Annotated in this window: 230 protein-coding genes, 2 tRNA genes, 1 other RNA gene and 1 riboswitch (1 of these 234 only partly in view); of the genes, 111 read left to right on the forward strand and 122 right to left on the reverse strand. The window is 61.8% G+C overall.

Annotation, left to right across the window (positions count from 1 at the left end):
* From ACODR6_RS12990 to ACODR6_RS13005, 4 genes are all read left to right on the forward strand, one after another.
* On the forward strand, window positions 1-491 hold a 491-nt coding region (locus ACODR6_RS12990; RefSeq protein WP_489022585.1), incomplete at its 5' end, for a hypothetical protein.
* A 200-nt stretch (window positions 492-691) separates the two neighbouring features.
* Window positions 692-1,816 carry a DNA replication/repair protein RecF gene (gene recF, locus ACODR6_RS12995; RefSeq protein ID WP_489022586.1) on the forward strand — a complete coding sequence of 375 codons (1,125 nt, stop codon included), beginning with the start codon at window positions 692-694 and terminating at the stop codon, window positions 1,814-1,816.
* Window positions 1,813-2,622, forward strand: a complete 810-nt coding sequence (locus ACODR6_RS13000; RefSeq protein ID WP_489022587.1) for a molybdopterin-synthase adenylyltransferase MoeB — start codon at window positions 1,813-1,815, stop codon at window positions 2,620-2,622. The genes recF and ACODR6_RS13000 overlap by 4 nt, the downstream gene beginning before the upstream one ends.
* A complete protein-coding gene (locus ACODR6_RS13005; protein WP_489022794.1) occupies window positions 2,622-3,092 on the forward strand; it encodes a GNAT family N-acetyltransferase in 471 nt (156 codons plus the stop codon). Before ACODR6_RS13000 ends, ACODR6_RS13005 begins: the two co-directional genes overlap by 1 nt.
* Here the strand turns inward: ACODR6_RS13005 and ACODR6_RS13010 are convergent.
* Window positions 3,089-4,090, reverse strand: a complete 1,002-nt coding sequence (locus ACODR6_RS13010) for a 2-hydroxyacid dehydrogenase (RefSeq protein WP_489022588.1) — start codon at window positions 4,088-4,090, stop codon at window positions 3,089-3,091. The genes ACODR6_RS13005 and ACODR6_RS13010 overlap by 4 nt on opposite strands.
* A gap of 184 nt (window positions 4,091-4,274) precedes the next feature.
* Between ACODR6_RS13010 and ACODR6_RS13015 the strand changes: the two genes are divergently transcribed.
* Window positions 4,275-4,814, forward strand: a complete 540-nt coding sequence (locus ACODR6_RS13015; protein ID WP_112714248.1) for an SH3 domain-containing protein — start codon at window positions 4,275-4,277, stop codon at window positions 4,812-4,814.
* On the opposite strand, the gene ACODR6_RS13020 is transcribed toward ACODR6_RS13015, so the two are convergent.
* Window positions 4,807-5,799 carry an adenosine kinase gene (locus ACODR6_RS13020; RefSeq protein ID WP_489022589.1) on the reverse strand — a complete coding sequence of 331 codons (993 nt, stop codon included), beginning with the start codon at window positions 5,797-5,799 and terminating at the stop codon, window positions 4,807-4,809. The two genes, ACODR6_RS13015 and ACODR6_RS13020, sit on opposite strands and share 8 nt — an antisense overlap.
* A 412-nt stretch (window positions 5,800-6,211) precedes the next feature.
* Between ACODR6_RS13020 and ACODR6_RS13025 the strand changes: the two genes are divergently transcribed.
* Complete coding sequence (locus ACODR6_RS13025; protein WP_489022590.1) at window positions 6,212-7,159, forward strand: AEC family transporter; 948 nt, start codon at window positions 6,212-6,214, stop codon at window positions 7,157-7,159.
* A gap of 72 nt (window positions 7,160-7,231) precedes the next feature.
* On the opposite strand, the gene ACODR6_RS13030 is transcribed toward ACODR6_RS13025, so the two are convergent.
* Window positions 7,232-7,810, reverse strand: a complete 579-nt coding sequence (locus ACODR6_RS13030) for a c-type cytochrome (RefSeq protein WP_489022591.1) — start codon at window positions 7,808-7,810, stop codon at window positions 7,232-7,234.
* A gap of 155 nt (window positions 7,811-7,965) precedes the next feature.
* On the opposite strand from ACODR6_RS13030, the gene ACODR6_RS13035 reads away from it, so the two are divergent.
* The gene (locus ACODR6_RS13035) at window positions 7,966-8,721 is read left to right on the forward strand and encodes a 3-deoxy-manno-octulosonate cytidylyltransferase (RefSeq protein ID WP_489022592.1); all 756 of its coding nucleotides are present in this window, start codon (window positions 7,966-7,968) and stop codon (window positions 8,719-8,721) included.
* 10 nt (window positions 8,722-8,731) lie between these two features.
* Window positions 8,732-9,592 (forward strand): prephenate dehydratase, encoded by an 861-nt coding sequence (locus ACODR6_RS13040; protein ID WP_112714238.1) that lies wholly within the window; start codon window positions 8,732-8,734, stop codon window positions 9,590-9,592.
* Between the two features lie 35 nt (window positions 9,593-9,627).
* Here the strand turns inward: ACODR6_RS13040 and ACODR6_RS13045 are convergent, their stop codons facing one another.
* The 5 genes from ACODR6_RS13045 to ACODR6_RS13065 form a co-directional block, all read right to left on the reverse strand.
* Window positions 9,628-9,996, reverse strand: coding sequence for a VOC family protein (locus tag ACODR6_RS13045; protein ID WP_203429847.1), 369 nt, complete (start codon window positions 9,994-9,996; stop codon window positions 9,628-9,630).
* Window positions 9,997-10,095: 99 nt separating this feature from the next.
* The gene (locus ACODR6_RS13050; RefSeq protein ID WP_489022593.1) at window positions 10,096-10,320 is read right to left on the reverse strand and encodes a hypothetical protein; all 225 of its coding nucleotides are present in this window, start codon (window positions 10,318-10,320) and stop codon (window positions 10,096-10,098) included.
* A gap of 67 nt (window positions 10,321-10,387) precedes the next feature.
* Window positions 10,388-11,083 (reverse strand): helix-turn-helix transcriptional regulator, encoded by a 696-nt coding sequence (locus ACODR6_RS13055; protein ID WP_199629874.1) that lies wholly within the window; start codon window positions 11,081-11,083, stop codon window positions 10,388-10,390.
* A 3-nt stretch (window positions 11,084-11,086) separates the two neighbouring features.
* Window positions 11,087-12,046, reverse strand: a complete 960-nt coding sequence (gene nudC, locus ACODR6_RS13060; protein ID WP_489022594.1) for an NAD(+) diphosphatase — start codon at window positions 12,044-12,046, stop codon at window positions 11,087-11,089.
* Complete coding sequence (locus tag ACODR6_RS13065; protein ID WP_199629872.1) at window positions 12,043-12,453, reverse strand: HIT domain-containing protein; 411 nt, start codon at window positions 12,451-12,453, stop codon at window positions 12,043-12,045. The genes nudC and ACODR6_RS13065 overlap by 4 nt, the downstream gene beginning before the upstream one ends.
* A gap of 89 nt (window positions 12,454-12,542) precedes the next feature.
* Here ACODR6_RS13065 and ffs point away from each other — a divergent pair.
* The 4 genes from ffs (at window position 12,543) to ACODR6_RS13085 (ending at window position 15,549) form a co-directional block, all read left to right on the forward strand.
* An RNA gene (gene ffs, locus ACODR6_RS13070) (signal recognition particle sRNA small type) lies at window positions 12,543-12,639 on the forward strand.
* Between the two features lie 46 nt (window positions 12,640-12,685).
* On the forward strand, window positions 12,686-14,554 hold the full coding sequence (locus ACODR6_RS13075) for a DNA polymerase III subunit gamma/tau (RefSeq protein ID WP_489022595.1): 1,869 nt from the start codon (window positions 12,686-12,688) through the stop codon (window positions 14,552-14,554).
* 22 nt (window positions 14,555-14,576) lie between these two features.
* The gene (locus ACODR6_RS13080; protein WP_112714224.1) at window positions 14,577-14,900 is read left to right on the forward strand and encodes a YbaB/EbfC family nucleoid-associated protein; all 324 of its coding nucleotides are present in this window, start codon (window positions 14,577-14,579) and stop codon (window positions 14,898-14,900) included.
* A 37-nt stretch (window positions 14,901-14,937) separates the two neighbouring features.
* A complete protein-coding gene (locus ACODR6_RS13085) occupies window positions 14,938-15,549 on the forward strand; it encodes a LysE family translocator (protein ID WP_130279466.1) in 612 nt (203 codons plus the stop codon).
* Here the strand turns inward: ACODR6_RS13085 and ACODR6_RS13090 are convergent.
* A complete protein-coding gene (locus ACODR6_RS13090; RefSeq protein ID WP_489022596.1) occupies window positions 15,539-16,168 on the reverse strand; it encodes an MOSC domain-containing protein in 630 nt (209 codons plus the stop codon). The genes ACODR6_RS13085 and ACODR6_RS13090 overlap by 11 nt on opposite strands.
* A gap of 57 nt (window positions 16,169-16,225) precedes the next feature.
* On the opposite strand from ACODR6_RS13090, the gene recR reads away from it, so the two are divergent.
* Both recR and ACODR6_RS13100 read left to right on the forward strand, forming a co-directional pair.
* The gene (gene recR / locus ACODR6_RS13095) at window positions 16,226-16,831 is read left to right on the forward strand and encodes a recombination mediator RecR (protein ID WP_489022597.1); all 606 of its coding nucleotides are present in this window, start codon (window positions 16,226-16,228) and stop codon (window positions 16,829-16,831) included.
* A 6-nt stretch (window positions 16,832-16,837) separates the two neighbouring features.
* The gene (locus ACODR6_RS13100; RefSeq protein WP_489022598.1) at window positions 16,838-18,097 is read left to right on the forward strand and encodes a lytic murein transglycosylase; all 1,260 of its coding nucleotides are present in this window, start codon (window positions 16,838-16,840) and stop codon (window positions 18,095-18,097) included.
* A 3-nt stretch (window positions 18,098-18,100) separates the two neighbouring features.
* Here the strand turns inward: ACODR6_RS13100 and ACODR6_RS13105 are convergent, their stop codons facing one another.
* Window positions 18,101-18,550: a GNAT family N-acetyltransferase gene (locus tag ACODR6_RS13105; protein ID WP_489022599.1), complete on the reverse strand. Its 450-nt coding sequence runs from the start codon at window positions 18,548-18,550 to the stop codon at window positions 18,101-18,103.
* An 11-nt stretch (window positions 18,551-18,561) separates the two neighbouring features.
* Entirely contained in the window at window positions 18,562-20,193 is a 1,632-nt protein-coding gene (locus ACODR6_RS13110; protein WP_130279391.1) for an MFS transporter, read from the reverse strand.
* Between the two features lie 251 nt (window positions 20,194-20,444).
* Between ACODR6_RS13110 and rimP the strand changes: the two genes are divergently transcribed.
* The 9 genes from rimP to ACODR6_RS13155 all read left to right on the forward strand — a co-directional run bounded on the left by rimP (window position 20,445) and on the right by ACODR6_RS13155 (window position 31,623).
* A complete protein-coding gene (rimP, locus tag ACODR6_RS13115) occupies window positions 20,445-21,050 on the forward strand; it encodes a ribosome maturation factor RimP (RefSeq protein WP_112714212.1) in 606 nt (201 codons plus the stop codon).
* A 60-nt stretch (window positions 21,051-21,110) separates the two neighbouring features.
* A complete protein-coding gene (nusA, locus tag ACODR6_RS13120; RefSeq protein WP_112714210.1) occupies window positions 21,111-22,715 on the forward strand; it encodes a transcription termination factor NusA in 1,605 nt (534 codons plus the stop codon).
* The gene (locus tag ACODR6_RS13125) at window positions 22,715-23,401 is read left to right on the forward strand and encodes an RNA-binding protein (RefSeq protein WP_489022600.1); all 687 of its coding nucleotides are present in this window, start codon (window positions 22,715-22,717) and stop codon (window positions 23,399-23,401) included. Before nusA ends, ACODR6_RS13125 begins: the two co-directional genes overlap by 1 nt.
* A gap of 98 nt (window positions 23,402-23,499) precedes the next feature.
* Window positions 23,500-26,196, forward strand: a complete 2,697-nt coding sequence (gene infB, locus ACODR6_RS13130) for a translation initiation factor IF-2 (protein WP_489022601.1) — start codon at window positions 23,500-23,502, stop codon at window positions 26,194-26,196.
* Between the two features lie 74 nt (window positions 26,197-26,270).
* A complete protein-coding gene (rbfA, locus tag ACODR6_RS13135) occupies window positions 26,271-26,675 on the forward strand; it encodes a 30S ribosome-binding factor RbfA (RefSeq protein WP_489022602.1) in 405 nt (134 codons plus the stop codon).
* Between the two features lie 14 nt (window positions 26,676-26,689).
* Complete coding sequence (truB, locus tag ACODR6_RS13140; protein ID WP_489022603.1) at window positions 26,690-27,622, forward strand: tRNA pseudouridine(55) synthase TruB; 933 nt, start codon at window positions 26,690-26,692, stop codon at window positions 27,620-27,622.
* 169 nt (window positions 27,623-27,791) lie between these two features.
* Window positions 27,792-28,061: a 30S ribosomal protein S15 gene (gene rpsO / locus ACODR6_RS13145; RefSeq protein WP_026283114.1), complete on the forward strand. Its 270-nt coding sequence runs from the start codon at window positions 27,792-27,794 to the stop codon at window positions 28,059-28,061.
* Window positions 28,062-28,392: 331 nt separating this feature from the next.
* Window positions 28,393-30,531, forward strand: coding sequence for a polyribonucleotide nucleotidyltransferase (pnp, locus tag ACODR6_RS13150; RefSeq protein WP_112714200.1), 2,139 nt, complete (start codon window positions 28,393-28,395; stop codon window positions 30,529-30,531).
* 75 nt (window positions 30,532-30,606) lie between these two features.
* Window positions 30,607-31,623 (forward strand): class I SAM-dependent methyltransferase, encoded by a 1,017-nt coding sequence (locus ACODR6_RS13155; RefSeq protein WP_489022604.1) that lies wholly within the window; start codon window positions 30,607-30,609, stop codon window positions 31,621-31,623.
* Between the two features lie 47 nt (window positions 31,624-31,670).
* Here ACODR6_RS13155 and fabI read toward each other — a convergent pair whose 3' ends face one another.
* Genes fabI through fabA form a run of 3 tightly spaced genes read right to left on the reverse strand, consistent with a single transcriptional unit; the run spans window position 31,671 to window position 34,264 of the window.
* Window positions 31,671-32,477, reverse strand: coding sequence for an enoyl-ACP reductase FabI (gene fabI, locus ACODR6_RS13160; RefSeq protein ID WP_203429834.1), 807 nt, complete (start codon window positions 32,475-32,477; stop codon window positions 31,671-31,673).
* Between the two features lie 4 nt (window positions 32,478-32,481).
* The gene (gene fabB / locus ACODR6_RS13165) at window positions 32,482-33,705 is read right to left on the reverse strand and encodes a beta-ketoacyl-ACP synthase I (protein WP_413710696.1); all 1,224 of its coding nucleotides are present in this window, start codon (window positions 33,703-33,705) and stop codon (window positions 32,482-32,484) included.
* Window positions 33,706-33,757: 52 nt separating this feature from the next.
* Window positions 33,758-34,264 carry a 3-hydroxyacyl-[acyl-carrier-protein] dehydratase FabA gene (gene fabA, locus ACODR6_RS13170; protein ID WP_112514279.1) on the reverse strand — a complete coding sequence of 169 codons (507 nt, stop codon included), beginning with the start codon at window positions 34,262-34,264 and terminating at the stop codon, window positions 33,758-33,760.
* A gap of 300 nt (window positions 34,265-34,564) precedes the next feature.
* Between fabA and irrA the strand changes: the two genes are divergently transcribed.
* Entirely contained in the window at window positions 34,565-34,984 is a 420-nt protein-coding gene (irrA, locus tag ACODR6_RS13175; protein WP_130279385.1) for an iron response transcriptional regulator IrrA, read from the forward strand.
* A gap of 3 nt (window positions 34,985-34,987) precedes the next feature.
* On the opposite strand, the gene ACODR6_RS13180 is transcribed toward irrA, so the two are convergent.
* A complete protein-coding gene (locus ACODR6_RS13180; protein WP_199629861.1) occupies window positions 34,988-35,623 on the reverse strand; it encodes a trimeric intracellular cation channel family protein in 636 nt (211 codons plus the stop codon).
* A gap of 122 nt (window positions 35,624-35,745) precedes the next feature.
* On the opposite strand from ACODR6_RS13180, the gene ACODR6_RS13185 reads away from it, so the two are divergent.
* Window positions 35,746-36,216 (forward strand): hypothetical protein, encoded by a 471-nt coding sequence (locus tag ACODR6_RS13185; protein ID WP_489022605.1) that lies wholly within the window; start codon window positions 35,746-35,748, stop codon window positions 36,214-36,216.
* Window positions 36,217-36,219: 3 nt separating this feature from the next.
* Here ACODR6_RS13185 and ACODR6_RS13190 read toward each other — a convergent pair whose 3' ends face one another.
* Together ACODR6_RS13190 and ACODR6_RS13195 are read right to left on the reverse strand one after the other, a co-directional pair.
* Window positions 36,220-37,008 (reverse strand): YdcF family protein, encoded by a 789-nt coding sequence (locus ACODR6_RS13190; protein WP_489022606.1) that lies wholly within the window; start codon window positions 37,006-37,008, stop codon window positions 36,220-36,222.
* Window positions 37,009-37,164: 156 nt separating this feature from the next.
* Window positions 37,165-37,365, reverse strand: coding sequence for a hypothetical protein (locus ACODR6_RS13195; RefSeq protein ID WP_130279381.1), 201 nt, complete (start codon window positions 37,363-37,365; stop codon window positions 37,165-37,167).
* 180 nt (window positions 37,366-37,545) lie between these two features.
* Here ACODR6_RS13195 and ACODR6_RS13200 point away from each other — a divergent pair, with 180 nt between their 5' ends.
* Window positions 37,546-38,349 carry a helix-turn-helix domain-containing protein gene (locus ACODR6_RS13200; RefSeq protein WP_112714182.1) on the forward strand — a complete coding sequence of 268 codons (804 nt, stop codon included), beginning with the start codon at window positions 37,546-37,548 and terminating at the stop codon, window positions 38,347-38,349.
* On the opposite strand, the gene ACODR6_RS13205 is transcribed toward ACODR6_RS13200, so the two are convergent.
* Window positions 38,346-38,564: a hypothetical protein gene (locus ACODR6_RS13205; protein ID WP_112714180.1), complete on the reverse strand. Its 219-nt coding sequence runs from the start codon at window positions 38,562-38,564 to the stop codon at window positions 38,346-38,348. The genes ACODR6_RS13200 and ACODR6_RS13205 overlap by 4 nt on opposite strands.
* 398 nt (window positions 38,565-38,962) lie before the next feature.
* Here ACODR6_RS13205 and ACODR6_RS13210 point away from each other — a divergent pair, with 398 nt between their 5' ends.
* A complete protein-coding gene (locus ACODR6_RS13210) occupies window positions 38,963-40,006 on the forward strand; it encodes a SagB/ThcOx family dehydrogenase (protein WP_489022607.1) in 1,044 nt (347 codons plus the stop codon).
* A 104-nt stretch (window positions 40,007-40,110) separates the two neighbouring features.
* A complete protein-coding gene (locus ACODR6_RS13215; RefSeq protein ID WP_112714176.1) occupies window positions 40,111-40,464 on the forward strand; it encodes a helix-turn-helix domain-containing protein in 354 nt (117 codons plus the stop codon).
* Window positions 40,465-40,545: 81 nt separating this feature from the next.
* On the opposite strand, the gene ACODR6_RS13220 is transcribed toward ACODR6_RS13215, so the two are convergent.
* Window positions 40,546-40,752, reverse strand: a complete 207-nt coding sequence (locus ACODR6_RS13220; RefSeq protein ID WP_112714174.1) for a hypothetical protein — start codon at window positions 40,750-40,752, stop codon at window positions 40,546-40,548.
* A 198-nt stretch (window positions 40,753-40,950) separates the two neighbouring features.
* Window positions 40,951-41,934 (reverse strand): oxidoreductase, encoded by a 984-nt coding sequence (locus tag ACODR6_RS13225; RefSeq protein WP_489022608.1) that lies wholly within the window; start codon window positions 41,932-41,934, stop codon window positions 40,951-40,953.
* A gap of 77 nt (window positions 41,935-42,011) precedes the next feature.
* Between ACODR6_RS13225 and ACODR6_RS13230 the strand changes: the two genes are divergently transcribed.
* Window positions 42,012-42,950 (forward strand): AraC family transcriptional regulator, encoded by a 939-nt coding sequence (locus tag ACODR6_RS13230; protein WP_489022609.1) that lies wholly within the window; start codon window positions 42,012-42,014, stop codon window positions 42,948-42,950.
* 58 nt (window positions 42,951-43,008) lie between these two features.
* On the opposite strand, the gene dnaJ is transcribed toward ACODR6_RS13230, so the two are convergent.
* The 7 genes from dnaJ to ACODR6_RS13265 all read right to left on the reverse strand — a co-directional run bounded on the left by dnaJ (window position 43,009) and on the right by ACODR6_RS13265 (window position 52,889).
* Complete coding sequence (gene dnaJ / locus ACODR6_RS13235) at window positions 43,009-44,142, reverse strand: molecular chaperone DnaJ (RefSeq protein ID WP_112714168.1); 1,134 nt, start codon at window positions 44,140-44,142, stop codon at window positions 43,009-43,011.
* Between the two features lie 78 nt (window positions 44,143-44,220).
* A complete protein-coding gene (dnaK, locus tag ACODR6_RS13240) occupies window positions 44,221-46,131 on the reverse strand; it encodes a molecular chaperone DnaK (RefSeq protein WP_112714166.1) in 1,911 nt (636 codons plus the stop codon).
* Window positions 46,132-46,400: 269 nt separating this feature from the next.
* A complete protein-coding gene (locus ACODR6_RS13245; RefSeq protein ID WP_489022610.1) occupies window positions 46,401-48,728 on the reverse strand; it encodes a transglycosylase domain-containing protein in 2,328 nt (775 codons plus the stop codon).
* A gap of 91 nt (window positions 48,729-48,819) precedes the next feature.
* Complete coding sequence (locus ACODR6_RS13250; protein WP_489022611.1) at window positions 48,820-49,617, reverse strand: glycosyltransferase family 2 protein; 798 nt, start codon at window positions 49,615-49,617, stop codon at window positions 48,820-48,822.
* A 151-nt stretch (window positions 49,618-49,768) separates the two neighbouring features.
* A complete protein-coding gene (locus ACODR6_RS13255; protein ID WP_489022612.1) occupies window positions 49,769-50,032 on the reverse strand; it encodes a hypothetical protein in 264 nt (87 codons plus the stop codon).
* A gap of 212 nt (window positions 50,033-50,244) precedes the next feature.
* On the reverse strand, window positions 50,245-51,036 hold the full coding sequence (locus ACODR6_RS13260) for an SH3 domain-containing protein (protein WP_489022613.1): 792 nt from the start codon (window positions 51,034-51,036) through the stop codon (window positions 50,245-50,247).
* Window positions 51,037-51,503: 467 nt separating this feature from the next.
* The gene (locus ACODR6_RS13265) at window positions 51,504-52,889 is read right to left on the reverse strand and encodes a M20/M25/M40 family metallo-hydrolase (RefSeq protein ID WP_489022614.1); all 1,386 of its coding nucleotides are present in this window, start codon (window positions 52,887-52,889) and stop codon (window positions 51,504-51,506) included.
* 216 nt (window positions 52,890-53,105) lie between these two features.
* On the opposite strand from ACODR6_RS13265, the gene ACODR6_RS13270 reads away from it, so the two are divergent.
* Complete coding sequence (locus tag ACODR6_RS13270; protein ID WP_489022615.1) at window positions 53,106-55,484, forward strand: bifunctional diguanylate cyclase/phosphodiesterase; 2,379 nt, start codon at window positions 53,106-53,108, stop codon at window positions 55,482-55,484.
* A gap of 2 nt (window positions 55,485-55,486) precedes the next feature.
* Here the strand turns inward: ACODR6_RS13270 and ACODR6_RS13275 are convergent, their stop codons facing one another.
* Window positions 55,487-55,903 (reverse strand): MarR family winged helix-turn-helix transcriptional regulator, encoded by a 417-nt coding sequence (locus ACODR6_RS13275; RefSeq protein ID WP_112714154.1) that lies wholly within the window; start codon window positions 55,901-55,903, stop codon window positions 55,487-55,489.
* A 413-nt stretch (window positions 55,904-56,316) separates the two neighbouring features.
* Between ACODR6_RS13275 and polA the strand changes: the two genes are divergently transcribed.
* Complete coding sequence (gene polA / locus ACODR6_RS13280) at window positions 56,317-59,313, forward strand: DNA polymerase I (RefSeq protein WP_489022616.1); 2,997 nt, start codon at window positions 56,317-56,319, stop codon at window positions 59,311-59,313.
* Window positions 59,314-59,478: 165 nt separating this feature from the next.
* The gene (locus tag ACODR6_RS13285; protein ID WP_489022617.1) at window positions 59,479-61,911 is read left to right on the forward strand and encodes a DNA translocase FtsK; all 2,433 of its coding nucleotides are present in this window, start codon (window positions 59,479-59,481) and stop codon (window positions 61,909-61,911) included.
* 33 nt (window positions 61,912-61,944) lie between these two features.
* Here ACODR6_RS13285 and ACODR6_RS13290 read toward each other — a convergent pair whose 3' ends face one another.
* From ACODR6_RS13290 to phnG, 15 genes are all read right to left on the reverse strand, one after another.
* The gene (locus ACODR6_RS13290) at window positions 61,945-62,445 is read right to left on the reverse strand and encodes a GrpB family protein (RefSeq protein WP_489022618.1); all 501 of its coding nucleotides are present in this window, start codon (window positions 62,443-62,445) and stop codon (window positions 61,945-61,947) included.
* A gap of 13 nt (window positions 62,446-62,458) precedes the next feature.
* A complete protein-coding gene (gene phnN / locus ACODR6_RS13295) occupies window positions 62,459-63,058 on the reverse strand; it encodes a phosphonate metabolism protein/1,5-bisphosphokinase (PRPP-forming) PhnN (protein ID WP_130279371.1) in 600 nt (199 codons plus the stop codon).
* The gene (locus tag ACODR6_RS13300; RefSeq protein WP_489022619.1) at window positions 63,055-64,194 is read right to left on the reverse strand and encodes an alpha-D-ribose 1-methylphosphonate 5-triphosphate diphosphatase; all 1,140 of its coding nucleotides are present in this window, start codon (window positions 64,192-64,194) and stop codon (window positions 63,055-63,057) included. The genes phnN and ACODR6_RS13300 overlap by 4 nt, the downstream gene beginning before the upstream one ends.
* An 11-nt stretch (window positions 64,195-64,205) precedes the next feature.
* Complete coding sequence (locus ACODR6_RS13305) at window positions 64,206-64,901, reverse strand: DUF1045 domain-containing protein (RefSeq protein WP_489022620.1); 696 nt, start codon at window positions 64,899-64,901, stop codon at window positions 64,206-64,208.
* 131 nt (window positions 64,902-65,032) lie between these two features.
* Window positions 65,033-66,373 (reverse strand): phosphonate ABC transporter, permease protein PhnE, encoded by a 1,341-nt coding sequence (gene phnE, locus ACODR6_RS13310; RefSeq protein WP_489022621.1) that lies wholly within the window; start codon window positions 66,371-66,373, stop codon window positions 65,033-65,035.
* Between the two features lie 8 nt (window positions 66,374-66,381).
* Window positions 66,382-67,353 (reverse strand): phosphonate ABC transporter, permease protein PhnE, encoded by a 972-nt coding sequence (gene phnE, locus ACODR6_RS13315; protein ID WP_489022622.1) that lies wholly within the window; start codon window positions 67,351-67,353, stop codon window positions 66,382-66,384.
* Between the two features lie 68 nt (window positions 67,354-67,421).
* A complete protein-coding gene (phnD, locus tag ACODR6_RS13320) occupies window positions 67,422-68,327 on the reverse strand; it encodes a phosphonate ABC transporter substrate-binding protein (RefSeq protein ID WP_489022623.1) in 906 nt (301 codons plus the stop codon).
* Between the two features lie 92 nt (window positions 68,328-68,419).
* A complete protein-coding gene (phnC, locus tag ACODR6_RS13325) occupies window positions 68,420-69,265 on the reverse strand; it encodes a phosphonate ABC transporter ATP-binding protein (RefSeq protein WP_489022624.1) in 846 nt (281 codons plus the stop codon).
* Window positions 69,266-69,380: 115 nt separating this feature from the next.
* Entirely contained in the window at window positions 69,381-69,998 is a 618-nt protein-coding gene (locus ACODR6_RS13330) for a DapH/DapD/GlmU-related protein (protein WP_489022625.1), read from the reverse strand.
* The gene (gene phnL / locus ACODR6_RS13335; protein ID WP_489022626.1) at window positions 69,995-70,705 is read right to left on the reverse strand and encodes a phosphonate C-P lyase system protein PhnL; all 711 of its coding nucleotides are present in this window, start codon (window positions 70,703-70,705) and stop codon (window positions 69,995-69,997) included. The genes ACODR6_RS13330 and phnL overlap by 4 nt, the downstream gene beginning before the upstream one ends.
* A gap of 2 nt (window positions 70,706-70,707) precedes the next feature.
* Window positions 70,708-71,484 carry a phosphonate C-P lyase system protein PhnK gene (gene phnK / locus ACODR6_RS13340; protein WP_199629840.1) on the reverse strand — a complete coding sequence of 259 codons (777 nt, stop codon included), beginning with the start codon at window positions 71,482-71,484 and terminating at the stop codon, window positions 70,708-70,710.
* Window positions 71,481-72,359, reverse strand: a complete 879-nt coding sequence (locus tag ACODR6_RS13345) for an alpha-D-ribose 1-methylphosphonate 5-phosphate C-P-lyase PhnJ (RefSeq protein WP_489022627.1) — start codon at window positions 72,357-72,359, stop codon at window positions 71,481-71,483. Before ACODR6_RS13345 ends, phnK begins: the two co-directional genes overlap by 4 nt.
* Window positions 72,356-73,462 carry a carbon-phosphorus lyase complex subunit gene (locus tag ACODR6_RS13350; RefSeq protein WP_489022628.1) on the reverse strand — a complete coding sequence of 369 codons (1,107 nt, stop codon included), beginning with the start codon at window positions 73,460-73,462 and terminating at the stop codon, window positions 72,356-72,358. Before ACODR6_RS13350 ends, ACODR6_RS13345 begins: the two co-directional genes overlap by 4 nt.
* A 3-nt stretch (window positions 73,463-73,465) precedes the next feature.
* Entirely contained in the window at window positions 73,466-74,074 is a 609-nt protein-coding gene (gene phnH, locus ACODR6_RS13355) for a phosphonate C-P lyase system protein PhnH (RefSeq protein WP_203429817.1), read from the reverse strand.
* Complete coding sequence (gene phnG, locus ACODR6_RS13360; RefSeq protein ID WP_489022629.1) at window positions 74,074-74,538, reverse strand: phosphonate C-P lyase system protein PhnG; 465 nt, start codon at window positions 74,536-74,538, stop codon at window positions 74,074-74,076. The genes phnH and phnG overlap by 1 nt, the downstream gene beginning before the upstream one ends.
* 100 nt (window positions 74,539-74,638) lie before the next feature.
* Here phnG and phnF point away from each other — a divergent pair, with 100 nt between their 5' ends.
* Window positions 74,639-75,376, forward strand: coding sequence for a phosphonate metabolism transcriptional regulator PhnF (phnF, locus tag ACODR6_RS13365; protein WP_489022630.1), 738 nt, complete (start codon window positions 74,639-74,641; stop codon window positions 75,374-75,376).
* Window positions 75,377-75,423: 47 nt separating this feature from the next.
* Here the strand turns inward: phnF and ACODR6_RS13370 are convergent, their stop codons facing one another.
* From ACODR6_RS13370 to ACODR6_RS13400, 7 genes are all read right to left on the reverse strand, one after another.
* The gene (locus ACODR6_RS13370; protein ID WP_130279356.1) at window positions 75,424-76,059 is read right to left on the reverse strand and encodes a 2,3-bisphosphoglycerate-dependent phosphoglycerate mutase; all 636 of its coding nucleotides are present in this window, start codon (window positions 76,057-76,059) and stop codon (window positions 75,424-75,426) included.
* A gap of 21 nt (window positions 76,060-76,080) precedes the next feature.
* Window positions 76,081-76,905: a 4-hydroxy-tetrahydrodipicolinate reductase gene (gene dapB / locus ACODR6_RS13375; RefSeq protein WP_203429814.1), complete on the reverse strand. Its 825-nt coding sequence runs from the start codon at window positions 76,903-76,905 to the stop codon at window positions 76,081-76,083.
* Between the two features lie 18 nt (window positions 76,906-76,923).
* A complete protein-coding gene (locus tag ACODR6_RS13380) occupies window positions 76,924-78,705 on the reverse strand; it encodes an ABC transporter ATP-binding protein (protein WP_489022631.1) in 1,782 nt (593 codons plus the stop codon).
* 93 nt (window positions 78,706-78,798) lie between these two features.
* Window positions 78,799-79,818 (reverse strand): glucokinase, encoded by a 1,020-nt coding sequence (locus tag ACODR6_RS13385; RefSeq protein WP_489022632.1) that lies wholly within the window; start codon window positions 79,816-79,818, stop codon window positions 78,799-78,801.
* A gap of 18 nt (window positions 79,819-79,836) precedes the next feature.
* Entirely contained in the window at window positions 79,837-80,217 is a 381-nt protein-coding gene (locus ACODR6_RS13390) for a methylglyoxal synthase (RefSeq protein ID WP_112385066.1), read from the reverse strand.
* Window positions 80,218-80,301: 84 nt separating this feature from the next.
* Window positions 80,302-81,369 carry a penicillin-insensitive murein endopeptidase gene (mepA, locus tag ACODR6_RS13395; RefSeq protein WP_489022633.1) on the reverse strand — a complete coding sequence of 356 codons (1,068 nt, stop codon included), beginning with the start codon at window positions 81,367-81,369 and terminating at the stop codon, window positions 80,302-80,304.
* Window positions 81,370-81,476: 107 nt separating this feature from the next.
* Window positions 81,477-82,049: a hydrolase gene (locus tag ACODR6_RS13400; protein ID WP_489022634.1), complete on the reverse strand. Its 573-nt coding sequence runs from the start codon at window positions 82,047-82,049 to the stop codon at window positions 81,477-81,479.
* Between the two features lie 118 nt (window positions 82,050-82,167).
* Between ACODR6_RS13400 and ACODR6_RS13405 the strand changes: the two genes are divergently transcribed.
* The 7 genes from ACODR6_RS13405 to pncB all read left to right on the forward strand — a co-directional run bounded on the left by ACODR6_RS13405 (window position 82,168) and on the right by pncB (window position 90,916).
* Window positions 82,168-84,003 (forward strand): extracellular solute-binding protein, encoded by a 1,836-nt coding sequence (locus ACODR6_RS13405; protein WP_489022635.1) that lies wholly within the window; start codon window positions 82,168-82,170, stop codon window positions 84,001-84,003.
* A gap of 151 nt (window positions 84,004-84,154) precedes the next feature.
* The gene (locus ACODR6_RS13410) at window positions 84,155-85,243 is read left to right on the forward strand and encodes a microcin C ABC transporter permease YejB (protein WP_130279349.1); all 1,089 of its coding nucleotides are present in this window, start codon (window positions 84,155-84,157) and stop codon (window positions 85,241-85,243) included.
* Window positions 85,243-86,391 (forward strand): ABC transporter permease, encoded by a 1,149-nt coding sequence (locus tag ACODR6_RS13415; RefSeq protein WP_489022636.1) that lies wholly within the window; start codon window positions 85,243-85,245, stop codon window positions 86,389-86,391. Before ACODR6_RS13410 ends, ACODR6_RS13415 begins: the two co-directional genes overlap by 1 nt.
* Window positions 86,388-88,025, forward strand: coding sequence for an ABC transporter ATP-binding protein (locus tag ACODR6_RS13420; RefSeq protein WP_489022637.1), 1,638 nt, complete (start codon window positions 86,388-86,390; stop codon window positions 88,023-88,025). Before ACODR6_RS13415 ends, ACODR6_RS13420 begins: the two co-directional genes overlap by 4 nt.
* Window positions 88,026-88,033: 8 nt before the next feature.
* A complete protein-coding gene (locus tag ACODR6_RS13425) occupies window positions 88,034-88,993 on the forward strand; it encodes a 2-hydroxyacid dehydrogenase (RefSeq protein WP_489022638.1) in 960 nt (319 codons plus the stop codon).
* A 95-nt stretch (window positions 88,994-89,088) separates the two neighbouring features.
* Window positions 89,089-89,454, forward strand: a complete 366-nt coding sequence (locus ACODR6_RS13430) for a flagellar basal body-associated FliL family protein (protein ID WP_489022639.1) — start codon at window positions 89,089-89,091, stop codon at window positions 89,452-89,454.
* Between the two features lie 157 nt (window positions 89,455-89,611).
* Window positions 89,612-90,916 carry a nicotinate phosphoribosyltransferase gene (gene pncB / locus ACODR6_RS13435; RefSeq protein WP_489022640.1) on the forward strand — a complete coding sequence of 435 codons (1,305 nt, stop codon included), beginning with the start codon at window positions 89,612-89,614 and terminating at the stop codon, window positions 90,914-90,916.
* A gap of 5 nt (window positions 90,917-90,921) precedes the next feature.
* Here the strand turns inward: pncB and ACODR6_RS13440 are convergent, their stop codons facing one another.
* Window positions 90,922-91,116 (reverse strand): DUF2735 domain-containing protein, encoded by a 195-nt coding sequence (locus ACODR6_RS13440; RefSeq protein WP_489022641.1) that lies wholly within the window; start codon window positions 91,114-91,116, stop codon window positions 90,922-90,924.
* 391 nt (window positions 91,117-91,507) lie between these two features.
* Here ACODR6_RS13440 and ACODR6_RS13445 point away from each other — a divergent pair, with 391 nt between their 5' ends.
* Window positions 91,508-92,548, forward strand: a complete 1,041-nt coding sequence (locus ACODR6_RS13445) for a glutamine synthetase beta-grasp domain-containing protein (RefSeq protein ID WP_112714086.1) — start codon at window positions 91,508-91,510, stop codon at window positions 92,546-92,548.
* A 105-nt stretch (window positions 92,549-92,653) separates the two neighbouring features.
* A complete protein-coding gene (locus ACODR6_RS13450; protein ID WP_489022642.1) occupies window positions 92,654-93,895 on the forward strand; it encodes a DUF763 domain-containing protein in 1,242 nt (413 codons plus the stop codon).
* Here ACODR6_RS13450 and ACODR6_RS13455 read toward each other — a convergent pair whose 3' ends face one another.
* Window positions 93,896-94,621 carry a hypothetical protein gene (locus ACODR6_RS13455; protein WP_489022643.1) on the reverse strand — a complete coding sequence of 242 codons (726 nt, stop codon included), beginning with the start codon at window positions 94,619-94,621 and terminating at the stop codon, window positions 93,896-93,898. It lies immediately after the preceding gene.
* 158 nt (window positions 94,622-94,779) lie between these two features.
* Window positions 94,780-94,869, reverse strand: a tRNA-Ser gene (locus ACODR6_RS13460).
* 225 nt (window positions 94,870-95,094) lie between these two features.
* On the opposite strand from ACODR6_RS13460, the gene ACODR6_RS13465 reads away from it, so the two are divergent.
* From ACODR6_RS13465 to deoA, 9 genes are all read left to right on the forward strand, one after another.
* Window positions 95,095-95,412 carry a hypothetical protein gene (locus ACODR6_RS13465; protein WP_112714080.1) on the forward strand — a complete coding sequence of 106 codons (318 nt, stop codon included), beginning with the start codon at window positions 95,095-95,097 and terminating at the stop codon, window positions 95,410-95,412.
* Window positions 95,413-95,648: 236 nt separating this feature from the next.
* Complete coding sequence (locus ACODR6_RS13470) at window positions 95,649-96,641, forward strand: BMP family lipoprotein (protein WP_130279344.1); 993 nt, start codon at window positions 95,649-95,651, stop codon at window positions 96,639-96,641.
* 71 nt (window positions 96,642-96,712) lie between these two features.
* The gene (locus ACODR6_RS13475) at window positions 96,713-98,224 is read left to right on the forward strand and encodes an ABC transporter ATP-binding protein (protein WP_112714076.1); all 1,512 of its coding nucleotides are present in this window, start codon (window positions 96,713-96,715) and stop codon (window positions 98,222-98,224) included.
* A gap of 7 nt (window positions 98,225-98,231) precedes the next feature.
* Window positions 98,232-99,335: an ABC transporter permease gene (locus ACODR6_RS13480; protein ID WP_112714074.1), complete on the forward strand. Its 1,104-nt coding sequence runs from the start codon at window positions 98,232-98,234 to the stop codon at window positions 99,333-99,335.
* Between the two features lie 9 nt (window positions 99,336-99,344).
* A complete protein-coding gene (locus ACODR6_RS13485) occupies window positions 99,345-100,316 on the forward strand; it encodes an ABC transporter permease (protein WP_112714072.1) in 972 nt (323 codons plus the stop codon).
* A gap of 3 nt (window positions 100,317-100,319) precedes the next feature.
* Window positions 100,320-100,709 (forward strand): cytidine deaminase, encoded by a 390-nt coding sequence (locus ACODR6_RS13490; RefSeq protein ID WP_037130908.1) that lies wholly within the window; start codon window positions 100,320-100,322, stop codon window positions 100,707-100,709.
* Complete coding sequence (locus ACODR6_RS13495) at window positions 100,706-101,515, forward strand: purine-nucleoside phosphorylase (protein ID WP_489022644.1); 810 nt, start codon at window positions 100,706-100,708, stop codon at window positions 101,513-101,515. Before ACODR6_RS13490 ends, ACODR6_RS13495 begins: the two co-directional genes overlap by 4 nt.
* Window positions 101,508-102,284 carry a deoxyribose-phosphate aldolase gene (gene deoC, locus ACODR6_RS13500; RefSeq protein ID WP_489022645.1) on the forward strand — a complete coding sequence of 259 codons (777 nt, stop codon included), beginning with the start codon at window positions 101,508-101,510 and terminating at the stop codon, window positions 102,282-102,284. The genes ACODR6_RS13495 and deoC overlap by 8 nt, the downstream gene beginning before the upstream one ends.
* 2 nt (window positions 102,285-102,286) lie before the next feature.
* On the forward strand, window positions 102,287-103,594 hold the full coding sequence (gene deoA / locus ACODR6_RS13505) for a thymidine phosphorylase (RefSeq protein ID WP_489022646.1): 1,308 nt from the start codon (window positions 102,287-102,289) through the stop codon (window positions 103,592-103,594).
* 2 nt (window positions 103,595-103,596) lie between these two features.
* On the opposite strand, the gene ACODR6_RS13510 is transcribed toward deoA, so the two are convergent.
* From ACODR6_RS13510 to ACODR6_RS13540, 7 genes are all read right to left on the reverse strand, one after another.
* Entirely contained in the window at window positions 103,597-104,169 is a 573-nt protein-coding gene (locus ACODR6_RS13510) for a TIGR02281 family clan AA aspartic protease (protein ID WP_112714064.1), read from the reverse strand.
* 126 nt (window positions 104,170-104,295) lie between these two features.
* Window positions 104,296-104,925 (reverse strand): uracil phosphoribosyltransferase, encoded by a 630-nt coding sequence (upp, locus tag ACODR6_RS13515; RefSeq protein WP_203429799.1) that lies wholly within the window; start codon window positions 104,923-104,925, stop codon window positions 104,296-104,298.
* Window positions 104,926-105,034: 109 nt separating this feature from the next.
* The gene (locus tag ACODR6_RS13520) at window positions 105,035-106,003 is read right to left on the reverse strand and encodes an adenosine deaminase (RefSeq protein ID WP_489022647.1); all 969 of its coding nucleotides are present in this window, start codon (window positions 106,001-106,003) and stop codon (window positions 105,035-105,037) included.
* Window positions 106,000-107,220, reverse strand: coding sequence for a phosphopentomutase (locus tag ACODR6_RS13525; RefSeq protein ID WP_489022795.1), 1,221 nt, complete (start codon window positions 107,218-107,220; stop codon window positions 106,000-106,002). The genes ACODR6_RS13520 and ACODR6_RS13525 overlap by 4 nt, the downstream gene beginning before the upstream one ends.
* An 88-nt stretch (window positions 107,221-107,308) precedes the next feature.
* Window positions 107,309-107,890 carry a TadE/TadG family type IV pilus assembly protein gene (locus ACODR6_RS13530; RefSeq protein ID WP_112714060.1) on the reverse strand — a complete coding sequence of 194 codons (582 nt, stop codon included), beginning with the start codon at window positions 107,888-107,890 and terminating at the stop codon, window positions 107,309-107,311.
* Complete coding sequence (locus ACODR6_RS13535; protein WP_489022648.1) at window positions 107,890-108,531, reverse strand: TadE/TadG family type IV pilus assembly protein; 642 nt, start codon at window positions 108,529-108,531, stop codon at window positions 107,890-107,892. The genes ACODR6_RS13530 and ACODR6_RS13535 overlap by 1 nt, the downstream gene beginning before the upstream one ends.
* An 80-nt stretch (window positions 108,532-108,611) precedes the next feature.
* Complete coding sequence (locus tag ACODR6_RS13540; protein WP_130279337.1) at window positions 108,612-109,028, reverse strand: pilus assembly protein N-terminal domain-containing protein; 417 nt, start codon at window positions 109,026-109,028, stop codon at window positions 108,612-108,614.
* Between the two features lie 399 nt (window positions 109,029-109,427).
* Here ACODR6_RS13540 and ACODR6_RS13545 point away from each other — a divergent pair, with 399 nt between their 5' ends.
* The 10 genes from ACODR6_RS13545 to ACODR6_RS13590 all read left to right on the forward strand — a co-directional run bounded on the left by ACODR6_RS13545 (window position 109,428) and on the right by ACODR6_RS13590 (window position 118,975).
* Window positions 109,428-109,616 carry a Flp family type IVb pilin gene (locus tag ACODR6_RS13545; RefSeq protein ID WP_112514234.1) on the forward strand — a complete coding sequence of 63 codons (189 nt, stop codon included), beginning with the start codon at window positions 109,428-109,430 and terminating at the stop codon, window positions 109,614-109,616.
* 89 nt (window positions 109,617-109,705) lie between these two features.
* Window positions 109,706-110,218 (forward strand): A24 family peptidase, encoded by a 513-nt coding sequence (locus ACODR6_RS13550; protein WP_489022649.1) that lies wholly within the window; start codon window positions 109,706-109,708, stop codon window positions 110,216-110,218.
* A gap of 110 nt (window positions 110,219-110,328) precedes the next feature.
* Window positions 110,329-111,141 carry a Flp pilus assembly protein CpaB gene (gene cpaB, locus ACODR6_RS13555; RefSeq protein ID WP_112714052.1) on the forward strand — a complete coding sequence of 271 codons (813 nt, stop codon included), beginning with the start codon at window positions 110,329-110,331 and terminating at the stop codon, window positions 111,139-111,141.
* A 10-nt stretch (window positions 111,142-111,151) separates the two neighbouring features.
* Complete coding sequence (locus ACODR6_RS13560) at window positions 111,152-112,657, forward strand: type II and III secretion system protein family protein (protein WP_489022650.1); 1,506 nt, start codon at window positions 111,152-111,154, stop codon at window positions 112,655-112,657.
* A gap of 26 nt (window positions 112,658-112,683) precedes the next feature.
* Window positions 112,684-113,400 carry a CpaD family pilus assembly protein gene (locus tag ACODR6_RS13565; RefSeq protein ID WP_489022796.1) on the forward strand — a complete coding sequence of 239 codons (717 nt, stop codon included), beginning with the start codon at window positions 112,684-112,686 and terminating at the stop codon, window positions 113,398-113,400.
* Window positions 113,401-113,415: 15 nt separating this feature from the next.
* Window positions 113,416-114,696: a CpaE/TadZ family protein gene (locus tag ACODR6_RS13570; protein WP_489022651.1), complete on the forward strand. Its 1,281-nt coding sequence runs from the start codon at window positions 113,416-113,418 to the stop codon at window positions 114,694-114,696.
* A 24-nt stretch (window positions 114,697-114,720) separates the two neighbouring features.
* The gene (locus ACODR6_RS13575; RefSeq protein WP_203429796.1) at window positions 114,721-116,199 is read left to right on the forward strand and encodes a TadA family conjugal transfer-associated ATPase; all 1,479 of its coding nucleotides are present in this window, start codon (window positions 114,721-114,723) and stop codon (window positions 116,197-116,199) included.
* The gene (locus ACODR6_RS13580; protein ID WP_489022797.1) at window positions 116,199-117,206 is read left to right on the forward strand and encodes a type II secretion system F family protein; all 1,008 of its coding nucleotides are present in this window, start codon (window positions 116,199-116,201) and stop codon (window positions 117,204-117,206) included. Before ACODR6_RS13575 ends, ACODR6_RS13580 begins: the two co-directional genes overlap by 1 nt.
* A gap of 18 nt (window positions 117,207-117,224) precedes the next feature.
* On the forward strand, window positions 117,225-118,211 hold the full coding sequence (locus ACODR6_RS13585) for a type II secretion system F family protein (protein WP_489022652.1): 987 nt from the start codon (window positions 117,225-117,227) through the stop codon (window positions 118,209-118,211).
* Window positions 118,212-118,246: 35 nt separating this feature from the next.
* Window positions 118,247-118,325, forward strand: a riboswitch (ZMP/ZTP riboswitch).
* Between the two features lie 17 nt (window positions 118,326-118,342).
* Complete coding sequence (locus ACODR6_RS13590; RefSeq protein ID WP_489022653.1) at window positions 118,343-118,975, forward strand: LysE family translocator; 633 nt, start codon at window positions 118,343-118,345, stop codon at window positions 118,973-118,975.
* Between the two features lie 4 nt (window positions 118,976-118,979).
* Here the strand turns inward: ACODR6_RS13590 and ACODR6_RS13595 are convergent, their stop codons facing one another.
* Entirely contained in the window at window positions 118,980-119,804 is an 825-nt protein-coding gene (locus ACODR6_RS13595; protein WP_489022654.1) for a tetratricopeptide repeat protein, read from the reverse strand.
* Window positions 119,805-119,943: 139 nt separating this feature from the next.
* Here ACODR6_RS13595 and ACODR6_RS13600 point away from each other — a divergent pair, with 139 nt between their 5' ends.
* The 3 genes from ACODR6_RS13600 (at window position 119,944) to ACODR6_RS13610 (ending at window position 122,673) form a co-directional block, all read left to right on the forward strand.
* On the forward strand, window positions 119,944-121,332 hold the full coding sequence (locus ACODR6_RS13600; RefSeq protein WP_489022798.1) for a leucyl aminopeptidase family protein: 1,389 nt from the start codon (window positions 119,944-119,946) through the stop codon (window positions 121,330-121,332).
* A 114-nt stretch (window positions 121,333-121,446) separates the two neighbouring features.
* Window positions 121,447-121,797: a MarR family winged helix-turn-helix transcriptional regulator gene (locus ACODR6_RS13605; RefSeq protein WP_130279332.1), complete on the forward strand. Its 351-nt coding sequence runs from the start codon at window positions 121,447-121,449 to the stop codon at window positions 121,795-121,797.
* A gap of 21 nt (window positions 121,798-121,818) precedes the next feature.
* Window positions 121,819-122,673, forward strand: a complete 855-nt coding sequence (locus ACODR6_RS13610) for a C40 family peptidase (RefSeq protein WP_203429792.1) — start codon at window positions 121,819-121,821, stop codon at window positions 122,671-122,673.
* A gap of 3 nt (window positions 122,674-122,676) precedes the next feature.
* Here ACODR6_RS13610 and ACODR6_RS13615 read toward each other — a convergent pair whose 3' ends face one another.
* From ACODR6_RS13615 to ACODR6_RS13660, 10 genes are all read right to left on the reverse strand, one after another.
* Entirely contained in the window at window positions 122,677-123,528 is an 852-nt protein-coding gene (locus ACODR6_RS13615; RefSeq protein ID WP_203430033.1) for an ABC transporter permease, read from the reverse strand.
* On the reverse strand, window positions 123,528-124,478 hold the full coding sequence (locus tag ACODR6_RS13620) for an ABC transporter permease (protein ID WP_489022655.1): 951 nt from the start codon (window positions 124,476-124,478) through the stop codon (window positions 123,528-123,530). The genes ACODR6_RS13615 and ACODR6_RS13620 overlap by 1 nt, the downstream gene beginning before the upstream one ends.
* Window positions 124,479-124,746: 268 nt before the next feature.
* The gene (locus ACODR6_RS13625; protein ID WP_489022656.1) at window positions 124,747-126,261 is read right to left on the reverse strand and encodes an ABC transporter substrate-binding protein; all 1,515 of its coding nucleotides are present in this window, start codon (window positions 126,259-126,261) and stop codon (window positions 124,747-124,749) included.
* Between the two features lie 103 nt (window positions 126,262-126,364).
* Window positions 126,365-127,267 carry a LysR substrate-binding domain-containing protein gene (locus ACODR6_RS13630; protein ID WP_489022657.1) on the reverse strand — a complete coding sequence of 301 codons (903 nt, stop codon included), beginning with the start codon at window positions 127,265-127,267 and terminating at the stop codon, window positions 126,365-126,367.
* Between the two features lie 56 nt (window positions 127,268-127,323).
* On the reverse strand, window positions 127,324-128,292 hold the full coding sequence (locus tag ACODR6_RS13635; RefSeq protein WP_199625944.1) for a P1 family peptidase: 969 nt from the start codon (window positions 128,290-128,292) through the stop codon (window positions 127,324-127,326).
* A gap of 124 nt (window positions 128,293-128,416) precedes the next feature.
* Complete coding sequence (locus ACODR6_RS13640; protein ID WP_130279326.1) at window positions 128,417-128,611, reverse strand: hypothetical protein; 195 nt, start codon at window positions 128,609-128,611, stop codon at window positions 128,417-128,419.
* Between the two features lie 521 nt (window positions 128,612-129,132).
* Window positions 129,133-132,060, reverse strand: a complete 2,928-nt coding sequence (locus ACODR6_RS13645; RefSeq protein WP_489022658.1) for an aminotransferase — start codon at window positions 132,058-132,060, stop codon at window positions 129,133-129,135.
* A gap of 95 nt (window positions 132,061-132,155) precedes the next feature.
* Complete coding sequence (gene purU / locus ACODR6_RS13650) at window positions 132,156-133,040, reverse strand: formyltetrahydrofolate deformylase (RefSeq protein ID WP_489022659.1); 885 nt, start codon at window positions 133,038-133,040, stop codon at window positions 132,156-132,158.
* A 211-nt stretch (window positions 133,041-133,251) separates the two neighbouring features.
* The gene (locus ACODR6_RS13655; RefSeq protein WP_489022660.1) at window positions 133,252-134,499 is read right to left on the reverse strand and encodes a hypothetical protein; all 1,248 of its coding nucleotides are present in this window, start codon (window positions 134,497-134,499) and stop codon (window positions 133,252-133,254) included.
* A gap of 5 nt (window positions 134,500-134,504) precedes the next feature.
* A complete protein-coding gene (locus ACODR6_RS13660; RefSeq protein ID WP_489022661.1) occupies window positions 134,505-135,563 on the reverse strand; it encodes a glycoside hydrolase family 5 protein in 1,059 nt (352 codons plus the stop codon).
* Between the two features lie 126 nt (window positions 135,564-135,689).
* On the opposite strand from ACODR6_RS13660, the gene ACODR6_RS13665 reads away from it, so the two are divergent.
* Together ACODR6_RS13665 and ACODR6_RS13670 are read left to right on the forward strand one after the other, a co-directional pair.
* Window positions 135,690-137,294, forward strand: coding sequence for a GumC family protein (locus tag ACODR6_RS13665; RefSeq protein WP_489022662.1), 1,605 nt, complete (start codon window positions 135,690-135,692; stop codon window positions 137,292-137,294).
* 65 nt (window positions 137,295-137,359) lie between these two features.
* Window positions 137,360-137,692 carry a hypothetical protein gene (locus ACODR6_RS13670; protein WP_489022663.1) on the forward strand — a complete coding sequence of 111 codons (333 nt, stop codon included), beginning with the start codon at window positions 137,360-137,362 and terminating at the stop codon, window positions 137,690-137,692.
* Here ACODR6_RS13670 and ACODR6_RS13675 read toward each other — a convergent pair whose 3' ends face one another.
* From ACODR6_RS13675 to ACODR6_RS13695, 5 genes are all read right to left on the reverse strand, one after another.
* Complete coding sequence (locus ACODR6_RS13675; RefSeq protein ID WP_489022664.1) at window positions 137,693-138,175, reverse strand: DoxX family protein; 483 nt, start codon at window positions 138,173-138,175, stop codon at window positions 137,693-137,695. It lies immediately after the preceding gene.
* Window positions 138,168-138,941 carry an HvfC/BufC family peptide modification chaperone gene (locus tag ACODR6_RS13680; RefSeq protein ID WP_489022665.1) on the reverse strand — a complete coding sequence of 258 codons (774 nt, stop codon included), beginning with the start codon at window positions 138,939-138,941 and terminating at the stop codon, window positions 138,168-138,170. The genes ACODR6_RS13675 and ACODR6_RS13680 overlap by 8 nt, the downstream gene beginning before the upstream one ends.
* Window positions 138,942-138,949: 8 nt before the next feature.
* Complete coding sequence (gene bufB, locus ACODR6_RS13685) at window positions 138,950-139,804, reverse strand: MNIO family bufferin maturase (RefSeq protein WP_489022666.1); 855 nt, start codon at window positions 139,802-139,804, stop codon at window positions 138,950-138,952.
* Window positions 139,805-139,868: 64 nt separating this feature from the next.
* Window positions 139,869-140,156 (reverse strand): BufA1 family periplasmic bufferin-type metallophore, encoded by a 288-nt coding sequence (locus tag ACODR6_RS13690; RefSeq protein WP_130279316.1) that lies wholly within the window; start codon window positions 140,154-140,156, stop codon window positions 139,869-139,871.
* 44 nt (window positions 140,157-140,200) lie between these two features.
* Window positions 140,201-140,470, reverse strand: a complete 270-nt coding sequence (locus tag ACODR6_RS13695; RefSeq protein WP_112713999.1) for a BufA1 family periplasmic bufferin-type metallophore — start codon at window positions 140,468-140,470, stop codon at window positions 140,201-140,203.
* A 227-nt stretch (window positions 140,471-140,697) separates the two neighbouring features.
* On the opposite strand from ACODR6_RS13695, the gene ACODR6_RS13700 reads away from it, so the two are divergent.
* Window positions 140,698-141,264: a sigma-70 family RNA polymerase sigma factor gene (locus ACODR6_RS13700; protein WP_413710764.1), complete on the forward strand. Its 567-nt coding sequence runs from the start codon at window positions 140,698-140,700 to the stop codon at window positions 141,262-141,264.
* Entirely contained in the window at window positions 141,251-141,886 is a 636-nt protein-coding gene (locus ACODR6_RS13705; protein ID WP_489022667.1) for an NrsF family protein, read from the forward strand. Before ACODR6_RS13700 ends, ACODR6_RS13705 begins: the two co-directional genes overlap by 14 nt.
* A 66-nt stretch (window positions 141,887-141,952) precedes the next feature.
* Here the strand turns inward: ACODR6_RS13705 and ACODR6_RS13710 are convergent.
* Window positions 141,953-142,039, reverse strand: a tRNA-Leu gene (locus ACODR6_RS13710).
* A 192-nt stretch (window positions 142,040-142,231) separates the two neighbouring features.
* On the opposite strand from ACODR6_RS13710, the gene ACODR6_RS13715 reads away from it, so the two are divergent.
* Window positions 142,232-142,654 (forward strand): BA14K family protein, encoded by a 423-nt coding sequence (locus tag ACODR6_RS13715; protein ID WP_489022668.1) that lies wholly within the window; start codon window positions 142,232-142,234, stop codon window positions 142,652-142,654.
* Between the two features lie 3 nt (window positions 142,655-142,657).
* On the opposite strand, the gene ACODR6_RS13720 is transcribed toward ACODR6_RS13715, so the two are convergent.
* Complete coding sequence (locus ACODR6_RS13720) at window positions 142,658-142,951, reverse strand: Rdx family protein (RefSeq protein ID WP_112713991.1); 294 nt, start codon at window positions 142,949-142,951, stop codon at window positions 142,658-142,660.
* 119 nt (window positions 142,952-143,070) lie between these two features.
* On the opposite strand from ACODR6_RS13720, the gene ACODR6_RS13725 reads away from it, so the two are divergent.
* The 3 genes from ACODR6_RS13725 to ACODR6_RS13735 are packed head-to-tail and all read left to right on the forward strand — an operon-like array spanning window position 143,071 to window position 144,886.
* Window positions 143,071-143,817: a type 1 glutamine amidotransferase gene (locus ACODR6_RS13725; RefSeq protein ID WP_199625956.1), complete on the forward strand. Its 747-nt coding sequence runs from the start codon at window positions 143,071-143,073 to the stop codon at window positions 143,815-143,817.
* A 2-nt stretch (window positions 143,818-143,819) separates the two neighbouring features.
* Window positions 143,820-144,374, forward strand: a complete 555-nt coding sequence (locus ACODR6_RS13730) for a sugar O-acetyltransferase (RefSeq protein ID WP_489022669.1) — start codon at window positions 143,820-143,822, stop codon at window positions 144,372-144,374.
* Window positions 144,375-144,427: 53 nt separating this feature from the next.
* Complete coding sequence (locus tag ACODR6_RS13735; protein WP_130279309.1) at window positions 144,428-144,886, forward strand: GFA family protein; 459 nt, start codon at window positions 144,428-144,430, stop codon at window positions 144,884-144,886.
* On the opposite strand, the gene ACODR6_RS13740 is transcribed toward ACODR6_RS13735, so the two are convergent.
* A complete protein-coding gene (locus ACODR6_RS13740; protein WP_112713983.1) occupies window positions 144,883-145,074 on the reverse strand; it encodes a type II toxin-antitoxin system CcdA family antitoxin in 192 nt (63 codons plus the stop codon). The genes ACODR6_RS13735 and ACODR6_RS13740 overlap by 4 nt on opposite strands.
* A 134-nt stretch (window positions 145,075-145,208) precedes the next feature.
* Window positions 145,209-147,041 (reverse strand): translation elongation factor 4, encoded by a 1,833-nt coding sequence (gene lepA, locus ACODR6_RS13745; RefSeq protein WP_112713981.1) that lies wholly within the window; start codon window positions 147,039-147,041, stop codon window positions 145,209-145,211.
* 129 nt (window positions 147,042-147,170) lie between these two features.
* Here lepA and ACODR6_RS13750 point away from each other — a divergent pair, with 129 nt between their 5' ends.
* From ACODR6_RS13750 to ACODR6_RS13770, 5 genes are all read left to right on the forward strand, one after another.
* The gene (locus ACODR6_RS13750) at window positions 147,171-147,740 is read left to right on the forward strand and encodes a helix-turn-helix domain-containing protein (RefSeq protein WP_449098571.1); all 570 of its coding nucleotides are present in this window, start codon (window positions 147,171-147,173) and stop codon (window positions 147,738-147,740) included.
* Between the two features lie 17 nt (window positions 147,741-147,757).
* The gene (locus ACODR6_RS13755; protein ID WP_489022670.1) at window positions 147,758-148,279 is read left to right on the forward strand and encodes a GNAT family N-acetyltransferase; all 522 of its coding nucleotides are present in this window, start codon (window positions 147,758-147,760) and stop codon (window positions 148,277-148,279) included.
* 71 nt (window positions 148,280-148,350) lie between these two features.
* Window positions 148,351-149,376 (forward strand): histone deacetylase family protein, encoded by a 1,026-nt coding sequence (locus tag ACODR6_RS13760; RefSeq protein WP_449098569.1) that lies wholly within the window; start codon window positions 148,351-148,353, stop codon window positions 149,374-149,376.
* Between the two features lie 5 nt (window positions 149,377-149,381).
* Entirely contained in the window at window positions 149,382-149,936 is a 555-nt protein-coding gene (gene recX / locus ACODR6_RS13765; protein WP_489022671.1) for a recombination regulator RecX, read from the forward strand.
* A 91-nt stretch (window positions 149,937-150,027) separates the two neighbouring features.
* A complete protein-coding gene (locus tag ACODR6_RS13770) occupies window positions 150,028-150,921 on the forward strand; it encodes an EamA family transporter (RefSeq protein ID WP_489022672.1) in 894 nt (297 codons plus the stop codon).
* Here the strand turns inward: ACODR6_RS13770 and ACODR6_RS13775 are convergent, their stop codons facing one another.
* The gene (locus ACODR6_RS13775) at window positions 150,922-151,389 is read right to left on the reverse strand and encodes a group III truncated hemoglobin (RefSeq protein WP_489022673.1); all 468 of its coding nucleotides are present in this window, start codon (window positions 151,387-151,389) and stop codon (window positions 150,922-150,924) included.
* Between the two features lie 178 nt (window positions 151,390-151,567).
* On the opposite strand from ACODR6_RS13775, the gene mbfA reads away from it, so the two are divergent.
* The gene (mbfA, locus tag ACODR6_RS13780; RefSeq protein ID WP_489022674.1) at window positions 151,568-152,551 is read left to right on the forward strand and encodes an iron exporter MbfA; all 984 of its coding nucleotides are present in this window, start codon (window positions 151,568-151,570) and stop codon (window positions 152,549-152,551) included.
* Between the two features lie 65 nt (window positions 152,552-152,616).
* Here the strand turns inward: mbfA and ACODR6_RS13785 are convergent, their stop codons facing one another.
* Together ACODR6_RS13785 and ACODR6_RS13790 are read right to left on the reverse strand one after the other, a co-directional pair.
* Window positions 152,617-153,216 (reverse strand): transglutaminase-like cysteine peptidase, encoded by a 600-nt coding sequence (locus ACODR6_RS13785; RefSeq protein ID WP_489022675.1) that lies wholly within the window; start codon window positions 153,214-153,216, stop codon window positions 152,617-152,619.
* A gap of 182 nt (window positions 153,217-153,398) precedes the next feature.
* A complete protein-coding gene (locus tag ACODR6_RS13790; protein ID WP_489022676.1) occupies window positions 153,399-154,202 on the reverse strand; it encodes an alpha/beta hydrolase in 804 nt (267 codons plus the stop codon).
* A 170-nt stretch (window positions 154,203-154,372) separates the two neighbouring features.
* On the opposite strand from ACODR6_RS13790, the gene infC reads away from it, so the two are divergent.
* The 10 genes from infC to pheT all read left to right on the forward strand — a co-directional run bounded on the left by infC (window position 154,373) and on the right by pheT (window position 163,680).
* Window positions 154,373-154,909: a translation initiation factor IF-3 gene (gene infC / locus ACODR6_RS13795; RefSeq protein ID WP_112714396.1), complete on the forward strand. Its 537-nt coding sequence runs from the start codon at window positions 154,373-154,375 to the stop codon at window positions 154,907-154,909.
* A 154-nt stretch (window positions 154,910-155,063) separates the two neighbouring features.
* On the forward strand, window positions 155,064-155,618 hold the full coding sequence (locus ACODR6_RS13800) for a hypothetical protein (RefSeq protein ID WP_489022677.1): 555 nt from the start codon (window positions 155,064-155,066) through the stop codon (window positions 155,616-155,618).
* Window positions 155,619-155,765: 147 nt separating this feature from the next.
* A complete protein-coding gene (locus ACODR6_RS13805; protein WP_489022678.1) occupies window positions 155,766-156,296 on the forward strand; it encodes a PepSY domain-containing protein in 531 nt (176 codons plus the stop codon).
* A 3-nt stretch (window positions 156,297-156,299) separates the two neighbouring features.
* Complete coding sequence (locus tag ACODR6_RS13810) at window positions 156,300-156,965, forward strand: response regulator transcription factor (RefSeq protein ID WP_489022679.1); 666 nt, start codon at window positions 156,300-156,302, stop codon at window positions 156,963-156,965.
* Window positions 156,962-158,353, forward strand: coding sequence for an ATP-binding protein (locus ACODR6_RS13815; RefSeq protein WP_489022680.1), 1,392 nt, complete (start codon window positions 156,962-156,964; stop codon window positions 158,351-158,353). The genes ACODR6_RS13810 and ACODR6_RS13815 overlap by 4 nt, the downstream gene beginning before the upstream one ends.
* Before the next feature lie 197 nt (window positions 158,354-158,550).
* Entirely contained in the window at window positions 158,551-158,754 is a 204-nt protein-coding gene (gene rpmI / locus ACODR6_RS13820; RefSeq protein WP_056816455.1) for a 50S ribosomal protein L35, read from the forward strand.
* Window positions 158,755-158,794: 40 nt separating this feature from the next.
* The gene (gene rplT, locus ACODR6_RS13825) at window positions 158,795-159,199 is read left to right on the forward strand and encodes a 50S ribosomal protein L20 (protein WP_112713953.1); all 405 of its coding nucleotides are present in this window, start codon (window positions 158,795-158,797) and stop codon (window positions 159,197-159,199) included.
* A gap of 99 nt (window positions 159,200-159,298) precedes the next feature.
* Complete coding sequence (locus ACODR6_RS13830) at window positions 159,299-160,117, forward strand: serine/threonine protein phosphatase (RefSeq protein ID WP_489022681.1); 819 nt, start codon at window positions 159,299-159,301, stop codon at window positions 160,115-160,117.
* A gap of 29 nt (window positions 160,118-160,146) precedes the next feature.
* Window positions 160,147-161,229: a phenylalanine--tRNA ligase subunit alpha gene (gene pheS, locus ACODR6_RS13835; RefSeq protein WP_112713949.1), complete on the forward strand. Its 1,083-nt coding sequence runs from the start codon at window positions 160,147-160,149 to the stop codon at window positions 161,227-161,229.
* 15 nt (window positions 161,230-161,244) lie between these two features.
* A complete protein-coding gene (pheT, locus tag ACODR6_RS13840) occupies window positions 161,245-163,680 on the forward strand; it encodes a phenylalanine--tRNA ligase subunit beta (protein WP_489022682.1) in 2,436 nt (811 codons plus the stop codon).
* A gap of 45 nt (window positions 163,681-163,725) precedes the next feature.
* Here the strand turns inward: pheT and ACODR6_RS13845 are convergent, their stop codons facing one another.
* Complete coding sequence (locus tag ACODR6_RS13845) at window positions 163,726-164,019, reverse strand: hypothetical protein (RefSeq protein WP_199625971.1); 294 nt, start codon at window positions 164,017-164,019, stop codon at window positions 163,726-163,728.
* A 225-nt stretch (window positions 164,020-164,244) separates the two neighbouring features.
* Here ACODR6_RS13845 and ACODR6_RS13850 point away from each other — a divergent pair, with 225 nt between their 5' ends.
* Window positions 164,245-164,862 (forward strand): hypothetical protein, encoded by a 618-nt coding sequence (locus ACODR6_RS13850; RefSeq protein ID WP_489022683.1) that lies wholly within the window; start codon window positions 164,245-164,247, stop codon window positions 164,860-164,862.
* Here the strand turns inward: ACODR6_RS13850 and ACODR6_RS13855 are convergent.
* Window positions 164,852-165,295, reverse strand: a complete 444-nt coding sequence (locus tag ACODR6_RS13855) for a GNAT family N-acetyltransferase (protein WP_489022684.1) — start codon at window positions 165,293-165,295, stop codon at window positions 164,852-164,854. The two genes, ACODR6_RS13850 and ACODR6_RS13855, sit on opposite strands and share 11 nt — an antisense overlap.
* A gap of 11 nt (window positions 165,296-165,306) precedes the next feature.
* Window positions 165,307-166,254 carry an aldo/keto reductase gene (locus ACODR6_RS13860; protein WP_489022685.1) on the reverse strand — a complete coding sequence of 316 codons (948 nt, stop codon included), beginning with the start codon at window positions 166,252-166,254 and terminating at the stop codon, window positions 165,307-165,309.
* A 181-nt stretch (window positions 166,255-166,435) separates the two neighbouring features.
* Between ACODR6_RS13860 and ACODR6_RS13865 the strand changes: the two genes are divergently transcribed.
* Window positions 166,436-167,422, forward strand: coding sequence for a Gfo/Idh/MocA family protein (locus ACODR6_RS13865; RefSeq protein WP_489022686.1), 987 nt, complete (start codon window positions 166,436-166,438; stop codon window positions 167,420-167,422).
* On the opposite strand, the gene ACODR6_RS13870 is transcribed toward ACODR6_RS13865, so the two are convergent.
* Together ACODR6_RS13870 and ACODR6_RS13875 are read right to left on the reverse strand one after the other, a co-directional pair.
* Window positions 167,423-167,800, reverse strand: coding sequence for a GtrA family protein (locus ACODR6_RS13870; RefSeq protein ID WP_112713935.1), 378 nt, complete (start codon window positions 167,798-167,800; stop codon window positions 167,423-167,425).
* Window positions 167,797-168,819: a glycosyltransferase gene (locus tag ACODR6_RS13875; RefSeq protein WP_203429761.1), complete on the reverse strand. Its 1,023-nt coding sequence runs from the start codon at window positions 168,817-168,819 to the stop codon at window positions 167,797-167,799. The genes ACODR6_RS13870 and ACODR6_RS13875 overlap by 4 nt, the downstream gene beginning before the upstream one ends.
* Window positions 168,820-168,974: 155 nt before the next feature.
* Between ACODR6_RS13875 and ACODR6_RS13880 the strand changes: the two genes are divergently transcribed.
* The 3 genes from ACODR6_RS13880 to ACODR6_RS13890 all read left to right on the forward strand — a co-directional run bounded on the left by ACODR6_RS13880 (window position 168,975) and on the right by ACODR6_RS13890 (window position 173,062).
* Complete coding sequence (locus tag ACODR6_RS13880; RefSeq protein WP_489022687.1) at window positions 168,975-170,807, forward strand: hypothetical protein; 1,833 nt, start codon at window positions 168,975-168,977, stop codon at window positions 170,805-170,807.
* Window positions 170,808-170,875: 68 nt separating this feature from the next.
* Window positions 170,876-172,462, forward strand: coding sequence for an exodeoxyribonuclease VII large subunit (xseA, locus tag ACODR6_RS13885; protein WP_489022688.1), 1,587 nt, complete (start codon window positions 170,876-170,878; stop codon window positions 172,460-172,462).
* Window positions 172,463-172,471: 9 nt separating this feature from the next.
* On the forward strand, window positions 172,472-173,062 hold the full coding sequence (locus tag ACODR6_RS13890; RefSeq protein ID WP_203429758.1) for an NAD(P)H-dependent oxidoreductase: 591 nt from the start codon (window positions 172,472-172,474) through the stop codon (window positions 173,060-173,062).
* Between the two features lie 11 nt (window positions 173,063-173,073).
* Here the strand turns inward: ACODR6_RS13890 and ACODR6_RS13895 are convergent, their stop codons facing one another.
* Together ACODR6_RS13895 and ACODR6_RS13900 are read right to left on the reverse strand one after the other, a co-directional pair.
* Window positions 173,074-174,324, reverse strand: a complete 1,251-nt coding sequence (locus tag ACODR6_RS13895) for an aminopeptidase (RefSeq protein ID WP_203429757.1) — start codon at window positions 174,322-174,324, stop codon at window positions 173,074-173,076.
* 99 nt (window positions 174,325-174,423) lie between these two features.
* Entirely contained in the window at window positions 174,424-175,101 is a 678-nt protein-coding gene (locus ACODR6_RS13900; protein ID WP_489022689.1) for a glutathione S-transferase family protein, read from the reverse strand.
* Between the two features lie 74 nt (window positions 175,102-175,175).
* Here ACODR6_RS13900 and ACODR6_RS13905 point away from each other — a divergent pair, with 74 nt between their 5' ends.
* A complete protein-coding gene (locus ACODR6_RS13905) occupies window positions 175,176-175,616 on the forward strand; it encodes a MarR family winged helix-turn-helix transcriptional regulator (RefSeq protein WP_203429755.1) in 441 nt (146 codons plus the stop codon).
* Here the strand turns inward: ACODR6_RS13905 and ybaK are convergent.
* The 4 genes from ybaK to ACODR6_RS13925 form a co-directional block, all read right to left on the reverse strand.
* Window positions 175,613-176,086 carry a Cys-tRNA(Pro) deacylase gene (gene ybaK, locus ACODR6_RS13910; RefSeq protein WP_203429754.1) on the reverse strand — a complete coding sequence of 158 codons (474 nt, stop codon included), beginning with the start codon at window positions 176,084-176,086 and terminating at the stop codon, window positions 175,613-175,615. The two genes, ACODR6_RS13905 and ybaK, sit on opposite strands and share 4 nt — an antisense overlap.
* Before the next feature lie 2 nt (window positions 176,087-176,088).
* The gene (locus tag ACODR6_RS13915) at window positions 176,089-176,439 is read right to left on the reverse strand and encodes an ArsC family reductase (protein ID WP_489022690.1); all 351 of its coding nucleotides are present in this window, start codon (window positions 176,437-176,439) and stop codon (window positions 176,089-176,091) included.
* Between the two features lie 2 nt (window positions 176,440-176,441).
* Window positions 176,442-177,503, reverse strand: a complete 1,062-nt coding sequence (locus tag ACODR6_RS13920; protein ID WP_489022691.1) for a M14 family metallopeptidase — start codon at window positions 177,501-177,503, stop codon at window positions 176,442-176,444.
* Between the two features lie 74 nt (window positions 177,504-177,577).
* Window positions 177,578-178,198, reverse strand: a complete 621-nt coding sequence (locus ACODR6_RS13925; RefSeq protein ID WP_489022692.1) for a 2'-5' RNA ligase family protein — start codon at window positions 178,196-178,198, stop codon at window positions 177,578-177,580.
* A gap of 185 nt (window positions 178,199-178,383) precedes the next feature.
* Between ACODR6_RS13925 and ACODR6_RS13930 the strand changes: the two genes are divergently transcribed.
* A complete protein-coding gene (locus tag ACODR6_RS13930; protein WP_489022693.1) occupies window positions 178,384-178,947 on the forward strand; it encodes a methylated-DNA--[protein]-cysteine S-methyltransferase in 564 nt (187 codons plus the stop codon).
* 16 nt (window positions 178,948-178,963) lie between these two features.
* Here the strand turns inward: ACODR6_RS13930 and guaA are convergent, their stop codons facing one another.
* The 13 genes from guaA to ACODR6_RS13995 all read right to left on the reverse strand — a co-directional run bounded on the left by guaA (window position 178,964) and on the right by ACODR6_RS13995 (window position 192,421).
* Window positions 178,964-180,526 carry a glutamine-hydrolyzing GMP synthase gene (gene guaA / locus ACODR6_RS13935; RefSeq protein ID WP_203429750.1) on the reverse strand — a complete coding sequence of 521 codons (1,563 nt, stop codon included), beginning with the start codon at window positions 180,524-180,526 and terminating at the stop codon, window positions 178,964-178,966.
* A gap of 94 nt (window positions 180,527-180,620) precedes the next feature.
* Window positions 180,621-181,259, reverse strand: a complete 639-nt coding sequence (locus tag ACODR6_RS13940) for a 5'-methylthioadenosine/S-adenosylhomocysteine nucleosidase (protein ID WP_203429749.1) — start codon at window positions 181,257-181,259, stop codon at window positions 180,621-180,623.
* Window positions 181,256-181,705, reverse strand: a complete 450-nt coding sequence (locus ACODR6_RS13945; protein WP_112713905.1) for a PaaI family thioesterase — start codon at window positions 181,703-181,705, stop codon at window positions 181,256-181,258. Before ACODR6_RS13945 ends, ACODR6_RS13940 begins: the two co-directional genes overlap by 4 nt.
* 68 nt (window positions 181,706-181,773) lie before the next feature.
* Window positions 181,774-182,226 (reverse strand): TspO/MBR family protein, encoded by a 453-nt coding sequence (locus tag ACODR6_RS13950; protein WP_203429748.1) that lies wholly within the window; start codon window positions 182,224-182,226, stop codon window positions 181,774-181,776.
* A 40-nt stretch (window positions 182,227-182,266) separates the two neighbouring features.
* Window positions 182,267-183,358 (reverse strand): DUF1513 domain-containing protein, encoded by a 1,092-nt coding sequence (locus ACODR6_RS13955; RefSeq protein WP_203429747.1) that lies wholly within the window; start codon window positions 183,356-183,358, stop codon window positions 182,267-182,269.
* 5 nt (window positions 183,359-183,363) lie between these two features.
* On the reverse strand, window positions 183,364-184,458 hold the full coding sequence (locus ACODR6_RS13960) for an imelysin family protein (RefSeq protein ID WP_489022694.1): 1,095 nt from the start codon (window positions 184,456-184,458) through the stop codon (window positions 183,364-183,366).
* Window positions 184,458-185,996 (reverse strand): di-heme oxidoreductase family protein, encoded by a 1,539-nt coding sequence (locus tag ACODR6_RS13965; RefSeq protein WP_203429745.1) that lies wholly within the window; start codon window positions 185,994-185,996, stop codon window positions 184,458-184,460. The genes ACODR6_RS13960 and ACODR6_RS13965 overlap by 1 nt, the downstream gene beginning before the upstream one ends.
* Window positions 185,997-186,042: 46 nt before the next feature.
* Complete coding sequence (locus ACODR6_RS13970; RefSeq protein WP_489022695.1) at window positions 186,043-187,320, reverse strand: imelysin family protein; 1,278 nt, start codon at window positions 187,318-187,320, stop codon at window positions 186,043-186,045.
* A gap of 165 nt (window positions 187,321-187,485) precedes the next feature.
* Window positions 187,486-188,775, reverse strand: a complete 1,290-nt coding sequence (locus tag ACODR6_RS13975) for an RsmB/NOP family class I SAM-dependent RNA methyltransferase (protein ID WP_489022696.1) — start codon at window positions 188,773-188,775, stop codon at window positions 187,486-187,488.
* 144 nt (window positions 188,776-188,919) lie between these two features.
* Entirely contained in the window at window positions 188,920-189,288 is a 369-nt protein-coding gene (locus ACODR6_RS13980; RefSeq protein WP_162708644.1) for a septal ring lytic transglycosylase RlpA family protein, read from the reverse strand.
* Window positions 189,289-189,665: 377 nt separating this feature from the next.
* The gene (locus ACODR6_RS13985; protein ID WP_489022697.1) at window positions 189,666-190,559 is read right to left on the reverse strand and encodes an SDR family oxidoreductase; all 894 of its coding nucleotides are present in this window, start codon (window positions 190,557-190,559) and stop codon (window positions 189,666-189,668) included.
* The gene (gene queG, locus ACODR6_RS13990) at window positions 190,556-191,716 is read right to left on the reverse strand and encodes a tRNA epoxyqueuosine(34) reductase QueG (RefSeq protein WP_489022698.1); all 1,161 of its coding nucleotides are present in this window, start codon (window positions 191,714-191,716) and stop codon (window positions 190,556-190,558) included. Before queG ends, ACODR6_RS13985 begins: the two co-directional genes overlap by 4 nt.
* A 12-nt stretch (window positions 191,717-191,728) precedes the next feature.
* Window positions 191,729-192,421 (reverse strand): glutathione S-transferase family protein, encoded by a 693-nt coding sequence (locus ACODR6_RS13995; RefSeq protein WP_112713884.1) that lies wholly within the window; start codon window positions 192,419-192,421, stop codon window positions 191,729-191,731.
* A gap of 267 nt (window positions 192,422-192,688) precedes the next feature.
* Between ACODR6_RS13995 and ACODR6_RS14000 the strand changes: the two genes are divergently transcribed.
* Entirely contained in the window at window positions 192,689-193,486 is a 798-nt protein-coding gene (locus tag ACODR6_RS14000; protein WP_489022699.1) for an undecaprenyl-diphosphate phosphatase, read from the forward strand.
* Between the two features lie 119 nt (window positions 193,487-193,605).
* Here the strand turns inward: ACODR6_RS14000 and ACODR6_RS14005 are convergent, their stop codons facing one another.
* The 3 genes from ACODR6_RS14005 to ACODR6_RS14015 form a co-directional block, all read right to left on the reverse strand.
* Window positions 193,606-193,902, reverse strand: coding sequence for a hypothetical protein (locus ACODR6_RS14005; protein ID WP_130279267.1), 297 nt, complete (start codon window positions 193,900-193,902; stop codon window positions 193,606-193,608).
* A gap of 140 nt (window positions 193,903-194,042) precedes the next feature.
* The gene (locus tag ACODR6_RS14010; protein ID WP_112713878.1) at window positions 194,043-195,023 is read right to left on the reverse strand and encodes a complex I NDUFA9 subunit family protein; all 981 of its coding nucleotides are present in this window, start codon (window positions 195,021-195,023) and stop codon (window positions 194,043-194,045) included.
* A 113-nt stretch (window positions 195,024-195,136) separates the two neighbouring features.
* Window positions 195,137-195,424 (reverse strand): DUF1330 domain-containing protein, encoded by a 288-nt coding sequence (locus ACODR6_RS14015; RefSeq protein ID WP_112514160.1) that lies wholly within the window; start codon window positions 195,422-195,424, stop codon window positions 195,137-195,139.
* A gap of 91 nt (window positions 195,425-195,515) precedes the next feature.
* Here ACODR6_RS14015 and ACODR6_RS14020 point away from each other — a divergent pair, with 91 nt between their 5' ends.
* Complete coding sequence (locus ACODR6_RS14020; protein WP_489022700.1) at window positions 195,516-196,565, forward strand: NosD domain-containing protein; 1,050 nt, start codon at window positions 195,516-195,518, stop codon at window positions 196,563-196,565.
* Here ACODR6_RS14020 and pyrF read toward each other — a convergent pair.
* From pyrF to dnaN, 4 genes are all read right to left on the reverse strand, one after another.
* Window positions 196,562-197,260, reverse strand: coding sequence for an orotidine-5'-phosphate decarboxylase (gene pyrF, locus ACODR6_RS14025; protein WP_489022701.1), 699 nt, complete (start codon window positions 197,258-197,260; stop codon window positions 196,562-196,564). The two genes, ACODR6_RS14020 and pyrF, sit on opposite strands and share 4 nt — an antisense overlap.
* Complete coding sequence (locus ACODR6_RS14030) at window positions 197,257-197,847, reverse strand: histidine phosphatase family protein (protein WP_489022702.1); 591 nt, start codon at window positions 197,845-197,847, stop codon at window positions 197,257-197,259. Before ACODR6_RS14030 ends, pyrF begins: the two co-directional genes overlap by 4 nt.
* Window positions 197,847-198,440, reverse strand: a complete 594-nt coding sequence (gene pmtA, locus ACODR6_RS14035; protein ID WP_112713868.1) for a phospholipid N-methyltransferase PmtA — start codon at window positions 198,438-198,440, stop codon at window positions 197,847-197,849. Before pmtA ends, ACODR6_RS14030 begins: the two co-directional genes overlap by 1 nt.
* 114 nt (window positions 198,441-198,554) lie before the next feature.
* Window positions 198,555-199,673: a DNA polymerase III subunit beta gene (gene dnaN / locus ACODR6_RS14040; RefSeq protein ID WP_112713866.1), complete on the reverse strand. Its 1,119-nt coding sequence runs from the start codon at window positions 199,671-199,673 to the stop codon at window positions 198,555-198,557.
* A gap of 94 nt (window positions 199,674-199,767) precedes the next feature.
* On the opposite strand from dnaN, the gene ACODR6_RS14045 reads away from it, so the two are divergent.
* The 10 genes from ACODR6_RS14045 (at window position 199,768) to ACODR6_RS14090 (ending at window position 208,911) form a co-directional block, all read left to right on the forward strand.
* The gene (locus tag ACODR6_RS14045; RefSeq protein WP_199626001.1) at window positions 199,768-199,929 is read left to right on the forward strand and encodes a hypothetical protein; all 162 of its coding nucleotides are present in this window, start codon (window positions 199,768-199,770) and stop codon (window positions 199,927-199,929) included.
* Window positions 199,919-200,830, forward strand: coding sequence for a 16S rRNA (cytidine(1402)-2'-O)-methyltransferase (rsmI, locus tag ACODR6_RS14050; protein WP_489022799.1), 912 nt, complete (start codon window positions 199,919-199,921; stop codon window positions 200,828-200,830). Before ACODR6_RS14045 ends, rsmI begins: the two co-directional genes overlap by 11 nt.
* The gene (locus ACODR6_RS14055; protein ID WP_489022703.1) at window positions 200,830-201,198 is read left to right on the forward strand and encodes a YraN family protein; all 369 of its coding nucleotides are present in this window, start codon (window positions 200,830-200,832) and stop codon (window positions 201,196-201,198) included. Before rsmI ends, ACODR6_RS14055 begins: the two co-directional genes overlap by 1 nt.
* Window positions 201,199-201,312: 114 nt before the next feature.
* On the forward strand, window positions 201,313-202,638 hold the full coding sequence (gene ugpB / locus ACODR6_RS14060; protein ID WP_199626003.1) for a sn-glycerol-3-phosphate ABC transporter substrate-binding protein UgpB: 1,326 nt from the start codon (window positions 201,313-201,315) through the stop codon (window positions 202,636-202,638).
* Window positions 202,639-202,701: 63 nt separating this feature from the next.
* Complete coding sequence (gene ugpA / locus ACODR6_RS14065; protein ID WP_489022704.1) at window positions 202,702-203,586, forward strand: sn-glycerol-3-phosphate ABC transporter permease UgpA; 885 nt, start codon at window positions 202,702-202,704, stop codon at window positions 203,584-203,586.
* 10 nt (window positions 203,587-203,596) lie between these two features.
* Window positions 203,597-204,445, forward strand: coding sequence for a sn-glycerol-3-phosphate ABC transporter permease UgpE (ugpE, locus tag ACODR6_RS14070; protein ID WP_489022705.1), 849 nt, complete (start codon window positions 203,597-203,599; stop codon window positions 204,443-204,445).
* A gap of 2 nt (window positions 204,446-204,447) precedes the next feature.
* Entirely contained in the window at window positions 204,448-205,551 is a 1,104-nt protein-coding gene (locus ACODR6_RS14075; RefSeq protein ID WP_112713854.1) for a sn-glycerol-3-phosphate import ATP-binding protein UgpC, read from the forward strand.
* Window positions 205,552-205,651: 100 nt separating this feature from the next.
* Complete coding sequence (locus ACODR6_RS14080; protein WP_130279257.1) at window positions 205,652-206,155, forward strand: cupin domain-containing protein; 504 nt, start codon at window positions 205,652-205,654, stop codon at window positions 206,153-206,155.
* Window positions 206,156-206,251: 96 nt separating this feature from the next.
* Entirely contained in the window at window positions 206,252-207,199 is a 948-nt protein-coding gene (gene gshB / locus ACODR6_RS14085; protein ID WP_112713850.1) for a glutathione synthase, read from the forward strand.
* Between the two features lie 179 nt (window positions 207,200-207,378).
* Complete coding sequence (locus ACODR6_RS14090; protein ID WP_489022706.1) at window positions 207,379-208,911, forward strand: YifB family Mg chelatase-like AAA ATPase; 1,533 nt, start codon at window positions 207,379-207,381, stop codon at window positions 208,909-208,911.
* Window positions 208,912-209,039: 128 nt separating this feature from the next.
* Here the strand turns inward: ACODR6_RS14090 and cysK are convergent, their stop codons facing one another.
* Window positions 209,040-210,002, reverse strand: coding sequence for a cysteine synthase A (gene cysK / locus ACODR6_RS14095; protein ID WP_112713846.1), 963 nt, complete (start codon window positions 210,000-210,002; stop codon window positions 209,040-209,042).
* A 132-nt stretch (window positions 210,003-210,134) separates the two neighbouring features.
* Window positions 210,135-210,752, reverse strand: a complete 618-nt coding sequence (locus ACODR6_RS14100) for a LysE family translocator (protein ID WP_449098526.1) — start codon at window positions 210,750-210,752, stop codon at window positions 210,135-210,137.
* Window positions 210,753-210,835: 83 nt separating this feature from the next.
* On the opposite strand from ACODR6_RS14100, the gene ACODR6_RS14105 reads away from it, so the two are divergent.
* Entirely contained in the window at window positions 210,836-211,393 is a 558-nt protein-coding gene (locus tag ACODR6_RS14105) for a cysteine hydrolase family protein (RefSeq protein WP_203429729.1), read from the forward strand.
* Here ACODR6_RS14105 and ACODR6_RS14110 read toward each other — a convergent pair.
* Window positions 211,383-212,279: a DMT family transporter gene (locus ACODR6_RS14110; RefSeq protein ID WP_489022707.1), complete on the reverse strand. Its 897-nt coding sequence runs from the start codon at window positions 212,277-212,279 to the stop codon at window positions 211,383-211,385. The two genes, ACODR6_RS14105 and ACODR6_RS14110, sit on opposite strands and share 11 nt — an antisense overlap.
* A gap of 130 nt (window positions 212,280-212,409) precedes the next feature.
* Between ACODR6_RS14110 and ACODR6_RS14115 the strand changes: the two genes are divergently transcribed.
* Complete coding sequence (locus tag ACODR6_RS14115) at window positions 212,410-212,841, forward strand: Lrp/AsnC family transcriptional regulator (protein WP_449098586.1); 432 nt, start codon at window positions 212,410-212,412, stop codon at window positions 212,839-212,841.
* Here ACODR6_RS14115 and ACODR6_RS14120 read toward each other — a convergent pair whose 3' ends face one another.
* Both ACODR6_RS14120 and dut read right to left on the reverse strand, forming a co-directional pair.
* On the reverse strand, window positions 212,842-213,738 hold the full coding sequence (locus ACODR6_RS14120) for a GNAT family N-acetyltransferase (protein ID WP_489022708.1): 897 nt from the start codon (window positions 213,736-213,738) through the stop codon (window positions 212,842-212,844).
* Window positions 213,735-214,205: a dUTP diphosphatase gene (gene dut / locus ACODR6_RS14125; protein ID WP_130279250.1), complete on the reverse strand. Its 471-nt coding sequence runs from the start codon at window positions 214,203-214,205 to the stop codon at window positions 213,735-213,737. Before dut ends, ACODR6_RS14120 begins: the two co-directional genes overlap by 4 nt.
* 91 nt (window positions 214,206-214,296) lie before the next feature.
* Between dut and ACODR6_RS14130 the strand changes: the two genes are divergently transcribed.
* Window positions 214,297-215,880, forward strand: a complete 1,584-nt coding sequence (locus ACODR6_RS14130) for a peptide chain release factor 3 (RefSeq protein ID WP_130279249.1) — start codon at window positions 214,297-214,299, stop codon at window positions 215,878-215,880.
* Window positions 215,881-215,895: 15 nt separating this feature from the next.
* Here ACODR6_RS14130 and betC read toward each other — a convergent pair whose 3' ends face one another.
* Window positions 215,896-217,410 carry a choline-sulfatase gene (gene betC, locus ACODR6_RS14135; protein WP_489022709.1) on the reverse strand — a complete coding sequence of 505 codons (1,515 nt, stop codon included), beginning with the start codon at window positions 217,408-217,410 and terminating at the stop codon, window positions 215,896-215,898.
* 124 nt (window positions 217,411-217,534) lie between these two features.
* Here betC and ACODR6_RS14140 point away from each other — a divergent pair, with 124 nt between their 5' ends.
* Entirely contained in the window at window positions 217,535-218,434 is a 900-nt protein-coding gene (locus tag ACODR6_RS14140; protein WP_489022710.1) for a choline sulfate utilization transcriptional regulator, read from the forward strand.
* Between the two features lie 4 nt (window positions 218,435-218,438).
* Here the strand turns inward: ACODR6_RS14140 and otsA are convergent, their stop codons facing one another.
* Together otsA and otsB are read right to left on the reverse strand one after the other, a co-directional pair.
* Complete coding sequence (gene otsA / locus ACODR6_RS14145) at window positions 218,439-219,812, reverse strand: alpha,alpha-trehalose-phosphate synthase (UDP-forming) (protein WP_130279246.1); 1,374 nt, start codon at window positions 219,810-219,812, stop codon at window positions 218,439-218,441.
* 34 nt (window positions 219,813-219,846) lie between these two features.
* Window positions 219,847-219,987, reverse strand: the 3' end of a protein-coding gene (gene otsB / locus ACODR6_RS14150) for a trehalose-phosphatase (RefSeq protein WP_489022711.1). The gene runs 666 nt beyond the window's last position; 141 of the gene's 807 nt are visible here — the last part of the coding sequence; its start codon lies off the right edge, out of view; the stop codon is at window positions 219,847-219,849.

Here is a 219,987-nt window from a genome sequence, read left to right on the forward strand (position 1 = left end):
GTAACGGCGGCCAGGGTGGTGGTAACGGCAACCATGGCGGCGGTAACGGCGGCCAAGGTGGTGGTAACGGCAACCATGGCGGCGGTAACGGCAACCACGGTGGCGGCAACGGCAACCACGGTGGTGGCAACGGCGGCCAGGGTGGCGGCAATGGCAACCATGGCGGCGGTAACGGCGGCCAGGGTGGCGGCAACGGCAACCATGGGGGCGGTAACGGCGGCCAAGGTGGCGGCAATGGTAACCACGGTGGCGGCAACGGCGGCCAGGGTGGTGGTAACGGTAACCATGGCGGCGGTAACGGCGGCCAGGGTGGCGGCAATGGTAACCACGGTGGTGGCAACGGCGGCCAGGGTGGTGGCAACGGCAACCACGGTGGCGGTAACGGAGGCCAGGGTGGCGGCAATGGTAACCACGGTGGTGGCAACGGCGGTCAAGGTGGCGGCAACGGCAGCCACGGTGGCGGCCACGGAGGTGGCAAGTATAACCAGTGATCCTGCTGTCCAGCGGTCAACGATGACGAGGAGCCCGGCTGAAAAGCCGGGCTTCGTTCTTTCCTGGCTGTCGACAATATCCGCCTGACGGAGTGTCGCGCGCTCCATAGCCGGCGTAGCGCGATCGGCCATTCCATCGACAGCCTTGCCATACCCGCCCGTTCGGCTTAGCTCTGCCGCATATCGAATCCGGACAAGCGATGCCTCACAAGGTCTACCTCTCCCTGCTCAAGCTCACCGACTTCCGCAACTACGCGGCAGTGTCGCTGGCGCTCGACGGGCGTCACGTCGTGCTGACGGGCAATAACGGGGCGGGCAAGACGAACCTGATGGAAGCCGTCTCCTTCCTGTCGCCTGGACGCGGTCTGCGGCGCGCGACCTATGCGGATGTCACCCGCGTCGGCGCTTCCAACGGTTTTTCGATCTTTGCCGAACTCGAGGGCATCGAGGGCAATGTCGAGATCGGCACCGGAGCCGATACCGCCGATGACAATGCGGCGCGCCGCCTGCGCATCAATGGGACTGCGGCGAAGACGGCTGACGAACTCACCGATCACTTGCGAGTTCTCTGGCTGACCCCATCGATGGATGGCCTTTTTACCGGCGGCTCTTCGGATCGCCGCCGTTTCCTTGATCGTCTCGTTCTGTCGCTCGATCCGGCCCATGGCCGCCGCGCCAGCGATTTCGAGCGCGCCATGCGCAGCCGAAACAAGCTGCTCGATGATGGCCGCTTCGACCCGTCCTGGCTTTCGGGGATCGAGCAGCAGATGGCGAGCCTCGGTATAGCCATGGCGCTTGCCCGCCAGGAAATGCTGGGCCTGCTCGCCCGCTTGATCGAGGAAACACGCGAGACATCGCCGTTTCCTTCCGCCGCGCTCGAACTGTCAGGCTTCATGGACGGCCAGTTTTCACGCCCGGCCGTCGATCTCGAGGATGACTATGCGGCGATGCTGGCGGCGAGCCGCTACCGCGATGCTGCTGCAGGCCGCACGCTCGATGGCCCGCACCGCGCCGATCTGATCGTCCGCCACCGCGACAAGCAGATGGAGGCCGCGCGCTGTTCGACCGGCGAGCAGAAAGCGTTGCTGGTCGGCCTCATCCTGGCGCACGCGCGCCTCGTCGCCAATCTGACGGGTCACGCGCCCATTCTGCTGCTCGACGAGATCGCCGCACATCTCGACGAAGGCCGCCGCGCGGCGCTCTTCGATCTGATCGACGCGCTGGGTGGCCAGTCCTTCATGACCGGCACCGACCGGTCAATGTTTTCAGCACTCGGCGAGCGGGCGCAGTTCTTCACGGTATCCGAAGGGCATGTCGGCGCATGAGCGGCGGCGCTTCCTTCTTCGCGCCCGGCCATGATAGCATCGCCGTCATGGAACCTCTTAGTCCCGAAGAAATCGCACGATATCAGCGTCATATCCTGCTTCCGGAGATCGGCGGCGCGGGCCAGCAGAAGCTCAAGGCGGCGCGCGTACTCGTCATCGGTGCCGGTGGCCTCGGCGCCCCGGTGCTGCAATATCTGGCGGCGGCCGGCGTCGGCACGCTTGGCATTGCCGATGATGACCGGGTGTCGCTGTCGAACCTGCAGCGCCAAGTAATCCATGATTCTGGCACGATCGGCGAGATGAAGACCGAGAGCGCCGCCTTCGCCATCGCCCGCCTCAATCCGCATGTAAGGGTTATACGCTTCGAGGAGCGCTTCTGCCCGGAAGCGGCGGCACGCCAGATTTCGGGCTTCGACCTGCTGATCGATGGTTCCGACAATTTCGACACCCGCTATGCCGCCGCCGATGCCGCGGAGCGGGCAAAGATACCGCTGGTAACGGGTGCCGTAGGCCGCTTCGACGGCTCGGTAACGGTCCTTAAGCCTTACGCGACGGCTGCTGATGGCAGCCTGAACCCCACCTATCGCGATCTCTTTCCCGAAATCCCGCCTGAGGGGCTGATACCCGCCTGCGCCGAAACCGGGATTGTCGGCGCCCTGACAGGTGTCATCGGCACGCTGATGGCCATGGAGGCGATCAAGCTCGTCACGGGCAATGGTGAGCCGCTCATCGGTCGCCTGCTGCTCTACGACGCGCTGAGCGCCCGTTTCGATACCATACGATACAAGCGCCGGCGGACAGCATGATCGATATCGTCAGACTGGATGAAAGCTTCGGCCGCTGGCCGGAGCTGCTCGACCTGATCCTCTCCTCTTTCGCCTATATGAACGGCCGCATCGATCCGCCGTCCTCGGCGCTTTCCTTGACGCCGGCGGCGCTGAAGGCAAAGGCGACAGCGGAGATCGGCTATATCGCCCTTGAGAATGGCGCGCTTGCCGGATGCATGTTCCTCCGTCCGGAAGCCGATTGCCTCTATCTCGGCAAGCTCGCGGTCGCGCCGGCATGGCAGGGCAAGGGGATCGGCAAGCGGCTTCTTGCGGTGGCCGAAACGGTCGCTCGCGAGCGTGGGCTCAGTTCGATCCGGCTCGACACCCGCATCGAACTTACGGGCAACCACGCCGCTTTCGCAGCCTGGGGCTTTACCCGAACGGCCGAAAAATTCCATCCCGGTTACGAGCGCGTGACCTATGTCGAGATGCGAAAGTCACTCGCCTAGCGGCCGGGCAGCACGCGGTTCGGCGGGCGGTGTCCGTCGATGAAGGCGCGGATGTTGATGATCACCTTGTCACCCATGTCGATACGGCCTTCGATCGTTGCCGAGCTCATATGCGGCAACAGCACGACCTTGCCTTCGTTGGCGAGTTTGATCAGCTTCGGATTGACCGAGGGCTCGTTCTCGAAGACATCGAGGCCCGCACCCGCGATCCGTCCCTCCCGCAGGCATTTGATCAGCGCCGCTTCATCGACGACATCACCGCGCGCGGTGTTGACGAGATAAGCAGTCGGCTGCAGAAGCGCGAGGCGCCGGGCCGAGAGCAGGTGGAAGGTCGCCGGTGTCGACGGGCAGTTCACGGAGACGATGTCGACCCGGGCCAGCATCTGGTCGAGGCTTTCCCAATAGGTCGCCTCCAGCTCGTCTTCGGTCGCCGGGTTCACGCGCTTGCGGTTGTGATAGTGGATCGAGAGGCCGAAGGCCCTGGCGCGCCGCGCAACGGCGGTGCCGATCCGGCCCATGCCGACGATGCCGATCCGCTTGCCGTGAATGCGCCGTCCCAGCATCCAGGTCGGTGACCAGCCGGCCCATTCGCCGGGCTTGTCGGTAAGGACGCGCGCACCTTCGCCGAGCCGGCGCGGTACGGCGAGGATCAGCGCCATCGTCATGTCGGCCGTGTCTTCGGTCAGCACGTTCGGCGTGTTGGTAACGGTGATGCCCTTGCGGGCGGCAGCCTCGACATCGATATGGTCGGTACCGTTGGAGAAGCTGGCGATCAGCTTCAGCTGCGGCCCTGCCTGTTCGATCAGCGCTGCATCGATCCGGTCGGTCACCGTTGGCACCAGCACGTCGGCAGTCTGCACCGCCTCGGCAAGCTCGGGCATGGAGCGCGGCGAATCGTCGATGTTCAGTTGCGCGTCGAACAGCTCGCGCATGCGGGTCTCGACCGCGTCAGGCAGTTTCCGGGTGATGTAGACCTTCGGTTTTTTCTTCGATGTCATCGCGGCCGGCCATGCCTTGTTCAGATGTCTTTAACCAAGACGGGGGATAATTTTAACGTTCGGGCAATTTCTACCAGACCCGCACGCGAAGACAAACAAAACTCGCGAGCGGTTTCCGGCGAATGTCACGGCCCGGCTGATGAGCGGGCGCGCCCGCTTACCATTTCGAGCGAACGGAAACTCCATGCGTGGAATCACTCTGAAGTCCTGCCTTGCTATTGCGGTTGGTCTGATGCTGTCGGCAAGCGCCGTCGAATCTGCGTATGCGCAAGCGGCCAAGGGCCCGAGCGGCCTGCCGTTGCCGCGCTTCGTGACGCTGAAGTCGAAGCGCGTCAATCTGCGCATCGGCCCCGGAACCGATTATGCCGCTTCCTGGATGTACCTCAAGGCCGGCCTGCCGGTGGAGATCATCCAGGAATATGACAACTGGCGCCGCATCCGCGATGCCGACGGCACGGAAGGCTGGGTCAACCAGTCGCTGCTGTCGGGTCAGCGCTCGGCGCTGGCTGCGCCGTGGATGAAGGGCAAGGGTAAATCTGTCTTCGTCAATATGCGCCGCGAGCCGCAGTCCTCGGCAACCATCGTCGCCAAGCTGGAGCCTGGCGTGATGATCCATATCGGCGAGTGCAATGGCGACTGGTGCCATGCAGATGCCGACGGCGCCGAAGGATGGGTGGCGCAGTCGGAAATCTGGGGTGCTTACCCCGGCGAAGCCTTTAAATAAGCTTCGCCTCGCGGGCTGCTTCGGCAAGCGACTTCATCGGCCGGGGGCCGATCTGCTGGATGACGATGCCGGCCGCCAGGCAGCCGAGCTTGCCGCAATCCTCGAGCGTGCGGCCCTGCGTGTAGCCGTAGAGGAAGCCTGAGGCGAAGAGATCTCCGGCGCCCGTCGTATCGACGACCTCGTTGATGCGGATCGCATCCACATACCAGCGCTCGTTGCCCTTGAGGATCACCGCGCCGTCTTCGCTCATCGTCACGGCGGCGATCTTGCAGTCCTTGGCGATTTTGTTCAGCGCTTCCTCGAAATCGTCGGTCTCATAGAGCGACAGCGCTTCCTGCTTGTTGGCGAAGACGATGTCGACAGTGCCGGAGCGCATCAGGTCGAGGAATTCTGCGCGGTAGCGGCCGACGCAGAAGCTGTCCGAGAGCGTCATCGACACTTCGCGGCCATTCTCATGCGCGATGCGGGCGCATTCGCGGATCGCTTCCTTGGCGCGGGGCGGATCCCAGAGATAACCCTCGAAATAGGTCACCTTGGCATCTGCGACGACATCGCTCTCGACGTCTTCCGGTCCGAGCTCGACGCAGGCGCCGAGATAGGTGTTCATCGAACGCTCGCCGTCATCGGTGACGAAGATCATCGAGCGCGCCGTCGGCGGGAACTTGCCCTTCGGCTTGGTCTGGTAGTGAACGCCCTGGGCGCGGATGTCGTGCGCGAAGATCTCGCCCAGCTGGTCGTCGGCGACCTTGCCGAAATAGGCGGCCTTGGCGCCGAGGCTTGCGGCACCGGCTGCCGTGTTGCCGGCGCTGCCGCCCGACGCTTCCAGAGCCGGTCCCATGCGGGAATAGAGCAACTCGGCGCGTTCGGCATCGATGAGGTTCATCGCCGCCTTGGTGATCTTGTTGTCAATGAGGAACTGGTCGTCGCAACGCGCGATAATATCGACGATGGCGTTGCCGACAGTCAGAACATCGAATTTGGTCATGAAATGGGAGGTCCCGGATTTTGTGATAGCCGGGGTTTGGTCTTAGCGGAATTTCCGCTGATGGAAAGGAAAAAGGCTTTGGTGGCGGTTTTCTTCGCAAAAATGCCGCCAATCCGTCATGCCGCTGTCACCATGGACACCTAAATAAGCTCTCAAGCAGACCGGCATGAGCATCCAAGGATGTGGCCGGGTGAGAAGGGATGATGCCCTTCGACTGTTCCGGAAGCGGCGCTGACCACGGATGAACTGGCAGCATCGCGAACCGGGTGTCCGGCAAGACCGGATGCGGAAAAGCGGGCCTTGCCCGCTTTTTTTGTTTTCGCGGCTTCGAATGTTGGGACCAACGGGTTTGTCAACGCGCCGCCTTTGCTGTTAGACCTTGAGCTCCCCGCGCCAAGGCAGTTCTTCCCGCATGACAGCTATCGTTTTCGACGTCCTCCCTATCTTCATCATGATCCTGATCGGATGGCTGATCGTGAAAGCGGGGTTGATGACGGCCGATACCGGCGATGCGCTGAGCGATTTCGTCTTCAAGATCGCCGTGCCGATGCTGCTCTTCCGCACCATCGCCGAGGCTGACTTCCACGGCGCTTCGCCCTTCCGCCTCTGGATCGCCTATTTCTCTGGCGTCGCCGTCACCTGGACTGTCGGCCATATCGCCGCGACCAGGCTTTTCGGCCGCGATGCCCGCATCGGCGTTCTCGCCGGCGTGTCCTCGGCCTTCGCCAACACGATCTTCGTCGGCCTGCCATTGGTGCAGCGCACCGTCGGCGACAAGGGTCTCGTGCCGCTCTCGATCCTGATTGCCGTGCATCTCCCCGTCATGATGATCGTCGGCACGATCCTGATGGAGCGCGCTGAACACAAGATCTCAGGCGCCGCCGACCGCAGCATCCTGAAGCTTCTGCGCCAGATCGGCCTCAATCTCATCCGCAATCCGCTGGTGATCGGCCTGGCGGCCGGTGCCGCCATGCACCTGCTTGCCCTGACGATGCCGGGTCCGGTCGAAAATATCGTCGATCAGATTGCCGGTGTTGCCGGTCCGGTCGCGCTGATTTCGCTTGGCATGGCGCTGGAGAAGTACGGCGTGTCGGGCAATCTCGGCATCGCCAGCGTCACCTCCGCCTGCAAGCTTCTGCTGCTGCCCTGCTGTGTCTGGATCGCCAGCCACCTCGTCGGGCTCGCGCCTGATTGGACGGCGGCGCTGGTACTGATCGCTTCGGTTCCGACCGGCGTCAATGCCTGGCTGATCGCCAACCGCTTCGGCGTCGGCCACAGCCTCGCGGCCTCGACGATCACCGTGACAACCGCGCTCGGCGCCATTTCGGTCTCGCTCTGGGCCTATATCCTCGGCGCCTGACGCCGCAGGCGCGCAAAAGAAAAGCCCGGCTTGCGGCCGGGCTTCAATCTCTTTTCCGATATGTCGATCAGCTTACTGCGTGATCGTATCCGGAGCGTTCGGGTCCGGCAGCGGGGCCGGCGAATCGGCCAGCGTGTGCAGGTAAAGGATGACGTTGGCGCGATCCTGTTCCTTCGGCAGACCGGCAAAGCCCATGGCGGTGCCCGGGACCTGCTTCTTCGGAGCCATCAGGAAGTGGTTCAGGTGGTCGAAGGTCCACTTTTCAGCGCCGCCCTTGGAGAAGTCCTTCATAGCGGACGAATAGGCGAAGCCCTCATGCGACGCGATCGGGCGATCGACGAGACCATAGAGGTTCGGACCGACTTTGTTCGGTCCCCCCTTGGTCGCATCATGACAGGCCTGACACTTCTTGAAAATCGTCTCGCCGGCCTTGGCATCAGCCGTCGGCAGCAGCTTTGCAATCGGAACAATTGCAGCGGCAGCACTCGCTTCGCCACCGCCAGCAGCTGGCGTCTCCTCGGCGACGATCGTGAAGCCTTCCTTCTCCGGTGCTTCTGAATGGAAGATTCCTTCGGACGCGATGGAGACCGACATCAGGACGAAAATCGTTCCGAGCAGCGCACCAACGGCCGTATTGACGTAAGAATTCATCTGCAATGCTCCCCGTGCAGTCGGCAGACCCTAAAAAGGTACCATCTTGAAATCGCGCGGAACCTATGTCTTTTGGCTGTTCGTTGCAACTGTCTAAATGGTCCTGTACGTGAGACTTTTTGACACTTTTCCGCCCGGAATAGAAGGCCCGACAGATGACTGGTTCAAATTTAGATGACGTCCTCGTTCTGATCCCGGCACGCATGGCTTCGACCCGGCTGCCGGGCAAGCCGCTTGCCGATATCTGCGGCCTGCCGATGATCGTTCAGGTCGCCAAGCGCGCCGAGGAAGCGGCTATCGGCCGCGTGGTCGTTGCCGTCGACGATCAGCGTGTGTTCGACGTCGTTTCCGAGGCCGGTTTCGAGGTCATCATGACGCGTTCCGATCACCAGTCCGGCTCGGACCGCATTCACGAGGCGCTGCAGAAGGTCGATCCAGAAGGCAAGGCGAAGATCATCGTCAACGTCCAGGGCGACCTGCCGACCATCGAGCCGGAAACCATCCGCGCGTCACTCCGTCCGCTCGAGGATGCATCGGTCGATATCGCCACGCTGACGATCGAGATCGACACCGAAGACGACAAGACGGCGCCGCATATCGTCAAGGTCGTCGGTTCGCCGCTTTCCGAGACGCGCTTGCGCGGCCTCTATTTCACCCGGGCGACTGCGCCTTATGGCAAGGGCCCGCTCTACCACCACATCGGCCTCTACGCTTATCGCCGGTCGGCCCTCGAGCGCTTTGTCGCGCTCGGCCCCTCGGTGCTCGAGCTGCGCGAATCGCTGGAGCAGCTGCGGGCGCTGGAAGCCGGGATGCGCATCGATGCCGAAATCGTCGATACGGTACCGCTGGGCGTCGATACGCCCGCCGATCTTGAAAAGGCTCGCCGGATTCTCGCGGCAAGACAGGCTTGAGGATATAGCCATGAATACCAAGACGAACAGGATTTCTTTCCAGGGCGAGTTCGGCGCCAATTCCGACATGGCCTGCCGCGACATGTTCCCGACCATGGAGCCGCTGCCCTGCCAGACCTTCGAGGATGCCTTCACGGCGCTCGAAAGCGGCGAGGCGGATCTCGCGATGATCCCGATCGAGAACACGATCGCCGGCCGCGTCGCTGATATCCATCATCTGCTTCCCGATTCCAGGCTGCATATCGTCGGCGAATATTTCATGCCGATCCGCTTTCAGCTGATGGTGCTGCCGGGCGTCTCCAAGGATGAGATCCGCACGGTCCACAGCCACATCCACGCGCTCGGCCAGTGCCGCAAGATTGTCCGCGCCAACGGCTGGAAGCCCGTCATCGCCGGCGATACCGCCGGTGCCGCCAAGATGGTGCAGGAAACCGGCGACCGGACGATGGCAGCGCTTGCGCCGCGTCTCGCCGCCGATCTCTACGGCCTGGATATCGTCGCCGAAAATGTCGAGGACACGGAGAGCAACGTGACGCGCTTCGTCGTGCTGTCGCGCGATGAGGAATGGGCGAGCCGTTCGAACGAGGAAGAGAAGATCGTCACGACCTTCGTCTTCAACGTCCGCAACATTCCGGCCGCGCTTTACAAGGCGCTCGGCGGTTTCGCCACCAACAACATCAACATGACGAAGCTGGAAAGCTACCAGATCGGCGGCAAGTTCATTGCTACACAGTTCTATGCCGATATCGAAGGCCATGCGAACGACAGCAATGTCCGTCAGGCGCTGGAGGAGTTGCGCTTCTTCTCGGAGAAGGTCCGCATTCTCGGGGTCTACAAGGGGCACCCGATGCGCGGCCTGCTGCACAAGTAACCAACAAAAAGGGCGCCTTGGGCGCCCTTTTCGTTTCACTTGTCGGGCTCGCAGACCCGCAGGCGATGACCATCGGGGTCGAGCACCACGAAGGTCGGGCCGAAGTCGAGATCGACGAGTTCCTGGGCGATCGGCAGGCCACGCTTGCGCCAGTCGTCATACTGCTTGGCGACACCGTTATCGCCGGGCACCATGAAGGCGATTTCGCCGCGATTGCCGATCGCGGACGGCTGCGGTTCGACATTGCTGCGGCGCCAGAGGCCGAGCGTGAAGCCGCCGTCGAGCGGAAAGGCGACGAAATTCGGTGCGGCAACGGCCGGCTCGCGGCCGAGGATGTCCTTGTAGAAACTGGCGCTTTCGGCCGGATCCTTGACATAGAGAATGATGAGGTTGGGGCTGGTCATGGTCGTATCCTTTTGCTGGAGATGGCTGCATGAATGCGTGCCGCCGCAATCCGCTGCGGCGGTATGAAATTTCTGGTCTTGGATATTATCGGTTGCCGGCTAGGCTTCGGCTTCCTGGCAGGTCCAGGCGGACAGGCCGAGGTCGCGCCGCATGCCCGAAGACATCGACTGCGGATCGAGGCGGGGAGCGTCGCCCCTCGCCATGTTACGCGATGCGTTCTGCATCATGCGCAGCATCAGGGACTGCGGATAACCCGCATCGGCAGAAGATGTCTCGACAAGGCGGTCGCTGTATTTCGCGGTGCTGAGTTTCACGCTCGTCATCATCGGTTCTCCTTCTGGATTGGTACCGATAATAGCGCGCTCTACTGTCAGATTCTGGCAGTAGCCTTTAGCGTTCGACGGGCACGTGTTCGATCTCGCGCCATTCCTTCATCAGCGCGCTCCGGCGGCGGGGATAGCGCTCGTCATGAGGCGTCATGTCGATGATGCGGTCGGTGCGGAAATGGCGAAAACCGCGGCGCAGTTCGCACCAGGCCATCACCATGCGGATATGCTCGAAATAGCCGAGCGCGAACGGCCAGACCCGCCGCAGCGAGATGCGGCCCTGCTCGTCGCTGTAATGCAGTTCGAGGATGCGTTCGGTGCGGATCGCCTTGCGGATCAGGGCAACGTCGGCCTTGTCCTCATTGGCGCGCTTCGGGCCGACGAGCAGCGTTGCCGATTCGATCGTCTCGCGCATCTCCTCGGGCAGGACGGCAGCGATCTTTGCAAGCGCATCGGCGGCCGCGCCCGCAAGCCGGGGTTCCGCCGAGCGGTTGACCCAGCGCGATCCCAGCACCAGTGCTTCGAGCTCCTCTTCGGAAAACATCATCGGCGGCAGCATGAAGCCCGGTTTCAGCACGTAGCCGACGCCGGCTTCGCCCTCGATCATCGCCCCCTGGCTCTGCAGGCTGGCGATGTCGCGGTAGAGCGTGCGCAGGCTGACACCGGTCTGCTCGGCCAGGATCACGCCACTGACGGGGCGGCGGTGCCGCCGGAGCACCTGGAGAAGAGCAAGAAGCCTTTCCGAGCGCGAGACCGGCATGACCTATCGCTTCCACTCCACCCAGTCGCGCATCAGGCGATGGGCGATGGCGCCTTTCGGCGGCGAGGCCTGGCCGTTGGCGCCAGGGCGCTCCAGCATCTCGATCGTCTCTTCGCGGGTAAACCAGCGGCAGTCTTCGAGTTCGGCCTCGTCGCGATTGATCTCGCTCGACTTCGCCTCGGCATAACAGCCGATCATCAGTGTATGCGGCATCGGCCAGGGCTGCGAGGCGTGATAGCGCACACGACCGGTCTTGATCCCGGACTCTTCCAGTGTCTCGCGGCGCACGGCGTTCTCGATGGTTTCGCCGGGCTCAACGAAACCGGCGAGGCAGGAATACATGCCCGGCGCAAAATGCGGCCCGCGGCCGAGCAGGCAGAGATCGCGCTTCTCGTCGATCGTCAGCATGATGACGACAGGATCGGTGCGTGGGAAGATCATGTGTTCGCAGGCGCTGCAGATCCGCTTGTAGCCACCGACCTTCAGCTCCATGCCGCCGCCGCAGCGGCCGCAGAACTTGTTGTCGCTGTTCCAGCGGATCAGGCTCGCTGCCTGGGCGAATTCGCCAAGCAGCACGTCGTCGAGAAGCTGGTCGCGATAGAGCGTCCGCCCATCTGCCGGCTTGTAATGGCTGGCAAGCTCTTCTTCCGGCACGCCGACGGGGACGGCAAGCCGGGGTTCACCGGATTTGCGGTAGCCGAGAAGAATCGTCTCGTCCCAATGCGGCTGCAACTCCTGCAGCTCATAGCGGGCAAAGAGCGGATCGAGCACCTGGCCGTCATGCTTGAGGACCAGCTTGTCCTTTGCGAAGGCGAAGATATGCGTGCCGTCCTTGGCGAGCGCCGTCTCGACCGATTTCTCGTCGCGATGTTCGGAATCGCGGTTCAAGTCGTTTGCCGCAAAGGCGGTGAGGTTGCTCGGCTCCGGATGCGGAATGTCCGTATCGAAAATTGAAGAATTCATGATGAAAGGGCTTCCCGCAATGTCGTTATGAACTGCGCTCGCTTCTCGTCCTCGTAAGGCTCGGCCTTGCCGAACCCCCAGATGGGTCCCGGCCAGTTGGCATCGCCTTCGAAGCGGGCAACGACATGAACATGAAGCTGGCGCACGACATTGCCAAGGGCCCCGACATTGATTTTTGTGGCGCCGGTCACCGTCTTCAGCGCGCTCGCCACCATGTCGGTCTCGAAGGTCAGCATCACCTGGTCGAGCGGCGTCAGCTCGAAGATCTCGGTAATCTCCGCACGGCGGGGAATGAGGATCAGCCAGGGCCAGCGCGCATCCTTCGACAATCGGAGATCGCAGAGGCCTGTGAGCATGATACTGGTGCTGTCATTTTCGAGCCGGGGGTCGAGCGCGAAATCCGCCAAAGTGCTTTCCTCCATTGTTTTCCAATGATTAGCAGTTTTTTTTGAGCTTGGCTTGCTTTTGATGACGATATTGCCGATATGTGGCTCCGGGAGGTTGGTGGTGGACGAGCCACTCGCCAACCGGGTCAGGTCCGGAAGGAAGCAGCCCTAACGAGCCCGGCACGGGTCATCGTGCCAGCCTCCCACCCTTCTCTCCATTCTTTGCCCGCATTGCCGGGCGACAAGCAGGGCGATGAGCGACACCGAGCGACAATCACAAGATGCCGCCTCGACGGGCACCGGTTACCGGGTGCTGGCACGCAAATACCGCCCCAAGGACTTCACGGACCTGATGGTCGGCCAGGAGCCGATGGTCCGCACCCTGACCAACGCCTTCGAGACCGGGCGTATTGCGCAGGCTTACATGCTGACCGGCGTTCGCGGCGTGGGCAAGACCACGACGGCGCGCATTCTGGCGCGTGCGCTGAACTACAAGACCCCTGACATCGACAAGCCGACGATCGACCTGCGTGTGCCTGGCGAACATTGCCAGGCGATCATGGAAGGCCGCCATGTCGATGTCATCGAAATGGACGCCGCCTCGCATACCGGTATCGATGACATCAGAGAGATCATCGAGCAGGTGCGCTACCGGCCGGTTTCGGCGCGCTACAAGGTCTATATCATCGACGAAGTGCACATGCTCTCGACGGCAGCCTTCAACGGGCTGCTGAAAACGCTCGAAGAGCCGCCGGAGCATGTGAAGTTCATCTTCGCGACGACCGAAATCCGCAAGGTTCCGATCACTGTCCTGTCGCGCTGCCAGCGCTTCGATCTGCGCCGTATCAGCGCGTCTGATCTCGTCGGCCTATTCACGACGATCGCCGCCAAGGAAGGCATCGAGGCTGAGCCGGATGCACTCGCCATGATCGCCCGTGCCGCCGAAGGTTCGGCGCGTGACGGCCTCTCGCTGCTCGATCAGGCGATTGCCCATGGCGGCGGCGCGGTGCAGGCGGAAGCCGTGCGTGGTATGCTGGGTCTTGCCGATCGAGCCCGTATCGTCGATCTTTTCCAGCATGTGGTGAAGGGCGATGTCGCCTCGGCGCTGAACGAATTCCAAGCGCAGTATGAAGCGGGTGCCAACCCCGTCGTCGTGCTCACCGATCTTGCCGATTTCACGCATCTCGTGACGCGCCTGAAATATGTGCCCGATGCTGCCAACGATCCGTCGCTGAGCGAGATCGAACGCACCAAGGCTTCCGAATTCGCGCAGGGCGTGGCGGTGACGACGCTGTCGCGCATGTGGCAGATGTTGCTGAAGGGCATTCCGGAGACGGAAGGTTCTTCGCGCACCGCAGGCGCTGCCGAAATGGTGCTGATCCGTCTTGCCCATGCAGCACACCTTCCGGCACCGGAAGATGCAGCCCGCAGGCTTGCGGAATTCTCCGACAATGGTGGAGGTTCCGGTCGCCCGGTTCCGTCGGGCAATGGCGGCGGCGCGCACGTCTCCTATCAGTCGGCGGCTCTGGCGCGTGCGCCCGAAAGCACGCCGCGCCCGCAGCCGAATGGCGGCCCGACCGCGATGCTGCGCGCCGTGCCCAATCCCAATCCCCAGCCGATGCAGGCCGGGCGCATCGAAAGCCGGCCTGCCGAGGCACCGAAGCCTCTGGTCGCGGTCAATTCGATTGCCGATATCGTCAATCTGGCCGGTGAAAAGCGCGACGCCAAGGTCAAGGCGCTGGTGCGGACCTTCGTTCGTCCCGTCAAGATCGAGCCCGGCCACCTTGATGTCAACCTGACCGAGGGCGCGCCATCGACGCTGCTCAACGAGCTTGCCGTCAAGCTCAAGGAATGGACCGGCATCCACTGGATCGTCAGCCTGAGCCGCGAGCCCGGTCAGCCGACCATGGTGGAGGCCGAGGCTCGGGCCAAGGAACAGCAGGTCATCGATGCCCGCCAGGATCCGGATGTCGCCGCAATCCTCGCCCAGTTCCCCGGTGCCAAGATCATCGACGTCCGCGTCAGGGCGCCGGAGCCGGAGGAAGAGGGCGATATCGCCCCGCCCGCCGCTGCCGAATCCGCCGAGGGTGACATCCTCCCGGGCGATGACATAGAATTCTAGACTTTCAGAGAAGGACAAGACGATGCGCGACCTCATGGGAATGATGGGCAAAGTCAAGGAAATGCAGGCCAAGATGGAGCAGATGCAGGCGGAAATCGCCGAGCTCAAGGCCGAAGGCAAGGCAGGCGGCGGCCTCGTGACCGTTGTCCTGAACGGCAAGGGCGAGATGCAGAGCCTGAAGATCGATCCGTCGCTCTTCAAGGAAGACGATGTTGAAATCCTCGAAGACCTGATCGTTGCCGCCCACAAGGATGCCAAGGACAAGGCCGAAGCCGTCGCTGCGGAAAAGACCAAGGCGCTGACCGCTGGCCTGCCGATCCCGCCCGGCTTCAAGATGCCGTTCTGATCATCGGAAGCCGATTGCCCGGAGGAGGCCTGAGATGTTGACGCTGACGACGCTGCTGGTTTTTGCCGGCGCTCTTTTCATCGCTGCCGGCACGCCTGGCCCGAGCGTTGCGGCCCTCGTCGCCCGCGTCATCTCGAAGGGCGCGCGCGATGTGCTGCCCTTCCTGTTCGGCATGTGGGCGGGGGATGCCATCTGGCTGACCTGCGCCATCGCCGGCCTATCGGCGATCGCCGAAACCTTCTACCACGCCTTCGTCGTCATCAAGTGGCTCGGTATCCTCTACCTTCTCTACCTCGCCTGGAAGATGTGGTTCGCCAAGCCTGACGTCGAGGAAGAGGAGCTGCCGCAGGCGCGCTCGCGCGGCCGCATGTTCCTGACAGGCCTGGCGATCGCGCTCGGCAATCCGAAGATCATGATGTTCTACATCGCGCTGCTGCCGTCGATCATCGATATCCGCGCCGTCTCATTCGGTGGCTGGGCGGAGCTCGTGGTGACGCTGCTCGTCGTTCTCGCGGTCGTCGATTTCACCTGGATGTTCCTGGCAGCCAAGGCCCGCAGCTTTCTCAAGAGCCGCCGCGCCGTGATGATTGCCAACCGCGCCAGTGCGGCGACGATGGCCGGTGCCGCCATGGCGATCGCTACCCGTTGATTGACGGCTGAGCCTCCAGCTGTGCCCGCAGCTTGTAATGGATGGGCGCTGCCAGATAGCGCTGGCGGTCTTCGCCCGACAGCTTTCGGCCGAACGTTTCCATCATTTCGGGCATCGTCACCTTCGCGCCAGCGAAGGGCTGGTATTCGACGGCCATCCCGACTTCTACGATCCCATTGGCAAGCACGCGGCAATAAATGCCCGGCCGTCCAGCTTTGGTGTAGCGCTTGACGAAGCGCGGATCGTCCATCCTCGCGGCGAAGGTCGCGCAGGGGATGCGGGCCGAGGTGACCTCCAGAACAAGATCGCCCGCGATAAACCTGTCGCCGACCGAAACGTCGCGATTGTCGAGCCCGTCGATCACCAGGTTCTCCCCGAAGGTGCCGGGCGCAATCTCCCTGTCGAGCTCGTCGCTCCACCAGTCGAGTGTCTCCGACCCCTCGATGTAGACGGCCTGATCGACGCCGCCGTGATAGGTGCGGTTGCAGATCGCGTCGCCGACCAGTCCCTCGGCATCGATCATCACGCCGCCGCCGACCGCATGCTTGAAGATGCCGGTCTTGTATTTCTTGCCGGGCAGCCGCTCTGGGCTTCCGGTGCAGACCGCTTGTATTTTCATGGCGGCGGCATTCCTTCCGCGATTCCGTTTTGACGACATATGGGCTAAGAACGGCGCATGGCAAAGCGAGTCACCGGCCCCGAAATCGAAAAACTCATCCAGCTTCTGGCGAAGGTGCCGGGCCTCGGGCCGCGCTCGGCGCGCCGCGCCGCGCTGCATCTGATCAAGAAGAAGGACCAGCTTCTCGGTCCTCTCTCCCACGCCATGGGCGATGCCTATGACAAGGTGAAGGTCTGCTCTCGCTGCGGCAATGTCGATACTGTCGATCCCTGCACCGTCTGCACCGATGACCGCCGCGATCAGTCGGTGATCATCGTCGTCGAGGACGTGTCCGACCTCTGGGCGCTGGAGCGCGCCGGCGCCATGAACGCCGCCTACCATGTTCTTGGCGGCACGCTGTCGCCGCTCGATGGTGTCGGGCCCGATGATCTCAACATCCGCGGCCTTATCGATCGGGTCGGCGAGGGCGGCATCCGCGAGCTGATCATCGCCGTCAACGCCACCGTCGAAGGGCAGACCACAGCGCACTATATAACCGACCAGCTCTCCGGGCTCGAGGTGAAGATCACCCGTCTCGCCCATGGCGTACCCGTCGGCGGCGAGCTTGATTATCTCGATGAGGGAACGCTGGCGGCGGCACTTCGTGCACGAACGGCCATCTGAGGGGGAATGTCCGAATTGAAGATCCTTGCGCGTCTTTCGATCCTGACCGCCGCACTCGCTGTCTCGTTTCATCTTCCAGCGCAAGCCGCGCCATCCAAGGCCGCCGTCGAAGCGCAGTTCGAGAAATGGGTGCAGAACGACCTGCGGCCGGAAGCCGAGAAGAACGGCATCTCGGCCAAGACCTTCCAAGCTGCTTTTGCCGGTATCGAGCTCAACTGGGATCTTCCCGATCTGGCGCCGCCCGGTTTCCCGCCGCCGAAGGAGCGCAAGCAGACGCAGGCCGAATTCTCCTCTCCCGCTCCCTATTTCAACGAGGATCGGTTGAAGAAGCTCGCCATGACCGGCCGCGGCTTCGCCTCGCAATACGCCTCCACCCTCAAGCGGATCGAGAAGACCTATGGCGTGCCGGGCTCGATCGTCCTCGCCATCTGGGGCCGCGAGACCGGGTTCGGCGCCGCCAAGATCCCCAACTCCGCGATCCAGGTTCTGGCAACCAAGGCCTTCATGTCGACCCGCAAGGAGATGTTCCGCACCGAGCTGATCGCGGCACTTCACATCATCGACGGCGGTGATGTGACCCCTGCGGACTTCAAGGGCTCCTGGGCCGGTGCGCTCGGCCAGCCGCAATTCATGCCGACGAGCTATCTGAAATACGCCGTCGATTTCGATGGCGACGGCCATCGCAATATCTGGACCTCGGTGCCGGATACGCTGGCATCGATAGCCAACTATCTGGTCAAGAAGGGCTGGCAGCGCGACCGCGACTGGGGCTTCGAAGTGACGATCCCCGCGGCCGTCTCCTGCGCCCAGGAAGGTCCCGACCTCGCCAAGCCGCTGTCGCACTGGGCCTCGCTCGGCATCGACCGCATCACCGGCAAGGGTTTCCCGTCTTCGGAACTGAAGGCGGATGGCATGATGCTGGTACCGGCCGGCCGCGACGGCCCGGAATTCATCGTCACGCCGAACTTCTACGTCATCAAGGAATACAACAACTCCGACCTCTACGCGCTCTATATCGGCAATCTCGCCGATCGCATCGCCTATGGTTCCGGCGCCTTCCAGGGCGCCTGGGGGGATGTCGGTAAGATGCTGCGCTCGGATGTGGCGGCGATGCAGAAGGCGCTGGAGCGCCAGGGCTACGATGTCGGCGGCTCCGACGGGCTGCCGGGCTACAAGACGCGCCGTTCGATCGGCCAGTGGCAGGCAAAGAACGGCGAGAAGCCGACCTGCTATCCCGAGGCGTCGATGATCGGAAAGCTGAAATAGTCTTCAGAGACCGAGCTTCATGCCCTCATGGCTCGCCGTGAATCCCAGCTTCTCATAGAAGCGGATCGAATCCCATCGCGTCTTGTCGCTGGTGAGCTGCACCAGCCTGCATCCGCGCTCGCGGCAGACCTCGATTGCCCATTCGATGATGCGCGTGCCGAGCCCGCTGCCGCGTTCCGCCGCGGCGATGCGTACACTCTCGATCTGCCCGCGCCACATGCCGGTGCGCGAAAGCCCGGGAATGAAGGTCAGCTGCAGGCAGCCGACCGGATTGTCGCGATCGTCGACCGCGACGGCAAGCAGCTGGTTCTGGTCTGAGTCGATGGCGGCGAAGGCTGCGGTATAGCGCTCGTCGATCGGGTCGGAGATTGCCTCCCGGCCGCTTCCGAGCGCATCGTCGGCCAGCATCGAAATGATGGCGGGGAGATCGCTTTCCCTTGCTCGTCTGAACATCGGCCCGCTCCCTAGTGATGAATGTCGATCGGCGGCTTGTGGAAGACGTCGTCGGATGGCGGTATCGCCTGGCGCTCGATCATACGGTGGACATGCGGCAATTCCGTGCCCCGATGCAGCGCCCGCAGCCGATCGGTATTCTCGGCATCGGCCTGGGTGCGGCGCTGATTGTGGCGGATGTATTCGACCCATGTCGGCGTATGATAGCTCTCCGTCCAGATGCCGGGATTTTCGAGATCGCGCATCAGCGCCCAGGCCCGCGCGCCATCGCGAATGCGGATCCGCCGCCTCTCGCCCATCAGCTTCAGGAATTCAGGGAGATCCTCGTCGCCGATGATATAGTCGATCTGGATGACGATCGGGCCGCTGCGTGGCGTGATGTCGAGGCCGAGCGCCGGCTCGATGAAGCGGTTGAGCGGATCGAGATTGAGCGACGCAAAGGCCGGCATGGAGAAGCGCAAGCCGATGACGATGCCGACGAGCATGACCGCCGCCGAGCCATAGAGCGCATTGGAAACGCCGAACTCGTCGGCTGCGATACCCCAGAGCCAGCTGCCACCGGCAATGCCGCCGAAGGTTACCGTCTGATAGAGCGACAGCGCCCGGCCGACGACCCAGCGCGGCGTCGAGAGCTGCACGATCGTGTTGAAGAGCGACAGCGCCAGAACCCAGCAGCCGCCCGAGATCAGCAGGCCGGCGCAGGTGAGGATGGCGAAAGGGCTGGCAGCGGTGATCGCCATGCTGAGAGCAAAGCCGGCGAAGGCATAGCGGATGATCGTCTCGCTGCTCAGCGCATCGCGCAGCCGCGCGTTCAGCGCGCCACCACCAATGGCGCCGATGCCGAAAGAACCGAGCATGAAGCCGTAGGTGAGCGGGCCGCCGGAGACGAGATTGATCGCGACGATCGGCAGCAGCGCCAGAATCGAGCTCGCGCCGACGCCGAAGATGAAGCCGCGGACGAGCACTTTCTCGAGGTTCGGCGACATCGAGATATAGCGGAGCCCGGCGAAGATCGCGCTGCCGAGGCTCTCACGCGGCAGCGTCGAGGCGGGCAGGGCGGGCTTCCAGCGCTTCAGCGCATAGATCAGCGCCAGATAGCTCACAGTATTGACCGCGAAGGCCGCCGCCGCACCGGCGGCCGCAACGATCACGCCGCCGATCGCCGGGCCGACGCTGCGGGTCATGTTGAAGCCCATGCTGTTCAGCGTCACTGCATTTGGCAGATCCTCACGCGGCACCATGTCGCCGACCGAAGCCTGCCAGGAGGGATTGTTGAGGGCCGTGCCGCAGCCGATCAGGAAGGTGAAGATCAAAAGAAGCCAGGGTGTGATCCAGCCGATCAGCGCACAGGCCGTCAGCACGGCCGAAACGGCGAGCATCAGACATTGCGCCGTCAGCATCACCCTGCGCCGGTCGAAATTGTCGGCGAGCGCGCCCGAGATCAGCGAGAACAGCATGATCGGCAGAGCCGTCGATGTCTGCACCAGCGCCACCATGTCCTCGGAGGCGGTGATCGTCGTCATCATCCAGGCGGCGCCGACGGCCTGGATCAGTCCGCCGAAATTCGACGCAAGGCTCGCAAACCAGATTCTGCGATAGGTTTCATGCTTCAATGGCCCCAGCGTGGAAGAATTCGACGGCACGTCCCCTCCGTCCGGATTTGCTCCGGCTTGTCTTGTTCTCGTCCTGCCCAATATATGACGATGCGAGGCCGAGGCTAGGCAGGGATTTGCATCCGGGGCGCATTTGGCGCCAGAGCTTGCATTTTCGGAAAAACGGGCCTATATGCCACTCAAATTCTTGATCGTACGATGAAGAGTGGGCCGCAAGGACCCGCTCTTTTTTATTAGCTCGATCATGCAAAATGCTTTGAAATTTGCGAGGAGCGCACCGCTTGTCGGACCAGACAAACGTAGAAAACGAACTTGAGCCGCGGCTGATTACCGAGACCGGGCTTGACCAGCGCCTTGCCGACATCATCGAGCCTGTGCTTGTCGGCATGGGCTTCCGCCTGATCCGCGTCCGCATGCTGAATCAGAACGGCGCGACGCTGCAGATCATGGCCGAGAAGAACGATGGCACCATGACCGTCGAGGATTGCGAAGAGGTCTCCACGGCCGTTTCGCCGGTCCTCGATGTGGAAGATCCGATCGATCGGGAGTATCATCTCGAAGTGTCGTCTGCCGGTATCGACCGCCCTCTGGTGCGCAAGTCGGATTTCGTCCGCTGGCAGGGACATCTTGTGAAGTGCGAAACGTCGATCATGATCGGCAACCGCAAGCGGTTCCGCGGCAAGATTCTGGAATCGAATGCAGATGGCTTCACGCTCGAGCGTGACCAGGTTGCTTATGGCGAAGAGCAGAAGGTGGAAATCCCCTTCACGGCCCTTTCTGACGCCAAGCTTATCCTGACCGACGATCTGATCCGCGACGCCCTTCGCGCCGATAAGGCTGCGAAGGCGGAAGCCGCGAACCAGAACGACGCGGAAGACCAAGAATAACCGATCAACTACAGGCTCCAGGGACGGGAACCCGGAAGGCCAAGACGGAGAGATAAAACAATGGCAGTCAGTGCGAACCGGCTTGAGCTTCTGCAGATCGCAGATGCAGTGGCGCGCGAAAAAGTCATCGACCGCGAAATCGTGCTGGCCGCAATGGCCGACGCGATCCAGAAGGCGGCCCGCTCCCGTTACGGTTCGGAATCGAACATCCGCGCCGACATCAACCCGAAGACCGGCGAAATCCGCCTTCAGCGTCTACTCGAAGTCGTCGAGAAGGCTGAAGACTATTCCACGCAGATCCCGCTGGAACTGGCCCGCGACCGCAACCCGGACGCAGCCCTTGGCGATTTCATCGCCGATCCGCTGCCACCGATGGATTTCGGCCGCATCGCGGCGCAGTCCGCAAAGCAGGTCATCGTCCAGAAGGTTCGCGAAGCCGAGCGTGACCGCCAGTTCGACGAGTTCAAGGACCGCGTCGGCGAAATCGTCAACGGCACCGTCAAGCGCGTCGAGTACGGCAACGTTATCGTCGATCTCGGCCGTGGCGAAGGCATTATCCGTCGCGACGAAATGATCCCGCGCGAAAACGTCCGCTATGGCGATCGCGTCCGCGCATACGTATATGATGTCCGTCGCGAACAGCGCGGCCCGCAGATCTTCCTGTCGCGCACGCATCCGCAGTTCATGGTGAAGCTCTTCACCATGGAAGTTCCGGAAATTTACGACGGCATCATCCAAGTTCGCTCGGTTGCCCGTGATCCGGGTTCGCGCGCCAAGATCGCCGTTATCTCGAACGATAGCTCGATCGATCCGGTCGGCGCCTGCGTCGGTATGCGCGGTTCGCGCGTTCAGGCCGTTGTCGGTGAGCTCCAGGGCGAAAAGATCGACATCATTCCGTGGTCGCAGGATCCGGCGACCTTCGTGGTCAACGCCCTGCAGCCGGCTGAAGTCGCCAAGGTCGTTCTCGACGAAGATGCAGAGCGCATCGAAGTCGTCGTTCCCGACGAGCAGCTGTCGCTCGCCATCGGCCGCCGCGGTCAGAACGTTCGTCTGGCCTCGCAGCTGACCGGCTGGGACATCGACATCATGACGGAAGCCGAAGAGTCGGAGCGCCGTCAGAAGGAATTCAATGAGCGCACCAACCTGTTCATGGATGCTCTCGACGTTGACGAAATGGTCGGTCAGGTCCTGGCGTCCGAAGGCTTCGCAGCCGTTGAAGAGCTGGCCTATGTGGATCTCGACGAAATCGCCTCAATCGACGGTTTCGACGAAGATACCGCGCAGGAAATCCAGACCCGCGCCCGCGAATATCTCGAAAAGCTCGAAGCCGAGATGGACGAGAAGCGCAAGGCGCTCGGCGTTACCGACGAGCTGCGCCAGATCAACGGCATCACCGCCCAGATGATGGTCGCCCTCGGCGAAGACGGCATCAAGACGGTCGAGGACTTCGCCGGTTGCGCAGCAGACGATCTCGTCGGCTGGACCGAGCGCAAGAATGGCGAAACCAAGAAGTTCGAGGGTCTCTTCTCGAAGTTCGATGTTTCGCGCGTCGAAGCTGAACAGATGGTCGTTCAGGCCCGCCTGCTGGCTGGCTGGATCACCGAGGAAGACCTTGCGAAGGAAGCCGAAGCCGTTGAGGCCGATGCTGCCGAGCAGGACGCATAATGACCGCGCAGCCGGACACTTCTCCTGAGGATGATGATCTTGCAGGTTACGACGTGAACGGCCGCATGTGCATCGTGACGCGCGAAAGCGGATCGCCGGATGAGCTGATCCGCTTCGTGGCCGCTCCCGATGGCTCCATCATTCCGGACCTCAAGCGTCAGCTTCCGGGCCGGGGATGCTGGGTGAAGATCGACCGTTCGCTGGTCGACAAGGCGGTGGCGAAGAAGACCTTCGCCCGCGCTTTGAGGGCCGACGTGAAGGCTGCCGATGATCTCGGCGAAACCGTCGACCGGCTGCTGGCACAGCAGCTGATGCAGATGATGAATATGGCCCGCAAGGCCGGTCAGTTCATCACCGGCGCCTCGAAAGTGGATGCTGCGATCCGCGCTGGCGCGGCGATCGCGGTCTTCCATTCGACCGGAGCGGCCGATGATGGCGTGCGAAAGATAGACCAGGCTCGCAAGGCCTGGCACCTCGGAATGGAAACCGAGGAAGAAATACCTTCCTTCCGTCTCTTCTCGGAGAGCGAAATGGAAGGGGTGATGGGCCAGAATGCTTTTATCCATGCCGCAGTGCTTGCAGGGCAGGCAGGTGAGGGTGTAGTGAAGCGCGCAAAGATGCTCGAGCAGTACCGCAATGGCGGTCAGTCGCGAGCGCCGGGCAGCGCTGGCCGGCAAAAACAATGATACGGGCGACCGGCATCTGCCGGCCCATCATTGATCGACTTATGTGATTGACAGGGTCTGATGACGTCATCGATCCCTGTCCGAAGGAACGGGATCGAATGACCGATAGCAATGACGACAAGACACTTGGTGCAACGGGCAAGAAGACGCTGACCCTGAAACCGTCGGGGATAAGCCAGGGCACCGTGCGCCAGGATATGGGTCGCGGTCGCACCAAAGCGGTCGTCGTCGAGACCCGCAAGCGGCGCCCGATGCGCCCTGAAGATGAACGTCCGGTCGCGCCTGCTCCGGCAGCGCCGCGCGCAGCCGAGCCTGCACCCGCGCCTGTCCAGGCTCGTCCGCAGCCGCAGGCACCGGCACCCCGTATCCAGCAGCCCAGCTCTCAGCAGCAGGCTCCGCGCCAGCAGGACCGTCCGCGTCCGGTGGTGCTGAACCATCTGTCGCCGGAAGAAATGGACGCGCGCCGTCGCGCTCTTGCCATGGCGCAGGTTCGCGAAGCTGAAGACGCGGCTCGCCGTGTCGAGGAAGAGAAGCGCCGCGCTGTCGAAGAAGCTGCCCGTCAGGCCGCTGAAGCTGAAGAAGCTGCGCGCCGTGCGGCTGAAGAAGCTGCCCGTCCGCCGGCACCTCCGGTCGTTGAAGCCCCGGCACCGGCTCCGGCTGCAGAGCCTGTTCAGGCCCGTGCGGCTCAGCCGTCGGCACCTGCTGCCCGCCGCCCCGATGCCGCACCGGCACCTGGCGCTGCGCGTCCCGGATCTGCAGCTGCTCCGGCAGCCGCCCGCGGCCGCCGCGAAGGCGAAGAAGATGATCGCGGCGGTGCTGCGCGCGGTGCTCCGGCACGCGGCCGTGTTGTCCGCCCGGAACCAGCAAAGCCCGTCACCACCCGTCCGAAGGGCGAGGAAGACCGCCGTCGCGGTAAGCTGACGATCGGCACTGCCGGCGTTGACGACGAAGGTTCGCGCGGCCGCTCGATGGCTGCCACCCGCCGCCGTCAGGAAAAGTTCCGCCGCAGCCAGATGCAGGAAACCCGCGAAAAGGTCATTCGCGAAGTCATCCTGCCCGAAACCATCACCATTCAGGAACTGTCGCAGCGTATGTCTGAACGCGCCGTCGACGTCATCAAGTACCTGATGAAGGAAGGCCAGATGATGAAGCCGGGCGACGTCATCGACGCCGACCTCGCAGAACTCATCGCCAGCGAATTCGGCCACACCGTCAAGCGCGTCTCGGAATCCGACGTCGAAGAAGGCATCTTCGACAAGGCCGACGATGCCGGCGAAATGGTATCGCGTCCGCCTGTCGTCACCATCATGGGTCACGTCGACCACGGCAAGACGTCGCTGCTCGACGCCATCCGTCAGGCAAACGTCGTCTCGGGCGAAGCCGGCGGCATCACCCAGCATATCGGTGCCTATCAGGTCGAACAGAACGGCCAGAAGATCACCTTCATCGACACCCCCGGCCACGCCGCCTTTACGGCCATGCGTGCCCGCGGTGCGCAGGCGACGGATATCGCGATCCTGGTGGTCGCGGCCGACGACAGCGTGATGCCGCAGACGATCGAGTCCATCAACCACGCCAAGGCGGCTGGTGTTCCGATCATCGTGGCGATCAACAAGATCGACAAGCACGAAGCCAAGCCGGACCGCGTCCGGCAGCAGCTTCTGCAGCACGAAGTCTTCGTGGAATCGCTCGGCGGTGAAGTGCTCGACGTCGAAGTCTCGGCCAAGAACAAGACGAACCTCGACAAGCTGCTCGAAGCCGTCCTGCTGCAGGCCGAAATCCTCGACCTTAAGGCCGACCCGACCCGTACTGCCGAAGGCACCGTCATTGAAGCTCAGCTCGACCGTGGCCGTGGTGCGGTTGCGACCGTTCTCGTCCAGAAGGGTACGCTGAAGCCGGGCCAGATCATCGTTGCCGGCGATCAGTGGGGCCGCGTCCGCGCGCTCGTCACCGACAAGGGCGATCACGTCAAGGAAGCCGGTCCGGCGACCCCGGTCGAAGTTCTCGGTCTTTCCGGCACGCCGGCTGCAGGCGACAAGTTTGCCGTCGTCGAAAACGAAGCCCGTGCTCGCGAAATCTCCGAGTACCGCCAGCGTCTGGCGCGCGACAAGGCTGCTGCCCGCCAGTCCGGCCAGCGCGGTTCGCTCGAACAGATGATGAGCAAGCTGCAGAACACCGGCTACAAGGAATTCCCGCTGGTCATCAAGGGTGACGTGCAGGGTTCGATCGAAGCCATCATCGGCGCCCTGGACAAGCTCGGTACCGACGAAGTGCGTGCCCGCATCGTTCATTCGGGCGCCGGCGCCATCACCGAGTCGGATATCTCGCTTGCCGAGTCCTCCGATGCGGCGATCATCGGCTTCAACGTCCGTGCCAATGCACAGGCTCGTACCGCTGCCGAGCGCGGTGGTATCGAGATCCGCTACTACAACATCATCTACGATCTGGTGGATGACGTGAAGGCAGCGATGTCGGGCCTGCTGTCGCCGGAACGTCGCGAGACCTTCCTCGGCAATGCCGAGATCCTTGAGGTGTTCAACATCACCAAGACCGGCAAAGTCGCGGGTTGCCGCGTCACGGAAGGCAAGGTCGAGCGTGGTGCAGGCGTACGCCTCATCCGCGACAACGTTGTTATCCACGAAGGCAAGCTCAAGACGCTCAAGCGCTTCAAGGACGAAGTATCGGAAGTTCCGGTCGGTCAGGAATGCGGTATGGCCTTCGAGAACTACGAAGACATCCGCGCCGGCGATGTCATCGAATGCTTCCGCGTCGAGCATATCACCCGCTCGCTCTGATCGCGCGGACCTGTATCATGGACGGGCGCCGGATCACGTAAGGCCGGCGCCCGAACCTTTTGAGGCAAAGAAAAATGGCAACAAGACCGACAACCTCCGCTCCTTCCCAGCGCATGCTGCGCGTCGGCGAGCAGGTGCGTGCTGCGATCACGCAGGTCCTGCAGCGCGGCGAAGTCCGCGACGACGTGATCGAAAAGACCGTGATCTCCATCTCCGAAGTGCGCATGTCGCCCGATCTGAAGATCGCGACCGCCTTCGTGACGCCGCTCGGCGTCTCCGATCATGACAAGGTGATCGCGGCGCTGAACAAGAATGCGAAATACATCCGCGGCCGCCTCAGCAATCAGCTGCGCCAGATGAAATACATGCCGGAAGTCCGCTTCCGCGACGATACGAGCTTCGACAATTACAAGAAGATCGATGAGCTCCTGCGCTCTCCAGAGGTCAGCCGCGACCTCGATGACGACGCTGACGCCTGATAACAGAAGAAGACATGTCCAAACCACGTAAACCCAAGGGCCGCCCGGTTTCCGGCTGGCTGATCCTCGACAAGCCGGTGGACTTCGGCTCCACGGAAGCCGTCTCCAAGATCAAGTGGCTGTTCAAGGCGCAGAAATGCGGCCATGCCGGTACGCTCGATCCGCTCGCCTCCGGCATGCTGCCGATCGCGCTTGGCGACGCCACCAAGACCGTTCCCTATGTCATGGATGGCCGCAAGATCTACGAATTCACCGTCACCTGGGGCGAAGAGCGCGCCACCGACGATCTCGAGGGTGACGTCACCCAGAGCTCGGACAAGCGTCCGTCTGAGGAACAGATCCGCGCCCTGCTACCGGGCTATACCGGCGTCATCAGCCAGGTTCCGCCGCAGTTTTCGGCGATCAAGATTGCCGGTGAGCGCGCCTACGATCTCGCCCGTGAGGGCGAGGCCGTCGAGATCCCGCCGCGCGAAGTCGAGATCTTCCGCCTGACGCTGCTCTCCTGCCCGGATGCCAGCACCGCGCATTTCGAAGTCGAATGCGGCAAGGGCACCTATGTCCGCGCTCTCGCCCGTGATTTCGGCCGCGAACTCGGTTGCTACGGCCATATCTCGGGTCTCCGCCGCACCTTCGTCGCTCCCTTCGCCGAAGACAGCATGATCCCGCTTGCCGATCTCGTCGCCCTCGAAGCGATCGAGGATCAGGACGAGCGTCTGGTCGCCCTCGACGCGCTGCTGATCGACACCAGCGAGGCGCTTTCCGCGCTGCCGCATCTCATCGTCAACGACGACCAGGCGCACCGCCTGAAAATGGGCAACCCGATCCTGGTGCGCGGCCGCGATGCGCCGATCACCGAGAGTGAAGCCTATGCGACGGCGCGCGGCAAGCTGATCGCCATCGGCGAGATCGGCCAGGGCGAATTCCGCCCGAAGCGCGTCTTCGGCTGAGGCCACAGGAGCCTTGAGGAGGCGTGCCAGTCATGCCTCTTCCCTTCGCTGTCTGAATGGTTTATAGGCAGCGCCAGCATCAGGCAGGCCTGAATGCAATTCGCGGCCAAAGCTGGACGACATCCCGGCTTTTGGCGACCTTATCTCCTCTCATTGAAAGGAACATCCGATGTCGATTACTGCTGAGCGCAAGACCGCCCTGATCAAGGAATACGCAACGTTCGAAGGCGACACCGGTTCTCCGGAAGTCCAGGTTGCTATCCTGACCGAGCGGATCAACAACCTCACGGAACACTTCAAGGGCCACAAGAAGGACAACCACTCCCGCCGTGGCCTGCTGACGATGGTTTCGAGCCGCCGTTCGCTTCTCGACTACCTCAAGAAGAAGAACGAAGGCCGTTACACCAAGCTGATCACCAGCCTGGGTATCCGTCGCTAATGTTTTCCGGCGGGCTCTTCGGACGCCCGCCGGTTGCTTATTCGGGGCTTGGTGCCCCACAGACTGCCCGCCCCGTTTGATATCTCGCGTGGCGGAACTGAGGCAGACCCGGATGGGCCGGTTTTGCCAAAACAACCGTTGACCTGTCATGGGGCAGGATTGCCGGATGCTTTCCGGCCAAGGTACCGAAGCCTTGGCCCGGCTTTCTCGAAAGCCGCTGCCGCAAAGCCTCCCGTTGTCTTGCCCATGATGCGTCACATAATTGCGGTCGATCGCGCGCTATGCCTTGAAAGGGTCGTGGCGCCTGTTCCCGCATTGAAGGACAAGACATATGTTCGATACCCATAGCGTGGAAATCGAGTGGGCAGGCCGCCCGCTGAAGCTCGAAACCGGCAAGATCGCCCGTCAGGCTGACGGCGCCGTTCTCGCCACCTACGGCGAAACCGTCGTTCTCGCGACCGTCGTTTCCGCCAAGGCTCCGAAGCCCGGCCAGGATTTCTTCCCGCTCACCGTCAATTACCAGGAAAAGACCTACGCAGCCGGCAAGATCCCCGGCGGCTACTTCAAGCGCGAAGGCCGTCCGTCGGAAAACGAAACCCTCGTTTCCCGCCTGATCGACCGCCCGATCCGCCCGCTCTTCCCGGAAGGCTACAAGAACGACACGCAGGTCGTTGTCACGGTCATCCAGCATGACCTCGAAAACAACCCGGACATCCTGTCGATGGTTGCGACCTCCGCAGCCCTGACGCTCTCCGGCGTTCCCTTCATGGGCCCGGTCGGCGGCGCTCGCGTCGGCTACATCAACGGCGAATACATCCTCAACCCGCATCTCGACGAGATGGACGAGTCGGTTCTCGACCTCGTCGTTGCCGGTACGCATGACGCCGTTCTGATGGTTGAATCCGAAGCCAAGGAACTCAACGAAGAAATCATGCTCGGCGCCGTCATGTTCGGCCACAAGGGCTTCCAGCCGGTTCTCGACGCGATCATCAAGCTCGCCGAAGTGGCTGCCAAGGAACCGCGCGACTTCCAGCCGGAAGACTATTCGGAACTCGAAGGCGAAATGCTGAAGCATTTCGAAGCCGAACTCCGCACCGCCTACAAGAACACGCAGAAGGCTGAACGCTACGCTGCCGTCGACGCCGTCAAGGCGAAGGTCAAGGCACACTTCCTGCCGGAAGAAGGCGAAGCCAAGTACACGGCTGAAGAAGTCGGCGCGATCTTCAAGCACCTGCAGGCCAAGATCGTTCGCTGGAACATCCTCGACACCAAGAGCCGCATCGACGGCCGTGACCTCGAAACCGTTCGTCCGATCGTTTCCGAAGTCGGCCTCCTGCCGCGCACCCACGGTTCTGCTCTCTTCACCCGCGGTGAAACGCAGGCGATCGTCGTTGCCACGCTGGGCACCGGCGAAGACGAACAGTATGTCGACAGCCTGACGGGCATGTACAAGGAGCGCTTCCTGCTCCACTACAACTTCCCGCCCTACTCTGTTGGTGAAACCGGCCGCATGGGCTCCCCGGGCCGCCGCGAAATCGGTCACGGCAAGCTCGCATGGCGCGCTATCCGCCCGATGCTGCCGTCGGCTGAACAGTTCCCCTACACGCTGCGCGTTGTCTCCGAGATCACCGAGTCGAATGGTTCGTCCTCGATGGCAACCGTTTGCGGCACCTCGCTGGCGCTCATGGACGCAGGCGTTCCGCTTGCCAAGCCGGTTGCTGGTATCGCCATGGGCCTGATCCTCGAAGGTGACCGTTTCGCCGTTCTCTCCGACATCCTCGGCGACGAAGACCACCTCGGCGACATGGACTTCAAGGTTGCCGGTACCGCTGACGGCATCACCTCGCTGCAGATGGACATCAAGATCGCCGGCATCACCGAAGAGATCATGAAGGTCGCTCTCGGCCAGGCACAGGGCGGCCGCAAGCACATCCTCGGCGAAATGGCCAAGGCCATCACCGAGAGCCGTGGCCAGCTCGGCGAATTCGCTCCGCGCATCGAAGTCATGAACATCCCGGTCGACAAGATCCGTGAAGTCATCGGCTCCGGCGGCAAGGTCATCCGCGAAATCGTCGAAAAGACCGGCGCGAAGATCAACATCGAAGACGACGGCACCGTCAAGATCGCCTCGTCCTCGGGCAAGGAAATCGAAGCGGCCCGCAAGTGGATCCACTCGATCGTTGCCGAGCCGGAAATCGGCGTTATCTACGAAGGCACGGTCGTCAAGACCGCCGACTTCGGCGCTTTCGTCAACTTCTTCGGCGCTCGTGACGGCCTCGTCCACATCTCGCAGCTCGCTTCCGAGCGCGTTGCCAAGACGCAGGACGTCGTCAAGGAAGGCCAGAAGGTCTGGGTCAAGCTCCTCGGCTTCGACGAGCGCGGCAAGGTCCGCCTGTCGATGAAGGTTGTCGATCAGGCGACCGGCCAGGAAATCCCGGCCGACAAGAAGAAGGAAGAAGCAGCCGAGTAAGCTGCGCCTTTCCAAGACTTCATGGGCGCGGGACTGTTTCCGCGCCCTTTTTGTATTCAAAGACGAGATGAGCCCATGAGCCGCGAAACGCTGAAGACCCTGTTCCACCCCTTTGCCAGCGGCACCGTCGATGCGCCGGGCGAGGGGCAGCGCGTGCTGTTTCTCGGCGCCGAGGCAGGCTTCGCACTGCCGGAGGGCTTTGCGGCCTCGCTGCGCGCCGTACAGGGCTTCCGCCCGCTGTTCCGGCAGCTACAGGCGCAGCGCATCGAAACCACGCCTGAGATCGACGGTGAGGATTACGATGCGGCTCTGGTTCTCTGCACCAAACACAAGGGCGAGAACGAGGCAAATATCGCTTCGGCGCTTTCCCTCGTGAAAACAGGCGGCCTCGTTGTCGTCGCCGGTGGCAAGGAAGACGGCATCCAGCCGCTGCGCAAGCGCATGGATGGCTTCGGCTTCGATATCGAGCACATGCCGAAATATCACGGCGTCGCCTTCTGGTTCATCCGCCCGGCTGATGTCAGCGAAGCTGCCGCCAAATTCGCCAAGGCATCGGTGCGCGTCGACGGCCGCTTCATCGCCGCCCCCGGCATGTTCTCGCATGATCGTATCGACGACGGCTCGGAACTGCTCGCCTCGCGCCTTCCGACCGATTTCACCGGCGACGCCGCCGATTTCGGCGCTGGCTGGGGCTATCTCTCAGTCGAACTGATGGAGAAGTCGCCGCGCCTCGAGCGTATCGACCTTTACGAGGCCAACCACGCCTCGCTGGAAGCCGCCAAGGACAATCTGGCAGAGAACTTCCCGAAGGCGCCCGCTCGCTTCTTCTGGCACGATCTGGCCGCCGAGCCGGTCAAGGACAAGTACGACCTGATCATCATGAACCCGCCCTTCCACGAGGGCCACGCCGCCGAGCCCTCGCTCGGCCAGGCGATGATCAAGACTGCAGCCTCGGCGCTACGCGGCGGCGGCCGCCTCATGCTCGTCGCCAACCGCGGCCTACCTTACGAGCCGGTCCTGGCGGCAAGCTTCCGCGAAAGCGGCGAAACCTGCCGCAACGCCCGCTTCAAGGTTCTCTGGGCGAAGAAATAAGAAAGGCGGCCAATGGCCGCCTTCTTCATATCTGGATGTTGGAAAGCTTACTCGACGTCTGCAGTCCGCAGCGCGTCCAGCGTCGGCATCGAGGTGATGTTGAAGCCTGCGTCGACGAAATGGATTTCGCCGGTGACGCCGGCCGACATGTCGGAGAGCAGGTAGAGCGCCGAATTGCCGACATGGTCGATGCTGACGGTCTTGCGCAGTGGCGCATTGCGCTGGTTCCACGAGAGGATCGCGCGGGCGTCGGAGATGCCGGCGCCGGCGAGCGTGCGGATCGGGCCGGCGGAGATCGCGTTGACGCGGATGCCCTTCGGACCGTAATCGGCCGCCAGATAGCGCACGGAAGCTTCCAGTGCAGCCTTCGCAACGCCCATGACGTTGTAGTTCGGAATGACGCGCGTCGAGCCGTTATAGGTCAGCGTCAGCATCGAACCGCCGTCGCTCATCAGCGGTGCACAGCGCTTGGCGATCTCGGTGAAGGAGAAACAGGAGATCACCATCGTGCGGCTGAAGTTTTCGCGCGTCGTGTCGGCGTAGAGGCCCTTTAGCTCGTTCTTGTCGGAAAAGCCGATGGCGTGAACGATGAAATCGAGCTTGCCCCAGCGTTCCTTGATCGATTCGACGAGAGCATCGACCGAAGCGACGTCCTCGACATCGCAGGGCAGGACGAAGTCGGAGCCGACTTCAGCTGCAAGCGGCTTCACGCGCTTGCCCAGCGCCTCGCCCTGAAAGGTGAAAGCCAGCTCGGCGCCCTGGGCGGCCAGCGCCTTCGAAATGCCCCAGGCGATAGAATGGTTGTTTGCGACGCCCATGATGAGGCCGCGCTTACCCTGCATGAATCCCGTCATGGTATTATCCGTTGTAACGCTGGAAGACGAGCGTAGCGTTCGTGCCGCCGAAGCCGAAGGAGTTGGAAAGGGCAATGTCGATCTTGGCATCGTCGATGCGCTTGCGAACGATCGGCACGCCGTCGAACTCGGGGTCGAGTTCCTTGATATGGGCGCTTTCGCCGATGAAGCCCGCCTGCATCATCAGCAGCGAGTAGATCGATTCCTGCACGCCGGCCGCGCCGAGCGAGTGGCCGGTCAGCGACTTGGTCGACTGGATGTGCGGGATCTTGTCGCCGAAAACTTCGCGGATCGCTCCGATTTCCTTGCTGTCGCCAACGGGCGTCGAGGTACCGTGCGTGTTGACGTAGTCGACGCTGCCCTTCACCGTCGCGAGTGCCTGGCGCATGCAGCGGATGGCGCCTTCGCCCGACGGAGCGACCATGTCGTAACCGTCGGAGGTCGCGCCGTAGCCGACGATTTCGGCGTAGATCTTGGCGCCGCGGGCCTTGGCATGCTCGAGTTCTTCGAGAACGAGAACGCCGGCGCCGCCAGCGATGACGAAGCCGTCGCGGCTGACGTCATAGGCGCGAGACGCAGTATCTGGCGTGTCATTGTACTTGGAGGACATCGCGCCCATCGCGTCGAAGAGGTTCGACATCGTCCAGTCGAGATCTTCATGGCCGCCGGCGAACATGATGTCCTGCTTGCCCCACTGGATCATTTCAGCGGCATTGCCGATGCAGTGTGCAGAGGTCGAGCAGGCCGACGAGATCGAGTAGTTGACGCCGTGGATCTTGAACCAGGTGGCGAGCGTTGCCGAAGCCGTAGAAGACATCGCCTTCGGCACGGCAAACGGGCCGATGCGCTTCGGGCTGTTGTTCTTGATGGTGATGTCGGCCGCTTCGATCAGCGTGCGGGTGGACGGGCCGCCCGAACCCATGATGATGCCGGTGCGCTCGTTGCCGCCGATATCGCTGTCTTCGAGGCCGGAATCGGCAATCGCCTGCTTCATGGCGACGTGGTTCCACATGCCGCCCTGCGACAGGAAGCGGGCTGCACGGCGGTCGACGAGGTCGGTCACGTCGATCTTCGGCGAACCCCAGACCTGGCACTTGAAGCCGTGCTCGGCGAAATCGTTCGAAAACGAAATGCCGGACTTGGCTTCGCGCAGCGACGCGGTGACTTCCTGTGCGTCATTGCCGATGGAAGAAACGATACCCAGACCTGTGACAACAACCCGTCTCATGTCGATGACCTCTTCTAAAACGTCTTTGTATTTGGAGCGGTCTAGCCGCGGTTCAGGCTTTCGACAGGCCGACGCGCAGGTCGCTCGCCTGGTAGATGACTTCCCCGTCTGCCTTCAGCCAGCCGTCGGCAGTGCCGAGAACCAGGCGGCCGCGCATGACGCGCTTGAAGTCGATGCCGTATTCGAGGAGCTTCGTCTCGGGGCGAACCATGCCCTTGAACTTCACTTCGCCTGTCGACAGTGCCATGCCGCGGCCGGGCTCGCCGAGCCAGCCGAGGAAGAAGCCCGTCAGCTGCCACATGCCGTCGAGGCCGAGGCAGCCCGGCATGATCGGATTTCCCTGGAAGTGGCAAGGGAAATACCAATCGTCGGGCTTAACATCGTACTCGGCGCGAATGTAACCTTTGTCGAACGCTCCGCCGGTTTCGGAGATGTCGGTAATGCGATGGACCATCAGCATCGGCGGCAGGGGAAGCTGTGCGTTGCCGGGGCCGAACAGTTCGCCACGGCCGCAGGACAGGATTTCCTCATAGTTGAAGCTCGATTGTCTCGTCGTCATGAAAAGTCTGTGTCCCCCGCAACGTGCTGATGGAGTGAGTGTTTAGTCCAAGTTCTTCGGAAAATGAAGCATAAGCATGGCTGCCTCTTATTCCGCGCCGGACCGGCGATCTGCCTTATTTGGTGGTCGCATACAGGAAGGCCAAGGCCGCGGCCAGAGCTAAATGCGTCAAAGGCCGGATTTTAAGGCATTTCCGCCCCTATTGTCCCCATTGAAACTATTGAAAGGCTTTTGCGCAAAAGTTATATGGCTTAGGAAACCTGATTACTTGACGCTAGAATTAACCGGAGTTCCTCCTTGATGGCGCCAGAAGCCCCGATTAGCATCGAAGCACGACTGCGCAGTGCCGGCCTTCGTCCGACCCGCCAGCGCGTTGCCCTCGGGGATCTCCTGTTTGCCAAGGGCGACCGGCACCTGACGGTCGAGGAACTGCACGAGGAAGCCGTCACCGCCGGCGTGCCCGTGTCGCTGGCGACAGTCTACAACACGCTGCACCAGTTCACCGAGGCCGGGATGATCCGCGTTCTCGCCGTGGAAAGCGCCAAGACCTATTTCGACACCAACGTTTCCGATCACCATCACTTCTTCGTCGAGGGTGAAAACGACGTGCTCGATATCCCCGTCAGCAATCTGACGATCGGCAATCTGCCGGAGCCGCCCGAAGGCATGGAAATCGCCCATGTCGACGTGGTGATCCGTCTGCGCCCGAAGAACCGCTAAATCTTACATCACATCGTCAGGGTGACGGCCGGGCCTGTGCTTGTAGGTCGGGAACGTCCATCCGAACCACAGCGCGCCGCCGCGGATCGCGAAGGCTGCCGCTGCGCCGAGCGCTGACGCGGCATAGAGGGGCACGCCGAGCTCCGTTGCGCCGGTAAAGACGCCGGCGCCGATCAGCGCCGCGGTGATATAGATCTCAGGCCGCAGCAGGACCGAAGGCTCGTTCGCCATGAGATCGCGCAGCACGCCGCCGAAGGTCGCGGTCAGCGTTCCCGTCACGACGGCGATGGTGGGGGAGCCGGTGGCCGCCAGTCCCTTCGCCGCGCCCATGACGCAATAGGCCGACAGGCCGATGGCATCGAGCCAGATCAGCAGCCGGTAGCGCGATTCCACCAGATGCGCGGTGAAGAACACGACGACGCCGGTGATGCAGCAGATGATGATATAGGCCGGGTTCAAGACCCAGAAGACCGGAACGCGGCCGAGCACGATATCGCGCACGGTGCCGCCGCCAATACCCGTCACCGTCGCGAAGAACAGGAAGCCGATGAGGTCGAGCTGCTTGCGCGATGCCGCAAGCGCGCCGGTCGCCGCGAAAAGCGCAATGCCGGCATAATCGAGATAGGCGAGCAGCGACATTTCAGGGTCCCAAGGCGGCGGAGATCGTCGGGCGACTGAATCACGGCGGCAAGGGCGGCGCAAGGCGCGGCGTAGAGAATGCGCCGCTGTCAGTGTCCTTATCCGCCAAAAAGAGGAAAGCCGTGAAAGCGCTTCTCATCGCCCTCAATCTCGCAGTGCTGCTCGTGGTGCCGGTTGCCGCCTTCGCCCAGCAGTCCCTGATCTCCGATCCGGAGATCTACGAGAAGAAGCATTTCACCGAGCAATGCACCAAGGCGGAGTTCGGCGAGGGCTACGTGACCCGCCAGGACATCAACAATGACGGCCTCATTGACGCTGTCGTCAACGAGGGCGAGCTCACCTGCGACGGCGAAAAGGGACCGCAGTGCAACGATGACGGCTGCCCCTATAACTTCTATCTGCAGGTGGCCGAGGGCGGCTATTTCATGATCGCCACGGCGCAGATCTACGGCTACGACTTCGTCCAGCGTTTCGGCAACATGGTTCTGGCCATGAAGATGCATCCGCGCTTCTGCGATCGCACGGAGGGTGACCCCTGCATCGTCACGGCCCGCGTTCGCGGCACCAAATTCGTCACCATCTCCAAGAAATAGCGATTACTTCGGATAGAGCTCCGAGGTGCGCCCTGCCAGATAGTAGCCGACCAGGCCGAACCATTCGCGCACGGCCGTCGCAGTGTTCTGGGCGTTGAGGCTCGGCTGGGTGAAATCCAGCCCGAGATGAACTTCGCCATCGGTGCGGAAATCGGTCGGCCACGGCACCACGTCGATCCCGAGTTTGCGGAAGATGCCGACCGAGCGCGGCATGTGATAGCCCGAGGTGATCAGCAGGCAGTTCGACAGGCCGTTCGTGGCGAGCAGGTCCTTGGTATTGGTGGCATTCTCGAAGGTCGTCCGCGAGGTGGTCTCCTCGACCAGCCGCTCCGATGCCACGCCGAAGAGCGGGAAGAAACGCACCGAGGCAGCCGCGTCGCCCTCATAATGGCCCGATATCGAGCCATCGCCGCCGGAAATCAGGATCCGCGACTGCGGAAACTTCTGAGCCAGCCGCAGCGTCTCGATGAAGCGGTCGGCGGCGGCATTGAATTCGATGCCGTGACGGGCGGTGTTCACCTCGCTCTCGAAGGCGCCGCCGAGCACGATCATGCATTGCAGGCTATCGGGATCCTGCGCCGGTTTGGGGAAACGGTTCTCCAGCCCCTGCAGCAGATAGTTGCCCGCCGTCGTGTAAAGCGTCACGAACAGCACGGCAGCGCCAAGCCCGGAGAGCAGGAGCGCGCTCTTGCGTAGCCGGAAGGCCAGCGTAAGGAAGCCGAGAGCGGTCAGGAAGAACGCGAGGGACAGCGGCTGGCCGAAGACCCAGACAAGCTTGGAAAACAGAAACACGAAAACGCTCCCAATATCGAATTGGGCGGCATCCTATGCGATTCGGTTGTCGAGGAAATGGACGCAGGCCGGATGCGGTTGATCGTCTCAGATGATGGCAGGGATCAACGGCGAAGTGTCATCGAAAGATGATGAGATGGATTCCGATTCAATCGATTAGTGAAAGGGAGGTGCGATCATCCGCAACTGGTTTTCAGTTTCAGCGACCGCGCGTTCAATCCAGTAAAGAATTTCGGGCTGGTGATTAATATTTAAGCGCAGCGCCGAGAGTCCATCAAGTATCGTGGAAAGGTTTCGCTGCGTTTCATCGGCTGCGATGTTCGGCGGCGCTTCAGGCAATTCAATATCGAATTTCATTGCAGTGATCGTGCCTCCATTGGGCGGCGGATTCTTTTTGTTCCCGGCGGGAATTACCTATCCTTACGCAGCCATCTGTCAATTGGATCAGCCCGCAAATTGTGGCCTATCCCCCTTTGTATTCCGCTTGGCTTGCAGATAGTTTGAGCACCGACTCATCTCCTGAAAGCCACTGCGGACATGTCTGCACTCGAGAACTTTGCCGAAAATCTCCGGCGGCTCTGCCTCGCAAAGGCGGGCAGCATCAGCGCTGCCGCGCGCGGCATGGAAATTGGCCGCTCGCAGATCGAATCCTATCTTCAGGCTCGCCGGGCGCCTGGGCGTGCCTCGGTCAAGAAAATCTGTCAGTACCTCGGCGTCACCGAGGAAGAAATGTATCAGCGGCCGATCTCGGTCGACCTCGATCATGGCCGCCCGTCGGCGCAGCGTGTGCTGTCAGCCGCCCGTGACGCGCTGGAGCCGCTGCTCTTCGCGGATCCTGCTGCCGGTATCGCTCCGGGCCTATACCATGCCTATATGACGATCCCGAGTACGCCGGACAGCCTGCTCTGTGCCGTCATCGTCATTGCCAAGCAGGGCAATGCCACCACGTTTCGCCGTCTCACAAACCGGGCGGTGAAGAAGGGCGAATATTGGTCCCGCTTCACCGGCGATCACAAGGGCATCGTCGTCGAGCGCTTGAACTGCCTGTCATTCGCTGCCGCAAACCAGATAGGCACCCAGGAACCGACCCTGATGCGTCTTAGATGGCTGCCTTTCTCCGAAAAGCTGCTCGGCGGCCATTCGATGATCTTCACGCCGGCCGGTCCATCCTTCAGCGCCGTCGTCATGGTGCCGCTCAACAGCAGGATCAACCTGCGCACCGCGCTCCGCCTCGCAAAGGTCTACCGCACCACCGATGATGCGGTGCCCCGCATCGTCAGGGATATGATCGTTCAACAGCGCGCCGACTTCATCTCCGCAGTCACGCGCGACCTCAGTTAATTCAGCGACAACCCCATATCGTGGGTGGCCGCCGCCGGCTCGACGCTGACGCGGTGTGCCTCGATGAGTGCCATCGACAGAAGATAGGTCAGCATCGGCTGCTTCGCGCTCCTGCTCTGCGCGATCAGCGTGTTCAGCATGTCGATGGTGTATCCACCGACGGCATCATCCAAAGTCAGCTCTTCTTTGGCTTGCGCAGTCTTTTTAAGGCCCATTCTGCTTCTCCGGCGGTCCTACCGAATTATTCTCATGACTATGATTGTCATAGTTCGCATTTTTGGGCTACACATTTCTATGTAAACGCAAAAATAACGGATTTAATTCAGAAATTTCCTGTTTTTGACTTCAATTGAAGCAATGCATCACTCTGATGTATCAAAACAATATTTCCGTATTAATTGAATATTTCTGGTTGCTGTTTCATCCTCCAGCCGCGATCAAGGGGATCGCTCCTACAACCGTGGAGATGGATCATGCAGAACAAGACGAAGCCGAACCTCAAGGTAACGCCGGTCAAGGCCAAGCCGACCTTTGTCAGCCGCGGCATGATGTTCCGTATTGATTAAGTTCATAAGCGCCTGCTGTGGGCTCCGCGGCAGGCGCATGTGATTCGATGCGCTACCGCTCCTCACGCACTCTCGTCTTTCACAACGACGGCGACGCCTTCGTCGCCTGCAACTTCCTCACCAAGGCTGTTTTCGAATGCAGCCCTGATCTCCTGGAGTTCCTTCGCGCCCTCGACGACTGGAGCGCGACCGCCGCGATCCGCGATCTGGCGCCGGGTTACAGCGAAGAGGAACTGACCGAGACACTCGCCTCGCTGGTCGAGATGTCGGCACTCGTCGAAGAGAATTCGGCGTTGCATGCGCGCGAAGACGCCTTTACCCGGAACTGGAAATGGGGCGTGCCGGCTGCTCTCCTGCACTTCTGCGTCCAAGATCCCGACTATATGTCGCTCAACGAGGCTGAGGACCTGCAGCGTTCGACGCTGGCAGCCGAGGGCGAGATCGAACTCTACAGCCTGAATTCCGGCCGCAAGGACGTCATCCAGCTGCCTCCGGCGCTGAACGGCAATGCGTTGCTGCAGCTGATGTCGCGCCGCCGCACGCAGCGAAAGGGCCTGGCGAAGCCGATCTCGGTCAGTGAGCTCTCCGAGGCGCTCTTCGCCGGCCTAGGCATCACCGGCAAGGCGCGCAACGCTGTGGTCGAACTGCCGCTGTCGATGACCCCGTCAGGCGGCGCCCGCAATCCCTATGAAGCCTATGTCTTCGCCCGCAACGTCGAAGGGCTGGAGCCGGGCATCTATCACTATTCGGCGCTGGAACACTCGCTGGCGCGCGTCTCGGACGAGGAGCCCGAGCTCTCAACCCTGGTCGGCGGCCAGGAATGGGCCGATACCATGCCCTGCATGATCGTGCTCGTCGCCCATATGGACCGCACCATGTGGAAATACGAGGATGCCAATGCCTACAGGGTGGTGATGATCGAGGCCGGACACATCGGCCAGAACATCATGCTCGCGGCAACCGCGCATGGCCTGACCGCCTGTCCCACGGCCGCACTCAGCCATAGCGCGATCTGCAAATTGCTCGAAATTGGCAATCCCGCCCATGCGCCGGTCTACGCCCTTACTCTGGGTTGGCCTGACGCAACGTAAAGACCAAAAAAAGTCGGTTGAATTTTGCAACTCGCGGGTTGCGATATTTAAAATACCCGGCATATTATGGTGAGCAATTCGTTTCTAAATGAGGGAACGCTCACGTGCCAGATCCAGTCGATATCCTAGTCGGTCGCAATGTAAGACAGTTGCGCGCCCGGCGCCGCGTTTCCCAGCTCGAACTGGGGGAAGCCCTCGGGCTGACCTTCCAGCAGATCCAGAAATATGAGAAGGGGACGAACCGCGTTTCCGCCAGCAAGCTGCACCAGATCGCGCAGTTTCTCGGCGTGGAAATCTCCGCTCTGTTCGAAGGTGCCGAAACCAATCAGCCCGAGAAGATCGAGCTGAGCCCGGAAGCCTACGAACTCGCCCTGCATTACGACAAGCTTCACTCGCCGGCAGGCAAGGAAGCGGTCAAGACCATCCTGACTTTGATGAGCAACGAGACGGCGGCTTAATCCGCCCCGCAAACCGGCGTTGCCAGGGCCACTTCGCTTCCCGGTAAATTTTGCCCGCCCTCGTGGCGGGCTTTCTTTTTGTCAGTGCAGTTCGCGCTCGTGCAGCGCCGTCAGCAGCTCGTCCTGCGTATGATGGCCGGCGTGATAGAGGTCGATCGCGATGCTGGCGATCGACAGGCCCTGCTGGCTGCGAAGCTTGATGTTTCGCTCTGCGCACCAGGAGTAAAGCGCGCCGGCGAGGACATCGACATCATCCGCCGGATTGGACATGGAAAGTGCTGCGGTCATGTGAAGTGCCCTTTGGTTCGTTCCCCAATTCCGTGCTGAAGAGTGAAGTGATTTAGAGAAGTTGCAAGTCCGTTTCAGGGCCTGCGTTAACGCCGGACATATGGGCATTTCGCAGCGTCTCAAAACGGCACGGAAAGACCATCCGTGCCGCTATGAAACGCCTTTGACTGATTATAGGACGTGTAGCGGCGCCTCCATCTACGCCGTAAAGCTGCACCCGGTCAGTCTCTCGCTGAGTGCCCAGAGCTTGTCGGCCGCCTGCGAATCGCAGGCCCAGGGCCAGACGCCGGTCGGCCCGCTATGACCTTCTGGAACCAGCGGAGAGATGTCGCAGTCTTCGCAATAGACGCCGCCCCGGCCATCGAGCTTCTGGCTCGTTGCGCACCAGACGGAGGTCGCCGCACCCTCCTCGACATTCTTGAAGCTGCGCTGGCTTTCCTCGCTGACATCCATCCCGCCATCGGCATGCCGGGTAATGCCGAAGGCCTTGAAGTCATCATCGGTCAGATGGCGGACCAGATCGGTGATGATCGCGCCGGGATGGACCGAGAAGGCCCGCACACCGGACGCCTTGCCGCGTTCGTCGAGACCGACGGCGAAGAGCGCGTTGGCGGTCTTCGATTGGCCGTAGGCCTTCCACTTGTCGTATGCTCGTTTCTCGAAGTTCGGGTCTTCGAAATCGACGGGAGCGAACCGGTGACCGCGCGACGACACCGCGACCACGCGCGCACCCTTGGCCTTCGCCAGGGCAGGCCAGAGCCGGGCTGTGAGTTGGAAATGGCCGAGGTGATTGCCGGAGAACTGAACCTCATAGCCACGGCCGTCACGCGTCAGCGGCGACGCCATGACACCGGCACTATTGATCAGCATGTGAAGCGGCCGGTCGCTCGCAAGGAAGTCTTCCGCAAAGCGGTCGATTGCTTCAGGATCGAGAAGGTCGAGCGGCGCGAGCTCGACACGGGCAATACCGGTGAGATTGGCTTCCGCCTTGGCGCGCGTCCTGACGGGAACGACGACCGTCGCTCCGGCCTCGCTGAGCGCCCGCGTCGTCTCCACGCCGATGCCGGAATAGCCGCCGGTGACGATGGCGATCTTGCCGCTCAGATCGATCCCGGCAATCGCGTCGCGTGCCGTGCTCTTGGCGTTGAACCCCGAATGAATAGGCTGCTGTTCAGTCGTCACAGGTAAGCTCCTTCTGCAAACACAGCCGGATATAGATTGCGGTTCCGGGATGATCCATGTAACAAAGTTCCGATTTCTTGCTTGATCGTTCAGATATGGATCCGCTCTCCGATATCCTCGCCCTGCTGCAGCCGAAAAGCGTCGAGACCTATGGCGTCGTCTCCGGCGGCGACTGGGCGCTCGACTTTCCGCGCCGCTATGAGGGCATCAAGTTCGGTGCTGTCGCCCGCGGCCGCTGCTGGCTGCGCGTCTCCGGCGAGCCGCAGCCCTTCAAGCTGGAGGAGGGCGATTGCTACCTGCTGACCGGCCAGCCCTATTGGCTCGGAAGCGATCTCGAGCTCCCTGGTACCGATGCCCGGACGATCTTCGTCGATCTGAAAACCCGCGTCGCGCAGCATGGACCGCATGACGACACCTTCCTGGTCGGCGGCCGTCTAATGTTCGATGCCAGCCATCAGGTGCTGCTGACAGGCGCCCTGCCGGCGGTGATGCATATTCCGGCTGCTGCCGACGAGGCGGAAACGCTGCGCTGGACGCTGAAGCAGCTGGCAAAGGAACTCACCGAGATGCGCCCCGGCGGCGCGCTGATGTCGGAGCATCTCGGCCACATCCTGTTCGTCAACGCCCTGCGCCTGCATATGGCAAGCGAAGGCGAGGGGGCACCAGGCTGGCTGAAGGGGCTGAATGATCCGCGGATTGGCAGAGCTCTGAGAGCGGTTCACGCCGAGCCTGCACGGCGCTGGACGCTGGAGCAGCTCGCCAGCGAGGCCGGCATGTCGCGAACGGCCTTCGCGCTGCATTTCAAGGCGCTGGTCGGCTGGCCGGCGCTCGATTATCTGCTGCGATGGCGCATGCGGCTTGCGGCTCGTGCACTGCTCTCGCCGGAGCGCACGCGGCTTGCGGAGATCGCCCTGTCGGTCGGCTACGAATCCGAGAGCGCCTTCAGCGCCGCCTTCAAGCGGGCGATGGGCTGTGCCCCCAAACACTATCAGAGCCGCATCCGGCAACCGGTTTGAGGCAACAAAAAAGCCGGTGGGAACGCCACCGGCTTTCGATTGTCTGATGAGTGTTGACTCAGCCCTCGAAGAATTCCTTCATCCGGGCAAAGAAGCCCGTCGACTCAGGATTGTTCTCCTTGGAGGACAGCTGCTCGAACTCCTGCAACAGCTCGCGCTGGCGCTTGGAGAGCTTCTGAGGCGTCTCGATCTGGATCTGGATGTAGAGGTCACCCGTCTGGCTGGAGCGCAGCACAGGCATGCCCTTGCCCTTGAGGCGGAACTGCTTGCCGGCCTGCGTTCCCTCGGGAACGGTGACCCGCGATTTCGTCCCGTCGAGTGTCGCCACATCGAAGGTGCCGCCGAGCGCGGCCGTCGTCATCGAGATCGGCACGGCGCAATAGAGGTCCGCTCCGTCGCGCTGATAGAACTCATGCGGCTTGACCGACAGGAAGATATAGAGGTCGCCCGCCGGGCCACCGCGCGTTCCTGCCTCGCCTTCGCCCTGCAGGCGAATACGGGTGCCGTCTTCGATACCAGCCGGGATGTTGACCGAGAGCGAGCGCTCTTCCGTCACGCGGCCCTGGCCATGGCACTTGGTGCACGGGTCGGGAATGATCGTGCCGCGGCCATGGCAGGTCGGGCAGGTCCGCTCGATCGAGAAGAAGCCCTGTGCAGCGCGCACGCGGCCGGAACCCTGGCAGGTGCCGCAGGTCTTTGGCTGTGTGCCTGGCTTGGCCCCCGAACCGGAACAGACGTCGCAGGTGATCGAGGTCGGAACCCGGATCTGCGCCGTTTTGCCGGAGAAGGATTCTTCCAGCGAGATTTCCATGTTGTAGCGAAGATCGGCGCCGCGTTCGCGACCGCCCGAAGAGCGCTGCCGCCCGCGGCCGCCACCCATCATCTCGCCGAAAATGTCTTCGAAGATGTCGGAGAAGCCGCCGCCGCCGGCAAAGCCGCCGCCGCCACCCGGTCCCATGCCGCCATGTTCGAAGGCTGCGTGACCATAGCGATCATAGGCCGCGCGTTTCTGCGGGTCCTTGAGCGTCTCGTAAGCTTCGTTGATTTCCTTGAACTTGACTTCGGCGCTCTTATCGTCCGGGTTCTTGTCCGGATGATACTTCATTGCCAATTTGCGGAAGGCGCTTTTCAGCTCTTTCTCATCCGCCGTTTTGGCGACGCCCAGAGTTTCGTAAAAGTCCGCTTTTGCCAATTTAAACCCCGAAAATGGATTTCCGGCTGCCGTTAGGCAGCCGGATCACACTGGTGAGCATAACCGCTTCGCCGCGGATTACGCGGACTTTTTGCGGTCGTCGTCTTTGACTTCTTCGTAGTCGGCATCGACGACATTGTCATCGCCTGCAGACGCGTCAGCCGTGCCGGCTTCGGCTTGCTGCGCTTCGTAGATAGCCTGACCGAGCTTCATGGACACTTCCATGAGCGTCTGGGTCTTTGCCTTGATGTCTTCTGCATCGGGCTCGGTAGCCTCGATCGAGGACTTCAGGGCAGCGATCGCGTCGGAGATCGCGGTGCGGTCGGCTTCGGAAACCTTGTCACCGTAATCCTTGAGCGACTTTTCCGTCGAGTGAACAAGGCTTTCGGCCTGGTTCTTCGCTTCTACGGCTTCGCGGCGCTTCTTGTCGGCTTCGGCATTGGCTTCAGCGTCCTTGACCATCTTCTCGATGTCGGCGTCGGAGAGACCACCGGAAGCCTGGATGCGGATTTGCTGTTCCTTGCCGGTACCCTTGTCCTTGGCCGAAACCTGCACGATGCCGTTCGCGTCGATGTCGAAGGTGACTTCGATCTGCGGAACGCCACGCGGTGCCGGCGGCAGGCCAACGAGGTCGAACTGGCCGAGCAGCTTGTTGTCCTGTGCCATTTCGCGCTCGCCCTGCGAAACGCGGATGGTGACGGCCTGCTGGTTGTCGTCGGCGGTCGAGAAGGTCTGGCTCTTCTTCGTCGGGATCGTGGTGTTACGCTCGATCAGACGGGTGAAGACGCCGCCGAGGGTCTCGATGCCGAGAGACAGCGGGGTTACGTCGAGAAGCAGAACGTCCTTGACGTCGCCCTGGAGAACGCCGGCCTGGATGGCGGCGCCGAGTGCGACGACTTCATCCGGGTTGACGCCCTTGTGCGGCTCCTTGCCGAACAGCTGCTTGACGACTTCCTGAACCTTCGGCATGCGGCTCATGCCGCCGACCAGAACGACTTCGTCGATTTCGGCCGCAGTGACGCCGGCATCCTTGAGGGCTGCCTTGCACGGAGCGACGGTGCGCTGGACGAGATCGTCGACCAGGCTTTCGAGCTTGGCGCGCGTCAGCTTCAGCGTCAGGTGCTTCGGACCGGAAGCGTCAGCCGTGATGAACGGCAGGTTGATTTCGGTCTGCTGCGAGGACGACAGTTCGATCTTCGCCTTTTCGGCAGCTTCCTTGAGGCGCTGCAGGGCGAGCTTGTCGTTCTTCAGGTCGATGCCCTGGTCCTTCTTGAACTCGGTAACGAGATATTCGACGAGGCGCATGTCGAAGTCTTCACCGCCGAGGAAGGTATCGCCGTTCGTCGACTTCACTTCGAAGACGCCGTCGCCGATTTCCAGAACGGAGATATCGAACGTGCCGCCGCCAAGGTCGTAAACGGCGATCGTCTTGCCGTCCTTCTTGTCGAGGCCGTAAGCGAGCGCGGCAGCCGTCGGCTCGTTGATGATGCGGAGCACTTCGAGACCAGCGATACGGCCGGCATCCTTGGTTGCCTGGCGCTGCGCGTCGTTGAAGTAGGCCGGAACGGTGATGACGGCCTTCTCGACCTTTTCACCGAGGTAGGATTCAGCGGTTTCCTTCATCTTCTGAAGGATCATCGCGGAGATCTGAGCGGGCGAGTAGCCCTTGTTCTGAGCTTCGACCCACGCGTCGCCGTTATCGCCCTTGGCGATCTTGAAAGGAACGAGGCTCTTGTCCTTTTCAACGGTCGGATCGTCGTAGCGGCGGCCGATGAGGCGCTTTACTGCGAAGAGCGTGTTGGTGGGGTTGGTGACTGCCTGGCGCTTTGCCGGCTGGCCAACGAGGCGTTCGCCGTCATCGGAGAATGCCACCATGGAAGGGGTCGTACGCGCGCCTTCCGCATTTTCAATGACCTTTGCGTCCTTGCCGTCCATGACAGCGACGCAGGAATTTGTCGTTCCAAGGTCGATACCAATTACTTTTGCCATGTCATTTACTCCTTGAAGCAAGCTGTCGGAACCCTTGGTAAGGCATTTCCCTGACAGCCCCTTACGGGATGGGGGTCTTCGAACTAACGCAATCGTGATTGCGGTGATGCGGCGTATATAAGGAGCGGTTTTCTGGACTGCAAGGCGAGAAATAGCCCGAAATCCAGCAAAACGAGCGTGTTGCCTTCAATTTTTACAGTAGCCGGAAAACAAAGGTTTTCAGGCGCAAGGCAGCGTAACTGCGCGTTGCAGATCGTCCTTTTCTGGCTCTACTGTCCCATGATCAGATCAAGCAGCGTCGTGCGCTTCGGCTGGCCCTGATGGACCGGCTGGTCCTGGCCGACATCGCCGGGCGGAACATCGCCGTCATAGCCGTCGTCCGGGCCGATATCGCCCGGCGGCATCGGGCCACCGGCAGTCTGCTGTTGCTGCACGGGTGCTGGCGGATACTGCTCTGCCGAGCCACCACCGAAGACGCCGGAAATGATGCCGCCGATCGTCGACGGCTGTTCCTGCATCGGCTGCGGTTCGCCGTTCTGGGCCATCGGTTGGTTGCCGATCGTATTGGGATCGGTGACGAACTGGCCGTTGCCGAAGAGCGGCGCGGGCGACAGCCCCTTATGGGCGGCAATCATGAATTCCTGCCAGGCCTTGGCCGGTAGCCCGCCGCCAGTCACCTTCTTCATCGGCGTGCCGTCGTCATTGCCGAACCAGACACCTGTCGTCAGGTTGCTGGTAAAGCCGACGAACAGCGCATCGCGCGAATTCTGCGTCGTGCCGGTCTTGCCGGCTGCCTGCCAGCCGGGGATTCTGGCGCTGCGCCCTGTGCCGAATTCGATCGTGCCCATCATCATCGCGTTCATGTTGGCGGCGATGGTCTCGGAAAGCACCCGCGGCGGATTGTCGTAGGTGTTCTCGTAGAGCACCTTGCCCTCGGCGGTCGTCACGCGGCGGATGACATGCGGCGTCGCCTTGTAGCCGCCATTCATGAAGGCGGCGTAGGAGGCTGTCAGCTCTTCCAGCGATACTTCCGAGGTGCCGAGCGCGATCGAGGCATTCGGCTGCAGCTCGCTCTCGATGCCGAGCCGGTGGGCGAGCTTGATCACCTGATCCGGGCCGTCATACATGACGAGCTGGGCCGCGACCGTGTTCAGCGATTTCGCCAGCGCCGTGGCGAGCGTTACCTCGCCATTGTATTTCTTCTCGTAATTCTCCGGCGTCCAGTTGCCGATGCGGATCGGTGCGTCGTTGAAGACGGAAGCGGGCGTCAGGCCCTTCTCGAGTGCCGCCGCATAAACGAAGGGTTTGAAGGACGAGCCTGGCTGGCGCTTGGCCTTGACCGCGCGGTTGAACTGGCTTTCGGCATAATCCTTGCCGCCGACAAGCGCCCGGATCGCACCGGTGCCGTCGATCGAAACGAGGGCAGCCTGCGACGCCGCCAGCTTCACGCCCTCCTTGGAGAGGATGTCGTTCAGCGCCTGATCTGCCTTCTTTTCCAGGCCCTTGTCGATCGTCGTGTCGACGATCACGTCTTCCTTGACGTCGCCGCCGATCAGTCCCGGCAGCTCGTCCATCACCATGTCGGCGACATATTGCCCGGCGCCCGACCAGTAGCTCTTGGCCTTGGCAGGGGTCTGCGTCATCGCGGTCTTGACTTCGTCGTCGGTGATATAGCCCTGATCGCGCATCGCCTGCAGCACCACCTGGGCGCGGGCATTGGCGGCTTCCGGATCGCGGGCCGGGGAGAGCCGCGTCGGCGCCTTGACCAGACCGGCAAGCAGCGCTGCCTCGCCAAGGTTCACGTCACGGGCCGATTTGTTGAAGTAGCGGCGTGCCGCGGCCTCGACGCCATAGGCGTTCGAGCCGAAATAGACGCGGTTCAGATACATCGCAAGGATCTGATCCTTGCTGTATTTCTGCTCCAGCCAGAAGGAGAGCAGCACTTCCTGCACCTTGCGTTCCAGTGTTCTGTCCGGCGACAGGAAGAGGTTCTTGGCAAGCTGCTGCGTCAGCGTCGAGCCGCCTTGGATCGGCTGACCGGTCAGGTTGTTGACGAAGGCGCGGGCAAGGCCCATCGGATCGACGCCGAAATGCGAATAGAAGCGCCGGTCCTCGATCGCCACGATCGCCTGCGGAATGTAGGGCGACATCTGCTCGAGCGGCAGCGCTTCGCCGCCGGTGGCGCCGCGATTGGCAATGACGCTGCCATCAACCGAGGTGATCTTGACGTTCGGTGGCCGTTCCGGGATCGACCAGGTGCTGGCGCTCGGCATGCGCGAGCCATAGTAGAAGACCACGCCGGCAAGGCCGATGCCCGCCCAGATGCCGAGCACGATGCACCAGTAGATCATCCGGCGCAGCAGAGCGAAGAGGCCGCCGCCCTCGCGTTCAGGCGGCTCGCGCCGGTCGCGGCGCTTGCGCTCCGGAGCGCGGTTTCGGGATGATGATTTCGGTGGCAGGGCGGTGCGTCTCGCGCCACGGCGGCCGTCGATGCGGTCTTCGTCATCGAGCGCGAAATCGTCCTCGTCGTCTTCACGGCGCTCGCGGCCGCTGAAGGACGGTTCAATTCTGTCGCGTGATCTGCTTCTGCCTGCCATTCCGGACCGGTCGCACCCTCTGCCGCCCGCGCCAAATTCGCCGTCGCGGAGCTACCCGATTGAATTGTAATTACGGCGATTTAAGGGGGCGTTAATTATATCGGTCCGGCGATGATCTTCTCTGAAGCCGCTCAGTATTAATCCCGAGCGTTCGAAGAACGTGCCAAAATCTTCTCTTTGCCGATTGCGACCATTTCTCTTTGTTTTTGGATATTGCAGCCGAGCTAGACTTGGCCTTTTGCTTTGGATAATTCGTCCGGCCGTGTCCGCCGATATGCCGAACGTCATGGCCGAGCACCCAGCAGAGATCCTTGTTCTGCGCCTTATAAAATCGGCTGAGCGCTAGCTCATTTCCGACGCCAGCATATCCCTCAGGAAGCTGTCTATAATCTGCGGTCCGCTTTAGGGTCGGATTGTAGGTAAAAGTATACCACCTGAAATGAAGTTCGGGATAAAGCCGCTTGTATGAGATCCCGTTCTTCTTGGTGGTACGGACGCTGCCTACATATTTGGGAATATCCGTCTCGGTCCGAGCCAGTGCCAGGAGCGCGTTCGGCTCGGTCTCAAGTGCCGTCTTGAGGTCTCGGATAACGCCAAAATCTGTAAACTCCCAATCATCCTCGATATGGAAAATGAAAGGAGTGGTGACTTCCGCATAAGCCTTATCGACGGATCGAGTTTGACCAATATTAATCTCGTTGAAAATCACGCGAATGGGCTGATCGGGAAACAGATCTTTGAATTGGAATATGCCTGTGTCGTCGCTATCTTCGATGATGATGATCTCTTTCAGCGGATAATCGTTCCATTTGAAGAAGGATGTCAGCGTCTTCTCAAGAAGATCAAATCTTCGGCAACTCGTTACCACCATTGTGACATCGGAAGTCATCAATCCATCCGAAGGCGATGCGCCTTCGTCCCTAATCTCGGTGCCGTTTCTATCGTGTCGACTAATATTGGACTATTCATGGTGTCGCAATGGTCGACTGCACTGTGCTGTGTACCGCAGAGATTTTGATATGCCTATTTAGCTCGCACTTTTATGCATGGCTGCCATTCGTTGCGAATGTCACAAAACTGACATATATGCCGCCATGTTGCGCCCAAGAAAAAAGCAATAAGCGTAATGCATAGGCATTTTTGTTATGAGCATAGATCTCAATAGAATCGAAGAAACCCGTCTGCGGGAAATCTGGAGCGTCACCGAATTCGCTCGGCAGTACCGCCTTACCAAGATGGAAGAGAGCCGTTTGAAGATGCTTCACGGCCCGTTTGCCGCCATGCGCGATCTCGTGTCGACGCATAAGAGCGTCGTTATCTGGTAATTTGGAACCTTTAGGCGTCCCGGCTGTTTCTTCTGCAGCGGGACAGCCCCTCACGTTCCGCTCATGATCGGCCGTCTCCCCTCAACACGCGCCGATCGAAATCAGGCCCGGTGTCTCCTTCGGAGCGCCGGGCTTTTTTCGTCTTCGCCATCAAGAAAAGAAGAAGGGCGGCATTTCAGCCGCCCTTCGGTTCAGTTGTTGCAGTTCGGATCCCCCGGTTGGCAGGCGCCGCGCGGCGGTCTGCGGCGATCATTCCCCTGCTCATTAGCATCGCCGCGGCGGATGATCCGGTTGAAGTCATTACGAAGTTGTTGCTTACGAGCGTCATCGCCTTGGTTGTCTCGACGAGCGTCTGGCTGGCGACGGCGGTTCTGATCGCGATCGGCACTAGGCCTGCGATTGTCGCGGTCGCGATCGAAGTTCCGCTCGCGGTCCCGGTTGAAGTCAGGCTGGCGATCGAAGTCGGGCCGCCTGTCGAAATCCGGCCTCCGGTCGAAGTCGGGACGCCTGTCGAAGTCGGGACGGCGATCGAAGTCCGGGCGGCGATCGAAATCGCGCGGCGGCGGCGGACGGTAAAAATCTGGGCCACGGCGCCAGCGGTCACGGTCACGATAGAAATCGCGATTGCGATAGTAGCGGTCCCAATAGTTGCCGACGCTGAAGACGACGGTCGGGATACCGAGCGGGCGGTAATATTCCGGGCCGACATAGACGCGGCGGCTCTGGTAGAGCGCCTGAACGTAACGGCCCGCGACCCAGCCGCGCCCGCCATAGAACTCGACGTCGCACCAGGGAACATCGGCCAGGCAGCCATGTATCTCGACGGATTCGCCGGCCGGGATCACGGCAACGGCCGGGTATCCGGTGCTCGGGCCAGCGCGCATGTTGACATTCGCCGTGGCGAAGCCCTCGGCCGCCTGTGCGATTGCGGGAGCGAGCAAAAGCATGCCTGCAGCCGCGATCTTGAGAAGGGTGTTTCTCACGTTTCAACTCCCTAATTGGGCGCGGCAAAACCGTCGCCTGAAGTTTCTGCATCTGGCTTCCTGCCAGCTTCAGACATAGCTAGAGCGCTTGCCGACTTTTATCAGCCGGTGTTCATTCACTTTGTCTTTCAAAGACTTGTAGCTGTTGACCGATGAATGCAGGTTGAACGAGGAATGGTCCGGTTGCCTCTTGAAACGCCGGCGCTCGATACCGATATAGGGATCAACGGATAGCAGCCTGGAAACGGCAAACGGCGCAGGACGCCGGCGGTTTCCGGTCCCGACAGGCGGAACGCCTTTAATGGTTTGTTAACCTTTCGGGATCAGTCTGGCTGCAATATCTGCTTCCTCCTTGACCACGGATGTACTGGCACCGAAGCGAAGCAGATGACGAAAGGCCGGTTTTCGCCGGCCTTTTTGTCTGTCTGGATGGCGCGCGCTCTTTCGAGCTGCGCGCCTTTTCTGTCTCAGGCGAGTGCCTCAAGGATACGCACCCAGGAACGGATGCCCTTGTGATAGGAGGCGAGCTCGTACTTCTCGTTCGGCGAATGAATGCGGTCGTCGGCAAGGCCGAAGCCGACGAGGAGCGATTCCATACCGAGCATCTTCTGGAAATCGCCGACGATCGGGATCGATCCGCCCATGCCGATGACGACGGCCGGCTTCGGCCATTCGTCCGAGAGCGCGTTCTTCGCCTTGGTGATGACGGGCGAATCGTAGGACAGGTGGATTGCCGGCGAGGCGCCGTGCGGATGAAACTCGACCGAGCAATCGGCCGGGATCTTCGAGCGGATATAGGCCCGGAAGCTTTCGCGGATCGCTGCCGGATACTGCTTGCCGACGAGGCGGAACGAGATCTTCGCCGAAGCCTTGGCCGCGATCACGGTCTTGAAGCCTTCGCCGGTATAGCCGCCCCAGATGCCGTTCACTTCTGCCGTCGGCCGCGCCCAGGTGAGCTCGAGAACCGAGCGGCCCCTTTCCCCCGACGGCACCGAGAGGCCGACCTGGCCGAGGAAGGTCTCCGCCGTCTGGCCGAGCTTTTCCCAGGATGCTTTGATATTGGCAGGCGTTTCCTCGACGCCTTCGTAGAAGTTTTCGAGCGTGATGCGGCCCGTCTGGTCGTGCAGGCCGGCAAGCGCTTCCGTCAGGATATGGATCGGGTTTGCAGCCGCACCGCCGAACAGGCCGGAATGCAGGTCGCGGTCGGCGGCCGTGATGACCACCTCTTCGCCGACCAGGCCGCGAAGGGCGGCGGCGATCGCCGGGGTCTCATGATCCCACATGCTGGTATCACAGACGAGCGCGTAATCGGCCTTCAGCTCGGCAGCATTGGCTTCGAGGAACGGCTTCAGCGACGGCGAACCGGATTCTTCTTCACCTTCGAACAGGATCGTCACGCGGCAGGGAAGCGCGCCGTTGATTTCCTTATAGGCACGGCAGGCCTCGACGAAGGTCATCAGCTGGCCCTTGTCGTCAGCCGTGCCACGGCCCGTCAGGATTTTGCGGCCGTTTCCGGCATCCTTGATCGCCGGCTCGAACGGGTCGTTTTCCCAGAGTTCGATCGGGTCGACCGGCTGCACGTCGTAGTGACCGTAGAACAGCACATGCGGCGCATCCGCGGTCGCGCCGGCGTGATGAGCGACCACCATCGGATGGCCAGGCGTATCGCGCACCGAGGCCTCGAAGCCGAGCGTCTTGAGATAGGCCGTCAGCCATTCGGCCGCCTTGCGGCAATCCGCCTTATAGGCCGGATCGGTCGAGATCGACTTGATCCGCAGGAGTTCGAACAGCTTTTCGAGGCTTGAATTGAGATTTTGGTCGGCGCGCGAAAGCACCGGGGTGACGTCAGTCATTTCCGACTCCTCTTGAAATTTCGGCCGGACGATAGACCAAAGACCGGGCGGTTTCGAGGAGAAAAAAGACCTTGCCTGTGCGCCCTTCGAGGAAAGGCGCGGCTTCAGGTATATGTGTCCTATATCGAATAAATCGCGAAACAGAAACTGCTAATGCAATTTACGGTTATTTAGCAAACGCAACCTAGTTTGGCTGGAAACAGGGTGAGGTGGCCGATGTTTTCAGTGATCGCTTGCATCAGGGATTATCACGATTGGCGCCTGGTCGGCGCTGCAGCCGTCGTCTGTCTGGTCGGCAGTCTCGCCACCATGCTGCTCCTCTCAAGGGCGCAGGAATGCGACGCCGGCCAGCGGCGCGTCTGGATCGGTGCATCCGCCTTCGCCTGCGGCATCGGCATCTGGGCGACGCATTTCATCGCCATGCTCGCCTATGACGGCGGCCTGCCGATCAGCTACGGCCTGTGGCTCACCAGTCTCTCGGTCGTCTTGGCGATCGCCGGCTCCTGGGGCGCCATCCTCATCGCTTCGGAAGGCACCAGCGGTTATTCCTTTGCTTCCGGCGGCGTGCTGATGGCGCTGGCGATTGCCGCCATGCACCTGACAGGCATGCAGGCGATCGAGGCGCAGGCAACGATCGAATATGATCCCTATGTCACGCTCGCCGCCGTTTTGTCGGGTGCCGCGCTCGCCGCACTCGCCTTCTTCGCATTCTTCAAGTTCAGCGGCACCAGGCGGATCGTCGCCTCGTCGCTGATCTTCGTTCTTTCGATCTGCGCCCTGCATTTCACCTCGATGAGCGGCATCGTGCTGGTGCCCGATCCCACCAAGGACGTTGCCGGCATGGCGATCGCCACCGACGTGCTGGCAGCCGTCGTCATGGCTGTCTCGACCGCGCTGATCCTCGTCGCGCTCGGCGCTGTCTTCCTCGAAAGCCATCTGACCGATCTGCGCGGCCTTGCGAACGCCTCGCTTGAAGGCCTGTTGATCCTGCGCGACGGCCGGATCATCGATGCCAACGAGCGCTTTCAGGAACTGTCCGGCTGGAAGTTTGCCGAGCTGCAGGGCAACGTCCCGGATATTGTCCTCATCCCGCACGGCACTGGAGACGACGGTCACCGCGAGATGCTGCTGATTGCGCGGGATGAGACTGAAATCTCTGTCGAGGTTGCCGCAAAGAAGATCGTCTATCGCGGCCGCGGCTGCGAGGTTCTTGTCATCCGCGATCTCACCGAGCGCAAACGCGCCGAGGAGATGATCGAACATCTCGCCCATCACGACGTGCTGACAGATCTGCCGAACCGCTCGCTCTTCGATACCCGCATACGTCAGGCGTTGCAGGTGGCGCACCGCAAGCGCGGCCAGGTCGCCGTCTTCTGCCTCGATCTCGACCGGTTCAAGGCGGTGAACGACATCTTCGGCCATGCTGAAGGCGACCGCATCCTCTGCAAGGTGGCGGCGATCCTCAAGCGTTGCGCCGCCGATGGCGAAACGGTTGCCCGCCTTGGTGGCGACGAGTTCGCCATCATCCAGCCGGGCAAGCAGCCGGAAGCGGCCCGCAGGCTTGCAAGCCGCATTCTCGATGAATTCACCGCCGCCATGGATACCGCACGCGACCCGACCGCCGTCGGCGTCAGCATGGGCATTGCGCTCTACCCGTCCGACGGCAAGTCGGCCGAAGATCTCTGCAACAATGCCGATACCGCGCTCTACCGCGTCAAGCATGCCGGCCGCGGCAGCGCCTGCTTCTTCGATGCCGAGATGGACGAAGCGGTGCGCACCCGCCGCCAGATCGAGAATGATCTGCGCCACGCCATCATTCGCAACCAGATCCATGTCAGCTACCAGCCGATCATCGACACCAAGACCGATCAGATCAGCGGCTACGAGGCGCTGATGCGCTGGAACCGGCCGGGACATGGTATGAGTGAGCCGAACATCTTCATCCCGATCGCCGAGGAGAGCGGCACGATCGTGCAGCTCGGCGAGTGGATCCTCCGGCAGGCCTGCACCGAGGCGGCGCGCTGGCCCGATCCGCTATCGATAGCCGTCAATGTATCTCCGGTGCAGTTCATGCTGCCCAATCTCTACGATCAGATAGCCGGCATTCTTGCCGAGACGGCGCTGGTGCCGCAGCGGCTCGAACTTGAGATCACCGAGGCCGCATTGGTGCGCGACCGCGCCCGGGTGATGGCAACGCTCGTCAGGCTGCGCGAGCTCGGCGTGCGCATCGTCATGGATGACTTCGGCACCGGCTTCTCCTCGCTCAGCAATCTCAGGACCTTCCCCTTCGACAAGATCAAGGTGGATCGCAGCTTCACCGGCGCGCTGGAACATGATGCCGCGGCGCGCTCCATCGTCCGCGCCATCATCGGTCTCGGTCACAGCCTCGGCATGCCGGTCGTCACCGAAGGCGTCGAGACCGAGGTGCAGCGCCGGATCGTCATGGAAGAGGGCTGCGCCCAGGTCCAGGGCCTGCTGCTCGGCAAGCCGGATATCGAGCCGAGCATCAAGCAGGCGGCGCGTGACAGCTATCTCTCGGCCCATGCGGGAACAGAGGTGTTGAAGCTCAAGCGGACCACCGCCCGTCAGAGCTGACGTCAGATTTTCTTGGCGTTTTCCAGAAGCCGGCGGATGTATTCCAGCATCAGCTCGCGCTCGAAGGTCTTGAAGCCGTCGAAGAGGGCCAGATCCGCCTCGCGGGCCGTATCGACGGCCTCGTCCTGCATCGCCTGTGCCTTCGGCGTCAGGAAGATCAGCTGTGCCCGCTTGTCGCTCGGGTGGGGGCGCCGCTCGATGAGGCCGTCCCGCACCATGCGCGACAGCGTGTTCGCCATCGTCGCCTGCTCGATGTCCACCCGCTCCAGAAGCTGCTTCTGAGTAAGTCCGTCTTCTGCCCAGAGTTCGAGCAGGATCGGAAACTGTCCGGGCGAAAAGCCGAGCCGCCCCGCGCGCTGTTGCAGCGAGCGGGCAAAACCCTTCGCCAGCTGGCTGGCAAGGTAGGCTCCCGAATCCATCCGATTAAATCCCATGATTGTAGTTAGGCCCAAAAGCCGGACTGAAACAATGCAACAAATCGCATGCGATGGATCAAAAGTGGCCTTTTTGCTTCAGATTTATCCATTGATACAGAAAACAAAGCCGCCATGGTCAGGAGGTGGACCATGGCGGCTCAAAAATGGGGACAAAGGCCCGGAGAGGGGGATAAGGCCTTTGTCCAAGTTTGATGCGGCGGGGGACAAGCCGGTCACCAAACCCTCGGCGCGATCAAACGCCGGTGACTCTGAATTGTGATCCGGAATGTGGTTTTTCAAGGGAAGGCGAATAAGCCGCCGATTATAAATTGGTAACAGTTCGGTGAAGGGCTGAATCCGAAACGCAACAGAACTTTATATGGATTTCGCGAGGCCTCCACGCTATCCATGCTGCCATGAAAAAAGGCGATCATCTCTTCCTCGTAGACGGCTCGGGCTTCATCTTTCGCGCATTCCATGCGCTGCCGCCGTTGACCCGCAAATCAGACGGTCTGCCGGTGGGCGCCGTCTCCGGTTTCTGCAACATGCTGTGGAAGCTTCTGACGGATGCGCGCGACACGTCCGTGGGCGTCACGCCGACGCATCTGGCCGTCATCTTCGACTATTCATCGAAGACCTTCCGCAAGGATCTCTATGACGCCTACAAGGCGAACAGATCCGCGCCGCCCGAGGAGCTGATCCCGCAGTTCGGCCTGATCCGTGAAGCGACGCGCGCCTTCAATCTCCCCTGCATCGAGACCGAAGGTTTCGAGGCCGACGATATCATCGCCACCTACGCCCGTCAGGCTGAAGCGATCGGCGCCGATGTCACCATCGTCTCTTCGGACAAGGATCTGATGCAGCTGGTGACGGCGAATGTCCACATGTACGACAGCATGAAGGACAAGCAGATCAGCATTCCTGACGTCGTCGAGAAATGGGGCGTGCCGCCGGAAAAGATGATCGATCTGCAGGCGATGACCGGCGATTCCGTCGACAACGTGCCGGGAATTCCCGGCATCGGTCCGAAGACCGCAGCCTCGCTGCTCGCCGAGTATGGCGATCTCGACACGCTTCTCGAGCGCGCCCACGAGATCAAGCAGGAAAAGCGCCGTCAGACGATCATGGAGAATGCCGACAAGGCGCGTCTTTCCCGTGAGCTCGTCCGTCTGCGTCTCGACGTTCCGTTGGAGCTTAAGGTTGAGGATCTGGTGCTTGAGCCGCAGAACGGCCCGAAGCTGATCGGCTTTCTGAAGGCCATGCAGTTCACCACGCTGACGCGCCGTGTCGCCGAAGCTTGCGAATGCGATGCCAGCGCTATCGACGCGACGGATGTCCAGGTCGAATGGGGCGACAAGGCCCATGGTCCGGATCTCGATGCGGCCGAGCCCGAGCCCGTCGCCGGTGGCATTCCCGAGGTTGCCGGCGCTGCCGTGCCGGTGCCTTCAAAGGCCAAGGCTGCCGCCGTCGAAGGCAGCTTCGTGGCTGAAGATCTCGCCGCACAGCGCGCTGCCGCCTTCGCATCGCTGCCCTTCGATCATTCGACCTATCTGACGATCCGCGATATCGCGACGCTCGATCAGTGGATCGCCGCCGCCCGTGAAACCGGCCTCGTCGCCTTCGACACCGAGACGACGTCGCTTGATGCGATGCAGGCGGAGCTCGTCGGCTTCTCGCTGGCGATTGCCGACAATGCCAAGGATCCGACCGGCGTGTCGATCCGCGCCGCCTACGTGCCGATCGGCCACAAGACCGGCTTCGGCGATCTCCTGGGCGGCGGGCTCGCCGAAAATCAGATCCCGATGCGCGATGCGCTGCCGCGGCTGAAGGCGCTGCTTGAGGACGAATCGGTCCTGAAGGTCGCCCAGAACCTGAAGTACGATTACCTGCTGATGAAGCGCTACGGCGTCGAGACGAAGAATTTCGACGACACGATGCTGATCTCCTATGTGCTCGACGCCGGTACCGGCGCGCACGGCATGGACCCGCTGTCCGAAAAATTCCTCGGCCACAAGCCGATCGCCTACAAGGACGTTGCGGGAAGCGGTAAGTCGAACGTCACCTTCGACCTCGTCGATATCGCCAAGGCCACGCACTATGCGGCAGAGGATGCCGATGTGACGCTGCGGCTCTGGATGGTGCTGAAGCCGCGGCTCGCGGCCAACAAGCTGACGACGATCTATGAACGCCTGGAACGCCCGCTGCTGCCGGTGCTCGCCAATATGGAAGAGCGCGGCATCACCGTCGACCGGCAAATCCTGTCGCGTCTCTCCGGCGAGCTGGCACAAGGTGCCGCGCGTCTCGAAGACGAGATCTTCACGCTCGCCGGTGAGCGCTTCACCATCGGCTCGCCGAAGCAGCTCGGCGATATCCTGTTCGGCAAGATGGGCCTAGAAGGCGGCACCAAGACCAAGACCGGCCAGTGGTCGACCTCGGCAAGTGTCCTCGAAGACTTGGCCGCTGCCGGTTTCGAACTGCCGCGCAAGATCGTCGACTGGCGTCAGCTCACCAAGCTGAAATCGACCTATACCGATGCCTTGCCGGGATATGTCCACCCGCAGACCAAGCGCGTGCACACCTCCTATTCGCTGGCCTCCACCACGACCGGCCGTCTGTCGTCGTCGGAGCCAAACCTGCAGAACATTCCGGTTCGCACCGCCGAAGGCCGCAAAATCCGCACCGCCTTCATCTCGACGCCCGGCCACAAGCTGATCTCGGCCGACTACAGCCAGATCGAGCTGCGCGTGCTCGCCCACGTTGCTGATATCCCGCAACTGACGCAGGCTTTCGCCGATGGTGTGGACATCCACGCGATGACCGCCTCGGAAATGTTCGGCGTGCCCGTCGAAGGCATGCCGAGCGAAGTGCGCCGCCGCGCCAAGGCGATCAACTTCGGCATCATCTACGGCATTTCCGCCTTCGGTCTGGCAAACCAGCTGTCGATCGAGCGCTCGGAAGCCGGCGATTACATCAAGAAGTATTTCGAGCGTTTCCCTGGCATCCGCGATTACATGGACAGCCGCAAGCAGATGGCACGCGACAAGGGCTACGTCGAGACGATCTTCGGCCGGCGAATCAACTATCCGGAAATCCGTTCCTCGAATCCCTCCGTCCGCGCCTTCAACGAACGCGCTGCGATCAACGCGCCGATCCAGGGCTCGGCCGCCGATGTCATCCGCCGCGCCATGATCAAGATGGAACCGGCGCTTGCCGAGGCCGGTATTGGCGATCGCGTGCGCATGCTGCTGCAGGTCCACGACGAACTGATCTTCGAAGTCGAGGATGCAGAGGTCGAAAAGGCCATGCCGATCATCGTCTCGGTCATGGAAAACGCCACCATGCCGGCGCTCGAAATGCGCGTTCCGCTCAAGGTTGATGCGCGCGCGGCTAGCAACTGGGATGAAGCGCACTGAGCGCTTCGTCCAACTTTCCCGAAGATTTTTCTTAAAGAGACAAGTATCTGATTTCGCTACATTAAGGGCGAAATGCCTGCGCAATTTTAGTGCCGACGGAAGGAACTTATTAACCTTCATTTTCTAATCCGTTCAGGTCGGTAATTTGAGTGAGCAGCAGGTCGTATGCGTTTTCCCAGAACGAACTTGACGGATGCCGCGGAGTTTTCCGCGGAAGTTGACGTGCATGACGCTGAAGAGGGCGCAGGCGAGCGCCCGTCGGCGCCGATCTGGCAGAGCAATTTTTCCCTGGCGCCGAACGTCCGGTTCACCCGCACGCCGGAAAACCTGTTGCGCCGTACCCCGCCCGAAATCCCGCAGCTGGATGAGCCCGCGCCATACATGGACGAGGCGCCTATCGCTGCCGAGAGCCGCACGCCGATCGTCGTCGACGTACCCTTCGACGCCCACACTCACGCGCCGCAGACCGCGCCCATCGTCCGCACGCCGGTACCGCCTGTTGTTGCCCGCGTCCCGGTTCAGCCCACACGGGCCCCCTTGCTGCCGATCGTCCGCACACCGGTCCAGCCTGCCGCACCTGTTCAGGTCGCACCACTCCCCGAAGCGCCCGTCGCGGCTGAGCCGTATCACGCAGCCGGTGAGCTCGCGTCGATTTCGGATTTCGCCTTCTGGGAAGTCATGGCTTTCGAAGATGGCGCCGTGCCCGCCGCGCCGCAGTTCCAGCCGGTTCCGATGCCGAGGGTCGAGGTATCGCCCGAGTCGATCATCGCCAGTTTCCGTGTCATGGAATGGCACCCGCACCGGCGTACCGAGACGGCCCCGGCCGTTGCTCCAATCGCCGTTGCACCAGCGCCCGTCGCCGTGGCACCGCAGCCTGTCGCGCCAGCCCTCGTGGTCGCTCCGCCCGTGGCAAAGCCGGTTGAGGCCGCCGCTCCCGCGCCGCAGCCGGTGCCGGTAGAAGCCCGCATACAGCCGATCGCGCCGATCCCGGTCCGCACGCCCGCCGTCGCGCCCGTGACGATGCCGGCGCCGCGTCTTGCCGCTGCAAAACCCGCCGCCGCCAAGGTCGACGCATCCGGCTACGAATTCCCGCCGAACGAACTGCTGCAGCAGCCGCCCGAGCGCTTGGGCGAGATCATGACGCAGGAAGCGCTGGAACAGAATGCCGGCCTGCTGGAAAGCGTTCTCGAAGATTTCGGCATCAAGGGCGAGATCATCCATGTCCGCCCGGGTCCTGTCGTCACGCTCTATGAATTCGAGCCTGCACCGGGCGTGAAGTCCTCGCGCGTCATCGGCCTTGCGGATGACATCGCCCGCTCGATGTCGGCCCTTTCGGCCCGCGTCGCCGTCGTTCCCGGCCGCAATGTCATCGGTATCGAACTGCCGAACCAGACGCGTGAAACCGTCTATTTCCGCGAGATGATCGAAAGCCAGGATTTCGCCAAGAGCAGCTACAAGCTGGCGCTCGGCCTCGGCAAGACGATCGGTGGCGAGCCTGTCATCGCCGAACTTGCGAAGATGCCGCATCTGCTCGTTGCCGGTACCACGGGTTCGGGCAAGTCGGTCGCGATCAACACGATGATCCTGTCGCTGCTCTACCGCATGTCGCCGGAACAGTGCCGCTTGATCATGGTCGATCCGAAGATGCTGGAACTCTCCGTCTATGACGGCATCCCGCATCTGCTGACCCCCGTTGTCACCGATCCCAAGAAGGCCGTCATGGCGCTGAAATGGGCGGTTCGCGAGATGGAAGAGCGCTATCGCAAGATGTCGCGCCTCGGCGTGCGCAATATCGACGGCTATAACGGCCGCGTGGCGCAGGCCCGCGAGAAGGATGAGACGATCCACATCATGGTCCCGGTCGGCTTCGACAAGGGCACCGGTGCGCCGATCGAGGAGCAGCAGGAACTCGACCTGACGCCGATGCCTTATATCGTCGTCATCGTCGACGAGATGGCTGACCTGATGATGGTGGCCGGCAAGGACATCGAAGGCGCGATCCAGCGCCTGGCGCAGATGGCGCGTGCCGCCGGCATCCACCTGATCATGGCGACCCAGCGTCCCTCGGTGGATGTCATCACCGGTACGATCAAGGCAAACTTCCCGACTCGCATCTCCTTCCAGGTCACCTCGAAGATCGACAGCCGCACGATCCTTGGCGAACAGGGTGCCGAACAGCTGCTTGGCCAGGGCGACATGCTGCATATGCAGGGCGGCGGCCGCATCGCCCGTGTCCACGGTCCCTTCGTCTCCGATCTCGAGGTCGAGAAGGTCGTGGCCCATCTGAAGACCCAGGGCCGTCCGGAATATCTGGATACGGTCACGGCAGGTGACGAGGACGAAGAGGAAGCCGAAGACAGCGCCGTCTTCGACAAGAGCGCCATGGGCGCCGAGGATGGCGACGAGCTCTATCAGCAGGCGGTCAAGGTCGTCCTGCGCGACAAGAAGTGCTCGACCTCCTACATCCAGCGCCGCCTCGGCATCGGCTATAACCGCGCCGCATCGCTCGTCGAACGCATGGAAAAGGAAGGCCTCGTCGGCCCGGCAAACCATGTCGGCAAGCGCGAAATCGTCTCGGCCCGGAACGAGGGCGAATAAAGATCAGGGTTTGAGGGGGAAGTCCCTCAAACCTTACAGCTGCGCCAGCCGCACCGTCTCGCGAACGAATTCCGTTTTGCCGCCGGTATAATAATCCCAATCGTCATTGGCCTCGCTCATCAGCCGCAGCTTTAGTGCGGCATAGGCATCGGCCCGCTCGGGATGGGTCCTGAGATAGTCGCGAAACAGGATACGGTCGCGGAGCACGTGGTTGTCTGCTGTGCAGAGATAAAGCCGCGCTCCATACGATCCCTTGCCGCTGGTAAAGGTCCAGCTCTGATCGCCGTACTTGTCGCCATGATGGGTGTAGCCGGCAACGCCCTGCATCGTCTCGACCGCTGCGGCGACGGCGGCCAGATCCGCGAAGGCGGCATGCAGGTCGATCTTCGGCTTTGCCGCGAGACCGGGAACGGACGTGCTGCCGACATGGTGGAAAGCCGGCGCCAGTCCCGCAAAGATCGGCGCAAGCTCACTGCAGACCTGTGCGAAGAGTTCGGGCCATCTGTCATCATAAGGCAGGACGACGATGGCCATGATCTCTCCCCCGTCAGGCGACTTCCGCCAGAAAACCGTTCATCGTGTCGATGATCTTGCGCTCGGCTTCGGCCAGAGACCCGCTATTGTCGAGATTGATCACGTCATAGTCGCCGCGCACCGTCAGCGAACCACGGGCGAGGCGGGCCATGATGTCCTCGTGCGTTTCGCGGCCACGCGCTTCCAGGCGGCCGGCGAGCACTTCCGGACGCGCCGTGACATTGATCACCTTCAGCCGCGGGAAAGCGGCGTGGAAGCGATGCAGCGCCGAGCGGGAGCCATTGGCGATCACCAGATGCCCCTTCGACAGCGCGACCGACACCTCAGCCGGAATGCCGTATTTCAGGCCATGCGCTTCCCACCAGACGGCGAAGCTGCCGGACTGTTCCATCGATGCGAACCCGGCTTCGGAAACGGCGAGATGATCCTCGCCGCCGGCATCGCCGTCACGGGTGATGACGCGGCGGACGAAGTGAACATTGGGGCGGCTGCCGAAATGCTGGGCGGCGAGCGCCATCAGCGTATCCTTGCCGGCGCCGCTCGGGCCGACGACGACGACCATGATGCCGTGTTCGGTGCCCGGAACGATGTGGGGTTCGTGCGACGGGTTCATGCGACACGGCGCCCTTCGCGCCAGACGGAACGCGTCACCGGAACGCCCTCGTCACGGAAGACACGCACCAGATCGGCGCGCAGGCCGGTGGCGATGCGGCCGCGGTCGTCGAGGCTGACGGTGCGGGCCGGCGTCGAGGTGACCATGGCGATCGCCTTCGGCAGTGAGATGGATTCAACCTCGTCGGCGATGATGAACGGCGCATAGAGCATGCTCAGCGGCACGTAGTCGGACGAGAGAACGTCGAGCACGCCACGTTCGGCGAGGTCGCGGGCGGCGATATTGCCGGAATGCGACTTGCCGCGCACGATGTTCGGTGCGCCCATCAGCACGCTCATGCCGTGTTCGTGCGATGCCTTCGCGGCGTCGAAGCTGGTCGGGAATTCGGCAAGACGAACACCGTTCTCAATCGCTTCGTCGACATGTTCCAGCGTCGCGTCGTCATGGCTGGCAATGGTGATGCCGCGCTCCTTGCAGACCTGCGAAATCGCGGCGCGATGCGGCGTCGAATTGCGGGCCGATTCGGCAAGCCGCTTCTCGATGAACTTGGCGAACACCTCGTCCGAAAGACCGCGCTTCTTCTGGTAGTAGAAGATGTACTGGTCCATGGTCTGGAACTGGCGCTGGCCGGGCGCGTGGTCCATCAGCGAGACGAGACGCACATAGGGGTCGTTCTCGAAGTCGGCGAAATGCTCGAGCACGTTGTCGGCGGAAACCTCGCAGCGCAGATGCAGCAGGTGCTCGGCGCGCAGACGCCCTTCCTGCTCGGCCTTCTGGATGGCGTCGGCCATGTCGCGCATCTCGCCATGGTCGAAACCGCCGTCTTCGTCGGCGCCCATGCGCAGGCAGTCGAAAACAGTGGTGATACCCGACGTGACGATCTGGGCGTCATGCGCCTGAATGGCTGCCGTCATGTTCCAGCGCAGGCCGGGGCGCGGCGAGTAGTGGCCTTCGAGGTGGTCGGTATGAAGCTCCACCAGACCCGGAATGAGGTAGTCGCCCTCAAAATCCTCGCCGGCAGCCGAGTTGCCTTCGGAGATATCGGCGATCTTGCCGTCGCGGATCAGCAGGGAGCCGTTGACGACCTCGTCCTCGAGAACGATGCGTGCATTGGAAAAAACGGTTTCTTTGGTCATTGTGTCGTCTTTCAGCGTTTGGCGCCGGCAAGCGGCAGCCAGCTATGAGCCTTGAATGGGGCGCCGCGCGTCTCCTCGGTGAAGACGGCAATGCCGGAAATCGGAAGCGGCCGGCCGGTGAAGGCGGCAAAGCGCTGTTCCAGGATCGATTTCATCAGCGCGGAGCGCTCCTCGGGAACCTGCCCGGTCAGCGTCATGTGGAAGCCGAAGTCGTCCATGACGTAGGGATAGCCCCAGCGCATCAGATTGGCGCGCTGGCTTTCCGTCAGCTTCTCGGGTTTGCGCCGGGCAATGTCGGCCTCCGAAAGGGCGGCACGAAACGGCTCGAAGGACCTTACCACGCTTGCGGCGAAATCCTGAAGCGGCTGATGCAGCGCGCCGGGCACGAGCGCGAAGAAGCGGCCGAGTTGCCCGAGCACAAGTTCGGGAATCTCGAAGGCCGGCGTGCGCGCCGCAAAATCCTCGACCACAGCCATCAGATCCTTTTCCGTCACCGAAGCGGCAAGCGCAAAGGGCGCCTTGATCGTCGCGTGGAAGCCGTAGCGGCGGGGATCGGCGGTCAGCTCGAACTGCTCCGCGCCGGGCAGGCCGGGCTCTTCGGGAGCCGGGTAAGTTTCGTCAGAAAAGGCATCGCGGCCGAGCCATTCTGCAGCGGCGCGCGTCAGGGAATCATCCTGCGGCGGCGAAAAATAGAGGGCGTATCGCAAAGGTCTTATCCCGGAAAAATGTCTGAGGCAGGGGTCGCAATGTCAGTGATTTGACCGCGGACTGCAAGCTTGCTTCCGGCTAAAAGATTTCCGTGACAGAATGATGATGACGCCGTGGCGCCATCATCTTTTTAATGCGTCTTGGTGCCCATTAGCCGGTGGCGCAGCGCGTTCGAGGCCATGTCGAACAGGAAGACGACGATCAGGATCAGGATGACCATGTAGGCGACGTTTTCCCAGTTGGAATTCGTGCGCATCGCTTCCCAGAGCTTGAGGCCGATACCGCCGGCACCGACGGCCCCAATGATCGTCGCGCCACGGACATTCGATTCCCACTGGTAGAGCGTCTGGCTGACGATCACAGGAACGATCTGCGGCATGACACCGTAGCGATGGACCAGAATCGTCGAGGCGCCCGTCGACTTGATGCCTTCGCGCGGCTTGTTGTCGATGTTTTCGAGACCTTCGGAATAGAGCTTTCCGAGCGTGCCGGTCTCCGTCAGGAAGATCGCGCCGGAGCCTGCAAGCGGGCCAGGGCCGAAGGCGCGCGTCAGGAACAGCGCCCAGATCAGCATGTCGACCGAGCGCAGGAAGTCGAAGAAGCGCTTCAGGATCTGGTTCAGAAACCGGTTCGGCGTGATGTTGCGGGCGGCCAGGAAGGCGAGCGGGAAGGCCGCCAGTGAGCCGAGCAGCGTGCCGAGGAAGGCCATCACGATCGTCTGGAAGAGCTTGGTCCAGACGTCGCCATGCTGCCAGGCCGAGTTGTTCCAGATATTGTCGAAGGCGAGCGAGAGGTTCGACTGGCTGGGGTCGAGACGCGGACCTGAAACGATCAGGCTGGCGACTTCACTGGCCGGCTTGTCGAAGAACGGCGAATGCGTGTCGAAGACGAAGTTCGCCCATCCAAGGAAGCGCTTGCGCACCTTCACGCGGTCCGATGCGATGCTGACATCCCCGGCAAAGCCGAGATCGGCCAGCACGTTGTCGTCATAGACAGTCATCCAGGAGGGCACTTCGCCGACGACCTTCGGCTGGCCCGACGACAGGTCGACAGGAACGCTGATGCCGTGTGCCGTCACCGTCGTCATCGCCTTGGTGACCACGACAGTGCGGTTCGTGCCGCTGACGAAGACGGTGACGCTACCGGGCTCGTTCTTCACCCATTCAGGATGCGGATCGTCGCCGAGCGGCGAGAAGCGCGGATAGCGGGTCTCGATCGAGCCGTCGTCCTGAATGCGGAATTCGGGCTGAACGTCATAGCTCACCCACTGGCTCATATAGATGCCGACGCGCTCCCAGTGCGCCTCGGCCAGCAGCTTCGGCAGATCGAAGAACCAGACGGCATACATGCCATAAAGCAGCGTCGCGATGACCGCGAGCAGTCCGCCGAAGCGTTGGCGGAAGGAGCGGTGGAAATATTCGGGATAGCGCGCCTCGATCTCGTGCATCCGGTTTGCGTCGATAACCGTCATGGCGGGCCTCAATGTTGCAGAAGGAAAGCGTGCTCGCCAACCAGGCGGCGGCGCAGCCATGCGGAGAACTGGTCGACCGCAACGATGGTGATGAAGAGCAGCAGCACGAGAGCGACCGTCTTGGCGCCGAAGCCGCGCGAGATGGAGAGCTTCAGCTCTTCACCGATACCGCCGCCGCCGACCGCACCGATGATGGTCGAAGCACGCACGTTGATCTCCAGACGCAGCAGCGCATAGGAGGCGAAATTCGGCAGAACCTGCGGCATGGCGGCGAAGCGCACGCGCTCCAGCCAGTTGGCGCCGACCGCCTTCATGCCCTCATCCGGCTTCATGTCGATATTCTCGACGACTTCGTAGAACAGCTTGCCGAGCGCGCCGATCGTATGCAGCGACACGGCGATGATGGCAGCGACCGGGCCGATCGAAAGTATGGCAGAGAACAGGCCGGCGATAACGATCTCCGGGAAGGCGCGCAGGAATTCCATGACTCGCTTGGCGAAGACGCGCAGCGGCCAGTTCTTGGTGAGGTTGCGAGCGGCGAAGAAGCTCAGCGGCACCGCAAAGATGAAACCGATGATCGTCGATACGAGAGCGACGTTGATCGTGATGATCATCAGCTCGAAATATTCAGGGATATAGAAATCGCCGAAAACGTAGACCCGGCCCTTGGCGAAGTTGAACTCCTCGCCGCCCTTGTCGTTCGGGCTCGCAATGTCGAATAGCGCGCGCCAGACGTCGTGCCAGTCCTTTGGAATAAGCCAATTCAGGAAGTCGAAGAGATGCGGAAGGCGGTCGAAGAAATGGCCGGCATTGCTCTCGTCGGCAAAGCGCACGGAGCTCACGAAGGCGATCAGCAGCAGGACGAGGCCGATGCCGGTGTAAAGACGGCGGCGAGACACCATGCGGCCCCAGGCATCGCCGATATCGCGGCTGCTCTGCTGGAGTTCGGGCGTGTGGGTCCGGGAATCGGCAAGGGTCATGGGGTCGTCCGCTTCTTCGCAGGAAAAAGGGCGGCCGATGACGGCCGCCCCCGATGAATGCAGGTCGATCAGCCGCCGATGGCAGCCTTACGAACGTCTACAACGGCGTTGTAGAATTCGTGCGTAACCGGGGCGTAGCCCTTGTAGTCGCCGCCTTCGATGGCGGTGAAGCACTTGTGGTCCTTCTCCGGCAGCGCCGTGAAGAAGGCAGCCAGCTTCTTCTGCCACTCTTCGCCGAGCTCATTGCGAACGACGAGCGGGCCGTTCGGGATCAGCGGCGAGCGCCAGACTTCGACCAGCTTGTTCGGGTCAACTGCGCCCTTGTCGACTTCCTTGCGGAAGGTGCCGGAGGTGTAGCCGTCCTTGAAATCGCCGATGCCCGAGCTGTCGTCGACAGCAACGTCGACCTTGCCGTCATAGGCAGCGAGAAGGTTGTTCTCGTGGCCGCCGTTGAACTGCGTGGAGGCGAAGAACTGGTCGTTCGGCATGCCCGTGTCCTTCGGGATCTGCGTCAGCGGAACGAGGTAGCCCGAGGTGGAGTCCGGATCAGCGTAGCCGAGCTTCTTGCCCTTGGCGTCGGCGATCGTCTTGATGCCGGAGGACTTCAGAGCGAGACCGATCGAGTAGTAGCCGGTCGAGCCGTCCTTCTGCTGCGTCGTCAGGATCGGGGTAACGGCCGTTGCGTCCTTCAGGTAGACGGCTGCGTAGCCGGAAGCGCCGAGTTCTGCGAAGTCGAGCGTGCCGCCGAGCAGGCCCTGGATAACGCCGTCATAGTCGGCGGCCGGGAAGAGCGAAACCTTCTCGAAGCCGAATTCCTGCTTCAGGTGGTCGGCGAGGCAGGCGTAGTTACGCAGACGGTCGGTTTCGTTTTCGCCGCCGAGAATGCCGACGCGGAATTCCTTGAGGTCTGCAGCATGCGAGACGCCGGCCAGCGCGAAAAGCGCCGTCGCGGCAAAGAGTGCTTTCTTCAACATGGTACTTCTCCTGATTGACCGGTGTCCCCGGTGGTCTCTCTGTTACGAAGAACTGTGCCCTTGACGCGGGCGGTCGATCGCAGCCGTCTCGCTCAGAGACCGGCCAACGCCAGCGGTTGCAGGCCGGCGGATTGATGGGCGGCAGCTGCCGCGGGAATGTTGATCGATGTCGACGTCATGGTTTCGTCGATGCCGGCGCCGTCCTTGTCGGTGCCATAGATTTCCTTGACGGCCGAAGCGTCGAGATCGGCCGGCTTGCCGTCGAATACGACGCGCCCGCCGGCCATGCCGACGATCCGCTCGCAGTAGCTGCGCGCCGTGTCGAGCGTGTGCAGGTTGGTGATGACGGTGATGCCTTCGCGCTCATTGATGTCGCGCAGCGCGTCCATGACGATCTTGGCGTTCAGCGGGTCGAGCGAGGCGATCGGCTCGTCGGCCAGCACCATCTTCGGCTTCTGCATCAGGGCACGGGCGATTGCCACACGCTGCTGCTGACCGCCCGAAAGCGTACCGGCAAGCTGCAGCGCCGTCTGCTCGATGCCGAGGCGCTCGAGAGCGGCGATCGCATGGATGCGCTCTTCACGGCTGAAGATGTTGAGGAGCGAAAGCATCGTCGGGCGATGGTTCAGGCGGCCGAGCATGACGTTGGTCAGGACATCGAGACGCGGTACGAGATTGAACTGCTGGAAGATCATCGCGCAGTCGCGCTGCCAGTTGCGAAGCGCCTCGCCACGCAGCGAGGAGACTTCGACGCCGCCGAAACGGATGGAGCCGGAGGTCGGCTCCTGCAGGCGGTTGATCATCCGCAGGAGCGTCGATTTGCCGGCGCCGGAACGGCCGATAATACCGACCATCTGACCCTGGGGAATATCGAGCGTTACGGAATCCACTGCCAGCTTTTTGCCAAAACGGCGGGTGACATTCTTCAGCTCGAACATCATGCTCTTCCTTGCAATCCAGGGCCTTCGTCTCGGAGTGCATTAGTCCTGCTTGATGAACCTCCAATGTCAGTTTTGTGTAATGACTGTCATAAAGGACGCTGGCGATGGTGCTTCATGCACCATGCCGGCTAAGGAAATCTTCGGCCGAAAGCGCGCGGAAATCGTCGAGTGCCGAACGCAGTTTCGAATGCTCCCAATCCCACCAGGCAAGCTTGTCCATCCGCTCGCCGACACCCTTCGCAAAACGCTCGCGAATGAGCTTCGCGGGCACGCCGCCGACAATCGTGTAGGGGGCAACATCCTTGGAGACGACGGCGCCGGCACCGATCACCGCACCGTTGCCGACGGTGACGCCGGGCAGGATCGTGGCGCCATGCCCGATCCAGACATCGTGACCGATGGTGACGCGATTGGAGCGGCGCCATTCAAAGAATTCCGTCTCCATGTCGGCATCCGGCCAGTAGTCGGTGGCGCGGTATGTGAAGTGGTGCAGCGTCGCCCGCCAGGTCGGATGGTTGGTGGCGTTGATGCGCACCGCGGCGGCAATGTTGACGAACTTGCCGATCGTCGCGCACCAGATCGAGCCATCCTGCATGATGTAGGAATAGTCGCCGAACTCGACTTCGCTGATCCGGCAGCGCTCCGAGATTTCGGTATAGCGGCCGAGCGTGGCGTCGCTGACCGATGCCGTCTCGTGGATGTAGGGCTTTTCGCCGATTTTCCGGGTCATGCCGCTATGGCCTTTCTGGGAGAGAACTTCTGGACGTCGAGAATGCGGTCGGCAGCGGCCTCGCGCACTTCTTCGTCATGGAAGATGCCGAGCAGGGCGACGCCAGCCTTCGTCTTCTCGGCGATCATGCCGACCACGACAGCGCGGTTGGTGGCATCGAGCGACGCCGTTGGCTCGTCGAGCAGCAGGATCGTGTGATCGGTGATGAAGCCGCGGGCGATGTTGACACGCTGCTGCTCGCCACCGGAAAAGGTTGCGGGCGGCAGCTGCCAGAGGGCTTCGGGCAGGTTGAGCTTGGTGAGAAGCTCGGCCGCCTTCTCGCGGGCTTCGCTGACCGGCACGCCGCGTGCGACGAGGGGCTCGGCAACGACATCGATCGCCGCAACGCGCGGTACCGTGCGCAGGAACTGGCTGACATAGCCGAGCGAGCGCTTGCGCACATCGATGATCGTGCGCGGATCGGCCGAGGCGAGATCGACGACGCGGCCCTGGTGGTTGACCAGGATCTGGCCGGTATCGACGGCATAGTTGCCGTAGATCATCTTCAGGAGCGAGCTCTTGCCGATGCCCGAGGGGCCTCCGAGCACGACGCATTCGCCGGCTGCAACGGAGAAGGTGACATCCGAAACGACCGGCAGCTTGATGCCGTCGCGCAGATGCATGGTGAAGCTTTTTGCGACTTCCGAAACGACGAGTGGCGTTGCCATGGTCACACCTGCAGGATGGAGGAAACGAGAAGCTGGGTATAAGGCTCGCGCGGATCGTCGAGCACGCGGTCGGTCAAACCGTGTTCGATGACATTGCCGTCCTTCATCACCATCATCCGGTGCGAGAGCAGGCGCGCGACCGCGAGATCGTGGGTCACGATGATCGCCGCGAGGCCAAGATCGTTGACGAGGCCGCGGACGAGATCGAGCAGGCGGGCCTGAACCGAGACGTCGAGACCGCCGGTCGGCTCGTCCATGAAGACGAGGCGGGGGCCGGTCACCAGGTTGCGGGCGATCTGCAGGCGCTGGCGCATGCCGCCGGAAAAGGCGCGGGGCTGGTCGTCGATGCGTTCGGCATTGATTTCGACGCGCTCCAGCCAGTCGATGGCCGTCGAGCGGATCTTGCCATAATGCCGGTCACCGATCGCCATCAGCCGCTCGCCGACATTGGCGCCGGCCGAAACCGTCATGCGCAGGCCATCGGCCGGGTTCTGGTGCACGAAGCCCCAGTCGGTGCGCATCAGGAAGCGGCGCTCCGCCTCGTTCATGCGATAGAGGTCGCGGTAGCTGCCGTCGCGCATGTGATACTCGACACTGCCGGTGGTCGGCATCAGGCGCGTCGAAATGCAGTTGAGCAGCGTCGTCTTGCCGGAGCCGGACTCGCCGACGATCGCCAGGACTTCACCCGGCCAGAGCTCGAAGGAGACATTCCGGCAGCCGATACGGTTGCCGTAGAATTTCGAGACGTCGTTGACTTTGAGAAGCGGTGTTTCGGTCATTCCGCAGCCTCCTTGGGCGCAAGCATTTCGCCGGCATGGCCGTGCTCGCGGCGGTCTTCGCAATGGTCGGTGTCGGAGCAGACGAACATGCGCCCGCCCTTGTCGTCGAGGATGACTTCGTCGAGGTAGACTTCTTCGGCGCCGCAGAGCGCGCAGGGCTTGCCGAAGCGCTGGATCTCGAAGGGATAGTCCTCGAAGTCGAGGCTGACGACTTCCGTATAGGGCGGCACCGCATAGATGCGCTTTTCGCGCCCGGCGCCGAAGAGCTGCAGGGCATCCGACATGTGCATTTTCGGATTGTCGAACTTCGGGGTCGGCGACGGGTCCATCACATAACGGCCCGCAACCTTCACCGGATAGGCATAGGTCTTGGAGATTCGGCCGTTATGGGCGATGTCCTCGTAGAGCTTCACATGCATGAGGCCGTATTCCTCAAGCGCATGCATCTTGCGGGTCTCGGTCTCGCGCGGTTCGAGGAAGCGCAGCGGCTCCGGGATCGGCACCTGGTAGACCAGCACCTGGTTGATGCCGAGCTTTTCCTCGGGAATGCGGTGACGCGTCTGGATGATCGTCGCGTCCTTGGTATGCGTGGTCACCGCGACATTGGCGACCTTCTGGAAGAAGGCGCGGATCGAGACGGCATTGGTCGTGTCGTCGGCACCCTGGTCGATGACCTTCAGCACGTCATCGGGACCGATGATCGAGGCCGTCACCTGAACGCCGCCGGTGCCCCAGCCGTAAGGCATCGGCATTTCGCGGCTGGCGAAGGGCACCTGATAGCCGGGAATGGCGATCGCTTTCAGGATCGCCCGGCGGATCATCCGCTTCGTCTGCTCATCGAGATAGGCGAAATTGTAGCTGGCAAGATCGGTCATTCTGCTGCTTCCTTCATTGCTTCGCTATTGTTGCGGCTTGCCTCGAAGTCGCGGCGCATGCGGCGCACGAGATCGAGTTCGGCCTGGAAGTCGACGTAATGCGGCAGTTTCAGATGCTCGACGAAGCCGGTCGACTGGACATTGTCGGCATGCGAGATGACGAATTCCTCGTCCTGCGCCGGTGCCGTCACATCCTCGCCGAGTTCGCCGGCGCGCAGCGCGCGGTCGACGAGCGACATCGACATTGCCTTGCGCTCGCTCTGGCCGAAAACCAGGCCGTAGCCGCGGGTAAACTGCGGCGGAGCCTTGGCCGATCCCTTGAACTGGTTGACCATCTGGCATTCGGTGACCTGGATCGTGCCGAGAGAAACGGCAAAGCCGAGTTCAGGCACGTCGAATTCCACCTCGACTTCGCCGATGCGGATTTCGCCGGTGAAGGGGTGGTTGCGGCCGTAGCCGCGCTGCGTCGAGTAGCCGAGCGCCAGAAGGAAGCCTTCGTCGCCTCGGGCGAGCGCCTGCAGGCGCAGATCCCGGCTCATCGGGAATTCCATCGGCTCGCGCGTCAGGTCGCCGATCTCGTGATCTTCGGGCATCGAACCATCGTCTTCGATCAGGCCTTCCTGGCCGAGGATTTCGGAGACGCGGATGACGCGGCCGGTTTCGGCCTGACGCTGAGCTGGCTCTTCAACCTCTTCGTCCGTCAGCAGCGACGGGTCGAGCAGACGATGCGTATAGTCAAAGGTCGGGCCGAGCAGCTGGCCGCCCGGAAGGTCCTTGTAGGTCGCCGAGATACGGCGCTCGATCGTCATGCGGCTCGTATCGAGCGGCTTAGAGTAACCGAAGCGCGGCAGCGTCGTGCGGTAGGCACGCAGCAGGAAGATCGCCTCGATCATGTCGCCGCGCGACTGGCGTACGGCAAGCGCGGCAAGGGTCCGGTCGTAGAGCGATGCCTCCGCCATGACGCGGTCGACGGCAAGCGCCAGCTGCGCGACGATCTGCTCGATGCCGATTGCCGGAAGCGAGCGGTCACCGCGGCGGCGGTCGGCGAGCAGGCGATGAGCATTGGCGATGGCGGCCTCGCCACCTTTGACAGCAACATACATGGTTCACATCTCCGTTGCAGTGATCTTGGTGGTGCGCGGCAGGCAGAGGAAACTGCTGCCTGCGGCCAGCACGATGTCGACACCGCGCGGGAACAAGGCGCGGTTCTCGTTCCAGAGGCGGATGAAGGTCTCCGGCAGTCCCACCGGTGCGATTTCCGTCACGGTCTTGATACCCGGTCCCATCAGCGCCAGCGCCTTGCCGCCGTCGAGCGCAGCAATCTCGATGACAACCGTCGTCGAACGGTCGGGATATTCCTGCGTGCCCGGGGCGAAGAGGCCAAAAGTGGAGAGCGCCATGCCGCTGTCGACGAAGGCGAAGCGCGCCTCGGCCTTTTCGGTGGTGACGGTCGCGCCCGTGTGGAAGCTCAGCCAGCCCGGTACGGCAGATTTGTTCAGCGCAGGCGAAAGCCAGACCGGCGTGTCATGATCGCAGAGCGTCAGCGCGATGGCGCCGGCCGCGGCACCCATCGGCGCAGGCGGGGCAGCATCGGGCGACAGCGTCTGGATCGAGCCTGGGCGGGCCATGGCATCCATCATCGCCTTGAAGACGCTCTGGGCCTGGAAGACCGGCTCGGCAAAGCCACCGGTCAAAGTATCGTTCCTGAGTTCCATCAATCGTCTCCGCGAACCATGGTGAAGAAGTCGACGCGTGTTGCGGCCGTCTCGTCGGCCTTCTGCTGCGTCGCGGTGGCGATGCGCTGGGCGATCGGCTGAAGCAGTCTGTCCTCGACGAACGCCTTGGTTGCCTCGTCCTGCCAGAGAGCGTCGAAGATCGCGCAAAGCCGCGCCTTCTTGCGATCGGTGCCCAGCGACTGACCATGGCCGACCGTGCCGCTGGCGAGCCGGATCGTGGCGCGGGTGACCGTCACTTCGCCGAGATTGAAGGCCGAGCCGCCACCGCCGATGCGGCCGCGGACCATTACCAGTCCGGTTTCCGGGCCACGCACGGCCTGAACCTCGGGCTTGTTTGCAAGCGCCTCCCAGGCGTCATTCAGTTCGGCAAGCTCGGAGCGGGCGAGAAGATCGGCCACCCTCTTCCTGCCGTCGGCTGCCTCGATTTTCTCTGCTGGTTTCATCGCCACATCCTTCGAAATGTCTATTGATATAGACAACCATACAAGATATAGCTACGCTTAAATCGGGGACATGACAAGCGTGTGACATGGCAGGGGTGAAATGGCTGGGCTGAAGCAGGTACAGAGGCAGACGGGGGTGGCGCTATGGCGCCAGATAGCGGATCGCATCCGCGAGGCAATTACCCGCGGCGCTTATGATGAAACGGGCATGGTGCCGCCGGAAACGGCGCTCGCCGAACAGTTCGGCGTCAACCGGCATACGGTTCGAAGCGCCCTTGCGGCGCTGGCTCAGGAAGGCATCGTCCGCGCCGTGCAGGGCCGCGGTACGCTGATCGAGCGCCGGGAGCGGTTGAACTTCCCAATCAGTAGGCGCACGCGCTTCACCACAGGCATCAGTGGCCAGGCCAGGGAAACACGCGGCTTCCTGCTGGCGGCTGCCACGGAACCTGCAGACGCGGAGGTCGCCCGCTGGCTGAAGATGCGCGCCGGCGATGCGGTCATCAGGCTGGAAACGACGCGGGAGGCTGACAAGCGCCCGGTCTCACGGGCAACGAGCTGGTTTCCGGCTGCACGCTTTGGCGATATCGCCGAAACCTACCGCAAGACGGAATCGATTACCAAGGCCTTCGCACTGCTCGGCTTGCAGGACTATGTCCGCGCAACGACCGAGATCACCGCCGCGCATGCCGATGCCGGAGACATCGCCGATCTGGAGCTGACGCCCGGTGCGATCCTGCTGATCACCAAGGCGATGAACACCGATCTCGACGGCGTTCCCGTGCAATATTCCATCACCCGCTTCGCCGCAGACCGGGTGCAATTCACCATCGAGAACTGAAAAAAGCCGGGCACTTGGTCCGGCTTTCTGATTGATGCGAATCCGGCTCAGTGAGCGGCGGACATGTCGCCGAGCACTTCCTTGGAAGCGACGGTGGAATCGGCCTTCAGCTTGTAGACCATCGGAACGCCGGTCGCGAGGTTGAGGTCGAGAACCTGCTCGCGGGTCAGGCGGTCGAGCACCATGACCAGCGAACGCAGCGAGTTGCCGTGAGCCGCGACGAGAACCTTCTCGCCACGCAGAACGCGCGGCAGGATTTCCGTCAGGTAGTAGGGCCAGACGCGGGCGCCGGTATCACGCAGGCTTTCGCCGCCCGGAGGCGGGACGTCGTAGGAGCGGCGCCAGATATGGACCTGCTCTTCGCCCCACTTGGCGCGGGCGTCATCCTTGTTGAGACCGGAGAGATCGCCGTAGTCGCGCTCGTTCAGCGCCTGATCCTTGATCGTCTGCAGGCCCTGCTGGCCGACCTTGTCGAGGATGAGCTTCAGCGTGTGCTGCGCGCGGGTCAGCGCCGAGGTGTAGGCGACATCGAACTTGATGCCATAATCGGCAAGCGCCTGGCCGCCGGCCGTCGCTTCCTGGATGCCGAGTTCGGTCAGATCAGGGTCCTTCCAGCCGGTGAAGAGGTTCTTCAGGTTCCAGTCGCTCTGGCCATGCCGAACGAGAACGAGTGTGCCGCTCATAAAAGTCTGCCTCCGTGGGGATTATTGTGAAGAGAGCCCGAGGACATCGAGCATGGAATAGAAACCTGGCTTCTTGTCGCGCGCCCAGAGCGCTGCCTTAATGGCGCCGCGGCCGAAGATCGAGCGATCAGCGGCGCTATGCGACATCGAAACGATCTCGCCTTCGCCGGCAAAGAGCACCGAATGCTCGCCGATCACCGAGCCGCCGCGAAGCGTCGCAAAGCCGATCGTACCGGCTTCGCGCGCACCGGTATGGCCATCGCGGACCCGGACCGATTGCGTCTTCAGATCGACATCGCGACCCTTGGCAGCGGCCTCGCCGAGCAACAACGCCGTACCCGAGGGCGCATCGACCTTGCGCTTGTGATGCATTTCGAGAACTTCGATATCCCAGTCCTCGGGCGAGAGCGCCCGGGCAGCCTGCTCGATGAAGACGCTGAGAAGATTGACGCCGAGGCTCATATTGCCCGACTTGACGATCCGCGCATGGCGCCCCGCCGCCTGGATCTTGGCATCGTCGGCATCCGAGCATCCCGTCGTGCCGACCACATGGACGATACGCGCTTGTGCTGCCAGTCCGGCAAATTCTACGCTTGCCGTCGGCGAGGTAAAGTCGAGGACACCTTCGGCATGCAGGAAGGCGGCGAGCGGATCGTCGCCGATGATCACGCCATTCGGCCCGAGCCCGGCAAGCTCGCCCGCATCGCGTCCGACGAAGGGCGAGCCCGCGCGTTCGATCGCCGCATGCAGCGTCACGCCATCGATGGAATCGATCAGCCGGATCAGCGTCTGGCCCATGCGCCCTGCTGCCCCAACCACAACCAGTTTCATAGCAGCGTCGCTCATGTCTTCAGTATTCCCGTATCAGATCGTATTCGAGGCCGCCGGCCTCTGGAGATTGTTCAGGCGAGCGTAAAGTCCGTCCTCGAGCTTCGCAAGCGTCTCGTGATTGCCTTCCTCGACGACCCGACCCTGCTGCATCACGACGATCTTGTCGGCGCGAACGACGGTGGAGAGGCGGTGCGCGATGACGACGACGGTGCGGCCCGTCATCGCCTCGTCGAGTGCCTTCTGGACGGCAGCTTCGGATTCCGTATCGAGCGCCGAGGTCGCCTCATCGAGCAGTAGGATCGGCGCGTTGCGCACGAGTGCGCGGGCGATAGACAGGCGCTGACGCTGGCCGCCCGAGAGCGTCACGCCATTCTCGCCGACGGCAGTATCGTAACCGTCGGGCTGTGCCATGATGAAATCATGCGCATAGGCGAGACGGGCCGCTTCCTCGATCTCCGCATCCGTCGCATCTGGACGACCATAGCGGATATTGTCGCGGATCGAGCCTTCGAACAGATAGGGCTGCTGCGAGACATAGGCGAGCTGCTCGCGCAGCGACTGCTTCGTCACATGCGCCACGTCCTGCCCGTCGATGATGATCTCGCCGCTCGTGGGGTCGTAAAAGCGCGGAATGAGATTGATGATCGTCGACTTGCCAGCACCCGACGGGCCGACAAGCGCTGTCGTCTTCCCGCCTTCGGCGACGAAGCTGACACCATTGAGGACGGGTTCCTTGCCATAGGCGAAGGATACATTCCGGAACTCGATCCGTGCCTCCGTTGCCTTCAGCGGCTTGGCATCCGGCAGATCGCGCTGGCGCGGTTCCATGTCGAGCAGTTCGTAGATCATGCGCGCGTTGACGGCCGCACGCTCCATCTGCACCTGCAGCTTGGCCAGGCGGCGCAGCGGGTCGTAAGCGAGCAGCAGTGCGGTGACGAAGGAGAAGAAAGCACCCGGCGGGACGTTGTGATAGATCGACCGGTAAGCCGCATAGGCAAGGACGCCTGCGACCGCCAGACCGGCAAAGCTTTCTGTCATCGGCGCATTGCGTTCGGAGAGGCGCGCGATCTTGTTGGCGCGTTGTTCAGCGATGCTAATTATCTGTTTGATCTTCTTCTGAAGTTCGTTCTCCATAGTGAATGCTTTGACAATCGCGATACCTTGAATCGTTTCCTGCATGGCACCAAATGCACGACTGTTGAGATGAACGGCTTCTCTAGTAACATCGCGCAGTCTTTTCGAAAGATAGCGAAGACCGATTAGCAAAGGCGGAGCCATCACAAAAATGATCAAGCTAAGAATTGGATCCTGATGCACCATAACAGCTACAAGTGAAACAAAGCTCAGGAGATCTCGTGCGGTCGAGGTGATCGTCAGGTTCATGACGTCGCGAATACCACTAATATTTTGGCTGATGCGGGCAGCAATTTGTGCGGAGCGAGTATCACTAAAAAAACCCACCGAAAGCGTCATCAGATGTGAGTACATTCGACGTTGATAGCGGGCTACAATATTGTTGCCGATTTTTGACAGTGCAACTGCCTGTCCGTAACTTGCAATCCCCCTAAGGACGAAGGCGATGAAAACCGAAACACAGATGCTCCAGAGAACGTCTGCTCTCTTGTTGGCGAAAGCTTCGTCAATAATTGATCGCATGATCCAGGCGGTAAACGCTGTAGAAAGTGCAACGACGATAAGACAGGCGATCGCGAATGCATAGCCCATGATGTGGTCACGGCCGTTCTCGGCGATGATGCGCTTCAGCACGCCGGTGACTGTATCGCTATTGACGCTCTTGTTTGCGGACTTTTCCAAAAAATTGCGCTTCCCGTGTCGGATACTATGCGCGCAAAACCGCGCACTCGCGGGGCTCTATAAAGATTTGGCGGCGGCTTGGCTAGACAGGGCCTAGGCGCGCCAGCGTCTCCCATCCGTCGATACGCCGAAGGTTTCAGGTGCGCGGGCGTAGAAGGAAAGCCCGGCAAGGGCTGCCAGCGGATGCGTCACGACATAGGTCGGGATGGCGCGCAGCCAGTGTGAGTGCGGCGCTTTGTCCTCGAAAGCGGCGCGGAATTCCTGTTTGCGCAGCGCCGGCAGGATCTTCTGCGAGATGCCACCGGAGAGATAGACGCCGCCCTTGGCCATGAAGAGCATGGCGATGTCGCCGGCGAGCCGGCCAAGATAGGTCGCAAACAGTGAGATCGTCTCCTCGGCCACCTTGTCTGTGCCCGCGAGCGCATGGGACGTGACGTCGGCCGGATCGCTGTACTTCACGTCCAGCCCATCGGCGGTGCAGATCGCACGGTAGAGATGGATGATGCCGCGGCCGCAGAGGATCTGTTCGGCAGAAACGCGGCCCTCGATCGTCTCGATATAGGGGAAAATCTCCAGGTCACGCTTGGAGCGCGGCCCGAGATCGACGTGGCCGCCTTCGCCAGGAACCGGAATCCAGCTACCGCGGGCATGAACGAGACCGCCGACGCCAAGGCCGGTGCCCGGTCCGAGAACGGCACGCGAAGCCATCAAGTCGCCCGAGGCGGGGCCGATCTGCTCGCGGTCATTGGAGCCAAGTGCAGAGATCGCCAGTGCCTGCGCCTCAAAATCGTTGACGACGAGAACATCCTCGATGCCCAGGCCGGAAATCATCGTATGGGGACGCACGACCCAGTCGCAGTTCGTCAGCGGGATCTCGTCGCCGTTGATCGGGCCTGCAACGGCAAGGATGGCCGAACGCGGGCGTAGGGCCGTATTGGCAAAAACGCCTGCCTTGATGGCATCGTCGATCGTCTCGAAATCGGCCGTCCGGACATTCGGAAAATTCACCGCCTCGGTTGTGGCGTCGGCGAGAATGGAGAAGCGCGCATTCGTGCCGCCAATATCGCCGATCAGGATCGGGAAGGGCATATGGGCATCGCTGGCATCAAGCATGGATTGGGCCTCTTCCGTTCAAGCTTTCAGGGTCGGGATGAGTTTGTCCGCGGTCGCTTCGTTGAGCGCCATCGGGATATCGTAGACGATCGCGAGCCGCATGAGCGCCTTGACGTCGACATCATGCGGCATCGGGGTCAGCGGGTCGACGAAGAAGATCAGGGCGCCGATTTCACCCGTCGAAATCAGCGCGCCGATCTGCTGGTCGCCGCCGAGAGGGCCGCTTTTCAGACGGGTGACATCGAGGTCGGGGACTGCGTCGAGAACCCGGCCGCCCGTCGTGCCAGTCGCGACGATCTTCCATTTGGCGAGAAGGTCGCGATTGCGGCGGGCAAATTCCGCCATGTCGTCCTTCTTCTGGTCATGAGCAATCAATGCAAGGCACTTGCCGCCGGCCATGAGAAAGGACCTCCATCCCGGGTTTCAATCGATTTGGCCGCTTCTATACCAAGCCGGCGATTTGAAACACAAGCCTCACGGTAATCATTGCATCGGCTTGTCGTCAGGAACCGGGCCGATGGCGGGAAGGCCCTGGTCGGAAACGGCGGGAGCCGTTGCCGGTACCGCCGTCAGAGCGCTCGCTGCCGAGCCGCCGCCATAGGTTGCTTCGGCAACCGAGGAGACGGACGGGGCGGCCAAAATGGCAGCGCAGGCTTTTGGCAGATCGGAGACCATGCCCTCGCGCGGCGGCTTCGGCGGCGGCGCATTCGGCTTCGGCGGTGCGGGCTTCGCCCAGGGTTCCTTGGTGAACCACCACGCCAGCGATTTGTCACAGCCGTCACCGGCAGCAACGGGCGCCTGCGGCTTGCAGGCAGTGGCGCCCGGCGGGCACTTCATGCGGATGTGGAAGTGGGAATCGTGACCATATTCCGGACGCAGCTTGCCTAGATTGGTGCGGTCGCCAGTCCAGGTGTCGCACATCTTCTTCTTGATCGCCGGATTGACGAAGATGCGCTCAACCTGCGGATAGCTTGCGGCAAGCATCAGAAGTTCGGCCCGCGATTGCGTCCAGATCTTCGGGTCGACGGTCAGGAATTTGCCCTTCTGCAGCATGGTCGTGAAAGGCAGGGCTTCCCGTTGCTCGGCATTCATCCGCTGGGACGACATCGGCGTGAACCAGATATCGGCGTCGAGGCCGACCTGATGCGAGGCGTGACCATTGAACATCGGTCCGCCGCGCGGCTGCGCGATATCGCCGACGAGAATGCCCGGCCATCCGATCTGCTGCTGCGCGTCGCGCGAGAAGCGCTCGAGCAGCGAGATCATTGCCGGATTGCCCCAGCGGCGATTGCGCGAAAGCCGCATCGCCTGCCAGGTCGGTCCGTCGGCGGGAAGCGCCACGGCGCCCGACATGCAGCCCTTGGCATAGAAGCCGATCGGCTGTGCGGGCCCCTCTGACGGAAGCGATACCGAGCCGAAGATCGCCTTGGCGCTTCCCGGGCTCGGCTGCTTCTGCTGCGCGCCCGCATCGGCCGAGACGAGGCCGACGCCCAGCGCACCCGCCAAGGCGAGTTTGCCGAAAATCTTGGAAGAAGCGAGGCGGAGCGTCATGCGAATTCCCGAAATTGCCAGTGATTTGCGGTGGAATTTACCGTGAAAAGCAATTCGGGTGAATCGATGTTTTCATGGTGCTCGCGCCTAGGTGCTTTCGCCTCCGCTCAGAGATTGGCGAGGATATCGGCAGTCTTTCTGACCCGCGACAGCCGCGGCAGGATCTTCTCGCACGAAAATCCGTGCATCTCCGCCGTGAAGCTCGTTATCGCGTCTTCGGCGGCAATGACCGCGTAGTTATGCGCGTAGGCGTCGCGAATGGTCGACTCGACACCGAAATTGGTCGCGATCCCGGCGAGGATTACCGTCTTGATGCCGCGGCGGCGAAGCTGAAGGTCGAGATCGGTGCCGTAGAAGGCGCTCCACTGGCGCTTGACGACATGGGCATCGACCGTCAGCGCGGCGATCTCCGGCGGCGCCTCAAGCGCGGCGGCGGGCAATCCGCCCTTCGGGAAGCTCGCCGGTTCGTCGGCTGGATGGTTGACGGCGTCAGCGTAGTCCGCAGAGAAACCGACGGTCACCAGAATGACCGTTCCGCCCTGTGATTTCAGCTGCCTGGCAATCGCTGCCGTGTTTTCAATGACCTGCTGAGCGCTATGAGGCGCAACCGGCCGGCTGGTGATAAAGGCCTGCAGATCGATTGAGATAAGCGCGGTAGTCTTGGGATCGTAAAGGGACATACGGGGGCTCCGAACGACTAGTCAAAATTTCGCGAGAACGGCAAAAACCAAACTCTCTCCTGTTTTTCGCCGCCATTTTCCTTATTCTCGCCGAAACCGAAACAATAGGGGTTGGCGAATGGCATTTGTGGGGTCGAAGAAAAGTCTGGTTGTTGCTCTCGTGGCACTGAGCGCACTGGCCTTGCCCGTCAAAGCCCAGGAGCAGACCTTCCAGATCGGCACATCGTCCATCGGCGAACTCAAATACAAGCCGGGCTTCAAGCGCTTCGATTACGTCAATCCGGATGCGCCGAAAGGCGGCACGCTCAATCTGTCGACGACGGGGACTTTCGATACCTTCAATCCCCTGCTTTCGAAGGGTGAGCTGGCGGATGGCTCGCCGCTGGTATTCGAAACCCTGACCAAGTCTGCCGACGACGAGCTGCTCGCCAGCTACGGCCTACTGGCGGAAGGGGTTTCCTATCCTGCCGATTTCTCCAGCGCGACCTTCAGGCTGCGGGCCGAAGCAAAGTGGGCCGATGGCCAGTCTGTCACGCCTGAAGACGTCATCTTCAGCCTCGACAAGGCAAAGGAGCTCAATCCGCTTCTGTCGAACTACTATAAGCATGTCGCGAAAGCCGAGAAGACCGGCGACCGCGATGTCACCTTTACCTTCGATGAGAAGGGCAACAAGGAACTCCCGAACATCCTCGGCCAGCTGACGATCCTGCCAAAGCACTGGTGGGAGGGCATGGGTGCCGACGGCAAGCCCCGTGATATCGGCAAGACGACGCTTGAGCCGCCGATGGGCTCAGGCCCCTACAAGATTGCCGCCTTCACCGCCGGCTCCACAGTGCGCTATGAATTGCGCGACGACTATTGGGGCAAGGACCTCAACGTCAATGTCGGCCAGAACAACTTCCGCAACATCACCTACACCTTCTTCGGCGACCGCGACGTCGAGTTCGAGGCCTTCCGCGCAGGCAATGTCGACTACCGCCAGGAAAACCAGGCGAGCCGCTGGGCGACCGCCTATGATTTTCCCGCCGTCAAGGATGGCCGCGTGATCCGCGAGGAGGTCCCGAACGCTCTCCGTTCGGTCGGCATCATGCAGGCGCTGACGCCTAATACCAGGCGCGACCAGTTCAAGGATCCACGTGTTCGCGAAGCGCTCAACTATGCCTTTGACTTCGAGGACCTGAACAAGAACCTCGCCTACAACGCCTTCAAGCGGATCGACAGCTACTTCTGGGGTACCGAGCTTGCCGCGTCGGGCCTGCCGCAGGGGCGTGAACTCGAAATTCTGCAGGGCATGAAGGATCAGGTGCCGCCGGAAGTCTTCACGACGCCGTACACCAACCCTGTTGCCGGTGATCCGCAGAAGCTGCGCGACAACCTCAAGACCGCAATCGGCCTTTTCAAGGAGGCGGGGTACGAGTTGAAGGGCAACCGGATGGTCAATAGCAAGACCGGTCAGCCGATGAGCTTCGAGATCCTGCTCTCCAATTCGTCCTTCGAGCGCTCGGTCATGCCCTTTGCCAACAATCTCAAGAAGATCGGCATCGATGCGCGGCTCCGCACCGTCGATGCGTCCCAGTATACGAACCGCGTCCGCAGCTTTGACTACGACATGATCTGGTCCATCTGGGGCGAGACCATGAACCCCGGCAACGAGCAGATGGACTATTGGGGTTCCCAGGCAGCCACCCAGCAGGGATCGCGAAACTACGCCGGTATCTCAAACCCAGCGATTGACGCCCTGATCAAGATGATCATCTTTGCACCCGATCGCGATGAACAGGTTGCGGCGATCAAGGCGATGGACCGCGTGTTGCTGGCCAACCACTATGTCGTGCCGCTGTTCTACAGCAACAACTCGCGCTTGGCCTATTGGGACAGGATGGCCCATCCCGCTGAACTGCCCGAATATTCCATCGGCTTCCCCGAAGTCTGGTGGTCGAAGGACGCGAAATAGCGGACTTGCATTGGCAGGGCCGCTGGGGTCCAAATGGTCCATTCGAATCACCATGAAGAAGCCGGGCTAACCGGCGAAAGGCTTATGGATTGACGACTTCTGACAGGATGCGCATCCCGGCGAAATTCAAGACCTGGAAGGCCGCGCGCTGATGGGAGCCTATATCCTTCGCCGCCTGCTTCTGATGATACCGACGATCGTCGGCATCATGGCGATTTCCTTCACCGTCATCCAGTTTGCGCCCGGCGGCCCGGTCGAGCAGGTGATCGCCCAGTTGACCGGCCAGGCCGACAGCGCCGACCAGCGCCTTTCCGGCGGTGGTGGAGATCTGCTGGGGCAGGGCGGTGATGAAGGCTCGAAATATCGCGGCGCCCAGGGCCTCGATCCGGAATTGATCGCCAAGCTCGAAAAGCAGTTCGGCTTCGACAAGCCACCGCTCACTCGCTTCGGCGAGATGATGTGGAACTACATCCGCTTCGATTTCGGCGAGAGCTTCTTCCGCAACACCTCGGTTCTCGACCTGATCAAGGATAAGCTGCCGGTCTCGATTTCGCTCGGCGTCTGGATCATGATCTTTTCCTACGTGATCTCGATTCCGCTCGGCATCCGCAAGGCGGTCAAGGACGGCTCGACCTTCGATGTCTGGACGTCGGGTGTGATCATTGTCGGCTATGCAGTTCCAAGCTTCCTGTTCGGTATCCTGTTGATCGTTCTCTTCGCCGGCGGCTCCTTCTATGACTGGTTCCCGCTGCGCGGCCTGGTCTCGGATAATTTTGACCAGCTCGCCTGGTGGCAGAAGCCGCTCGATTATTTCTGGCATCTGACGCTGCCGCTGATCTCGCTCTCGCTCGCCGCTTTTGCCACGACGACGCTGCTGACGAAGAATTCCTTCATCGAGGAGATCAAGAAGCAGTATGTGACGACGGCGCGCGCCAAGGGCTTGAATGAACGCCAGGTGCTCTATGGTCACGTCTTCCGCAACGCCATGCTGATCATCATCGCCGGCTTCCCCGGCGCCTTCATCTCGGCCTTCTTCACCGGATCGCTGCTGATCGAGAATATCTTCTCGCTCGATGGCCTCGGCCGCCTCGGCTATCTCTCGGTCGTCAACCGCGATTACCCGATCGTCTTTGCGACGCTCTACATCTTCTCGCTGCTCGGCCTCTTCGTCAGCCTGATCTCGGACCTGATCTACACCTGGATCGATCCCCGCATCGACTTCGAGCGGAGGGATGTCTGATGGATACCGCTGCAAATCCCGCGACGGCGACGCCCGTCAAGCCGCCGCGCAAGGGCCTTCTGTCGCCGACGAACGTCCGCCGCTGGCGGAATTTCAAGGCGAACCGGCGCGGCTATTGGTCGTTCTGGCTGTTCATGATCCTCTTCGTGCTGACCCTGTTTGCCGAACTGATCGCCAATGACAAGCCGATCATCGCGTCCTACAAGGGCGAGATCCTCTTCCCCGTCGTCATCGATTACCCGGAAGAGAAATTCGGCGGCTTCCTGGCGGAGACGGACTATCGCTCTGATGTCATCGCCGACGAAATCAATGCCAATGGCTGGATGATCTGGCCGCCGATCCATTATTCCTACCGCTCGGTCAATTCCAACATCCCGCGCTCGGCGCCGACGCCGCCCTTCTGGCTGATGAGCGCCGAAGAGCGCTGCGCCGGCTATCCGCAGGGCGTCAACGATCCGAATTGCAATTACGGCAATCTGAACTGGCTCGGCACCGACGATCAGGCCCGCGATGTGCTGGCCCGCGTCATCTATGGCTTCCGCATCTCCGTCCTCTTCGGTCTGGCGCTGACGATCTGCTCGGCGATCGTCGGGGTGACGGCCGGTGCGGTCCAGGGCTATTTCGGCGGTTGGACTGATCTGCTGTTGCAGCGCTTCATCGAGATCTGGTCGTCGATGCCGGTTCTCTACATCCTGCTGATCATCGCCGCGATCCTGCCGCCGGGCTTCTTCGTGTTGCTCGGCATCATGCTCTTGTTCTCCTGGGTCGGCTTCGTCGGCGTCGTGCGCGCCGAATTCCTGCGCGCCAGAAACTTCGAGTATGTCCGCGCCGCCCGCGCGCTTGGAGTCAACAACCGCACCATCATGTGGCGCCACCTGCTGCCGAACGCCATGGTCGCGACGCTGACCTTCCTGCCTTTCATTCTTTCGGGCTCGATCACCACGCTGACCTCGCTGGACTTCCTCGGCTTCGGTATGCCGCCCGGCTCGCCGTCGCTGGGTGAGATGATCGCGCAGGGCAAATCCAATCTGCAGGCGCCGTGGCTCGGGCTCACTGCCTTCTTTGCCATGTCGATCATGCTCTCGCTGCTGATCTTTATCGGCGAGGCGGTGCGCGATGCCTTCGATCCAAGAAAGACCTTTCAATGAGTGAGAGCTCCGAAACCCTCCTCTCGGTCAAGGATTTGTCCGTCGCCTTTCATCAGGGCGGCGAAACATCGCTGGCTGTGGATCGCATTTCCTTTGAGATCCGCAAGGGGGAAGTCGTGGCGCTGGTCGGCGAGTCCGGCTCCGGCAAATCCGTCTCGGCCAACTCCATCCTGCGGCTGCTTCCCTATCCCTCGGCGAGCCACCCGACGGGCCAGATCCTGTTCAAGGGTAAAGACCTCTTGAAGGCATCGGACAAGGAGCTGCGCCAGGTGCGCGGCAACGACATCACGATGATCTTCCAGGAGCCGATGACATCGCTCAATCCGCTCCACTCGATCGAGAAGCAGATCGCCGAAATCCTCGATCTGCATCAGGGTGTAACCGGTGCCGCCGCCCGAAAGCGCGTGCTCGAGCTCCTCAATCAGGTCGGCATCCGCGAACCGGAGAAACGCCTGAAGGCCTATCCGCATGAACTGTCCGGCGGCCAGCGTCAGCGCGTCATGATCGCCATGGCGCTCGCCAACCGTCCGGAGCTGCTGATCGCCGACGAGCCGACGACGGCGCTTGATGTCACCGTTCAGGCGCAGATCCTGGAGCTGCTGCGCCAGCTGAAAGGCGAGCATGGCATGTCCATGCTCTTCATCACCCACGATCTCGGCATCGTCCGCAAATTTGCCGACCGCGTCTGCGTCATGACCAAGGGCAAGATCGTCGAGACCGGCACGGTCGAGGAAGTCTTCACCCGGCCGCAGCACGATTATACCCGCCATCTGCTGGCCTCCGAGCCGCGCGGCGAGCCGCCGCTCGCCGATCCCTCGAAGCCTGTCGTCATCGAAGGCAACCATGTCCGCGTCTGGTTCCCGATCAAGGCCGGGCTGATGCGCCAGGTCGTCGATCACGTAAAGGCGGTCGATGGCATCGATCTGTCGCTGCGCGCCGGACAGACACTCGGCGTCGTCGGCGAATCCGGCTCCGGCAAGACGACGCTTGGATTGGCGCTGACGCGACTGATCTCGTCGAAGGGCCGCATCAGCTTCGTCGGTAAGGATATAGCGAGCTATTCGTTCACGCAGATGCGGCCGCTGCGCAACCAGCTGCAGGTCGTCTTCCAGGACCCCTATGGATCGCTCAGCCCGCGCATGTCGGTCGGCGATATCATCGCTGAGGGCCTGAAGGTACATGAGCGCTCGCTCACGCACGAGGAGCGTGACCAGCGCGTCTGCTGGGCGCTGGAGGAAGTCGGTCTCGATCCGCTGACCCGCTGGCGCTACCCGCATGAATTTTCCGGCGGTCAGCGGCAGCGCATTGCGATCGCCCGCGCCATGGTGCTGAAGCCGCGCTTCGTCATGCTCGACGAGCCGACCTCGGCGCTCGACATGAGCGTCCAGGCGCAGGTCGTCGATCTCCTTCGCGATCTGCAGAAGAAGCATGATCTCGCCTATCTCTTCATCAGCCATGACCTGAAGGTCGTCAAAGCGCTCGCCAACGATGTCATCGTCATGCGCTTCGGCAAGGTGGTGGAGCAGGGGCCTTCGGCCGAGATCTTCAGCACGCCGAAGGACGATTACACCAAGGCGCTGATGGCCGCCGCGTTCAACATCGAGGCAGTGCCGACGCCTGCCGTGCAGCAGTAAAGAAGACCATGTCCGCAAGGCCGCCCGTTCTCGTCGATCTCAAGTTCAATCCTGAGGGCATCGCCCGCATCCTGAAGACCGCCTTTGCGGATCGCGGCAGCATCAATCTCGCCGATCCCGAGACCAAGGGCAGGGATCTCAGTGCCTGCGAATACGCGCTGCTCTGGAAGCCGGACGCTGATCTCTTCGACCGCGCACCGAACCTGAAGATCATCTTTTCCGGCGGCGCCGGCGTCGACAGCATCATGACGCTGCCGGGCCTGCCCGATGTGCCGATCGTCCGCTTCGTCGATCGCAGCCTGACGGTGCGGATGAGCGAATGGGTGGTCATGCAGTGCCTCATGCACCTGCGCGATCAGCGCGGCCACGACCAGCATCAGCGCGATCGAATCTGGGGCAAGATGGCGCCTCCGGAAGCCGCCGAAATCACCGTCGGCGTCATGGGCCTCGGCGTGCTCGGCCAGGACGCCGTGCGCAAGCTCAAGGTCATGGGCTTCAACGTTATCGGCTGGTCGCGCACGAGGAAGGAACTGGAAGACGTCGAAACCTTCGATGCCGCAGGCCTCGATCTCTTCCTGTCGAAGACCGATATCCTCGTTGGCCTGCTGCCGCTGACGCCGGAGACGACCGGCTTCTACAATGCCAGCCTGTTCGGCAAGCTCCGCCAGGGCGGTGCCCTCGGCAAGCCCGTCTTCATCAATGCCGGGCGCGGCAAAAGCCAGGTTCAATCCGATATCGTTTCGGCAGTCGAAGGCGGCATCCTTGGCGGCGCCTCGCTCGATGTCTTCGAGGTGGAGCCGTTGCCCGCCGACGATCCGCTCTGGGGTCTCGACAGCGTCTTCATCACCCCCCATGACGCGGCGATTTCAGAGGAAAATGCGCTCTTCCGCCATGTCGAGCAGCAGATCGCCCGCTTCGAGCGCGGCGAGCCCCTGCAGTTCCTGGTCGATCGCACCGCCGGTTACTGACCGGCCGGGAACCTTCGCAGCCTCTTTTCGTTGTTCTTCCGTAGGCTCTGCAGCAGACCGCATCGCGGCTGCCCAGAAATCGGAAGGAGACAGGCATGGCGCATCAGATGGAAACCCGCTGGGAAAAATCCGATGGCAAGCTTCATGAAGAAGAGCAGATTTCTCCGGTCAAGGCCAAGCAGGGCCGTACCGGCAAGCGTATTCTGACGGTTCTGATCGTCGCCCTCGTGCTCGCCTTCATTGTCTGGATCCCGGTGGAGATCTGGGGCAAGCGTGAGGCCAGCGAGGTTGCGCCGCAGCAGCCCGGCCAGGAATTGCAGTCTGAGCAGCCGGCGCCACCGGCAGCCCCGTCGCTGCAGAATGGCAATGGCGTACCGACCGAGACGCCGAACAATTCGGCTCCCGCTGGCAACGCCCGCCCTGCGACCCCGGCAACACCGGCAGCGCCCTCTGCGCAGTAATGGGGTATTGGGTCCAGGCGATCATCAAAGGCCCTGCCGCTTCCCGCGGCAGGGCTTTGTATTTGCGCTGGACTTTACCGTATGATTTTTCGATAAGAAGACGCACAGGACCGGCCGTCATGTGCCGCGCACCCGGCCGGTATGCATGGGGTGGAGCATGGCCAAGACCGATATCGCAAGACGCGTTTACAATCACGCCTGGAAGCTGGACCCGATCGTCCGCAGCCTGATCGATACGGACTTCTACAAGCTTCTGATGCTGCAGATGATCTGGAAGCTCTATCCCGACGTCAACGCAACCTTCACGCTGATCAACCGGACCAAGCGCGTGCTGCTCGCCGAGGAGATCGACGAGGGTGAACTGCGCGAGCAACTGGACCACGCGCGCACGCTGCGTCTCTCCAAGAAGGAAATGATCTGGCTCGCCGGTAACAGCTTCTATGGCCGCGCCCAGATCTTCGAGCCTGAATTCCTCGCCTGGTTTTCGCATTTCCAGCTGCCGGAATACGAGCTCTCCAAGAAGGATGGCCAATACGTTCTGGATTTTCACGGCTCCTGGAAGGAGACGACGATGTGGGAAATCCCGGCGCTGGCGATCATCAATGAGCTGCGCTCGCGCTCGGCGATGAAGGCGCTCGGTCCCTTCACGCTCGATGTTCTCTATGCCCGTGCCAAGGCCAGGATGTGGACCAAGGTCGAGCGACTGAAGGAACTCCCGGGTCTCAGGATTTCCGATTTCGGCACGCGCCGCCGTCACAGCTTCCTGTGGCAACGCTGGTGCGTCGAGGCGCTGAAGGAAGGCATCGGCCCGGCTTTTACCGGCACCAGCAACGTTTTGCTCGCCATGGACTCCGATCTGGAAGCCGTCGGCACCAACGCCCACGAACTGCCGATGGTCGCCGCAGCGCTGGCGCACACCGATGACGACCTTGCCAAGGCACCCTACAAGGTTCTGCGCGATTGGAACCGCCTCTATGGCGGCAACCTGCTGATCGTCCTGCCGGATGCCTTCGGCACCACGGCTTTCCTGCGCGACGCGCCGGAATGGGTTGCCGACTGGACCGGCTTCCGTCCGGACAGCGCGCCGCCGGTCGAGGGCGGTGAGAAGATCATCGAGTGGTGGAAGAAGATGGGTCGCGATCCGCGCCAGAAGCTTCTGATCTTCTCGGATGGGCTGGATGTCGACGCGATCATCGACACCTACAAGCATTTCGAGGGACGGGTCCGCATGAGCTTCGGCTGGGGAACCAACTTGACGAATGATTTCGCCGGTTGCGCACCGACCGAAATCTCCGGGCTGAACCCGATCTCCGTCGTCTGCAAGGTCAGCGACGCCAATGGCCGCCCTGCAGTCAAGCTCTCAGACAATCCGCAAAAGGCTACAGGTGAGCCGGCCGAGGTCGAGCGCTATCTGAAATTCTTCGGCGCGGAAGATCGCGTCGATCAGGAAGTGTTCGTCTGATGTGATCAGGCGTGCGGCTTGCGCTTGTCTTCTTCCTCTTCACGGATCGCATCCTGGTGATACCAGCTGTCGAAAGCCGCATCGCAGATGTTGGGATCGATCGCGAGCGGATCCTTCGCGCAAAAGCGCTCGCCGGGACGGCGGAACTTGACGGGGAACTGGTAGATCTTTGCGGATTCGCCTTGAAAACTTGTCGGCATCCTATCGCCTTCCATTATCTATGCGTACCGGTCATCCGGGCAGTGATAATAACAGATTGCCCATGATTTGCGCAAATGGCTCAAAATATAGGCAATTATTGTGGGCTTCGTAAGCAGTTGATAAAATGCGTGAAAACTTCTGTGGCTCCTGCATCTTTTTCAGGCGTTTGGGCCTTTGAAAGAAAAACGCAGCCATCGTCCGCCAGTTCCCGCCTAACCCCCCGCTTTCATTGAAAGTTAACGTCCAGTCTCGCCGGCGCCCTGCCTGCGCGTTTTGACGCACCCTGAAGGGCGGATTTCGAACTGGCACGCTACGTGCTTGTTAGTGTGCATCCGCTGGTGAAACGCACCCTCAGGATTTGTGACACGCACACGTTTGAGAGACTGGCCAATGACAAAGTATAAGCTCGAGTACATCTGGCTCGATGGGTACACTCCTGTACCGAACCTGCGCGGCAAGACGCAGATCAAGGAATTCGACGCGTTTCCGACGCTCGAGCAGCTCCCGCTCTGGGGCTTCGATGGTTCGTCCACGATGCAGGCCGAAGGCCGCAGCTCTGATTGCGTCCTGAAGCCGGTCGCAGTTTATCCGGATCCGGCACGCACGAACGGCGTTCTCGTCATGTGCGAAGTCATGATGCCCGACGGCGTTACCCCGCACGCTTCCAACAGCCGCGCGACCATCCTCGACGACGAAGATGCATGGTTCGGCTTCGAGCAGGAATACTTCTTCTACGAAAACGGCCGTCCGCTCGGCTTCCCGGAGCAGGGCTACCCGGCTCCGCAGGGTCCGTATTACTGCGGCGTCGGCTCGTCCAACGTTGGCCCGGTTGCCCGCGAAATCGTCGAAGAGCATCTCGACCAGTGCCTCGCTGCCGGCATCAACCATGAAGGCATCAATGCCGAAGTGGCCAAGGGTCAGTGGGAATTCCAGATTTTCGGCAAGGGCTCCAAGAAGGCTGCCGACCAGATCTGGATGGCACGCTACCTGCTGCAGCGCCTGACTGAAAAGTACGGCATTGACATCGAATATCACTGCAAGCCGCTCGGCGACACCGACTGGAACGGCTCGGGCATGCACTGCAACTTCTCGACCAAGTACATGCGCGAAGTCGGCGGCAAGGCTTACTTCGAAGCCCTGATGGCGCAGTTCGAAAAGAACCTCGACGCTCATATCGCTGTCTACGGTCCTGATAACGACAAGCGCCTCACCGGCAAGCACGAAACGGCTCCGTGGAACAAGTTCTCCTACGGCGTTGCCGACCGTGGTGCTTCGATCCGCGTTCCGCACTCCTTCGTCAAGAACGACTACAAGGGCTACCTGGAAGATCGCCGCCCGAACTCTCAGGGCGACCCCTACCAGATCGCTTCGCAGGTTCTGAAGACGATCTCGGAAGTTCCGCTGTCGGGTTCGGCTTCGGCTGCTGCCTGAGGCTAAAAGGGTTTTCCTCCCAAGGGCGCCGGCTGCTTGCAGCCGGCGTTTTCTTTTTGATGCACCGGATTCCTTCGGCTGCGCGACGCAGCTATAATTGCGTCCATGGCTCAAAGAGCAGGCAGCGCCGATCTTCCCCTGCATGGCGGCAGGGTTCCCAAATGGCTGGGCGACCGGATGACGAAGCTCGGTGCCCTGGTCACCGAAGCGATCGTCCATCACTACGGCCGCGACGAATTCCTGCGCCGTCTGGCGCACCCTTTCTGGTTCCAGTCCTTCGGCGCCGTCATGGGCATGGACTGGCATTCCTCGGGCATCACCACCAGTGTTCTCGGCGCGCTGAAGCGCGGCCTGACGCCGCTCTCGGGCGAGCTCGGCCTGCATGTCTGCGGCGGCCGCGGCGCCCAGTCGCGGCGCACGCCGGACGAGCTGGCCGCGATCGGCAACCGCGTCGGCATCGACGGCATTGCGCTGGCGCAGGCAAGCCGCCTCGTCGCCAAGGTTGATAGCGCCGCCCTCCAGGATGGCTTCGACCTCTACCTCCACGGCTTCATCGTCACCGACGACGGCAAATGGGTGGTGGTTCAGCAAGGCATGAACGGCGACAACAGGCAGGCCCGCCGCTATCACTGGCTGTCCGAGGGCCTGGAGAGCTTCGTGAACTCGCCGCATGCGGCGATCGAAGGCCGCACGCAGGGCAACATCGTCAACCTCGCCGACAGACGTGCCGAGCGCTCCCGCGCCGGACAGCTCGATCTCCTCGCAACGCTCGGCCCCGACCGCATCGTCCGCGAAGCCGCAGCACTGGCGCTTGACACGAGAAAGCCTGCGCCGCTGCCCGACCAGATGCTCCTGCCGCACCTGATCATGCCCGCCCATCACGATGTCCGCGAAAAGGACGTCAACATGAAGCGTCTGCACGGCAATCTGGCGGCCGCGGCGGATCGTGGCCCTGAAGATTTCGAGCAGCTTCTCCTCGTCCCCGGTGTCGGCGCCCGCACGGTGCAAGCGCTCGCCATGGTCGCCGAGGTCGTCCACGGCGCGCCCTACCGCTTCTCCGACCCCGCCCGTTTCTCGATCGCCCACGGCGGCAAGGACCGCCATCCATTCCCCGTGCCGCTGAAGGTTTACGACGAAACCATCAAGGTGATGAAGTCGGCGGTCCAGAAAGGCCGCCTCGGGCGCGAGGAAGAGCTTCAGGCCCTCAAACGCCTCGACGATCAGTCCCGCCAGCTGGAGCGCTATGTCACGGGCCCCGATCTCAAGGAGATCGTTGCCGGCGAATTTAGGAATTCGCCGGAATGGGGCGGTCGCAGCGTGTTCGGCTGGGAGGGGGAGGAGCGGTAGTTATTCCGTGCCGAGCCTGCCGAACTGCCCCGGCTTGCGCTTGGCAGGTACAGGCGCTCTGGCTCCCATCGGGTAGCGATCGGAAGGGCGCGGGCCGTCTCCCGGAATAAACGCCAGAACCAGGAGCACGGCGTAGAAGAATATCGCGATCCCTTGGATCGCAATGTCAGGAAGCGGGATCGCCACGAATTTCGGGATGAAGACGGGCGCAAGCGGCACCAGCATCACATATTGCGGCCAGCCGATGTGCCGAATCCTGCTCGATACCATGTAAAGGAGACCGATGACGGTTACGGCCGTCATCGCGATCACCGAAATGAAGTGAAGCGTTTCGAACATCGACCGGCGTGCCGCAAGGTCCGCCGCTCGGCGATCGACCGAGGCGCCGCCGCCCAGAATCATGCTCATCGCGCCGGCAGCCGTAGCGGCTCGCAGTTTCTCCATGTCCTCCGGCGTCGGCTTGCGGCCGGAAGCAACGAGGTCGTTCAGAGCTTTCTCCTGCCCTGGAAACATCAGCGGCATGTTCTTGCCGTTGCCGGCCGGTCGTTTCGCACCAACCGCAGTATCGCTAACCGGCCGAGGCGCCATGAGCTCGCGTGCGGCTTGGTCATGCTGAGCCATGATGAAGCGCTCGATCGGGTCTTTGGCGAAATCGAAGCAGAACATGAGGACCAGCAGGATTGCATAGCCAATCCGTCCCAGCTTGGACTCGCCGAATATAGTCATGAAGTTGAGTTCCCCACCGCAACGCAGGGAATATGCTCTCATTGGTTGAATAAGGTGCTAACGAGCCAGCGTAAATTCTAGAAAATCTGTGGCTCGACAGGCAATCTGTCGTGTGGCGCCGCAACCGCGAGGCATGGCAATGTCGGGAAAAAGAAAAATGGCGGACAAGGTGGGATTCGAACCCACGGTACGCTTTCACGTACACACGCGTTCCAGGCGTGCGCCTTAAACCACTCGGCCACCTGTCCTGCTTTTTGATTGGCGTCAGTGGACGCAAATCGTTGGAACGGCGCGATATATACCGATGAATTTTCGAGGATCAACCTAAATCTAACAGATTTTTGACTTCTTCGGATAAAACTCCGCCCGCGTCATGCATTGCGCTTTCCAGGACACGGACTTATCGTGGCCTTGAGGGCGGAAAATGGCGTGGCTGGCCGGGGTTTTCGGCATCGGGTGCGCCGGAGGGTTTTATGCGTTTCTTGTTGCGTTTGAGTAGTCTTGTCGCGCTTGCCGTTGCGGTGATCGCGGGGACGATCGATTCCATCCAGTCCGTTGCGGCCTCCGCTGTGGTGATGACGCCGATGGGCGATGCCTGGCAGGATGTCAGCCCCGCCTCGCTTTTGGCGCTGCAGTCCGCAACCGCTTATTATATCCACCCGCGCTTCTACGCTTTCATCTTCCAGTGGCTGATGCTGCAGCCCGCTTTCGGGGTGTTTCTGGTGCTTGCGCTGCTGCTCTGGATGGTCGGATATAAGAAGCCCCCGGTTGCAGGCCGCTTCACGGCCTGATCACCGAAAAAGCAGTTTCGTAGCGGCTTTTGCGCAGAAATCAGCCTGATTGACCTGATTTTCGGCATCCCCGGCAAATTTTTACCACCCGAAAAATTTCTCGTGAAATTTTCATTCAGCCATGCAAGGATGCGCGAAGCCAGGCCTCCGGGGGGAGGCCGGTGGTTCCGCAGACATGCCTCGCAGAAGGCTTGCGGGAGGACCCCTAACAAATAGCAACAACAGGGCTGCAACTCATGAAAAAAACCCTCCTTTCTCTCCTGGCCGTGGCCGCGATGTCCACGACGGCGCTCGCCGCTGACATCAAGCCGGCTCTCGTTTACGGCACCGGCGGAAAGTTCGATAAGTCCTTCAACGAAGCTGCCTACAATGGCGCTGAAAAGTTCAAGAAGGAAACCGGTATCGCTTATCGCGATTTCGAGCCGACCGGCGATACGCAGGGCGAGCAGGCTATCCGCAACTTCGCAAGCCGTGGCTTCAACCCGGTTGTTGCCGTCTCCTTCGCCTGGACCTCGGCGGTCGAAAAGGTTGCTGCTGAATTCCCGGACACCAAGTTCATCATCGTTGACGCCGTCGTCGACAAGCCGAATGTCCGTTCGGTCGTCTATAAGGAAGAAGAAGGCTCCTTTCTCGTCGGCGTTCTCGCCGGCATGGCATCGAAGACCGGCAAGGTCGGCTTCGTTGGCGGCATGGACATTCCGCTGATCCGCAAGTTCGAATGCGGCTATGAGCAGGGCGCTCGCTCGGTCAAGGCCGACGTTGAAGTGTTCCAGAACATGACCGGCACGACCGGCGCTGCCTGGAACGACCCGGTTCGCGGCGGTGAGCTCACCAAGAACCAGATCGATCAGGGCGCTGACGTCGTTTACGCGGCAGCTGGCGCGACCGGTCTCGGCGTTCTCCAGACAGCTGCCGACAACAAGAAGCTGTCGATCGGCGTCGACTCCAACCAGAACTACCTGCATCCGGGCTCGGTCCTGACCTCGATGGTCAAGCGCGTCGACCTCGCCGTCTACAACGCTTATTCCGACACCAAGAACGACAAGTTCACCGGTGGCGTCCAGGCTCTCGGCGTCAAGGAAGACGGCGTTGCCGCTGCGATCGACGAAAACAACAAGTCGCTGATCACGCCGGAAATGCAGGCTGCTGTCGACAAGGCAAAGGCTGACATCATCGCAGGAACCATCAAGGTTCACGACTACACGTCGGACAACGCTTGCCCGAAGTGATCCGCGATTGAGATGGGCGTATGGCGTGTTGATTTCACCGCCATACGCCCTTTTCTTATTTGGAGCCTGCTGTGACAGACACGCCCGCAATCGAACTCGTGGGCATCGATAAGAAATTCGGTGCCGTCCACGCAAACAAGGACATCAACCTTACCGTCGCCAAGGGCTCGATCCATGGCATCATCGGCGAAAACGGTGCCGGTAAGTCGACTTTGATGTCGATCATCTACGGCTTTTATCACGCCGACGCCGGCGAAATCCGCGTCAATGGCACGCCGATCTCGATCCGCGACAGCCAGACGGCGATTGCCGCCGGTATCGGCATGGTGCACCAGCACTTCATGCTGGTCGACAATTTCACGGTGCTTGAGAACATCATGCTCGGCGCCGAAGGCGGCGCGCTGCTCGCCAAGGGCGTGGCTTCTGCCCGCGCCGAGCTGAAGCGCCTGGAAAAGGAATACGGCCTGGAGGTCAATCCTGACGCGCTCATCGAGCAGCTTCCGGTCGGCCTGCAGCAGCGCGTCGAAATCCTGAAGGCCATGTATCGTGGGGCCGAGATCTTGATCCTCGACGAGCCGACGGGCGTTTTGACCCCGGCCGAAGCCGATCACCTGTTCCGCATCCTCAAGGTGCTGCGCGATCAGGGCAAGACGGTCATCCTCATCACCCACAAGCTGCGCGAGATCATGGCGATCACCGATACGGTATCGGTCATGCGCCGCGGCGAAATGGTGGCGACCCGCAAGACGGCCGAGACGACGGTCGAAGAACTCGCCGAGCTGATGGTCGGCCGCCGCGTTCTGCTGCGCGTCCAGAAGGGCGAATCCAATCCGGGCAAAGTCATCCTGTCGGTCAAGAACCTGACGGTGAAGGACAACCGCGGTGTCACCATGGTCGACAACGTCTCCTTCGATGTCCGGGGCGGCGAGATCGTCGGCATTGCCGGCGTTGCCGGTAACGGCCAGTCGGAACTGCTCGAAGCCATCGCCGGCATTCGCAAGCCGGCATCCGGCGAAATCCTGCTCGACGGCCAGCCGATCGACAAGGCCGATCCCGCGCGCCTGCGCGAACTCGGTCTCGCTCATATTCCCGAAGACCGCCATCACATGGGGCTGGTCCTGAAATTCGAGGAATATGAGAACTCGGTCCTCGGCTATCACCGCAAGCCGGCCTACAGCAAAGGCCCGCTGCTCGATCTCGATGCCATCCGTAAGGATGCCATGGAGAAGATCGAGAAATACGACATCCGCCCGCCGAACCCGCGCCTGAAGACTGCGAACTTCTCCGGTGGTAACCAGCAGAAGATCGTCGTCGCCCGTGAGATCGAGCGTGATCCGTCGGCCCTGATCATCGGTCAGCCGACCCGTGGCGTCGATATCGGCGCCATCGAATTCATTCACCGCCGGATCATCGAGATGCGCGACGCGGGCAAGGCGATCCTGCTCGTCTCCGTCGAACTCGATGAAATCCGTGCCCTTTCCGACCGTATCCTTGTCATGTTTGCCGGCCATGTCGTCGGCGAGAAGACGCCCGATGCCGGTGAACAGACCCTCGGCCTGATGATGGCCGGCATTGCCGCGTGAGGCCTGAATGAGCACTGCTTCCGTACCCCTACCGCGATGGATCAATTACGGCCTCATTCCGTTCCTGAACCTTCTCGTCGCTTTCCTCATCTCCGGCTTCGTCGTCTGGCTGATCGGCGAGAGCCCGCTTGATGCGCTCTCCCTGCTGATCGAAGGCGCTTTCGGCAGCGGCGAAGGCATCGGCTTCACGCTGTTTTACGCCACGAGCTTCATCTTCACCGGCCTCTCGGTCGCCGTCGCCATCCATGCGGGCCTGTTCAATATCGGCTCGGAAGGTCAGGCCTATCTCGGCGGTCTCGGCTGCGCGCTGGTGGCGCTGGCGCTGGACAATTACGTGCCCTGGTATGTGACGATGCCGATCGCCGTCCTCGGCGCAGGCATCTTCGGCGCCGCCTGGGCCTTCGTCCCGGCCTACCTTCAGGCCAAGCGCGGCAGCCACATCGTCATCACCACGATCATGTTCAACTACATCGGCGCGGCGCTGATGGTGTATCTTCTGGTGCATGTGCTGATCGTCCCGGGCAAGATGGCGCCGGAAACGCGCACCTTCCTTGATGGCGGCCAGCTGCCGAAGCTCGGATGGATCATGGAGATCTTCGGCGGTAAGCTCGGTGCTGCGCCGTTCAACGTCTCCTTCATCATCGCGCTTGTCGTCGCCTGGCTCGTCTGGCTGCTGATCTGGCGTACCAAGCTCGGCTTTGAAATGCGTACGCTCGGCGTCAGCCCGACGGCTGCCGCTTACGCCGGCATTCCCTATGCCCGCACGGTCATGATCGCCATGCTGCTCTCGGGCGCACTGGCCGGCATGATGGCACTGAACCCGGTCATGGGTGCGTCTGCCCGCCTGCAGGTCGAATTCGTCGGTGGCGCCGGCTTCGTCGGCATCGCCGTCTCGCTGATGGGCCGCAATCATCCGCTCGGCATCATCTTCGCCGCGATCCTCTTCGGTGTCCTCTATCAGGGCGGCGACTGGATCTCCTTCGAGATGCCGAACATCACCCGTGAGATGATCCTGGTCATCCAGGGTCTCGTCATCCTCTTTGCCGGTGCTTTGGAATACATGTTCCGCCCGGCGATGGTTCACATCTATCAGCGGCTAACGGGCAAGTGAGGGCGAGCGATGGATTATTATGACATCTTCATCAGCGTTCTCAGCTCGACGATCCGTCTGTCGATACCGCTGATCTTCACCGCGCTTGCCGGCTTGTTCTCCGAACGTGCAGGCGTCTTCGATATCGGCCTTGAGGGCAAGATGCTGGGCTCGGCCTTTGCCGCCGCCTGCGTCGCCTATGTCACCGATTCCGCCTGGCTCGGCCTCGTTGCCGGCATCCTCTGCTCGGTGGCGCTCAGCCTGGTCCATGGCTTTGCCTCGATCACCAATCGCGGCAACCAGATCATTTCGGGCGTCGCCATCAACTTCTTCATTGCCGGTATCACCATCGTGCTCGGCCAGGCCTGGTTCGGCCAGGGCGGGCGCACGCCGCAGCTTGCGGGCGAGGCGCGCTTCTCGCCGATCATCCTGCCGGGCGCCGATGCGATGCGCGAAGTTCCCGTCATCGGTCCGCTCTATGCGAATGTGATTTCGGGCAACAACATCCTGACCTATCTCGCTTTCGTGGCGGTGCCGCTCTCCTGGTGGATCCTCTACCGCACGCGCTTCGGTCTTCGCCTGCGCGCAGTCGGAGAAAATCCGGGTGCGGTCGATACTGCCGGTATCTCGGTCACCTGGCTGCGCTACCGCGCCGTCATGTGCGCCGGCATCCTCTGCGGTTTCTCCGGCACCTATCTGGCGATCGCCCAGTCGGCGGCCTTCATCAAGGACATGTCGGCCGGCAAGGGCTATATCGCGCTCGCTGCGCTCGTCTTCGCCAAGTGGAAGCCGGTGCCCGTCATGTTCGCATGCCTGCTCTTCGGCTTTCTCGATGCGCTGGCAAACTTCATGCAGGGAAAGCAGGTACCGTTGATCGGCGAAGTGCCGGTGCAGATCTTCCAGGCGCTGCCCTACGTCCTCACCTGCGTGCTGTTGGCCGGTTTCATCGGCGTAGCAATCCCGCCGAAGGCCGGCGGCGTGCCCTATACGAAGGAACGTTGATCCATGTCCCACGACCTGTTCGAGGCCGCGCGCGGCGCCATGGCTTTCGCCCATGCGCCCTATTCGAAATTCCCCGTCGGCGCGGCCATCCGCGCCGAGGATGGCAAGGTTTATACTGGCGCCAATATCGAGAACCTCTCCTTCCCGCAGGGCTGGTGCGCCGAACCGACGGCGATCAGCGCCATGATCATGGGCGGCGCCAAGAAGATCGTCGAGATGGCCGTCATTGCCGAGAAGCTGCCGCTTTGCCCGCCCTGTGGCGGCTGCCGCCAGAAGATCTCGGAATTCGCTTCGAAGGACACCAAGATCTATCTCTGTGACGAGGTGGGCGTGAAGAAGACCATGACCATGGAAGAGCTTCTGCCCTTCAGCTTCGAGACCGAACTCGGATGAACGCGGCGATCGACCTGCTCGTCGGCAAGCTCGGTGGGCTCGTGCCGCGCCATGGGATCATTCTCGGGTCCGGCCTCGGCTCGCTCGTCAGCGAGCTGGAGAACCCGGTTCGCGTTGCCTACAAGGATCTGCCCGGCTTTCCGGTGAGCGCCGTATCCGGCCATGCGGGCGAGGTCGTTGCCGGCCGTCTCGGCGGCGTACCCGTCATCATGCTCTCGGGCCGCGTGCACTTCTATGAAAAGGGCGATGCCAATGCCATGCGCCTGCCGATCGAGGTTCTGAAGGGCCTCGGCGTCCAGTCTCTGTTCCTGACCAATTCGGCTGGATCCCTGCGCGAGGAAATGCCGCCGGGTTCGGTGATGCAGATCACCGACCACATCAACTATTCCGGCATGAACCCGCTGATCGGCGAGGAGAGCGACCATCGCTTCGTCGGCATGACCAATGCCTATGATACCGATCTCACCGTCGCCATGCGCAAGGCCGCCGAGAAACTCGGGATCAAGCTGTCGTACGGGGTCTACATGTGGTTCTCCGGCCCGAGCTTCGAGACACCGGCCGAAATCCGCATGGCGCGCATTCTCGGCGCCGATGCCGTCGGCATGTCGACGGTGCCGGAAGTGATCATTGCCCGAATGTTGGGCCTCAGGGTTGCAGCAGCCTCGGTAATCACCAATTATGGGGCCGGCATGACCGGTGCCGAACTCAGCCACGACGAAACGAAAGACATGGCGCCCGTTGGCGGCGCGCGTCTCGCAGCCATCCTCAAGGAAATGGTCGCGGGTGGAGGAAGCAACAATGACTAATCACACGCACAAGGAGACGGCGGCAGTCGCGCTCTCCCTGCTCGATCTGACGAACCTCAAGGACGATTGCACCGAAGCGCAGATCGATGCGCTCTGCGAACGGGCCCAGACGCCCTTCGGAAACAGCGCCGCAATCTGCATCTGGCCGCGTTTCGTCGCCCGCGCCCGCACTGTCCTTGGCAAGGGCCACAAGGTCAGGATCGCAACTGTCGTCAACTTCCCGTCGGGCGATATGGAAATCGCCGATGTCGCGGCCGAAACCCGCGAAGCGATCGCCGACGGCGCTGACGAGATCGACCTGGTCATTCCCTACCGCAAGTTCCTGGCGGGCAATGAGAAGGCCGTGACCGACATGGTTTCCGCCATCCGCGCCGAATGCGGCAGCGGTACGCTGCTGAAGGTCATCCTCGAAACCGGCGAGATCAAGGATCCCACGCTTATCCGCCGCGCCTCAGAGCTTGCGATCGAAGCCGGTGCGGATTTCATCAAGACCTCCACCGGTAAGGTCTCGGTCAATGCCACGCTCGAGGCCGCCGATATCATGATCCGTGCCATCCGCCAGAGCGGCCGAAAGGTCGGCTTCAAACCGGCTGGCGGCATCAGCTCCGTTGCGGATGCCGGGCTTTATCTCAGCCTGGCCGAAACCATCATGACCCCGGATTGGCCGATGCCCTCGACCTTCCGCTTCGGTGCCTCCGGCGTCCTGGACGATATCCTGGCGGTCCTCAGCGGCACGCAGCCCGCGCCCGCCAAGGCCTCGAGCTACTGAGCATGATCCCGCAGGAGATCATCCGGCGAAAGCGAAACGGCGAGACGCTCTCTTCCGGAGAGATCGAAGCCTTCGTCACGGCGCTGGCAAAGGGGCATCTGTCCGAGGGGCAGATCGGCGCCTTTGCCATGGCCGTCTGGTTCAAGGGGATGACCCGGGCCGAGACGGTGGCGCTGACGCTGGCCATGGCGAATTCCGGCGATATGCTGACTTGGGAAGGCATCGACCGCCCCATTGCCGACAAGCATTCGACCGGCGGCGTTGGCGACAACGTCTCACTGATGCTGGCCCCGATCGCGGCGGCCTGTGGCCTTGCCGTGCCGATGATCTCGGGCCGCGGGCTCGGTCATACCGGCGGCACGCTGGATAAGCTGGAATCCATATCAGGCTATCTGATCACCCCGGATGCCGCCCTGTTCCGCAAGGTGGTGAAGGAAGCCGGTTGCGCCATCATCGGCCAGACGGGCGCGCTAGCCCCTGCCGATGGCAAGCTCTACGCCGTGCGCGATGTGACCGCGACCGTGGACTCCGTCCCGCTCATCACGGCTTCCATTCTGTCTAAAAAGCTTGCCGCCGGATTGCAGACGCTGATCCTCGACGTAAAGACCGGCAGCGGCGCTTTCCTTACGGATGCCGATGAGGCGAAGACGCTCGCGAGCTCGCTGGTCGAAGTGGCCAATGGGGCCGGCGTGAAGACCTCGGCGCTGCTGACCGATATGAACGAGCCGCTGGCGGACGCTGCCGGCAATGCGGTCGAGATCTGGAACTGCCTTGATTTTCTGTCCGGCAAGAAGGCCGGCACACGGCTGGAAGCAATCGTGCTGGCCTTTGCTGCGGAGATGCTGGTCGGGAGCGGCGTTGCGGCGTCGCTTGCGGATGGTGAAGTGAGCGCCCGCCAGGCGCTCTCCTCAGGCCACGCGATGGAAACCTTTGCACGAATGGTCTCGATGCTGGGCGGCCCGGCGGATTTCGTCGAAAGCCCCGCCAGATATCTGAAGGCCGCGCCGGTGCAGAAGCCGGTGTTGGCGCCGGAGAGCGGCTGGCTGGCAAGCTGTGATGCGAGAGAGGCCGGCATGGCCGTCATCGATCTCGGCGGCGGGCGGCGGCATCCATCCGACAGGATCGACCATCGCGTCGGCTTCTCCGGCCTGCTGCCACTCGGCACGCAGGTGGAAAAGGGCCAGCCGATCGCCTTCGTCCACGCCGCCGACGATGCGGCGGCAGAGCGGGCCGCGGCTGCGATAATCGCGAATTACAAGATATCCGGCGACAAGCCGAAGCTGCCACCGGTCATATCTGGCCGCGTCTGATCTTACTGCTTGAGGCTGAGCGCGCCGTCGGCGACGGAATAGGAGTCGAGCTTCTTCAGGAAGCTCATGCCGACAAGCGTCTGCGACAGGGCATCATCACGGAGAACGAAGGCTTCGACGCCCTGAACCCGGATGCCGCCGATCTCCATGCGATCGAGCGTGACATGGGCGGCCTTGGTCTGGCCGTTCGCTGTGTTGACCGCATAGCGGAAGTCGAGCTGATTGCCGCCATAGCCGAGACGGCGGGCAAGGCTTTCGTTGAGTGCCACATAGGTCGCGCCCGTGTCGATCATGCCCTGAACAGGCTTGCCGTTGATCTTGAAGTCGCCGTTGAAATGGCCCTGGGCGTCAGCCTGCAGGCGCATGCTGCCGCTGCCTGCGATGGGCGAGGGCGCTGCAGCCTGATCGGGTGCGGCGGAAACGTAATTTGCGGAAACGGGGGTATCGGCCGGCTGCGGGCTCATCGCCAGAAACAGCGAGGGCACCTGGGTCGCCAGAGCCGCGGCAATGCTCGCGAAAATGACTGTACGCATGAGCATGAAACAGAAATCCTTCCTGCATAAACCGCGCATCATGCGAGGCCTCATTCTCAAGCTGCTACGCCATAATTGCTGACAAGTTGCTAACGCCGAAACGCAAATGGCCCGGATCGCGGATCCGGGCCATGTTTGTGCACCGATTTGGTAAATCGGAAATTGACGTTACTTCGTCCCGTACATGCGGTCGCCGGCATCGCCGAGGCCGGGCATGATGTAGCCCTGCTCGTTCAGATGGCTGTCGATCGACGCGGTAAAGACCGGCACATCGGGATGTTCCGCGCGGAAATTCTTCAGGCCTTCCGGCGCCGCGAGCAGGCAGAGGAAGCGGATATTGCGCGCACCACGCTCCTTCAGCTTGTCGATTGCCGCGATCGCCGAATTACCCGTGGCCAGCATCGGATCGACGACGATAATCAGACGCTCGGAAATATCTTCGGGCGCCTTGAAGAAATACTCGACCGGCTGCAGCGTCTCGTGATCGCGATAGACGCCGATATGCGAAACGCGCGCCGAGGGCACGAGATCGAGCATGCCTTCGAGCAGGCCGTTGCCGGCGCGCAGGATCGAGGCGAAAACCAGCTTCTTGCCTTCAAGGACCGGGGACTGGATCGTCTGCAGCGGCGTTTCGATGGTCTCCATCGTCAGCTCGAGATCGCGGGTGACCTCGTAGCAGAGCAGCGTCGAGATTTCGCGCAGCAACCGGCGGAAGCTGCCCGTCGATGTCTCCTTGCGCCGCATGATCGTCAGTTTGTGCTGGACGAGCGGATGATCGATGACGGTTACGCCTTCCATGGCCAAGCCTTCCTTTGATTATTGTTATCCGACGTTTCTTCCATCTAAATCGCCCGGACTGCAAGAGTGCAGGCGATTTTCACAGCATCATCCCCAGCGCCGGCGAGCGTCAGAGCTTCGCGAGCAGCGCCCGGCGCGTGTCGTCATCGACGAAGGCCGCCTCGATGCCGGTGCGGGTCAGATTGTCGATCTCGGCGTCGCTGAAGCCGAAGGCATCGGAGGCCAGCTCATATTCCCGTTTCAGCGAGGTATGGAAGAACGGCGGATCGTCCGAGCTGATCGTCACGCGCACGCCGGCTTCCTTCAGCTTGCGCAGCGGATGCGACGCGAAATCCGGGAAAACCTTCAACGCGATATTCGAGCCCGGGCAGACTTCCAGCACGGTGCCGAGATCGGCCAGCCGCTTGACGAGATCGGCATCCTCGATTGCCCTGACACCATGGCCGATGCGGGCCGGGCGCACGTCGTTCAACGCATCCTCGACGCTGAAGGCGCCGCAGACCTCGCCTGCGTGGATCGTCAGCCCGAGACCGGCGTCACGGGCAATATCGAAGGCCCGGGCGTAATCGGCCACGCGGCCCATCCGTTCTTCACCGGCAAGGTTGAAACCGGTGATCAGCGGGTTTTGCGCCTTCGCGGCATATTCGGCAGCGCCGATCACGCTTTCCGGGCCGAAATGGCGCTCGCCGGTAACGATCAGCCGCGCCTCGATACCGCTCTTGGCCTTGGCGCGGCGAATGCCTTCGCAGACGCCCTCGATATAGGCATCGGCGCCGAGGCCGATACGCTTGCCATGATCGGGAGAAACGATGAGCTCGCTATAGATCGTGCCGATGCCGGAGAGCTCGGCGAGATAGGTTTCCGTCAGCAGCGCATAGTCTTCCTCGGTCTTGTAGACCTCGGAAACCTTGTCGTAGCACTCCAGGAAGCTTGCAAAATCATGCCAGACATAGGCGCCATCCCTGAGATAAGGCGTGATGTCGATATTGTACTTGCGTGCCTGTTCCAGCGTCAGCGCCGGCGGGGCCGCGCCCTCCAGGTGGCAGTGCAGCTCAACCTTTTTCAAATGCGATGTCATAAAAAGCTTCTCCCATGCGGCCCGGCGGCAATGCCGAGATGCCGGGCAACCGTTTCGCCGATATCGGCATATGTTCTGCGGATCCCGATATCGCGCGAGCGCAGCCCGGGTCCATAGGCGAGGATCGGCACGCGTTCGCGCGTGTGGTCGGTGCCGCGCCAGGTCGGATCGCAGCCATGATCGGCCGTCAGGATCACCAGATCGCCTGGCGCGAGCTTGCGATGCACATCCGGAAGGCGCGCATCGAAGGCTTCGAGCGCGGCGGCATAGCCGGGAACATCGCGGCGGTGGCCGTAGATCATGTCGAAATCGACGAAATTCGTGAATACCAGCTCGCCGTCCTGGGCTTCGTCCATGGCGGCCAGCGACGCATCCATCAGCGCCTCGTTGCCATTCGCCTTGATCACCCGCGAAACGCCCTGATGGGCAAAGATGTCGCCGATCTTGCCGACAGCGTGGACCTTGCGCTCGGCGGTGACCAGCCGGTCGAGCAGCGTCGGCTCCGGTGGCGGTACTGAGAAGTCGCGCCGGTTGCCGGTCCGTTCGAAGGTCGAGGCCGTCTCGCCGATAAAGGGCCGGGCGATGACACGGCCGATATTGTAGCTGTCGAGCAGCGCCCGGGCGATGCGGCAGAAACCAAGCAGCCGCTCGAGGCCGAAATGCTTCTCGTGGGCAGCCACCTGGAAGACGGAATCAGCCGACGTGTAGCAGATCGGCTTGCCCGTGCGGATATGCTCCGCGCCGAAGCGGGCGATCACCTCGGTTCCCGAAGCATGGCAATTGCCGAGAACGCCGGGCACATCGGCCGCCGAGCAGAGCGCCTCGACCAGCTGCGGCGGAAAGGCATCGCCCTCGGTCGGGAAGTAGCCCCAATCGAAGGTGACAGGCGTACCGGCGATCTCCCAATGCCCGGATGGCGTATCCTTGCCGCGGGACACTTCGCTCGCGCATCCGTGAATGCCGTAAACTTTCTCCGGCATCGGCATCCCCGCCGGAAACCGCCCGGTCGCAGCCTTCGCCGCCTGCAGCAATCCCAGAGCCGTCATATTCGGAAGCAGGAGCGGCCCGGACCGCAGCCCGGCGCGATCGGCAGCGCCGGCAGCGCAGAACTCGGCGATATGCCCAAGCGTATCTGCGCCCTCGTCGCCATAGCTGGAGGCATCAGGGCTTCCGCCCACACCAAAGGAATCGAGTACGAAAAGAAATGCACGTGCCATCATCAGACCAATTGCTGTGCGGCATCACGCCGCGATGGCGCTCAGGCATATAACGCCCGTGCTTGCTTGGCAAATTGCAGGGCAGGGCTCAGCAGTCGCCGCAGGGGATATTGTCGCCTTGACGCTGGCGGTAATAATAGGTCCGGCTGATCGTCAGGGTTTGCATGTTGCCGGGCAGGAAGGCAGGAGTGAAGGCGAAGAGTTGGTAGGGGATGCTCAACTCGGCGCGCACCAGGAAGCTGCTTGCCTTCTGCATGTCGGACGGAACGCCGGTTACAACAGAGTTTGCTGCATAGGGTGCGGTCGTGGAGCTATTCTGCCAAGACCAGAGCACCTTTGCGTTGGCGCTCGCGTCAATCGTGATGCCGGTCAATTTGATCTGCATCTGTGATGTATTGAACGGCGCGAAGATGGCATTCGCCACGTTGCTGAACTGTTGAAGCGAGCTCTTGGTGACATTCTGCTGCTGCGTTACGATGTCGGCAACCGAACCCGCAGATCGAGCCGCGCGCTTGCTGACGCTGAGCCCAACCGTGATCTCGAAGGCGCCGATATAGAGCATCATGAGGATCGGGAAGAGGATCGCGAATTCGATCGCGCCGACGCCCGTTCGATCGCCGAAAATCTCGATGAGCTTGGATCTGATGTTGAGACGAAAGGCGCGGATCATCACGGATACTGCTCGTTCTGGAAAGCCGCGGTAGCAACGATCAGGTATTCGTTGAGGCGTGCGCCCGTCGTTGTCTTGTAGGGTGTGATATAGGGGCGCACGAGATCGGTGATGACCTGCCATTTATAATAGGCCCGCACCATGTTCCTCGTACCGGAGCCACCGGGGCTATACTGGATGCCGGACGTATCAAGGCCCGTTGCGTTCATCGGAATGGTGGTCGGCATGTCCGAGAAATTCGTAAACGTCCTGACGTCGAGCCAGAGTTTGTTGGGCGTGGACACTTCGGAAGCTGAACACTGAATGAGGATCGACACTTCATTGCAGAAGGACTGACGGAAGGCTGCTGAGGTGTTTACGTCGGTCGCTCGGCCCAGGTTGTAGGTGATTTGGCCGGTGCGCATCTTGCGGGCCATCGTATCGACGCCGTTCGACACCAACTCTTCAGCCGCGAAGGCCACGAAGGTCTCGATGATTGCGAAGATCACCATGAAGTAAGGAATGGCGAGCAGAGCAAATTCAATTGCAGCGGAGCCGTCCTTGGAGCGCATGAAGATTCCAAACCGGCCGCGCTTCGGCGTACTGGCTACGGCGATCTGCTTCTGCAGGCAAGGTTCTGCGCTTTGGGGCGAGTTTGTCATCCGCCGATCCTAGGGCGCGTTCGTTGATTTTCCGTTTCAGAGCGAAGCAACAATTTAACGGAGCGGATACGTAAGCGCCGTCAGCCGCCTGTGCCTGCTGCCGTCGCCGATTCCTGCGTATGCTGTTCGCAAGTGGGAGAGCAGGAGAGGACGGAGCGGTCTGTTTGACGGTAGACGCGCACCGTGTTGCCTTCATCGATAGACACCAGGATCGTCTGGTCGAGAATGGCATTTCCGTCCACGTCGAGAAGAACGATGTTTGTGGTCCCGAAGCTGCGGCCTGTCAGCACGATCGTCTTTGAATCCGCCACCGTCGCGTCGGCAACCTTCGCATTGCCGACAATGACCTTGCTGACGGCGCGATCGAGCTTCAGTACGCGCGCGTGATCCATGTAAACGCGCAGCATGTCTTCTTCCGCCAGGGAAGAGTGCGGGCTTGCGAACCAAGGAAGGGCGGCAATGCACGCCATGATAACGGTCTTGCCGCGTGACGACATGGAACTCTCTTTGAACTTCGGCAGAATTTCACAACAGCATGGAAAAAATTGGTGAATGAAGACTTAAAAGCCGCCATTTTCGTCAGATCGGTGCAGAATGCCTCCCGAAATCGTACGCTTTTGTCACTCCGGCCGGGCGCTTGTAATGTTGTGGCACGATGCATGTATTAAAGTACAACGCCTCGAATCCTCGCTGAGGCAGTGCATCTAACGCATAGATAAAATTGTAATATATCCAGTAAGAAACCCCTCACCATGAGTGGGTCTACTTTAGCATTAACCTCCCGGTAACCCTCTTCTTTAAGCCGATTGAAACAGCGCCGCGTTAGGTTGGGCTAATCCGATCAACGGCAAACAGTTGGCGGACGTGCTGAACATCAACTGGAGTAGGAGTTACACATGACCAAGCTTGTAAGCCGTTTTCTGAAGGACGAATCTGGCGCGACCGCAATTGAATACGGTCTGATCGCCGCCCTGATTTCCGTAGCGCTGATCGCTGGCGCAACGAGCCTCGGCACCAACATCAACAACGTGTTCCAGAACCTGAGCACGAAGATGAGCAACGCCGCTACGGCTGCTTCCAAGTAAGTCGCGAATAGCGCGGCCGGAATAGGCAAGACATGCCTTGCGAAGGCTCACCTAAGACGTGAGCCTTTTTGCTTTTTGGGGATCGGTAGATGATTGCTGCAGCCGTGTTCGTGATTTTTCCGTTCTGCTTGGCCGTCGCGGCTCTGTCCGATCTCTTCACGATGACCATTCCTAATCGGGTGTCTCTCGTGCTAGCGCTCAGTTTTCTGCTGACGGCTCCGTTAGTGGGGATGCAGTTTGAGGCAATCGGCTTGTCGCTCGTCGCAGGCCTCGTTGTGTTCATGGCCTGCTTTGCGCTATTCGCTTTGAACATTATGGGCGGTGGCGACGCCAAGCTTCTCTCTGCCGCCGCTCTCTGGTTCGGCCTTACAAACTCTCTGGTCCTGTTTGTTGCGGCTGTCGGCCTGTTCGGTGGGCTTCTGACCTTCGCTATCCTGCTGCTGAGAACGCAGTCGAACACGATCCTTGCGATGGGCGTACCTGTTCCAAATTCACTGATTCTGGCAAAGAAGATCCCCTACGGCATTGCGATCGCAGCGGGTGGATTTATTGCCTTCCCTTCGTCGCCGATCTTTACCGCGACCTTGGAAGCCCTGAAATAGCAGCGTTTTAAACGCTCGTTAACTTAAAATGTAAGGCTTCCGTTAACTATAATTACACCAATTCAAGAGCATTCTGCGAGACGAATATGCATCGTCCCGAGGAATGATCGATGAAACCCGCCCGTCTTCTTATACTTTCAGTGGCCGTTGTCGCCGCCGGCCTGGCCGGCCTGCTGGCAATGCAGCTTGCTGGACGCGGTGGCGTCGTTACTCAGGTACAGTCGGTTGTCGAAAAGGAACCGACGGTCAACGTTCTTGTCTCCAGCGCCAATCTCGCTGTCGGATCGCGAATCGACGAAAAGACGGTTCATTGGATGCCTTGGCCTCAGGACGGCGTCGTCCAGGGCTTTATCACCGAGACGGAAAAGCCGGATGCCCTGAAGGAATTGCAGGGTGCGGTCGTCCGTTTGCCGATCTTCGAGGGCGAACCGATACGCCCTGAAAAGGTGGCGGATTCGAATAGCCGCATCCTTTCAGCTTTGCTTCCCGCCGGAAAGCGCGCCGTCGCCACCGAGATTTCGGTCGCAACAGGCGCTGGCGGCTTCATCCTGCCGAATGATCGCGTCGACGTCATCATGGTTCGCAAGGGGCAGGGCACCGATAAGTTCATAACCGAAAACGTGCTGAACAACGTTCGCGTCCTGGCGATCGACCAACAGATCCAGGAGAAGGAAGACGGCTCGAAAGCGGTGGTCGGCACGACCGCGACGCTGGAGCTGACCCCCGACCAATCCAAAGTCCTGATTGTCGCGCAGCAGATGGCCGACAGGCTTTCGCTGACGCTGCGTTCGGTCGCCGATGCGCAGGAGCAGGATACCACCGCGGCGGACTATCTGCTCAGCGGCGACAACGGAAATGCACTGGTTCAGGTCATCAAGTCGGGATCGATCGTGACCGATAGCGCTGCGCCGAAGGCAGAATGAGGACATCGAGATGACCAAGACCGCACGGCGCACCAAGCTTCTGCTCACCACTGTCATGTCGCTCACGGTTGCGATCACCGGCCTCGTGCCGGATTTCATGGCTCCCGTCTTCGGGGCAAACAAAGCATTTGCCGATGCCGACGGCATTGTCCGCATCTCGCAAAGCGGTCCTGGTGCCCATCGCCGCCTCAAGCTCGGCCTCAACAAGGCGGTCGTCGTCGATTTGCCTGAGGATGCGCATGATATCCTCGTTTCCGATCCGTCGATGGCCGACGCAGTGACGCGCACGTCGCGCCGCATCTATCTTTTCGGCAAGAAGGTCGGCCAGACGAACATCTTCATATTTGGCGCTGACGGTCAGGAAGTCGTCAGCCTCGATATCGAAATCGAGCGCGACGTTTCCGGTCTCGAAGCAAATCTGAAGCGCTTCATTCCGGACTCGAACATCAATGTCGAGATCGTTTCCGACAACATCGTACTGACCGGCACCGTGCGTACGCCCCAGGATGCTTCGCAGGCAGCTGACCTGGCTGGCGCATTCCTGAAGGGTGGCGAAGCAACGACCCGCACGGAGACCGCATCCAGCACGGCACAGCAGGGCGACGTGGCTCTCTTTGCCGAAGCCCGCCAGCAGTCGCAGGTGGTCAACCTGTTGCAGATCCAGGGCGAGGATCAGGTAACGCTGAAGGTGACGATCGCTGAGGTTCGCCGCGAAATCCTCAAGCAGATCGGCTTTGACAATCTTGTTTCCGGCTCATCGGGCCTGACGGTTGCGCAGCTCGGAGCACCGGCCGTCGATGGCGCCGCGTCCGTCGCTGGTGGTGGTCTCGCAGCGCTCTTCAAGTCGTCGATCGGGAAATACGATATCTCGACCTACCTGAATGCACTTGAGCAAGCCAAGGTCGTCAGAACGCTCGCCGAGCCGACATTGACCGCAATCTCTGGGCAGGCCGCGACCTTCAATTCCGGTGGTCAGGTTCTGTATTCCACGACCGACAATGACGGTAACGTCACTGTCGTTCCCTACAATTACGGTATCAATCTCGGCTTCAAACCGGTGGTTCTCTCGTCGGGCCGCATCAGTCTCGAGATCAAGACCAATGTTTCCGAGCCTGCTCCGTCGGCGACGGGTTCTGCGCCGACCTATCAGCGCCGCTCGGCCGAAACCTCGGTGGAACTTCCGTCCGGCGGCTCGATCGCCCTTGCCGGCTTGATCCGCGACAACGTTTCCCAGACCTCCAATGGCACGCCGGGGGTCAACAAGATTCCGCTGCTCGGCACGCTCTTCCGTCAGCGCACGGTCGAGCGCGATGAGACCGAACTGGTCATCATTGCGACGCCCTATCTGGTGCGCCCGGTTGCTCGCAACCAGCTCAACCGTCCGGACGATAATTTCAGCCCGGAGAACGACGGCCAGGCCTTCTTCATGAACCGTGTGAACAAGGTCTACGGCAGCCGCGAGGCGCCGGTCGCCGACGCGCAGTTCCATGGCTCCATCGGGTTTATCTACAAATGAGAACGGCGCAGCTGGAAACGATCATGATGAAGTCCAATCAGGCGGTGGCCGATATGACACAGATGAAGACAAGCGCTCCGAAATTGCTGGCTATGGCCGGTCTGTTGGCTGCAGCCGCTCTGACGGGTTGCGCCGCGCCGCGCGACAATCTGACGACTGGCGGCATTCCCGACGATTACCGCCAGCGCCACCCGATCGTCGTGACCGAGGCTGAGCAGGCTGTCGATATCCCGGTTGCCACCACGGATCGCCGGCTGACCATCGCTCAAAAGGATCTCATTCGCGGATTTGCCACGATGTATATCTCGCGCGCGTCCGGTCCGGTTTACCTGATGTCGCCGCAGGGCTCCGCCAACGCCTCGGCGGTTAGCCAGCTGCGGGGCCAGGTCCGCGCCGAGCTTGCTTCGCGCGGCATCTCGACCTCCAAGATTGTCTACGCCTCCTATGCCGCGGCAGGTGGCGGAGATGCGGCACCCATCCGTCTGACCTTCACGGGTACGACCGCCGTAACGACCCAATGCGGCCAGTGGCCGAAGGATATCGGCGGCGGCTTCGACAATCAGAATTACTACAATTTCGGTTGCGCCTATCAAAACAACCTGGCGGCGCAGGTTGCCAATCCCGAAGACTTCATTGCGCCGCGCGGCATGACGCCGATCGATGCAGCGCGCCGCAACGACGCGATCACTGAGTATCGAACCTACCGGACGACGCTCGAGCAAACCAATGACTCTGGCTTCTAATAACGGAACCGAACGATGAGCGCAGTCGAATACGAGATCAAGAACACGACCGAGCTTCGCAACGCCGAAGAAGCCGTTCGCATGGCCGATCTCGAGAATATGCGGCCTCTGCCGCGTATTTCGGTTCACGCCTTCTGCGAAAGCGAAGGGCTGCAGGAAGTGATGGAACGCTGCGGCAACGATCGCCGCGTTTCCAAGGTCAGCCTGCGCATCACCAGCGGTGGCATCGCCGCTGCCGCCAACATGTTCCAGACGACGCCGACGCCGAACCTCATCATTCTCGAGACCAAGGCGAGCGCTGCAAACCTGCTCGCTGAGCTGGCGCCGCTTGCCAGCGTCTGCGATCCCTCGACCAAGGTCGTCATCGTCGGCTATTACAACGATATCGCCCTTTACCGCGAACTGATCCGCAACGGCATCTCCGAATATATGGTGCAGCCGGTCTCGATGCCTGATGTCATGATGGCCATGGCGCAGATCTTCGTCGATCCGGATGCGGAGCCGCTTGGACGCAGCATCGCATTCATCGGTGCCAAGGGCGGTGTCGGCGCCTCGACTATCGCCCATAATTGCGCGTTCGGCATCTCCAGCCTGTTCGCGACAGAAACGATCCTCGCCGATCTCGACCTTCCCTATGGCACGGCTAACATCGATTTCGACCAGGATCCGACGCAGGGTATCGCCGAAGCCGTCTACGCGCCGGAGCGCTTGGACGAAGTATTTCTAGATCGCCTGCTGACGAAGTGCTCAGAGCATCTGTCGATGCTGGCGGCGCCATCGCTCCTCGATCGCGCCTATGATTTTGACGGTCACGCATTCCAGCCGGTTCTCGACGTGTTGCAGCGGAGTGCCCCGGTCACGGTTCTCGATGTTCCGCATGTCTGGTCGGAATGGACGCGCTCGGTACTCAGCGCCGCAGACGAGGTTGTGATCTGCGCCGCGCCCGATCTGGCTAACCTGCGCAACACCAAGAACATGCTCGACGCGTTGCGCAAGCTGCGCCCGAATGACAAGGCGCCGCATCTGATCCTCAACCAGGTTGGCATGCCGAAGCGTCCTGAAATTGCTCCCGGCGACTTCTGCGAGCCGCTGGAGACCGATCCGATCGCGATCATTCCGTTCGATATCAACCTCTTCGGCAATGCGGCGAATAGCGGCCGGATGATCTCCGAAATGGATCCCAAGTCGCCGACAGCGGAAACCTTCTCGCAGCTTTCGCATATCGTCACCGGCCGTGTCGCCGTGAAGAAGGCAAAGCGCGGCGGCCTTCTCGGACTTCTGAAGCGCGGCAAGTAACGTAAAGCGTAGATTGGAATTGGCATGTTCGGAAAACGCGGAAATGATGGTTTCGGAAAGGCTGGCGGCGTAGCAGCGCCACCGCCGCCGGTTGCCGTTGCCGCACCGGCATCCACCTCACCGCAGGTTCTCGTCGAGCCTGCCCGGGAGAATGCACGCCAGCAGGTGGCGCCGCCGCCGATGCAGACGCCGCAGCGCCGGCGCCCGGTTCGCACCGAAGAATACTACGACACCAAGGCGCAGGTCTTTTCCGCGCTCATCGACACGATCGACCTGTCGCAGCTTGCCAAGCTCGATGCCGAGAGCGCGCGCGAAGAAATCCGCGATATCGTCAACGACATCATCACGATCAAGAACTTCGCGATGTCGATTTCCGAGCAGGAGGAACTGCTCGAAGACATCTGCAACGACGTTCTCGGTTACGGTCCGCTCGAGCCGCTGCTGGCGCGTGACGACATCGCCGACATCATGGTCAACGGTGCCGGCCAGACCTTCATCGAAGTCGGCGGCAAGACGATGGAATCGGAAATCCGCTTCCGTGACAACTCTCAGCTCCTGTCGATCTGCCAGCGCATCGTCAGCCAGGTCGGCCGCCGCGTCGATGAATCGAGCCCGATCTGCGACGCCCGCCTCCCTGACGGCTCGCGTGTCAACGTCATCGCACCGCCGCTGGCGATCGACGGCCCGGCGCTGACAATTCGTAAGTTCAAGAAAGACAAGCTGACGCTGGACCAGCTGGTCCGCTTCGGCGCGATCACGCCCGAGGGCGCGACGCTGCTGCAGATCATCGGCCGCGTTCGCTGCAACGTCGTTATCTCCGGCGGTACCGGTTCCGGTAAGACGACGCTGCTGAACTGCCTGACGAATTACATCGATCGCGACGAGCGCGTCATCACCTGCGAAGACACCGCCGAACTGCAGCTTCAACAGCCGCATGTCGTCCGTCTCGAAACGCGCCCGCCGAACATCGAAGGTGAAGGCGAGATCACTATGCGCGATCTCGTTAAGAACTGCCTGCGTATGCGCCCTGAACGCATAATCGTCGGCGAAGTGCGCGGACCCGAGGTCTTCGACCTTCTGCAGGCGATGAACACCGGTCACGACGGCTCGATGGGAACAATCCACTCGAACTCGCCGCGCGAATGCCTGAGCCGTATCGAATCGATGATCGCCATGGGCGGCTTCAGCCTTCCCGCCAAGACCGTCCGCGAAATCATCGCCGGTTCGATCGATGTCATTGTCCAGGCGGCTCGCCTCCGCGATGGTTCGCGTCGCATTACGGCGATCACCGAGGTGATCGGCATGGAAGGCGATGTCATCATCACCCAGGACCTAATGCGCTACGAGATTGAAGGCGAAGATGCCGCCGGCCGCCTGATCGGCCGCCATATGTCGACCGGTATCGGCAAGCCGAATTTCTGGGACCGTGCCCGCTACTATAACGAAGAAAAGCGTCTGGCCGCTGCTCTCGATGAGATGGAAGCAAAGTCGAAGGGGGCATGATGTTCGGGCTTGATCCAGTCGTTCTCGGTATCATTCTCCTCGTTGCAGTTGCCGCGGGTGCGGTTTGCTACGGCGTTCTCTTCACCCGGATGGAAACCGAGAAGAAGGCCGCGAGCCGCGTGAACCGTGTCGGCTCGGCTGAAACCGATCGCACCAACGTCAAGGCGGCGCGCGACCGCGTCCAGGAAATGTCCAAGCGCCGCAAATCTGTGCAGGACAACCTCAAGGATCTCGAAAAACGGCAGCAGGAAAATTCCAAGCGCAAGCTTTCGCTTAAGTCGCGGTTGAGCCAGGCCGGTTTTTCCATCACGCCCGCAAAGTTCTACATGTTCAGCGCAGGTTTTGGGGTATTCCTAACGCTTATCGCCTTCCTCGCTGGCGCTCCCACGATGGTGATATTGGGTGTACCCGTTATTGCCGGCCTTGGTTTGCCCCGGTGGATTCTCGGCTTCCTCATTAAGCGTCGCCAGAACAAGTTCCTTGATGAGTTTCCGAACGCGCTTGATGTCATCGTTCGTTCGATCAAGTCGGGCTTGCCTCTCAATGACGCCATCCGGCTGATCGCCAATGAAGGACGCGAGCCTGTGAAGGCAGAGTTTCGACGGGTCGTCGAATCTCAGCAGGTTGGCCTTAGCGTACCCGACGCCTGCATGCGCATGACTAACTATATGCCTCTGCAGGAAGTGAGCTTCTTCGCGATCGTCATCACCATCCAATCTCAGGCCGGCGGCAATCTCTCAGAAGCGATCGGCAACCTTTCCAAGGTTTTGCGCGACCGTAAAAAGATGAAGGCCAAGGTCAAGGCGTTGTCCATGGAAGCTAAGGCCTCGGCTGTGATCATCGGCGCGCTGCCATTCATTGTTGCGACGCTCGTCTACATGACGTCACCGCAATACATGACCATTCTCTTCACCGACCCGCGCGGTCACCTGATCATGGGCGCTTCGGCGATCTGGATGACGATCGGCATCCTCGTCATGCGCAACATGGTCAGCTTCGATATCTGACGGAGAGGGGTGGAAGCAATGTCTTCAGATCTTGCATCAAGATTGACCGATCCGGCGATGCTGGTCGCGCTCCTCGTCGCGATCGCCGTTTTCGCAACACTCTATACGGTTGCTGTACCGTTCTTCGAGCGTGGCGACCTCAACAAGCGTATGCGTGCGGTGTCCAGCGAGCGCGACCAGATCCGCGCCCGTGAGCGTGCCCGCATGAACGCTGAGGCGACTTCAAACAAAGCGTCCCTGAGAACGCAGAACAACCGCTCCGTCCGCCAGATCGTCGAACGCTTCAATCTTCGCGAGGCGCTGGTCGACGAAAACACGATGAACAAGCTGAAGGCGGCAGGCTTCCGCTCTGAAAACGCCCTCAATACCTTCCTGGTCGCGCGTTTTCTCTTGCCGTTCCTGTTTCTCGCTCTTGGCGCATTCTACATTTTCGGCCTCGGCCATCTGATCGAGAAGCCGCTGCCGATCCGGTTACTCGCTGTTATCGGCACTGCCTATCTCGGCTTCTACGCGCCGAACATCTTCATCTCCAATCGTATGAGCAAGCGTCAGCACTCGATCAAGCGCGCCTGGCCCGATGCTCTCGACCTGATGCTGATCTGCGTGGAATCGGGCATCTCCATCGAAGCGGCGATGCGTCGCGTTTCTGAAGAGCTGGGAGAGCAGTCTCCGGCCCTTGCCGAAGAAATGGTGCTAACGACAGCCGAACTCTCCTTCCTCCCGGATCGCCGTCAGGCACTCGAGAATCTCGGTACCCGCACGCAGATCGATCTCGTCCGCTCGGTGACCCAGGCGCTGATCCAGGCGGACCGCTACGGTACGCCGATCTCCCAGGCGCTCCGCGTTCTGGCGCAGGAAGGCCGTGACGAGCGTATGAACGAGGCGGAGAAGAAGGCCGCCGCGCTGCCGCCGAAGCTCACCGTTCCGATGATCCTGTTCTTCCTGCCGGTGCTCGTTGCCGTCATTCTCGGTCCGGCCGGTATCCAGGTTGCCGATCGCTTCTGAAGTCTCTTGAAGGCTTCGGCGAATGGGTTTAGCCATAGGCTCCGCGTGACTGGCGATTGAGATGGATGACCATCGGGGAGCGCGGGCTTTACGCCGCTCGCCTGGGCACCTTCAGTCACAAAGGAGCCCCTATGTCTTCAGCTGCCATTCTTTTCAGTATTTTTGCCGCCATGCTCGTCGGTGCGATGAGCCCCGGCCCAAGCTTCGTGGTCGTATCGCGCATTGCCATTTCCCGCTCTCGCCTGGATGGGCTGGCCGCCGCGGTCGGCATGGGCGTCGGCGGCATCACCTTTAGCGTGCTTGCTCTTGCGGGGTTGACGGCTCTGCTGACGCAGTTCGCCTGGCTCTATATCGTTCTGAAGGTCGCGGGCGGTGCCTATCTCGTCTACATCGCCTACCGGATCTGGCGGGGCGCAAAAGAACCGCTGACGGTTGGCGATGCCATGGACGACCGCTCGTCGATCAGCCGCAGCTTCACAACGGCGCTGCTGACGCAGCTCAGCAATCCGAAAACGATTATCGTTTACGCCAGCATCTTTGCGGCCTTCCTGCCGAAGGTCATTCCGCTTGGCGTCATCATCGGCCTGCCGATCGGCATCTTCGCAATCGAGGCTGGATGGTACGCGATCGTGGCGCTGGCTTTCTCGTCGCAGCGCCCGCGCCAAGCCTATTTGGCGGCGAAAGCCTGGATCGATCGCGCAGCCGGGCTCGTCATGGGCGGCCTCGGGCTGAGGCTGATCGTTTCCGGCGTGATGCTGCGATAAGGCGTCAGTTGGTGTTGTTCGCTTGCTGGCCGTCCTTGGAAGCGAGCTTCTGCCAGGAATTCTGCTGCGACAGCATCGAGCGCAGGTAGGCGACATTGGCGTCTGCCTGCTGCTGCGAAAGCTCGCGGCGGGCGATCTGCTCTGCCTCGGGGAAGCGTCCCTGCAGGCCGACGACCAGCGCCAGGTTCTGGCGGACGCGGCTGTCGGCTGTCGGCTGGCCAGCCGCCTGTCGCAGATAGGTCTCCGCAGTGCGAAGATCGCCGGTCAGGACATAGGACATGCCGAGATTGGAGAGGACGGACGGTTCGTTCGGCATGATGTCGAGCGCGTCGCGGTAGCGGGCGCGGGCCTCGCTCGGCTTGCCCATCTGGTCGAGAATGGCGCCTTGAGCGGAAACCAGCTTCCAGTCCGGACGATCAGGCGTCTGAGCGCGGCCGATCGTGTCGAGCGCCTGCTGCAGCTGTCCGGCAGCTGCCTGCGCCTTGCCGTAGGCAGCAAGAACATTGCGGTCATTCGGATTGGAGATCGCCACCTGCTGCATGACGGCCAGCGCCTGCGCGTCGCGGCCGGCCGAGCGCAGCAGCGTCGCGTAATAGACGCCGTTGACGGGATCGCGCGGGTTCTTCTCGTAGATCTGGCCAGCACGCTCGGTGGCGCTGCGCACTTCGTTGGCGTCCATGCTCTCCACGGATCGCGTCGAGGCAGGGATCGAGCCCGTCGTCATCTTGTCCTTGGTGGTCGAGCAGCCGGCAAGCGCCAGACCGATCATTGCCAAAGCGGCCCCTTGGAGGATACGGTTCTTGAACGGAGTGGTAGCCGAACGAGGCATGGCGCTTTCCTGAATTCAGAAACAGGCGCCTGACCTCTAAGCGGAACAGGGAAAGGTGTGACGCAATCTTCGCTCCAGCAATAGTCTGTTAACCCTAACAGACCGTTAAAAAACGATTCCGATATCACCGATGGACATCATGGCCCCCTATCAATTTATTGAGAGACCGACCCCTTTCAACAACAAGGGCGGCTCGACGCTTCCGATTTTCGCCGTCACCCCCGCGCATATCGAGACCGGCACGATCGATCCGATCGCCCTCGACTGGGCAAAGAAGGCAGGCTATCGCGCCGAAAGTGGCTCGTTGCTCTTGATCCCGACCGCGGAAGGCCATCTTGGTGGCGCGCTGTTCGGCCTCGGCACCAATCCTTCGGAGCAGCCCTATATCACCGGCAAGCTCGCGCGCTCGCTGCCGGCCGGCGACTGGCATGTCGAAACCGCGCCGCTGACGGCAAACCGCCTGTCTCTGGGCTTTGGTCTCGGCAGCTACCGCTTCGATCGCTACCGCTCCGAAAAGCCCGCCGCAGCAACGCTGATGATCCCGCGCGATGCCGATGCTGCCGATATCAAGCGTCAGCTTGCCGGCGTCTTCCTCGCCCGCGACCTGATCAACACCCCGACCAACGATATGGGACCGGAGCAGCTGGAAGGAGCCTTCCGTGGGCTCGCCGAGCACTACAAGGCAGAGATGTCTGTCATCATCGGCGATGACCTGCTCAAGGAGAACTTCCCGCTGGTCCATACCGTCGGCCGCGCCAGCGCCGATGCGCCGCGTCTGCTCGAGCTGCGTTGGGGCAAGAAGGGTCATCGCAAGGTTACGCTTGTCGGCAAGGGCGTCTGCTTCGATACCGGCGGCCTCGACATCAAGCCGGCATCGTCCATGCTGCTGATGAAGAAGGACATGGGTGGGGCGGCCAACGTCATGGGCCTGGCGCTGATGATCATGGATGCCAAGCTGAAGGTCGATCTGCGCGTCATCATCCCCGTTGTCGAGAACTCGATCTCGGCCAATGCCTTCCGCCCGGGCGACATTTACAAGAGCCGCAAGGGCCTCACCGTCCAGATCGACAATACCGATGCCGAAGGCCGCCTCATCCTGGCGGATGCGCTGACCTATGCCGATGAGGAATCCCCGGATCTCCTGATCGACATGGCAACGCTGACCGGTGCCGCCCGCGTTGCTCTCGGTCCCGATCTTCCGCCCTTCTTCACCGATGACGAAGGCCTTGCCCACGATCTGACGGAAGCCAGCCTTGAGACCGACGATCCGCTTTGGCGCCTGCCGCTTTATATGGGCTACGACAAGGACATCCGCGCCAAGATCGCCGATATCACCAACGCGCCGGCAGGCGGCATGGCTGGCGCCATCACGGCTGCCCTGTTCCTGAAGCGCTTCGTCAGCAAGGCGAAGAGCTGGGCGCATTTCGATATCTACGGCTGGGCACCCTCCGAGCGTGCGCATTCCCCGGGTGGTGGCGAAGCGCAGGCGATCCGCGCGCTCTATCACCATATCCGCCAGGGCGCCTGAGCCGATCGTTAAAATTTTATTCACCTTGAGAGGCGGCAGTTCATGCCGCCTCTTGCATGAGAGCGGCAGGCTGCGAAAATAGGAACGTTAGCGTAACGATTTTCCGGAGAGGCCGTGCCGATCGAACTGAGTGCATCCCAGGCATTGGGGCTCTGGCATGGCGTGGCGCTCGATCAGGTGCGCCTTGACGATCGCGACCTGACGCTGCGCCAGATGGCGATTCTCCTGCATATCTATCTCGTCCCGCCGCCGCATACCGTGCGCGGGCTCGCCGCCACGCTCGGCGTCACCAAGCCCGTCATCACCCGCGCTCTCGACACGATGGGTGAAATGGGCCTCGTCGACAGGGTGCGCGACGACGCAGATCGGCGTAATGTGATCATCAAGCGCACCGTCGGCGGCGCGCTCTATCTCGAGAAGCTGGGCGATCTCGTGCGCGAGCAGGGCCGCAAGCTTCCGGTATAAGAGCCAGAGTAAAGGATTGTCATGACCATGTTCGACCTGCGCCTCAACGCCTATAGACCGGATCTCGCCGAGGCCTCCCTCAAGGGCAAGGTCGAGGCCGAGCGCTTCGTTGAGGGTACGTCGGCGCGGATCGCGGTTCCCGTCGCGCCGCTTCGCCCGGTCCCGGATCTGGCACGCGGCATCGATACGGAATTGCTGATGGGCGAGGACGTAACCGTCTTCGACCGTTCGAACGGTTGGTGCTGGGTCAAGGCGGCCTCTGACGGTTATGTCGGCTATCTCCCGGAGGCGATGCTGACAACGGCTGATGCCGAGCCGACGCATGTCGTCAATGTCCAGCGCACCTTCATCTATCCCGAGCCTGAGCTCCGAAAGCCCTACCAGATGATCCTGTCGATGGGCAGCCGTGTCCGCGTCACCGGTCAGGCCGAGGCGCGGGGCAATCACTACCATGTGCTAGCCGATGGAACGGCGATTTTCGAAAAGCACCTGCAGCCGATCGGCGCGGGTGAGGGCGCCGATTATGTCGAGGTCGCGCTGCAGTTCCTGAACACACCCTATCTCTGGGGTGGCCGCTCGGGGCTGGGGATCGATTGCTCCGGCCTCGTTCAGCTCGCGGCCTTGATGACCGGCCGCAGCACGCCGCGCGACACGGATATGCAGGCGGCAGCTCTTGGTGCGCCGATCGACCGCTCGGAGCTTCGACGCGGCGATCTGGTGTTCTGGAAGGGTCATGTGGCGATCATGGAAGACCCGGATACCATCATCCATGCCAACGGCCACACGATGACCGTCGCCCGCGAGAATTTCGAAGAAGCGGTCAAGCGTATCGGCTGGCTCTACGAGATGCCGACCGGCTACCGTCGCCCGTTCTAATCTCTAGCGCTGCCTTGGATCCAGCCAGTCGCGCAGCCCATCGCCCAGCATGTTGAATCCGAGAACAGCAAGCGCGATCGCCAGGCCAGGCAGTATCGCAAGCCACGGCGCGATGCCCATGAAGGTCTGCGAATCGGCCAGCATCTTGCCCCAGGTCGGCGCCGGCGGCGCCATGCCGAGACCGAGAAAGCTCAGGCCCGCCTCGGTCAGGATCGCCAGCCCCAGCTGGATCGTGGCGTGAACGATGATCTGGCTCATGATATTCGGCGCCACATGCCGGATCGAGATCGTCAGCCGGCTGTTGCCGATTGCTTGTGCCGCAAGCACATAGTCGCGGCTCCAAGCCTGTAATGAGGTCGCCAGCGTCACGCGTGCGAAGACCGGGATCATGAAGACGGCAATCGCTGTGATGGCCGTGAACCGGCCGGGGCCGAGAAAGGCACCGAGGATCATCGCCGAGAGGATCGGCGGCAGCGCGAATATCACGTCGCAGACGCGCATCAGCACCGCTTCGAACGGTCCGCGGATCGCTGCAGCCGAAATGCCGACGATCGAGCCGATCGTTCCGCCGATGGCAACTGCGGTGACCGCTATAGATAGCGAATTCCAGCACCCTGCCATCAGCATCGATAGGACGTCTCGGCCGAATTGATCGGTGCCGAGCAGTCCGTAGCCAAGCGGCGGCTGCAGCTTGTGAATGATCTGCATCTTCGCCGGCGGCAATGGCGTCCAGAACAGCGAGAGCACGGCAATAGCTGCTAGGATGCCGACGATCACGACTCCTGCGATCAGACTAATTCGCCGGCTAATTCTGTTGACTCCGAGCTGCGCTCCCGTCGCGACAAAGAATGCCATCATGCCCCCTCTCGCCGCAGCCGCGGATCGATGGCGAGATAGGACATGTCGACGATGAAATTCATGATGATGACCAGTGCTGCGAAGAACAGCACGACGTCCTGCATGACGATGATATCCCGCTGCGCAAGCGCCTGTAGCGCAAGGCGCCCCAGCCCCGGGAGGCTGAAGACGTTCTCGACCAGCACCGCACCGGCAACGAGAAAGGTGAACTGCAGACCAAGCACCGTCAGGATCGGGATCAGCGCATTCGGCACAGCATGGCGCCAAAGCACGCCCTTGTCCGAAAGGCCCTTGGCCCGCGCGGTTCGCGTGAAATCCTCGTGCAGTACATCGAGCACCGCCGAGCGCGTCACCCGCGTCAGTACCGCTGCCTGCGGCAGGGCGAGCGCGAAGGCGGGCATGACGAGCGCCTGCAGGGCGGCGGCGATGCCATTTTCCCAACCGGGAAAGCCGCCGGCCGGCATCAGCCCGAGCGTCGTTGAAAACAGGATGATCATCAGCAGCGCCACCCAAAACGCCGGAACCGCAATGCCCATCTGCGAGAACAGCGTGGCGGCTATATCGGCGATGCCACCGCGGCGGGCGGCGGCGAAAGTGCCGAGCGGCAGGGCAATGGCAATCGAGATCAGGATGGCGAAGATGGCAAGCGGCAGGGTGACGGCAAGCCGCTCGGCAATCAGCCCGGCGACCGGCACGCTGTAGGTATAGGACTGGCCGAGGTCACCACGGAGAACGCCGGCGACCCAATGGCCGTAGCGGACGATCAGCGGCTGGTCGAGACCCAGATCATGGCGGAGTGCCGCAAGCGTATCGGGCGCCGCCGAGGTGCCGAGCATGATCGACGCTGGATCGCCGGGCAGCAGGTCCATGACTGCAAAGATCAGGAACGAGACCATGAGGAGGGTGACGACCAGACCGGCAATGCGGCGGGAGAGCAGGGCGATCATGTAGCTCGCGCCTTGTGCGATACCGCTCGAGTTCGCGCGCGGCGGCCCGACGTTTCTCCCTCATCCCTGTGCTCGTCACAGGAATCCAGCCACCGCGCGTCTGCGCGGTGAATGAATCGAAATCCGGGAGAGGAGTCTTCAGCGCCCCAGGACTGGGGCGCGCTGGATTCCTGTGACAAGCACAGGAATGAGGGAGGGTGAAGGGCGTGCGCAGACACTACGCTATGGCAATCCCGGTTGATGACCCTACCTCCAGCCGAGCATCCGATCATTCCCCCCACGAAACATTCGTCAAAACGTTCGACGGGATCGGCTCGTTCTTCCATAGCCCCTTCAGCTTCTTGTCCCAGACGCCGAGCTTGGGCATGACGAAGAGATAGAGGGCGGGTACGTCTTCCGCCAGGATTTTCTGAGCCTCGCCATAGAGCTTGTTCTGCTCGGCCGGATCAGCCGTCTTCTGCACCTTCTTCAAGAGCGCGTTGAAGTCGGGATTGTTGTAGTTGAAGTAATAGGGATCGCGCGAATAGATATCGATGTCCATCGGCTCGGCATGGGCGACGATCGTCATCTCGTAGGCGCGGTCCTTCATCACATCCTGCACCCATTTCGCCGGAAACTCGGTCGGCTCGATATTCATCGTCACGCCGATCTCGGCGAACATCGCCTGCATCACCTGAGCGCTGCGCGGTGCATAGGCCATCTGCGGCACTTTGATGGTGAAGGAGAAGCCATTCGGATAGCCGGCTTCGGCAAGCAGCGCCTTGGCCTTTTCAGGATTGTAGGCGAGCACGCCGGTCATATCCTGATAGCCCGGATCGTTCGGGGTGTAATGGCTGCCGATCGCCGTCCCGAGACCCGACCATGCGCCTTCGATCACCGTCGGCCGGTCGATCGCCATCATCAGCGCCTGACGCACCCGCTTGTCGTCGAACGGCTTCTTGGCATTGTTCATCCCGGCGACGACCTTCAGTTCGGTATTGCCGATCTCCGTCGTCAGGCGGGGATCGCCGTCGAAGGAGCTCATCAATTCAGGAGCGCCGAATTCCGGAATGGCGTCGATATCGCCTGATTTCAGTGCTGCCGCCTGGGCCTGTGGGTCGGCAATGAAGCGGAAGGTTACCTTGTCGAGCTTCACCGAAACCTGTTTGTTCCAGTAGGCATCGTTTTTCGCCAACTCGACCTTGTCGCCCTTCGCCCAGTTGACGAATTTGAAGGGTCCGGTGCCGACGGGCACCGTCTTGTCGTCACCGGCGGATTTCGGGCCGACCATGACCGAAGCGGGCCAGCCGAGCCAGTAGAGCAGACTGCCGGTCGGCTCCGAGAGATGCAGCACGAGCGTGCGGGCATCCGGCGTATCGATCGAGGCGATCGACGCGAAGAAGCGCTTTTGCGGATTGACCGAGTCCTTGCCGCGCGCCCGCTCCAGCGAGAATTTCGCCGCTGCCGCATCGAAGGCCTCGCCGTCGTGGAAGGTCACGCCATCCTGCAGCTTGAACGTATAGGTCAGCCCGTCAGCAGAGACCTCCCAGCTCTTTGCCAGCTGCGGCTGCACCTTGCCGTCCTCGCCGATCGAGACCAGACCCTCGAAAACATTCTGCCAGGTCACCTGGCCGATCGCCACAGGCGCGGCGATTGTCGGGTCGAGACCGGTGGGTTCGACCGCCATGCCGAGATTGAGCGTTGTCTTGGGAGCGGCATGGGCGGGAAGAGCAATTGCGGCTGTAATGGCGCAGGCCGCAGCAAAGGCCTGCGTGCGGCGGGCGGAACGGATGAGGCGGAGCATGTATATCCCGTCTTATATGGTGAGCACGTTTTGTGTTCTCTGTGTACTAAAAAGCGATACACACCAAAAACGCGGGAAACGCAAGGTCTGGAAAGGCGGAACGCTAGCGGCTGGCGTTCGAGCGCATGAACTCTTCGATGAAGCCGCTGAGCTTGGCGGCAGCGAAGGACAATTGCCGGTCGGGCGCGATCGACAGCTCCGCATGCGTGCGAATCGTGCTTTCGCTGGCAAGCGGAATGGCGGTCAGCGTGCCAGCCTCGAGCTCGCGGCGCACCGAAAGCCGCGGCAGCAGCGTTGCGGCCATGTCGCTGAGCACGAGTTCCTTCAGCATCTCCAGCGCGCTGACGGTAAAGGCCGGTTCGAAAGTCAGGCTCTGGCGCTCCGCTGCGGCGTCGAAGGCCTGGCGGAAGCCGAACGACGTTTCCGGCAGCGCCAGCGCGTGCCGCGCCAATTCGCGAAGCGTCACTTCCTTGCGTCCGGCGAGCGCGTGGCGGCTGGAGGCGATCACCCCATAGGTGATCTCCGAGCGGGCGATCACCTTGGCCTCAGTCATCTGCGGCGCGAACAGGGTCAGCGCCATATCGGCGCGCGCCGAATTGACGGCTTCCACCGCCTGCCGCGCGCTGGTGATCATCACCTCGAAGCGGATGCTGGGATAGGTCTTGCTGAACTCGGCAAGCGCCGGGGTGAGCAGGCTGGCCACGATCGCGCCATTGGCAAAGATCGTCACCCTTCCACGCTCCAGCCCCTTCAGATCCTCGATCAGCTGCTGCACATGTTCGAGCTCGCGCAGCGTTCGCCCGGCGCGCGCCGCAAGCAGCTCTCCGGCAGCCGTCAGCGTCACACCGCGGGCACTGCGCTCGACGAGCGGCGTGCCAAAATAGTCTTCGAGATTTTCGATCTGGCGGCTGACCGCAGTCGGAGCGACATTGAGGTTCTCGGCCGCCTGCCGCATCGAACTGGTTCTCACCAGCTCGTCGAAATACATCAGCGCCCGGATCTGCATGCGGTTCTCCTGCCTCTCGTCTGCCGCTTCTCTTTAGGCAATCGCCGAAGGTCCGGCTAGCCGTCCCGCCACGCGCGTTGCGCGCCTTCATGCGGCAGGGCGGTTGCCTCGTAGACGCCGCGCGCGATCGCCCGGGCCATGACGATACCGGCGAGATGGCAGAGTTCCATGAAGCCGGGCGCATCGATCGGCTTCGCGCCCGTTGCGGCTGAAAGAACGGTATCACCGTCGAGCGGCAGATGGGCCGGGAGCAGCGCGCGTGCCAGGCCATCATGGGCAGCAATCGAAAGCCGGTGGGCCTGCGCCTTGGTCAGTACCGCGTCGGTTACCACAGCGCCGATCGTCGTCGCCGGGGCGCTCATGCCCTTCAGGCGCATGCGGTGATCGATCGTTGCGGGCATGCCGAGCCCGCCGAACTCACTATCCTGCTCGAAGGGTGCCGCCCAGAAATGCCGGCCGTCGCCGATCGTCGCCGAACCCAGCGCGTTGACCGCGACGATCGCCCCGATCCTGTGGCCGCCGCTGCCGACTGTGCTCGCCGAGCCGAGGCCACCCTTGAAGGTCGCTGTCGTCGCACCGGTTCCGGCGCCGACCGTTCCCACCTCAAAGCGTCCAGTCGAGGCATCAGCGCAGGCGGCATAGCCCAGATCGCGATAGGGCGCATGCAGCCCCCAGTCCTTATCGCCGCCATTCAGGAGGTCGAAGAGGATCGCCTGCGGCACGATCGGGACGCGCACATCGCCGACCGCAAAGCCACGTCCGGCTTCGCGCAACCAGGACTGGACGCCGCCTGCGGCATCGAGACCGAAAGCCGAACCGCCGGAGAGAACGAAGGCATCGACCTTTTCGACCGTCATCGATGGGTCGAGCAAGGCGGTATCGCGCCCGCCCGGCGCACCGCCGAGAACGGTGCCCGAGGCAATCGCCGGCTGGTCGAAAATGATGGCGGTAACGCCCGATCCGAGCGTCAGGTCGGTGGCGTGGCCAACGGAGAGGCCTTCGATATCGGTGATGAGATTGAGCAAGTCGGTCCCCTTTGGCGGCGATTAGGAGCGCAACGACAGGCAAAAAACAAGACCGGCCCCGATGATGATGGGGGCCGGTCAGAAAACTTCGGTTGAAATGAAGCGGGAAAGCCTGTGCCTGCAATCAGGCATGAAGCGGCTTCGGATGGCGGCGGGTCATCAGGTCGTGGATAGCGACCCTCACCTCGTCGGGAGAACGGAAACGCTGCTCATCGAGGTCGTGAACGTGAAACTTCACGGCGATGAACTTCAGCCGGTCTTCATCCGGAATGACGATCCCGACGGGAACGCCTGCATATTCGATAACTTGCTTTTTCATGCGTAGAACTCCTGCCGCGCGGACTGCGCGAGCGATGGCGAATTGACTTGTCTTGTACCGTTGAGAGGGGGGACGAACGTCACATTCGACAGTTCGGGCGGGAGAGGGCGCCCGGACGGTCATTGCCGAGCACAGAGCGCCCAAGGAGATAGGCGAGAATATCGATTTCAATCATGTCTCGTTCCTTGCGTTGGCGTTGCACTCGTGGTGGTCCCGTAGAGCCGGGACCGGCGATAACTATCTCTATTAATCTACTAATGTAGTAGAGAATAGGCGATAATCAGTCAGAAACATATTCCGAAACGTGTCAAAATATCGGCGATCGGAAAAATTTCATTCCATCTTACCCAAACTTGCAGAAAGAACATATCAAGACTTTGTGCAATTCGCGTGACGGTCGAGAACTCGTTTCGATCACCGCAGCAGACATAGGAAGCGTGCCTGATTCCGGCAATGGGGCAATTCATTAAAAAGCGGTAGGCCGCGAAATCACCCAATTCGTTAATGGCGCGAGTGATGCCTCACCAGCCCTCGGAAAGCACCTTTTCCAGCATGTCTGCGAAGAAGTCGGCACTCTCGATCGTCAGGCAGAGCGGCGGTTTGATCTTCAACACGTTGAGGTGATCGCCTGTCGGCTGCATGAGCACACCGAGATCGAGCAGCCGTTCGCAGATCGCCGCCGTCTCGCCGGTGGCCGGCTCCAGCGTCGTTCTGTCGCGCACGAATTCGAGGCCGAGATAGAGGCCCATGCCGTGGACCGCCCCGGCAATCGGGAATTTTTCGATCAGCGCTGCCAGCCGTCCCTTCAGGTGGTCGCCGACCTGGCGAGCGTTCTCTTGCAGGTTTCCCTCCCGCAGGATATCGAGCACCGTCATGCCGGCAACGCAGCTGACCGGGCTGCCGCCGGATGACGAGAAGAAATACCCCTCGCGCTCCAGCGAATCGGCAATCGCCTGGCTGGTGATGACGGCGCCGAGCGGGTGGCCGTTGCCCATGCTCTTGGCGATGGTGATGATATCCGGCACCACGCCCTGCTGCTCGAAGCCCCAGAAATGATGGCCGAGCCGGCCATATCCGACCTGCACTTCGTCGGCGATGCAGACGCCGCCGCGGGCGCGCACTTCGGCATAGAGACCGGCAAGATAGCCGTCCGGCAGCGGAATGCCGCCGGCATTGCCATAGACCGGCTCGGCGATCACGCCGGCCAGTCCCTGGCCGCTATTGTCGATCGCCTGCAGTACCGGAATGGCACCGGCAAGATAGTCGCTGGCGCTTTCGGAGCCGCGGAATTCGCCGCGATAGGTGTTCGGCGCCGAGAGAGGGTGCACCCAGGCCGGGCGCGTCGAGAGCGCCTGCGGGTTGTCGGCGATCGAGGTGGAGACAGCGTCGCTTGCCACCGACCAGCCGTGATAACCTTCGAGCAGGCAAAGCATGTTGTGCGCGCCGCTATGCGCCCAGGCCAGCCGCAGTGCGAGGTCATTGGCCTCGGAACCGCTATTGACCAGAAACACCCGGTCGAGGCCCTCAGGGGCGAGTGCCGCCAGCCGCTCGGAAAACTCGGCCAGCGCCTCATAATGGAAGCGCGAATTGGTGTTGAGCTTCAGCCACTGGTCGGCGATCGCATCGGCAAGCTGCGTATGGCCGTGGCCGAGGATGCTGACATTGTTGACCATGTCGAGATAGGCGCGGCCCTCGACATCGTACATATGCTCCTTCCAGCCGCGTTCCATCTGCGGCGGAGCGTCATAGTAGTTCTTCTGCGGCTTGGCAAAATGCGCCTTGCGTCTCGTCAGCAGCGCCGCCGTATCGGGCCTTGGGGCATTGCAGTTGTCGCCAAGCAGCAGCGAGGGGGAGGGGCAGATTGCCGACCATGCGTCGGCATCGTGTGCCGTCGCAAAGAGCGGCGGTTCCAGGCCGTTGATAGTGCAAAGCTGGATACGCAGCCCGCCGAGCGAATTGCTGTCGCCGGAAACCGTGCCGATCGTCTGGCCCGCCTCGACCTCAGTGCCATCCTCGACCGATGGTTCGATACCGTCGAGATGCAGGCTGATGCCGTCGCCGATCAGCACCAGATGATGGTTCCTGAAATCGATGCGGCCGGCAAAAGGCGCGGCGACTGCATTGCCGCCGGAAAGGCAGATGTCGCTATGCAGAGCGAAGGTCGAATGCGGCTTGGCGCTCAGCGTGCTGGCGCGCGACAGCCGGTATTCGCCGTAGCGTGTTGCGGCAACGCCGCTGTCATTGGCGACGCGGGCAAGCAGGCGCCAGTCCATCTCGGAATTCAGCCAGTTGCCGCCGGCGAAATGGCGGCTCTGAACGCCGAGATCGAGATAGGCGATGTCGGCTGTATTGATCTCGGGCAATAGCGCCTGCCAGCCCGAATTCTGCGGTAGCGGTTGCTCGATGCCGCCGATCTTCTGGATCGCCGCTTCCATGAGCTCGAAGGGCACGGACATCGCGGTGTCGAAGATGATGCGCTCATGCTCCAGATTGTTGCGCGCATAATCGTTCTCAGGATCGATCGAAATCTGCTGCTCGCCGCTAGCAACCAGGATCACGGCGCGGGCGACGATCAGCGGCCACAGCGCCTTCAGCTCTTCCGGTGTCAGCGGATAGGTCTCGTGATAGGCCTTGATCGCCGGCAGGATATAGAGCGGATCGCCATCGGCATGATGCAGCAGCGAGGCGCAGGTGACCGCGAGATCGCCGACCAGCCAGCCGCGAATGATGTCGCCGAAATCGATGACGCCATCGGGGATCAGCCGCCCATGTGCGTCGGGCAGGCTGACGACATTGTCGTCGGTGACGTCGTGATGCACGGCCTGAACGCGAAGCGACGAGGCAAGTGGCTGGATGCGGCGTACCGCCAGCACCATCGTCTTGGCGATACGGTCGCGGGCCGCACTATCGGTGATCGCCGACAGCAGTTGAACGGCGACGGGACCGGCGCGGCGCAGGTCCCATTGCAGACTGCGCTCCAGGCCCGGATGCTCGAAATCGGCAAGCGCCTTCGCCAGCCGGGCGCAGAGCGCGCCAAGTGCTGCCACCGTACTTTTCGGCAGATGCTTGCGATGCGTCAGGCTCTCGCCTTCGAGATATTCGAGAACGCGCACCTGATAGGTCTGGTCGCGCACGGTGACGGCGACGATCGCCTGCCCATCGGTCGACGTCAGCAGATGCGGAACGCGCGGCGCGCCTTCGATCGTATTGAGATGGTGGATCGCCGCGTTCTGCGCCTCGAGCTCAAGCGTCTCGTAGGCCATGTGGCAGATCTTCAGAACGAAGCGGCCGTTGCCGGTATCGAGCCGGTAATTGCGATCCTGCTGACTGCCGAGCTCGCTGATCGTGCCCGACAAGCCATAGTGGGTTTCGAGGATGCTTAAGGCTTCTTCCGGTGTCACGTCCGGTCGCGGCAGTTCCATACGATCGGTGAGCGCTTCATCGGTCATCGCATCCCCCAGGGCATGATTCGATTATTCACACTAAGCAGATAATCGAATGCATGCTATGGGCAAGCGTATGGCAACACGCCTTTCGGGCGCAATCAGCCCATACGTTCGGATGCATAGGAGCCCGGGCTCGCCGGGAACACCACCGTACGGTTGCCGTTCAGGAAGACGCGGTGGTGAATATGGGCGTGGATCGCCCGTGCCAGAACCTGGCTCTCGACATCGCGGCCGATCGAGACATAGTCGTCTGCCGACTGCGCGTGGGTGATACGGGCGGTGTCCTGCTCGATGATCGGGCCTTCGTCGAGATCGGCAGTGACGTAATGCGCCGTCGCGCCGATCAGCTTCACGCCGCGCTCGTAGGCCTGCTTGTAGGGGTTGGCGCCCTTGAAGCTCGGCAGGAACGAGTGGTGAATGTTGATGATCTTGCCAGACATCTTCCGGCACATCGCATCCGAGAGAACCTGCATGTAGCGGGCGAGCACGATGAGCTCGGTGCCGGTCTGCTCGACGAGATCGAGCAACTGGCCTTCCGCCTGCGGCTTGTTTTCCTTCGTCACCTTGATGTGGTGGAAGGGAATGTCGTGATTGACGACGACCTTCTGGTATTCGAAATGGTTGGAGACGACGCCAACGATGTCGATCGGCAGCGCGCCGATCTTCCAGCGGTAGAGCAGGTCGTTCAGACAATGGCCGAAGCGCGACACCATCAGCAGCACCTTCATGCGGCTCTGACCATCATGGATCTCGGCGTCCATCTCGAATTTCTCGGCGATCGGCTTGAAGCCTTCGACGAGTGCCGACAGCTTCACGCCCTCCTCGGAGATGAAGCTGACGCGGGTGAAGAACTTGCCCGTGTCGAGGTCGTCGAACTGGCTGGAGTCGACGATGTTGCAGCCCTGCTCGGCAAGATAATTGGAAATTGCCGCCACGATCCCGCGCGTCGATTTGCACGTCACCGTCAAAACATAGTTGGTCATGTCCGTCTTCCCTCTCACGGCTTCGCCGGCAGGCTGCTTAGATCAAACGCCGCCCGCCGAACAGGCCGCGGCTCTTTCATTCATGCAACATTTTGCAAGGGAAGCCATCAAGTGCTTGCAAGGCCCCGCATCCTGTCGATGCTCATATAAATGACGCTAGCCTTAGGGAAAGTCCGTTCCGCCTGCGTCGTCGCATATCCCCGCCGCGCAGCTACCGGGCTGCGGCAGCCACCGGAACGGAAATCGGAGATGCAGCGCGCTGCTTTCCCTCATTGACCTTCAGGAAGCCGACGAGCAGCCAGGCAAGCCCGGCCGTCTTCATCGAGAAGATCGCGGTCGAGCCGATCATCAGGTTCAAGAACATGAAGAGTGACAGCGAGTGGCAGAGCCGCTTCTGGTTCGGTGTCTGCCCGGCCGGGAAGAAGGAGACGAAGAGCCAGAACAGGATCAGTCCGAAGATCGTTGCGCTGTATGTGATGAAGACGTAGCCACTATCGACGTAGCCCAGCCCCTTTTCGAGCTCGAGACCGAGCGTCGCCGGGATATCCATCGCGTTGATACTGCGGATCGTGCCACTGATGCGGCCGACGAAATCGTCGTCGTGGGCATTCGGCTTGAAAGCGTGGATGATGAAGCCGATGGCGATGATTCCCGGCATCATTAGGAAATCGAGGATCTTCGGCAGCCAGGGATAGATGACATAGCCGCCGAGGCAGACGATGCTGAAGATCAGCATCGTGCGCGTGTCGTTGGTGAGCAGGATCAGCACAACCGTCGCGATGAAGATCAACCGGTCGCCAAGCCTCAAGCGGTTGGAGAAACTGACGAGATAGATCACCATCACGCCGCAGAAATTGGCGAGCGACACCTGTTCGAGGAAGATCGAGGAGGAACGGTGGTCGATGATCCCGAAGGAGAAGCGGTCAGGAAAGCCGAGCGCGCCGCGAAACAGGCCGAGGTCGCTATAGGTCGCCCGCGGCACGCCGCGCGTATTCTCGAAATATTCGGCCGGATGGAACAGCGCCACATAGGCGGTGACCGAAACGATCTCGCAGATCAGCACCGAAAGCACGGCGATGCAGCAGATCTTGAAGACGAGCTTCAAGGTCCGTTCGTTCGTCCAGCGCCCCATGACGACAAAGGCGAAGACGATCAGGATGTTGCGCAGATGATCGATATAGCCGGACCGGTTGATCACTATGACGTAGACCGTCAGCAGGATCGTCGCCAGCAGATAGCCGAGCGGCGCGAGGTCCTCTTCGAATATGCCTTTGCGCAGGATGAAGGCGAAGCTGTAGGCGAGGATCAGCATTTCGCTCATCACCACATAGGCGGGCGAAAGCGGCATGATGTTGTGATTGACGAAGGCGAGAATGGCATTGTAGGTCACCGCAAGCACGCCAGCGGCAAGAATGCCCCACTGGATCGGCTCCTTCGATGCAATGCCAGTCTCAGCCATAGCGATCACTCCGCCATCAGCCGGCAGGCGGCCTTGTCGGGCGCCGGTGCCTTGGCGGCGGCCTGTAGCGCGGCCAGCTGCTTGCGGTCCTTGCCGTCATGCGGCTGGATGTTCAGTGGTTCAGTCTCCGGCCACCAGTCTCCGGCAACCCAATAGGTCCAGCCCAGCCAGACGTCGCCATTGTCCTGCATCGCGCCGAGCACGTCTTTCAAGCCTGCGACGCATTCGGGTGCTTGCGACACGCCGAATTCGCCGAGCAGCAGCTTGGTATCGTTCTTCCGCGCCCAGTCCGACATATCGAGGATTGCCTGCTTGGCCTTGTCGTTGCCGGAGCATTCGTCCTTGGTGCCGGAGGAATCGCTGTCGAAATATTGGTGAACCTCGTAGCCGAAATTCTTGCGGGCATCCTTGATGCCGAGCATGACGGTGCCGTTGGCGTCGTCATCGCCGCTCTGCCAGGAATGCGCGCCGGTCCAGCGCGTGCCGGGTACGAGGATATAGTTGTTGGCGCCGACGGCACGGATGCCGCGGATGGCGGTATTGGCCGCCTCCAGCCATTTCTTGGCGGAGATATCGTGCGGTTCGTTCATCAGGCCAAAGACGACATCCGGCTGGTCTGAGAATTCAGCCGCAAGCCGCGTCCAGAAATCAGCAAAGGCAAGCGTCGTCACCGGCGCTGTGCCGATCTGCACTTTCTTGTAATAGGCGTAATTATGCGGATCGAGGATGATCGTCATCTTGTGCTTTCGCAGCAGCGCGACCGTATCCTTCAGCCGCTGCAACTCGTCCTCGTTCAGCGATTGCCCGAGCTCCGGCTGCAGCCGTTCCCATTGGAAGGGCAGGCGAACGGTGTTCATGCTCTTCTTCTGGAAATAGGCAATCGTCTCCTCGGAAGGATAGGCATAGTCCTTGAAGACGGTGCCGCCCGGCTCGCCGAATTCGGCGCCGGAAAGGTTGATGCCGCGAAGGCAGGGCGCCACAGCTCCGGCCGCATGCGCCTGCAAGGGCAGCAGTGTCGCGGCGATCGTCAGCAGGCGGCGCCATTTGGAGGATGAGGCTCTCAATTGCTTTCCCGTGGTTTCAGCAGCGGCGGCTAATATCGGTGCCTCCATCTTAACGGTCCGTTAGCTAAGGATTTCTAAAATTCGCCTACCCTCGCTGCACTCTGCCGGCGGGTGACGAGAGCGCTGATGAGCCAATTCGACAGGAACAGGGTAAGCCGCTTGCCGGGCTGGCGAAGCTACGAGCCTGCGCAGACTGCGCCTGAGGCCGGGCGCCCGCGTTCTCCTGTCCTGCGCCCGTCCGACTTTGCCAAGGCACCGCCACCACCACCCGCTCCAGAACCGCAGATCCGTCACGAAGAGCCCGCTGCCCCACCGCCGCTGCCGCCCGTGACCGAGCCTGTTGCCGCAGCCCCTCGCGTCGAAGCCGCACCGGTTGCTGTCATCACAGCCGAAGAGCCGCTGCTTGACGTGCGCTCGGCGATCTTCGCGATCTGGAACCGCAAGCTGATGATCGCCGGTCTGGCCGTCCTCGGCGCGGTTGCCGGTGCGGCGGTCCTGCCGATGCTGCCGCAGAAATTCACGGCGACGACGAGCCTCTATTTCGATCCGCGGCAGATCGGTCTGGCTGATCCGGCTGCCCAGCAATCGACGATCTCGCCGGAGATGATCTCCTCGATGATCGACAGCCAGGTGCAGATCCTGACCTCCGGCAACGTCCTGAAGCGTGTCGCCGATACGCTGAAACTCAATCAGGACCCGGATTTCAACGGCGGCCGCACCGATGACGCGGCCGTTATCACCGCGTTGCAGAAGTCGCTGACCATCGCCCGCCAGACCGGCACCTATGTCGTGTCGCTGACAGCCGTGACCCATGACCCCGAAAAGTCCGCCAGACTGGCCAACCAGGTCGTCGCCTCCTTCATGCAGGAGGAAAGCAGCGCCTCGAGCGGTCTTTACGAGAACACCACCGCAACGCTCGACACCCGCCTGACCGACCTGCGCAAGCAGGTGCAGGATGCGGAACAGGCGGTCGAGACCTTCCGCGCCGACAACGACATGTCGGAGACCGACGGCAAGCTGATCTCCGACCAGCGCCTCGCCTCCCTCAATACGCTGCTCGTGACGGCACAGGACAAGACGATCCAGGCGAAGGCCCGCGCCGATGCCGCCCAGAACATGAGCTTCGAAGCGATCGTCGCCAGCGGCCCGAACGACAGCGGCGCTTCCTCCGTCAATTCGGCTCTCGCCAGCCTGCGCCAGCAGTATGCGACGCAGGCGGCCATCGTCGGCAGCCTAGAAAGTCAGATGGGTGCCCGTCATCCGCGTCTCCAGGCCGCTCGCTCCTCGCTGCAGAGCATCCAGGACGAGATCAAGGGCGAACTGCAGCGCATGGTGACCTCGGCGAAGACCGAGTACGACCAGGCGAAGAAGGCGGAAGACGCCGTCTCCAAGGAACTGAATATCCAGAAGGCGCTGCAGGCGACAGCTTCCGACAAGCAGGTCGAGCTCAACGAGTTGCAGCGCAAGGCGACCGCCGTTCGCAACATCTACGAGACGCTGCTGAAGCGCTCCAGCCAGACGGCCGAAGAACAGAACCTGCCGCAGAGTAATATTCGCGTGATCTCGCAGGCGGAGCCGCCGGTAAAGCCGGATGGTCCCGGCAAGAAGACGCTGATGATCGCGGGCCTGATCGGCGGGCTTTTCGGCGGTTTCGCGCTGGGTGCAGCACTTGCCATCCTGGCCGCACTCTTCGCCCATCCTGTCATCCGCGGATATTTCCGCCGTGCTTGATGCGGCCCCGTCTTCATCCTACATCAGAAGACAGGTTCCATGGCTCAATGCCGGGAGAAATGAACATGCGCATCCTGCCGTCGATCGTGATTGCCGCCTTCGCCTTTGCGGCCATTGTGCCGCTGCAGGCCTCGGCGACCGATTGGGCGCGCGCGGGCAAGGCCGATGTTCAGCCGCTCTATCCCTATACCGATCTTCCCGGCGTCAAGGCTCAGCCTGACAAGAAGGATGAAGAGCAATATGCCTGCCACACCGAGACCGGCCATGTGCGTCGCGACGGTGACTGGATCTTCCGTTCCGGCGGCATGCCGACGATCGTCTATGTCTGCGATCGCGATGGCCAGATCAGCCAGGGCACGCAGGTTCCCCTGCGTGGCCATTATCAGCCGGTGCGCTGATCAGGCGCTGCGTGCAAAATAGCGCGCAATCAGATGATCGAGTGAAAGCCGCCCCGGCCCGCCGGCGATGATTACCAGAAAGCAGACAGCCCATGTGCCATGGGTGGGCCATGCATCCGGATAGACGAAGATCTCGATCACCAGCGTCATGCCGAGCAGCGCCAGCGCAGAAAGCCGGCTGGCGAGACCGATGACCAGCAAGAGCGGAAAGAAGTGCTCGGCAAAGGCCGCCAGATGCGCTGCCAGCCACGGATCGACGAAGGGCAGCTTGTACTCGGTCTGGAACAGATAGACGGCATTGTCGGTGACCTGCCAGCCATCCACCTTCGTCTGCCCCGACTGCCAGAACACTGCGGCAATCGAAAGCCGGGCGACCGTCGCGATCAGATCGTGCGGGATCATCCCGAAAGCCGTCATCAGGCTGTGGACCCGATAGGCAAGGCCGCTGCCCGAGGGTGTGGCAAGCGTCATATCCTCATTCATGGTCGTCTCCTGTCGAAAGGTCCGAAAAGGCGCCGGCTTGCAGCGCTCCGGCAAGATTGGCGGAAAGGTCGAAATCCGGCGCCGCCGCAAAGGCCGCGCCCGCGGCGGCAGCAAGCGTCGCGCCGCTGAACAATGCTTCGAGAAATGCAGCACCCCCGGGCGGCAGCCGGTGTATCTCGACGATCATCTGCGGCCTGACGACGAGCGCGTCTTCGCTGTGCCAGTCGGCGATCGGCGCAAAGGCCATCTCGCCGGCATTCATCGCCCATATGGTCACCGTTGGATGGACGGAGCGGAGGATGGATGCGGACGGGTGCGGCGTGAACACCAGCGACGCAAGCTGCCCTTCGTCGAGCGGCGCCAGACGATCGGCGGCGAGCGGTGTCGCATCTGCTGCGTGATAGGCCCTGCCGCGCGCCACCTCCAGGCGGATGACATCGGCGAGATAGGCGATTTCCCGTGCCGGCTCGAAAGCCTCGACGAAATCGGCGAAGCCGTCGCCATAGGAAAGCAGTAGCGGCGAGCGCGGCGGATGCAGACAGATAAACTCGTAGGCCATGCCGGCGAAGAACTCCTCGCCTACGATCTTCTCGGCAACCGGAAAGCGGGATGCGACGGCGCCGATCAGCCCCGAGACGACATTGTTGCGATAGACGCCGAAGCGCCGCAGCGGGCGTGCCGCATTCCAGGCGGCGATCCCTTCGGGAACCGGCAGCGCGCTATCCCGTAGCGCTACCGCGAATTGCTCTTGTGTGATGGTAGCCATGACACGCCTCAGGCCGCCCGCAGCCGCGCGGCGCGATCGAGGATCGCTCCCGCGGCCTCAGCTTCGGAGCGCAGGACCGGCCATTCCGGCACGTCGTTGTCCCATTCGATCAGGCTGGCGATCGGCCCCGTCCGGGCAATCAGTTCTTCGTAGAGCGCCCACACCGGGTCCTTGACCGGCGTGTCGTGCGAATCGATCAGCAGTGGCGCACCTTCGTCATCCGTCGTTTCCGAATGACCGCTGAGATGGATCTCGCGCACCCATTGCACCGGGAAGCGGGCGAGATAGTCGCGCGGGTTCATGTTGTGATTGGTGGAGGCGACGAAGACGTTGTTGACGTCGAGCAGCAGCCCGCATCCGGTCTGCCTGACGATCTCCGCTAGAAATTCGGTCTCTTCGAGCGTGCTCTCCTCGAACAGAACATAGGTCGCCGGGTTCTCAAGCAACATCTGCCGCTTCAGCGTGTCCTGCACCTGGTCGATATGATCCGCAACGCGCGACAGCGTTTCGGATGTGTAGGGCAGGGGCAGGAGGTCGTTGAGGAATACCGTGTCATGCGTCGACCAGGCGAGATGCTCCGAAAAGCTCTCCGGCTCATAGCGATCGCAGATGGTCTTCAGCCGCTGCAGATGATCCTGATCGAGCGGCTGCATCGAGCCGATCGACAAGCCGACGCCATGGATCGACAATGCATAGTCCTCGCGCAGCTTGCCGAGCTGCGCATGCGGCGGGCCGCCGGCGCCCATGTAATTCTCCGCATGGACTTCGAAAAAGCCGACGGGCTGCGGTGTGGCGATGATGCTGGCGAAATGTTCGGGCTTGAAACCGATGCCGGGACGGTGGGGCAATGCAGAGGGTTTCATCCTGTCTCTCCTCGATTGGATTGGCGGCGCCTTCGCGGCGCCGCCGGTGAGTGCTGGAACCGGATCAGGCCGGGGCCGGGCCCTGCGTCAGCGAGCCGGTGCCATCGGGCGTCTTCATCGACGTGCAGGTTCCGGCCGGAACGAGCTTCCAGGCGTTCTTCTGGTAGTCGATCTTCGCCGTGCCGGCGCAGGTCGTGCCGGGGCCGGCAGCGCAATCGTTCTGTCCCTTGAGGGCGATGCCGTAGCACTTCTCCTTGGCGGCATCCTGGGCCGAAGCGGTCTGGACGCTGCCGATCAGCGTCAGCGCGGTGGCGACCGAGGCTGCAAAGACGGTGGCGGGGAGTTTGGTCATGGTCTTCTCCGGTATCTCTTGGTTTCTGGGGGCGGTGGGGCCGATCAGGCCGGCGTCAGCATGCCGTGGCCCTTCGGCGTCTTCATCGACGTGCAGGTGCCGGCCGGGACCAGCTTGAAGGACATCTTGTCGTAGCTGACGGTCGACTTGCCGGCGCAATCGTGCTTGCCGGCGGCGCAATCGTTCTGCCCCTTGAGGGCAACGCCGTAGCACTTCTCCTTGTTGTCGGCGGCCGAGGCAGCGGGGGCTGCGATGGTTGCGAGCGCCGAAGCGATGGAGCCTGCCAGTGCGAGCGTAACGATGCTGTTCTTCATTGTTTCATCTCCGTAGAATGGCGAGCCGTGATTGGCTTGCACTGAGGGCTACGGAGGCGTGGCAGCCGTTGTTACACGGTTCCCACGATTTTTTTACGGGACGCGCCCTTGCCGTTTACGCGATGGCAAGCGAAAAGCCTGAAAACAAAGGCGTGTGAGGCCTGTCTGAAATATTTCTGCCCGGGCGGTAACAAAAACGTGTGGCCCTCCGTAGAGGATTATGTCGGGTGAAACATTCGGCGCGTGAAGAGGAATGGGCAGGTTGGATGCGCAGCGCCATGGATGGCGATACGCAAGCCTATCATCGCTTCCTTTCCGCCGTCACGCCGCACCTGCGCGCGATGGCTCGCCGCCGCTGCGATCAGTTCGGCGCGCCGGCGAGCGAGGCGGAAGATGTCGTGCAGGAAGTTCTGCTGGCGGTGCATCTGAAGCGCGGCACGTGGGATCCGGCACGCCCGATCGGCCCGTGGCTGTCGACGATCGTGCGCAACAAGCTGATCGACAGCCTGCGCCGCCGCGGCCGCCATATCGACGTGCCGATCGACGACGTGATGGCAACGCTTGAGGCGGAAGAGCAGGCGGGCAATCTCGACCGGCTCGATGCCGAACATATGCTGGAGCGGCTGAAAGACCCGCAACGCGATATCGTCCGCTCGATCTCGATCGAGGGGGCGGGCATCCGCGAGACGGCCGAGAGGCTGAAGATGACAGAGGGTGCGGTGCGTGTTTCCCTGCACCGGGCGCTGAAGGCGCTGGCAGCCCTATACCGGAGTGAAACGCGTGAAGACCGATGACCTGATCAGCATGCTTGCCGCCGATGCGCCGGTGCGATCCCGCCTCGGTCCGCTGCTCAGCCGCGCGCTCGTGGCGGGCGTCGTCGTCTCGGCGGTTCTGCTGCTCTCCACCATCGGCATCCGTCGCGACATGGGAACGGCGATCGAAACTGCCCGCGTGCTCTTCAAGATCGTCACCACCCTGACGCTCGCAGTCACCGCCTGCGGCCTCGTCTTCCGCATCGGCCGCCCCGGCGTTCCCTTGAAGCTTGCGTCCCTGGCCGTGCTGCTGCCGCTGGCACTGGTGATCGCCGGCGTCGCAACGGAACTGACGGCCATTCCGGAAGACGCCTGGCGCGCAGCGCTGCTTGGCCGCAACGCCGCCTTCTGCGTCTTCTTCATCCCGGTGTTGTCCCTGGCCCCGCTCGCAGGCTTTCTATGGGCGCTGAAGAATGCCGCGCCTGAGAACCCCACCCTCGGCGGCGCCGTCGCAGGTCTTGCCTCGGCCGGCCTTGCAGCAGCGCTCTACGCCTGGCATTGCCCCGACGACAGCCCGCTTTTCCTGGCGACCTGGTACACGACCGCCACCGCCGCCGTAACGGCACTCGGCGCTATCATCGGATCACGATATCTGCGGTGGTGAGGAGGAGAAAACAGCAGACCGAAAAAGCCGTTGGTATCGGCTTAAACTGCTAATTTTCAATGGGAATGGTGCCCAGAAGAGGACTCGAACCTCCACACCCTTTCGGGTACCAGCACCTGAAGCTGGCGCGTCTACCAATTCCGCCATCTGGGCGACGGAGAGCCATGTACGGGGGTGGCCTGCGACTGTCAACTGGCTTTTTGAAGTTTTCCTGACAGTCGGCAAAAAAGATTGTGACGATCCCCGCAGAACCGCATTCACGGCGAACTGATTGCCAGTTTTCGGCACCTGGATTTTCTTGGAGCGCGCGTTGCCTATATAAAAGCGATGGGAAAGGAATCATCCATGTCCGCTTTGCGCAGTGCCGTGATCGCCGCCATCGCCCTCCTCATGCCGCTTGCTGCAAAGGCAGAGCCGGCATTCGGCCAGCTGTCGGGGCGAGGCCCGGTCGTCAACACGCAGTCGACCTATTGCGATTATCGCGGCTGCTTCGGCTTCGGGCCGCGGCAATGGCACCGCCCGGCCTATGTGCAGCCGAATTACCGGCCGCCGACGGCGAGGGGGCCGACCTATTATCAGCCGAGGACGCAGGCGCGTCCGCAGCTCACCTATGATCCGCCGCCGATTCGCACCTTGCGCCCGGCCGCCAAGGATCCGCGCATGCATGTCGAGTGGTGCCGCAATCAGTACCGGACCTACAATCCGAAAACCGATCGCTTCGTCACTTATCAGGGCATCTACCGGACCTGTAATTCGCCCTTCGACTGAACGTTAGCTTTCCAGCGAGGCGCGGTCGGTATGGCCGAGATCGCGGCCAGGCTCGATGATGTCGCGCACGCGCTGCTTCAGTTCCTTCGGTCCCGGAAACCCGCCGTCGCGCTTGCGCTCCCAGATCAGGTCGCCGTTGACGCGGATCTCGAAATTTCCGCCGGTTCCGGGAATGAGTGCCACTTCGCCGAGGCTGTCGGTAAAGGTCTGCAGCAGCTCCTGCGCCATCCAGCCGGCGCGCAGCAGCCAGTTGCACTGGGTGCAGTAGAGAATGGTGACGCGGGCCTTTTCGGTCATGGGGAGTTTCCTTTCGCCTTTGCTCCGGTTTAGGAGTTTCGTCAGAAGCGCGCAATCTTGCCGCTTGCATAGCCGGTCGGCGCATGGTCACACTCGGCCATGGAATCGAGGAGAGAATGATGCGGGTCGCCGTCGTCGAGAACATGCCGAACACCCATATCGGTGCGCTGGGCACTGCCCTTGCCGAGGCTGGCGCCGCGATCGACTGGTACCGTCCGTGGAGCGATGGCGCACTGCCGGCCGGCCCGGAAGCCTATGATGCGCTCGTCGTGCTCGGCGGCGAACAGAGCGCCGTCGACGACGCGGACTATCCCTATCTCCCCGCACTCGCCGCCCTGATGCGAAGCTATGGCGACGCTGAAAAATCCGTTCTCGGCATCTGCCTCGGCAGCCAGGTTCTGGCGCGCGGCTATGGCGGAGAGAACATCCTGAACGGCACCCGCGAATTCGGCTGGAAGCCTGTCGACGTGACCGGCGAGGGCCGGGCCGATCCCCTGTTCGAGGATCTCGGAGACGCTTTTCCGATTTTCGAGTGGCATTCCGACACGTTCACGCTGCCCGCCGGTTCCGTGCGGCTGGCATCGACGGAAGCCGTGCCGAACCAGTGCTTCCGGATCGGCAGGGCCGTCTACGGCGCCCAGTTTCATTTCGAGGCGGATTCGTCCGTTGTCGATCGCTGGAATGTCGAGTTTCGCGAGTTGGCCGAGGTGCTCGAGCCCGGCTGGCATGAGCGTTTCCCGCAGACATCGGCCAGATATTCCGCCGATGCCGATCGTGCCGGCCTGGCGCTCGCCCGCGCTTTCGTGCGAACGATCAGGCCCTCTGTTGAGGCGCAGGATGCTGCCGATAGTCGCCTGAGCGCCTGAGCATGGCGAGCGAAGCCGAAAAGATGGCGGCGGGCGAATGGTATTGCTGCCTCGATGCCGAGCTCGACGACCTGCGCGTCAAGACCCGGCGCGCCGTGCATCAGCACAACACGATGCCGCCGGATGAGCGCGGCATGATGGCGCCGGCACTCAGGGCGCTTTTCCGCGAGGTCGCGGGCAGCACCTTCATCGAAGCGCCGTTCCACTGCTCCTATGGCATCAATCTCAGCCTTGGCGAGCGCGTCTATCTCAATGCCGGCTGCACCATTCTCGATTCCGGCCGTGTCAGCATCGGCGATCGCTCGATGCTTGGCCCCGGCGTGCAGATCTATTGCGCCGACCATCACCGGGATGCCGAGTTGCGCAGCCAGGGCATCGAGATCGCCCGTCCGGTGACGATCGGCCGCGATGTCTGGATCGGCGGCGGCGCGATCATTTTGGGCGGTGTCACGATCGGCGATGGCGCCATTGTCGGCGCGGGTTCCGTCGTGACGAGGGATGTTGACGCCGGCGCAACCGTGGTCGGAAACCCGGCCCGGCCGGTCAGGCGCGACTAGCGCTGGAAGCGCCGCTTTGCCGGCCTAGATCAGAAAGACAACAGGAGGATAGGATGAGCGAGAACGCGTTGCCCTGGGAGGGCGGTTGCCGTTGCGGCCAGGTGCGGCTGAAGATCAGTGCCAAGCCACTGCTGACCATGGCCTGTCATTGCACAGGCTGCCAGAAGATGTCGTCGAGCGCCTATTCGCTGAGCGCCGCCGTTCCCACGGAAGGCTTCGAGGTGACCAAGGGCGAACCCGTCATCGGCGGCCTGCATGGCCCGGAGGCCCACCACTATTTCTGCCCGAACTGCATGACCTGGATGTTCACCAGGCCCGAAGGCATGGACTGGTTCGTCAACGTCCGCCCGACCATGCTCGACGATCTCGGCTGGTTCACCCCCTTCATCGAGACCTGGACGAGCGAGAAGCTCGCCTTTGCCGAGACCGGCGCCAGGCATAGCTATCCGGCGCTACCCGAGATGGATGCCTATGAGGGGCTGGTGAAGGAATATATGGCGCAGGAGATCTAGAACGTGCGGTAGCGCGCCAGTGGTAGTCCGTGCTTCTCGACGTACGCGTTCTCTTCCGCGATCGCCTCTGCATTTTCGATGAGCCAGAGCCGCCCTCGTTCTTCACGAGGAAGCGTTGCATCATCGCTTGTCGGGCGGCTTGCGATTGGTACTTCGTCCGTTTCCGGGTGCTGCTTATCTGTAGCCATGGCACAACTCAAAAACAGAATGGCGCAATCTTGCCTGACCACGAATTTATGCCGCAATCACTGACCGAGCACAACGTGGCGAAACAAAAAGGGAGGCGCGAGCCTCCCCTGTCGCACCCAGCCGAAGCGGCTGATTACTCGTCGCCCATCTTGAGTGCTGCGATAAACGCTTCCTGCGGGATTTCCACCTTGCCGAACTGGCGCATGCGCTTCTTGCCTTCCTTCTGCTTTTCCAGAAGTTTGCGCTTGCGGGTGGCGTCGCCGCCGTAGCACTTGGCCGTCACGTCCTTGCGCAGCGCCGAGATCGTCTCGCGGGCAATGACGTTGCCGCCGATCGCGGCCTGGATCGGGATCTTGAACATGTGCTTCGGGATCAGGTCCTTCAGCCGCTCGCACATGTCGCGGCCGCGCTTTTCGGCAGAGGTGCGGTGAACGAGCATGGAAAGCGCATCGACCGGCTCGCCGTTGACGAGAATCGACAGCTTGACGAGGTTGCCTTCGCGGTAGCCTTCGAGGTGATAGTCGAACGAGGCGTAGCCCTTGGAGATCGACTTCAGGCGGTCGTAAAAGTCGAAGACGACTTCGTTGAGCGGCAGCTCGTAGGTCACCATGGCGCGCGTGCCGACATAGGTCAGCTCGGTCTGGATGCCGCGGCGGTCCTGGCAGAGCTTCAGGATGCCGCCGAGATAATCGTCGGGCGTCATGATCGTCGCCTTGATCCACGGCTCCTGGATTTCCGCGATCTTCACCACGTCGGGCATATCGGCCGGGTTATGCAGCTCGCGCTCCGAACCATCCGTCATCGTCAGCTTGTAGACGACCGATGGAGCCGTGGCGATCAGGTCGAGATCGAATTCGCGCTCGAGGCGTTCCTGGATGATCTCGAGATGCAGCAGGCCGAGGAAGCCGCAGCGGAAACCGAAGCCGAGAGCGGCCGAGCTTTCCATTTCGAAAGAGAAGGAGGCATCGTTGAGGCGAAGCTTGCCCATCGCCGCGCGCAGGTCTTCGAAATCGGCGGCGTCGACGGGGAAGAGGCCACAGAACACCACCGGCTGGGCCGGCTTGAAGCCCGGCAGGGCTTCGGCGGTTGGGCGCTTGTCTTCGGTGATCGTGTCGCCGACGCGGGTATCGGCCACTTCCTTGATCGAGGCGGTGATGAAGCCGATCTCGCCGGGGCCGAGGCTGTCGACATTGACCATCTTCGGCGTCAGCACGCCGATGCGTTCCACCTGATACTTGGCATCCGTGCCCATCATGCGGATCGTCTGGCCCTTGGTCAGGACGCCATCGATGACGCGCACGAGAACCATGACGCCGAGATAGGTGTCGTACCAGCTGTCGACGAGCAGCGCCTTCAGCGGCGCCTTCTCGCCTCCGGGGCTCTTCGGCGCCGGCAGCTTCTGGACGATGGCTTCGAGAACGTCGGGAATGCCGAGGCCGGTCTTGGCCGAAATCAGCACGGCTTCCGAAGCGTCGATGCCGATCACTTCCTCGATCTGTTCCTTGATGCGGTCGGGCTCGGCCGCCGGCAGGTCGATCTTGTTGAGGACGGTGACGAGCTCGTGGTTGTTGTCGATCGCCTGATAGACGTTGGCGAGCGTCTGCGCCTCGACGCCCTGCGACGCGTCGACGACGAGCAGCGAGCCTTCGCAGGCCGACAGCGAGCGCGAGACTTCGTAGGCGAAGTCAACGTGGCCGGGCGTGTCGATCAGGTTCAGGATATAGGTCTCGCCATCCTTGGCCTTGTAGTGCAGACGCACGGTCTGGGCCTTGATGGTGATGCCGCGCTCGCGCTCGATATCCATGTTGTCCAGAACCTGCTCGGACATCTCGCGCTCGGCAAGGCCGCCGGTCGTCTGGATCAGGCGGTCGGCAAGCGTCGATTTGCCGTGGTCGATATGGGCCACGATCGAGAAATTGCGGATATGGGAAAGCGGAGTCGTCGAATTGGTGCTCATGGGCGCCATATAGCAGCGCCTTCCCCTGCCGCATAGGGGAAAAGCAGGACTTTGTTTAGGATAAGTTGCGCCGCAGAATGCCTCTTGATTCCATCATTGGATCCTGTATTTCTCTTATAGTAGAAATTTGGGAATCGAATGGAAGACGAACTCGAAGCCGCCATCGGCGCCAGGATCCGCAAACTCCGGCTGGAAAAGGGGCTGACGCTGGATGATCTCGCCACCAGCTCCGGCGTCAGCCGGGCGATGATCTCGCGCATCGAGCGCGCCGAGGCCAGCCCGACTGCATCGCTGCTGGCGCGGGTCTGCGCCGCGCTTGGCCTGTCGCTCTCGACCTTCTTCGCCGGGCAGGACGAAGATGCCTCGCCTCTCGCCCGCCGCCACGAGCAGCAGGTCTGGCGCGATCCGGAGACCGGTTATGTCAGGCGCTCCGTCTCGCCGCCCGGCACCGCTTCGGAGGTCGATATCGTCGATGTCGAGTTTCCGCCCGGCGCCCGCGTCAGCTTCCCGCCGCATGCCGCAAGCCATGGCATGACCCAGCATATCTGGGTGTTCGAAGGCGAAATGGAGATGACGGCGGGCGAGAAGGTTCACCGCCTCTTCGCCGGCGATTGCCTCTTCATGCCTGTCGGCGAGGGTCACGTCTTCCACAATCCCACCAGCAAGCCCGCCCGCTATTGCGTCGTGCTCAGCCGCAGCACGCGATGATGTCTCAGGAGAATGCCATGCCCGCCATCCGCATCTTGAACGCCACTGAGGCCCGCGCCACCATTCCCGATCTCTGCGAGGTGCTCGCCGATTGCGTCGAAGGCGGTGCCTCCGTCGGTTTCATGCAGCCCTACACCGCGGCCGATGCGCTGCCCTATTGGCAAGGCGTCGTGGAGTCCGTCGAGGCCGGAGCCAATCTGCTTGCCATCGCCGAAATCGATGGCCGCGTGGTCGGCACCGTCCAGGTCGGCTTCGCCTCCATGCCCAACCAACCGCATCGCGGCGACCTGAAGAAGCTGCTCGTCCACCGCTCCGCTCGCGGCAAGGGCATCGCGCGGCTCTTGATGGAGGCGATCGAACAGGAAGCGGCCCGCCACGGCAAGCATCTGCTGGTGCTCGACACGGCAACCGGCAGCGATGCCGAAGCCATCTACCCCCGCCTCGGCTGGGAACGCGCCGGCGTCATCCCGGATTATGCCCTCTGGCCCGATGGCGGCTACTGCGCCACGACGCTGTTTTACAAACGGGTCGCTGCGTGAGGCGCTGAAGCCATTGACGAATCGGCGCTTCGCCGCGCCTTATCCGGACAACGAACAGGGGATACCGCACGATGCGCGTCATTTATTCCGAAGATCACAAGCTGCGTGACGCGAAGACGGAGCTGCACAATGGGCAGCTGGTCACGCCCTTCGAAGGGCCGTTTCGTGCGGAGTGGATTCTCGATGCCGTGAAGGCTGCGGGTTTTGCCGATGTCGTGGCGCCCGAGCGTCATGGTCTCGAAACCGCGATGAAGGTCCATGACCGCGGCTATCTCGAATTCCTGTCAAAGGCCTGGGACATGTGGAAGGCGACGGGTGCAGCAGGCGAGGCGATCCCGACATCCTTTCCGGTTCGCCGTTCGACGCTCCGGATTCCCAACGATATCGACGCGCTGCTCGGCTATTATGCCAATGCTGCCGAAACGGCGATTACCGACGGTACCTATCAGGCGGCTGTCGCCTCGATGCAATGTGCGGTCACCGGCGCCGACTGGCTGAATGCTGGAAACCGTTTTGCCTTTTCGCTCTGCCGCCCGCCCGGCCATCATGCCGGTATCGATCTCTTCGGCGGCTATTGCTTCATCAACAATGCTGCCGTCGCGGCGCAGCGCCTGCTTGATCTCGGCGCCAAGAAGGTAGCGATCCTCGATGTCGATTTCCATCACGGCAACGGCACGCAGGATATCATCTACCGCCGCGGCGATATATTCTTCGCCTCGCTGCATGGTGAACCGGCCGATGCCTTCCCGTATTTCTGGGGCTATGCCGATGAAACCGGCGAGGGTGCCGGAGAGGGCAGCAATGCCAACTATCCGCTGCCGCGCGGAACGGCCTGGAGCGAATGGGCGGCGGCTCTTGCGGATTCGCTGACACGCATCAAGGCTTTCGGCGCCGAAGCCATCGTCGTGTCGCTCGGTGTCGATACGTTCGAGCGCGATCCGATTTCCTTCTTCAAGCTGAATTCCGATGACTTCACCCGCATGGGCGCGATGATCGCCGCATCCGGTCTGCCGGTGCTGACCTGCATGGAGGGGGGCTATGGCGTGCCCGAGATCGGCCTCAACGTCGCCAATGTCTTGAAGGGCCTGGAGGCTTAGCCGGCTTGGACGAGGAAACGCCAGCATCCGATATTCCGACGCCGCGCATGTTTTCATGGGCGCGCAATTCGGCGATCTATCGGCTCGAACGGCGCATGCATACGGAAAAGCAGCTTTACGACGCGATCGCCCGAAAGGCGCGCGAGCAGTTCGAGGATATCAGCGAGGCGCAGGTCAAGGCGCTCGCCGATTCCGCCGTCAAGTTCGCTTATGACAACAAGGCGATCGACGACACCGCCTATGCCGAGATCGGAACGCGCTCGGGCATGCGCAGCGGCAAGTCGAAGCGCGCCATCGCCCAGAAACTGTCGCAGAAGGGCGTCGCCAAGGCGACGGTGGCTGCAGCCGTTGCCGAAGCAGATGATTTCTACGCCGCACTGGTTCTCGCCCGCAAACGCGCCTTCGGGCCATTCCGCAAATGCGAGCTCGACGAGAAGCGCCAGACGAAGGAACTCTCGGCCTTCGCCCGCGCCGGCTTCAGCTTCGAACTGGGCAAGCGGATCTTCGCCATGCAGCGGGAAGAGGCCGAAGAAGCACTGGACGAACGGCGCCACCTCTAGCCATCAAGTCCGCTGACCCTTTCCATCAGAAGTTTGAATTTGCTCCGCGCGCCCCATCGCCGTAAGCAGGGCGCAAATCGGGAGAGGGATCATGGGCGCACAGCCTGACAATACGGTGGTGAATGGCGGCGAGGCGGCTCCGTCATCGGGAAGCGTCGCATCTGGCGCTCTGATGTGCCTGCTCTCCATGTCGTCGATCCAGTTCGGTGCAGCCCTTTCCGCGCCCGCAATCGCCGCCTACGGCCCGGCCGGTGCGTCTTGGCTGCGTCTGGTCTTTGCGGCGCTGATCCTCGCGCTGGTCGTCCGTCCACCAGTTCTCAGATATAGCCGCGAACAGTGGATCAGTGCGCTCGTGCTCGGCACGACGACGGCGCTGATGACCATATCCTTTTTCGCCTCGATCCAGCGCATCCCGCTCGGCCTTGCCGTGGCGATCGATTTTCTGGGGCCTCTCTCGGTGGCAACCTTCGGCTACGGGCTGACGCGCCGCCTGGTCTGGCCGGTCATTGCGGCCGCGGGCGTTCTGTTTCTCGCCTATGACGGTGAGGGCTGGGTCGGCAACCTGCCCGGCGTCCTCTTCGCCGCCGGGGCCGGAACGGGCTGGGCGATCTATATCCTGCTGACAAAAAAGGTCGGCGCCGCCTTTAAGGGGCTGGAGGGACTGTCGATGTCTCTCCTCGTCGCCGCCGTCGTCGCAACGCCGTTCGGTTTCATGGGCGCCGTGCCGAAGCTCGATGGCTTCGGGTTGATCGAGATGGCGGGCCTCGCCATCCTCGTGCCGCTGCTGCCCTATACGCTTGAAATGATCGCGCTGCGGCGCATGCCGACTGCGTCCTTCGGCATTCTGATGAGCCTGGAGCCGGCGATTGGCGCCTTGGCAGGCTTTATCATCCTGATGCAGCCGATGACGCTGCTGCAGATGATGGGAACGGCGCTCGTCGTTGCCGCAAGCGCCGGTGCCACCTTCATGTCGGCCAAGAGCTGATCAGGCCCGTTTGAGGCTCGGATCATCGGTCGCCGGATTGTAGAACAGCGAAAGCGTCAGGCTGCGCGCAATACGCTCGGCCGTCGCCATGAACCAGGCCTTCGCCTCCGGGTTCGGCGCGATATCGTCGAGCGTTGCGGAAAACAGCGCCAGCCATTTCGGAAAGAGCTCTGGCGTCATGTTGGCGACGCCGACATGCGCCTGTACCGGCTTTCCGCCGTAAGCGCCGCTGCGGAAGGCGACCGAGGACCAGAAGCTCTTCATCTTCTCCATGTGCTCCGGCCAGCGGCCGGAAAGCCGCGCGTCGAAAACCGGCCCGAGTTCCGGATGCTCCAGAACACGGCCATAGAACGTATCGACCAGCTTGCTGACGAAGGCCTCGTCGATACCGATCGCCTTCATATCCGCTTCCGCGCGCTCGCGGATTGCCGCGACATGTGCAGCGCGGCCCTGCAATTCATTGCTCATCTCAGAAACCACCCCGGCTCTGCCGCATCTGCGGCGGCCTTCATATAGGCGTTGCAACCGCGAGACTAAAGCAGGGAAGGCCCGGTTGCGGCAATCTGTCAAATCCCGCCCCTCCAGCCTTGACCGGTGGGCTGCAGCACTTTAGATTTAGAATAATTCTAAGTTATGGAGCATTGCCATGCTGGCGCGCCTTTTCAGATCGCAGAAGCGTTCTTTTAAATCATTGTCGGAACAGGAAATTCTGGCCCTCGCCATCGCCTCGGAAGAAGATGATGCGCGCATCTATCTCGCCTATGCCGACCAGCTGAAGGATCAGTTCCCTGCCAGCGCCAAGGTTTTCGAGGATATGGCCGAGGTCGAGAGTACCCATCGTAAGTCGCTGATCGAGATCCACCGCCAGCGTTTCGGCGAGCGTATCCCGCTGATCCGCCGCGAGCACGTCCTGGGCTTCTACGATCGCAAGCCCGACTGGCTGCGCAAGAACCTGACACTTGATGCCATGCGCCAGGAAACCGAGGCGATGGAAGAGCAGGCCTACCGCTTCTACGTCGAGGCAGCAAAGCAGACATCGGATGCCTCGACGCGCCAGCTTCTCGGCGATCTCGCCCTGGCCGAACAGGGCCACGAAGACATCGCCCGCATGCTCGGCGACAAGCACACGCCCGACAGCGTCAGAGAAGAGGAAAACGAGGGCGCCCGCCGCCAGTTCGTGCTGACCTATGTGCAGCCCGGTCTTGCCGGCCTGATGGACGGCTCGGTCTCGACGCTGGCGCCGATCTTCGCCGCTGCCTTCGCGACGCAGGATACCTGGCAGACCTTCCTGGTCGGTCTCTCGGCCTCCGTTGGCGCCGGTATATCGATGGGCTTTACCGAAGCGGCGCATGATGACGGCAAGATTTCCGGCCGCGGTTCGCCGATCAAGCGCGGCCTGGCCTGCGGTATCATGACGGCGCTCGGCGGCCTCGGCCACGCGCTGCCCTATCTCATCCCGCATTTCTGGACCGCGACCATCACCGCCGCCGTCGTCGTCTTCTTCGAGCTCTGGGCGATCGCCTTCATCCAGAACAAGTATATGGAAACGCCGTTCCTGAGGGCAGCCTTCCAGGTCGTCGTCGGTGGCGGCCTCGTGCTCGGCGCTGGCATCCTGATCGGCAATGGCTAAACGAACTAAACCCTGAAACGAAAAAAGGCCGGCAAATGCCGGCCTTCTTGCTGAAATCTGTCTGTTTACTGCAGGGCGCCGACGAGAACGTCGCGGCCGTTCTCGATGGTGACCCAGCGCCCGGCATTGTAGCTCGACTGGCGCTTGATGAAGGAATAGTTGGTGTCGAACCACGGCTTCACATTGGTCGCCAAGTTGTCGAGGATGAAGTCGCCTTCGGTGGTACGCAGCGTCAGCACGGCATGGCCTTCGCCGTCAGGCTTGCGCACGACGGTCATCAGAAGGTTTGCAGGCGAGAAGCCGCGCTGGATCAGGATGCGGCGCTTCAGTAGCGCATAGTCTTCGCAGTCGCCGGCCGTCGTCGGATAGGCCCAGACCTCGTCCTTGCCGTAGATTTCCTTGTCGGTCATCGGCTTGATCGTGGTGTTGACGGTCGTGTTGACGGAGCGCACCAGCGTCCACTGGTCGGGCGTTATCTGCATGGTCGCCGTATTGCGGTTCGGGCCGCATTCGTCGCGATGAATCTGACAGAAATCGTAATGACCGATTGGCTGCGATGTCGCTCCACCCGTCACCATGGACAGGTTGGAAGTCGAAGCCGGCAAGGCGGCGGAAGACATCGCTAGCATGGCCATCATGGCCACGAGGTAACCCTTGATACGCACGCCCGTATTCCCTGCATCGCCCTTGTATTTATTAACAAAGAGTTAACGGGGAGGGGGCTCAGGAGTCAATCGTTACTTCTTGGTAGGTAATTACAACTCTCGGACATGGTTAAAATGCCACAGAAGGCGGGCTTGCGTGGCGCTCTCTCAACCGGAGATACTATTAGAACGTTCGAACGGACCTATTGACGGACGAGCGCCGTGACCGCAGCGAGCATCCGCTCGATATCCTGCGGCCGCGAAAGGCGGTGATCGCCATCGCGCACGAAGGTCAGCACCACATCGTCGGACGGCAAGTGCTCGATCAGTTTCATCGCATGCGCATAGGGCACATCCGGGTCCTTCATGCCCTGCAGGATATGCACCGGGCATCCCGTCTCGATGATCCCCGTCAGCACCTGGTTGGCGCGCCCGTCTTCGATCAGCGCCCGCGTATAGATATTGGGCTCGGGGCTGTATTCCGACTTCTCTTCGAAATAGCCGCGCTCTTCCAGCGAAGCCCGTTCCTTCTTTGTCAGGTGCGGCTCGATCAGCTCGGAGGTGAAGTCGGGGGCGGGGGCGATCAGCACCATGCCATCGAGCTTCGGTCCATCGGCATGCTTGCCGAGTTCCTGCGCTAGCCGCAGAGCGATCCAGCCGCCCATCGACGAACCGACGACAATGATGCGTTTCGGATTGGCATGATGGACGACGGCCAGCGCCTCCTCGAGCCAGCGCGAGATCGTGCCGTCCCGGAATTCGCCGCCGGAAAGCCCGTGCCCCGAATAGTCGAGACGCAGGCAGGCCAGGCCCATTTCGGCCGCCAGGCGGTCGAGTTCGATCGCCTTCGTGCCGCTCATGTCGGAACGGTAGCCGGAGAGCCAGACGAGCGTCGGAGCACCTTCGGCGCGGCTTGCTTCACGCAGGATGAACGCAATCTGGCGGCTCGCATCGCCATCGCCGACGGAGAGAAACTGCGGGTCGGGGGCGTTTTGCATCTCGGACATGGCGGAACTCCTATCGTTTGAGCCTATAAAACAGATTCTTGACAGGCTGACAGCAGGTGATTTTTCCGCTAAAGCGTGCTACTGACTCCGTTGCAGCGATAACGAGACCCCGTTTGTGCCCCCGTGGGAGTACGAGCTGCAACATTCAACAACTCGAGGAGAGTACGACCATTCGCAGACCCTTTAAAGCCGACGCGCCCGTTAAGGAAGGGCCGCGCTCGAACCGGGAAATTCGCATACCCCGTGTTCAGCTGATTGACGCAGAAGGACAGAACCTGGGCATCGTGCCCACCGATCAGGCCCTGAAGATGGCTGAAGAAGCCGGTCTCGACCTGGTGGAAATTTCCCCCAATGCCGAACCGCCTGTGTGCAAGATCCTTGATCTGGGCAAGCTGAAATACGCGAACCAGAAGAAGGCCGCCGAGGCGCGCAAGAAGCAGAAGATCGTCGAAGTCAAAGAAATCAAGATGCGCCCGAACATCGACACCCATGACTATGAGGTGAAGATGAAGGCGATGGGCCGCTTCTTCGAAGAAGGCGACAAGGTCAAGGTGACCCTGAAGTTCCGTGGCCGCGAAATGGCTCACCAGGAACTCGGCATGAAGCTGCTTCAGCAGGTAAAGGCCGACACGACCGAATTCGCCAAGGTCGAAGCCGAGCCCAAGCTCGAAGGCCGCCAGATGATGATGGTGCTCGCGCCCAAGTGAGCGCGGTCCATCAGGATGCATCGAAGCCGTCCGCAAGGGCGGCTTTTGTGTTTTTGGGCTTTTCTGACAGAACGCTGACAGAAGCGCTCAGCGCCCTGTCAGCGTCTCAATGCCATTCTCCTTCCATCGAAACACGGATGGAAAGGAAACGATCATGGCCCTTCGTCTTCAAAAGATCATGATGGTGTCAGCCGCGGCGCTGGCACTGGCCGCTGCTTTGCCTGCCTTGCAGCCTGCCGGATCTTCGCTCCTCTCGTCCGCCGCCTATGCCCGCGGCGGCCATGACGGTGGCAGCGGCAGTTCCGGCCGCGGCGGCAGCGACGTTTCCGGCGGAGACGATCATGGCGGCAGCAGCGGCAGTAATAGCGGCCATGGCCGTGGCAGCGATGACTCCGGCGCCGACGACAATGGTGGCGACCGCCACGGCGGCTGGTCGGCTGCCGCCGGCACCGATGACAACGGCCGCCGCGGCCGCGACAATGATCGCAGTGAGCGTCCCCGCGTCACCCTTTCCGTCTCAGCAACCAGCCTTCAGGGCCTGCTGAATGGCTCGCTGATCGCCGTTGACCAGCTGGGACGCCGGCTGGAAGTCGAGGTTGAAAACGAACACGGCGTTCAGACCGTCGAAGTGAAACCGCATCGTTCCGATGCCATCCGTAATCCCGGTCCGATCACGGATGTCTCCATCAGGCCCGCGGCAACGCCGTAAATGCCTGGTTCTTCCACCCGCCCCGGAAGATCGATGCTCCGCCGCTTGCCGGCGGAGCATCAGCCGTTTGCAGATGGCGACAAGCGCCCTTGTGCGGGAGGGGCGAAGCGTTCAGTTTATCAGCCGTACATGAGGTCCGGACCAAGGATGTATTTCACCCGCCGCAAATTGACCGCTCTCTTGCTGTCGGCCGCCGTCCTCCTGGCGGCCTCTGCGCCTGCCTATGAGGTGGCCGCGAAAGATGGCGGCAGTGACAGTTCGGGCAGCGGCAGCTCTGGCAGCAGTGGATCGAGCGGCTCTTCCGGCTCGGGCTCGAATTCAGGCTCCGGCAGCTCGGGTCATGATGGCGGCGATGATCACAGCGGCCATGGCGGGGGCGATGACGACGGCGGCGGAGATGATCACGGCGGCAGCGGAAGCAGCGGTAGTGGCGGCAGCTCCGGCTCTGGCCGGTCCGATTATGACCGCGCCCGCGACGCCGTCCGCGAAGGCCGCATCCTGCCTCTCAAGTCGCTGCTGCAGAAGATCGACGCCCGCCGCTATGGCCGCGTCATCGATGTCAGCCTCAGCCGCTCACTGTTCAGCGACGTCTACCAGCTGAAGCTTCGAGACGGCAGAGGCACTATCCGAACGCTGCGCGTCGATGCACGCAGCGGCGAAGTGATCGGGGACAAGTGACTGATGAAAATCCTGCTTGCCGAAGACGACGCCAATATCGCTGTCCACCTTGCCGAAACCTTTGGCCGCGAGGGTTACCTCGTCGAGACGCTGAGCTCCGGCCCCGAAATATGGGAGCAGGGCGAAACCGGTGACTATGCAGCGATCGTGCTCGATCTCGGTCTGCCCGGCATGGATGGTCTGTCGATCCTCAAGCGCTGGCGGGCGAATGGCGTGGAAACGCCGGTTCTCGTGCTGACGGCTCGCGGGTCCTGGATGGAGCGCGTCGATGGTTTCGATGCCGGTGCCGACGACTATCTGCCCAAGCCTTTCCGCAGCGAGGAGCTGCTTGCGCGTCTCCGCGCCCTGTTGCGGCGCGCCGGCCGCATGCAGCCGCGGGTCAAATCCGCGGACCGCTTCACGCTTGATGAACTGGCCCGGCGCGTCACCTTCGATGGCCGCGAGCTTGATCTCAGCCCTCTCGAATATCGCATGGTCTCGCTGTTCATCGACCGGCCGGGCGCCGTGCTCACCCCTGCCGAGCTCGCCAGCCAGGTCCAGGGCCGCGACGACGATGCCGCCAAGAATGCCGTGGAGGCGATGGTGGCGCGGCTGCGCAAGAAGACTGATAGCAACGCCATAGAGACGCGCCGCGGCTTCGGCTACGTCCTGCCGGGAAAAGCGCGATGACGAAGTCGCTGCGCTTCCGTCTCGCTGCAGGAGCCCTTGTCGCCATTGCGGTTGCCCTTGCGCTGGTCTGGTTCGTGCTCGGCCATCTCTTCGAGGATTATCTGGCCGACCAGTATGCCAATGAGATGGCCGCGGTTTCCGACGCGCTCGGCGCCCGCCTTGCGATCGAAAACGGCGCGCTCTCATTGGTGAGCGAACCCTCCGATCCGCGCTTTCAGACCCCGGCGGGCGGCCGCTACTGGCAGATAACACCTGATGATCCCGGCGAGCCGCCCTTGAGATCGCGGTCGCTCTGGGACGAAGAGCTGACCAAGGCCAGCCTTTCGAAGGATCTCTATTGCGGCTTCCACGAAGCCGAGGGACCGGATGGCGCGACGATCCTGGTGACGGTGAAGGCGATGTCGGTGGGCGAGGGCGATGCCCGCAAGAGCTTCACCATCTACACCGCCTTCTCGAAAGACGAGATGGAGAGCTCGCTCTCGAATTATCATCGTCCGCTTCAGCTGATGTTGGCCGCGACCGGTCTGCTGTTGCTCGCAGCCGCCTTCCTGCAGGGTCTGATCGGCCTGAAGCCGCTGGTGCGGCTGCGCAATGAAGTCGCAAGCATCCGCGCCGGCCGCAGCGCTCACATTGGCGCCGAGGGGCCGAGCGAGGTCCGCCCGCTTGTCAACGAAATCAATCTGCTGCTTGCCGAACGCGAAACCGCCGTCGAACGTGCCCGCTCCCGGGCAAGCGACCTGGCGCATGGATTGAAGACGCCGCTGACGGTGCTCTCGCATCTCGTGGAAAGCCTGCCCGAGGATAAGAGGGATACGGCCCTGCAGCAGATCGAGCTCATCCGCCAGCGCGCCGACCGCCAGCTGCAGGCAGCGCGCATGGGCGTCGAGCGGATGGCGACGACTTCGCTTCTCGGCATTTCAGGAAAGCTTGTCAGTGTTCTTTCACCGGTTACCGACGGTAAGGGGATCGGCTGGAAAGTCGATATCGATCCCACTCTGACGATCGAGGCAGACCCCGCGGATGTGGCTGAGGCGATGGGCAATATTCTCGACAATGCCGTTCGCTTCGCCCGCTCGCGCATCGATGTTTCCGCGGCGAAGGAAGGCGAAGCGATCATCCTCCGCGTCGGCGACGATGGCCCTGGCGCCGCACCCGAAAACTATGCGATGATGCTGAAGCGCGGCGTCAGCGTCGATGACGCCCATGCCGGCTCGGGCCTCGGGCTTGCCATATCGGGCGATATCGCCGAAGCCTACGGCGGCAAGATCGTCCTGTCCCAGTCTAATCTCGGCGGCTTAGAAGTGGCGCTAGCCCTGCCTGCGCCGAAGAATTTGGCCCCAGCAACCGAAGCGCAAGATTCCGGAGGCCGCCCCGTTGCACTTTCATGACACTGCGGGTATAAGCGCGCGTCCGAACTGACCGGCAGGGCATGCCGTGGCAGTTTCGAATGCTTGCGGACAGGTTTCGTCACCGGTGCCGCAGATCAACAACAAACGCTCCCGCACCTTGTTGCGACGGCCGGTTTCCGGGCATCGCTTGAGGGTTTCTTTGAAACACGCAGGGAGGACAGAAACGGAGTAGCAAAATGCCCAAGATGAAGACGAAGTCTGCTGCCAAGAAGCGGTTCAAGATCACCGCAACTGGCAAGGTCAAGGCTGCCGCTGCTGGCAAGCGCCATGGCATGATCAAGCGTAGCAACAAGTTCATTCGCGATGCACGTGGCACGATGGTTCTGGCTGAACCCGATGGCCGCAAGGTCGTGAAGAACTACCTGCCGAACGGTCTCTAAGACTATTCCGCGAACGCTTTAGATTTAAGGAGATCATGAAATGGCACGTGTAAAAAGAGGCGTTACCGCCCATGCCAAGCACAAGAAAGTTCTGAAGGCAGCAAAGGGCTTTTACGGCCGCCGCAAGAACACCATCCGTACCGCAAAGGCTGCCGTTGATCGCGCCAAGCAGTACGCTTACCGCGACCGCAAGGTCAACAAGCGCAACTTCCGTGCGCTCTGGATCCAGCGTATCAACGCTGCTGTCCGCGAATTCGGCCTGACCTACGGCCGCTTCATCGACGGCCTGAACAAGGCTGGCATCGAAGTTGACCGTAAGGTTCTCTCCGACATGGCAATCCATGAGCCGGAAGCATTCGGCGCGCTCGTCAAGGCCTCCAAGAAGGCCCTCGAGTACCTCAAGGAAGCCGGTACCACGAACGAGTTTGAAGCGACGGTCAAGTAAGCCGGCGCTATCGAACTTCAGTTTCGATGTTTTCAAACCCGCGCTGGCTAGCTGGCGCGGGTTTTTATTTGTGGTTTTGACAGCGGGAGTCGCGGGAACGTGGCAGATGCGATCGACAATCTGAAAGCCGGAAGCGGCCTGAGCGAGGAGGACATCCCGGTCCTGCTCGCCGCCCTGCTATCCGGCTCGCGGAGAGTGGAGCGCGTGCCGTTGTCGTGCTGTGCCGTCTGGATCAAGCGCTACGGCACCGAGCGGACCTCGCGCTGGATTGTCCTGCAGCGGATGATCGCCAATCTGATCGGCGCCCCGTTCCTGCGTCCTTCTCCTGTCCTCGACGATGAGGCGATGGCCGACCGTGAAATTCGCCGCAGCAGGCAATTTTCCGACAACGGTATCCCGACGGCGCCGATTATCTACGCCTCCGGTTCGGCCGTCGTATTCGGCGATGTCGGCTTCACTGTCGGCCAGCAGCTCAAAGCGCTGGCGCGACAGGATCCCAAGGCACATGACGAACTTCTCGTTCTCTGCGCCACCGAGCTCGGTCGGCTGCACGCCAAGGGCCTCTGCCACGGACGCCCGTTCCCGCGCGACATGTTCGTGAGGGAAAGCCGTATCGGCTTCATGGATTTCGAGGAAGAGCCGGATAGCGTCATGCCGCTCGCAACGGCGCAGGCGCGCGACATCTGGTTGCTCTTTCTGCAGCTCGCCAGCCGCGCCCGTCTCGGCAAGGAGACCCATGATCGGGCCTTCGAGGCATGGTCTGGCACCGCTCCAGCCGATGCTGCTGCAGAACTGCGCAAACTCACTGGATTTCTGGGCGCCTTTTTATGGTTAGCCCGGTTGATTGGCCGCGTTCACATGGGTAGTGATCTGCGGCAGTTCATCATGGCAACCAGCTATTTGAAACACGCTTCCTGAAGCAATTGACGCCCGCAAGGCAGGAAAAGATGACCGAACTCGAAACTCTGGAAAAGCAACTCCTGGCCGATGTCGCCGCCGCCGCGGACGAGCCTGCTATCGAAGCGGTGCGCGTTGCAGCGCTCGGCAAGAAAGGCTCCGTCTCCGAGCTCCTGAAGACGCTCGGCACCATGTCGCCGGAAGAGCGCCAGACGCGCGGCGCCGCCATCAACGCGCTGAAGACCGTTGTGACCGACGCGATCACCAGCCGCAAGGCGGACCTGAAGCGCGTGGCGATCGACGCCCGCCTGAAGGCCGAGACGGTCGATGTCAGCCTGCCGGTCCGTTCCTCGCCCGCCGAGCGCGGCCGCATCCATCCGATCAGCCAGATCGTTGATGAAATCACCGCGATCTTCGGCGACATGGGCTTCTCGATCGCCGAAGGCCCGGATGTCGAAACCGACTATTACAATTTCACGGCCCTGAACTTCCCCGAGGGCCATCCGGCCCGCGAGATGCACGACACCTTCTTCTTCAATCCGGATGAGAAGGGCGAGCGCAAGGTTCTGCGCACGCATACCTCGCCGGTGCAGGTGCGCACCATGGAAGCGCAGAAGCCACCGATCCGCATCATCATCCCGGGCAAGACCTATCGCCAGGACTCCGATGCCACGCACTCGCCGATGTTCCATCAGGTCGAGGGTCTGGTCATCGACAAGAAGGCGAATGTCGCCAACATCCGCTGGGTGCTCGAAGAATTCTGCAAGGCCTTCTTCGAGGTCGACAGCGTGACGATGCGTTTCCGTCCGTCCTTCTTCCCGTTCACGGAACCGTCTTTCGAGGTCGATATCCAGTGCGACCGCTCCGGCCCGATCGTCAAGTTCGGCGAAGGCACCGACTGGATGGAAATCCTCGGCTGCGGCATGGTTCACCCGAACGTGCTGCGCTATGGCGGCCTCGATCCGGACGAGTATCAGGGCTTTGCCTGGGGCATGGGCCTCGATCGCATCGCCATGCTGAAATACGGCATGCCGGACCTGCGCGACTTCTTCAACGCCGATGTCCGCTGGATGAATCACTATGGCTTCCGCCCGCTCGACATGCCGACGCTGTTCGGCGGTCTGAGCGCGTAAGGGAGGATTGGACCTATGAAATTCACGCTCTCCTGGCTCAAGGATCATCTGGAAACGGATGCCACGCTCGATGAAATCTGCACCCGCCTGACGGAAATCGGGCTCGAGGTCGAGGATGTCGACGACAAGGCGGCCTACAAGCCCTTCGTCATCGCCAGGGTTCTGTCGGCTGAAAAGCATCCGGAAGCCGATCGCCTGAAGGTGCTGTCGGTCGATGCCGGCCCTGACGTCAACGGCGGCAAGCCGCTGCAGATCGTCTGCGGTGCGCCGAATGCGCGCGCCGGTCTCGTCGGCGCCCTGGCACGGCCGGGCGATTATGTCCCCGGCATCGACGTGACGCTCGGCGTCGGCAAGATCCGTGGCGTCGAAAGCCACGGCATGATGTGCTCCGAAAAGGAGCTCAACATGTCCGACGATCACGACGGCATCATCGATCTGCCTGCGGATGCACCGGTCGGAACTTCCTTCGCCGCTTACGCCCATCTCGATGATCCGGTCATCGAGATCAATCTCACGCCGAACCGTCCGGACTGCACCTCGATCTACGGCATCGCCCGCGATCTGGCCGCCTCAGGCCTCGGCACGCTGAAGACCCGCCCCGCGCCATCTTTCGCGGTCGAAGGTGAGACGCCGGTCAAGCTGACGCTCGATCTCGATGACGAGAAGCTCTGCCCGGGATTCGGCCTGCGCATCGTGCGTGGCGTGAAGAACGGTCCGAGCCCGAAGTGGATGCAGCAGCGACTGCTCGCCATCGGCCTGCGCCCTATCAACTCGCTCGTCGATATCACCAACTACATGACTTTCGACCAGGGCCGTCCGATGCACGTCTTCGACGCCGCCAAGGTCAAGGGCAACCTGACGGTCCGCCGCGCCAAGGATGGCGAGACGGTGCTGGCGCTCGACCAGCGCGAATACAAGCTCGGCAGCAACAATGTCGTCATCGCCGATGAGGCCGGCGTCGAGTCGATCGGCGGCATCATGGGCGGCGAACATTCCGGCTGCGACGAGAACACCGTCGACGTGCTGATCGAATCCGCACTCTGGGATCCGATGAACATCGCGAAATCCGGCCGCGGCCTCGGCATCATTACCGATGCCCGTTACCGCTTTGAGCGCGGCGTCGATCCGGAATACATGATCCCGGGTCTCGAACGCACCACCGAACTGGTGCTGGAACTCTGCGGTGGTAAGCCGGCTAAGGCTGAAGTCGTGGGCTATAAGGGTTACCAGCCGAAGGTGGTCGATTTCCCCTATGCGGAAGTCAAGCGCCTGACAGGCCTGGAAGTCTCGACCGAGGAAAGCAACGCTATCCTGACCCGCCTTGGCTTCAGGGTTTCGGGTTCCGGCGAGCGCGTTTCGGTTGCCGTTCCCTCATGGCGTCCTGACGTCGATGGCAAGGCCGATCTCGTCGAGGAAATCATGCGCATCCACGGCGTCGACAAGATCAAGCCGGCGCCGCTGGAAAGCCACGCGGCGGTCAACGGCCGCATCCTGACGACGCTGCAGATCCGCACCCGCGTTGCCAAGCGGGCGCTCGCCTCGCGCGGCATGCTGGAAGCCGTCACCTGGTCCTTCATTTCCGAAGATCAGGCGAAGCTCTTCGGCGGCGGTTCGCCGGCGCTGAAGCTCGCCAATCCGATCGCTGCCGAAATGTCCGACATGCGCCCATCGCTTCTGCCGGGCCTGCTGACCGCTGCCCAGCGCAATGCCGACAAGGGCTATGGCGACGTCGCGATCTTCGAAGTCTCCGGCACCTATGAAAACGACCGGCCGGAAGGCCAGCGCCGTGTTGCCGGCGGTATCCGCCGCGGCACGGCAACGATGGCCGGTGCCGGCCGCATGTGGTCTAACGCTTCGAAGGGTGGCGGCAAGCCGGTCGACGTTTTCGAGGCCAAGGCCGATGCGCTCGCCGTGATCGAAGCCTGCGGCCTGCCGATGGGCAATATCCAGATCGAGCAGGGCGGTCCCGAATGGTATCACCCGGGCCGTTCCGGCACGATCAAGATGGGTCCGAAGGTCATTCTCGGCTATTTCGGCGAGTTCCATCCCTCGACGCTCGAAGCGCTCGACGTCTCCGGCGCCCTCTGCGGCTTCGAAGTCTATATGGATGCCATGCCCGAGCCGAAGAAGAAGGCGACGCGCACCAAGCCGGCGCTGGAGCTTTCGGCCTTCCAGGCGGTGAAGCGCGACTTCGCCTTCGTCGTCGACAAGTCGGTGGAAGCCGGTGCGATCCTGAAGGCCGCAAGCGGCGTCGACAGGAAGCTGATCACCGGCGTCAACGTCTTCGACATCTTCGAAGGCGCCTCGCTGGGTGAGGGCAAGAAGTCTGTGGCGATCGAAGTTCAGATTCAGCCGGTCGAGCGTACGCTGACCGACGAGGATTTCGAGGCGCTGACGCAGAAGATCATCGCCAGCGTGACAAAGTTCACCGGTGGCGTGCTTCGCAGCTAAGACCATCAGAACGGAAAAGAAAAACCCGCGCTTGCCGCGGGTTTTTTAATGCCTTTCTGGAAACAGCGAGTGCATCGCCGTGTTCAGCAGTTCATCGACATAGTCGCGCGCCGTCGAAGTGGCATCCTCGGAGAGGTCCATCTCCGCGCATTTGTTCTCGACCGCCTCGCGGATCAGATAAAGCACGCCCCGGCCGATATCGGCCTTCTCGGGCTCGGATGTATCGAGCACCATCGCCAGAGACGTCATCGCCACGACCTCGAGCACCAGCATGCGCCCTTCGATCTCGGCCAGGCTTGCCGCAGTATTGTTCTTCCCGTCCCGTCTTGCCAAAGGCATGGGCAACTCCCCTTCTCACTGGGAAGTTTAACTAGAGCTAATGTAAGTAATGAGAAGTCGGGTTGTGCGAAAATGAAACCGAAACTTACATTGTAAGTTGCGAGTGATTTACTTTGAGCGGTTCGGCCCAAAGTTATGCCCATGCCATCCCTGTCTTCGCCGGCTTCATGACTTCCGAACTCCGGCGAATCCGCCGATGCTCTCCGATATCAAGGGAGGAAACCGATGAAAAAACCGGGATCGATGAAAGCGCTGGAAGACATGGGCCGCGCCCGGCTCTCCAAGAATTTCTTCTTTCGCGATTTCCTGCATTCCGAGATCGCCGACTTCTACCGCATACCCAATATCCCTGACGATCCTGAATTGGCGATCGAAGCAGGCAAGAGGCTCTGCGAGGAGTTGCTGGAGCCGCTGCAGGCGACCTTCGGCCGGCTGCATATTCGCTCCGGTTACCGCTCCGCCGCGGTCAACGAGTTCGGCAACAGGAACAAGCTCAACTGCTCCACGAATGCCGCAACGGCCGCCGATCATATCTGGGATCTCAGGGATTTCGACGGCTGCATGGGCGCAACCGCCTGTGTCGCCGTTCCCTGGCTTGTCGACCGCTACAGCGATGAAAGCGATTGGCAGCGGCTCGCCTGGTGGATTCACGACCATTTGCCTTATGCGGCGCTCTGCTTCTTCCCGAAACTATGGGCTTTCAACATCCAGTGGCATGAGCGCCCGCGCCGTACCATACAGAGCTATGTCCGTCCGCGCGGCATCCTGACCAAGCGGGGCATGCCGAACTGGGATGGCGATCACTCGGAATTCTACCCGGATTTCCCGCCGCTCAGAAATTGATGCGATAGCGGATGTGCCCGTCATTCTCGACATAGCTGTCGTAGAGCGACCGTGCCCGGGCATTGCTCTCGCTTGTATGCCAGTAGAGCCGCGACCAGCCATTGGTCTTGCAGAGCGCAACGAGATCGTCGAGCAGCGCCCGACCAACGCCTTTGCCGCGGATGGTGCCATCGACGAAGAGATCTTCGAGATAGCAATCCTTGCCGTGGATCCACGTTCCCTCATGGGTCAACGACAGCGTGAAGCCCACGACATTGCCGTCGATCTCTGCAACGCGCATGAAGATCGCCGACGCCGGATCGAAAACCCGGCGCCAGGTGGAATCGCTGATGCTCTCGTCGACCGTGACGTCGTAGAAATCGAGATAATCCTTCCAGAGTGCCCGCCAGCGGTTCTCGTCTTCGGGTCTCGCGTCCCGGATGGTCACGGTCATCGGTGCTCTCCTCAGGCTCCGGCCTTGTCGAGCAGCGCCATCGCTTCGCCTGACAGCGTGAGCTTGGCAGCCTTCGCAAGGCTTTCCAGTTGCGACAGGCTGGTAGCACTGGCGATCGGCGCCGTCACGCCCTTCTTGTTCAGAAGCCAGGCAAGCGCGATCTCGGCTGGCTTGGCGCCGGTTTCTGCGGAGACCTTGTCCAGCGCATTGAGAATGTTCATGCCCTTGGCATCGAGATATTGCGACACTCGGCCTTCGCGCGCCCGGCCCTCGGTATCGGCCTTGCTGCGATATTTGCCGGTCAGGAAGCCTGCCGCCAGGCTGAAATAGGTGATGACCCCGATATCTTCCTTGACGCAAAGATCGGCAAGCGGCCCTTCGAAACTGGTGCGTTCATAGAGGTTATATTCCGGCTGCAATACGTCATAACGCGGCAGTCCGGCTTTCTCTGCGGCATCGAAGGATGTCTGCAGCAGCGCGGCATCATAGTTGGAGCAACCGAAGGAACGGATCTTGCCCTGCTGCTTCAGCTTGGCATAGGCGGTGAGGCTTTCCTCATGCGGCGTATCGGCGTCCGGCCAATGCGAGAGATAGACGTCGATGTAATCGGTCTGCAGGCGGCGCAGGGAGTCTTCCACAGCCTTCAGGATGTACTGTGCCTTCAGCGTCTTGCCCTGGCCCATGTCCGAGCCGACCTTGGTGATGATGACAGCCTTGTCGCGCGAAACCTTGCCCTTCTTCAGCCAGCGGCCGATGATCTCTTCGGAATCGCCACCCTTGTTGCCGGGAACCCAGGCCGAATAGACATCTGCCGTATCGATGGTGTTGAGACCCGCATCGAAGAAGGCATCCAGAATGTCGAAGGACGTCTTCTCGTCTGCAGTCCAGCCGAAAACGTTGCCGCCGAAGACGATCGGGGAGACGGAAAGACCTGTTTTTCCAAGCCGGCGCATATTCATGGCGCTCTCCTAAAGTGCTGATTTATTTGAAAGTGCGGACGCGGCAGAACGCCGCCGTGAGATAAACTAGTGCAGCTTCCGGCTGAAGGAAACCAAACTTTCGTGATCTTTCGCCGCGCCATTGCCTGCCCGGCCCGGGGTGAATAATGTGCCCGCAATCAACATTCGGGAGGCTTCATCCATGCTGCGTTTTGGCATCATTTCCACCGCAAAGATCGGCCGCGACGCGGTCGTGCCGGCCATTCAGGACGCGGAGAACTGCGTCGTTGCTGCGGTCGCCAGCCGCGATCTGGCGCGTGCCCGCGATATGGCGGACCGCTTTTCGGCACCGCATGCCTTCGGCTCCTACGAGGAGATGCTGGCATCCGACAAGATCGATGCCGTCTACATTCCGCTGCCGACCTCGCAGCATATCGAATGGGCGATCAAGGCTGCCGATGCCGGCAAGCACGTGCTCTGCGAAAAGCCGATTGCTCTCAAGGCGGGAGAAATCGACGGCCTGATCGCTGCGCGCGATCGCAACAAGGTGATCATTTCGGAAGCCTTCATGGTCACCTACGCTCCCGTCTGGCGGAAGGTGCGCTCGCTGATCGCCGAAGGCGCGATCGGCAAGCTGCGTCATGTGCAGGGCGTCTTCACTTACTTCAACCGCGACCCCGGCAACATGCGCAACATTCCCGAGCTCGGCGGTGGCGGTCTGCCTGACATTGGCGTTTACCCCACAATCAGCACCCGCTTCTCCACCGGCAAGGAGCCGCTGCGCATCCAGGCCGTCACCGAGCGCGACCCGGAATTCGGCACCGACATCTATTCGAGCGTCAAGGCTGACTTCGGCGACTTCGAACTCAGCTTCTACATCTCGACGCAGATGGCCAATCGCCAGCTGATGGTTTTCCATGGCACCGAAGGCTTCATCGAGGTGAAGTCGCCCTTCAACGCCGACCGCTGGGGTCCCGAAGAGCTGGAACTCAGCAACCGCGGCCACAACCAATCCACCATCTTCCGCTTCCAGGACAGCCGCCAGTACCGCAAGCAGGCCGAAGCCTTCGCCCGCGCCGCCAAGGGCGAGCAGGAAGAGATCGTCACGCTGGAAAATTCCAGGCTGAACCAGAAGGTGATCGACGCGATCTATCGCGCCAGCGAGAAGGACGGCTGGGAGCCGGTCTGATTACTCACTGCGGAAAACGAAGCGGGAATAGCCGAAAAAGCTGAAGAACATGGACGCGGCGGTGGCAAGCACCAGCGCCGCGAGCGGCTGCAGGGCTGGGATCGTCAGCAGCAGCGCGGCGTAGAGGCCGTAGTTGACGAGTGCGGAGGTGATGCCGACCGAGCCGTAACGAAAGCCCTCGACCGCAAGCGAATGCGGCGAGCGGTCGAAGGTGAAGGTCCGGTTGAAAATCCAGGTCGCCACCATCGCGACGGCGATGGCGATCAGCCGCGCGATGAAGGGGCCGAGCGGCGTGAAATGCAGGAGCAGCGTCAGCAGCCCGGCATCGACGACAAAGCCGATGCCACCGGCAATACCGAAGCGCAGCAGCTTCTTCACGCCACACCTGCCTTGCGCTGCGCCGGTCTGCGCGGCGTGGTGATGACATCGGGGGCGGCCTTGGCGGCGGTATCCACCTGGCGGGCCACCTTACCTGCGGCCATGTAATGGATACGCAGCTGTTCCGCACGCGAGCGGGCAACGGAATCGAGGATCGTTCCTGCCGTAAACAGCATGAACGAGATCATCATCAGCGCCATCGAAAGCACCCATGTCGGCATGCGGCTGACAAGTCCGGTTGCGAAATATTCGGCAAGCACCGGCGTCATGAAGCCCATGCTCGCCAGCATAAAGAACGCGCTGACTATGCCGAAGAAGGCAAACGGCCGGGTTTCCTTCATCAGCATCGCAAACATCCAGAGAATCTTGCCGCCATCCTTGAAGGTCGAAAGCTTGGAATGCGAGCCTTCCGGGCGGCGGCCGTAATCGAGCTCGAGCTCGCTGACCGGCAGCTTCAGGCGGGAGGCATGGACGGACATTTCAGTCTCGATCTCGAAACCGCCGGAGACCGCCGGGAAGCTCTTGACGAACCGGCGCGAGAAGGCGCGGTAGCCGGAGAAGATATCGGTGAAATCGGGACCGAAGATCGTCCGGTAAAGCACGTTGAAAATGCGGTTGCCGAAGGCATGGCCCTGTCGCCCGGCATCTGCCTTGACGTTGCGGCGTGTGCCAACGACCATATCGGCGCGTTCGGTCAGCAGCGTGCGGATCAGGTCTTCGCCGTCTTCGGGCGCATAGGTGCCGTCGCCATCGGCCATCAGATAGATATCGGCATCGATATCGGCAAACATCCGGCGCACAACATGGCCTTTGCCCTGGCGCCGTTCACGCACCACGCTGGCGCCTGCCAGCATCGCATGCAGCGCCGTACCATCGGTGGAATTGTTGTCATAGACATAGATCTGCGCTTCGGGCAGCGCTGCCTTGAACCCGCGCACAACGGCCCCGATCGTCGCCGCCTCGTTATAGCAGGGGAGGAGGACGGCAATGGTCGGAGTATCGTTCTGCGATCTGTTCATGATCTTCTCACCGGGTTTGACCGGGGCGCAGTATAAGTCAGCCAGTGTTAATAAGACGCTATGACGCAGGCAGGTCTATGCACTGGGATGGGACGTTTTACTCTTTCTTGATCGGCTTCGAATAAACTCGCGCGAACTGGCAACGGATTCCCGCAATGACGAACGCCGCAGAGATGACTGCCAATTCACCTTCGGAAAGCAAGCTCGCAAAACTCCAGGCGCTGTTCTCACGTCTGTGGCCATCGGTGCTTGCCTATAGTGCGGTGCTGATCGTTGCGGTTCTGTTTATCAAGCTCCCTTCCGCCAAGGACTATGTCGGTCCTGACAACGATGACGGTATGCGTCTCATAGAAGTTCGCGACTTCCTGGCGGGGCAAGGTTGGTTCGATCTCATGCAGTATCGTCTTGGGGTCGGCGGTACGCTCATGCATTGGTCCAGGCTCATTGACCTGCCGATCGCGGCACTGATCAAGTTTTTCGGTTTGTTTGTCGCTGGTGAGCGTGCGGAAGCCTTGGCATTGGCGGTGTGGCCAGTCTCGCTCGTGCTTCCGCTGATGCTTGCGATGGCAATCGCCGGGCGCCGGATTGGTGGTGCGCTAGCGATGCATATATCGCTCGCCCTCAGCTTTCTCATGATCATGACGAGCGGCCGGTTTCTTCCGGGCGCCATCGATCATCACAATGCCCAGATGGGCTTGGTTGCGATGATGCTGGCCATGCTCCTTGATGACAAGTATCGAGCCTCAAGCCTGGCTGTCGCCGGCTTCTGTGCTGCTGTGGCTATCGCCGTCGGCGCCGAAACCACGCCGGCGGTCGCGTCAGTCTGCATCATCGTGGCCACCGCTTGGGCTTGGCACGGCGAAATCTATGCCGGGGCGGCGAAGGCCTTCGGGTTATCAATTGCGGTCTTTGTCAGCATCTTCTTCTTCGGCACCGTGCCGCCAAGCCAATATTCAGCGGTAACATGCGACAACCTCTCGCTCGGCTTTTACAGCCTTTCGGCGATCGGCGGCGGGCTTCTGTTCGTTTCAGCCGCATTTTTTAGCAAGGCCTCTCGCCGCACACGCTTCGTTGTGCTTGCCGCCGTCGGTGCCTGCATTGGCGTCTCCGCTCTCCTCATCGCGCCGCAATGCTTGCGCAGCCCACTGAGCACGCTTGATCCGATGCTTGTCGAATTGTGGCTGAACACGATTTCCGAGGCGCGCTCCTTCGTCGAGATGTCGCGATCGGAGGCATATATCCTGGGCGCATTCTACGCGACTGGCTTCCTCGGCCTCGCAGCATGCATTTTCCGCATCATTCAGCGCGACCGGGTCGAAATTCATCTGATCTTGTTTTTCATGCTTGGCGTGAATTTGGCGATCGCTCTGGTCCAGGTACGGGGCGCGGCCTATTCCAACATGCTCTCGATCCTGCCACTGGCACTGCTTATCGTCGACGTGAGGAAGGTCTCCAACGCCGATAGCGAGAATATTGCCGCTGCGCTCTGCTACATACTCGTGGTCATCGCGAGCGTTCCGGCAGCCTGGGCCGTGGGCGGCGATCTCATCGCTATGCAGGCGAACAGAGCAAAAGGTCTGGTCGTCGATGACAGCGATCCGGAGGCCGCCTGCAAGTCGCGTGAGGCTATCGCCCCATTGACCAATTTACCGCCGGGCATGGTTGTTGCCTCGTATGAAATGGGCGTGCCCATCCTGCGCTTCAGCGCCCAGCATGTGCTCACGGCGCCGTACCATCGCAATCCACGCGGAATGCTGACAGAACTGCATATTGGGCTAGCCAAACCGAAGGAAGCCGAAGCTTTCATGCGAGGCGCTGGCGTTGCGACCCTGGCTTTCTGCAAGGATGATATCTCGTCGCAACAGCTCCAGCGCCTGAAACCAGACGGCCTCTACGCCCAGCTCGCCAAGGGCAACATCCCAAATTACCTGCAGCCTTATGCGAGGGCGAGTGGGGTCGAGTATTTCCTCTTCAAGCCGGTGGATTGAAGCCAAGCAGCGCGTCGAGGCGCGATCTTCGGGCTGATCTTTTTCGGTACTTCGGATAGAACGAAGGCATGAGCAATGTCTTCGACAGCGATTCGCCAACCAATCTCGCCGAATATTCGGTCTCGGAGCTTTCCGGCTCGATCAAGCGTACGGTCGAGACCGCCTTCGATCAGGTGCGGGTGCGTGGCGAGATTTCCGGTTATCGCGGGCCACATTCCTCGGGGCATGCTTATTTCTCGCTGAAGGATGACCGGGCGCGTATCGATGCCGTCATCTGGAAGGGCGTGTTCTCGCGTCTGCGCTTCCGCCCGGAAGAGGGCATGGAAGTCATCGCCACCGGCAAGGTCACCACCTTCCCGGGCTCATCGAAATATCAGATCGTCATCGAAACGCTGGAGCCTGCCGGTGCCGGCGCGCTGATGGCGCTGATCGAGGAGCGCAAGCGCAAGCTCGGCGCCGAAGGCCTGTTCGATCAGGCCCGCAAGCGGCGTCTGCCCTATATGCCGAAGGTGATCGGCGTCGTGACCTCGCCGACCGGCGCCGTCATCCGCGATATCCTGCACCGCATTTCCGATCGCTTCCCCGTCCACGTTCTCGTCTGGCCGGTGAAGGTGCAGGGCGATGGTTCGGGCGAGGAGGTGGCAAATGCCATCCGCGGTTTCAATGCCTTCGGACCCGGCGGCGAAATCCCACGGCCGGATGTGCTGATCGTTGCGCGCGGTGGCGGCAGCCTTGAGGATCTCTGGAGCTTCAACGACGAAATCGTCGTGCGCGCCGCCGCTGAAAGCACCATCCCGCTGATATCGGCCGTCGGCCACGAAACCGACTGGACGCTGATCGACTACGCCGCCGACGTGCGCGCGCCGACGCCGACGGGTGCCGCCGAAATGGCCGTGCCTGTTCGCGCCGAGCTTGAGGCGCAGCTTGCCGGTCTCTCGGCCCGTCTTCAGGGCTGCGTCAGCCGCCAGATGGATCATCGCCGCCAGTCGGTGCGTGCGCTCATGCGTGCGCTGCCGTCGCTCGATCAGCTGCTCGCCCTGCCGCGCCGCCGGTTCGATGAAGCGGCATCGGGTCTCGGCCGTGGTCTGGAACTTAACACCATAAACAAGCGCCGCAGCTTCGAGCGGGCGGCATCGCATCTGCGTCCGGATGTGCTCTCCAATCGCATTACCGAGCGGCGGCAGATGCTCGCCGAGCGGATGACCCGTGCCGAACGGATCGTCGAGCGCCGTTTCGATGCCCTGAAGGGCCGCGTCGAGCGCTTCGGCGTCACGCTCTCTTCGGTCCCCGCGCGCCTGACCACCCAGACCGCCCGCATGCGCGACCACCTGGCAAATCTCTCCCGTCACGGCGATACCGCCGTACGCCACCAGCTGACGCGGGCGAGGGGAGAACTAGCAGCTCAGGACCGCGTGCTGCAGTCGCTGTCCTACAAGAACGTCCTGAAGCGCGGCTATGCCGTGATCCGGGACGATGAGAACCGGCCGGTCTCGCAGGCCGCGATGCTGTCGGCCGGTGCCGGGATTTCGATCGAGTTCTCGGATGGCCGTATCGGCGCCGTCACCACCGACGGAGGCCCGCCACAGCCTGCGAAGAAACGCTCGGCTAAGCCGGACGAGCCGGCAACGCCGCCGAAACAGGGCAGCCTGTTCTAGGGAGCCTCGATGCGCATCCTGCTCGTTCTTGCCCATCCGCTCAGAGACAGCTTCGCCGCATCGGTCGCAGCGGAAGCGCAGGCGACGCTCGCCAGTGGCGGACATACGGTCGATCTTCTCGATCTCTATGAGGAGGATTTCGATCCGCGGCTCAGCCGTAGTGAGCGCGGCGGATATTTCGACGATCCCTATGATACATCAGCCGTCGCGGGCCTGGTCGAAAGGCTGAAAGCGGCCGATGGCCTGATCCTCGTCTTTCCGCAATGGTGGTTCAATTTTCCGGCGGTCCTCAAGGGCTTCTTCGATCGCGTCTTCGTGCCCGGCGTCGCGTTCACGCATGATCCTGCCGGCGGGCGGATCGTTCCGCAACTGACCAATATCAAGCTGCTCTGGGCGCTGACGACGACAGGGTCGCCTTGGTGGCTGGTGCATTTCTATATGGGCAATCCGGTGCGCCGGCTGCTGAAGCGCGGCATCGCCAATTTCTGCTCGAAACGGCTCGATTTCCGGATGCTCAGCCTGCACGATATGGACCGTGCAACAGCAGAGAAGCGGCGCGCCCACCTGGAGCGCGTCCGCAAGGCATTATCGGAGGTATGACGCCGGGCCGCTCAGGCCCACTCGCCCTTGCGCATGACAGGCACGCGCGATCCATCCGGGTTGATGCCGTCGATATCGACCTTGTCGGAGCCGATCATCCAGTCGATATGGATCAGGCTGGAATTGCCACCCTGCGCCTTGAGCTGATCCTGGGTCAGGTTGGCGCCATCAAGGAAGCATTTCGAATAGCACTGGCCGAGCGCGATGTGGCACGAGGCATTTTCGTCGAACAGCGTGTTGTAGAACAGGATGCCGCTCGCCGAAATCGGCGATGAATGCGGCACCAGTGCCACTTCGCCGAGGCGGCGTGCGCCTTCGTCGGTATCGAGCACCTTGTTCAGCACTTCTGCGCCGCGCGTTGCCTTCGCCTCGACGATGCGGCCGCCCTCGAAATGCACCTGGATGTTGTCGATCAGCGTGCCCTGGTGCGACAGCGGCTTGGTGCTCGACACATGGCCCTCGACGCGCAGCGCATGCGGCGTGGTGAACACTTCCTCGGTCGGGATATTCGGGTTGCAGGTAATGCCGTTCTTTGCCATCGAAGCGCCGCCATGCCACTCGTGGCCGTCAGCGAGGCCGACGGTCAGGTCGGTGCCCGGTCCCTGGAAATGCAGCGCCGAGAAGCGCTGGCCGTTCAGCCAGGCCGAACGCTTGCGCAGATTGGCATTATGCTCGGCCCAGGCGGCGATCGGATCGTCCAGATCGACACGCGATGCGGCAAAGATTGCCTTGGCGAGTTTCGCAACGGCGATCGCTTCCGGATCGTTCGGGAAGACCAGCTTGGCCCAGGAAGGGTTCGGGTAGGAAACGATGTTCCAGTTGATGTCGAAATTCGAGATCTTCTCGAGCGCCGGCTTGTAGGCGGTCGAATTGGCGCGGTTGGCGCGGCTCACCTTGCCTGGATCCTGCTCCGACAGCAGCATGGGATTGTCGCCGGCGATCGCCAGGCGCGCGGCATTGTTGGCATAGGCTTTCGCCATGCCGTCGTAGAGCCAGCCGGATGCCCGATCGAAGCTCTCGTCGCTGCCATATTGATAGCGCGCCAGCGTCGATTCCTCGTCGGAATAGAAGGAGTTCACCAGGCCCGCACCCGCCTGATAGGCGTGCTTGGTGATCAAACGGACGAGCGGTATGGCAACCACCGGCGCGGTGATCACCAGGTCCTGGCCCTTCTGCAGCTGCAGACCCACCTTCACCGCCACCTCCGCAAGCTTGTCCAGCTTCACCGGATCGACGGAATGGCCCTGTGGCATGAAGTTCATGGTCGCTACCTCCTGATAGAATTGCAGGCAGCAGACTTAGACCCGTTTGCGGCGAAATTGAAGCTCGACGCTTCGGATTCGCCGCGCCGGAACAAATGCTCAGGCCGCATTCCGCCGGAGCAGAACGGATTGGTGCTTTTCGAGAAAGGTCATCAGCCGTTCCGGATAATCCGGGGAGGCGGCCGCACGCACGCTCGGTCGCTGCGCAAGTTCGCGCCGCCACGCCTGAACCTTCGGTAACCCGTCGAAGATATGGCTTTCGGCCAGCATGTCGAAGACGTCGAAATAGCGGAAGATCGGTGCAAAGACGGCGTCGACGAGGCTGAAGTCTTCTCCCGCGAAGAATGGCCACGCCGAAAGCTCTGCCTCGATCGTCCGGAACTTTCCGGCAATGATCTTGCGCTTGTCCTCAAGCTGCGCCGCATCGCTTGTGGTCTCATAGGTCCAGAGATCGGCGAGTATGGAGGAGCCGAACTCCATCCAGCCACGATGCCGGGCGCGCGACAGCGCATCTGCGGGATGCAGCTTTGGACCCGGTTGCGCCTCGTCCAGATATTCGCAGATCGCCGCACTCTCGAAGAGCACGGCTTTTTCGCCGTCCTCTTCTATGACCAGCAGCGGAACCTTGCCGAGCGGCGAGATCTTCAGGAACCAGTCCGGCTTGTTGGCGAGGTCGATCAGTATCCGCTCGAAGGGCGCGCCTTTCTCGCCGAGCGCGATCGCCGCGCGTTGCACATAGGGGCAGAGATGATGGGAGATCAGAGTAAGCTTTTGCATTGGGTTCTCCACAATAGATGTAAGTGCATATAAATAGGATTGCAGCTTCTGTCAAGATAGATGTAATTGCATTCATGTCCGAAGAAACCATTCCCTCAGATGCCGTCACCCAAGCCTGGATCGGCATCATGCGCGCCCAGCAGAAACTGCTGCAGGCCATCGAGACCGACCTGAAGAAGGCGGGGATGCCGCCGCTCGGGTGGTACGATGTTCTGTGGGAGCTTGATCGCGCGCAGGATGGCCGCTTGCGCCCCTTCGAAATCGAAGAGCGGACGCTGCTGGCGCAATATAATCTCTCCCGTCTGATCGATCGTCTCGAGCGCGAGGGCTTGGTGATCCGCGAGACATTTGCGGACGATGGCCGCGGCCGATGGGTTGCCGTGACGGACAGCGGTCGCGCCCTTCGGGAGCGGATGTGGACCATCTATGGGAAGGCGATCGACAGGCATGTCGGCTCGAAGCTCGACGATGCCTCTGCGGGCGCGATCTCGAGGCTTCTGAAGAGGTTTGCCTAAGCGATCAGCGAAGCTGCTTTGGCGCTCAGTGCCTTCACTGCATCCGCCGGCGCAAGCCTCACCTGCAGCCCGCGCTGTCCGCCATTCATGTAAACCAGCGGCTCGGCAAGCGCCGCTTCCTCGAAGGCGGTGGGAACAAGCTTCTTCTGGCCGAAAGGGCTGATGCCGCCGACGTGATAGCCGGTCAGGCGCTCGGCATCGGCGGGCTTCATCATGTTTGCAGCCTTGCCGCCAAATGCGGCAGCAAGCTTCTTCATGCTGACTTCGCGGTCCGACGGCACGACGACGCAGACCGGCTTGCCGTCGACTTCGGCCATCAGCGTTTTCAACACGCGGTGCGGCTCTTCGCCGAGCGCCTCTGCCGCCTGCAGGCCGACGCGCTCGGCATTCGGATCGTAGTCATAGGTATGCACGGTGAATTGCACGCCGGACTTTGCTAGAACCTGCGTGGCGCGCGTCGTCTTAGACATGACTACTGTCCGAATTCCGCGGCATAGGCCTCAGGCTTGAAGCCGATCAGCAGCTTGCCGCCATGCTCCAGCACCGGGCGCTTGATCATCGACGGCTGCGCCAGCATCAGGGCAATCGCCTTCTCGCGCGTCAGGTTTTCGCGCTCGGCATCCGGCAGTTTGCGGAAGGTCGTTCCGGCGCGATTGAGCACCGTTTCCCAACCGGCCTTGTCGATCCAGGCTTCCAGATGCGCCCGGTCGATGCCGGAGGCCTTGTAGTCGTGGAAGTCGTAGGCTGCATCGTGCTCGTCGAGCCAGATGCGGGCCTTCTTCATCGTGTCGCAGTTCTTGATGCCGTAAATCGTCGTTGCCATGATCAGTCTTCCAGCGTTCCGGCCTTGCGCAGCGCCGTGCTCGGGGCGTCGCAGGCAATCTTCATCAGGTCGCCGCGGCGGCGCACCAGGCGGTCGGAGATGCGTGTGACGATCAGGCCCGCCTGCGGCGCGCGGATTTCGACTTCGCCGTCAGCCATGCCAGGCTTTGTCACGATGGTCGCCAGCAGGTCGCCGGTCGCAACCGTCTCGCCGATATTGCGGTGGAAGAGTACGGTGCCGGCCACCGGTGTACGGATCATCTCGATATTGTCCAGCGGTGCCGCCGGGCCGCTAAAGGGTGCGAGCGGCTCTGTTTCGCCGGTCACCGCGCCGCGTGCGGCGAGGAAGGCATAGAGCCCATCCGCATCGGCGCTTGCCATGCCGGGATAGACATCGCGGCGGCCGCGCAGCTCCAGCGTGGTCGAAAGCTTGCCCGGCAGACGGCTGCGCTTCTCGCCGGGAACTTCGTATTTCCAGGCAAATCCGACAGCCTCCTCGAAGGCCGAGCTTTCGCCATCCGACAGCAGCACGGCATCCATCGACAGCGCGCTCGCCAGATCGCTCGCCTCCGGCCAGAAGGCCTCGTCGATATAGGCATATTGCAGCGACTCGTCATCGCAATGCAGGTCAAGCACCAGATCGGCGCCGAGTGCCATATGGATCAGCTCGCGCTTCAGGCGGTCTGCGGCGCGGTAGCGGTCAAGGCTTTCGATCAGGCCGGCGCGGTCGCGCAGCGAAATCAGCGGGAAATCGCGATTGAAATTGGTGCGCGTGCCCAAGTCGAAGCGGCCCTGCATCTCGCCGAAATGTGACTGCGCGGCGCCGATCGGATTGGCCTGCGGCACGACGGTGATGTCGCTTGCGATCCGTCCCTCGCTCTCCGCCTTGCGCAGCTTGCCGCAGAGAAAGTGCAGCACGGCCGTTCCTGGCAGTTCGTTGGAATGGAGTGCTGCCTGCAGATAGATCTTCGGTGCCTGCGGATCGTTGCCCTTGAAATGCAGCACCGGCAGGCGCCACTCGATACCCGGCGTATCGCCGGGAATGATGATTTCGCGAATATCCACTGTTCAGCACTCCCAAATTCTCTGTGCAGGAGCTTTAAGCAACTCCACCGGCACCGCGCAAGCGCCAATGGAGCCTAGCCCAGCAGCGGCCATTCCTCGATGTCCACATGCCGGCCCTCGCCGGTGAGGCTGTTGATCAGCACGAAGGACTTTGCCATCCAGGCGATCGGCTCCGCCAGGATCGTTTCCGGCACGCTGCGATAGTCGTAGAGCAGCGTCATATGTGGCTCAAGTTTCGGCTGAACCCGAACGCTGACACCGCGGTTCATCGGCGCCAGCGCCAGCTGCGCATGAAGTGCCAGGATCTCCTGCCGTCCTTCGTCGGCCCGCAGCACGAGCGCCGGTTTGCCCTGACGGAAGCTGACCGCACGGCGAAAGGTCAGCTTGAAAGGCCGCATCCGAACGGCCGCTGCCGCCGCCAGCCCGTCAAAAAGCATGCTCGGCGGAATCTCGTCCCATTCGCCGAGATGGCAGAGCGAGACATGGAGAAGCCGCTTCGGCCGCGCTCTCTCCCGCAGACCAAAGCGGCGGCGCAGCTCGCCTGCCAGCCGCCTTGCCTGTTCGGCGGCGCGCTCGTCTGGGCGCAGAGCGAAATAGACGTTGCAGGGCTTGTGCGCCGGTCCACCGGCGCGGCTTGGCGGTATTTCACTGGCCGGTGGTCCGAACGTGAATTCGCTCTGGTTTTGTGCTCTCATCGTCAATCGGCCTTCGCCGCCTCCTCGTGAAGGCCAAAAGGCTAGCAAGGCGGGTGGTGATTGACAAGAACAAAAAGAGAACAAATAATCGCTCCAACGCTACCCCTGTGCATCAGGCAAGAAACGGGTTGAAGCTCCGCTGTGCGCATACGATCTTGAGGACAGTCAATCATGGAGGTTGCGTCATGAGCGAGGCAACGCATCACTACTGCATATTCAAGACCGCTGGCGGCTATTGCGGCATCGCCTGGAATGCGGCCGGAATCATCCGCTTCCAGCTGCCGACAAAGACTGAAAGTTCGACCGAACAGCTCTTGCTGCGGCGCCTGTCGTCAGGCGTGAGCGCCGATCCGCCGGCCGCGGTCGGAGCGACGATCGAGTCCGTCAAACGCTACTTCGCCGGAGAGACTGTGGACTTCTCGGATGTGGTGGTGGATCTGTCCAATCAGGACGAGTTCTTCCGCGAAATTTATGCCGCCGCCCGCCGTGTCGGTTGGGGCCGGACGACGACCTATGGCACGCTCGCCAAGGAACTCGGCCGCGGTCCGGAAGCGGCCCGCGACGTCGGCCAGGCCATGGCCAAGAACCCGGTCGCACTGATCATCCCCTGCCACCGCGTCCTCGCCGCCGGCGGCAAGATTGGCGGCTTTTCGGCCCCTGGCGGGTCGAATTCGAAGGTAAGGATGCTGGAGCTCGAAGGCGTCAATCTGGGCCCGCCCGAGCCGGCCCAGCAGTCGCTTGGCTTCTAGGCCGTGGGAGTGAGAATCACTCCCACTCGATCGTGCCGGGCGGCTTGCTCGTCACGTCGTAGACCACGCGGTTGATACCGCGCACTTCGTTGATGATGCGGGTGGCGGCGCGGCCGAGGAATTCCATGTCGTAATGATAGAAATCCGCCGTCATGCCGTCGACCGAGGTGACGGCGCGCAGCGCGCAGACGAATTCGTAGGTGCGGCCGTCGCCCATGACGCCGACGGTCTGGACCGGCAGCAGCACGGCGAATGCCTGCCAGATCGCGTCGTAGAGGCCGGCCTTGCGGATCTCGTCGAGATAGATGGCATCGGCTTCGCGCAGGATCTCCAGCTTTTCGCGGGTGATGCCGCCCGGGCAACGGATCGCGAGACCCGGACCCGGGAACGGGTGGCGGCCGATGAAGCTATCGGGCAGGCCGAGCTCCTTGCCGAGTACGCGTACTTCGTCCTTGAAGAGTTCGCGCAGCGGCTCGACGAGCTGCATGTTCATGCGCTCCGGCAGACCGCCGACATTGTGGTGCGACTTGATCGTCACCGAGGGGCCGCCGGTGAAGGAAACGCTTTCGATGACATCAGGGTACAGCGTGCCCTGACCGAGGAAATCGGCGCCGCCGAGCTTCTTGGCCTCTTCCTCGAAGGTCTCGATGAACAGGCGGCCGATGATCTTGCGCTTGGTCTCCGGGTCGGAAACGCCTTCGAGTTCGCCGATGAACTTGTCGGAGGCATCGACATGGATCAGGTGCAGATTGTAGTGTTCGCGGAACATGGCGACGACATTGGCCGCCTCGTCCTTGCGCATCAGGCCGTGATCGACGAGCACGCAGGTGAGCTTGTCGCCGATGGCCTCGTGGATCAGCAGGGCCGCAACCGAGCTGTCGACGCCGCCCGAGAGCGCGCAGAGGACGCGCTTGTCGCCGACCTGCTTGCGGATCTCGTCGACCGCCTTCTGGCGGTATGCCGACATAGACCAGTCGCCCTTGATGCCGGCGATGTTGTGAATGAAGTTGCCGATCAGCTTGGCGCCATCGGGCGTGTGCACCACTTCCGGGTGAAACTGCACGCCGTAATACTTGCGCTTCTCGTCGGCGATGAAGGCGTAGGGCGCGTTCGGCGAGGTCGCCACGACCTTGAAGCCTTCAGGCAGCGCCGTGACGCGGTCGCCGTGGCTCATCCAGACCTGGTGGCGCGAACCCTTCGACCAGAGGCCTTCGAACAGCTTGCTGTCTTCGTCGACCTCGAGGAAGGCGCGGCCGAATTCGCGGTGATGGCCGCTCTCGACCTTGCCGCCGAGCTGCATGCACATCGTCTGCTGGCCGTAGCAGATACCGAAGATCGGCAGGCCGCTGTCGAAGATGATCTGCGGCGCACGGGGCGATCCCTCATCGACCGTCGAGGCCGGGCTGCCGGACAGGATCACGGCTTTCGGCTGGAGGCGCTTGAAGCCCTCTTCGGCGGATTGGAAGGGAACGATCTCGCAGTAGACCCCCGCTTCGCGCACGCGGCGCGCGATCAGCTGGGTTACCTGGCTGCCGAAATCGACGATGAGAACGCTGTCGGGATGTGCTGTCTGGGTCATGGCGAGCCTTTAATGAAAAGCACCCGTTCTTGCAATGCGGGAAATCGGGGCGTGGCGGATTTTATTGTCCCGATTGTCCCTGCTATCAAGGCTTTCAGAACCAGAATACGCCGTCTTCCAGCGCCGTAAACAGGCTGTCCACGGCATAGGAAAGCTTGCGGTCGACGACGTGAAGATACTCGGTCCAGCCGGAAATATGCTGCAGCTCCTCGACGCCGTCGGAAATGCCGCGCAGGCCAATCAGCGGCAGATTATATCCCTGGCAGGCGCGCAGGATCGCAAAGGTTTCCATGTCGACCATATCGGCGGCGATCTCGGCATAGGCGGGACCTGAGATCACGTTGCCGCCCGTGGAAAGCGTAGCCTCGGGAATACCGGGAATGCGTAGCGGCAGGTCGAGCGTCGCCGGCAGGTCGAGGAAAGGCGTCTTGCCTTTCTCGAAACCGAGCGGCGAGGCGTCCATATCGCGGTAGGAGACGGACGAGACCTGATAGACTTCGGTCTGCTCGAGCTTTGCCGAACCGGCCGAGCCGAGGGAGACGACGAGCTGCGGCAGATCGTCGGTCGCGTCGAGCCTAGCCAGCGTCTTCGTCATCGCAATCGCGGCCTCGACCGGGCCGATACCGGTCATCAGTGGTTCGAAGCGGGACTTGAGGAACGGGCCGTATTCAGCCTCCGCTGCCATCACGAACAGGATCGATTTTCCGGCAACGGATTTCAGCTCGAACTTCATCCGGTAATTCCCTCTCTTCCTCGCACGACCATCATCGTGCCCGTCATCGATGCAATCAGTTTCGCGGGGCCGTCGCCGATCGCGTAGCCGCGGCCGTCCGCGACAATGATGTTGCTGCCGGGCTTGGTGATCTCTCCCCGGAACAGGAAGCGATCGCCCCGGCCGGGAGACATCAGGTTGACCTTGAATTCGATTGTGAGGATCGAGGCATCCGCGTCGATCATCGTGTAGGCGGCAAAACCGCAGGCGCTGTCGAGCGCGGCGGAGATGATGCCCGCATGCAGGATGCCGTGCTGCTGCGTCAGCTTCACGTCGAACGGCAGCTCGATCTCGACGACGCCGTGTTCGACACGCGTCAGTTCCGCCCCGATCGTCTCCATCGCCGCCTGGCGCGAGAAGCTCTGCCTGATCCGTTCGCGGAAGTCTCCGCTATTGCCGACGCTCATACCTTGTCCCCTTCGAGCGGCGAAAGTGGCATGGCGCGCCGGATTCGACAAGGATGGCGGAAGGCAATTCAGTTCAGGTAGGCGATCGAGGCGTTGAGAACTGTCGCAAAGCCGACCCAGACGGCATAGGGCAGGAAAAGCGCGGCTGAGATCCGGTCCGCCTGCCATCGATTAGCGATGAAGGCGATGACCAATGCCAGCAGGACGATGATGATAAAAAGGGCCGCCCGCGGCATTTCGGCGCCGAAGAAGAAGGGTGACCAGAGAAAGTTGAAAACCATCTGCACCGCCCAGATCAGCATCGCCGCCGAAAGATGGCCACGCATCCAGGTTCGTGCGCCGGCAATGCCAATCAGGATGTAGAGGATCGACCAGACCGGTCCGAAAACCCAGTTCGGCGGATTGAAGGCCGGCTTGGCCAGCGACTGGTACCATTCGCCGGGAAGATTGTTGGTGCCGATCAGCAGCCCGCCTCCGAGCGAGACGGCAATGAAGACGAGATAGGTGAGGGCTTTGCTCATGCCGCGGAGCTAGGGCGGCATATTCCGTGGTCCAGCGCGCCTAGGTGCGCTGGCGCGCAATTCGCACGATGTGTTGATCCCATGCCACATCGCTATGGGCCGAGAGGAACTCGCCGTCATAAGAGGAAATGGCAAAGCCATGTGCGGCCGGTGCGATCCCGGCGGCCTCGGGCAGGGCATCCTCGGAGACCATCCGGCCGGTGCAGGCATCGATCGTCACCGAGAGCCCCTTCGGCGAGGTGATGCCGATCAGCCGGTCGGCGCGGTTGACTGCGATGGCGCCGACATAGCTGCCGAGGCGGCGCGTCGTCTCCTCCGGCAGGTCGATGAGAGTCAGATCCTCGCCCTTCGAAAAATGCCCGACGAGCGGCGGCAGATCGCGCCGCGAACCCTCATACTGGCAGGCAAACCAGACGCGGCCATCGGCATCGAGATCGACGTGGCGGGTGGAGACCTGCGCCCATTGCGGCGGCAGCGTCCGTTTCTCGATCAGCGCGCCGGTCGCCGCGTCGATCAGTGCCAGCGATGGCTGCATGGCGTCGAGATTGAGCTTGGTGCGGCCGAAATCCGGATGGGTCTCGATGCCGCCATTGGCAACGACCAGCATCCGTCCGTCATCGGAAACGGTCATGTCATGGGGGCCGACGCCGAAAGTCTCGTATTCGCCGATCCGGGCGAAGCGATTGGTGGCGTCGTAGAGTCCGATCATGCCGCGATTGCCGTCGAAATCGTTCTCGCTGGCATAGAGGATGCGGCCATCGGGCGAGAAACTCCCATGCCCGTAGAAATGCCGCCCCTCGATCGAGGTGATGACGATGGGCTCGCCCTTGTTCCAGGGGTCGAAGATCATCGCATATGTGCCCGGGCGGCGGGCAAAGGCCACGGTCTTGCCGGTCGCCTTGCTGAATGCCATGCCATGGGCACGGGCGGGCAGCTCGACCTGATCGATGATCTCGCCGCGTTCGGTGACGGTCGCAACGGCAAAAGAGCCATCCGCCGCACGGATGCCGGAGGCATAGACGGCGTCGGCGCGCTCGAGCGCGAAGAGGCTGCGCGGCTGCAGGGCGGCGAGGAAGGTCACGCCTGCGGCCTTCACGAAACCGCGCCGGTCGATCGCCGCGCTGCGCCACATCGGGCTCAGTCCCCGTCGGAGAAGGAGAAGCCGGCCGAAAGGCCGATCGCGCCGCCGTAATCGTCGCTGATCTTGGTAATCAGGTCGCGGCCGGTCGCCAGAAACGCATCGAGCTTGGCCCTTTCGGCATCGCTGGTCGCGACATCGATATCAGGATTGAGCTTCGGCACCGTATCGAGCAGCGTCTTGAAGTTGGCTTCGATCGCATCGGCTATCGGCTTCTTGTCGGCGGGCAGCAGGTCGGCCATACCGGCCTTCTGCCAGAGCGTGCGCAGTCCCTCGATATTGGCGGCCATCGATTTCCAGGTGTTCTTCGAACGCCAGTAGATCGCCATGCGCGGGCGCGGAGCCGCATCCTTGCCCTTGTAGAACTGTTCCAGGCGCTGGTCGCGAACCGTCTCGGCACCATGGACGAGGATGCCGAGGAGAGCCGTCACCGCTTCCTTGTTATCCATGAAGTCTTCGCTATCCGGGCCGGGATGCTTCCAGCTCGCCTGGACACCATCGGGCTTTTCCCAGGCGGCGACGACTTCGCCGGCCTCGCGCTGGATGTTTCCGGCAACAGCCGCGCCATACTGGCAGCGGAAGCCGTTCTTCTGCTTGGTCAGGTCGTCGGAACCATTGCCGTAGAGCACATATTCCAGCGCCGTCAGTCCCTGCAGCGCGACGCTCTTGCCGGCGATCGCGTCGACCGTGGCATCCTGCGGATCGGCCTTGGCGATCAGCGCCTGGACCTGCTTCAGGCCGACGCCCTTGCGATCCGGGAAGAACAGGATGTGTTCGAAGAGGTTGTCGTGAATGACCGGTCCGGTCTGGACGATCTCGATATTCGACCAGTAGCGGATCGTGTCGTCGAAGGTCGATTTCGCCTTGTCGAGCGTCTGCTGCGTGCCATCGGCGCAAAGGTCCTTCATCGCCGTCGTCAGGCGGGCGGCGGACTGCTGCATGTTGCGGTAACCCGGACGGATCACCTCGTCGACGGCGCGCGCCATCACCTGCGGCACCGCGTCTTCGTTGAGGCCCGAGGGCGCCGGCGCCGTCTGGGCGGCAGCCTGACCGGCAAGGGCAAGCGAGAGAACGAGAGGTTGCCAAAGGCGCATTACAGGGACTCCAGGAATCTGATCAGGGCCTCTCTATCGTCTTTCGGCAGAGAGGAGAATGCATCGCGGGCTTTTTCTGCTTCGCCGCCATGCCAGAGGATTGCTTCGGTGAGGTTCCTGGCGCGGCCGTCATGCAGGAAAAAGCTGTGTCCGCTGACAGTCCGGGTCAGTCCTATACCCCATAGCGGCGGCGTGCGCCATTCACGTCCACTTGCAAGACCGACCTGTTGCCCGTCGGCAAGCCCGTCTCCCATGTCATGCAGCAGGAAATCGGAATAGGGCCAGATAAGCTGAAAAGATTGAGCTTTTTCAGCCGTGTCGCGGCGCGTCACGAATTTTGGCACGTGGCAGGCGACGCATCCCGACTGGTAGAAAAGCTGCTTGCCGCGCAGCGTATCGGCAAAGCTCGCCTTGCGCCGGGCGGGCACCGCCAGATTGGCGGAGTAGAAGGTCACGAGATCGAGAACCGGCCCCGGCGCCTCTTCGTTGCCAAGCCGCTTCTGTACGCCGGTCGGCATCTTGCGGCATTTGGTCTCGGCATCGGTGCAGTCGCCATGGGCGTCCGGGCGGTCGGGGGTGGAGATGCCGATATCGTTCGAGAAGGCATCGGCGCTTTGATCGCGCACGGTGGCGTTCTGCGCTTTCCAGCCGAAGCGGCCGAGCGCAATCTGCCCGGTCAGGTGATCGCGCACGATTGCAGCCTTGCCCGATATGCCGTCGCCATCGCGATCGTCGGGATCGGCATGCGCCAGGATATCGGCAGCCGGGATCGCCTCGATGAGGCCGAGGCCGATCATCGCAGGCGCGACGCGCGGAGAGATCGTCGTCGCCGGGTCGAGAGGGCCATAGGCAAGATCGGTCACGGAGTAGCTGGGCACGCGCAGCGACACGACTTCGCCGCCGGCAAGCGTCACCGGTTTTTCGGCGTAGCTGATCTTCATCCGTCCCTCGGCCGCAAGCCCGGGCACAGCGAGGTCCTGCAGTTGGTGACCGTAGACGGGGTCGGGTAAGTTGACGGTCTCAGCGTCGGCGATCGCCTTTTCCTCGTCCGGCGTCTTCGGCGTGCGTGCCAGCCGCAGGAACATCGACGTAGTGCTGACGCCGCCTTCCGGCGGCTTGCCGCGGCCGTCATTGACGTGGCAGCTCATGCAGGAGCGCGCATTGAACAGCGGCCCGAGGCCGTCGGAAGCTTGTGTGGAGGAGGGCGCGGACACCCAGAGCTTCTTGAACAGCGCGTTGCCGAGCTTGAAGTTCTGCTCTTCCTCGAAGGGAATATTGGCAGAGATATGCGAGAAGCTGTCTTCGGTAACAGGGTCGATCGAGGTCGCCGCACCCGCCTGCATCGCTTCGTAGGGCTCGGCTTTCGAGAAATCCGTCGCCGGCCGCGTCACATCGGCGACCCGCTTCAGGTCGGCGTCGGAAAGATCGGTGCGCTTCAGCGGCAGATCGAAATTGGCGGCGAGCGCGACGGGAAGGCCGGCAAGCGTGGCGAGAAGCGCGACGCTGAAATAGAGACGGCGAGCCCGTTGATCTGGCATTTCGGAGTTCGGGCCGCCCTTCTGCAGGACGGCCCGCCTTTATTGCTTATTTGAAGACAGCGTTAGGATTATCCAGGCTGTCCGAACCTTCAAGCTCAACCTTGCCGAGGTCGAGTGCGGCAATAACGCGCTGGATCGACTTGGTCTGGTCGACGAGGCCGTCGATGGCGGCCTGGACGACAGCGTTGCCTTCCTTGTTGCCTTCGCCGATCATCTGGTCGTACTTCTCGACCGTCTCGCCGCGCTTGGCCATGGCGTGCATGGCGTCGAGCGTCGTCTTCAGCTTGCCTGCAACTTCCTTGTCGAGCTTCTTGTCCTTGGCGGCGACGAGGTCGTGCAGCGACGGCCCGGTCATCTTGGTGCCGTCGACGCGGGTGTATTCGCCCGTGTAGGCAGCGGCAATGCCGATCGCATCGTTGAGGTGCGAGTTGTAGGTGTTGTCGGAGAAGCAATCGTGTTCTTCTTCCGGATCGTGCAGCAGCAGGCCGAGCTTCATGCGCTCGCCGGCGAGCTCGCCGTAGGAGAGCGAACCCATGCCGGTCAGGATGGCGGTGAGGCCAGCCTTGGCATTTTCCTCGACATGCTTGGTCGCAGCGCCGCCGGGAGCCCAGTTGTCGGTCATTTCCTGCAGGTCGGAAACGAGCAGCGTGGAGGCCGACTTCAGGTATTCGGCGCGGCGGTCGCAATTGCCGTGCGTGCAATTCTTGAGATCGTAGTCGGTTGCCGGGCGATTGCCTGCGCCCGGGCCGGTGCCGTTCAGGTCCTGGCCCCAGAGCAGGAACTCGATGGCGTGGTAGCCGGTCGCAACGTTGGCTTCGACGCCGCCTGCTTCAGCCAGCGTGCCGGAGAGGAATTCGGGCGTCAGCTTGGAAGCGTCGACATCCTTGCCATCGATCTTGATCGTCTTGTTGGCGATAACATTGGCGACGTAGAGCGAGTTTTCGTCGCTCTCGGTGCCGTAGGAGGCGTCGACATAGTCGATCAGGCCTTCGTCCAGCGGCCATGCGTTGACCTTGCCTTCCCAGTCATCGACGATCGGGTTGCCGAAGCGGTAGACTTCCGTCTGCTGGTAGGGAACGCGGGCCTTGATCCAGGCGTCGCGGGCGGCCTTCAGTGTCTCGTCCGTCGGTGCCTTCAGGAAGGCGCCGATGGCGGCGTCGAGCGCCTTTGCGGTGGTCAGCGAGTCTTCGTATTTCGCATGCCCGACGTCGGCATAATGCTTGACGACGTCAGCGGCCTTCGGGGCGGCTGCGAAAGCCGGTGCGGCGGATAGGGGGGCTACCGCCAGCGCCAATGCTACGCAGACATTCTTGTTGAGCTTCATGGTCCTCTCCTGTGACGGATTTCCGTCTGAAATGCCGGAGTCTCATCGCCCAAAAGCAAACTTGTGTCAAACACTCTAGTTTGGAATGGTTTTAAGGACCGGAAACGCTAAAACGCTGACGTTTCCAAAAAGCGGATCGACCCCAGCGATCGGCGGCAAAAAGCCTCAAGCCTTGCGCTGCATCCGGCAGAAAAAGAAGCCGTCGGTGTCGGTCGATGCCGGGGTCAGCGTGATCGTCGCCTGGTCGGACGAGCGTGGCTGCGGCGCGGCGGTGCCGAACAGGCTGTTCCAGGCGGGCAGGGCGCTGACGATCGCAAATTCCGGATGATCGGCCGTGAACTTGCGGACCTGTTCCTCGTTCTCCTGCGGCAGGACCGAGCATGTCACGTAGATCAGCTCGCCGCCGGGGCGCACGAAGGCGCTCGCCTGCGTCAGCGCATCCTGCTGCTGGCTGGTGCGCTCGTCGAGGTTCTTGGCCGTCAGCCGCCACTTGGTATCCGGGCGGCGGCGCCATGTGCCGGTGCCGGTGCAGGGCGCATCGACCAGCACCTTGTCGCAGCGGTCGGTTAGCGCAGCAAGCGCCTTGGCATCGTCGTGAACCTGGACGTTGCGCGTGCCCGCACGCTTGAGGCGCTCGATGATCGGCGCCAGCCGCTTGCGGTCGGCGTCATAGGCGTGAACCTGGCCCTTGTTGTGCATCGCGGCCGCCATGGCGAGCGTCTTGCCGCCACCACCAGCACAATAGTCGAGAACCTGCTCACCGTCCTTCGGCAGCACCAGATCGGCAACGATCTGCGATCCTTCGTCCTGAACTTCGAACCAGCCTTTCTGGAACGAAAGCTCGGCCGTGACGTTTGGAAGTCGTGAGGCGCCTTCGCCGGCCGGTATGCGCATGCCGTATCGCGCGATCTTCGCCTCATGCGCTCCCGAGCGCTCCAGCGCCTTCACGGCCTTTTCTCGGCTGGCCTTGAGGATGTTGGCGCGCAGGTCGAGTGTCGGCCGCGTGGCAAGCGCCTGCGCTTCGGCAAGCCAGCTGTCGCTGAAGGCGGTCTCGAAGGAGGGCTGTACCCATTCCGGGATATCGCCCTGAATATAGGGACGTGCGTCTGCGAGATCGCGCTCGGCAAAGGCTGCGGCGGCGTTGGCCGGCAGCTCGGGCGGCGCAAATTTGTCGCCGGAAAGTTCGGCGGCCAGGCTTTCCAGGGTGAAGCCCCACTGGCGCAGCATGACGGCATAGGCGAGCGTCAGCGGGCTGTCGTCATCCATCAGGAAAGCGTGCGACAGGCGCATGCGCAGGGCGTCGTAGACGATGTTGCCGATTGCGGCGCGGTCGCCGGATCCGGCAAAGCGATGGGCAAGGCCCCAGTCCTTGAGCGCGTCGGCGACAGGTCTCTTTCGCTGCTCGATGTCAGCAAGAACCGAAATCGCCCCTTCGAGGCGGCCGCCCAAACGCATTCACAAGTCTCCTGTTGCCAACGGCTTGTGAACGATCCGCGGGAAGAAAGACAGATGCAGCGGATAATTCACAAGTCTCAAGCGCGTGGTAAACGCGATTGACGGCAAGAGCAAGCGCTCAACGGCGCAAGCATATGGGACGCCTTAGCGGGAGGCGACGACTTCGTAGCACACCTTGGCGGTGCCGGTGCTGACCATGCCGATGTTCTGAGCGGCAGCGCGCGACAGGTCCAGAACCCGGCCGCGGATGAACGGGCCGCGATCGTTGACGCGAACGATGACGCTACGGCCATTGTTGCGGTTGGTGACCTTGAGCTTGGTGCCGAATTTCAGAGAGCGGTGTGCGGCAGTCAGGGTGGCGGGGTTCATACGTTCGCCGGAAGCAGTTTTGGAGTGCAGTGCGTACCACGAAGCACCACCACATCCAGCTGCAGCAAATCCTTCGGCAGGAAGGATAAAAGAACAGGCTGCAATTGCCGCGGCAGTGATTAGAGAACGGCTGGTTTTCCTCAAAACGGAGTATCCCTCAACTATTGAACTTGCGCCTTGGGGGCGGTGAGGGCTTGAATCCGTCCAAAAGTGGCGAAAAAGTGCCACCATCGATCACGGAATGTTACAGACTGTAATATTCGTGATTCTGTGCGCGTTAAGGTCAATAAAGTCTTGCTGCCGCAATCATGGAAAAAAGATAATAGAATCAGGTAAAATTAGAACAATTTTTCCGCGAACAGAGTCTGCTCACGGAATGTTACGGCGATCACAAAAATAATTTTGCCGTACCGCCATATTTGTTGCCGTATTTGCGCAAATTTAGAGGCCGTTAACCATAAATCGGCGCGAAATTTTGATTGAGAAAATTCGGAAGTAGGAATTTTCTGCTCTTTGAAGGGTTATTTTGCTAATTCGGAAGTGTTAGTTTTCCAGCGCCCGTCCTGCCACATCTGGGCGAGGGACATCGGATAGTTCGGGAAGGCGAAAGCGAAGCCGGCAGCCTTCAGTTTGGCGTTGGAGACCCGCTTGTTCTCTCCATAGAAAGAGCGTGCCATCGGCGTCAGTTCGGCCGTCTCGAAGGCCTGTTCTGGCGGCGGCTCGACGCCCATCAGGCGGGCCGCCTCGACGATCACATCCTGCGGCGGACCCGGAAGATCGTCGGTGACATTATAGATGCCGCCGAGCTTCTCCTTGGACAGGAACAAGGAGGAGCCGCCGATATCTTCGACACGGATCCGGTTGAAGACCTGATCCTTCTTGATCAGCCGCCGCGCCGTGCCGCGCTCCAGATTGACGAAAGCGTTGCGTCCCGGCCCGTAAATGCCGGAGAGACGCAGGACCGCTGCCGGGATGCCGAGTGCCGCGCCGGTATCGGCCCAGGCCTGCTCTGCCTCCAGCCGCTCCTTCGAGCGTCCGGAAACCGGAACGCAGACCGTATCCTCGCCAACCCAGGCACCCTTGTGATCGCCATAGACTCCGACCGTCGAGAGATAGCCGATCCATTGCAGCTCCGGCATCAGCGTCGCGAGCTCTGAACCGGCGATATTGATGAGCGGATCGCCGCTCTCGCGGGGCGCGATCGATTGCACGAGATGGGTTGCGCCGCGCATGGCCGCTGCAAGCTCGGGGCTCAGCGTCTCGCCATCGAAGATGAAGCCTTCGATACCGGCTGCGGTGAACTGGCCGAGTTTCTCGGCGCTGCGCGTGGTTCCGCAGACATGTGCGCCTGCCGCAGCAAAAGCCTTGGCGATCGCCATTCCGGAGTAACCGCAGCCGAAGATCACCAGTTTCATGCCATTGCTCCCGCCATGCGCCATTCGTCGAGGACATCGGCGTCCTCCTCATTGGGCCTTTCTGCCGCAAATGAAGAAAATTCGCCAGCGCTCATCAGCCGCGACAGCGCCCATATCGCCATGCCGCGAACGGCGGGTGCGGGATCGGCGCTGAGATCACGGCAGGCGCCGATGAATTCGCGGTTACCGGAATTGCCGGCGGCGATCAGCACATTGCGGATAAAGCGGTCCCGCCCGATCCGCTTGACCGGAGAGCCGCTGAAGAATGTGCGGAAATTTGGATCATCCAGCGTCAGCAGGAAAGCGATCGACGGCCCTTTCAGGTCGTCGCGCGCCTGGAGCTTGATCTCGGATGCCGAGGCAGCAAACTTGTTCCACGGACAGGCGGCCAGGCAATCGTCGCAGCCATAGATGCGGTTGCCGATCAGTGGCCGGAATTCGGCAGCGATCGGCCCCTTGTGCTCGATCGTCAGATAGGAAATGCAGCGCCGCGCATCGATTTGATAGGGCGCCGGAAAGGCATCCGTCGGACAGGCATCGAGACAGGCTCGGCAGGAGCCACAGTGATCGCTCTCCACCGCGTCGATATCGAGGTCGGCGGTGGTGAACATCGAGCCGAGAAACAGCCAGGATCCATGTGTGCGGCTGACGAGGTTCGTATGCTTGCCCTGCCAGCCAAGCCCGGCAGCGGCGGCGAGCGGCTTCTCCATCACCGGCGCGGTATCGACGAAGACCTTCACATCGGCACCCGCCCGTGCCGCAAAGCGCGTCGCGATCTCCTTGAGACGGCCCTTGATGACGTCGTGATAATCGCGGTTGCGTGCGTAGACGGAGATCGCAGCCTTGTCCGGCTTGGCAAGGATGCCGCGCGGATCCTCTTCCGGGCCGTAGTTCAGCCCGAAAACCACGATCGAGCGCACATCGCTCCAGAGCGTGCGCGGATCGCCGCGCCTCTCCAGCGTCTCGGCCATCCACTCCATCGTGCCGTGACGTCCGGCATCGACGAATTCACCGAGCCGAGCCTTCGCTTCGGGAATGGAGTCCGGCCGGGTGACGCGACAGAGCTCAAAGCCGAGGGCAGCCGCTTCGGCACGCACGAAAGCCGTCAGGCTTTCGCGCTTCTTTCGCTCTTTGTCTTCCTCTGATCGTACGGGCATCGAGGGCCCCTGTCAGAAATCCAGGTCGGCGTAATGGGAAACGGGCGTCAGGCCGCGAACGCGCTCGTTGAGCAGCGGCCGGAAAGACGGGCGCGACTTGATGCGCTGGTACCAGTCCTTGACAACAGGCGCTTCGGTCCATTCGATCTCGCCGAGATAGTCGAGGATCGAGATCGAGGCCGCCGCAGCAAGATCCGCATAGCTCATCCGCTCGCCTGCCAGCCACTGGCGCGAACCGGCAAGCCAGGTCACATATTTCATATGCTGGCGAATGTTGTTGCGCGCCGTGCGCAGCATCTTGGAGTCAGGTGCGCCGCCGCCCTGTTCGGCGGTCATCTGCAGCTTGTAGACGCGCTCGCGGGCCAGCGGCCGCGTCACGTCGGTTTCCATCTTCTGCATGAACCATTCGACGAGACGGCGGATTTCCGCGCGCTGGAACGGGTCTTCGGCAAGCAGCCGCCGGTCGCGCTTCAGCACGCCATGGGTTTCGTCGAGATATTCGGAAATGACAGTCGCGCCGCAGAGCGCCCGCATGCTGTCGTCCACGTAGACAGGCAGCGTCCCGGCGGGGTTGAGCGCCAGAAAGTCACGGCGCTTGTCCCAGGTCTGCTCTTCAACGAGATCGACCTGATAGCCGTATTCTGCAAGCACCAGCCGGATGAACCGGGAGGATGTCGACATGGGGTGATGATAAAGTACTGGCATTATGAGTTTTCGGTCCGCCCGCGTTTCGGCGACATTGTGTCCTTCTCAAACTCCTAACAATTACAGTTTAAGAAAGATATAGGATTGGATGGCGGCTTCAACCGTGAAGCAGGTTTGAAGCGCCTCTAAGCGCGGCCAATGATGGATTTTTCATGACCTTTGGAGGATCCGGCCTTTTTCCGCCATCCTGATGACGAATGAGTGCCCGCTGCCGAAACCTGCGCGGATCCTGATTCGGCGGGCTGGAGTTTTAACCGGAGACCATAGATGGAATATATAAACGCGATCATCCTGGGTATTATCGAGGGGATTACGGAATTTTTGCCGATCTCCAGCACCGGCCACCTCATCATTGCCGAGCAGTGGCTCGGAGCCCGGTCCGACACGTTTAATATTGTCATTCAGGCAGGCGCCATTCTGGCAGTCACGATCATCTACTGGCGCCGCCTCGTCGATCTCGTGATCGGCTGGCGCGAACCGAAGAACCGCCGTTATGCCTCGAGGCTGATCGTCGCCTTCCTGATCACCGCCGTCCTCGGCCTGATCGTCAAGAAGCTGGGCTTCGAACTGCCCGAAAATGCGACGCCGATTGCGTGGGCGCTGATTATCGGCGGCTTCTGGATGATCTTTGCCGAATGGGCAGCCGCCAAGAAGCCTCCCTATAAGGACATCACCTGGATGGTCGCCATTCTGGTCGGCATCGCCCAGGTCGTCGCCGGCATCTTCCCGGGCACCTCGCGCTCCGGCGCAACCATCTTCGTCGCCATGCTCGCCGGAACCGCCAATCGCGCCGCCGCGACCGAATTCGCCTTCCTCGTCGGCATTCCGACCATGTATGCGGCAAGCGCCTACCAGCTGTTGAAAACGGTCAAGGACGGCGGCGCGGCCAACGAAGATTGGACCGCCCTCGGCATTGCCTTCGTCGTCTCGACGATCGTTGCCTTCATCGCCGTCAAATGGCTGCTCTCCTATATCCAGAGCAACCGCTTCACCCTCTTTGCGATCTACCGCATCATCCTCGGCGCAATCCTGCTCGGCATGGCCTATGCCGGCGTGATCGCCTGAGCCTGAACGAAAAACAGCCCTTTGCCTGCGGGCAGAGGGCTGGATGCCAATCTGGAAATGGAAAAGAAGCTGATCCCGTGAAAGCGGCGCTCATGCGCGCCGTGCGGGAATAATCCCGCTTAGTTGGGGATGCTTGCCGTCGAGCAGGGATCGACGCCGTAAGCCGGCGCACAGCCTTCCTTAACAGCCGCGACCGAACCGGGCGCGATGAAGGAGCCAGCCAGGATAACCAGTGCCGCACACGCAAAGAGAAGCGCGATTGACTTGCCCATCGGTATAAAGCCTTTCAAATCGATTGAACGCGCCTGCCAAGCCTCGTGAGCCGCTACCTGCGCGCCGGGTGTGTAGTCAGTGGAATGGCAAATAGCAATAAATGTTCCTGCTAAATGTGACGTTAATTTCACTAATTTTTTCATGCGTCTTTTATGCAACGCCAATCCGGTTCGGGGCGCAGAAAAACACGCGAAACTTGCGCCAGATTTGACACTTCGCCCAAAACAGAAGCGCCGCCTGTGGAAATCCTCAGGTGGCGCTTCAGTTAATGCTAACGGACGAATCAGGCGGCTTTGCCGGTTCCCGTGTACTGGCCGTGCGGGCGGTAATGCACGAGGTAGGACGGCAGAACCGAGGTCACCATCGTCGGCGTGATGCCGAGGCCCTTCAGCGTGCGCTCGTCCTTCTCAGCCTTGGCGGAGACGACGTTGTCGTATTTCAGCAGGCGAACCTGGTCCGGCGTGATCGGCGGCGAAACGAAGGGGATCAGCGAGGCGATGCTGCCGATCAGTGAAGCAATACCGGCCGGCATCGAAACCAGCGGGTTCTTGCGCGCCGTTACCTTCAGCATCGTCTGCAGACATTCGCGGAAGCTGAGGACCTCGGGGCCGCCGAGTTCGTAGATCTTGCCAGCAACGGCCTTGCCATCGACAGCGCGGGCAACGGCTTCAGCGACGTCTTCGACGTAAACCGGCTGCAGCTTGGTCGTGCCGCCACCGATGACCGGCAGAACCGGCGAGAGGCGGGCCATGTCGGCGAACTTGTTGAAGAAGCTGTCCTCGGGTCCAAAAACGATCGACGGACGGAAGATCACCGCGTCCTTCTTGATCGACAGTACCGCGGCTTCGGCGCGGCCCTTGCTGCGGGCATAGTGCGATTCCGACTTCTCGTCGGCGCCGATTGCCGAAACGTGGACCAGGCGGGCCTTGGCATTCTTGGCGGCTTCAGCCACGGCGCGGGCGCCGAAATCCTGGACGGCGTCGAAAGTGTTGCGGCCGGTCTCCAGCAGGATGCCGACGCAGTTGACGACGCAGTCGGAACCCTCAACGGCGCGCTCGACCGACTGACGGTAGCGCAGGTTTGCCTGGACGAAGGAAATCTGGCCGACATTGCCGAGCGGCTGCAGGAAGCCGGCGAGATCCGGGCGGCGGACGGCGACGCGGATGCGATAGCCGCGCTTGGCAAGCGCACGAACCACATGCCTGCCGACGAAGCCGGAGCCTCCGAACACGGTAACGAGCGGCGGCAGGTTGGCAAGGGTCATGGCAGTTTCCTCGAAAGGCTTGGGAAGGAGTGTTTGTTGGCTCCCGTATTAGCCGAATCCGGCGGCGACGGAAAGGCCCATCGCAGCCGAGTTTCGCATCTGCGAAAGCGCTTTCAGATGCCTTCGACAACCACCATTTCGGCATCCGCCACTTCCTGGCGGATCTTGGCGGCGATCTGGTATTCCGGCGAGTTGTAGCAATCGACCGCAGCCTGCATCGACGGGAACTCGATCACCACATTGCGCGCCCGCGCCTTGCCCTCGAGCTCGGTAATCGCCCCGCCGCGCGCCAGGAAATTGGCGCCGTATTTCTCGAAGGCAGGCTTCGCCGCCGCGACGTAATCCTTGTAGCGCTCGGCATCGCGAACATCGACGCGCGCAATCCAGTATCCCTTGGCCATGATCTTCCTCCGATTGACGTTGGCGTCTGTCTTCAGCCAAATTGCCGCAAGGGTCAATGGCGGGTGATAGCACGGGGCCGGAGGGAGCAAGATGAAACGCGAGGCCGCCATCGGACTTTACGCCGCCTTCCTTGCTGCGCCGCTGCTCGTCCTGCCGGGCTCGCCCGCAAATGCGAAAGCCTGTCCGGTGAAGACCGTTTCCGATTTGAAAGCCGCAGATGCCGCAGCGAAGGCTGTTGCGATTTCCTGCGATCTGCGGCTCGATGCCGGAGATGTCGTCAGGGCGCCGATCGAACTATCGGGAAGCAAGGCCTCCAACGTCACCATCGATTGCGGCGGCGGGACGCTGGATGGCACCGGCTACAAGGCACACACGCTGGCGATCCGGTCGATCCGCCAGACGGATGGCAGCTGGGATGTGCCCCACAACGTCACGGTTCGAAACTGCACGATCAAAGGCGACCTCAGGATCATTGGTATGGCCGAGAATGGTCAGGGCACCTGGCTCAAGCAGTCGTCGATCTCGGAGGGGCATACCGCCCGCGCGCAGGCGGCTGCTCCTGCCAAGATCACCGTCAGCAACGTGATCTTCATCGCCAATGGCCGGATACCGCTCTATGCCGGGCCGGGAACGACGGGGCTCGATGTATCCGGGTCCCAGTTCATCGGCAGCACGAACAGCGTCGTCATCTATTTCGATGCCGAGTCCACCGGCAACACCGTCGAGAACAATGTCTTCGACATCAGAACAAAAAGCCGCGAGCAGATCGCGCTCGATGGCTCGGCCGACAACAGGATCGCCGGCAATACCTTCACCGATCCTGTGAACGGCGGCATCTTCCTCTATCGCAATTGTGGGGAGGGCGGAACGATCCGCCATCAGGCACCGCAGCGAAACGTCATAATCGGCAACACGTTTCGCTACAAGAGCGCATCGGGCGCCAAGCCCGCGGTCTGGATCGGCAGCAGACAGGGCAACAGCCGCTATTGCTTCAACGATGCCGCTTACCCATTCGGCAGCAGCCTGAATTCCCGGGACTTTGCGGAGCATAATTCGGTGACGCAAAACCTGCTGCCTGGAGGTAGCCCGTCGCTGATCGTCAATAATGATGCCGACAATCAGGTCAGCGGCAACCGTTAGGCGGAGAGTGCCGCATCCATTTCCGACAGGATCGCCCGCGCGGCCTCGCGCGGATCGGCAGCCTTGACGATCGGGCGGGCGACGACGAGGTGGCTGGAGCCTGCCTTCAGGGCATCGGCCGGCGTCATGACGCGCTTTTGGTCGCCCTTTTCGCTGCCGGCCGGGCGGATGCCCGGGGTGACGACGGCCATGTTGGGGCCGACGATCTTACGGACGGCGGAGGATTCTTCGGCAGAGCAAACGATGCCGCCCATGCCGGCCGCGAGCGCCTGTTCGGCGCGGCGCAGCACCAGCGTATGCGGGTCGTATTCATAACCGGCTGCGATCAGGTCCTGCTCGTCCATCGAGGTCAGTACCGTCACGCCGAGCAGGCAGAGGTCGGAACCCCTGGCGGCTTCGACGGCAGCCTTCATCGCCTTCGGATAGGCGTGCAGCGTCAGCATCGACATGCCCATCTTGACGATGTTCTCGACGCCGGATGCGATGGTGTTGTCGATATCGAGGAGCTTCATGTCGAGGAAGATCTTCTTGCCGCTCTGGGCAAGCTCGCGGGCAAATTCCAGCCCGCCGGCAAACACCAGCTGGTAGCCGATCTTGTAGAAGAGGACGTCGTCGCCGAGTGTCGAAGCGATCTTTTCCGCTTCGCCAAGTGTCGGAACATCGAGCCCGACGATCAACCGTTCGCGTGCGTTCATCTCTTCCACCCCTGCCAGCTTTCGATGGGCGTCCAGTCGCACGATAGGCGCCTGTCCGCAAGAGCGAAAGCATAGAGATTGCCGCCATCGCCGGGCTGATCGCGATCGCGCCCGATCGGCCGCCCCTCAAGGTGGCACTTCAATAACGTCCCGACACCGCCATGGCCGACAAAGGCGATCGGCTTGCTCTGGTCATGGGTCGCGAGGATCCGATCGACAGCCGAGACGATACGCGCCTGCGCATCGCGCGCCCGTTCCCATCCCTTGAAGCTCTCGTCGGGGTGGGCGAAAAACCAGTCGGCCGCCTGCTCGAACTCCGGCGGCGGCAGGAAGCCGGTCGCCGATCTGTCGTTTTCGTGCATGCCGTGGACGATCTCGATACCGAACCCGGCCGAGGCCGCGAGTATCTCCGCGGTCTCGATCGCCTTGGTCTCGTCACTGGAGACGATCCGCTGCAGCTGCCGCGCCCAGGAGAGCTCTGCCGCCTGTCTGGCGCGCGCCGCACCGGTTTCCGACAGTCCCCATTGCGGAACGGGGACATCCGGATCGATCCTGACCTGCGGGTGGGTAATATAGAGCGCGAACATCAGCCGCGGCGATAGATCCAGAGCTGGGCTGGCGGGATGTTGCGGACGATGAAGTCGAAATGCTGGATGTGATAGCGCTCCGGCCGGGCGATGATCGGCGAAACCGGACCGTAGGAAATCTGCACCACCGGCCGGCCGGCCGGCATGCGGTCGAGCAGGCTTTCGAGCAGCGCGATGCGCGCCTGCATCGGGAAGTTCAGAAGCGGCACGGCCGAAACGACGGAATCGAAGGTCTGTCCCTTCAGTGCGCCAAGCGTCGTATCGAGATCGAAGGCGTCGCCGTTGATGAAGTGGACGCCGGGGTAGAGGCGGACGAGGTGATTGTAGAAGTCCGTCGAATATTCGACGGCGACCAGCCGCTCCGGCTTTACGCCGCGTCCGAGAATGGCCTTGGTTATGGCGCCCGTTCCCGGTCCAAGCTCAAGCACCGGCAGTCCGGAATTGAGGTTGATGACGCTCGCCATCTTCTTGGCAGTAATCGAGGAGGTAGGGACGATGGAGCCGACGGTTTTCGGCCCCTGCATCATGCCCTTGAAGAAGCGAATTTCCTCATCGAACTTTTTGCCGAGCCGTTCTTTCAGCCGCAACGCCATGCCATCCTCCTCGTCAAGCAACAAACCGCTGGCTATCTAATTGCAATCATCCAGCAGTAAAACAAGACCAAACGTCGCAATCTGAAAACTTTGCCCGCCAAATGCGACGCGCGTTTACACGCGCATCGGCATCAGAACGTAGAGTGCATCATCGCCGGCCGTGTCGCGAATGAGCGTCGGCGAACCGGCATCGGCCAGCAGAAACACGGCCTGATCGCCGGAAAGCTGCGCAGTGATGTCGAGCAGATATTTGGCGTTGAAGCCGATTTCCATCGCGTCCGTGTCGTATCCGACTGCGACTTCTTCCGTCGCGCTGCCGGAGTCCGGGTTGTTGACGGTGAGCAGCAGCTGTCCTTCGGAAAGCGCCAGCTTCACGGCACGGCCGCGCTCGGAAGAAATGGTCGAGACGCGGTCGACAGCCTGCGCGAACGTCGTGCAATCGACGCGCATTTCCTTGTCGTTGCCGGTCGGGATGACGCGCTGATAATCGGGGAACGTGCCGTCGATCAGCTTCGAGGTCATGACGATCGAGCCGATGCTGAGGCGAATCTTGGCGTCGGAAACTTCGACGGTGACCATCGCCTCGGGATTGTCGACCAGCTTCTGCAACTCGCCAACGGTCTTGCGCGGAATGATGATGCCCGGCATTCCCTCGGAGCCCGACGGCGCCTTGACGTCGGCGCGGGCGAGACGGTGACCGTCGGTCGCAACGGCGCGCAGCTTCAGGTCGCCTTCGCTCTCGATCGTGTGGAAGAAGATGCCGTTCAGGTAATAGCGGGTCTCTTCGGTCGAGATCGCAAACTGGGTGCGATCGATCAGCATCTTGAGATCCGTTGCCTTCAGCTTGAAGGAATGCGTGAAGGTGCCGGCGGTCAGATCCGGGAAGTCGGATTGCGGCAGGCACTGCAGCGAGAATTTCGAGCGGCCGGACTGCACGGTCATCGAGCCGCCATCCGTCGATGTCGCAAGCAGAACTTCCGAGCCGTCGGGCAGCTTGCGGACGATGTCGTAAAGAAGATGGGCGGGAACGGTGGTCGCGCCGGCCTGTTCGACATTGGCGGGCGTCGCTTCCGTGACTTCGAGATCGAGGTCGGTCGCCTTCATGTCGAGGTTCTGGCCGTCGGCACGCAGCAGGATGTTGGACAGGATCGGGATCGTGTTCCGGCGTTCGACGACGCGGTGAACGTGGTTCAGCGACTTCAGGAGATTGGAACGCTCAATAGTAATACGCATGGGATGCTACCGCTTTCGACCGTGACTGTCCGGGCGCGCAGGCGCGCCAGAAAATGCCTTTCCGGCTCCATGGCCGGAGGAGTGGACGGGCAAAATGGCAGAACTTTGCCGGGCATTGCAAGGGGTGCAAGGCTTTGCGCGGCTGCAAAGGTGGTTTTACACGATGATGCTCACAGAAATCCGAACCCTTGCCGCGAACGAAGCCTGCGCGCATAAAGGGCCGACGCCAGAGAGGGCCTTTGAAATTGAGCAATGAAGAGACGGCGGGCGAGGGCGGCAAGCATCGCACCTACCGCCTGCATAATGTCAGCATACCCGCGCGCCCGCTCGAGGCCGCGCTCTATCTGGTCGCGACGCCGATCGGCAATCTCGGCGATATCACGCTTCGCGCGCTCGAAACGCTTGCCGGTGCCGATGTGCTCGCCTGCGAGGATACGCGCGTCACTCGCGTGCTGCTCGATCGCTACGGCATTCAGAACCGCCCTTTCGCCTATCACGAACATAATGCCGACGAGGCCGGGCCGCGCCTGCTGCAGGCGCTGGAGGCCGGAAAGTCCGTGGCGCTCGTTTCCGATGCCGGAACGCCGCTGGTTTCCGATCCCGGTTACCGGCTGGCGCAGACGGCGATCGACAGTGGATACCGCGTCATCCCGATACCCGGCGCCTCGGCACCGCTCGCAGCACTCGTCGGTTCAGGTCTTCCGAATGACGCCTTCCTCTTTGCCGGGTTTCTTCCTGCCAAGGACAAGGCGCGGCGTGACCGGCTCGGCGAGCTCGCGACGACCCCCGCTACGCTACTCTTCTTTGAATCGCCCCACCGCATCGGCGCGACGCTTTCGGCGGCCGCCGACGTGCTCGGCGGCGATCGCATGGCTTCCGTCTGCCGCGAGCTGACGAAGACCTACGAGGAGTTTCGCCGCGGCACGCTTGCCGATCTCGCCGCCTATTATACCGAGAACGATAATGTGAAAGGCGAAATCGTCCTCGTCGTTGCGCCGCCGGAGGAAAAACCGGCTGACGCTGCTGATGTCGACGCGATCCTTGCCGATCTCTCCGGCACCATGCCAACGGCAAAAGCGGCGGCCGAGGCGGCGCGGCTCACCGGTCTGCCGCGCAAGGAACTCTATCAGCGCCTCCTCGACATGAAGGGCGCCTGATGACCGATAGCGGCACGAGCGTCAGAAGACAGAAGGCGCTCCGCCGCGGACATTTTTCCGAATATGTGGCGGCGCTCTATCTGCTGATGAAGGGCTACCGCATCGCCGCTTTCCGTTATCGCACCAAGCTTGGCGAGATCGATATCATTGCCCGAAAGGGCGATCTTGCCGTTTTCGTAGAGGTCAAGGCACGGCGTGACGAGCGGGTCGCGGTCGATGCAGTTTCTTATGCGGCTCAGAAACGCATTCGCGATGCGAGCGATCTCTGGCTCGCCCGTCAGGTGAACAACCACCTGCTGTCGCAGCGCTACGATATCGTTGCAGTGCTTCCGGGCCGGCTGCCCCGGCATTTCCCCAATGCCTTTTAGCGGTCTTGCATAGGCGTGCATTTGTAATTTTTCTGTCATACAAATGTAAAGGAGACGTCACGGAAGGCCTCTATTGGCTTCCTCACCCCAATAACTGGTGGAGAGGGCTTATCCATGTTCAAGACGTTTTCTCTGGCCGCCGCTGCGGTCGTATTGTCTTCGTCGGCATCCTTTGCCGCAACCGAAATCACCTGGTGGCACGCCATGGGCGGCGAGCTCGGCCAGAAGCTCGAGCAGATCGTTCAGAAGTTCAACGACAGCCAGACCGAATACCACGTTACCCCGGTCTTCAAGGGCACCTATCCGGAAACCCTGACGGCCGCTATCGCTGCTTTCCGTGCAGGTCAGCAGCCGGCTATCGTTCAGGTCTTCGAAGTCGGCACCGGCACGATGATGGCCGCCAAGGGCGCCGTTTATCCGGTCTACAAGCTGATGGCCGATGAAGGCGAGCCGTGGGATCCGTCGAAGTTCATCGCTCCCGTCGTCGGCTACTATTCCGACCCGGAAGGCAACATCCTCTCCTTCCCGTTCAACTCCTCGACGCCGATCCTCTACTACAACAAGGACGTCTTCAAGAAGGCTGGCCTTGATCCGGAAGTCGCTCCGAAGACCTATGCCGAACTGGCAGAATTCTCGAAGAAGATCGTCGATTCCGGCGCTGCCAAGTGCGGCTTCACCATCACCTACGCTGCAACCTGGCTCGGCCTCGAGAACTTCTCGGCCATCCACGACCTGCCCTACGGCACGCTGCAGAACGGCTTCGGCGGCACCAAGGCTGAGCTCAGCTTCAACGGCCCGAACCAGGCTCGTCTCTGGACCGACCTGAAGAAGTGGCAGGATGCCGGTTACTTCCAGTACGGCGGCCCGGGCGGCGGCCCCGATGCAGCTCCGAAGTTCTACTCGCAGGAATGCGCCATCTACATGGGCTCCTCGGGCTCGCGCGCTGGCGTCATCAACAACGCCAAGGCCTTCCAGGTCGGCTTCTCGACGCTGCCCTACTACGACGACGTCACCAAGGATCCGAAGAACTCGATCATCGGCGGCGCGACGCTCTGGACGCTGAACGGCCAGAAACCGGAAGTCTACAAGGGCGTTGCCAAGTTCTACACCTACCTCAGCCAGCCGGAAGTTCAGGCTGATTGGCACCAGTTCTCTGGCTACCTGCCGATCACCACTGCTGCTTACGACCTCGGCAAGTCGCAGGGTTACTACGAAAAGAACCCGGGCTCCGACGTTGGCCTGAAGCAGATCCTGCGCGGCACGCCGTCCGACAACTCCAAGGGCGTTCGTTTCGGCAACCTGACGCAGATCCGTGACGTCATCGACCAGCAGTTCGAAACCGTGCTGTCTGGCAAGCAGACCGCCCAGCAGGCGCTCGACGAAGCCGTCAAGGAAGGCAACGCCATCCTGCGCGAATTCGAAGAAGCAAACTCGAACTAAGCTTTCGAGGCTGAAGCCAAGCCCTCCCCGCTCCGGGGAGGGCCTTTCCATATCGGGCGAGCCATGCAGACAAAGCGCACAATCTTCTCGAACCGCGTCCTGCCATATTTCCTTCTGGCGCCGCAGCTCGCAGTCACGTTGGTCTTCTTCATCTGGCCGGCTTTCCAGGCCTTTCGCCAGTCATTCCTGCGCGAAGATCCATTCGGCATGAAGACGACCTTCGTCTGGTTCGCCAACTACACGAAGCTCTTCGGCAGCAGCGATTACATGAACGCGCTGTGGGTGACGCTGACCTTCTCGGTCTCCGTCACGGTTCTGTCGATGGGCGTGTCGCTGCTCTTCGCCGTCTGCGTCAATCGCGTGCTGAAGAGCGGACGCATCTATACGACGCTGCTCGTTTGGCCTTATGCGGTGGCGCCTGCGGCCGCCGGTCTCCTCTGGTGGTTCATGTTCAACCCCAGCATCGGCATTCTGCCCTATATCCTTCGCCAGTTCGGCTATGACTGGAACCATCGCCTCGATGGCAATGACGCAATGATCCTCATCGTCATCGCCTCGGCATGGAAGCAGATTTCCTACAATTTCCTCTTCTTCGTCGCCGGCCTGCAGTCTGTCCCACAGTCGGTGATCGAGGCCGCGTCGATCGATGGCGCCGGTCCGTTCAAGCGTTTCTGGACGGTGGTCTTCCCGCTGATTTCGCCGACGACCTTCTTCCTGGCCGTCATCAACGTCACCTATGCGCTGTTCGACACCTTCCCGATCATCGACTCCACGACCTCAGGCGGCCCGTCGCAGTCAACGAACACGCTTGTTTACAAGGTCTATGCCGATGGCTTCGTCGGCCTGAACCTTGGTCCTTCGGCCGCGCAGTCCGTCGTGCTGATGTTGATCGTCGTCGTCCTCACCGTCGTCCAGTTCCGCTGGATCGAGAAAAAAGTACAGTATTGAGGCCCGAGCGATGATCGAGAACCGCCCCTTTCTGAACGTCCTCACGCACTTCATCCTGATCGTCGGCGTCGTCACGGTGGTCTTCCCCGTCTACCTCGCCTTCATCGCAGCCACCCATGGTCCGACCGACTTCATGAGCGGCCTCACGCCGTTGCTTCCGGGCGATCAGCTGGTTGCCAATTTCGACCAGCTGCTGAGCGCCGGCAATTCGGTGGCCGGTGCGCCGCCTTTCGTGCTGATGCTGGCAAACAGCCTGCTGATGGCGGTACTGATCGCCGTCGGCAAGATCGCCATCTCGATCATCTCCGCCTTTGCGATCGTCTACTTCCGCTTCCCGCTGCGCATGGTCGCTTTCTGGATCATCTTCCTGACGCTGATGCTGCCGGTCGAAGTCCGCATCCTGCCGACCTACAAGGTTGTCGCCGATCTCGGCATGCTGAATTCCTATCCGGGCCTCGTCATCCCGCTGATCGCCTCGGCGACGGCAACCTTCCTGTTCCGCCAGTTTTTCCTGACGATCCCGGAAGAGTTGATGGAAGCGGCCCGCGTCGATGGCGCAGGAGCCATGAAATTCTTCAGGGATATCCTGCTGCCGCTGTCGCGCACCAATATCGCGGCGCTGTTCATCATCCTCTTCATCTATGGCTGGAACCAGTATCTCTGGCCGATGCTGATCACCACCGATCCCGGCTATTACACCGCGGTCATGGGCATCAAGCGCCTGGCCTCGGTACTGGACGGCGACACCCAATGGAACCTCGTCATGGCGGGCGTCATTCTCGCCGCCCTGCCGCCGGTCCTCATCATCATCGTCATGCAGCGCCTTTTCGTCAAAGGCCTGGTCGAAACGGAGAAGTGACAATGGCCTCTATCGATGTAGAAGGCGTCGGCAAGATCTATCAGGGCGGCGTCAAGGCCGTCTCGGATGTCGGCATCAACATCCGCGATGGCGAGTTCATCGTCCTCGTCGGCCCGTCCGGCTGTGGCAAGTCCACGCTGCTGCGCATGATCGCCGGTCTCGAGAGCATCTCCGAAGGACAGGTGAAGATCGGCAGCCGCGTCGTCAACAATGTCGAGCCGGCTGACCGCGATATCGCCATGGTGTTCCAGAATTACGCGCTCTATCCGCATATGTCGGTGCGCCAGAATCTCGAATACGGCCTGAAGAACCGCGGGACGCCGCGGGCGGAGATCGATGCCCGCGTCGCCGAAGCCGCCCGCATGCTGCAGATCGAGCAGTATCTCGAGCGCAAGCCGAAGGCTCTTTCCGGCGGACAGCGCCAGCGCGTTGCCATGGGCCGCGCCATCGTCCGCAAGCCCGCCGTCTTCCTCTTCGATGAACCGCTGTCGAACCTCGATGCGAAGCTGCGCGTCTCCATGCGCGGCGAGATCAAGCGCCTGCAGCGCCGTCTCGGCACGACGTCGATCTACGTCACCCACGACCAGCTGGAAGCAATGACGCTGGCGGATCGCCTCGTCGTTCTGAACGGTGGCCATATCGAGCAGATCGGCGCGCCGCTCGAAGTCTATCACACGCCCGCCTCGACCTTTGTCGCGAGCTTCATCGGCTCGCCCGCCATGAACCTGCTGAAGGGTGAGCTGCACGGCGACAAGCTGGCGATCGGCCCGAGCCTGATCGATCTCGCAGGCAATGCCCCGACATCCGGCCCCGTCACCATCGGCATGCGCGCCGAGGATCTGCGCCTTGCCAAGCCGGATGAATACGCCATGCCGCTCACCGTCGAATATGTCGAAGAGCTCGGTTCGCAGCGTCTCGTCCACGGCCTGCTCGGCGACCAGCAGCTGACCGCGGTCGTCTCTCCGGAAACGCCGATGACCGCTGAAATGCGCTTCGTCATCCCGCCGGAAAAGCTGCATTTCTTTGCCGCAGATACCGGCAAGCGGATCGGCAATGGTGTTGCGCAGTCGGCGAATGTGGCTGTTGCCGCTGAAGCCGTGCAATAGGCATCGACAGGATCTGTTAAAATTTTAGCGGCCGCTTGAACGCCTCTCTTACGACTCCTCTGTTATTGCCCGAACATTGGGGTAGTAAACGGGGTGTTTCATGGCCTGGAAGCTTATGCTTGCAAGTGCGGTCGCGATGGCTGCGCGCACGGTGCCGTATGCCGTGGCGATGCCGCGCGGCAAATCCTTCATCGCGCATTCGAGCGATCACCTGCCGATGAAATCGACGCCCATCAATCCGGACTGGATCGTCAGCGGCGACCCGCAGGCGCGTACTGCCGAGCATTCGCGCGGCCATGACGAAGCCTCGCTGACGGCGATCTGGGACTGCACGGCAGGCGAATTCCGCTGGTTCTTCGGCTGGGACGAAACGGTGATGATCCTCGAAGGCGAAGTGCATATCACCGCTGAAGACGGCACCGAGCGCACACTTCGCGCCGGCGACGTCGCCTTCTTCGCCGGTGGCACCTGGGCCAGCTGGCGTGTCGACACCTACGTCCGCAAGGTCGCCTTCCTGCGCAAGCCCTTCCCGAAGCCCGTGGCGCTCGCCTATCGTCTTCGCAACATGCTGCGCAATAGCGGCCAGCAGGGCCTCGCCGCTTGAAAAATCCTTGATCGCGATGCTGCGAAGTCCTTGATTGGCCGTTGCGTTCGACCCTCTTGCGACCTACATCTGTCCGGCATTCAGTGAGGGACGGAAATGGCCAAGATCAAGAACGTAGCGGTCCAGATGGACCATGTTTCGGGCATCAACATCGCAGGCGATTCCACCTTCGCCATGAGCCTTGAGGCGCAGACCCGGGGCTACAAGCTCTTCCACTATACGCCCGATCGCCTGAGCTTCCGCGACGGCCAGGTCTTCGCCTCCGTCGAGCCGATGATCCTGCGCGACGTCAAGGGCGATCATTTCGAGCTCGGCGCGCCCGAGCGTGTCGATCTCTCGACCATGGATGTCGTCCTGCTCCGCCAGGATCCGCCCTTCGACATGTCCTACATCACCTCGACCCATCTTCTCGAGCGCATTCATCCGAAGACGCTCGTCGTCAACGATCCGGCCTGGGTCCGCAATTCGCCGGAGAAGATCTTCGTCACCGAATTCGCCGACCTGATGCCGAAGACGCTGATCACCAAGGACGCCGCCGAAATCCGCCGCTTCCGCGACGAGATGGGCGACATCATTCTGAAGCCGCTCTACGGTAATGGCGGCGCCGGCGTCTTCCATTCGACCAAGGACGACCGCAACCTTTCCTCGCTGCTCGAAATGTTCGGCCAGCTCTTCCGCGAGCCCTTCATCGCCCAGCAGTACCTGCCTGACGTGCGCAAGGGCGACAAGCGCATCATCCTCGTCGATGGCGAGCCTGTCGGCGCGATCAACCGCGTTCCTGCCGAGCACGACAGCCGCTCCAACATGCATGTCGGCGGCCGCGCCGAGGCGACCGAACTGACCGCACGCGAGCAGGAAATCTGCAAGCGCATCGGCCCGGCCCTGCGCGAGCGCGGCTTCCTGCTCGTCGGCATCGATGTGATCGGTGACTACATGACAGAGATCAACGTGACCTCTCCGACCGGCATCCGCGAGGTCAAGAAGTTCGGCGGCGCCGATATCGCCAGCCTTCTCTGGGATGCGATCGAGCGCAAGCGCGCCTGATTTTTCAGGACTTTTGTTCTCATTTGAGGGCTTGATACAACCCGCTGCAACCTGAGTGCAGCGGGGACGTGAATCTGTTCATTTATTGTTCTTGTTTTATTCTGTTTACTATGCCAGATTGCAATCCGCGGCCATGAAGGGTCGCAATACGCGATGTAGTTGGTTGCGGGGGCAGGGGCATGGTCGCACGCGTCAGTACGGTTGCATTCCACGGCATTGAAGGTGTGCCGGTCGAAGTCCAGGTGATGGTCGCTCCCGGCAAGATCGGCATGCAGATCGTCGGGCTTCCCGACAAGGCGGTTGCGGAAAGCCGCGAGCGGGTGCAGGCAGCGCTCCACGCATCCGGGCTGGCGCTTCCGGCAAAACGGGTCACCGTCAATCTTGCGCCCGCCGATCTTCCGAAGGAAGGCTCGCATTTCGATTTGCCGATCGCGCTCGGCCTGATGGCTGCTCTCGGCGCCATCCCGGCGGATGCGCTCTCGGATTATGCCGTCTTGGGCGAACTCAATCTCGATGGCACGATCGCACCCGTTGCCGGCGCGCTGCCTGCGGCAATCGGCGCCAATGCGCTCGGCAAGGGGCTGATCTGCCCGGCTGAAAGCGGCCCGGAAGCCGCCTGGGCCGGAACGCAGCTCCATATCCTCGCGCCGCGAAGCCTGATCGCGCTCGCCAACCATTTCCGCGGCACGCAGGTTCTTTCCCGGCCGGAGCCATCGATCCGCGCCAATGCCGCAAACCTTCCTGACCTCGCCGACATCAAGGGACAGGAAAGCGCCAAGCGCGCGCTGGAGGTGGCGGCTGCCGGAAGTCATAACCTGCTGATGGTCGGCCCGCCCGGTTCCGGCAAGTCGATGCTTGCCGCCCGTCTGCCCTCCATCCTGCCGCCGTTGTCGGCAGCCGAGCTGCTCGAAGTGTCGATGATCCATTCGATCGCTGGTCAGCTCTCAGGCGGGAAGCTTTCGGACCGGCGTCCGTTCCGCACACCGCACCATTCGGCAACGATGGCCGCCATGGTCGGCGGCGGGCTCCGCGCCCGTCCCGGCGAGGCGTCGCTCGCCCATCACGGCATTCTCTTCCTCGACGAGTTTCCGGAATTCTCGCCGCAAGCGCTCGATGCCCTGCGCCAGCCGCTGGAAACCGGCGAATGCATCATCGCCCGCGCCAATCACCGCGTGACCTATCCCGCCAACATCCAGTTGGTCGCCGCCATGAACCCTTGCCGCTGTGGTATGGCGGGCGAGCCTGGCCATAGCTGCGCCCGCGGTCCCCGTTGCCAGGCCGACTATCAGGCGCGCATCTCGGGCCCGCTGATGGACCGCATCGATATCCGCATCGACGTCCCGGCCGTTTCTGCAGCGGACCTGATCCGCCCGATGCCGGCCGAGGCAAGCAGCACGATCGCCGCCCGCGTCGCCCGCGCCCGCGAACTGCAGGCCGACCGCTTCATCGCTGCAGGCCTCAATACCATCACCACCAACGCCCGCTGCTCAACCGCACTGATCGAGAAATATGCCGAACCGGATGCCGGAGGTCTTCAGCTGTTGCGCGATGCCGCCGAGAAGATGCGCTTCTCCGCCCGCGGCTATCACCGGGTCCTGAAAGTGGCGCGCACACTCGCCGATCTCGACGGCAAGCCAACCGTCGGCCGCATTCATCTCGCAGAAGCGATTTCCTATCGCATCGCAGGAGAGCGGCTGACCGCGGCAGCGTGAAAGAGCGAATAGTTTGTAGCGAATAGCGAATAGAAAAAGAAAAGCTTGCCAGACGGTGACGCCGAGCAAGCTTCGCTATTCGCTATTCGCTATTCGCTATTCGCTATTCGCTATTCGCTATTCGCTGATCAGCCCCCAAGTCCATCGAACAGCGCCGTCGACAGATAACGCTCGGCGAAGGACGGGATGATCACCACGATGTTCTTGCCGGCGTTTTCTTCGCGGCTGCCCACCTTGATGGCTGCGGCAAGTGCTGCACCCGAGGAGATGCCGACCGGCACGCCTTCGAGCTTGGCAACCAGACGGGCGGTTTCCATCGCCGTTCCGCTGTTGATGGTGACGACCTCGTCGTAGATCTTGGTGTCGAGGATGGCGGGCGCAAAGCCGGCGCCGATGCCCTGGATCTTGTGCGGGCCGGGCTGGCCGCCGGAGAGAACCGGGGATTCCTCCGGCTCGACTGCGATCACCTTGATGCTGGCCTTCTTCGACTTCAGCACCTGCCCTGCGCCGGTGATCGTGCCGCCGGTGCCGATGCCGGAAACGAGAATGTCAACGCTGCCGTCGGTATCGTTCCAGATTTCCTCGGCCGTCGTCTTGCGGTGGATCTCGGGGTTGGCAGGATTTTCGAACTGCTGGGGAATGATCGCGTCAGGCAGAGTCGCGGCCAGTTCCTCGGCCTTGGCGATCGCGCCCTTCATGCCCTTCGGCCCCTCGGTCAGCACCAGCTCGGCGCCGAGCAGCGCCAGCATCTTGCGCCGTTCGACCGACATCGTCTCCGGCATGGTCAGGATCAGCTTGTAGCCCTTGGCGGCTGCCGCGAAGGCAAGCGCGATACCGGTATTGCCGGAGGTCGGCTCGACTAGCGTCGTCTTGCCGGGCGAAATCTTGCCCTGCGCTTCCAGGCTCTCGATCATCGCCACGCCGATACGGTCCTTGACGGAGGCGATTGGGTTGAAGAACTCAAGCTTGGCCAGCAGGTTGGCCTTGACGCCCTTTTCCTTGGCGAGCTTGTCGAGGCGCACGATCGGCGTATCGCCGATGGTCTCGGTGATGGACGAATAGATGCGGCCGCGGCCCGGTTTCTTCGACATGCGTGCTCTCCCTTTAAGTGTGTTGCCGAGAGAATAGGGTCAAAGGCGGATGGAAGCCAGACTGAGCCCTCCGCCACGGCGGCATCAAGGAGAAAAAATCCTTTTAAAACCGCCGTTTGACGAACGAATTTTTCAGGCTGCGCGAGTGGCGATAAAGGCTGCCGTGCCCGCCAGAATGCCGGCCGCCGTCCGGTTCAGCGCCTGCAATGCGCGCGGCTGCTTCAGCATGCTGCGGGCGCGGGTTGCAAGCAGCATATAGGGGATCAGCACGCTGAGCAGCACGACAAAGGTGGCTGTCAGCAGCAATCCATATTCACGCAGGCCGATCGCATGGATGTCGATCAGCGTCGGCACCAGCGCCACGTAGAACAGCATTGTCTTCGGATTCCCGAGCGTTACCAGCAGGCCCGAAAGAAACGACATGCCGACGCTGCTCGATTTGCGCGCCGCGATATCCTGCGGCAGCAGCCCCGATGTCCAGAGCTTGTAGGCGATGTAGCAGAGATAGATCACGCCCGCGAACTTGATGACGAGAAAGATCTCGGTGAAAGTCTGCGCCACGAATGCGAGGCCGAGAATGACCGCCGTCAGATAGGTCATGTCGCCCAGCACCAGACCGAGACCCATGAAGAAGGTCTCGCGAAAATTCGAGCCGAGTGCCCGCGCGACGATCGCCGTGATACCCGGTCCCGGAATGGCGGCTGCGATAAACAATGCGCCGCTATAGGCAATGAGCGCTGCGATCGTCATTTGTCTCTCCCTCGTTGCCGCCTATTTACGACTGTGCGAAATCGCTTTCAAGCAACTTCGAAAATGAACTCATGGGGGATGACATGACGAAGGCCTTGCTGCTGATCGATATCCAGAATGCCGTGCTCGAAGGCATGGGTGCTGACGACCGTGTGCCGGTGATCCAGCAAGCCTATGACGGCGTGACCAGGCGGCTGGCAGCGGTGCTCGGCAAAGCCCGGTCGGAAACCGTCCCAGTCATTATCGTCCAGCATGACGAGGCCGAGGGCGACCCGATCGCCAGGGGCAGCAAGGGCTGGGAAATCAGGGCGGAAGTGGCGCCCTTGCCGGGCGAACTGCTGATCAACAAGGAAGCCTGCGACGCCTTCTTCGAAACGCCGCTTGAGGCGGAACTGCGCAGCCGTGGCATCACCCATCTCGTCATCGGCGGCTGCGTCACGCCCTTCTGTATCGATACATCGGTGCGCCGCGCCGTCTCGCTCGGCTTCGATGTCACGCTGATATCCGACGGCCACATGAGCGGCGATAACGGCGTGCTCGGCTTCGAACAGATCATCGCGCATCACAATGCGGTACTCGGCGGCGTCGGCGCCGGCGCGCATGGCGTCAAGTTGTCGAAAGCCGCCGATATCAGCTTCTGACCGCACGCAGAAGCCGCCCCGGCGTCCAGCCGAGATTCATACCGGCGGCTGCGAGAAGGATGATCGCGGCACCGATCACCTGCAGCGGCTGCAGCGCGTGGCCGAAGGCAATGCGGTCGACGGCGATCGCCGCGATCGGATAGATGAAGGACAATGCGCCCGTCAGATGTGTCGGCAGCTTCTGGATCGCGCCGTAAAGCAGCACATACATCAGCCCCGTATGAACGACGCCCATGGTGACCAGCAGCGACCAGGTTGCAGGTGTCGCCGGCATGGCGGATAAGTCGGCGAAAGGCGCCAGCATCAGAATGCCGGTCGAAACCTGGATGAGCGCGATCAGATGCGGCGGCGTCCCCTTCAGCCATTTGGCCGCCAGCGCTGCCAGCGCATAGAAGAAGGCGGCCCCAAGCGCCAGCGCGACCCCCAGGCCGTAGCTGCCGCTGACGGCACCGCTATCCGGCTTCGCCTCGACGATCGCCATCATGCCCGCGAAGGCAAGCCCCAGCCAGAAAAGCTTGGTCCCGGTGATCTTCTCGCCGAGAAAGGCCGCGCCCAGAGCAAGCAGCATGAAGGGCTGGGTGTTGTAGACCGTCGTGGCGATCGAAATCGACGCATGCGAATAGGAGGCAAACAGCAGCAGCCAGTTCAGCACGATGGCGACGCCGCCGAAGACGGCGATACCGAAGCTTTTCAGCGACAGAAGCCGCGGATTGAGAAGCCCGAGCACAGCACAGATCAAGAGCAGGGTGATTGCCCCGAACAGGCAGCGCCAGAACACGACATTGCCGACCGGCTGGCCCGACATCACGACGAACCAGCCGATGCTGCCCGAAATCAGCATCGCCGCGGTCATTTCCGCGCTTCCGCGCCTGATCTCGCTCTGCATCGCAACTCTCCCTTGATGGAAGCGCAGATTATTGCGCAACCAGAGCCGTCTCTATATCGTGTGACACAAAAGGGAAGGATCTGGCCTAATAAATTTAGGCGAAGGAGGCGATGTGGCTAATTCTGATAGAATGGACGAAACGGACCAGAAGCTGCTGGATGCGCTTGCCGTCAATTCCCGCCTGTCGCTGAAAGAACTCGCCCAGGCGGCTGGCATGTCCTCGCCGAGCGCGGCCGAGCGTCTGCGGCGCCTGGAGGAGCGCGGCATCATCCGGGCCTTCACCATCGACATCGATCCGGCCGCACTCGGCTATCCCCTGCAGGCGATCGTCCGCGTCCGCCCGCTTCCAGGCCAGCTGCACATCGTCGAGAAGCTCATCCAGGAGATTCCCGAATTCATCGAATGCGACAAGGTGACGGGCGACGATTGCTTTATCGCCCGGCTGGTCGTGCGCTCGATGGGGGAGCTGGACGGCATCCTCGACAAGATCGCGGAACGCGCGGAGACCAACACGTCGATGATCAAGTCATCGCCGGTCAAGCGCCGCCTGCCGCCGGTCTGATCAGAAATCCGCCATCGGCGAAAGCATGGCCGGCGCATCCAGCGCCAGACCGTCCAGGCCGCGGATCATGAAATGTGTCCCATGCGCCGAAACCGGCGTGGGCTCGCCGTTCCAGCCAAGCTTGTCGGGGCGGAAGAATACCTCCAGCCGGTCAGGCCGAACACCGAGGCCGCCCAGAATGGCGGCCAGCGGTGGAATCGATGCGGCGAGCACGTCGAGTAGGATCAATGTCCCGCCATCGAGCTTCCAGGCGATAACGGCCGACAGCTGCTCTATGAAGGTGAGCCTCACATCGGGGTCGAGCTGTGTATTGATCAGGAACATCGCAGGGCTTGAGACCACGGCAAGCGCATCGGAGACCGGCTCGCGTCGTGCCAGCAGGTCCTGCAGCAAGGCGAGATCATCCGCATTGCCCGGATCGATCGATCGGCCCTGCGTTGCGAAAACAGGCGTCGGCGCATCGCCGCTGAAGCTGTGCATCGGCAACGTTCGGAAGCCATAGGGCTCATAGAGCGCCGGCTTGTCGGTGTAGAGCACGATGGCCTCGAAGCCTTGCGCTGCGCACCAGTCGAGCGCCTTCGTCGTCACATCACGATAAAGGCCGCGCCCGCGCCAAGGCGGCCGCACCGCGCCGGATTGCAGACCGGCCGCATTGATCCGGCGGCCGTTGATCACGAGAGGCATGGCGAAGGCCGAGAGATTGGCGGCCAGCGTCCCGTCCCCCGCGAACCAGCCGAACGGCATGCTTGTCGCATCCGGCCCGCCGAGCTGCATCAGCGGTCCGATGTCGATGCCGAACGTGTCATGGAGAAGCGAAACCAGCGCCCGCCACGCAGCGTGGTCGTCAAAATAATCCTGCCGGAAAGTGAGGCCCGTCGTGTCCGCCGCGGCGCTCATACGCCGGTGGAGCCGAAGCCACCCGCGCCGCGCGCCGTGGCGCTCGTCTCGGTGATTTCGGCAACGCGCACCTGGGTAACGGGCGCAATCACCATCTGGGCGATGCGCATGCCGCGGCTGATCTCGAAAGGCTCTTCGCCGAGATTGATCAGAAGAACCTTCACCTCACCGCGATAGTCGCTGTCGATGGTGCCGGGCGTGTTGAGGCAGGTGATACCGTTCTTGAAGGCAAGACCGGAACGCGGGCGGATCTGCGCCTCGAAACCGTCGGGCACTTCGAAGATGAATCCGGTCGGCACAAGCGCGCGCTTGCCCGGCGCCAGCGTCATCGGTGCGCCCTCATCGACGGCCGCGCGCAGGTCCATACCGGCGGCCCCCGATGTTTCGTACGAGGGCAGGTCCAGTCCTTCGCCATTTGCCAGGCGGACGAGGTTGAGCTTCGGGCGGAGGTCGCTTTGGATGTTCATAGGGGCATTACTTTGCGTCCGGCCGCCGAAGGTCAATTGCAAAGCCCGGCCTAAATCGCTAGATAGCCCGCAATTCCACAGGATTCACATGATGGCCGAAACACTCGCCGAGGCGGTCTCCCGCCGCCGCACATTCGCTATTATCGCGCACCCGGACGCGGGCAAGACGACGCTGACCGAAAAGCTGCTGCTTTTCGGCGGCGCCATTCAGCTCGCCGGTGAAGTCAAGGCAAAGAAGGACCGCATCCAGACGCGCTCCGACTGGATGAAGATCGAGCGCGAGCGCGGCATCTCGGTCGTCACCTCGGTCATGACCTTCGAATATGACGACAACGTCTTCAACATTCTCGACACGCCCGGTCACGAAGACTTCGCCGACGACACCTACCGCACGCTGACGGCGGTGGATGCCGCCGTTATGGTCATCGATGCCGCCAAGGGTATCGAACCGCGGACGCTGAAGCTTTTCGAAGTCTGCCGCATGCGCGACATCCCGATCATCACCTTCATCAACAAGATGGACCGCGAAAGCCGCGATCCCTTCGAAATTCTCGATGAAGTCGAAGAAAAGCTGGCGCTGGATACCGCGCCGGTCACCTGGCCGATCGGCCGCTCAAAGACCTTTTGCGGTTCCTACAATCTCGCGGCAAACACCGTTCGCGGTTCGGACACGGAGGTCGAGGGCACGCCGGTCAATGGACCGCAGAGTGTCGCCAACCGCCTGCCAGAAAACGAGCGTCAGGCCTTCATCGACGAGACGGAACTAGCGATCGAAGCCTGCCGCCCGTTCGACCGACAGGCCTTCCTCGAAGGCCATATGACGCCGGTCTTCTTCGGTTCGGCCTTGCGCAATTTCGGCGTTCGCGATCTCATCAACGCGCTCGGCGAGTTCGCTCCGCCGCCGCGCGATCAGGTGGCGGACATCCGCACCGTCCATGCCAATGAAGACAAGATGACCGCCTTCGTCTTCAAGATCCAGGCGAACATGGACCCGAACCATCGCGACCGCATCGCCTTTGCCCGCATCTGCTCCGGCAAGCTGGAGCGCGGCATGAAGGCGCGGCTAGCGCGTACCGGCAAGCAGCTAGGCCTAACCGCCCCGCAGTTCTTCTTCGCCTCGCAGCGCCAGCTGGCGGATACCGCCTACGCCGGCGATGTCGTCGGCATTCCGAACCACGGCACGCTGCGCATCGGCGATACGCTGACCGAAGGTGAAGCGCTGGTCTTTCAGGGCGTCCCGAACTTCTCGCCGGAAATCCTGCGCCGCGTGCGCCTCGAAGATGCGATGAAGGCAAAGAAGCTGAAGGAAGCGCTGCAGCAGATGGCCGAAGAAGGCGTCGTCCAGCTGTTCTCGCCGGAAGATGGCTCACCGGCGATCGTCGGCGTGGTCGGCGCCCTGCAGCTCGATGTTCTCAAGGAACGCCTGCAGCAGGAATATGGCCTGCCGGTCTCCTTCGAAATGTCGCGCTTCTCTGTGTGCCGTTGGGTCTCGTCGGAAAAGCCGGCCGAGCTCGACAAGTTCCTCACTGTCAAGCGCGGCGATATCGCCCGCGATCTCGACGGCGACCCGGTCTTCCTGGCGCAGGACAGCTTCTCGCTCCGTTACGAGTCCGAGCGCTATCCCGACATCAAGATGGACGCCATCAAGGAATATCACGTCGCCAAGGCGGCGTGATAGCAGCCGCGCGGGTCACTCCCCGCGCGGATAGCGCTTGCTTTCTTCCAGCACGTTAAGGTCCATATGGTTGCGCATGTAGCGCTCCGAGGCCTTCTGCAGCGGCTGGTAATCCCAGGGATAATAGGCGCCGTTGCGCAGCGCCTCGTAAACCACCCAGCGCCGCGCCTGGCTCTCGCGCACTGCGGCATCATAGGTCGGTAGACTCCAGCGGGCATCCGCCTGCGCCTTTAGCCGGCTCAACGCTTCCGCATGCCTAGGGTCTCCTGCGAGGTTGGTCAGCTCATGCGGATCGGCATCGAGGTCGAAAAGCATGGCCGGGTCGGCGTCGCAAAGCGACAGCTTGTAGCGGCCGTCGCGGATGGCGACGAGCGGCGTGATCGAGCCTTCCGCGGCATATTCCATCGGAACCGGGTTACGGCTGCCGGTGCCGTTGGCGAGCGGCGCCAGATCCTCGCCATCGGTCCATTTCTTCAATGAGGTGATATCGAGACCGGCAAGACCGGCGAGCGTCGGCGTCACGTCGAGCGTCGAGACCGGCTGCGTGATCAGCGCCGGCTCCCAGCCCGGAGCGCTGATCATCAGCGGCACCCGTGACGAGCCGTCGAAGAAGCACATCTTGAACCAGAGCCCACGCTCGCCGAGCATGTCGCCATGGTCCGAAACGAAGAGAATGATCGTATCCTCGGCCATCCGGCTGCGCTCGAGCACGTCGAGAATTTCGCCGACCTTCTCGTCGACATAGGAGATATTGGCGAAATAGCCGCGCCGCGCGCGCCGGATCTGCTCGGGCGTGATGTCGAAGGCCTTGTAGTCGCAGGCTTCGAGCAGGCGTTGCGAATGCGGATCGAGTTCGTCGAAGGGTAGGGCCGGGACCTCAGGGTCGAGTGCCGGGCAATCCTCGTAGAGGTCCCAGAATTTCCGCCGCGCCACATAGGGGTCGTGCGGATGGGTGAAGCTCACCGTCAGGCACCAGGGACGGTCGTCCTGGCGGCGTGAGAGGTCGTAGAGCTTGCGGGTCGCGTTATAGGCAACCTCGTCGTCATATTCCATCTGGTTGGTGATCTCGGCCACGCCGGCGCCGGTCACCGAGCCGAGATTGTGGTACCACCAGTCGATCCGCTCGCCGGGCTTCGTATAGTCGGGCGTCCAGCCGAAATCGGCCGGATAGATATCGGTTGTCAGCCGCTCCTCGAAGCCGTGCAATTGGTCCGGCCCGACGAAATGCATCTTGCCCGAAAGCGCCGTGTGATAGCCGGCCGCCCGCAGATGATGCGCATAGGTCGGGATATCAGAGGCGAATTCGGCGGCGTTGTCGTAGACGCGCGTGCGGCTCGGCAGCTGGCCGGACATGAAGGAGGCGCGGGCGGGCGCGCATAGCGGGCTTGCCGTGTAGCTGTTGGCGAAGCGCACCGAACGCTTGGCGAGCGCCTTCAGATGCGGCGCATGCAGGAAGTCCGCGGGACCATCAGGGAAGAAGGTGCCGTTGAACTGGTCCACCATGAGGATGAGGATATTCGGGCGCGTCATGCTGTTGTCCTGCCTGTGTTTCGAAGACCGTTGCGCTTCGCCTGCTATTCGATCATTTTATTGAACAACGGCTGTGCATCCTTGTGAAGCTGAATTCTTTCGATGCGTGACCAAAGGAATTTTTATGGCTGATCGGCCCGTCGATCTCGGATGGCTGCGCATTCTGGTTGAAGCCGGCAGGCTCGGTAACCTGTCGTCGGCGGCCGAGGCGCTAGGGCTCACGCAGCCTGCCGTCAGCTATCAGATCCGCCGTCTGGAGGAGCAGATGCGGGTCAGCCTGCTGGAGCGCCGTCATCGCGGCGTCGAATTGACGGCGGAGGGCCGGCGTCTCTTCGATATCGCCTCGCGCACGGTTGCGGATGTCGACACGCTGGTGCGCAGCTTCCGCAACGAGGCCGAGCGCCTGACGCTCCGCCTGCATACCGATTATGCCTTCTCCTCGCTCTGGCTGATCCCGCGCATGCATGCTTTCGGCCAGCGCCACCCCGGCCTCGATATCCAGATCGTCGCCACCCAGTTCGTCGATCGGCCGATGCCGGACCGCCATGATGCGGCGATCGTCTTCGGCAGCCGGCGCGATTTCGGCGCGCACGGCATCCTGCTGATGCCGGAAAAGGTCGTCCCGGTCTGCTCGCCGGGCTTCATGGCAAGACACGGGCCGTTCGGCGCGGCACACGAGCTGCCGGGAGCACGCCTGCTGCATCTCGACGTGCCCGGCGCTTCACCCTGGTTCGACTGGCCGAGCTATTTTGCCGAGCTCGGTCTGCGCCGTGACGGCTCGGCGGCGCCGGGTGAGATCAGCTTCAACACCTATTCGCTCGTCGTCCAGGCGGCCGTCGGCGAGCAGGGGGTTGCCATTGGCTGGATGGGCCTGGTGGATTCGCTGCTGGCCTCCGGCATGCTGGTCACCGCCGGACCGGCTCTGGAGGCGGCCGATCGCGGCTACTGGCTGATCCCGCCTCGCGAGAAGACTGCGGAGACGGAAAGCCTGGTGGAATGGCTGCAGGCCGAGGCGGCACACTGAAACGTCAGGCGCCGAGATCTTTCAGGAAATCCTTGCACCAGCGGGAGACGTCGAATTCCAGGAGATGATCCATCATCTTCTTCCAGCGCTCCTTCCGCTCGTCGAGCGGCATGCTGAGCGCCCGCGCCAAGGCATTGGCGGTTCCTTCGACATCGTAGGGATTGACGAGCAGCGCGCCCTTCAATTCGCGGGCCGCACCCGCAAAGCGCGACAGCACGAGAACGCCGGGATCGTCAGGATCCTGCGCCGCCACATATTCCTTGGCGACAAGGTTCATCCCGTCGCGCAACGGCGTCACCAGCCCGACACGGCCAAGACGGTAGAGCCCGGCAAGGATATGGCGGCCGACGGAGCGGTTGATATAGCGGATAGGCACCCAATCCACCGATCCGAGCGCGCCGTTCACCCGTCCGGCCTGTTCGGCGACGGTGCGCTGCATCGCCTCGTATTCCGGCACTTCGGAGCGGGATTTCGGGGTGATCTGCAGATAGGTCACATGCCCCTGCTGCGCCGGATTGGCCTTGATGAAGCTCTCGAAGGCGTCGATGCGCTGCGTCAGTCCCTTGGAATAGTCGAGCCGGTCGACACCGATGATCAGGCTACGTCCCTCGACGCTCTCGCGCGCCTTGCGCACCATGCTGTGGGTCGAGGACTTGCGGGCGAACTCGGCGAAGGCAGCGGTCTCGATGCCGATCGAATAGGCGCCGCCCTTGAATGTCCTGCCGTGCGAGCTGAAGCGCCCGCCACCAAGCTCGTCGCCGATCCCTTCGCGGCGCAGACAGCCGGCAAAGTTTTCAAGGTCATGATCGGTCTGGAAGCCGACGAGATCGTAATGCGAGAGGCCGCGCATGATCTCCTCGTGGACAGGCATGGTGAAGAGCACATCGGCCGGCGGCCAGGGAATGTGCAGGAAAAAGCCGATCTTGTTCTTCAGCCCCATCTGTCGCAGCTCGGCAGCGAGCGGGATCAGGTGATAGTCGTGCACCCATATGACATCGTCAGGCTTGATCAGCGGCGCCAGCCGGTGCGCGAAGAAACGGTTGACGCGGAAATATCCAGCCATCTCCTTGCGTCCATATTCGGCGAGATCCAGCCGGTAATGGCAGATCGGCCAGAGCACGCGGTTGGCAAAGCCGTGATAATATTCCTCGACATCGGTGTCGGTCAGGTCGGTCAGCGCATAGGTGATGTTGCCCTGCTGGATTTCCGCAAGCTTCTCCGGTTCCTGCTCACCGCTCGATTTCCCCGACCAGCCCATCCAGATGCCGCCGCGCTCTTCGAGCGCTGCCTTCAGCGCAACGGCAAGGCCGCCGGCAGGCGCAATTCCGCCCTTGTCGGGAACGGGAACGCGATTGGAAACGACGACGAGACGGCTCATGGTTCAGTCCTTTTCATGGAAATGGTTTTGATGCTCAAATGGTTGATGACGCCAGCCGGGCGACGACGCCGCGAAGGGCTGCCGCGGAGGCGATCGATGCTTTGGCTTCGCTTGCGGGCGAGAGCGGTCCGACGCGGATCGACAGGCCACCGAGAGGGTTGACCGCGCGGAACAT

The sequence above is a fragment of the Rhizobium sp. FG96 genome (genome assembly GCF_057808655.1).

What these genes read in the sequence shown, in the direction of transcription:
- ACODR6_RS13665 (WP_489022662.1), top strand. Translation starts at nt 135,690, where the DNA reads ATGAGCCAATTCGACAGGAACAGGGTAAGCCGCTTGCCGGGCTGGCGA.
- ACODR6_RS13180 (WP_199629861.1), bottom strand. Translation starts at nt 35,623, where the DNA reads ATGTCGCTGCTCGCCTATCTCGATTATGCCGGCATTGCGCTTTTCGCG.
- ACODR6_RS13750 (WP_449098571.1), top strand. Translation starts at nt 147,171, where the DNA reads ATGGAAGACGAACTCGAAGCCGCCATCGGCGCCAGGATCCGCAAACTC.
- ACODR6_RS13245 (WP_489022610.1), bottom strand. Translation starts at nt 48,728, where the DNA reads ATGGCAGGCAGAAGCAGATCACGCGACAGAATTGAACCGTCCTTCAGC.
- ACODR6_RS13200 (WP_112714182.1), top strand. Translation starts at nt 37,546, where the DNA reads ATGTCTGCACTCGAGAACTTTGCCGAAAATCTCCGGCGGCTCTGCCTC.
- phnH (WP_203429817.1), bottom strand. Translation starts at nt 74,074, where the DNA reads ATGGAACTCAGGAACGATACTTTGACCGGTGGCTTTGCCGAGCCGGTC.
- ACODR6_RS13265 (WP_489022614.1), bottom strand. Translation starts at nt 52,889, where the DNA reads ATGACTGACGTCACCCCGGTGCTTTCGCGCGCCGACCAAAATCTCAAT.
- ACODR6_RS13080 (WP_112714224.1), top strand. Translation starts at nt 14,577, where the DNA reads ATGCGCGACCTCATGGGAATGATGGGCAAAGTCAAGGAAATGCAGGCC.
- ACODR6_RS13420 (WP_489022637.1), top strand. Translation starts at nt 86,388, where the DNA reads ATGAGTGAGAGCTCCGAAACCCTCCTCTCGGTCAAGGATTTGTCCGTC.
- ACODR6_RS13595 (WP_489022654.1), bottom strand. Translation starts at nt 119,804, where the DNA reads ATGCCTCGTTCGGCTACCACTCCGTTCAAGAACCGTATCCTCCAAGGG.
- ACODR6_RS13045 (WP_203429847.1), bottom strand. Translation starts at nt 9,996, where the DNA reads ATGACCAGCCCCAACCTCATCATTCTCTATGTCAAGGATCCGGCCGAA.
- ACODR6_RS13640 (WP_130279326.1), bottom strand. Translation starts at nt 128,611, where the DNA reads ATGAAAAAGCAAGTTATCGAATATGCAGGCGTTCCCGTCGGGATCGTC.
- ACODR6_RS13845 (WP_199625971.1), bottom strand. Translation starts at nt 164,019, where the DNA reads ATGCCTTTGGCAAGACGGGACGGGAAGAACAATACTGCGGCAAGCCTG.
- ACODR6_RS13125 (WP_489022600.1), top strand. Translation starts at nt 22,715, where the DNA reads ATGACCGCGCAGCCGGACACTTCTCCTGAGGATGATGATCTTGCAGGT.
- ACODR6_RS13195 (WP_130279381.1), bottom strand. Translation starts at nt 37,365, where the DNA reads ATGAAATTCGATATTGAATTGCCTGAAGCGCCGCCGAACATCGCAGCC.
- ACODR6_RS13850 (WP_489022683.1), top strand. Translation starts at nt 164,245, where the DNA reads ATGAAAAAACCGGGATCGATGAAAGCGCTGGAAGACATGGGCCGCGCC.
- ACODR6_RS13290 (WP_489022618.1), bottom strand. Translation starts at nt 62,445, where the DNA reads ATGGCCATCGTCGTCCTGCCTTATGATGACAGATGGCCCGAACTCTTC.
- ACODR6_RS13525 (WP_489022795.1), bottom strand. Translation starts at nt 107,220, where the DNA reads ATGGCACGTGCATTTCTTTTCGTACTCGATTCCTTTGGTGTGGGCGGA.
- ACODR6_RS13535 (WP_489022648.1), bottom strand. Translation starts at nt 108,531, where the DNA reads ATGACAAACTCGCCCCAAAGCGCAGAACCTTGCCTGCAGAAGCAGATC.
- ACODR6_RS13285 (WP_489022617.1), top strand. Translation starts at nt 59,479, where the DNA reads ATGCGTTTTCCCAGAACGAACTTGACGGATGCCGCGGAGTTTTCCGCG.
- fabA (WP_112514279.1), bottom strand. Translation starts at nt 34,264, where the DNA reads ATGACGACGAGACAATCGAGCTTCAACTATGAGGAAATCCTGTCCTGC.
- ACODR6_RS13455 (WP_489022643.1), bottom strand. Translation starts at nt 94,621, where the DNA reads ATGACTATATTCGGCGAGTCCAAGCTGGGACGGATTGGCTATGCAATC.
- ACODR6_RS13485 (WP_112714072.1), top strand. Translation starts at nt 99,345, where the DNA reads ATGGATTATTATGACATCTTCATCAGCGTTCTCAGCTCGACGATCCGT.
- ACODR6_RS13040 (WP_112714238.1), top strand. Translation starts at nt 8,732, where the DNA reads ATGAATACCAAGACGAACAGGATTTCTTTCCAGGGCGAGTTCGGCGCC.
- ACODR6_RS13350 (WP_489022628.1), bottom strand. Translation starts at nt 73,462, where the DNA reads ATGTATGTTGCTGTCAAAGGTGGCGAGGCCGCCATCGCCAATGCTCAT.
- irrA (WP_130279385.1), top strand. Translation starts at nt 34,565, where the DNA reads ATGGCGCCAGAAGCCCCGATTAGCATCGAAGCACGACTGCGCAGTGCC.
- ACODR6_RS13735 (WP_130279309.1), top strand. Translation starts at nt 144,428, where the DNA reads ATGAGCGAGAACGCGTTGCCCTGGGAGGGCGGTTGCCGTTGCGGCCAG.
- nudC (WP_489022594.1), bottom strand. Translation starts at nt 12,046, where the DNA reads ATGAATTCTTCAATTTTCGATACGGACATTCCGCATCCGGAGCCGAGC.
- ACODR6_RS14005 (WP_130279267.1), bottom strand. Translation starts at nt 193,902, where the DNA reads ATGAAAAAATTAGTGAAATTAACGTCACATTTAGCAGGAACATTTATT.
- ACODR6_RS13400 (WP_489022634.1), bottom strand. Translation starts at nt 82,049, where the DNA reads ATGTCCCTTTACGATCCCAAGACTACCGCGCTTATCTCAATCGATCTG.
- ACODR6_RS13020 (WP_489022589.1), bottom strand. Translation starts at nt 5,799, where the DNA reads ATGACCAAATTCGATGTTCTGACTGTCGGCAACGCCATCGTCGATATT.
- phnK (WP_199629840.1), bottom strand. Translation starts at nt 71,484, where the DNA reads ATGACCGAAACACCGCTTCTCAAAGTCAACGACGTCTCGAAATTCTAC.
- ACODR6_RS13585 (WP_489022652.1), top strand. Translation starts at nt 117,225, where the DNA reads ATGTCTTCAGATCTTGCATCAAGATTGACCGATCCGGCGATGCTGGTC.
- ACODR6_RS13855 (WP_489022684.1), bottom strand. Translation starts at nt 165,295, where the DNA reads ATGACCGTGACCATCCGGGACGCGAGACCCGAAGACGAGAACCGCTGG.
- ACODR6_RS14045 (WP_199626001.1), top strand. Translation starts at nt 199,768, where the DNA reads ATGGCAGAACTTTGCCGGGCATTGCAAGGGGTGCAAGGCTTTGCGCGG.
- ACODR6_RS13250 (WP_489022611.1), bottom strand. Translation starts at nt 49,617, where the DNA reads ATGACTTCCGATGTCACAATGGTGGTAACGAGTTGCCGAAGATTTGAT.
- ACODR6_RS13925 (WP_489022692.1), bottom strand. Translation starts at nt 178,198, where the DNA reads ATGAGAGCACAAAACCAGAGCGAATTCACGTTCGGACCACCGGCCAGT.
- ACODR6_RS13875 (WP_203429761.1), bottom strand. Translation starts at nt 168,819, where the DNA reads ATGAACAGATCGCAGAACGATACTCCGACCATTGCCGTCCTCCTCCCC.
- ACODR6_RS13370 (WP_130279356.1), bottom strand. Translation starts at nt 76,059, where the DNA reads ATGAGCGGCACACTCGTTCTCGTTCGGCATGGCCAGAGCGACTGGAAC.
- ACODR6_RS13590 (WP_489022653.1), top strand. Translation starts at nt 118,343, where the DNA reads ATGTCTTCAGCTGCCATTCTTTTCAGTATTTTTGCCGCCATGCTCGTC.
- ACODR6_RS13440 (WP_489022641.1), bottom strand. Translation starts at nt 91,116, where the DNA reads ATGCCGACAAGTTTTCAAGGCGAATCCGCAAAGATCTACCAGTTCCCC.
- phnL (WP_489022626.1), bottom strand. Translation starts at nt 70,705, where the DNA reads ATGGCAACGCCACTCGTCGTTTCGGAAGTCGCAAAAAGCTTCACCATG.
- ACODR6_RS13220 (WP_112714174.1), bottom strand. Translation starts at nt 40,752, where the DNA reads ATGACCGCAGCACTTTCCATGTCCAATCCGGCGGATGATGTCGATGTC.
- ACODR6_RS14010 (WP_112713878.1), bottom strand. Translation starts at nt 195,023, where the DNA reads ATGACCCTTGCCAACCTGCCGCCGCTCGTTACCGTGTTCGGAGGCTCC.
- ACODR6_RS14105 (WP_203429729.1), top strand. Translation starts at nt 210,836, where the DNA reads ATGACGAAGGCCTTGCTGCTGATCGATATCCAGAATGCCGTGCTCGAA.
- ACODR6_RS13995 (WP_112713884.1), bottom strand. Translation starts at nt 192,421, where the DNA reads ATGCCAGTACTTTATCATCACCCCATGTCGACATCCTCCCGGTTCATC.
- ACODR6_RS13565 (WP_489022796.1), top strand. Translation starts at nt 112,684, where the DNA reads ATGAAGTCCAATCAGGCGGTGGCCGATATGACACAGATGAAGACAAGC.
- gshB (WP_112713850.1), top strand. Translation starts at nt 206,252, where the DNA reads ATGGCCAAGATCAAGAACGTAGCGGTCCAGATGGACCATGTTTCGGGC.
- ACODR6_RS14080 (WP_130279257.1), top strand. Translation starts at nt 205,652, where the DNA reads ATGGCCTGGAAGCTTATGCTTGCAAGTGCGGTCGCGATGGCTGCGCGC.
- fabB (WP_413710696.1), bottom strand. Translation starts at nt 33,705, where the DNA reads ATGAGACGGGTTGTTGTCACAGGTCTGGGTATCGTTTCTTCCATCGGC.
- ACODR6_RS13620 (WP_489022655.1), bottom strand. Translation starts at nt 124,478, where the DNA reads ATGATCGCCCTGCTCTCCCGCCGCATTGCCGGTCTGGTCGTCACCCTC.
- ACODR6_RS13415 (WP_489022636.1), top strand. Translation starts at nt 85,243, where the DNA reads ATGGATACCGCTGCAAATCCCGCGACGGCGACGCCCGTCAAGCCGCCG.
- ACODR6_RS13960 (WP_489022694.1), bottom strand. Translation starts at nt 184,458, where the DNA reads ATGCGCCTTTGGCAACCTCTCGTTCTCTCGCTTGCCCTTGCCGGTCAG.
- pyrF (WP_489022701.1), bottom strand. Translation starts at nt 197,260, where the DNA reads ATGAACGCACGCGAACGGTTGATCGTCGGGCTCGATGTTCCGACACTT.
- ACODR6_RS14120 (WP_489022708.1), bottom strand. Translation starts at nt 213,738, where the DNA reads ATGAGCGCCGCGGCGGACACGACGGGCCTCACTTTCCGGCAGGATTAT.
- ACODR6_RS13030 (WP_489022591.1), bottom strand. Translation starts at nt 7,810, where the DNA reads ATGAATTCTTACGTCAATACGGCCGTTGGTGCGCTGCTCGGAACGATT.
- ACODR6_RS13410 (WP_130279349.1), top strand. Translation starts at nt 84,155, where the DNA reads ATGGGAGCCTATATCCTTCGCCGCCTGCTTCTGATGATACCGACGATC.
- purU (WP_489022659.1), bottom strand. Translation starts at nt 133,040, where the DNA reads ATGACCAACTATGTTTTGACGGTGACGTGCAAATCGACGCGCGGGATC.
- ACODR6_RS13205 (WP_112714180.1), bottom strand. Translation starts at nt 38,564, where the DNA reads ATGGGCCTTAAAAAGACTGCGCAAGCCAAAGAAGAGCTGACTTTGGAT.
- ACODR6_RS13905 (WP_203429755.1), top strand. Translation starts at nt 175,176, where the DNA reads ATGTCCGAAGAAACCATTCCCTCAGATGCCGTCACCCAAGCCTGGATC.
- ACODR6_RS13800 (WP_489022677.1), top strand. Translation starts at nt 155,064, where the DNA reads ATGGCCCTTCGTCTTCAAAAGATCATGATGGTGTCAGCCGCGGCGCTG.
- recF (WP_489022586.1), top strand. Translation starts at nt 692, where the DNA reads ATGCCTCACAAGGTCTACCTCTCCCTGCTCAAGCTCACCGACTTCCGC.
- rpmI (WP_056816455.1), top strand. Translation starts at nt 158,551, where the DNA reads ATGCCCAAGATGAAGACGAAGTCTGCTGCCAAGAAGCGGTTCAAGATC.
- ACODR6_RS13345 (WP_489022627.1), bottom strand. Translation starts at nt 72,359, where the DNA reads ATGACCGATCTTGCCAGCTACAATTTCGCCTATCTCGATGAGCAGACG.
- ACODR6_RS13385 (WP_489022632.1), bottom strand. Translation starts at nt 79,818, where the DNA reads ATGCTTGATGCCAGCGATGCCCATATGCCCTTCCCGATCCTGATCGGC.
- ACODR6_RS14130 (WP_130279249.1), top strand. Translation starts at nt 214,297, where the DNA reads ATGGCCGAAACACTCGCCGAGGCGGTCTCCCGCCGCCGCACATTCGCT.
- ACODR6_RS13720 (WP_112713991.1), bottom strand. Translation starts at nt 142,951, where the DNA reads ATGACCGAAAAGGCCCGCGTCACCATTCTCTACTGCACCCAGTGCAAC.
- fabI (WP_203429834.1), bottom strand. Translation starts at nt 32,477, where the DNA reads ATGACGGGATTCATGCAGGGTAAGCGCGGCCTCATCATGGGCGTCGCA.
- rbfA (WP_489022602.1), top strand. Translation starts at nt 26,271, where the DNA reads ATGGCAACAAGACCGACAACCTCCGCTCCTTCCCAGCGCATGCTGCGC.
- truB (WP_489022603.1), top strand. Translation starts at nt 26,690, where the DNA reads ATGTCCAAACCACGTAAACCCAAGGGCCGCCCGGTTTCCGGCTGGCTG.
- ACODR6_RS13740 (WP_112713983.1), bottom strand. Translation starts at nt 145,074, where the DNA reads ATGGCTACAGATAAGCAGCACCCGGAAACGGACGAAGTACCAATCGCA.
- ACODR6_RS13755 (WP_489022670.1), top strand. Translation starts at nt 147,758, where the DNA reads ATGCCCGCCATCCGCATCTTGAACGCCACTGAGGCCCGCGCCACCATT.
- ACODR6_RS13445 (WP_112714086.1), top strand. Translation starts at nt 91,508, where the DNA reads ATGACAAAGTATAAGCTCGAGTACATCTGGCTCGATGGGTACACTCCT.
- ACODR6_RS13915 (WP_489022690.1), bottom strand. Translation starts at nt 176,439, where the DNA reads ATGGCAACGACGATTTACGGCATCAAGAACTGCGACACGATGAAGAAG.
- ACODR6_RS13000 (WP_489022587.1), top strand. Translation starts at nt 1,813, where the DNA reads ATGAGCGGCGGCGCTTCCTTCTTCGCGCCCGGCCATGATAGCATCGCC.
- ACODR6_RS13015 (WP_112714248.1), top strand. Translation starts at nt 4,275, where the DNA reads ATGCGTGGAATCACTCTGAAGTCCTGCCTTGCTATTGCGGTTGGTCTG.
- ybaK (WP_203429754.1), bottom strand. Translation starts at nt 176,086, where the DNA reads ATGTCTAAGACGACGCGCGCCACGCAGGTTCTAGCAAAGTCCGGCGTG.
- ACODR6_RS13580 (WP_489022797.1), top strand. Translation starts at nt 116,199, where the DNA reads ATGTTCGGGCTTGATCCAGTCGTTCTCGGTATCATTCTCCTCGTTGCA.
- deoA (WP_489022646.1), top strand. Translation starts at nt 102,287, where the DNA reads ATGATCCCGCAGGAGATCATCCGGCGAAAGCGAAACGGCGAGACGCTC.
- ACODR6_RS13930 (WP_489022693.1), top strand. Translation starts at nt 178,384, where the DNA reads ATGAGCGAGGCAACGCATCACTACTGCATATTCAAGACCGCTGGCGGC.
- ACODR6_RS13670 (WP_489022663.1), top strand. Translation starts at nt 137,360, where the DNA reads ATGCGCATCCTGCCGTCGATCGTGATTGCCGCCTTCGCCTTTGCGGCC.
- ACODR6_RS13075 (WP_489022595.1), top strand. Translation starts at nt 12,686, where the DNA reads ATGAGCGACACCGAGCGACAATCACAAGATGCCGCCTCGACGGGCACC.
- ACODR6_RS13520 (WP_489022647.1), bottom strand. Translation starts at nt 106,003, where the DNA reads ATGACATCGCATTTGAAAAAGGTTGAGCTGCACTGCCACCTGGAGGGC.
- ACODR6_RS13985 (WP_489022697.1), bottom strand. Translation starts at nt 190,559, where the DNA reads ATGAAACTGGTGATCTTCGGCTGCGGTTACTCCGGAATGGCGATCGCC.
- lepA (WP_112713981.1), bottom strand. Translation starts at nt 147,041, where the DNA reads ATGGCGCCCATGAGCACCAATTCGACGACTCCGCTTTCCCATATCCGC.
- ACODR6_RS13625 (WP_489022656.1), bottom strand. Translation starts at nt 126,261, where the DNA reads ATGCTCCGCCTCATCCGTTCCGCCCGCCGCACGCAGGCCTTTGCTGCG.
- ACODR6_RS13690 (WP_130279316.1), bottom strand. Translation starts at nt 140,156, where the DNA reads ATGACCAAACTCCCCGCCACCGTCTTTGCAGCCTCGGTCGCCACCGCG.
- ACODR6_RS13575 (WP_203429796.1), top strand. Translation starts at nt 114,721, where the DNA reads ATGTTCGGAAAACGCGGAAATGATGGTTTCGGAAAGGCTGGCGGCGTA.
- phnF (WP_489022630.1), top strand. Translation starts at nt 74,639, where the DNA reads ATGGCTGGGCTGAAGCAGGTACAGAGGCAGACGGGGGTGGCGCTATGG.
- ACODR6_RS13805 (WP_489022678.1), top strand. Translation starts at nt 155,766, where the DNA reads ATGTATTTCACCCGCCGCAAATTGACCGCTCTCTTGCTGTCGGCCGCC.
- ACODR6_RS13770 (WP_489022672.1), top strand. Translation starts at nt 150,028, where the DNA reads ATGGGCGCACAGCCTGACAATACGGTGGTGAATGGCGGCGAGGCGGCT.
- dnaK (WP_112714166.1), bottom strand. Translation starts at nt 46,131, where the DNA reads ATGGCAAAAGTAATTGGTATCGACCTTGGAACGACAAATTCCTGCGTC.
- ACODR6_RS13155 (WP_489022604.1), top strand. Translation starts at nt 30,607, where the DNA reads ATGAGCCGCGAAACGCTGAAGACCCTGTTCCACCCCTTTGCCAGCGGC.
- queG (WP_489022698.1), bottom strand. Translation starts at nt 191,716, where the DNA reads ATGCCCGTACGATCAGAGGAAGACAAAGAGCGAAAGAAGCGCGAAAGC.
- ACODR6_RS13880 (WP_489022687.1), top strand. Translation starts at nt 168,975, where the DNA reads ATGACGAACGCCGCAGAGATGACTGCCAATTCACCTTCGGAAAGCAAG.
- mbfA (WP_489022674.1), top strand. Translation starts at nt 151,568, where the DNA reads ATGCTGGCGCGCCTTTTCAGATCGCAGAAGCGTTCTTTTAAATCATTG.
- ACODR6_RS13275 (WP_112714154.1), bottom strand. Translation starts at nt 55,903, where the DNA reads ATGGATTCGGGAGCCTACCTTGCCAGCCAGCTGGCGAAGGGTTTTGCC.
- ACODR6_RS13560 (WP_489022650.1), top strand. Translation starts at nt 111,152, where the DNA reads ATGACCAAGACCGCACGGCGCACCAAGCTTCTGCTCACCACTGTCATG.
- ACODR6_RS13730 (WP_489022669.1), top strand. Translation starts at nt 143,820, where the DNA reads ATGGCGAGCGAAGCCGAAAAGATGGCGGCGGGCGAATGGTATTGCTGC.
- ACODR6_RS13775 (WP_489022673.1), bottom strand. Translation starts at nt 151,389, where the DNA reads ATGAGCAATGAATTGCAGGGCCGCGCTGCACATGTCGCGGCAATCCGC.
- ACODR6_RS13090 (WP_489022596.1), bottom strand. Translation starts at nt 16,168, where the DNA reads ATGAAAATACAAGCGGTCTGCACCGGAAGCCCAGAGCGGCTGCCCGGC.
- ACODR6_RS13865 (WP_489022686.1), top strand. Translation starts at nt 166,436, where the DNA reads ATGCTGCGTTTTGGCATCATTTCCACCGCAAAGATCGGCCGCGACGCG.
- betC (WP_489022709.1), bottom strand. Translation starts at nt 217,410, where the DNA reads ATGACGCGCCCGAATATCCTCATCCTCATGGTGGACCAGTTCAACGGC.
- phnE (WP_489022621.1), bottom strand. Translation starts at nt 66,373, where the DNA reads ATGACGGTTATCGACGCAAACCGGATGCACGAGATCGAGGCGCGCTAT.
- otsA (WP_130279246.1), bottom strand. Translation starts at nt 219,812, where the DNA reads ATGAGCCGTCTCGTCGTCGTTTCCAATCGCGTTCCCGTTCCCGACAAG.
- ACODR6_RS14100 (WP_449098526.1), bottom strand. Translation starts at nt 210,752, where the DNA reads ATGACGATCGCAGCGCTCATTGCCTATAGCGGCGCATTGTTTATCGCA.
- ACODR6_RS13860 (WP_489022685.1), bottom strand. Translation starts at nt 166,254, where the DNA reads ATGAATATGCGCCGGCTTGGAAAAACAGGTCTTTCCGTCTCCCCGATC.
- ACODR6_RS14090 (WP_489022706.1), top strand. Translation starts at nt 207,379, where the DNA reads ATGGTCGCACGCGTCAGTACGGTTGCATTCCACGGCATTGAAGGTGTG.
- bufB (WP_489022666.1), bottom strand. Translation starts at nt 139,804, where the DNA reads ATGAAACCCTCTGCATTGCCCCACCGTCCCGGCATCGGTTTCAAGCCC.
- ACODR6_RS13210 (WP_489022607.1), top strand. Translation starts at nt 38,963, where the DNA reads ATGCGCTACCGCTCCTCACGCACTCTCGTCTTTCACAACGACGGCGAC.
- ACODR6_RS13790 (WP_489022676.1), bottom strand. Translation starts at nt 154,202, where the DNA reads ATGTCCGAGATGCAAAACGCCCCCGACCCGCAGTTTCTCTCCGTCGGC.
- ACODR6_RS13675 (WP_489022664.1), bottom strand. Translation starts at nt 138,175, where the DNA reads ATGAATGAGGATATGACGCTTGCCACACCCTCGGGCAGCGGCCTTGCC.
- ACODR6_RS14000 (WP_489022699.1), top strand. Translation starts at nt 192,689, where the DNA reads ATGGAATATATAAACGCGATCATCCTGGGTATTATCGAGGGGATTACG.
- ACODR6_RS13470 (WP_130279344.1), top strand. Translation starts at nt 95,649, where the DNA reads ATGAAAAAAACCCTCCTTTCTCTCCTGGCCGTGGCCGCGATGTCCACG.
- ACODR6_RS13465 (WP_112714080.1), top strand. Translation starts at nt 95,095, where the DNA reads ATGCGTTTCTTGTTGCGTTTGAGTAGTCTTGTCGCGCTTGCCGTTGCG.
- pnp (WP_112714200.1), top strand. Translation starts at nt 28,393, where the DNA reads ATGTTCGATACCCATAGCGTGGAAATCGAGTGGGCAGGCCGCCCGCTG.
- ACODR6_RS13680 (WP_489022665.1), bottom strand. Translation starts at nt 138,941, where the DNA reads ATGGCTACCATCACACAAGAGCAATTCGCGGTAGCGCTACGGGATAGC.
- ACODR6_RS13450 (WP_489022642.1), top strand. Translation starts at nt 92,654, where the DNA reads ATGGCTCAAAGAGCAGGCAGCGCCGATCTTCCCCTGCATGGCGGCAGG.
- ugpE (WP_489022705.1), top strand. Translation starts at nt 203,597, where the DNA reads ATGATCGAGAACCGCCCCTTTCTGAACGTCCTCACGCACTTCATCCTG.
- infB (WP_489022601.1), top strand. Translation starts at nt 23,500, where the DNA reads ATGACCGATAGCAATGACGACAAGACACTTGGTGCAACGGGCAAGAAG.
- pheT (WP_489022682.1), top strand. Translation starts at nt 161,245, where the DNA reads ATGAAATTCACGCTCTCCTGGCTCAAGGATCATCTGGAAACGGATGCC.
- polA (WP_489022616.1), top strand. Translation starts at nt 56,317, where the DNA reads ATGAAAAAAGGCGATCATCTCTTCCTCGTAGACGGCTCGGGCTTCATC.
- guaA (WP_203429750.1), bottom strand. Translation starts at nt 180,526, where the DNA reads ATGACCCAGACAGCACATCCCGACAGCGTTCTCATCGTCGATTTCGGC.
- ACODR6_RS13695 (WP_112713999.1), bottom strand. Translation starts at nt 140,470, where the DNA reads ATGAAGAACAGCATCGTTACGCTCGCACTGGCAGGCTCCATCGCTTCG.
- ugpB (WP_199626003.1), top strand. Translation starts at nt 201,313, where the DNA reads ATGTTCAAGACGTTTTCTCTGGCCGCCGCTGCGGTCGTATTGTCTTCG.
- ACODR6_RS13495 (WP_489022644.1), top strand. Translation starts at nt 100,706, where the DNA reads ATGAACGCGGCGATCGACCTGCTCGTCGGCAAGCTCGGTGGGCTCGTG.
- ACODR6_RS13615 (WP_203430033.1), bottom strand. Translation starts at nt 123,528, where the DNA reads ATGGCATTCTTTGTCGCGACGGGAGCGCAGCTCGGAGTCAACAGAATT.
- ACODR6_RS14015 (WP_112514160.1), bottom strand. Translation starts at nt 195,424, where the DNA reads ATGGCCAAGGGATACTGGATTGCGCGCGTCGATGTTCGCGATGCCGAG.
- ACODR6_RS14055 (WP_489022703.1), top strand. Translation starts at nt 200,830, where the DNA reads ATGACCGATAGCGGCACGAGCGTCAGAAGACAGAAGGCGCTCCGCCGC.
- ACODR6_RS13405 (WP_489022635.1), top strand. Translation starts at nt 82,168, where the DNA reads ATGGCATTTGTGGGGTCGAAGAAAAGTCTGGTTGTTGCTCTCGTGGCA.
- ACODR6_RS13430 (WP_489022639.1), top strand. Translation starts at nt 89,089, where the DNA reads ATGGCGCATCAGATGGAAACCCGCTGGGAAAAATCCGATGGCAAGCTT.
- ACODR6_RS13970 (WP_489022695.1), bottom strand. Translation starts at nt 187,320, where the DNA reads ATGAAGCTCAACAAGAATGTCTGCGTAGCATTGGCGCTGGCGGTAGCC.
- dut (WP_130279250.1), bottom strand. Translation starts at nt 214,205, where the DNA reads ATGAACATCCAAAGCGACCTCCGCCCGAAGCTCAACCTCGTCCGCCTG.
- ACODR6_RS14020 (WP_489022700.1), top strand. Translation starts at nt 195,516, where the DNA reads ATGAAACGCGAGGCCGCCATCGGACTTTACGCCGCCTTCCTTGCTGCG.
- ACODR6_RS13035 (WP_489022592.1), top strand. Translation starts at nt 7,966, where the DNA reads ATGACTGGTTCAAATTTAGATGACGTCCTCGTTCTGATCCCGGCACGC.
- ACODR6_RS13270 (WP_489022615.1), top strand. Translation starts at nt 53,106, where the DNA reads ATGTTTTCAGTGATCGCTTGCATCAGGGATTATCACGATTGGCGCCTG.
- ACODR6_RS13025 (WP_489022590.1), top strand. Translation starts at nt 6,212, where the DNA reads ATGACAGCTATCGTTTTCGACGTCCTCCCTATCTTCATCATGATCCTG.
- ACODR6_RS13300 (WP_489022619.1), bottom strand. Translation starts at nt 64,194, where the DNA reads ATGACCAAAGAAACCGTTTTTTCCAATGCACGCATCGTTCTCGAGGAC.
- ACODR6_RS14140 (WP_489022710.1), top strand. Translation starts at nt 217,535, where the DNA reads ATGGCTGATCGGCCCGTCGATCTCGGATGGCTGCGCATTCTGGTTGAA.
- dapB (WP_203429814.1), bottom strand. Translation starts at nt 76,905, where the DNA reads ATGAGCGACGCTGCTATGAAACTGGTTGTGGTTGGGGCAGCAGGGCGC.
- ACODR6_RS13510 (WP_112714064.1), bottom strand. Translation starts at nt 104,169, where the DNA reads ATGATGCGCGGTTTATGCAGGAAGGATTTCTGTTTCATGCTCATGCGT.
- ACODR6_RS13425 (WP_489022638.1), top strand. Translation starts at nt 88,034, where the DNA reads ATGTCCGCAAGGCCGCCCGTTCTCGTCGATCTCAAGTTCAATCCTGAG.
- ACODR6_RS13965 (WP_203429745.1), bottom strand. Translation starts at nt 185,996, where the DNA reads ATGCCAGATCAACGGGCTCGCCGTCTCTATTTCAGCGTCGCGCTTCTC.
- ACODR6_RS13050 (WP_489022593.1), bottom strand. Translation starts at nt 10,320, where the DNA reads ATGACGAGCGTGAAACTCAGCACCGCGAAATACAGCGACCGCCTTGTC.
- ACODR6_RS13725 (WP_199625956.1), top strand. Translation starts at nt 143,071, where the DNA reads ATGCGGGTCGCCGTCGTCGAGAACATGCCGAACACCCATATCGGTGCG.
- deoC (WP_489022645.1), top strand. Translation starts at nt 101,508, where the DNA reads ATGACTAATCACACGCACAAGGAGACGGCGGCAGTCGCGCTCTCCCTG.
- pncB (WP_489022640.1), top strand. Translation starts at nt 89,612, where the DNA reads ATGGCCAAGACCGATATCGCAAGACGCGTTTACAATCACGCCTGGAAG.
- rpsO (WP_026283114.1), top strand. Translation starts at nt 27,792, where the DNA reads ATGTCGATTACTGCTGAGCGCAAGACCGCCCTGATCAAGGAATACGCA.
- ACODR6_RS13900 (WP_489022689.1), bottom strand. Translation starts at nt 175,101, where the DNA reads ATGCAAAAGCTTACTCTGATCTCCCATCATCTCTGCCCCTATGTGCAA.
- ACODR6_RS13945 (WP_112713905.1), bottom strand. Translation starts at nt 181,705, where the DNA reads ATGAGCGTCGGCAATAGCGGAGACTTCCGCGAACGGATCAGGCAGAGC.
- recR (WP_489022597.1), top strand. Translation starts at nt 16,226, where the DNA reads ATGGCAAAGCGAGTCACCGGCCCCGAAATCGAAAAACTCATCCAGCTT.
- ACODR6_RS13010 (WP_489022588.1), bottom strand. Translation starts at nt 4,090, where the DNA reads ATGACATCGAAGAAAAAACCGAAGGTCTACATCACCCGGAAACTGCCT.
- phnN (WP_130279371.1), bottom strand. Translation starts at nt 63,058, where the DNA reads ATGAACCCGTCGCACGAACCCCACATCGTTCCGGGCACCGAACACGGC.
- ACODR6_RS13655 (WP_489022660.1), bottom strand. Translation starts at nt 134,499, where the DNA reads ATGGCTGAGACTGGCATTGCATCGAAGGAGCCGATCCAGTGGGGCATT.
- ACODR6_RS13480 (WP_112714074.1), top strand. Translation starts at nt 98,232, where the DNA reads ATGAGCACTGCTTCCGTACCCCTACCGCGATGGATCAATTACGGCCTC.
- nusA (WP_112714210.1), top strand. Translation starts at nt 21,111, where the DNA reads ATGGCAGTCAGTGCGAACCGGCTTGAGCTTCTGCAGATCGCAGATGCA.
- ACODR6_RS13545 (WP_112514234.1), top strand. Translation starts at nt 109,428, where the DNA reads ATGACCAAGCTTGTAAGCCGTTTTCTGAAGGACGAATCTGGCGCGACC.
- ugpA (WP_489022704.1), top strand. Translation starts at nt 202,702, where the DNA reads ATGCAGACAAAGCGCACAATCTTCTCGAACCGCGTCCTGCCATATTTC.
- ACODR6_RS13810 (WP_489022679.1), top strand. Translation starts at nt 156,300, where the DNA reads ATGAAAATCCTGCTTGCCGAAGACGACGCCAATATCGCTGTCCACCTT.
- ACODR6_RS13055 (WP_199629874.1), bottom strand. Translation starts at nt 11,083, where the DNA reads ATGCCGGTCTCGCGCTCGGAAAGGCTTCTTGCTCTTCTCCAGGTGCTC.
- ACODR6_RS13895 (WP_203429757.1), bottom strand. Translation starts at nt 174,324, where the DNA reads ATGAACTTCATGCCACAGGGCCATTCCGTCGATCCGGTGAAGCTGGAC.
- ACODR6_RS14030 (WP_489022702.1), bottom strand. Translation starts at nt 197,847, where the DNA reads ATGTTCGCGCTCTATATTACCCACCCGCAGGTCAGGATCGATCCGGAT.
- pheS (WP_112713949.1), top strand. Translation starts at nt 160,147, where the DNA reads ATGACCGAACTCGAAACTCTGGAAAAGCAACTCCTGGCCGATGTCGCC.
- ACODR6_RS13570 (WP_489022651.1), top strand. Translation starts at nt 113,416, where the DNA reads ATGAGCGCAGTCGAATACGAGATCAAGAACACGACCGAGCTTCGCAAC.
- ACODR6_RS13390 (WP_112385066.1), bottom strand. Translation starts at nt 80,217, where the DNA reads ATGGCCGGCGGCAAGTGCCTTGCATTGATTGCTCATGACCAGAAGAAG.
- ACODR6_RS13610 (WP_203429792.1), top strand. Translation starts at nt 121,819, where the DNA reads ATGACCATGTTCGACCTGCGCCTCAACGCCTATAGACCGGATCTCGCC.
- ACODR6_RS13630 (WP_489022657.1), bottom strand. Translation starts at nt 127,267, where the DNA reads ATGCAGATCCGGGCGCTGATGTATTTCGACGAGCTGGTGAGAACCAGT.
- ACODR6_RS13330 (WP_489022625.1), bottom strand. Translation starts at nt 69,998, where the DNA reads ATGACCCGGAAAATCGGCGAAAAGCCCTACATCCACGAGACGGCATCG.
- dnaN (WP_112713866.1), bottom strand. Translation starts at nt 199,673, where the DNA reads ATGCGTATTACTATTGAGCGTTCCAATCTCCTGAAGTCGCTGAACCAC.
- ACODR6_RS13530 (WP_112714060.1), bottom strand. Translation starts at nt 107,890, where the DNA reads ATGATCCGCGCCTTTCGTCTCAACATCAGATCCAAGCTCATCGAGATT.
- phnE (WP_489022622.1), bottom strand. Translation starts at nt 67,353, where the DNA reads ATGACCCTTGCCGATTCCCGGACCCACACGCCCGAACTCCAGCAGAGC.
- mepA (WP_489022633.1), bottom strand. Translation starts at nt 81,369, where the DNA reads ATGACGCTCCGCCTCGCTTCTTCCAAGATTTTCGGCAAACTCGCCTTG.
- ACODR6_RS13815 (WP_489022680.1), top strand. Translation starts at nt 156,962, where the DNA reads ATGACGAAGTCGCTGCGCTTCCGTCTCGCTGCAGGAGCCCTTGTCGCC.
- pmtA (WP_112713868.1), bottom strand. Translation starts at nt 198,440, where the DNA reads ATGGCGTTGCGGCTGAAAGAACGGCTCGGCAAAAAGTTCGATGAGGAA.
- xseA (WP_489022688.1), top strand. Translation starts at nt 170,876, where the DNA reads ATGAGCAATGTCTTCGACAGCGATTCGCCAACCAATCTCGCCGAATAT.
- ACODR6_RS13760 (WP_449098569.1), top strand. Translation starts at nt 148,351, where the DNA reads ATGCGCGTCATTTATTCCGAAGATCACAAGCTGCGTGACGCGAAGACG.
- ACODR6_RS13550 (WP_489022649.1), top strand. Translation starts at nt 109,706, where the DNA reads ATGATTGCTGCAGCCGTGTTCGTGATTTTTCCGTTCTGCTTGGCCGTC.
- ACODR6_RS13940 (WP_203429749.1), bottom strand. Translation starts at nt 181,259, where the DNA reads ATGAAGTTCGAGCTGAAATCCGTTGCCGGAAAATCGATCCTGTTCGTG.
- ACODR6_RS13540 (WP_130279337.1), bottom strand. Translation starts at nt 109,028, where the DNA reads ATGTCGTCACGCGGCAAGACCGTTATCATGGCGTGCATTGCCGCCCTT.
- ACODR6_RS13645 (WP_489022658.1), bottom strand. Translation starts at nt 132,060, where the DNA reads ATGACCGATGAAGCGCTCACCGATCGTATGGAACTGCCGCGACCGGAC.
- ACODR6_RS13715 (WP_489022668.1), top strand. Translation starts at nt 142,232, where the DNA reads ATGTCCGCTTTGCGCAGTGCCGTGATCGCCGCCATCGCCCTCCTCATG.
- ACODR6_RS13955 (WP_203429747.1), bottom strand. Translation starts at nt 183,358, where the DNA reads ATGTGGCGCAGCGCGGCGATCGACCGGCGCGGTTTCGTGAAGGCCGCA.
- cysK (WP_112713846.1), bottom strand. Translation starts at nt 210,002, where the DNA reads ATGTCGAAGAAACCGGGCCGCGGCCGCATCTATTCGTCCATCACCGAG.
- ACODR6_RS14115 (WP_449098586.1), top strand. Translation starts at nt 212,410, where the DNA reads ATGGACGAAACGGACCAGAAGCTGCTGGATGCGCTTGCCGTCAATTCC.
- upp (WP_203429799.1), bottom strand. Translation starts at nt 104,925, where the DNA reads ATGGAAGGCGTAACCGTCATCGATCATCCGCTCGTCCAGCACAAACTG.
- ACODR6_RS13600 (WP_489022798.1), top strand. Translation starts at nt 119,944, where the DNA reads ATGGCCCCCTATCAATTTATTGAGAGACCGACCCCTTTCAACAACAAG.
- ACODR6_RS13975 (WP_489022696.1), bottom strand. Translation starts at nt 188,775, where the DNA reads ATGCGTTTGGGCGGCCGCCTCGAAGGGGCGATTTCGGTTCTTGCTGAC.
- ACODR6_RS13890 (WP_203429758.1), top strand. Translation starts at nt 172,472, where the DNA reads ATGCGCATCCTGCTCGTTCTTGCCCATCCGCTCAGAGACAGCTTCGCC.
- phnC (WP_489022624.1), bottom strand. Translation starts at nt 69,265, where the DNA reads ATGTTCGAGCTGAAGAATGTCACCCGCCGTTTTGGCAAAAAGCTGGCA.
- cpaB (WP_112714052.1), top strand. Translation starts at nt 110,329, where the DNA reads ATGAAACCCGCCCGTCTTCTTATACTTTCAGTGGCCGTTGTCGCCGCC.
- rplT (WP_112713953.1), top strand. Translation starts at nt 158,795, where the DNA reads ATGGCACGTGTAAAAAGAGGCGTTACCGCCCATGCCAAGCACAAGAAA.
- phnG (WP_489022629.1), bottom strand. Translation starts at nt 74,538, where the DNA reads ATGAAACCAGCAGAGAAAATCGAGGCAGCCGACGGCAGGAAGAGGGTG.
- ACODR6_RS13490 (WP_037130908.1), top strand. Translation starts at nt 100,320, where the DNA reads ATGTCCCACGACCTGTTCGAGGCCGCGCGCGGCGCCATGGCTTTCGCC.
- ACODR6_RS14110 (WP_489022707.1), bottom strand. Translation starts at nt 212,279, where the DNA reads ATGCAGAGCGAGATCAGGCGCGGAAGCGCGGAAATGACCGCGGCGATG.
- ACODR6_RS13100 (WP_489022598.1), top strand. Translation starts at nt 16,838, where the DNA reads ATGTCCGAATTGAAGATCCTTGCGCGTCTTTCGATCCTGACCGCCGCA.
- ACODR6_RS13105 (WP_489022599.1), bottom strand. Translation starts at nt 18,550, where the DNA reads ATGTTCAGACGAGCAAGGGAAAGCGATCTCCCCGCCATCATTTCGATG.
- phnD (WP_489022623.1), bottom strand. Translation starts at nt 68,327, where the DNA reads ATGTTGAAGAAAGCACTCTTTGCCGCGACGGCGCTTTTCGCGCTGGCC.
- ACODR6_RS14075 (WP_112713854.1), top strand. Translation starts at nt 204,448, where the DNA reads ATGGCCTCTATCGATGTAGAAGGCGTCGGCAAGATCTATCAGGGCGGC.
- ACODR6_RS13255 (WP_489022612.1), bottom strand. Translation starts at nt 50,032, where the DNA reads ATGCGTCGACACGAGATCGCGCATGGCGGCAAACGGGCCGTGAAGCAT.
- ACODR6_RS13950 (WP_203429748.1), bottom strand. Translation starts at nt 182,226, where the DNA reads ATGAGCAAAGCCCTCACCTATCTCGTCTTCATTGCCGTCTCGCTCGGA.